Source organism: Nocardia lasii, assembly GCF_042658545.1.
GTDB classification, from domain to species: Bacteria; Actinomycetota; Actinomycetes; order Mycobacteriales; family Mycobacteriaceae; genus Nocardia; species Nocardia lasii.
Genome location: NZ_JBHSQN010000001.1, coordinates 184,913 through 415,598 on the forward strand (window position 1 = coordinate 184,913; position 230,686 = coordinate 415,598).

A 230,686-nucleotide genomic window follows, 5' to 3' on the forward strand; every position below is an offset into this window, starting at 1 on the left:
GGGGCGTCGACGCGGCCGTAGGTGAGGCCCGACGGGAGCAGGACGACGGCGGGGGCGAAGCGGTGGCCGCCGGTGTGCGAGGCCTCCCAGACCCGGCCGGGATAGTCCGCGGCCAGCGCGGCGGCGATCGGACGGCCGAGCAGGGCACAGCACTGGTCGCGTTTGCCGTGGGCACAGACCAGAACCACCGGATCAGCCACGCGCGCACCGATTCCCGGCGCCGGACCGTCGACGAGATGCAGGTCTATGTCGAAGAGTTCGCGCAGGTCGGTGATCTCGAACCGCTCGCACCAGGAACCCGCCGGGCGCGAACTGGCCAGCAGCACGGTGCGCGTCCCGGTGAACTCGTTGCGGCCGGGTCGCCGGATCAGGGTCGGCCGGACCTTCGCCGCGGACGTGCGCGCGGCCAACTCCACGGTGATCTCCGGCCCGAGCACCTCGTCACCGATCACATCACGGCCCCACGCACCGGGATGCTCGATGCACAACCAGCCGGTGACGTGCGCCGCGGTGCCCGGCAGCGGAAGGTCGGCGGCGGCCGCCGAACACAGCAGGCCCTCGAAGGGGTTCACAGTGCTCCTTCCACGACCGCGCGTCCGGACGATCCGGGACAGGCGTCGTTTCACTCTAGGACCGCGGTCCTCGCTACTCGTAGACGCCCTCGGCGTGCCATACGGCGGCGTCGTGGACGAGCAGGACGGCGCGGATCTCGGTGGGATCGGCGTCGAGTTGAACCTGGACGCGCACGGCCATGGTGGCGGGTTCGGCGGTGGACCACCAGCGTTCGGTAACCGGCCACGGGCCCGCCCAACCGAGCAGCGACCACTCCTTGCGACCCCAGCGCAGGCGGGTGGGGGCGGTGAGGAACAGGCCGCGGTCGGTGACTTCGACGGGGTGGCCGTCGGCGGTGGTGAGCTGCACGACCGGGCGATGCAGCAGGAGCAGGGTGGGGGCCGGTTCGGGAAGGCGGCCGGGCCAGGGTTGGGCGGGGTCGGCGGCGGGAGTGAGTTCGTCGCCGAGGGCGATCATCGTGATGCGCTCGGCCGGGCCGCGACCGCCGCTGAGCACGCCGATGCGGACCGCCTCGCCCCCGAGGAGTCCCTGCACGCGGACCAGCGCGCGCCGGGCACGCTCGGTTTCCTCCCCTTCGCCGCCCCACAGGCCCAATTGCAGGGCGCCGGCGGCGACCACCTCGACCGGTTCCAGGGTGAGCGCGACGATGGGGCCGGTGGGGCGGGCGCGGCGGGTGAGCCAGCCGTCGAGTTGCCAGCGGACGCGGTCGGCGGTGTCGGCGGGGGTGAGCGGGCGGGCGCAGCGCCAGATCCTGGTCAGCTCCTCGCCGGTCTCGGTGCGCGCGGTCACGGCCAGTCGGGTGCAGGCCACCCCCGCCGCCGCGAGGACCGCGTGCAGGCGGGTGGCCAGGTGTCGGCCCGCGAACGCGGCCGCGTCGACCCGGTCGATCGGGGGGTCGCAGTCCAGGTCGACGGTCAGCTCCGGGGCGGGGCGCCGCGCCGAGGGTGGGCGTTCCGGCAGAGCGCGGGCGGTGCGGTGGGCGAGCACGGCGTCGGCGCCGAATCGGGAGGCCACCTCGGCGGGCGACAGGCGCGCGAAGTCGCCGATGCGGCGTAAACCCAAGCGGCGCAACAGGTCCACCAGGTCGGATCGCTCGGGGGCGGACAGGCTCGGTTCCACCGCGAGCTCGGCGATCGGGAGCGCGGCGAGATACCGCGCGCCCTCGCCGGGCACCACGATCGCCCCGCGTCGAGCCGCGAACACCGCCGTCGACAGGGCATCGGCGATCCCCACCTGCGCCTCGGCTCCCGCCACGGCGACGGCGTCGATCAACCGCACCACCGCGGCCTCCTCCGAACCGAAATACCGTGCGGCGCCGCGTGCGCCGAGCACGATCAGTCCCGGGCGCAACACCTCCACGCCCGGCACCGTCGCGTCGACGGCCGCCACCACCGACTCGAACAGGCGCGCATCGCGATCCGAATCCTCCGGCACGACAACGAGTTCCGGGCAGCACCCCTGTGCGTCCCGGCGTCGCATCCCGCGCCGCACCCCGTCGGCCCGCGCGATCGCCGAACACGCCACCACCGAACTCCCCCGCAACACCGCGATCGGCCGATCCGCCGACACCCCGACCACCGCGGCCGCCGCCACCGCGGGCCAGTCCGGGCACCACACCGCCAGCACCCGGTCAGCGCGCGCCACGACGCCACCCCGTCACGTTCCGGGTACCGCCCCGCCGGGACGCGCCGGGGTGCTTCGCGGGCGAAGGAGAAGTCAGCGCCCGGTGAGTGGCGGGGTCTCTCATGCCCATCGAGCGAAGTCGGCGGTCATGAGACCGCCTCGTGTAACGCGGCGACTTCCGCTGGGCGGGTGCGGGTTTCGGGAGACAGCCATTCGGTGCGGCCGAGTTGGGCGCACAGGTCCATGCGGCCGTGGCGGGTCTGGCCCGCCTTGGCGCTGACGCGCACGTCGAGGCAGACCGAGCGCAGGCGGCCGCGTCCGGGGCCGAGGCCGCGGTAGCCGGTGACGCGGGAGTCCAGGCGCAGGGTGGGGTTGGCCCATTCGCCCGCTACCACCAGGGTCGCGCCGCGATTGCGGGCGCGCGCGGCCAGGACTCGGCAGCGCGACGGGGGCACGACGAGCCCGCCGAGACCGAGGACCACCAGGTCGAGGCCGTCGAGCAGGACCGCGGCCACCTCGGCGGGGTCGGGACCGGGGTCGGCGATCACCGCCAGCCGCGACAACTCCGCCCCCATTTCCGCGGCCGCCAGCAAACCGAGCCGGGGCAGCCCGACGACCGCGGCGTGCCCACCGTTGCCGGTGACCGCGGCGAGCATTCCGGTGAGCAGCGAGTGCGCGCCGGTATAGGCGACCACCGACCCCTTCGGCAGCCCACCCTCGGGCAACAGATCCGCCAGCGGCGGCGGAACCGGCAACAGATCCCGACGTAACGGCTGCTCACGGGGCATATGCCCGGCCGTGGACTCGCCCCGCCCCGGCACCGCGGCCATGCGTTTACGCAGCTCGTCGAGCGTGCGCTCCCGTGCGCCCTGACCGGACGACAACGCTTCCGAACCCATCAACACCACCTACTTCCACGATGGACTCGCGGGCGGAAACCACCCTGCGCCGGAACATCAGCACCGTTCCAGCTATCGATCGTATTCGAATATACGTTCGATAGCGACCGGGGTGAACACCACCCCCCTTCCCCCGTCCACCGTCGAGCGCGACGAGGATCTCGGCCAGTCAGCGCCGGTTTCGACTACCCTCGCACCCGTGACCGAACGTGCTCGTCCCCATATCGGCCCCGACTATCTGGTCGCGGGTCGCTACCGCCTGCAGTCGAAGTTGGGTGGGGGTGGGATGGGTGCGGTGTGGCTCGCGACCGATCGGTTGCTGAACCGGGAAGTCGCGATCAAGCAGGTGCTGTCCACCGCCGGGTTGAGCGCGGCCGAGGCCGAGCGGATTCGCAGCAGCATCGTGCACGAGGGGCGGGTGGCGGCCAAGCTGTCGCACACCCACGCCGTGGCCGTGCACGACGTGGTGATCGAAGCGGGCGAACCGTGGTTGGTCATGGAGTACTTACCCTCGCGCAGCGTGGCCAAGGCGCTCGCGCTGGTCGACACGCTGCCCGCGGTCGAAGTCGCCCAGATCGGCGCGCAGGTGGCCGACGCGCTCGCCGCCGCACATGCCGCAGGCATCGTGCACCGCGACATCAAACCCGGCAACATCCTGGTCGCCGACCGTGGCAACACCGTCGGCCTGGCCAAACTCAGCGACTTCGGCATCTCGCGCGGAGCGGGCGACACCGGCGGTGACGAGCCGGAGGGCATGATCACCGGCACCCCCGCCTACCTGCCGCCCGAGGTCGCGCGCGGCGCCCAGCCCACCGAGGCCAGCGACGTGTTCTCCCTCGGCGCCACCCTCTACACCGCGCTGGAGGGCCGACCGCCGTTCGGTTTCGACTCCGAGGACAACGACGTGGTCGCCAAGGCCGCGATGGGCCGGATCATCCCGCCCACCCGCAGCGGCATCCTCACCCAACCGCTACTGCACATGCTCGAGCCCGCCCCCCAGCGTCGCCCGACCATGGCCGAGGCCCGCGACGAGATCCTCACCGCCGCCTTCGGCCCCGGCACCGGCGCCTACATCCTCGGCGTGCCGCTGCGCACCGAGGAAGGCACCATTCCCGCCTGGTCCACCCGTAACTCCGCCAGCGGCCTGCGCAGCCCCAATTCCGCCCCCCTCCCGCGCCCGCACCGCGCACCGGTGGCCTCCGCCGCGCCCGCGCCGCAGCAGCGCACCGGCAGCTTCCTCGACAACCTGCCCAACGGCGCGCCCCTCGCCATCGGCGCGGGCGTGCTGATCGGGCTCGTCATCCTGATCGCGATCATCATCGCCGTGATGTAGACCCCCGCGAGGAACCGTCGGTGAGGTGCCCGACTCACTCGATCCGGCGCCGATGCGCCCAGCGGGTCAGCGCGTTGCGATTGGACTGCTGGGTCTTGCGCAGCACGTTCGACGCGTGGGTCTCGACGGTCTTCACCGAGATGAACAACGCCTCGGCGATCTCGCGATAGGTGTAGCCGCGCGCCAGCAGGCGCAGGACCTCGAGCTCACGCGGGGTGAGCGAGTCCAGCTCGGGATCGAGCGGCGGTTCGGGAACCGGTGAGCGGCCGGTGAACGAGTCGAGCACGAAACCGGCCAGTCGCGGACTGAACACCGCGTCTCCGCCCGCGACCCGACGGATGCCGTCGGCCAATTCCGCACCGGAGATCGTCTTGGTGACGTACCCGCGCGCCCCGGCCCGGATCACCGCGATCACGTCCTCGGCCGCGTCGGACACGCTCAGGGCCAGACATACCGGCCCCGCCGCGATCCCGCTCAGCACCGCCACCCCGCCACCGTCGGGCATGTGCACATCGAGCAACACCACATCCGGCTTCGCCGCGTCGATCCCGGCGACCGCCTCGGCCACCGCCCCGGCCTCACCGACGACGTCCATGTCGACCTCCCGGCTCAGCTCCGCGCGCACCCCCGACCGGAACACCGCATGATCGTCGACCAGAAACACCCGCACACTCACTGCTGACTCCTCATTCGAACCGGCTCGACGCACCTGATGTCAGGGGTACCACAGGGCGGTGTCCGGGCGTCGACCTCCGGGGGCACCCGAGTCGGCTCAGGTCCGAGTGCGGGGAACTCACCGGTGCGATCGGTCGCGCTCCGATCTGGGCGGCAGTTCGTGAGCGGTTGTCTCGTGCACGTCGGGGTCGGCGCTCCCGGCCACCTCACCGCCACCGGATTCGTCACCCTCGTGCTCCTGCGCCACACCCGCATCGGATCCGGCTCGCCCGTCCGCCGCATCGACACCGCCGTCGGATTCGCCGCGCGTCTTCGCCCGCGCCGCACCCGCATCGGATCCGACTCGCACGTCCCCCGCATCGACACCGCCGTCGGATTCGTCGCGCGTCTTCGCCCGCGCCACACCCGCATCGGATCCGACTCGCACGTCCCCCGTGCCGACGCCGGCCGACGAGTCCGCACCGACCGCCCCGCGCTCGGCCTCGACACGGTCGCTCGCCGCGCCGGAATCGGGGTGCGCGCTCTCGTCCACCTCGCTCGTCCCCGAATCCGTGCGCGGCATCACGATCCGCACCTCGGTCCCGCGACCCACCGTGGAGTCGATCTCGGCCGATCCCCCACGCCGTTCGATCCTGGCGCGGATCGACTTCGCCAGACCACGGCGGTCGGTGGGGACCGCGGACACGTCGAAACCGGCGCCGCGGTCGCGCACGAAGATGCTCACCTGGTGCGGTTCGGTCTCGGCGAACAGGTCGATCTCGGGGACGCCCGCGTGCTTGGCGGCGTTGACCAGGGCTTCGCGGGTGGCGCCGAGCAGGGCGGTGAAGTGTTCCTTCGGCAGGCCCGCGCCGGTGTCGCCGGGGTCGAGCGCGACATCGCCGACGGTGACCGGAGTGACCTTCACCCCGTGCTGGTCCTCCACCTCACCGGCGATCGTGCGCAGCGCGGTGGCGAGGCTGGACTGGGCGGGGGCGGTGTCGTCGAAGAGCCACTTGCGCAGTTCGCGTTCCTGGCTGCGGGCCAGGCGCAGCACTTCCTGCGGGTCCTCGGCCTGGCGTTGGATCAGCGCGAGCGTCTGCAACACCGAATCGTGCAGGTGGGAGGCGATCTCCTCGCGTTCCTCGTTGCGGATACGGGCGCCGCGCTCGGCATTGAGCGCGCGCACCATGCGCAACCACAGCGGCACCGTGAGCAGGCCCGCGCCGACCAGGGTGACCGCCACCGCGATCAGCGCCGAACCGAGCGAACTGAGATCGATCCGGGCCAGCACCACCACGCCGAGCCCGACCACGATCAGCGTCGCCCCGGCCACGATCCGCGACCAGGTGATCACCGAGGGTCTGGCCGGCAGCCCGAACAGGGCCCGTGGACCGGGCGCGGCCACGTCGTACTCACGCCACACCAGCGCGGCACCGACCGCCACCACCACGATCGGCGCGATCACCTTCGCGGCGGTGCCCTGGAACAACCAGCCGACCGTGACCGCGAGGCCGAGCCCGAGCAGGGCAAGTCCGATCGCCTGCCTGCGCTCGTCACCGGTCGGCGCGGCGGCATCCGCGCCGCCGGGGGTGAAGATCCACAGCAGCCCGTAGGCCACCAGCCCCGCGCCGACCAGCGCGGACAGCAGCACGAACGCCAGGCGCACCTTGACGACATCGACCCCGAGATGATCGGCCAACCCACCCGCGACACCACCGACCACTCGTCCACCGCTGCGGCGGACCAGGCGCGGCGTCTCCGGGGCGGGCGGGCCGGGCGGCACGGGAGCCGGCGCGGGCACGGGACGGTAGCGCGGCACGCCATACCCCTGGGACGCGCCCGGATATGGCGGAGAACTCGGTCGGTACTGCTGCTGCGCGGCCCCGTAGACGGCCGCCCCGCCCCCGAACGCGCGGTCGACGAACCGATGCGGGCCGCGCGGCCGATACTCGCCGAAGCGCGGATTCGCGGCGGCACCCGGATATCCGCCGACCGCCTGCCCCGAGGCGGGGACACCGCCGGGTCGATAGCCGGCCACATTCGGACCGACCGGATATCGGGGGGCGCCGTTCCCCGCGACACTGCCGTACCCGTGGGGGTACCCCTGGGCGACATCGCGAGGGGGAACAGACGGATCCATGTTCTCGATAGTGGCACGCGCGCCGGGGTCGTGACATCAGGTAAGTCCCTGATCTCGTCCCCGATCTCGGCAATCCGGCGCCGACCTGGGCCGCAGCCGTCCGGTCCAGACAAAAAATCACCTTCTACCTGGGTGTTCGCGAGATCCGAGGTCAACCGGACCGGCCGCCGGACCGGAAAACCCGCGACGAGGTCCCCAACAGGCCTTTTAAGCCGGTACGCGGCCGCTCCGAAAGCCCGACCGACGAAGCTTTCCTACGTTGATGGCGGGCCGAGATTGCGGCCGCCGCTTCAGGGGAGGAACACCGTGAACATCTTCACCACCGTGCTGAGCACCACCGTCATCGGACTGAGCGCACTGGGGACCGCGCCGATCGCCTCGGCCGCGCCCATGGCACCGCACGAGACCACCTACCACGGGCCGGCGGGCTTCGAACTCACCCTCGGCCACACCGATGAGTCCTACCGCCTCGTCCCCGCGCTCAACGCGATGCCGACCAACCGCGAGGTCTTCCTGAGCAACACCGCCTACGTCACCGCCCCCGCCGGCGCCACCGGCACCCTCACCTCCGGCTACCTCGTGGCCTGCGCGGTGGAACTGACGCTGTCGGTCGGGCTCGACGGCGGCATCTCGGTGGGCGCGGGGGCGAGCATCGGGTTCGGCTCGTCGGGCCCCGAAGCCTCCGCCGACATCGGCCCGTCGATCAGGGCCGGACTCGATCTGAGTCTGTCGCTGGCACCGGGCAAGATCACGAAGATCGACGTGGGAGACATGCCGCTGAGCTCGGGCACCACCTACCTGGTGAACCGCGACTTCCACCTGATGGTCGCCAACTGCGGTGGCCCGCTCAACGTCTACTCGTGGGCCACCGTCACCGCCGACACCGGCCAGGTGAGCGCGACCAACTCGATCTTCGGCGACACCATGTTCCTGTAGGACGATCAGGCAGCGACACCAACCTGCCGTCCCCCTTGTCCGGAGAACCAGGGGAAATTCTCAGGGTTACCCCCGATGTGCGGAAGGGGCCGCACGGCACACCATGGAGGGCATGAGCAGAACGAGCTTCGCCGACCAGGTTCACCAGATGTGGCAAACGCGGCCCGTCCGGCTGCCTCGGCAGGGGCCTATCGCCGGGGTGGCGGCGGGGTTCGGGCTGCGGTACGGGGTGGACCCGGTGCTGTTGCGGGTGGCCTTCGTGGTGTCGACGATCTTCGGCGGGGCCGGGATCGTGCTGTATCTGCTGGCCTGGTTGATTCTGGGGTCGGCGGGTAACGAGATGTCGGCGGCGCAGGCGTTGACCGCGCACGAGCACGAGCACACGCAGGGGTCGCATTCGCAGACCAAGACGATCGTGTTGATCGTGGCGCTGGCCATCGCGGTCTCGGCGATGGGGCCGATCGGTTTGGGGATGGGCGGGGGCGGGGTGGTCGGCCTCGGGTTGATGCTCGCCGGGTGGTGGATGCTGTATCTGCGCCATCCCGAGTTGCCCGCCGGGTTCGACGCCTACCGAGCGCCCGTCGGCGGCACCGGGTACCCGGGGGCCGGTTACCCGACCGGTGTTCCGGTGCGCGGCTACCCGTACAACCCGGAGGTGCCACCGACCGGGCCGTACACGCCCTACACCAAGCTCCCCGACATGTATGTGCCCGCGCCCGGTTCGGCGGTGTACGTGTACGGCGGCGGTCGAGCCGCGAACGAGTCCGAACCGCTACTGCGGGCGGACGCCGCCGACACCGTTGTCCTGCACAAGGAGTCCGTCGCCGAGGCGGTTGCCGCCGATCGGACGATCGGGGCGCCGGAACGTTCCAGCGAATCCGTGGCAGTCGAGTCGACCAGCCTGCTCGAAACCCCCGCGGTGTCCGAACAGGCGACTGCCGCGATCACGACCGGCGCGAGTGCGGAACTCACGGAACAGATTCGGCCGGGCGATGATTCGACCGGATCCGTCGACCTCGGCAAGCCCGCGGAAAACCCGACGAGTCTCGTGCCGTCCGCCGCCGAGGAGCTCGTGAACAGCGTGACAACCGTGGGGCCGCTCGGCGCCGATGCGCCGGCCGTCGAGCAATCCGGTGCCACGGCCGTCCTGTACAAGGACGAAACCCGCTCCCCCGCACCGGAACCCCCTCGGATCAACGCCCAGGTCCCCAACGGCTGGGATCCCCTCGCCGTCGCCCCGCTGGCCTGGGAACTCCCCGAGGCGGCACCGCGTTTCGCCCCGGCCCCCGTGCCCACCGCACCGAAACGGCCGCCCTCACGGCTCACCCCGGTCACCATCGGCCTGGCGATCCTCGCCGCCGCCTTGGCCGGCGCGGCGGCCGCCGCGGGCGTGGAATGGATGACCCCGGCCCGGATCGCCGCCTGTGCGCTCGCCGTGGTCGCGATCGGTCTGGTGGTCGGCGCGTTCCTGCGCCGCGGGTACGGGCTGCTGGTGCTCACCGCCCCGCTGGCCGGGTTCGTGATGCTGGCCTCGCTGATCGGGCCGATCGAATTCGACGCCGCCACCATGGGCGACCACACCTGGGCCCCGACCACGGTCACCGAACTGCAACCGCGCTACGCGGTGCGGATGGGCTCGGGCACCCTGGACCTGCGCGGCATGGAACTCACCGAATCCCGCAGCGTGGAGGTCTCGGTGAAGATGGGCGAGGCCAATGTCCTGCTACCGGAAGGCATGACCGTGAAAACCACTTGCGAGGGATTCCTGAGCGAATCACGCTGTACCGATGGCATTTCCGGACCGAACACGCCCGGCGCGCCGGTACTGGACCTGCGGGTCTCCACCCACATGGGCGAGGCGGCGGTGACCCGTGGCTGAGCCGACCACCGTCGAAACCCGACGCCGACCCGCTTTCAGCTTGCTGACCATCGGACTGATCGCCCTCGCGGTGAGTGTCTGGGCCCTGATCGGCGCACCCACCCCGACCGACGGCGGGATCCTGCCGATCGGCTGGGGCGTGGTGATCGCGGCCATCGTGGTCGGCCTGCTGCTCACCCTGGCACCCAGCCGCAAACACCACTGACCGAAGGACAACCCACCAGATCAGCCAATGGCCCGTCAGCGCGACGGGCCATTGCTGTGGGAGGACAACGGCAATGACCGACATCGCACCCGACCGACAACCCTCGACCCCGGTGGCGCGGGTCCTGCCGCCGGCCACCCACCGACCTAGCAGTGGGGGCTTCCTTCTCGGCAGGCTCCTGCTCACTCAGTCGCGGCCACCGGCACGTCCCGCGTGAAACGGGTACGGAAACGACGAAGGCGGTGCCGATCCGAAGATCAGCACCGCCTCCGCGACAACTCAGCTCACTCCCACTCGATGGTGCCCGGGGGCTTGCTCGTCACGTCGAGCACCACGCGGTTGACGTCGGCCACCTCGTTGGTGATGCGCGTGGAGATGCGCTCGAGCACGTCGTAGGGCAGTCGGGTCCAGTCCGCGGTCATCGCGTCCTCGCTCGACACCGGGCGCAGCACGATCGGGTGACCGTAGGTGCGGCCGTCGCCCTGCACGCCGACCGAGCGCACGTCGGCCAGCAGCACCACCGGGCACTGCCAGATCTGCTTGTCCAGCCCGGCGGCGGTGAGTTCCTCGCGGGCGATGGCGTCGGCCTGGCGGAGCAGGTCGAGCCGATCGGCGGTCACCTCGCCGACGATGCGGATGGCCAGGCCGGGGCCCGGGAAGGGCTGGCGGGCAACGATTTCCTCGGGCAGGCCCAGTTCGCGACCGACCGCGCGGACCTCGTCCTTGAACAGCAGGCGCAGCGGCTCGACCAGGTCGAACTCGAGGTCGTCGGGCAGGCCGCCGACATTGTGGTGGCTCTTGATGTTCGCGGTGCCGGTGCCGCCACCGGACTCGACCACGTCCGGGTACAGGGTGCCCTGGACCAGGAACTCGACCTTCGGCGCCACGCCGTCGCCCTGCTCGAGCACGATGCCCGAGACCGCGTCCTCGAAGGAGCGGATGAACTCGCGGCCGATGATCTTGCGCTTCTCCTCCGGGTCGGAAACGCCCTTCAGTTCGCCCAGGAACTTGTCCACCGCGTCGACAGTCACCAGCTTGGCGCCGGTCGCGGCGACGAAATCCTGCTGGACCTGCTCGCGCTCACCGGCGCGCAGCAGACCGTGATCGACGAACACACAGGTGAGCCGATCCCCGATCGCACGCTGCACCAGCGCGGCCGCCACGGCGGAGTCGACACCGCCGGACAGCCCACAGATGGCGTGCCCGTCACCGATCTGCTCGCGCACGCTCTCGATCAGCGACTCGGCGATATTGGCCGGGGTCCACTGCGCCGGAATGCCCGCCAGCTCGTGCAGGAAGCGGCTGAGCACCTGCTGGCCGTGCGGGGAGTGCAGCACCTCGGGGTGGTACTGGACGCCGGCCAGGCGACGCGCGCGGTCCTCGAACGCGGCCACGGGAGCGCCCGCGCTGGTGCCGGTGACCTCGAACCCCTCGGGGGCGTCGGTCACCGCGTCGCCGTGCGACATCCACACCGGCTGCACGGTCGGCAGACCACCGTGCAGGACGCCGCCGTCGACGCTCAGCTCGGTGCGGCCGTATTCGCGGGTGCCGGTGTGCGCGACGGTGCCGCCGAGGGCCTGCGCCATGGCCTGGAAGCCGTAGCAGATGCCGAACACGGGCACATCGAGGTCGAACAGCCGCGCGTCGAGCTGCGGGGCGCCCTCGGCGTACACGCTGGACGGGCCACCGGACAGGATCACCGCCAGCGGCTGCTTCTCGGCGATCTCTTCCACGGTCATGGTGTGCGGGATAACCTCGGAGAACACCCGCGACTCACGCACCCGTCGGGCGATCAGCTGGGCGTACTGCGCGCCGAAGTCGACGACGAGGACCGGTCTCTGAGTATCTGCCACGCGCACAGTTTAGTGACGGGTCGTGACGAGCGAGCAGCGGGCATCGTCGGCCGCCGAGACGCGCCGTAGTGACTGTGCACGACGCGCCACCATTCTTGGGCGTGGCGCGGTAGGGCTGGCTATTCTCGTGCTCGTGCCATTCGCCCGCGCGATCGATGCCGACATCTACTACGAGGACAGCGGTGGCACGGGTCCGGTGGTGTTGCTGGCCCACGAATTCTTCATGGATCGCACGATGTTCGCCTCGCAGCAGGCCGCGCTGGCCCCCGAGTTCCGCATCGTCGCCTGGGACGCGCGCGGGCACGGCCGCACCAGGGATCAGCGGCTGCCGTTCACCTACTGGACCGCCGCGCGCGACGCGCTCACCGTGCTCGACTCGATCGGGGTCGAACGCGCCATCGTCGGCGGCACCTCGCAGGGCGGTTTCACCGCGTTGCGGACCGCGCTGGTGGCGCCCGAACGCGTCGCCGGGCTGATCCTGATCAGCACCGAGGCGCACGGGCCGACCCTGGAGCAGTCCGCGGCCACGCAGCGGTTCCTCGACGAATGGCACGACCGCAGCTCGCGTGAGGAAGCGGCGGGCCGGCTGGCCGACTGGCTCATCGGCGACGACACCTGGTACCGCGACATCTGGACCCGCCGCTGGGTCGGTGACGCCCACAGCGGCCTCGACGCGGCCGTCGGCTGCCTGCTCGGCCGCGATTCGGTCCTCGACCGGCTGCGCGAGATCACCTGCCCGGCCCTGATCATCCACGCCACCCACAGCGGCATCGCGGGCGAACGCGCCCGCACGCTGGCCGACGGGCTCACCGCCTCCACCTTCGTGGAGATCGATGGCGCCCGCCTGGCCGTCACGATGACCCACCCGGAACCGGTCAATACCGCGATCTCCCGGTTCCTGCGCGAACGGGTCGCGCTCGCCCGCGTGCGTTAGCGGACGCTCAGCCCGACCTTCTGGAATTCCTTGAGGTCGGAGTAGCCGGCCTTGGCCATCGAGCGACGCAGGCCGCCGACCAGGTTCAGCGAGCCGAACGGGTCGTCGGAGGGGCCGTAGAGCACGCGCTCGAGGCTCGGGCGGGCGGCGGCGCCGTCGGGGCCGTCGAGCCAGGACTCGTCGACCGGCAGGAACGAACCGCGCGGCACCGAGGGGTGCGCGGTCGCCGAGGGCCAGTACCAGCCGCGACCGGGCGCTTCGGCCGACACCGACAGCGGCACACCGAGCATGACCGCGTCGGCGCCACAGGCGATGGCCTTGGCCAGCTGACCGGAGGTGGCCACGTCACCGTCGGCGATGACGTGCACGTACCGGCCGCCGGTCTCGTCGAGGTAGTCGCGACGGGCCGCGGCCGCGTCGGCGATGGCGGTGGCCATCGGGACGCCGATGCCGAGCACCTCGCCGGTGGTGGTGGCGCCGGGGAACGAGCCGTAGCCGACGATGACGCCCGCCGCGCCGGTGCGCATCAGGTGCAGCGCGGTGCGGTGATCGCTCACGCCACCGGCCACGACCGGCACGTCCAGCTCGGCGATGAAGGTCTTGAGGTTGAGCGGCTCGTCGCCACCCACGTGCTCGGCGGAGATGATGGTGCCCTGCACGACCAGCAGGTCGACGCCCGCCTGGACCAGCGCGGGAGTGAGCGCGCGGGCGTTCTGCGGGCTCACCCGCACCGAGGTGGTGACCCCGGCCGCGCGGACCTGGGCGACGGCGGCGGCGAGCAGATCAGGCTGCATCGGCGCGGCGTGCAGTTCCTGCAGCAGCGCGATGGCCTTTTCGTAACCCCCCTTGTCAACCAGATCGATCAGCTGGTCGATCTTGGCCTGCACGTCGGCGTGGCGCGCCCACAGGCCCTCACCGTTGATCACCCCGAGGCCGCCCTGGCGACCCAGCTCGATCGCGAACTCCGGGGAGACCAGCGCGTCGGTGGGGTGCGCGAGAATCGGGATCTCGAAACGGTAGGCGTCGAGCTGCCAGGCCAACGAGACCAGCTTCGACGACCGGGTCCGCCGCGAGGGGACGATATCCACATCGTCCAGCTCGTAAGTCCTACGGGCGACCCGTCCCATACCGATTTCGACCATGTCACGCACAGTTGCTCCTGTGTTGTTGGAGCGCTGGCGCGCTCGAGTTCGCGGCCACCACGGGCCGCCGGTCAGGCACCGCCGCTTGCTCCTTCGTCGCCTACGCGGCGGCACCTGACCGGCGACCCGGCCGCGAACCCGCCGCTACGCGGCGGGACCCTCCTCGAGGTCGGGTCGTGCGGGGCCGGGAGTTGCCGGTAGGCGGCGGACTCGGAGCCTGCCTGCATTGCCCTTGTGCGCCGGGAGCGTACCTCCCGGCGCACAAACGCATCTATTGTACTCAGCCGCGCCCGGTGTAGTTCGGGGCCTCGACGGTCATCGTGATGTCGTGCGGGTGGCTCTCCTTGAGGCCCGCCGCGGTGATCTGCACGAACTGAGCGTCCTGGAGGTGCTCGATGTTCTGCGAACCCGTGTAGCCCATCGCGGCGCGCAGACCGCCGACGAGCTGGTGGATCACCTGGTTGACCGGGCCACGGAACGGAACGCGGCCCTCGATGCCCTCGGGGACCAGCTTGTCCTCGGCGAGCACGTCGTCCTGGAAGTAGCGGTCCTTGGAGTAGGACTTGGCCTGGCCGCGGCCCTGCATCGCGCCGAGCGAGCCCATGCCGCGGTAGCTCTTGAACTGCTTGCCGTTGACCAGGATCAGATCGCCCGGGGACTCGGCGGTGCCCGCGAGCAGCGAGCCGAGCATCACCGTGGACGCGCCGGCGGCGATGGCCTTGGCCACGTCACCGGAGTACTGCACGCCACCGTCGGCGATCACCGGCACACCGTGCGGCTTGCACGCGGCGACGGCCTCGAGGATCGCGGTGATCTGCGGGGCGCCGACACCGGCGACCACGCGGGTGGTGCAGATCGAGCCGGGACCGACACCCACCTTGACAGCGTCGACACCGGCCTCGACGAGCGCCGCGGCACCCGCGCGGGTGGCCACGTTGCCGCCGACGACCTGGATGCGATCGCCCACCTCGGCCTTGACCTTGGCGACCATCTGCAGCACCTGCGACTGATGCCCGTGCGCGGTGTCGACGATGAGCACGTCCACCCCGGCATCGGCCAGCGTCATCGCGCGCGACCAGGAATCCTCGCCGACGCCGATCGCGGCGCCGACCAGCAGGCGGCCGTCGCGGTCCTTGGTGGCGTTGGGGTACTGGTCGGTCTTGACGAAGTCCTTGACCGTGATCAGCCCGCGCAGGCGACCGTTGCCGTCCACGATGGGCAGCTTCTCGATCTTGTGGCGACGCAGCAGCCCCAGCGCGGCCTCGGCGGTGACGCCCTCCCGCGCGGTGATCAGCGGCGCCTTGGTCATCACCTCGTCCACGCGACGGTCCTGATCGACCTCGAAACGCATGTCGCGGTTGGTGATGATGCCCACCAGCGCGCCGGTCTCGTCGACCACCGGCAGACCCGAGATGCGGAAGCGGGCGCACATGGCGTCGACCTCGGCGAGGGTGTCGGTGGGCCGACAGGTGACCGGATCGGTCACCATGCCCGCCTCGGAGCGCTTCACCGTCTCCACCTGGGCGGCCTGGTCGGCGGCCGAGAGGTTGCGGTGCAGCACGCCCATACCGCCCGCACGCGCCATGGCGATGGCCATGCGCGCCTCGGTGACGGTGTCCATGGCCGAGGACACCAGCGGCGTACGCAGGGTGATGTCCCTGGTCAGTCGGCTGGACGTCTCGACCGAGCTGGGGATGAGATCCGAGGCGGCAGGCAGCAACAGCACGTCGTCGAACGTGAGGCCGAGCATGGCGATCTTGGTCGGATCGTCGCCCCCCGTAGGAGGGCGCACCGCGATTCGTTCGCCCGACACGGGATTACTCATTCGGATCGACCCCTCCTGGTCGTCATAGCGACCGACGCAGTACAGACAGCGCGTCGGCGCTCGAGCGGAAAAAGCTTTCGGATGGTCGGCACAACACAACTCGCCGACACCTGCATTCCATGGTATCCGGCGGGGAATCGAGGCTGTGAAGTGAGCCCTTCGGCAAAACTTGCCCGGTGCATCGCTGGCGCGATGTGCCAAGTACTGCGTACCGTGGGGATGTGCGTGACCATCTACCACCTGGCCTGCCGCCGGATCCCTTCGCCGGAGACCCCTCCGACCCGTCCGCCGCGCTCGATGCGATCGAGCCCGGTGAGCCGTTGGATCCTCATGAGCGCCTCGCGGTCGAGGAAGATCTCGCCGACCTCGCCGTATACGAAGCCCTGCTGGCCCACCGCGGCATCCGCGGTCTGGTCGTCAGCTGTGAGGATTGTCGGCAAGATCACTACCACGACTGGGACATGCTGCGGGCCAACCTCCTCCAGCTCCTCGTCGACGGCACCGTCCGTCCGCACGAGCCCGCCTACGACCCCACCCCCGAGGCTTACGTCACGTGGGATTACTGCCGCGGCTACGCGGACGCGTCGATGAACGAGGCGTTCCACGGCGACGGCTTCGACGGGTTCGACAACTGAGCGGTCGCCGCCGCTCGGTCGCGTCGGGTTGATCCCCGCGCCCTCCCCCGGTCACGCATGCGCCGGGGCGGGCGACCTCGCACCAGAACTTCACACACGACGAAGGCCCCGAACCTGTTCGGGGCCTTCGTTGTTCGGTATTCACTTCATCGTCGACGACTTCAGGAAGACGGCACGACCGGGATCGGGAAGTTGGTCGCGGCGGGCGGCGTCTGCAGGGTCGGCGGAGCCGCCGACGTGGGAATCCCCGTCGGCACTGTCGGGACCGACGGGGGTGGTTCGGCGATGGTCGTCTGCGGCGGGGTCGGATCGACCGTGCCCGGTGGCGGCGTGACCACCGGGGGTGGAGTCGTCACCGGGGGCGGCGTCGTCACCGGCGGCTTCGTCGGTTCGACCGGGGGTACCGACGGCTTGGTCTCCGGCGGCGGCGCCTGCATGATCGTGCCCGGATCCGAGCCACCGGTACCGGGGCCGGTGCCAGGACCGGTCGGCGCGACCGGCGCCGTGGTGTCGGGCTTGGCAGGCGGCGGCACCGCGGGCGAACTCGGCTTGGGCGCGGGCGTCACCGGCGGCAGCTGCGCGGCGATTTCCGGCGCGGCCTTGGCCAGCTGATCGAACAGCACGGTCCAGCGGGCGAGCAGGTCTTCGCGCTTGGCCGGGTCGTCGACCTGGCCCGCGTTGGCCGAGGCCTGCTCGAGTCGGGCCTTGGCCTGTTCGGGATCGCCGGAGGTGAGCAGGTTCTGCGCGGCGAGCAGGTCTTCGTCGGCGTACTGCACGACCGTCGACTGGGCCTGTTCGCTGAACACGACCTCCTTGATCCGCCACAGCGGATCGCCGGGGGCCGCGCTGTAGGAGAAGGCGGTGATGCCACCGAATACCAGCGACAGGGCCGCTGCGGCGCCGAGGAGCGGGCGGACCAGCCGTAGACGGCCGCGCGAGGAGGCACCGACTCGAACCTGCCGGGCGCCGATCTCCTGATTGACCGCCGCGAACACGGTGTCCAGATCAGGGCCCGCGGGCATCGGCTCGGCCAACAGTTCGGCCCGCCAATCCGCGAGTAACGACGCCAGCTGGTACTCCTCGGGACTACCGGTACGTACCGATCCCTCGCCGGCGATCGCGTCGATCAGCGCGTCATCGCCGCGCACCGCCGCGATGTCGACCGGTCCGGAGTCGCCGGTGTCCTCGGCGGCGTAGGGACCGCTGTCGTGCGATCCGCGCTCGCCATCCCTAGCCATACATTTCACCTGCCCTCGCCACTTGTGACTTCAGTTTCGCGAGCGCCCTGTGCTGGGCCACTCGTATCGCTCCCGCCGTGCTGCCCACGGCGACTGCGGTTTCCTCTGCTGACAGACCCATGACCAGGCGCAGAATCAGGATTTCCCGATGTTTCTCGGGGAGCGTGGCCAGCAGCGTGTTCATCTGCCTGCTCGTCTCCGAGTCGAGAGCCCGTTGTTCCGGTCCGTGGTCGGTGGATATGACATCTGGTACTTCGGCCATCGCCTCCGCCTTGTTACGGGCGGCGTTGCGATGGGCGTCGGCGACCTTGTGCGAAGCGATACCGTAGACGAAGGCCATGAAGGGCCGACCCTGATCCTGATAGCGGGGCAGGGCGGTCATCACAGCCAAACAGACCTCTTGCGCAACATCGTCCGCGGAGAGCTGTCCGCGCTCCGCGGCCCCGATCCGCGCCCTGCAGTAGCGAACTACCAAGGGACGGACCAGTTCCAATACCCGAGCTAAAGCGGTCCTGTCGCCCTGCGCAGCCGCAGCGACGGCGAGGTCCAACTCTTCGCCCATATGCGTCATCGTCAGAGATTTTCCTGGCGTTACGAGTGGCGCGGTCGAATGTGACCGAGCTTCCACCGAAAAGGCGGAACGGGACTAACAATAGCGACCCGCGGATCGGTGGCCAGCGGGCGTGGTCGCTTCTAACCCAGCTCTCAGAAAGATCAACTGTGGCCGATCACGTGCCCAGCGGGGCGATGTCGCCGCCGCGGGCGCGCAGCACAGCCGCATGATCTGCGGCTTCGGCGGCGGCGACGCGCGCGGCGTCGGGTTCGGCGACGCCCGAGCGCAACATCGCGGTGGCCCAGCGCAGCGGGAGCAGAGAATTCTCCCGACACCGCGCGTCGACCTCGCGCGCCAGTTCCGCCGACCCGGCGAGGTCGCCGGTGGCCGCGGTGGCCGCCGCGACGAGCAGCGCCGATTTCACCCGGTGGCGCACCGAGGGCAGCGCCGCGGCGAGCTCGACGGCCGTGCTCGCCTCGCGCAGCGCCGCGTCCGACTCGCCCCCGGCGAGCGCGGTTTCGGCGCGCACCCAATGCCAGCGCACCTCGGCGCGCGCGGGCGCCAGGTCCAGCAGGGGCGGCACGCGGTCGAGCAGTCGGTGCGCGAGGGCGAGGCGGCCGGTGCCGAGCGCGTCGGCGGCCAGGCCCGTGTAGGCGTCGGCGAGCGCTTCGGCGCGGGCGGCCCCGGTGGCACCCAGTGCCATGACCGCCGCGCGCCCGTCGAATGCCGCCGCGGCCCGATGGTCACCGAGTTGGCGAAGCAGCGATCCGCCGGTGCTCTCGACCAGTGATCGAAGGCCGGGATCGATCCGGGCGCGCGAGAGGACCCGCAGGTCACAGCGAGCGGCGGCGTAGCGACCCTGGGCCGCGAGGGCGACCGCGCGATGCCAGCGCGCCAACGGATCGGTGGGCTCCGGCAACTCCGCAGCGCCCCGGCCCGGCGTGGGTCCGAAAGCTGTCGCAGCGAGTATTTCGGATCCGATATCCGCAAGTGGGGCCGTTGTACGCACGACGAGACTCTAGCCGCCGCCACGCCCGGACAGTTCGCGTGTTATGTGCCGTTCGCACCACGGCGGCAAACAATGAGCATTTGATCACAGGGCCGATGTTGCCATCAGGTAAATCTCCGCTCGGACATGGTCTCGGCGCAAACTCTCGAATTCACATGCGTTTCGCGCAATTAACCTTCGCGCCCCGTTTTCGCCATCTGCGCACGTTCGCCGGGAGAGGCCCGTTGTGACCCAGCACACCGGCTGACGGACCCCACGGCGGCCACGAGCCCGCCCAGAACGGGCTGGACCTGGGAAAATGCGAATTCTCGGCGACACGCGAGCGAACCCGACCCATAGCCAACCGAACAGTATGGTCGGATCGTGTGTGAAATGTAAATAGTGAGTAGGTTAAATTTCAGCGTTGTGGATTTACTGAACACCTGCGTCGAACTATTGACGGAATTTCCCGCGTGCACCTAACGTATCTCATCGCCACGGTTGGCGCCGCGCGAAATCGCAGCGACCTCGCCAACGGCACCGTCAGGCACCGTCGAGCCGGCACCCCACACCGGGTGCCACGTTGACCTGCCGCACCACTCGCTCGACAACGCTGACGAGCTCGCGCACCAAGGAGTTCACCATGCCCATGCCCACTCACCTCCCCGGACCGAACGCCGACGTCTGGGATTGGCAGATGCGTGGCTCGTGCCGCGGCCAGGACTCCGCGGTCTTCTTCCATCCCGACGGCGAGCGCGGTCGCGCCCGCACCGCTCGGGAGATGCGCGCCAAGGAGATCTGCCGGGCCTGCCCCGTGCTCATGCAGTGCCGCACCCACGCCCTCAAGGTCAGCGAGCCCTACGGCATCTGGGGTGGCATGTCCGAGACCGAACGCGAGATGCACGCCCGCCGCAACCGGCGGCGCATGGCCGTCTGAGCGCGCTCGCGAGCAGCTCGGCGAACTCGGGCCAATCCACCCGGCCCGGTGCGCCGAATTCCTAGCAAACAGCTGGCACCTCGAATGAACACACCCCCGGGCGACGGGAAGTCATAGCCCCGGTCTACATTCGTGTCCGATGACACAGAATGGGTTCCGAAGCGAAGCCTTCCCACCGAGCGTGGATTCTGCGATTACCGCGCGCGCGGTCGAAGGAGTCGAGCTAGCCGCACTGCTGCATCGATGCGGTGAGTTCGACCAGCAAGCCTTTGCCGAGCTGTACGACCGAACGTCGGCCCGCGTCTTCGGCCTGGTTCTGCGGGTCCTGCACGACCCCGGATACGCCGAGGAGACCACCCAGGAGGTCTACCTCCAGGTCTGGCGCACCGCACCGAGTTTCGACCCCGCCAAGGGGTCGGCGGTGACCTGGCTGATGACGCTGGCCCATCGCCGCGCGGTCGACCGGGTTCGCGCCGAGCAAGCCCACACCCAGCGCGAGGTCGCGTACGGGATCCGGGTCCTCGGCCACGAATTCGACGAGGTCACCGAGGAGGTGGAACGCAGACTTGAACAACAGGCCGTCCAGCGCGGGCTCTCGACACTGACCGAGACCCAACGCGAGGCGATCTCGCTCGCCTACTACGGCGGGCGGACCTATGCGGAGGTGGCGCAATACCTCGGCATCGGACTACCGACCGTGAAGTCCCGGATTCGGGACGGATTGACACGACTGAAGAAAAGTTTGGGGGTGACGTGAGATGAACGAAGCCCAGATCGATCTCGCGCACGCCGTCGCGCTCGGATTGATCGACGACGAAGACCATCACGCGATCCAGACCATCATCGATACCGAAGACCCCACCCTGTGTACCGAGTTCCGCCGCGAACTCCACCGAACCCGCGAAGCCCTGGCCCTTTTCGCGTCCGCGACCCCCACCGCGCCCCCACCGGGCCTGCGCGAACGCCTCCTGGCTGCCGTAGCCGCCGAGCATCCCCCCACACCGAGCTGAACTGTTCGGCGACCCTCCCGAGTGGGCATTTTCGTGCAGCCGCACTCCCAAAACGCCGAAAACCACCCGTTTCAGCGCTTCTCCGCACGTTTATGCCACTCCGGAGCCCTGAATACAGAGAAGTCCCGCCGCCGATCACCAGACCAGCGGCGGGACTTCCTAGTTCACCACTCAGTGCGAGTGACCGTGATGCCCGTGATCGTCGTCGGCCTCGACCGGCTTCTCGACGATCGCGCTCTCGGTGGTCAGGATCATCCGCGCGACCGAGGCGGCGTTCACCACCGCGGAGCGGGTCACCTTGACCGGGTCGACCACGCCGTCGGCCAGCAGGTCGCCGTAGGTCAGGGTGGCGGCGTTGAAGCCTTCCTTGCCCTCCGACACCTTGCTGACCACGACGGCACCGTCGAGACCGGCGTTGCTGGCGATCCAGTACAGCGGCGCCTCGAGGCCCTTGCGGACCACCTCGACGCCGACGGCCTTGTCACCGGTGAACGACTCGCGCAGCTCGACCAGCGCGGCGGCGGCGATGACCAGTGCCGAACCACCACCGGGGACGATGCCCTCCTCGACCGCGGCCTTGGCGGCGGCGACCGCGTCGTCGACGCGGTACTTGCGCTCCTTGAGCGCGGTCTCGGTGGCGGCGCCGACCTTGATCACCGCGACGCCACCGGCCAGCTTCGCCAGCCGCTCTTCGAGCTTCTCGCGATCCCAGTCCGAATCGGTGGCCTCGATCTCGCGGCGCAGCTGCGCGCCACGGGCCTTGATGTCGTCCTCGGTGCCCGCGCCGTCGATCAGCACGGTCTCGTCCTTGGTGACGACGACGCGACGCGCCTGGCCGAGCTGCTCGAGGGTGGCCTCACGCAGGGTGACGCCGAGATCGGGGTTGATCACGGTGCCGCCGGTGACCACGGCGAGGTCGTCGAGGAACGCCTTGCGCCGGTCGCCGAAGAACGGCGCCTTGACCGCGACGGCCTTGATGGTCTTGCGGATCGAGTTCACGACCAGCGTCGAGAGGGCTTCGCCTTCGACGTCCTCGGCGATGATCAGCACGGCCTTGCCGGACTCGGCGATCTTCTCGAGCAGCGGCAGCAGATCGGGCAGCGAGCTGATCTTGTCGCGGTGCAGCAGGATGTAGGCGTCCTCGAGGACGGCCTGCTGGGTCTCGGGGTCGGTGACGAAGTAGGGCGAGAGGTAGCCCTTGTCGAACTGCACGCCCTCGGTGATGACGAGTTCGGTGTTCGTGGTCGAGGATTCCTCGACGGTCACGACGCCGTCCTTGCCGACGGTGGTGAGCGCCTTGCCGACCATCTCGCCGATTTCCTCGTCGCGCGAGGACACAGTGGCGACCTGGGCGATGGCCTTCTCGCCGGAGACGGGGGTGGCCAGCTCGAGCAGCACCTCCGAGACCTTCTCGGCGGCAGCGGCGATGCCCTGGCCGAGGGTGATCGGGTTGGCGCCCGCGGCGACGTTCTTCAGGCCGCCGCGCACGAAGGCCTGGGCCAGCACGGTGGCGGTGGTGGTGCCGTCGCCCGCGACATCGTTGGTCTTGGTGGCGACGCTCTTGACCAGCTGCGCGCCGAGGTTCTCGAAGGGGTCCTCGAGGTCGATGTCGCGCGCGATGGTGACACCGTCGTTGGTGACGGTGGGGCCACCGAAGGCCTTGGCCAGCACCACATGTCGACCGCGCGGGCCGAGGGTCACCTTGACGGCGTCGGCCAGCTTGTCGACACCGCGTTCCAGAGCCCGACGAGCCTTTTCGTCGAACTCGATCTGCTTGGGCATAGAGGATTCAGCTCCTGAGTCGGATGGCGGCATTCCCTGGCCCCTGCGTGGTTACGCAAGCTACCGCCTACGGGGCCTGAGCTCATGCCGCGTTCGTGAATGCAGTCCGCCCCGGGGTCGGTGAGAACGACGCCGGGGCGGAACGCTGGTGCGGCGTTGGCCTTACTTGGTAACGACGGCCAGGATGTCGCGCGCCGAGAGGATGAGGTATTCCCCGCCCTGGTACTTGATCTCGGTGCCGCCGTACTTGCTGTAGATGACGACGTCGCCTTCCTTGACGTCGACCGGGATGCGGTCACCCTTATCGGTGACGCGACCCGCGCCGACGGCAATGACGGTGCCCTCCTGCGGCTTCTCCTTGGCCGTGTCCGGGATGACCAGGCCGGAAGCCGTCGTCGTCTCGGCCTCGTTGGCCTGGACGAGGATCTTGTCCTCGAGCGGCTTGATGTTCACGCTCGCCACGTTGAGCCCTCCACTTTCAGGGGAAATTCGGTTGTCCGGAACTGGTGTCCCGGACCGGGTTTCGGTCAGCTCGCGACCCTGCGCACAGCCCCGTCGTCGCGGGTGCCGGAGCCGAAGCCCAGAAGTCGACTGGCACCGGTACAGCTTGCGGTGCCATCTAGCACTCTATACGCGAGAGTGCCAGCACTCAAGGCTGGGTTGTGCCGAAGTCGCATTTTCGACACGCCCACACTGGCCAGTGATCTTCACATCGCTTGCCACAATCTGTAACGTTCGCATAACAGGCTGTGACATTGATAGGAAGGCTCCACCAGGCACCCATCGCTCGTAGCTCGAAGGGAGGTGAACATGCGAACATCCCTAGGCATCTCGGCAGGCAACGAGGTGGTGTGCTCGGCCCTGGTCGCGACCGGACCGGCCGGCGAGCAGAACTTCGACTACCGCGTGGTTTCCGCCGACGAAGCGCATTCCGACCTCGGCGATCTCGTCTCGTCCTCGATCGAGTTGATGACCACCCAGCTGCCGGTCTCGGCACAGGTCTCCCACGGCAACACCATGATCGGCGAACCGCTCGGGCGCTATTCCGGCGGCCAGCGTCGGGCCGAGGCCGCGCGCACCAGGCCCACCAGTGTGGCCGTGGCCTACCGCAACAAGGAACAGGCACAGGCCATTCGGGCCGCGACCACCCGCCATCGTGATCTGCGACTGGTCACCGAGGGCGCCGCCGCGCTGGCGTATCTGCGCCACACCGGACTGCTCGCCCGCTACCCCACCGTGGCCGTGATCGACCTCGGCGCAACGGGTCTCACCGTCACCGTGGCCGACCACACCGACAGCGCGGTCCTGCACTCCGAACGCACTCCCACCCTGAGCGGCAACGCGATCGACGAGCTGATCTACCACCACCTCGTCGACCTGCACTACGCCCGCCGCGGCACCCGCCCCAATCGCACCACGCTCACCAATCGTGGCCGCGCCGCCAAGGAGCACCTCTCGCAGGCGCCCGTGGTCACCATCGATCATGTTGCCGGACAGGGGCTCGAGCTCACCCGCCCCGATTTCGAGCAGCTCGTCGGCGGCCTGCTGCGCAATATCGCGCTGTTCTCGTCGTCGGTGTTCACCCGGTCGCCGAAGTACCCGGACGCGGTCGCGGTGATCGGCGGGTGCGCCAATATCCCGTGTGTCATCGAGACTCTCGACGAACGCCTCGATGTGCCGGTGTTCACCGTGCCCGATCCCGAGGCCGTGATCGCCAAGGGTGCCGCGCTGGTCGCCGACGACGCGGCGCCGTCGCTGCTGGCCGGCGTGAGCCCCGACGTGCCGAGCGGCACCTTCGCCAAGGTGGTCGGCACCCTGGTCGGCGCGGTGGTCGTGGTGGGCCTGGTGATCGGCTACGGGGTCCAGACGGTGACCCCCGACGCGCCCGACGTGACACCCGCCGGAACAAGCAGCACCGTCCGTCAACCCGCGTTACCGCCCGCACCCGTGCCCGTTCCGGCACCGGAGGGCCGCGACCCCGTCACCAATCCCCCGCCCGCCACCGAACCGTCGATCGCGGGCACCAGCGCTCCCACCCAGTCGACCGGGCCGACCACCACCGTGGCCGTCCCGCCGCCGTCCTCGGCGCCCACCCTGCGCCCCGATCCCAATCTCCCGCAGATCCCCTACCCCGAGTCCCCGCTGGACAGCGGCTCGGCGGCGGGCAGAAACCAGCCATCCACCACCACGACACCGAGGCCCGGCGAGTAGTCCACGCGGAGCGGGCACCTCACCGAGTTCGAGGGTCAGCCCCGCACGGCACTCACCGACACCGGCAGACCCGGGTCGGTAGCCACCGTCAACTCCGAGGGCTGCGCGCCAGCCGCGATCACATGCGCACCCAGCGCCGCGATCATCACCCCGTTGTCCGTGCACAGCCGAGGCTTCGGCACTCGCAGCGTCAAACCCGCTGCCGCGCAACGCTCTTGGGCCAGCGATCGAATCCGCGAGTTGGCCGTGGCGCCACCGCCGAGCACGATCGTGTCGACACCGACGTCACCCGCGGCGCGCACCGCCTTCATCGTGAGCACATCGGCCACGGCCTCCTGGAAGGACGCGGCGATATCGGGAATCGGCAGCTGATCGGCGCTGATGCCCTGGCGCTGCGCGGCCTCGACATAGCGGGCGACGGCGGTCTTGAGGCCGGAGAAGGAGAAGTCGTAGCGGGCGTCGCGCGGCCCGGTCATCCCGCGTGGGAAGGCGATCGCGCGCGGGTCGCCGTCGGTGGCCGCCGCGTCGAGGAAGGGCCCGCCCGGGTAACCGAGGCCGAGCAGCCGGGCGACCTTGTCGAAGGCCTCCCCCGCCGCGTCGTCGACGGTGCTGCCCAGTTCCACGATCGGCGAACCCAGATCCGTGACCTGCAACAGGTGCGTATGCCCGCCCGAGACCAGCAGCGCCACCGCGGGCGGCAGCGGGCCGTGTTCGAGGGTGTCGACCGCGACGTGTCCGCCGAGGTGGTTGAGCGCGTAGAACGGCACGTCCCAGGCCGCCGCGTACGCCTTGGCCGCGGCCACGCCCACCAGCAGCGCCCCGGCCAGGCCGGGTCCGATGGTGACGGCGAGTGCGTCAGGCTTGCTGACCCCCGCGCTCGCCAGCGCGCGCCGCATCGCGGGCACGATCGCCTCGAGGTGCGCGCGCGAGGCGATCTCGGGCACCACGCCACCGAAGCGCGCGTGCTCGTCGACGCTCGAGGCCACCTCGTCGGCCAGCAGCTCGACCGACCCGTCGTCGTGTCGGCGCACGATGCCGACTCCCGTTTCGTCGCACGAGCTTTCGATCCCCATGACGATCACGACAAAACCTCGTCCTGTCGACCCCGCGCGGCCCATTCGTCGGCGGCGGCGGTCAGTTCGGGGCGCCGCATCGTGTACGCGTCGGCGCCGCTGGGGTGGTAGTAGTTCTTGCGCAGCCCGATGATGTGGAAGCCGTGCTTGGCGTAGAGGGCGATGGCGGGCGCGTTGTCGGTGCGCACCTCGAGGAACACCGGGCCGCCGCGCTCGGCGGCGGTGGCCAGCAGCGCCTCGAGCAGCAGGGTGCCGATACCGCCCCGGTGACAGGTGGGGTCGACGCCGATGGTGTGCACCTCGGCCTCGGGATGGGCGTCGTCACCGAGCAGCGCGATGCCCGCGTAGCCGACCATCGCGCCGTCGGGGCCGCGCGCGGTGATGTAGCGGTTGTGCGCCCCGGCCAGCTCGGACCGGAACGACACCGCCTGCCACGGGTCGTCCTCCGGGAACAGCAGGTGCTCGAGTTCGACGCAGCGGTCGATGTCGGGCAGCGTCATGGGGGCGATCACGTAGTCGGTCACGGTGGTCACGCCCCGGTCCGGTCGAGGGTGCGGAAACTGTTCTCCACCGCGTCCGGCCTGCGCAGATACAGCGGCACCAGCGCCTCGGGCGGCGTTGCGGCCAGCAGGGCGGACGCGGCGACGGCGACGAGTCCGGCGGGCGAGGGTGTCTCGCTGGGCAGCACGGGCAGGTCGAAGTAGTCCACGTGCGCGGCCGACCCGGCCACCGCGGCGGCGTCGCCGACGGGCACGTCGACCGGCTTGTTCACCTCGGGACCCGCCACGCGCACCCCGTCGAGGTATTTCGCCCAGTAGACCTCGCGCCTGCGCGCGTCGGTGACCACCAGTAGTTCGCCGGGGTCGCGCTGCTCGCCGAGGGTGTCGGTGGCGATCGCGTCCAGGCTGCACACCCCGTGCACCGGCAGGCCGAGCGCGTCGCCGAAGGCCGCCGCGGTCGCGATGCCGACCCGCAGCCCGGTGAAGGGGCCGGGTCCGAGTCCGACGACGATCGCGTCGAGTTCCCCGCGACTCATCCCGGCCTCGGCCAGACACGCCAGGATCTGCGGGGTGAGGACCTCGGCGTGGGCGCGCGCGTCGACCTTGACGCGGACAGCGAGCGTCGCCACGGCGGGCCGGGTGCCGGGTTCATCGGCAGGTGACAGGTGCACCAATCCCGCTGTAACGGCGGGTGTCGCGGTGTCGACTGCTAGTACGAGCATGATTGTCTCAACAATACCGGGTGGTATCGGCGCCCGGCGCGCACCCGCGCGGGGCTGATCGCGCGTTATTCGATCCATTCCCAGATCGCCGTGCGCACATCGGATTCCGGCTCTCGGGCGAGTTGCACGCGCAGGTGTCGATCGGCGAGATGTTCGACGACCCCTTTGCCCCATTCGACGACGACCACCGCGTGCTGTAGGTCGGTGTCGAGGTCGAGGGAGTCCAGTTCGTCGAGGTCGCCGGCGAGGCGGTAGGCGTCGACGTGCACGAGCGCGACGCCGGGTGTGCCGTCGGGTCGCACCCCGGCCCGGTGGGCGCGCGCGATGATGAACGTGGGCGAACTCACCCGTCCCGCGACGCCGAGACCCACGGCGATTCCCCTGGTCAGCGCGGTTTTCCCGGCGCCGAGCGGCCCGTCGAGGACGACCAGGTCACCCGGGCGAAGTCCGCCGGCCAGTTCGCGTCCGAAGGCTTCGGTGTCCTCGACGGTCTCGAGCACCCGCTGCTGTGGCTCAGCCACCGACGACCTCCCCGCCGCGCGTATCGGTCAGTCCGGCCCGCTCGAGCAGCCGGTCCAGGGCCGCGAGGGTGATCTCGGGGAACTGGAGGTGGGGCATGTGCGCCGCCTCACGCACCCGGACCAGTTCGCTGCCGGGCAGTTTCGCCGCGAGCAGGCGCGAGTTGCGGAACGGGATCACGATGTCGTGCGCGCCGCCGAGGATCAGCACCGGCAGTTCGCGCAGTACCGGCAGCGCGGCCGATTCGTCGTGCAGCTCAATCGCTTTCAAGAACTTCTCGATGGTGCCCACCGGGGTGCGGTCGATCATCATCGTGGTGAAGCGCGACAGCGTCGGACTCACCCGACCGTGGAACGAGCTGACGTGCAGTACCGGCGTGACCACCTGCTTGCTGGCGCTGCGGGTGAGCTGCACCAGCGTCGGCGCGGTGCGAGCCGCCACCCGGAACCCGTCGACGGCGGGGTGTCGCAGCAGCTGGGTGATCCCGGTCGCGGTCACTTCCGCGGCCGCGGTGCTGAGCAGGCCCACCGCGCGCACCCGCGTCGCGAACAGCGCGGGGAATTGCGCGGCGGCCGCGAGCACCGCCATCCCGCCGAGCGAATGACCGACGACCACCACCGGCCCGCTCGGCGCGCACTCGCGGATGATCATCGCGACATCGCGCCCCAGCTGGGCGACCGTGCAGCTGTCGGTGCTCGGGGTGCCGGAGCGTCCGTGTCCGCGCAGGTCGAAGAACACCATCCGCACCCGCGAACCCCACCGTTCGGCGAGGTCGCGGCGCTGGAAGTGGAACGATTCCATGCTGTTGGCGAACCCGTGCACGAACACGATCGTGAGTTCGGCGTCGGCGTCGCCGTAGGTGCGGGTGGCCAGCGACACCCCGTCGTCGGCGAGCACCATCCCCGGTTCGTCGGTGTCGATCAGGGCGAAGTTCTCGTCGCGGTAGTCGTCACCGGCGGCGGGCCACATCACGCGGGCGCCGATCTGGCGCAGTGTGTGGGCGACGGCCAAGCCGGTGAGCAGTCCGGCGGTCGCCATCCCGCCGCGCCGGATCGCGGTGCGCCGCCTCATCGGCCGGTCCCCACGTAGCGGCGCACCGCACGACCACGCGGCGCGCACACCACCTCGTAGTCGATGGTGTCGAGGGTGGTGGCCCAGTCGAGCGCGTGCGGGTGTCCGGTGCCGCCGCCGAACAGCACGGCCCGGTCGCCTTCGCGCACGCCACCGGCGTTGTCCCCGAGGTCGACCATGAACTGGTCCATACACACCCGTCCCACGTTGCGATGTCGCGCGCCACCCAACCATACGTCGAAACGTCCACTGAGCGAACGGAATACACCGTCGGCATACCCGGCGGGGATCAGCGCGATGGTGGTGTCGCGCGGCGCGATCCACCGGTGCCCGTAGGACACGCCCTCACCGGCCGAGACCTGCTTCACCAGCGCGACCTCGGCCTGCAGGGTCATCGCGGGCTTCAACCCGAACTGTCCGAGTTCGGGAATCGGCGAGAGCCCGTACACCGAGATGCCGGGGCGGACCATGTCGAAGCGCAGGTCGGGCCTGGTCAGGGTGGCGGCCGAGTTGGCCAAGTGGGTGAGTTCGGGTTCGAGTCCGTATTCCTTGGCGAGCGCGATCGCCTCGACGAAGCGCTCGCGCTGCCGGTCCAGCATCGGATGTCCCGGTTCGTCGGCGTGGGCCAGGTGGGAGAAGATCGCGCGCAACCGGACCACGTCCCCGTCCACGAGTCCGCGCAGCGCGCGCAGGACCTGCGGGTATTCCGTCGCCGAGACCCCGTTGCGATTGAGTCCGGTATCGACCTTCAACGACACGGTGGCCGGGCGGCCTGCCGTGAGCGCGCCCCGTTCCACCGCGCGCAACTGGGCGAGCGAGGACACCCCGATCTCGAGGTCGGCCGTCACGGCCGCCGCGTAATCGGCGTCGACGGTGTTGAGCCAGCACAGAATCGGTGCGTCGATCCCCGCCGCCCGCAGGGCCAGGCCCTCCGCGACGGTGGTCACGCCGAGTTCGCGCGCGCCCGCTCCCAGGGCCGCGCGCGCCACTTCGACCGCCCCGTGGTTGTACCCGTCGGCCTTGACCACCGCCATCACCGCGGCCCCCTGCGCGTGCTCCCGCAATACGCGCACATTATGGGCAATGGCATCCAGGTCGATGACCGTCTCCACTTGCGCATTCACCACCCCGATCCTGCCTGTTCCGCCTCCCCGAGTCATCAGCGGGTCGTCCGGGAGCTCGGCGGTCAGCTCCGGGCCTCGCGTCGGGCTCGTTCGGCGGGGAGGTTCTTGCCTGCCTCCCGCAGTACCCGCACGGCATCCCGGACATGGCTCAGCAAGGGTGTCGCGGAGATGGGCGCCCCGGCGTCTTGTCCGTCGTAGGCGGCCAGGTTGGCGGCCAGCGCGTGCACCCGTGCCCCCGCCGCGGCGGCCCAGCCGGGATCGCGACCGGCGGCGAGCAGGGCGCCGATGATGCCCGAGAGCACGTCTCCCGACCCCGGCGTAGCGGCCCAGTCCCCGCCCGCGTCGTTCACGTAGGTCACCTTCCCCGGCGAGGCGACGATCGTCGCGCGCCCCTTCAACAGCACCGTCACGCCCCAGTCCTCGGCCAACTTCCGCACCGCCGCCACCCGATCGGCGCCCGCCGGGGCACCGGTCAGGCGCGCGAACTCCCCCGCGTGCGGCGTCAACACCGTCACCGCCGCGCGATCACGCACGAGTCCAGGGTCCTTGGCAAGAATCGTCAGCCCGTCGGCGTCGACGAGCACCGGCAGTTCGGTGGCCAGTACCTGCGCCAACCGATCCCGTGCCGCCGCATCCGTTCCGGCCCCCGGCCCGAACACCCACGACTCCACCTGCCCGGTGTCCGAAATCGTCTCGCTGGCAACGACTTCCGGGAACTTCTGCAATACCTCGGTATCGGACCCGACATACCGCACCATTCCCGAGGTGGCGACCACGGCCGCTCCCGTGCACAGCACCCCCGCCCCCGGATACTTCGCACTGCCCGCGCAGACCCCCGTCACGCCCTGGCTGTACTTGTCGTCGGCGGGCCCCGGCACCGGCCACGCCGCCCCCACCGCCGCCGGATCGAGCTGCACCAGCCCCGGTTCCGGGAGCCGTAAACCGATGGGGACCAGCACAATCCGCCCGCAACGCGGCACGGCCAAGGCGTGCACCGGCTTGTAGGCGCCGAACGCCACCGTCACCTCCGCCGTCACCGCGGGACCGTCGACCGCGCCCGTCTCGGGATCGACCCCGCTGGGCAGATCCGCCGAGATGATCGGAACCTTCACCGCTGAAACAACTTTCGCGGCGTCCGGCCGCAACGAACCGTGCCCCGAGATCCCCACGATCCCATCGACCACCAGATCGACCGCCCCGAACCGCTCGACCACCCGCCCGCCGGCCGCCCGCAACGCCGCGAGACCGGCCCGATGCGCCCGCTCGGGATCCAACAGAATCGCCTCGACCCGAATCCCCCTGCGTCGCAGAAACATCCCCGCCCACAGCGCGTCCCCGCCGTTGTCCCCCGACCCGACCAGCAACCCCACCGTCCGCCCGACCACGGCCCCGGTCCGCTCCCGTAGTTCGTCGACCACCACCCCCGCCAGCCCGAAAGCCGCCCGCCGCATCGGCGTTCCCGCAGGTACCCGCGTGAACAGCTCCGCTTCCGCCGCCCGAACCTCGTCGACGGTGTAGTAGCCACGCCGATCCGACATAGTCGCCTCCCAGTTACCGGCACGGGCCGCCGACCGGCCCAGGGTCGCTCGCAGACTACGCTCCACACCCATGTCGATGGTTCGTCACCGCGCCGCGTTCGCCCGGTTTTCCACCGCTGGCCTCGTGGCCGCCGCCCTGCTGTCCGCCGGTTGCTCCGGCGATTCGGACTCCGCGGGCGCCACCACCACGCTGCGCCCGCTCAACCCCACCACCACCGTCACCCACGACGGTCCGATCGCGCTCACCGTCGCGGTCGGCAATATGAAGTACGCCCCCGCCGACGCCAAGGTCAAGGTCGGCGACACCGTGACCTGGAAGTTCGACGACAAGGTCCCGCACAACGTGCAGGGCATCGGCGACCGCGCGATGGTCCTCAACAGCCCCATCATGGACAAGGGCGAATGGTTCTACACCTTCACCCAGCCCGGCGTGTACCGCTACATGTGCACCCTGCACCCGGACATGCGCGGCACCATCACCGTCGAATAGCGGCTACTCGACGGTGACCGACTTGGCCAGGTTGCGTGGCTTGTCCACGTCGTAGCCCAGGGTCTGCGCCACCTCGGCGGCGAAGATCTGCAGCGGCACCGTCGAGAGCAGCGGTTGGTAGAGCGTCGGCGCGGCCGGGATCTCGATGAGGTCGTCGGCGAACGGACGCACCGTGTCGTCGCCCTCCTCGGCGATCACGATCGTGCGGGCCCCGCGCGCCTGGATTTCACGAATGTTGCTGAGCAGCTTGGAATGCAGGACCGCGCGGCCCTTCGGCGACGGCATCACCACGATCACCGGCAGCCCGGCTTCGATCAGGGCGATCGGGCCGTGCTTGAGCTCGCCCGCGGCGAACCCCTCGGCGTGCATGTAGGCCAGTTCCTTGAGCTTGAGCGCGCCTTCGAGCGCCACCGGGTATCCCACGTGGCGGCCGAGGAACAGCACCGTCGGCACGTGCGCCAGCTCGCGCGCGATGGCGCGGACCTGCGGCGCGGTCTCGAGCACGCGCGAGATCAGCTTCGGCATCGACTCGAGTTCGGCGAACTCGCGCGCGACCTCGTCGGGGTACTTGGTCCCCCGCGCCTGCGCCAACGCCAGACCCAGCAGGTAGTTGGCGGCCACCTGCGCCAGGAACGCCTTGGTCGAGGCCACGCCGATCTCGGGCCCGGTGCGCGTGTAGATCACCGCGTCGGACTCGCGCGGAATCTGCGCGCCGTTGGTGTTGCAGATGGCCAGCACGCGCGCCTTCTGCTCCTTGGCGTGGCGCACCGCCTCGAGGGTGTCGGCGGTCTCGCCGGACTGCGAGATCGCCACCACCAGCGTCGACCGGTCCAAAACCGGGTCGCGGTAACGGAATTCGCTGGCCAGCTCCACCTCCACCGGCACCCGCGTCCAATGCTCGATCGCGTACTTGGCCAGCAGACCCGCGTGATACGAACTGCCGCAGGCGACGACGAAGACCTTGTCGAACTCGCGCAGCTCCTGATCGGCGAGCCGCTGCTCGTCGAGCACGATCCGCCCGCCGTCGGCGTCGACGACGAAATGCCCCATCAGGGTGTCGGCGACCGCGGTCGGCTGCTCCTCGATCTCCTTGAGCATGAAGTAGTCGTGGCCACCCTTCTCGGCGGCGGCCAGATCCCAGTCGATGGTGAACGGCCTGCTCACCACGCCCTCGGTGTTCCCCGCGAAATCGGTGACCGTGTACCCGTCCTTCGTGATCACCACGGCCTGATCCTGGCCGAGCTCGACCGCCTCGCGCGTGTGCTCGATGAACGCGGTGACATCGGAGGCGATGAACATCTCGCCCTGGCCGACCCCGACCACCAGCGGCGTCGAGCGTCGCGCCGCCACGATCGTGCCGGGATGATCGGCATGGGTGAACACCAGCGTGAACGCGCCCTCCAGCCGCTGCAACACCGCGTGCACGCTCGCGGTGAAATCGCCCGCCGTCGGACCCTGCGCGTACGCCCGCGCGACCAGATGGACCGTCACCTCGGTATCGGTGTCGCTGAGCAGCTCCACCCCCGCGTCCTCGAGCTCGCGACGCAGCGGCGCGAAGTTCTCGATGATGCCGTTGTGGACCACCGCGAGCTTGCCCGAGACATCGCGGTGCGGGTGCGCGTTGCGGTCGGTCGGCGCCCCGTGGGTGGCCCAGCGGGTGTGCCCCATCCCGGTCGAACCGGCGAACCGCGCGGTCTGCGACTCGCCCAGCTCGGCTTCCAGATTGGCCAGCCGACCGGCCTTGCGCTCGACCGCGATCGCCCCGTTCCCGTCGAGAATCGCCACGCCCGCCGAGTCGTACCCGCGGTACTCCATGCGCCGCAGCGCGTCGACCACCACGTCGAGCGCATCCCGGTATCCGACGTAGCCAACGATTCCGCACATGGTCCCCCACCCTAGGCGATCGGATAGTCTTCTGACCGTGTCGGTGTCTGCAAAATCGCTCCTGAGCACCCTGTCCGTTCGCGGCCCCCACCGGGTATTGCGCGGGAATCTGGGGATCGCGGGCCAGCCCGGGGTGGTCTTCACCCCCGAGTCCGGCCTCGACCTGCCCGCTGTCGCCTTCGCGCACGGCTGGCTGACCAGCGCCGACAACTACAAGGGGCTGCTCGAGCACATCGCCTCGTGGGGTTTCGTCGTCGCCGCCCCCGACACCGAACGCGGCCCGATCCCGTCACATCTGGACCTCGGTGCCGACTTGCTCACCACCGTCGACATCGTCACCAAGGTCCGCCTCGGTGACGGCACCCTGAGCGTGCGCCCCGACCGCGTCGCGCTGGCCGGCCACGGCATGGGCGCCGGCGCCGCCGTCATCGCCGCAGCTCAACGCCGCGTCGCCGCCGTCGTCGCCCTGTTCCCCGCCCCCACCTCCCCCTCGGCCGAAGGCATCGCCCCCGAGCTCGACACGCCCGGCCTCATCCTGGCAGGCGGCGACCTCGACTCCGCCAACTCCGACGCCCGCGCCCTCGCCGCCGCCTGGTCCGGCCCGTCGTTCCTGCGCACCATCGACGGCGCCACCAACACCGACATCATCGAAGGCCGCCGCCTCTTCGCCGCCCTCGGCGCAGGCCGCTACAACCACAAAACCGACAAAACCACCCGAGCCCTGGTCACCGGCTACCTCCTGTCCACCCTCCTGGGCGACAAGAAATACGCGGCCTTCACCGACCCGGAAACCGACTTCCCCCACACCACCGTGGTCGACCCGACCGCCGAAGTCGAACCCGAAACCCCCAAACTCTCGATCGGCACCGTCGCCAAACTGATCCGGGGCTGAGAGCTCGCTCGCGCGGCCCGAACCGCAGGCCGACCCAAGAACTGGTGCTCGCGACGACGTCGGACCTGCGCGGCTTCGGCTCAACCGAAACGCACTTCACGCACCTCGAGACCGGGGATCCGACGCACGGCTTCGAGGTCGTCGCCGAACTCGGGATCGGGGGTCGCCGCCGTAGCCAGCAGCCGTATCCCGCCGGCCGATCAGACCAACCAGCTCTTGCGCTGGTAGTAGTCAGCTTCGGGGTCGTAGTCGTCCACCGGAGCAGCACGGTCATTCGCGCGGCGGGCGGCGATCGATCGCTCGATGGCTTCGCGCTGTTCGCGCGCCGCGGCCTCCTGACGCTCGCGTTCCTCTGCTTCCAGCCGCTCCCGCTCGGCGGCCTCGGCCGCGTCGCGCTCCCTGGCCTCGCGAATCTCGGCGAGGATCTCGTGCCCGTTGTTACGGACGGCGAGACTGCTGCGCATAGCGTCGTACTCGTCGTCCAGAATCTGTACCCGGCGAAGGAACTCGTAAGCGCCTTCGTCGATCCGCGATCGACTCATGCCGAAAACCTCTCAGCTCGTTGCTTCACAGCGGCCCTGCCTCGGCCAGTTCGGCGCCGGAATCACCCGGTTGGGGCTGCTGCGCGACCGGATAGTCGCCAGCCCAGTGCTCACCGTCGGATTCTTCCTCGGTGTTCGGCACAGTGGCCCTCGGCAGGTTCGAATTGTGTTCTGTGGCATTGCCGTTGGCATTGACCGAACCGGTCGGAGCGGCTGTCGTGTTCGACTGCGATTCGCCGGTGGCGTCCTCGCTGCCGGTCCGGATCTGGCCCGTGCCCGTTTCCGGTGTGCCCGAACCGATATCGGTGGTGAGTTGGTTGTCGGTGACCACCGGCATGCCGTTGGCGTCCAGCGTCAGGCCGTACTCATGGGAGTTTCCGGCGGAATCGGTCGTGCTCAATGTCAGCTGACCGTTGGCATCGGTCGCCACGCTGACCTGGGTCCCGTTCAGATCGAATGTCGCACCGGCGCCGGACACCAGACTGTTCAGCTGACTCGACAGCGACGCGAAACCCTCCTGGATCGAGGTACTCAGCGAGGTGAGGCCGGACGTGAGCGACTCCGCCGTACTCGTCACCAGCGATTCGAGTTGACTCACCGAGGATGCGAGCGTGGTGAGACCGGAGACCACATCCGTGACGGTATCGCTGATCGCGCTGATCGTGTCGGTGATGTCGTCGTCGTCATCGTCATCGTCGTTCTTGTTGTTGTCGGTCTTGTCGTCGTCCGTTGTCGTCGCCGGGTTCGTCGCCGTCGGGTCTTCGGTCGTCGCGGGCGAACCGGTGCTCGGTGTCCCGGTGCTGGGGGTCCCCGTCGACGGCTGTTTCGTCTCGGGGGTTACGGGAGTCTCCGGCTTGCTCTCCTGCGGCATGGGGTAGGCAGCGGTGTCGAGCCCGTTCAGCGCCTCAATGAGGACGCCGTAAATTCGCCGCACCTCAGTGTCTACTTCTTTGCAGACCTGGAGAAACTTGTCGTGCGTGGCGTGCACATGGGGTACGAACACATTCCGTAGCCAATCCTTGGCCTTCGTACCTTCATCGGTGTCTTGCAGCGCCTCTTCGAGTAGGTCATCGATTTGTTTACGACCCACCCCCGATCCATCCTGCTGAGGAATATCAGCTACCCCGCTGGCCCAGAATTTTTGCACTGTGCCGGCTTTGTACCGAACAGCTGTACGCAGCGCGGTCGCCGCGTAGCTCAACTCCAGCGAAATCGTGGCAGCTTCGAAACGATCTTGCTCGGCACGAGAAACCTGCGCGTTCAGCATATTCCAACCGGAGTCGCCCGCCTCGCCCAGCCATATCGACGGAAGCGCCGACAGTTGCCGACGCTGCTCATCCATCTCACCGGGCACTTTGGCCATCACTTTCGACAAGGCAACGGCCATCCGATCGATAGCTTCGATATCCATGCCACGTTCAGTGTCGTACTTCGCAAAAATTGCGCTACGAGTGCCATCCGTAGGGCCAACCAACAGTTCTGCCCGGGCACCGGGGATTGTTATGCGATCGTATGCTGTCGCATAACGGGGACAGTACTCGATAAAATATTGCAGCCCTGTAGCTCCGATGTCGAGCATCTGATCCGCACTGGCATCTGCAGGAATGTCATTCCATGTCGGAGAGTCAGCCATGGAGGTCCCCATCGAAAAACACAAGCGACAGAGTCAAATTCGTGCGCATCAAAGGTTCACCCCCGCTGCGGTAATCTTCTTGACGTTGTCGTCATCCACCAACGCATAAGCATCCGCGCTGGCCGCGAATTGAGCACCGGTCTTGTCGATCGCCGTCTGCCAGTTCTTCAACCACGTCTCGACCTTGCCGATCACACCCCCCACCTTCGTCCCCTCGGCCCCGTACTCACGCCCGGCCTGCGCGGCGGTGAAAGACCACCCCGTGACGTCGCCGGCACACGTCCCGATGTCGGCCGCCGATGCCTTCAGGTTCGATCCCGCCTTGCGCAGTGCCGTCGGATCGACTGTTACTTGATCGCCCACTTCCCCCTCCTTCTGGTCCAGCGCCGTCGAGGCGCACTACTCCCTTAGACGCGCCACGACCGGGATCGGTTCCACGATCGCACGACGAATCCCGCTGTGACCGGATTCGATCACAGCAGTACCCCCGTGCGCTACTTCCCCAGGTTCCCCTGGTCCGTCCGACGCCACTCCGAAGTCCCGTCCGGGTGCCGGTGGTACTCCCAGGCGGCGTAGTCGCCGTCTTCCTCGACGATCGTGACGTGGTCGGCGATTCCGTCGTGGTCGTAGTCGGACCAGATGCTGGTCGAGTCGGGGTCGCTCATGCTCAGGGAGTCGGCGACGCCGTCGTTGTCCAGGTCCAGGGATGGGCTGTTGAGTTCTACGGCGCCGAGGCCGCCCAGGGACGAGTGGGCGTCGATGTCGGGTAGGCCGAGGCCGGGGATGTCGCCCGAGGTGACCATGACTGCTCCTCCAACGGAAAACTCGCGGATGACGACGTGGCGGGGATTGGCGCCTATCTTGTCATCCGCGAGCCGATCCCGTGGCGGTCGGGCTCAGTTCTTGGGGATGAGCAGCCACAGGGCGAGGTAGATGAGGAACTGGGGGCCGGGCAGCAGGCAGGAGGCGACGAAGACCAGGCGCACGACGTTGGCGTTCCAGCCGTAGCGTTGCGCGAGGCCGCCGCAGACCCCGGCGATCCACTTGTCGCTGGTGGAGCGGGTGAGGCGGCGGGTGGCGGGGAGAGTCATCGTGGTGCCTTCCTGTGCTGCGTTGATGTCTCCACTGTGCCGGGTGCGGTGTGGACCCCGCATCGGTCCACAGACCCATACGCACCCTGATTTCGGTGGGCCCCGGGCTCAGGGTGCAACCCCGAGACGGGCACAATCGTCGAGGTGAGCACGACATTGCACGCCAGTGGCCTGTCCGCCGGACACGCCGAGCGGACCCTGTTCGCCGACCTCGATTTCACGCTCGCCCCCGGCGATGTGATCGGGTTGGTGGGGGTGAACGGCGCGGGCAAGTCGACGCTGCTGCGGATGCTGGCCGAACGCGATCCGGGCGAGGGCACCATCGCGCTGAGCCCGCCGGACGCGACGGTCGGCTATCTGACGCAGGAACCCGAGCGCATCGAGGGTGAGACCGTCCTCGAATTCCTGTCCCGCCGAACCGGAGTCGCGCACGCGCAGCAGGTCATGGATGCCGCGGCCGAGCGACTCGGCGAGGGCGGCGACGATGACTACTCGCCCGCGTTGGAGCACTGGCTGGCACTGGGCGGGGCGGATCTGGATCAGCGCGCGCAGGAGGTCGCCGCGGATCTGGGTCTCACCGACGGGTTGGCGGGCGGCCTCGACACCCCGATGACCGGACTCTCGGGCGGTCAGGCGGCCCGTGCTGGCCTGGCCTCGGTCCTGTTGTCGCGCTTCGACATTCTGCTGCTAGACGAGCCGACCAACGATCTCGACCTCGACGGCCTGGAGCGCCTCGAGCGCTTCGTCACCGGCATCCGGGTGCCCCTGATGGTGATCAGCCACGATCGAGAGTTCCTGGCGCGCACCGTGAACCGCGTTCTCGAACTCGATCTGGCCCAGCAGCAGTTCGGCCTCTACGACGGCGGCTACGAGGCCTACCTCGCCGAACGCGAGATCGCGCGCCGCCACGCCCGCGAGGCCTATGACGAATTCGCCGACACCAAAGCGGGTTTGGAGTCGCGCGCGCAGATGCAACGCAACTGGCTCGAGCACGGTGTGCGCAACGCCCGCCGCAAGGGCAAGAACGACTCGGACAAGATGGGCCGCAAGACGCGCGCCGAGTCCACCGAGAAGCAGGCCGCCAAGGCCCGCCAGACGCAGCGCCGCATCGAGCGCCTCGACGTGGTGGAGGAGCCGCGCAAGGAGTGGGAACTGCGGATGGAGATCGCCACCGCCCCTCGCAGTGGCGCGGTGGTCGCGACGGCCAACAACGCCACCGTCACGCGCGGCGAGTTCACCCTCGGCCCGATCACCACCCAGATCGACTGGGCCGACCGCATCGTGCTCACCGGCGCCAACGGCTCGGGCAAGTCGACCCTGCTCGGGCTGCTGCTGGGCAAGATCGCACCCGATTCCGGTTCCGCCGCACTGGGTTCCGGGGTCGAGATCGGCGAGGTCGACCAGGCGCGCGGCCTGTTCCGCGGCGCCGAACCGCTGGCCGACACCTTCGCCGCGGCCATGCCGACCTGGCCCGACGCCGAGGTCCGCACCCTGCTGGCCAAGTTCGGGCTGCGCGGCCAGCACGTGACCCGCGCCTGCGACACCCTGTCCCCCGGCGAACGCACCCGCGCCGCGCTGGCCCTGCTGCAGGCGCGCGGGGTGAACCTGCTGGTCCTGGACGAGCCGACCAACCACCTGGACCTGCCCGCCATCGAACAGCTCGAGCAGGCGGTCGAATCCTTCACCGGCACGCTGATTCTGGTCACCCACGACCGCCGGATGCTGGATTCTGTTCGTGCGACCCGTCGTTGGCATATGTCCGGTGGGCTACTCACCGAGGACTGATCCATGACACTTGGCATCGACACCCGCGTCACCCTGCTCATCACCGGGCTCATTTTCCTCAGCGCCCTGCTGCTGGGGGTGTGGAAGTATCACGGCATCCGGGTCGCCGGAGCGGCGCACGTCTACGTCGACATCGCCCATCGCGCCGCGCTGATGTATTCGTTCGCGGGCATCCTGCTGGCGGTGTTCACCGAACTCAGCGCCTGGCCGACGATCGTCAATCTGGTCGCCGACCTGGTGATTCTCGCGTTCTTCGCCGGTGCCATCGCCAGCTACGCCCTGCACGGGCTGCGCCGCGACACCACGAATCAGTTCGAGGGCACGATCCCGACCGAACTACGGCTGTCGATGTACGCGCTGATCGTCGGCGAGATCGGCGGTTTCGCGGTGCTGTTCAGCGGTTTCGTGGTCGGGCAGTTCTAGAACGACTGCACCACAGCAGGTTCGGCCGCACCGAACAGGTCGATATCGGAACCCAGCTTCATCCCGATCAGCCCCGCGGCGAGGGTGGCGCCGAGCACGACCAACACCACGATCAGCGACCGCGAACGCGGGGCGCGCGGATCGGCGGCGGGCGGGGCGGACTCGTAGGCGTACTGGCCGTAGCCCTCGTCGCGAATCGGCTGGGTGGGTGAATACCCTTGCGGCACTTCCCGACACCCCGGTCGACCGCAGGCTCCGCCGCAGCGGTGCGGCTGGTCGGCCTCGCCGTACTCGTAGTAGTCGTCCTGGTAGTTGCGCGCGGGCAGCGGCGGAACCATGGTCGGTGCCCCCTTCGAATCGTGCTGCGCGCCAAACACTCCGGTGTGCGCTCGAGCACCCAGCGTAGTTCGATCTTAGTACCGGTCAGGCCAACTCGCCACCTGCTCGCGGCGGGCGGGACTACACCGCCGCGACGCGCTTGGCCAGATCGTCGGCCAACTGCTGGGCCTGCGCCGGGTCGGTGGCCTCCACCATCACCCGCACCAACTGCTCGGTTCCGCTGGGCCGCAACAGGACCCGGCCGGTGTCGCCGAGAATGCGCTCCGCCTCGGCGACCGCGTCGAGCACCTCGGGCGCGACCGCGACGGCGGCCTTGTCCGACACCGCGACATTGATCAGCACCTGCGGCACCGTGGTCATCACCGACGCCAGCGAGGCCAGCGAGGACCCCGTCTGCGCCATCCGCGCCATCAACCGCAGCCCCGTGAGGGTGCCGTCGCCGGTGGTGCCGTACTTCGGGAAAACCACGTGCCCGGACTGTTCGCCGCCGAGGCTGTACCCGCCGCGCCGCAGTTCCTCGAGCACGTACCGGTCCCCGACCGCGGCGGTGAGCACGGTAATCTCGGCCGCCCGCATGGCGATGTGCAGGCCGAGGTTGCTCATCACGGTCGCGACGAGGGTGTCGGCCACCAGCTCGCCCGACTCGCGCATCGCCAGCGCGAGCACGGCCATGATCGCGTCCCCGTCGACCACCTCGCCGGCGGCGTCCACCGCGAGGCAGCGATCGGCGTCGCCGTCGAGGGCGACGCCCAGGTCGGCACCATGTTCGAGCACTGCGGCGCGCACATGCTCGAGATGCGTGGACCCGCACCCGTCGTTGATATTGAGCCCGGTGGGTTCGGCGCCGATCGCGATCACCGTCGCCCCGGCCTCCCGATACACCTGCGGCGCCACCTCGGCCGCGGCACCATGCGCGCAGTCGACGACGACCGTCAGCCCGGACAGATCCTGGCCGGTGGATTCGAGCAGATGCTCGACATAGCGTTCGTGGGTGCCCTCGACGCTGTAGTCGCCGCGGATGCGACCGATGCCCGCGCCGGTCGGGCGTCCGGTGACGCCCTCGTCGATCAGGGCTTCGATCCGCGCCTCGACCGCGTCGTCGAGCTTGTGCCCGCCCGCCGCGAAGATCTTGATGCCGTTGTCGGGCATGGGGTTGTGCGAGGCGGAGATCATCACGCCGAAGCACGCGTCGTACAGGCCGGTCAGGTACGCCACGGCCGGGGTCGGCAGCACGCCGACCGAGAGCACGTCCACGCCCACCGAGGTCAGGCCCGCGGTGACGGCGGCCTCGAGCATCTCGCCGCTGGCGCGCGGATCACGGCCGAGCACCGCGACCGGGCGCTTCTTGCCGCGCGAGAGCACCTGCGCTGCCGCGGCGGCGACGCGCATCGCCAACTCCGGGCTCAGCGACTCGTTGGCGAGCCCGCGAACACCGTCTGTGCCGAACAGCCGTCCCATAAACCTCTACCTGTCGTAAGCCCGGTGATACAGCACGAGAGCAGGCGACCAGCCGTGCTGGAAGCCTGCTCTCGCACAGTTGCCCCGCCGACGGTACCGCCTTCACCCAAAGTAAGCGAAGACGGTCCGCGACAGTGCGTAGATCAGCGCTTCGAGTACTGAGGCGCCTTACGGGCCTTCTTCAGGCCGTACTTCTTACGCTCGGTGGCACGCGGGTCACGCGTCAGGAAGCCGGCGCGCTTGAGCGCGGGACGGTCGTCCGGGGTGACCTCGATCAGCGCGCGGGCGATGGCCAGACGCAGGGCGCCTGCCTGACCCGACGGGCCGCCACCGACCAGGCGAGCGTAGATGTCGAAGTTCTCGACACGCTCGACCAGGACCAGCGGGGACTTCACGAGCTGCTGGTGCACCTTGTTCGGGAAGTAATCCTCGATGGTGCGGCCGTTGAGCTCGAAGTTGCCCGAACCGGGCACCAGGCGAACGCGAACGACGGCTTCCTTACGACGGCCGACGGTCTGCACCGGGCGGTCGATGAGGATCGGCTCGAAGGCCAGCTCTTCCTCGACGTATTCGCCTTCGGCGTAGCCTTCGCCGTCTTCGACGATCTCGACGACCACGTCGTCGGTGGCGTCGAACTCTTCGGCTGCGAACTCTTCAGGAGCGGTCACTGGGCCACCTGCTTGATCTCGAACGGAACCGGCTGCTGCGCGGCGTGGGGGTGGTTCGGGCCTGCGTAGACCTTCAGCTTGCCCGCGATCGCGTTACCCAGCTTGTTCTTCGGGATCATGCCCTTGACGGCCTTCTCCACGAGACGATCGGGACGGGTCGCCAACACCTCGCCGACAGTGCGCGACTTGAGGCCGCCCGGGTGTCCGCTGTGGTGGTGGATGAGCTTGTCCTGCTTCTTGTTGCCGGAGATGGCAACCTTGTCCGCGTTGATGATGATGACGAAATCGCCACCATCGACGTGCGGTGCGTAGGTCGGCTTGCCCTTGCCGCGCAGCAGGCCAGCGGCCTGCACGGCGAGACGGCCGAGGACTACGTCAGTGGCGTCGATGACGTACCACGTGCGGGTGACGTCACCTGCCTTGGGGCTGTACGTAGGCACAGTGGATCCCTGTCTGTCGTCGGTGTTGCCGGCCCCTGTCGTGTGGGTCGAGGCGTCCTGGCGGCCGGTGGAGACCCAGGACATCGAACGGACGTCGGACCGCGAACGGTTCGACGCCCCACACGCCAACGGGTAACGATACCAGCCGCGCATCACCGACCCCCAATCGGGCCTCGGACGCCACTCGTCGCGCCTAGATCACCACCGGCGGTCCCGGATCGGTCGCGCGCGCGGGTCCGGGAATCAGATAGCGCAGCGTTTCGATGCCGGGCGTGACGCAGACCCGCTCCCCGATGAGCCCGCCGCGCGCGGTGGCGATGCCCTCGGGCGGGACCGTGTTCGCGTACGGGGTGAACGAGCAGTTCACGTGTTCGGCGGCCGAGGCGATGGCCGGATCGGGTTGCAGGGCCACCAGCGCCAGCGCGCCGACGACCGCCGGCGCGCCGAAGAAACCCTTCTTGACCTTGCCGAGCAGCTTGCCGCGGCGATCCTCGTCGTCGGTGTCGTCGGACTCGAGCGCGTGCCGTGGCGGCGCGCCGGGCGGACCGGCCAGCCCGGTCGGACCCTGCGGATGCGCGGGCGGCCCGGCGACGAAACCGGCCGGTCCCGGCGGTTGGGCCGCGGGCGGCGCCGTGGGTTGGGCGCCCCAGCCGACCTGCGCGGCGACCGCGGGCGCGGGATGGCCGTAGTCCTGGTAGTCGTCCTCGGTGTCGATATCGGGGTCGGTGACCAGCAGGTGCGCCGCCCCGAGCACCAGCGCGTGCATCGGATGATCGGCCACGTGCAGGCGCTGACCGAGGTGGTTCTGGAAGGCCAACCGCAGGGCGTCGTTGAAGCAGACATTGCCCGCGAGCAGCACCGTGGAGGTGTCGGCGCCGATCGACCGGGCCGCGGCCATCGCCTCGATCACCACATTGTCGGCGGTGCGGGCATCGCGCAGCGCCTCGGCGCCGACCGCGACCTCGGTCGACTCGGTCGGCTGCTCGTCGTCGCCGTGCACCGCCACGACCAGCAGCGATCGCCCGTCGGAGTAGATGCCGGTGGCGCCGACGCCGGTGCGATGCCGCTCGCTGGGCGGGGAGACCAGCCCCAGCGCGCGCACATACCCCGACAGCGCCACGCTCTCGGGCAGCGGTTCGACGACCACGTCGAGCTGTTCGACCAGCGCCGCGTAGATCTCGACCTTGTCCTCGGGCCAGCTGTCCGGGTACGGCAGCGCCACCACCTGCGGCTTGCCCTGGAGATGCTTGCCGATCGCGGCCAGCGGGTTGTAGAGCCGGGCGCGGAAGACGAGTTCGGCCGGCCAGGTGGCACCGGCGATCACGATCTGCGGGTGGCCGAGGATGTCGCGCACATCGGCGATCGCCATCCCCAGATCCGGGCGCTGGCGGTCGACACCGGCGGTGTGCAACCGACCCGCGGCATCGGCGAGCAGGTAGGCGGGCGGGGTGTAGGTGCCCTCCACCTGTACCGGGCGGACCGGGGTCGCACCGCCACCCGCGGCAACGGACACCACGTCCCACCCCAGATGTAGGGCCCCAACTCGAACGGTCACAGGCTCAAGTGTGCCCGGTCGACGACAGACCCGCGCATCTTGCCCGCAGATATACCCCTGACCTGCCCGATCATGCCTGTGACTTCTTCAGCCGCAGTCGCGTCCAGGTGAGGAACGCCAGCACCGCCGTGATCACGATGACCATCGCGATATCGAGCAGCCAGATCCCGGGCTTGTGGTCCCAGAGCACGTCCGGTTGCGCACCCCAGAAGATCTCGCGCAAGTTCACCGTCGAAGCGCCCGAGGCGTAGCCCCAGCGCGCCGGGAACAGGTAGGAGACCTGCTCGAGGCCCGGTCGGTCGGTCACCGGGATCAGACCACCGGCCATCACCAGCTGCACCATGATCATCACCACGAGCATCGGCATGACCTGCTCGTTGGACTTGGCCAGACTCGACATCAGCAGACCGAACACCACGCAGCACACCGCGGTCATCGCGATATCGATGTAGAGCTCGACGCTGCCGTTGGGGATCACCGAACCCTCACCCGGCGGCTTCTTGCCGAGCAGGGTGATGCCGATGAGGATGGCCGACTGCAGGAACGCGACCACGCTGAACACCGCGATCTTGGCCAGCAGGTAGGCCGAGGGCAACAGCCCCACCGCCCGCTCACGCTGGAAGATCGACCGCTCACCGACCAGATCGCGCACGCTCAACGTGGCACCCATGAAGCAGGCGCCCAGGATCAACACCACCAGCAACTGCTGGGTCTCGCTGCCGCCGGATCGGGCGAACGAACCGTCGGGTTGCGCGACGAGCGCGCCGGGGGCGAACCCGTTCTCACCTGGCACCACCAGCGACAACCCACCGAGAATGAACGGCAGCACCGCGAGGAAGATCAGGTAGCCGCGGTCGGCGAAGATCAACCGCACCTGCCTGCGCGCCAACGTCGAGAACTGACGCATCCCGCTCGACTGCGGCGGCGCGCCCACATTCCCACGATGGTGTTGCGCGGGTGGCGGGGGCGGCAGGTAGGCCTGCCTGGACCGATAGTTGGCGAAGGCCTGGTCGGGATTGGCCGCGACCTCGGCGAAGATCTCCGCCCAGTCGCTGGTCCCCATCGCCGCGCTCACCCCACCCGGATGTCCGGCGAACGCCGTCTTCCCGCCGGGCGCCAACAGCACCACCTGGTCACACATGTCCAGGCAGGCGACCGAGTGCGTCACCACGATCACCACGCGCCCGGCGTCGGCCAGCTCGCGCAGCATCTGCATGACCTGGCGATCCAGCGCCGGGTCCAGACCCGAGGTCGGCTCGTCGAGGATCAGCAGCGACGGACCGGTGAGCAGCTCCATCGCCACCGACGCGCGCTTGCGCTGACCACCGGAGAGGCGGTCGACCCGGGTGTCGGCGTGCTGGGTGAGCGAAAGCTCTTGCAGCACACCGTCGATCACCTTCTGCCGGTCGGCCTTGGTGGTATCGGGCGGCAGCCGCAACTCGGCGGCGAAGCCGAGCGCCTGGCGCACGGTGAGCTGACGGTGCAGCACGTCGTCCTGGGGCACCATGCCGATGCGCGAACGCAGCGCCTCGTACTCGGCGTGCAGGTTGCGACCCTCGAAGGTCACCACACCGCCCGAGGGCTGGGTGTTGCCCGCGATCAACTTCGACAGCGTCGACTTGCCCGCGCCGGAGGGCCCGATCAGCGCGGTCAGTGTCCCGCGCCCGGCCGTCATGTTCACATCGACGAGCAGTTGCTTGTTGTTCTCGACCGTGAACCCGACCCCGTGCACCGACAGCCCCTGCTCGGCCACCGGCTTCTGCCGGTGCGCCAACGCGCCCTGGGTGACGACGAAGTCGATATTGCCGATGGTGACGATGTCGCGCTCGCGCAACACCACCCGCTGCTGGCGGTGACCGTTGACGAAGGTGCCGTTGGCCGAACCGAGGTCCTCGATGACCAGGCCCTCGGGTGAGGACAGCAGCTTGGCGTGCGCGCGCGAGGCGAGCGGATCGTTGACGACGATCTGGTTGTCGGAGGTTCGACCGATACTCAGCCCCCCGGGCGGAATCCGGTCACCGCGCGCGACGGGTTCGGTCGAGGCGGCCTTGCGGACCGGCGGCAGCATCGACGAGTCGGCGCGGCGGGTCATATTGATGTTGTCCTGCGGCTGCGCGGGCAACTGGGAGGTCGGCACGTACTGCGGGCGGGCAGGCGGTTGCTGCGGTCCCGGCCGCTGCGGCGGACGCTGCTGCGGCGGCTGCGGCGTGGACGGCGGCGCCACCATCGTGGCCGCGTGCCGCGTCGCGAGCGCGGCGGGGACCAGGTGCAGCAGCGGCCCGCTGATCGCGTCGCCGAGGCGCACCTGGGTGGGCCGGTCGATCGAGACGGGCTGGTTCAAGCGACGTGCGTCGACGAAGACCCCGTTGGTGCTGCCGTTGTCGGCGAGCACCCAGGCGCCGTTGCTGAATCGCAAGGTGGCGTGCACACGCGAGACCAGCGGACTGTCCACGAACAGGGTGACCTCGGGCGCGCGGCCCATGGTGATCTGCTGGCTCGCTTCGAAGACTCGTTCGGTTCCATCATGGCGCACGGTGATGGTCTGCGCCCCCGGTGAAGACATGGAGCGGATACTATGCCATCGCCCGGACATCGGCGGTGCCCCCGAGACGGCTTCGAGACCTGTCCGGGGCGTTCGACCCGCACGCGTATCCGGCCGACCAGGGGGACCGATGCCGAAAGCCACAGTGTTCATGGCGATCTGCGCTGCGCTGTGCGCGCTGCTCACGGTGGGTTGCACGCGGTCGATCGACGGTCACGGCGTCTCGATCTACGACGACCCGTTCCAGGTGGCCGGGCTGCCGACCACCGGCGGTCCCAACGGCCCGCGTCCCGGCGTCGAGAACTCCACGCTCACCGCGTCCAACGGGGACGGCGGCGAGGTGGACACGTTGGCGCTCAACGCGATCGACGACATCCAGGCCTACTGGCAGCAGCACTTCCCCGCCGAGTTCCCCGACGAGACCTTCGACCCGGTCACCAAGCTCATCTCCTGGAACGCGCGCGCGACCCGCAATCAGGCGGTCGAGTTCTGCAAGGAGACCACCTACCACCTCGTCAATGCCGCTTACTGCCGCAGCGACAATTCCATCGGCTGGGACCGGGCGATGCTGCTGCCCACCATGACCGAGACCTTCGGTTCGATGTCGGTGGTGATGGTGCTGGCCCACGAGTACGGCCACGCCATCCAGACGATGGCCAAGATGGCCAACAAGCGCACCCCGGTCCTGGTCAAGGAACAGCAGGCCGACTGCTTCGCGGGGGCGTTCATGCGCCATGTGGCCGAGGGCAAGTCCAAGCACTTCACGATCAACACCTCCGACGGCCTGAATTCGGTTCTCGCCGCGACGGTTTCGATCCGCGACTCCGATCCCGACGACCCCGAGAGCGTGCACGGTTCGGCCTTCGAACGTGTCACCGCCGTGCAGATCGGTTTCACCGACGGCGCGCGCGGCTGCAAGGGCATCGACGAGGCCGAGATCGACGCGCGCCGTGGCAATCTCCCGCAGACCTTCTCCGGCGACACCCGACGCGGCGAATATCCCGTGTCGAAAGAGAATCTCGTCGAACTGAGCAAGGCCCTCCAGGCGATTTTGCCAGTGCAGGACGCGCCCACCTACGACTACGCGGGCTCGCGCATCGAATGCAGGGACGGCGCGGTCACCGACCCCGTCACCTACTGCCCCGCCAAGAACACCATCGCCACCGATGTGGCCGGCCTGGCCGCACGCGGCGCCACCGATTCCGACGACGACGGACCGCTGCCGGTGAAGGTCAGCGGCGACTACAACGGCTACGTGGTGTTCATCTCCCGCTACACCCTGGCCGTGCAGCGCAGCCAGGGACAGCAGTTGACCGGCGCGAAGACCGGGCTGCGCGCGGCGTGCCTGTCGGGGGTGGTCACGGGCAAACTCGCGCAGTCCGACCGGCCGGTCGAGCAGGGCGACATCCAGCTGTCGGCGGGCGACCTCGACGAGGCGGTGTCGGGACTGCTCACGGATGGGTTGGCGGCCAGCGACACCGAGGGCAACACGGTGCCGAGCGGATTCGCCCGCGTCGACGCGTTCCGAGCAGGCGTGCTCAACGGCGAAACCACCTGCACCTCACGGTATTCCTAGCCGAACGGCGGCGGGGCGGCCGGTTCGTAGCGCAGGACGCGGTTGCCGATCATCACCTCGGTGCCCGGGATGAGGACCATGGGCTGGTGCGGGGTGAGCCGTACCCAGTCACGGTAGCCGGGCAGACGGGAGCGAGTTCCGTTGGTGGAACCGCGATCCACCAGCTGCACGTCCCAATTCACCAGGTGCACTTCGGCATGCGCGCGCGACATGCCCCCTGAAGTGTCGTCGATGCGCAGCGGGATCAGACCGCGTTGCGCCGCTTCGGAATTCTCCGGATCGCGCCCGATCACCGCGTCGGCGGCCATCAGGTAGGTCATGCCGTCGTCGAGCACCAGCATGCCCAGCGGCGGGCGCACCACCTCGGCCAGCGGCTGGGTCTGGTCCACCGGCATCCCGCACACCGTGCAGAACGCCGAGCGCGGATCGCTGGGATGCGCACGCGCGCACTTGAACCCCATCACCTTGACCGTGAGCACCGTCGACTTGGCGGTCGCCTCGAGCCTGCGCTGCAGGTCGGGATCGGGTTCGGGGGCGGGATTGGTGCCCGAGAGCCGGGTTTCGGCGTTGTGCGGGTCGGCGACGGGCCGATCCACGGTGCCGTGCGAGACCCCGGTGACCGCGTCCATCATCGACGTCGCGGGCTGCATCCCCGTCGCGGGCGGCTCGACCGGACGCGAATCCGACTGCGCCGCACGCGGTTCCCGATCGATGCGCGCGGTTGCCGGTGGCGGCCTGCGCGTTTCGCCGACCGGTGGCGCGGTCCGCACCCGACTGCGCACGTCGTTGGACCAGATCACGGCCCCACCGGCCTGCGCGATTCCCTCGACGAGCCAACCGATTCCGCGTTCGGTCGGCAGATCAGGAATCCGCCCCTTGGCATTGTCGACGAACAACCCCACGGCCTTGGCCGGCTCGGACGCCACCCGGTCGACCGTGAACGCCGCGTCACTGCCGCGGTAGTACTCCGGCCCCCGCTCATCGGCCAGCACCGCCGTCACCGACCCGTGCAGGAAGATCGCCACGCCACCGTTCTCGGCCGCCGAGAGCACCCCGAAATCGATCGGCACACCCGGGGAGATCTGCTCGGCGTACTTCATCAACCAGCGGGTCGCCTCCCGCGCCACCACCGAACCCGGCCCGGCGGGCGCCTGGTCGTGCGCGTCACGCACCAACTCCGCCAACGACTCCAGCGCGACCGCCGCGGTATCACCGGGCCCGAGCCTGCCCGGCCCCCGATGCGCGACCACGATCACCGCACCCGCGACCCGCGCGACCGCGTGACTTCCGAGCACCACTTCCACCTGCCGATCCCTCACAGGTATCGGCCTCCACCGGAACCACGCAGCAGAAGGGTCGCCATGGGTTCCAGACTAGGACAAAGCGGCTCGCTCAGGTCGGGCCGGGCGGGTAACTTCATACAGAACGCGGGAGGAACGTCGAGGGGTTAGTCATGATCGATCCGAGCAGAATTCGCGGCACGCTCGCCCTGTGTGTGGCCGTGCTCGCACTCACCGGCTGTACCGTCAGCGGCTCCCCCCTCGCGGGCGAGCCCGACGTGCGCGAACTGGAGACCGGCACGTTCGACACCGATCGCCACCGCTACACCGACACCGCGGGCACCCGAGGTTCGGTCGTCGAGGGCGCCCGGATGTCGGCGGCCGTCGTGCCGGCGGTCAAGATCGACCCGTCGCTGAACTACGGTCGCGGCGGCGCGGTGATCGCCGATATCGATCGCGCGCTGGACTTCTTGGCCCACGTCTCCGAACCCGTGCTCCGAAACCGCGAGTTCATCGCCGGTTACGCCGCCCTCGGCGCCGACCGCCCCGACCCCGACGGCCAGACCCGCCCCGGCGCCGACGCCACCGCCCTGACCGTGGCCGTGCTGCGCTTCCCGACCGCGGCCGCCGCCACCCTGGCCGCGCGCGAACTCGAGGACGTCGACCTGGCCGTCTCCCCCGACAACCGCAAACTCGCCTCCACCGAATACCCCGACGCCTACCTGCACTGGCGCCCCGGCGTTCCCAGCATCGGCGCCTTCCACGCGCACAAGGAGTTCGTGGTCTCGCTGTTCATCCAGCGTCCCACCGCCGACGCCACCGACCTCACCGCCTGGGTCGACCAGACTCTGGCCGCCGAACTCACCCAACTCGCGAAGTTCACCCCCACCCCCACCGACAAGATCGCGACCCTGCCCGTCGACCCCGCTGGCCTGCTCGCCCGCGCCGTCGTCGACGACCGCGCCGCCATGCACCCCGCCCCCTACGGCTTCGCCTCCTACGCCCCCGAACACCTCGTCAACCAGGCCGAAGACCTCACAGCCCGCCAAAACCTCATCGACGCAACAGCAGTCGAAGCCCACGCGGTAGTCAGCGGCGGCGCCGTCACCCGAGTCCGCGACCAATCCGCCGCCCAAGCCCTCATGCAAGGCCTCATCGACTCCGCGGGCCACTACGACCCCCTCCCCGCCCCCGCCGACGTCCCCGCCTCCACCTGCCTCAAACTCAACGACTCCGGCAACAAGGAAGACGACTACGTCTACCGCTGCTACGTCGCCTACAAGCGCTACCTGGCCATGGTCAGCGCCGACGACGAACCCGAAGTGCGGCAGAAGGTGACAGCCCAGTACGCGTTGCTGGCGAACAGTCTGTGAGTTCGCTGGCCCGATCCACCCCGGGAACGATGACGTAGGATTCCGCCGACCATCGTTTCGGGGAGGGATGATCGCCATGCGTTCGACGAGAACGGTCGCAGTGGCATGCGCTGCCGTGACAGCGGTATCGATGGCATCGGTCACGGCGTGCGGCTCCGGGCACGCCGAACAGGTTGTCGCGGTCGATCTCGCCTCGCTCGATGTCGGCAACTACCCAACCCAGCCACGGCAACTCGGCACGGTCGCGAACATCAGTCAGGCCCGCTACATCGAGGCCGAACGCCTCGGCGACTACGTCCCGACACCGGCCGACATCGATCCACGTTTCGTCCACGCCAACCCGTGGATCGCCACCGTCTTCCTCGAGCCCGATGCCTCGCTGGGCAAGATCATGGCCGTGGACCGATTCACCGAGGCCGCACCGGATTTCATCGGTGGCTTCGTGAGCTCGGGCGAGAGCGAAGCCAACAATTACGGCATCGAACTCACCAACGCGGTCATGATCTTCCCTGACGAAGCTCGGGCCGCGGCGGCGGCTACAGCGCTCGAGCAGCTCGATTTCGGCTACGCGCCGAACAATCAACCCATCGAGATTCCCGGTTATCCCGCGGCGCGGGCACATTGGCAGCCGGACAAACAATCGATCGGCTCCTGGTACGCGACGGGAAACCTCGTCGTCTACACCTGGATATACGACTACCCGAAGATCTTCCTGCACAAGGTCGACCGACAGGCGTTGCTCGACCTGGTCCGTAGGAGTCTCGACACCGCCGTCCCCTCGCTGGCGAGGTTCACCCCCACACCCACCGACAAGATGCTCGATCTCCCCCGTGACCGGGAGTCCATGCGCGCTCGCATCGCGCCACGACTCGAGTTCGACGCGTGGATCAACCCGCCCGGCGTCTACGCGGGAATGACCGCTCGGCACTTCGCCAACGATCCGGTCAACGTCGCGAAGTTCGTCACCGACAACGGTGTCGATCTGTACGCGATCGACGGAGCCGAGCTCTACCGCGCCCGTGACGTCGCGGGCGCGCAGGCTGTCCGCGACGAACTCGGCGGCCTGACCAGGAAGTTCACCGCGTCGGCGGCGCCGAGCAATCTGCCGGAGGCGCGCTGCAAGGAGTACATCGGCAGGCAACAGCGCCTGACGATCCGTTTCTACTGCGCTGTGTCGTACGACCGCTACGCGGCCTATGTCTGGTCGAACCAACTCCTCGACGCCCAACAGCGGATCTCCGCCCAATACGCACTGCTGGTGAACGCCCGATGAGAATCCGTCACTCCGTGCTGGCAGCCACACTGATCGCGGCGCTGACGGCGTGCGGCTCCACCGTCACGGGCACCGCACTACCCGGCGAAACCGACACGCGCGCCCTCGATTCCGGCTCCTACCCGGTCGAACCACTCAACGCGCACGACGACGACCCGGTCCTCGCCTTCCACGAGCGGTACGAGGTGGCCGCGTTGCGGTTGGCCGACTACGTGATCAACCCGAGCCAGATCGACCCGCAGTTGAAGTACGGCCTCGACGCCGGCGTCACGTGGGGCACGATCGTGCCGTCCTCGATGGGAAGTTACGGCGCGATGGGCGACGCCGCGGCAAAGCACAAGATGCTCTTCGGCTTCCATTCCGCGGCTGCGTCGGCCGAGCGGTCGATCTATGACACCTTCGATTGGCCGCGCAAGGAACCCCAGAGCAAGTTCACCGCCGACCTGACAGTGCTCCAGTTCCCGGACGCGGCACACGCGGACGCCGCGGCACAAGAGTTCTACGACATCGACTTCGCCGCCCAACACGGCGCGAACCAGCCGGTGGCCCTGTCCACCTACCCCGGCGCACACGCCCATTGGCGACCCGATTCACCCTTCCTGCGCGTGTTCCTGCCGCACGACAGCTACGTGATCGCGCTGCTCGTCTCCGTCGAATCCCCCGACCTCCCCGCCCTGACCACGCGCGCCGAATCCGCGTTCACCACCCAGATCCAGGCGCTGACCGCCACGACCCCGCTCACCGAGGAGCAGGTTCTGGCCCTGCCGTGGGATCCTGACCATGTCCTGATGCGCACTCTCAACCCCGACCAGTCGACAAATCCGGATGCTGTCGGCGGCAGCTACATCCTCACCGGCAAACACGGCGCCGTGCACTTCGCCAACCGCAGAGTCCTGCCCAGCGACCGCGCCTACGTCGACCAACAGCTGACCCGTATGGAAGCCGACCAGGTGGCGTTCACCACCGCGGCCATCGTGATCCGCACGCCCTCCACCGACATCGCCGATCGCGCGGTCACCGAGAAGCTGTTCCCCTGGCAGGTCCGGCTCGACGCCGATCCTGCTCCCGGTGTCCCCGACACCACGTGCGTGGAGAACCGCCGATCGGACTCGGTCAAACGGTTCAGCTGCCTGCTCGCGTACAACCAATACGTCGGAATAGTCAGTAGCAACCAACTTTTGGACGCCCACCAACGCGCCGCGGCCCAGTACGCGCTGTTCGCCAATACCCGATAGCACCCGCTCGACCCTGCGGTCGCAGTCGTGGTCCCGCGCACAGTACGGCGGCGCGGGAGTCGAGTAGTATCTTCGCCGAACGCCAGGCCCGACCCGGCCGACCAGCTCGGGCACCCGAAAAGTCGGGCACCGAGTAGGCACCACGAAGGCTCAGAGTTATCGCGGGGGGATCCGATGAAGTTGCGAACAAGGCTGCTCGTGCTGGCCATGGTCGGCTCTGTCGCGGCGGCAGGCTGTGCGTCGACAGTGCAGGGCGCGGCCGAGCCAGGGATGGCACCTGTCGACATCTCGAAGCTGAGGTTGGGGAGCTACTCGCCCGAACCCACCGCCTACGAGCTTCCTGAGTCGTCGGAACCGGAGGATGTTCGCAGGCACGAGTCGAAGCGAATGCTCAATTTCGTCATCTCCTCGACCGATGTCGATCCCGAAATCAGCGAACTGACCGGTGTCGAGACCTTCACCGTTCCGGCTGATCCGTTCCGATCCCCGGTTCTTCCGGACAAGTACCGACCGGCCATGTCCGACAACAAGCTGGTGGCCGGCGTGTACGTGGTGCGCACCAACGGCAACATGCGCAGTCTCAAGAAGCTGATCATCTCGGTGCTGCGATTCCCCACCGCGCAGGCCGCGGGCAAGGCCGCCGACCAGATGGTCGAGGCCACCGTGGAGGATCCGTCGCACGTCTTCGCTGTCGACGGCCATCCGGACGTCCTGGCCTCATCGAAGGATTGGCACTCCGGCGTTGCCTACGTCACCAGGGGCAGCTACTTGGTCATCGCCAATTACGCTGTGCCCCAACCCGATGAAGCCAAGATCCGCACGAACCTGAAGAAGTCACTCGACCTGCAGCTCGCGGCCATGAGGGAACTGACTCCGACGCCGTTCGAAGATGTCCTCGACATTCCCTTCGATCCCGACGGGATCATGCGGCGCGCGCTACCGAAGGCCTCTGACTACAGCGATCCGTTCTCCACCGACATCGATTTCTACGCCTACCAGCCCGCCGGCCACCTGCACTACGAACGCAACCCCGCGTTGATGAAGCAGGCTTTCGCCGACAGCGGTGTCGATCTGATCGGTAGACGCGTCGGCATCGTCTACCGAGCCAAGGACCTCGCCGGGGCGTTTCACCTACAGTCCGCACTGGTGACACTCGGCAAGAACGACGAGGAGATCGCGCCCCCACCAGGACTCCTCGATGCCCGCTGCATCCAGCTGTACGAAGGGGACCCACTGCGCAACTACGACCTGCTCTGCGCGGTTGTTCGCGACCGCTATGTCGGTGTCGTGGTCGCCAAGTCCAAGCTCGGCGGCACGGTCGATCCCGGTCTGTATGAAAGGGCCGCGGCCCAGTACACCGTCCTGGCGAAGAGCGAGTGAGAACAACCATGAGACTTTCCATGCGCGTCGGCGCTGCTCTGATCGCGATCATGACCGTTGCCACCGGCTGTGGCGATGACGATCGATCCGCGACACCCGCGATCGATCTGAATCAGCTCGACACCGGCAACTACCAGACGACCCCACGTGACCCGGAAATCTCCAAAGCCGATGACACCGGTCAGGCGATCGAAGCGGTCCGTCTCGGAGCCACCGTTCCCCTGCCCTACGACGTCGACCGCAGCTACGGCTTCCAGCGCCTCAGTACCCCGGTCGCGCGAATCACCTCGCAAATCCCCGGATCGATCACCGCAATCGATGACGACAAGTTCCCGTCGGTGACCGAGGGACTCGTCGTCGGGTGGGACACCAGCGGCGAACGGCGCATTCAGCCCTTTCTCGGGCGCCAGGCCTGGATCTACGTCTACCGTTTCGGAACCGAGGCCCAGGCGACGACCGCGGCCCAGCGCATCCCGGCCACACAACAGGAGCGTCGACCGGGCAGCAAGGTGGAGATTCCGGGATTTCCGGATTCGCGCAGCAGTTGGGCCGGTGACACCCTCGATTCCTGGATGTCCCGCGGCACCATGGTCTTCGGTGTGCGCCTCGAAGACCCGATGACCGAACCCGCGGACCCCGCGGCCGCGATCGACTTCACCCGCAAGGCCTACACCAAGATCATCGAGATGCACGAGGACTACGTCCCCACCCCGGTGGATCAGATCCCGGCGTTGCCGATCGACATCGACGGAATGCTGAGTCGGACGCTGCCGAGCAACAAAGACCTGTGGGTCGGCAAGCGTCCGGTCGGTGCCGTGGAAACAGCGCAGGCCGCGCTCGCCTACGACGACAGGCCAGGAACCACCAAGCCCGCGCTCATCGACGCCGGAGTCGACCTCGTCTCGAGCGATTCCTCGTATTTCCGCGTCTACCGAGCGAGCGACCCGAAAGCGACCCAACGCCTCCAGGCAGGACTGTTGGCGCCCCACCTCGACTTCCTCAAGCCCATCGACGGGCCCCGGAACCTGCCCCACGCGGCCTGCTACGACCGCAAGGACGACACGATGCGCACCTACGGCTACCGGCCGATTTGCTACGTCGCCTACGACCGGTACCTGGCCAGGGTCACCGGTATGAACGTCCAAGATGTCCTCCAGCGAGCCTCGGCCCAGTACAAGCTGCTCGCGGTCGACCGCTGACCGCGACATATCCGCACTCAGAATCGAGAAACCACAATGATCGGCTTCGGCGGCGACAAGAACCGTCGCATCGTGACGGCGATTCTCACGGCAGGTGTGCTGGCCTCGATGACTGTCGGCTGCGGTTCGACCGTGTCCGGCGAGGCTCAGCAAGCCACACCACCCAAGACCACCCTCGACGTCGGCAACTATCCCTCGGCGCCGCGGACGATCGGTAATGCCAAGAGCGACAAGCAGGCTCGCGCGCGAGAATCCCAACGGCTCGGCGACTACGTCATACTCCCCTTCGAAGCCGACCCGAGTTATACGACGGTTACCGGGTTCTTCCCGTCCCCGATCGTGCTGAACCGCAAGGGTCTCAGTCGAATGATCGTCAATGACACCTTCGACGACGTCGCCAAGGATCTGTCCGCCGGCTGGGTCAACTCGTGGTCCACGGTCGGGAGCACCTTGGACAAGGGCCGCTCCGTGAGCATCGCCGTCCTGATGTTCCCGGACGCCGAGACCGCGAAGATGGTCGGCCCGACGCTCGAGCACGACGACTTCACCTACAACACCGACAACCAGCCGGTCGAGATCACCCGGTTCCCGGGCACCACGGCACATTGGCGCCCTGGCGTGTCCTCGATCGGTTCGTGGACCGTCCATGACCGATACGTGGTCTTCATCAAGCTCGACGACGAGAGCCAGCCGGCGGACCTCCCGTCACTCACGGGCCATGTGGAGCGCTTGCTCGAAGTCCAATTGCCGTTGCTGGACAAGTTCACTCCGACTCCGGCACAGGAACTTTCGAACATCGCGCTCGATGTCGACGGACTGCTCGGGCGCACCCTGCCGAGCAGCCCGGAGAACCCGACGCGGGCGCAGCCCGATGGCCTGTTCACCGGCCGTGGCTACCTCTCCCTGCTGATCAACGCCGGACCGCAGTCGCTCACCAGATTCGATGAATTCGACATCGACCTGGTCTCCTTCGGCGAGGCCGTGATCTTCCGCAGCCGCACCCCGGAGGCCGCCGAACGTCACTTCACCGAGCGGGCGAAAGCCGCCGAAACAATGGCGACGGAAAATCGCGTCTTCAAACCGATCAGCGCGCCACCCGGTCTCGGCGAGAACGTCGCCTGCTACACATTCGTCGCCACTGTCGACGGCAAGGAAGTGGCCGCCACCGCCAACTATTGCGGTTTCCAGACCGACCGATACTACGTCGAGGTCGAAAGCACCCAGGTGCAGGACGTGTATCAACAGGTCAACGCCCAGTACGCGATGCTCACCGGCAAGTAAGCGGGACCTGTCGCTTACTTGCTAGATTTCGTCCGAAGGCTCGTTGTCCGGGCGTTCGACAACGAGGAGGAGGACCCAATGGCGTTGCGGCCCGGCGCGATTGTCGGTGGATACCGAGTGCTGAACGTGCTCGGCAGCGGAGGCATGGGCACCGTCTACCTCGCCCAGAACCCCATCCTGCCCCGAACCGACGCGCTGAAGGTGCTCAGCGCCGATCTGTCGACCGACGCGGAGTTCCGCGCCCGGTTCGAGCGCGAAGCCAATCTCGCGGCCGGTCTGGACCACCCGAATATCGTCGCGGTGTACAACCGCGGCGAGGAGGACGGCCAACTCTGGATCGCCATGCAGTACATCGACGGCATCGATGCCAGCGATGAGGCGAAGAAGGGTCCCGCGGTCATGACGCCCGCCCGCGCGCTGCGGATCGTGACCGAGGTCGGTAAGGGCCTCGATCACGCGCACCGACGCGGGTTGCTGCACCGCGATGTGAAGCCGGCCAACTTCCTGCTCGCGAAGGCAGAGGATCCCGGCGAAGAGGAACGCGTGCTGCTCACCGATTTCGGTGTCGCCAAATCCGCGGAGGACAGCCAAGACCTCACCGCGACCGGAAGCTTCATGGCCACGGTCGCCTACGCGCCGCCGGAGCAGCTGGTCGCGACTCGACTGGACCACCGCGCCGATATCTACAGCCTCGGCTGCGCGTTCTTCAAACTCCTCACCGGTCAGAATCCTTATCCGTCCACCGTGCCCGCGGTCGTGATGATGGGACACCTCCACGAACCGCCACCTCGGGTGACGGCTATTCGCCCAGATCTACCACCGGCTATCGATCGCGTCATCGCCCGAGCGATGGCGAAGGACCCGGCCGACCGGTACAACACCTGCAGAGAGTTCACCCGCGACGCGGAAGCCGCCCTGCTCGGCACCTCCCATCAGGCGCCCGGTCCCCACTCGACGGACCCGCGTTACCCGACACAGGCGGCCTATCACACCGGGGGTTCGTACCGGACCGCTCCCACCGACATTCACGGAAACTATTCCCCGCCGCAGACTTTCGCGCCGCCGGTGGCCAACACCGATCAGAACATTGTCGATACTCTGCGCCGAGCCAATGGCGGCCGACCCAAACGTCGACGGATTCTGGTACCCACGATTCTCGCCGTCGTTCTCGCTGTCGCCGTCGGCTCGGCGACATATTTTCTCACCAGGCCGTCCGACGCCGCGACCACGGGCGATAAGAGCCTGATGGCTGATGTCAGAAAACAGCACCCGCAGTTCGACAACAAGACCGTCACCGCGGTGAACTACACCGGATCCTCGCTGGCCGTATACCTCAGTGGGAGTCCGCAGGCAGATTTCTTGCAGGACATCGGGTTCCGCTACTCCCCGAAGTACAAGGCGGTCGGGAGCGAGACCGGACCACGCTCGGTCTCGCTCAATGCGTCGTCATCGGATTTCGACTCCGAGGTGGTCATCATTCTCCGAACCGACAACGAAGCGGGCAACGGCGGATTGCGCGGACTCCCCTCCTCGTTGATGTTCGGCTCCGCCAAGCTCGTAGTCGTCGATGACCTCAATACGATTCAACCCTTTCAGGTCTGGACCGACCAATCACCGCAGCGCCTGGTCGAGACTCTCGTCCCGACCATCGCCAAAACCGTGACCTAGGCGCACCCGATGGGATCGCTGCAGTATGTGCGGGACCTGCTGACGGCGGCTCCGTCCTATGTCGAATCAGGAGTTAGACGAGCATGGCGTTGAATCCCGGAACCGTCGTTGGTGGATACCTCATCCAACGAATCCTCGGCGCGGGCGGCATGGGCACTGTCTACCTCGGCAAACATCCCAGCCTGCCCCGGATGGACGCGCTGAAGGTTCTCAGCGCCGAACTGAGTCGTGATCCGGAGTTCCGGGCCCGCTTCGAACGCGAAGCCAACTTGGCTGCGGGCCTCGATCACCCCAACATCGTGTCGGTCTACAACCGCGGCGACGAACACGACCAGCTGTGGATCGCCATGCAGTACGTCGAAGGTACCGACGCGGCAGCAGAACTCGCTCGTGATCCACACGCGATGACGCCGTTGCGCGCGCTGCGGATCACAACCGAAGTCGGCAAAGGCTTGGACTACGCACACCGTCGCGGCCTGCTCCACCGCGATGTGAAACCCGCCAACTTCCTGCTGTCGAGCACCGACGGCGACGAAGAGCGGGTTCTGCTCACCGATTTCGGCGTGGCGAAGTCCACCGACGACGCCACCGAACTCACACAGACCGGCAGCTTTCTCGCCACCATCGCCTACGCACCACCTGAGCAACTCAGTGGCGCATCCCTCGACCATCGCGCCGATATCTACAGCCTCGCCTGCGCCTTCTTCAAACTCCTGACGGCCCAGAACCCTTACCCCGCTGCGCAACCCGCCATGGTGATGATGGGACACCTCCATCAGCCACCGCCTCAGGCCACCACCGTCCGGGCCGGACTTCCGCCCGCGATCGACCACGTCTTCGCCCGCGCCATGGCCAAGAACCCCGCCGAACGATTCGCCACCTGCCGCGAGTTCACCGACGCGGCAGCCAACGCACTGATGCCGGGATCCAATCCCACCGGGCATTACACGTCCCCGACCTATCCGGTCCAGGTGATGCAGCCACGCGAGCACACCGATCCACGGATCACAGCGGCGTTCCCCGGTATCGCCGCATCCGACCCGAGCCAGGCCCGCAAGCCCCGGCGTACGGTACTGATCGGCGGCGCAGCCGTCGTCGCGACCGCCCTGGTAGCCGGTATCGGCGTATTCGCGTTGACCGGCGCGGACAATCCGAGCTCTGCCGCGCCAGGCTCGAGCGCTCCCGCAGCCGGAACCGCGCCACTGACCCCCCTCGAACAGGCGCGCAAAGACAACCCGGCATTCCAGGGCAAGACGATCACCCTGGTCGACGTCACCCAGCCTAAGGGCTTCGACGTATACCTGACCGGCTCTCCGCAGTCCAAGTTCATCGAACAACTCGGATTCGTCTACAACTTCGAGTACACCGACACCGAGGGTGAGTCCTCACCCAAAGCGGTCAACGACGTCTACGGCTCATTGGAAGCAGCAGACGGAAGCTACGTCGTGGTCTTCCGCAGTGACGAAAAGGCCGGTGGCGGTGGACTACTGGGCCTTCCATACCAGATCACCAGCTCGCGGGCAGTGGTGATTCCCGTCGATGCGCCGACAACGGTCGCCGCGATGAGAAATTGGTCCCCGGACTCCGAGCGCGTACTTGTCGACCAGTTGGTTCCCATCCTGAAGTCCAAGATCCGCTAGTTCTGAATTCCATTCGAGGGGGATGTGTTGACGCTACATCTACGACTTCGGCGCCAAGCCGATACTTCTGCACGAGTTATCACCTCTACTGCCATCGCTATCGGCCTGCTAATGACGACTGCGTGTGGCACCGAGCCCGCCGTGACAGCGACTCAAGATCCGGAACCAAAGATAGAACTCAGCAAACTCGAACTGGGAAATTACTCCGGCGTACCGGAGCCGTTGACGAAACCTAGCGATGAGTCTCATGGTCGCGCAGTTCAAGCCCAAAGGCTTGCGAATCTCGTTCCCCAGCCCATGGATATCGATCCTCGAATGAAACACTATTCATCCATTCAGCCCAGGATTATCACATCCATAGATCACCAGTCTATGGGGTCGTGGGTCGGATCAGATCTCGAACCACACAAGGCCGCTTTGGCTGGATTTATTTCCGGATTCAACAGCGTGGCCAACTCTGATGCACGGTACTCGCTGTCCATTTCACTGGAAAACCGGATTCTGATATTTGACAGCGACGCATCTGCATCGACGGCGATGACTGCGATTGTCGATTCAGAACTCGCAGCGGACCCGGAAAAGACCACTCTTTCTGTGACGGACTTCCCGGCCGCCCGCGCTTATTGGAAGCCAGATCGACCGACTTTGTGGTCGTGGTACACCACGGGAAGATTCGTCATCTTCACCACGGTCTGGGATCGACTGAGCGGCGAACTGTCACAAACAGACCTCGCCGGAATGATGGACCTCGTGTCCAAGAGCCTGTCCAAAATTCCTGACAAGATATCAGGATTCACGCCGGTTCCAGCCCCGAAGCGAGACACAACGTCACCCGACTGGGATGGAATGCTTGCCCGTGCAGTCCCCGCCATCAATGACCGCCAGCCAGGCCTCACAATTCCAGGCGTATACGATCGGGAAGGCGGGCTGCAAATATCGCGCAGCCCGGAACTCGATCGAACTCTGTTCGAAACTGCGGGGGTCGACCTCGTGGCGTTCAATGGAGGCTACCTGTATCGGGCGAAGGATGCGGAAGCAGCCGAAACGGTAACGAACCAACACGCAACCTTCACAAAATTCTATCGAAAAGTCGATTCACCACCCGCACTTCCGGTCGCAAAATGTTACGAGCTGAAGAATCCGACGACTAGATCCAGGATGCGCTACTACTGCAGCGTAAATTTCGACCGGTATGCTGCAGACATATCGGCGAATCAACTCGATGATGCCTATCAGCGAATTTCCGCACAGTACGCCCTCCTCGTCAACGGCCAGTGACACCCGACTTATATATTCATAATCAAGGGGATTCATGTTTACTCGAATCGTGCGGACCTGCATTTTCTTAGCTGTCACGGTCGTTGCTGTCGCATGCGGGGCCGAGACAGTCGAAGGAAATGAAGTACCAGGGGAATTGGACGTGCGCACACTCGATGTCGGCAAGTACCCGACGGAGCCGATCGACACCGTCTACGAGTACACCCCAAGCATGTTGTCATCGCAGTTACTGGCCGCAAATCGGCTCGCGGGAAACATTGCATTGGGTACCGAAATAGATCCCGATCTGAGATACGGTGTGGGCAATTCTTTGACATCGCCGAGCACCGCTACGATATATCTCAGCAAAGCAACTCGGGCAGTGTTAGAAAATAGCAAAATGCTCTACGGGTGGGCGAGTGGCAGCAGTAGCGAATCAGAATTCTCAATAAATTCGAATCGAGCCGCCGACGATTCGCTCACCGAGGTTCAACGCAAGCGTCTCAATCCTAGATTTATCGGAATTACAGTTCTGCAGTTCGCAGACGAAGCGACAGCCGAACGTACTGCGAAGGAAATGTCAGATGCAGACTTCGCAGTTGCCGCAAGTGAAAATAAAGCCCTCACCCTCCCAAATTTTCCTCAGTCGAACAGCCACCGGAGGCCAGGGATTCCGACACTCGGATCGACCTTGGCACATGGCAGGTATGTAATCTACATCCATATCGGAGTGCGCGGGGACGAAGAAGCACAATTGATCACTCTCGCAGAAAAAACCTACGCCACCCAAATAGCGTTACTCGAAAAGCTACCGGCTTTGTCTCCCGTCGACATACTACGACTTCCGCAGGATCCTGACGGAATGCTCCGAAGAGCATTGAACCCCAAGCAATTCGATGGGCCTACCGATGGAGAATACTTCACGCTCGATAAAAACGGTTACTATCAAGCGAATCGGGCACAGCAACTCAACGATGCCCTATATTCCGAGGTCGGAGCCGACCGGTTCTCAAGGTCATGGGGTACGGAGCTGACGAGAACACGCGACGCAGAATCAGCTAAAACGCTGCGGGACAAGATAATAAATCTACTTGTCCCCAGCTCGGAGGCTGCCGACTCGCCACAACAGCTGCCAGATGTCACTTGCGCAAAGAATACCGATACCCGCCTAAACGATAAATTCAGTGACACCGGGGAGCGCAAGCGATTCCTCTGTGCGGTGCAATATCGAAACTACGTCGCAGTGGTTGAGTCCGACCAGATTAGCGATGCACATCAACGAGCGGCAGCCCAATATGCCCTATTAGCCAACAGTCAAGCTCAGTGACGACGTGGACAGCGCGATCTGCTGGGGTTTTCGCTGTTGCGATCGCCAGTCCTGAAATGATTCGAGCCCCTGCGTACGATACGCAGGGGCTCGAAGAGCCTAGATGTCAGAACAGGCCGGCGAGTGCCTTGTCCTTGTCCTGCAGCTCAGAGTTGCCCGTGCTCACCAGGCGACCAGCCCCCTGAAGGGTCTCGTTCAGCTGCTGAGCATGCTGGTTCCAGGTGGCCTGGTAGGCAATGACGGCTTCCTTCGCCTGACCGCCCTGTGCCTGGAAGAACGCGTCGACCTGCTTATGGAAGTCATTGAGGTCAGCGGCAAGACGCTCCGCGTCAGCAATAAGCTGGCGGGCGCCTTCTTCGACACCGTCAAAGTTGGCAGAGATCACACTTGACATGAAAATTTCCCTTCGGTTCGCGAGATCTGAGCTTTAGATTGCGGGGAGGTCGAGGCTGGAGACCTGAGCATTGACCTGCGAGGAGAATGCCTGGTCGTGATCGGTCAGAGTTCCGCTCATCTTCCGCAGGTTCTCGGAAGTCTGGATCAGCTGATCGTTCATCTTGTCGGCCTGGAAGTAGTACCTATCCATGAACTGCGTGAACGCGTTTCGGGCCGCACCCTGCCAGTTGGAGCCGTTGGTGATGATCTCCTCACGGTCCTTGAGCCCCTTGATCGCCTGCGCGATCTGGTCATGGCGCTGGACAAACCGCGCGACCTCTGAATCGAGGCCATCGATTTCTGCACTGAAGTTGGTAGTCGTCATTGCTTGCTCCCTGCTCACGGCCAACGTCGCGGTTCGGTTTGGCCTCGTTCATATAGTTGGACGCGCCCGGTGCCCGATCGGTTCCATCGATTCGAAAAAACCTTGGCGCACGATCACGGTAGCCCCCGTTGTCAGCACGTAGTCAGTGCGTATCGAAGACAGGATCACCTGGTCAGGGGCACATGCGGGGCCAACCGAAGCGGCCTCGAACTTGACGTTGTCCACGTCGTTCAGATCTCCCCCCACTACTCCCCTGGCGTGTGTCCAGCTCCATCCAGCACGAGCCAACGAGGTCACCATAGCCGAATCCCCACTTGCGCCGCTACGCCTCTGGCGGATGCCACAGCGCGGCGGCACTTCGAACCACATGCCTGGATGGCTACCGTCGCCGAAGTCAGCGGTCACGCAACGTCCCTCACACGACGCGCCTGCCACCGCCTACCGATTGAACAGCTCGGACCCATGGTCCAGACCTCGCAGCGACTCTGCGGCGGGGTAATTCTGATACAGCAGACCGATGCCGGAACTGTTCAGTACACCGTCCTACTCGAGTGACGCCTCGCCTCGACCGAGCTGCGCAGCAAAGCTGTGTGGTTCCGATCAGGATCCAGCGCCCTTGCGGCAGTACCGATTTGCCAGATACTCGTCGAACGCCGCCCGCGTCGACCGCCACATGCCTCCGCCCCTTGGTGAGTATCCATCCGCGCCCGCATGGCGGTTCGGCGAAGTCCCGCGTAGCTGATCTCGCCGGACGCCAGCGACGGCAGCGACACCAGTCGACGTGGTCCGGCTGTGCCGGGTACGACGAACCGGGTGCAGGTTGTCGATCACGCTGCGAGCGAACAGCTCAGCGAGCAGTCCGAAATCAGCTCGGTCGGATTGGTGGAGCGCTTGTAGGTACTTCGCCCTCCGTGGTCGAGCAGGGCCTCGACTTCACGAAGAACCAGTGTGTTCCCGGTGAATCGGGGAACCCGGTCGCGAAGCTGCTGGTTACCGCGCGCTCCTCGGCGAAGCGGTTCAGAGTCCTACGCGAACCGCTCCGACCACCTGTTCACACGCGGACACCACCCCGTCCCACTCATCCCCCGCGTACTGGCACCCCACACTCACCTGAACTCCGCGTTCGACCAGAACATGCCAGCGAACCGTTGATCCGTCGGTGGGGTGTTCTTCGTAGGCGAGTCCGGGTCGGCCGGCGAAGACTACGTCTCGCCGGACCGGAGTGACGGTGCCCGCGGGTTTCTTGGCTATCTGGGCAGTGAGGTCGGCGGCGACCTCGCTGTAGCCCGTGCCGGGGGTGACAGGCTTCTGGGTGATGGTGATGCGGTGGCGGGTGGCATCGTCGGGGACGAGGTCGACGCGGGTTTCCGTGGCGGTACTGGGGTGCCAGCCCGCGGGGATTTCGATGACTACGCGACCGAGGGTTTCGGTGGCGGGCCTCGGCTTCGGCTTCAACGACGGCGGCTGGGGTGCTTGGCTGGTCGTTGTCGGAGCCGTGGGGGTGGACGCGACGGCGGCGGTCGCCTCTTGGTCACCGGAGCCGAAAAGGAAGAAGCCGCCGATCGCCACCGCGGCGACCACTGCGGCCAGAGCCGCTGCACCGAAGTAGAGCGGGCGGCGGTCGACGGGGTTGGTGGCTGCGGCGCGATCGCGCAGGGGCTGCATCCACTCGGCGGCGGGTGGGATGTTCGGCGTGTAGGCAGGGGCCCGGCGGACGGGACGGGACAGGTCGGTACCGGCGAGTGGGGTCACGGGTACCTTTGCGCCGCCGACACGGTCGACGACGGCGTTCACCGTGTCAAGCACGGCGGGGTCGGTGGTGCCGAAGACCTGGACCACGTCGACCAGCCGGCCGTCGAGAAGACGAACCAGCAGGGCTTCGAGGCGGGCAGTGCCTGCTTCGGTGTCGAGTTCGGCTGCGCAGAGATCGGGATCGACCTCGACGGATTCGACATAGGTGCCGGTCGTGGCGTAGCTGACCGACGACACGGACGTCGACAGCGTGCCGAATTCGATGAGTACGGTGCGGCGACTGCGCGTGGTGGCGACGTCGACGGCAGAGGCTCGCAACGCACACGCCTCGAACACGACCTCGTGCGTGAATCGCGCAGCGGCAGAAGCGAACAGGTCCAGCTCGGGTTGACCCCACCAGGTCGGGTGCACCACGACCATGCGCTCACACGGCACGGCAACGCGTAGCTCGTCCACGACGGCACCGAGCACCGCGGACAATGCCTGACCGACCGTCGGCATCCGCGGCGGTAGCGCGATCACGCCGGCGCCGAGGTACTGCACCACTGACACTGCCTGGGCGGGCGGGTTCAGTGGCTCACCGACGACGAGGTCGAAACCGTTACTGCCCAACACGACCGACGGCACGACGTCCCAGTGTGTGGTGGCACCGCGCGCCCACACCTTGGCTTCGCTGACAACGAGTTCGACGGCCGTCATTCCGCTTGCGGCATCCAGGCGGTCTGGACCAGGCCCTCGCTGTTGCGGGTGACGAACGTTCCGCGACCGGGCGGCTTGGGTCCGGGTCGGGTGGTACCGACCATGACTCCTTCGTCCTTGTTGCAGCTCATCACCAGCGCGGCCGATCCCAGGTCCTTCATCCGCGCCAACGTGGCCTCGTACATGGCGCGGCTGGCGCCACCGGAGCGGCGGGCGATGATGAGGTGGAAGCCGAGGTCGCGGGCGTGCGGCAGATGCTCTACGAGCGCGGCGACGGGGTTGCCCGACGAAGTCGCGACCAGGTCGTAGTCGTCGACGATCACATAGAGTTCGGGCCCGGTCCACCACGACCGCTCACGCAGCTGCTGCGGCGTCACCTCGGGGCCGGGGGTTCGCTTGGCCACGTAGGCGGCGAGGTCGGCCATGTTCTTGGTGAATTGTGGTGCGGTGGAACCGTATCCGGCCTGGTACCCCTCGGGGATGATGCCCAGCATCGTGCGGCGGTAGTCACCGACGATGAAGCGGGCCTCGTTCGGGGTGTTGGACGCGGCGATGCCCTCGATGATCGAGCGCAACAGCGTGGTCTTACCGGATTCGGAGTCACCGATGATGATGAAGTGCGGGCTCTCCGCGAAATCGATGTAGATCGGGGCGAGCTCGGCCTCGTTGATGCCGATCGGGATGCGCAGGCACTTCGTCGAGGGATCCACGCGCGAGGGCCAGTTGCCCGCCAGGTACAGCAGCTGGTCGCGGGGCAGCTGGTCGGGCAGCATGCGGACCTGCGGTGCGGGACGACCCGGTGTCATCCGGCCGATCGTCTCGACCGCGCTCGATACCGCCTGGCCCAGGTTCGACGGGTCCGAGGAACCGTCGATCCGCGGCAGCGCGGTGAGCATGTGCAGGCATTCGGCGGTCATACCGCGACCGGGACGGCCCTGCGGAACCAGCGATGCGAACTTGCGTCCCAGGTCGGAATCCATCGGGTCGCCGAGGCGCAGCTCGATGCGGGTGCCGATCTGGTCCTTGAGCGCCGGCCGGGCTTCGGCCCAGCGATTGAGCGCGATTACCACGTGCACGCCATACGAAAGACCCTGCACCGCAAGGTTCATGATCGTCTGCTCGAGCGCGTCGAAGTCCTGTCGGATCGACCCGTACCCATCGATCACGAGGAACACATCACCGAACGGGTCATCGTGCGCCCCCGTGGCGGCGGGACTGGAGGCGGGGTCGGTCGAGCGAAGTCGACGGAATTCGACCATCGACTCGATGCCGAGCTGGCGGAACTTCGCCTCGCGGGTGCGCACGATCGTGGTCATCTCGGCGACAGTGCGGCGGACCTGGTCCTCGTCGAGGCGGCTGGCCACCGAACCGACGTGGGGCAGACCGAGCAGGCTGGTCAGCGTGCCGCCACCGAAGTCGAGGCAGTAGAACTGCACCTGCTCGGCGGTGTGAGTCAGGGCCATCGCCATGATCAGCGAGCGCAGCGCGGTGGACTTGCCCGACTGCGGACCGCCGACGATCGCGACGTTGCCTCGGGAACCCGACAGGTCGACCACGAACGGGTCACGACGCTGGTCGTAGGGGCGGTCGACGATGCCCATCGGGGCGCGCAGGGTGGCGATCGCGGCGTACTCGCCGGTGAGGATCGAGCGCGGCAGGAGCTGGTCCATGGTCGGCGCGTCATCCAACGGCGGCAACCAGATCTCATGCGCGGGCCGCCCATGCCCCTGAATCCGCGAGACCAGCATGTTCAAATTCGACATCTGTTCGTTCTCGTCGCCGATCGGCTCCGGTTCGAACTCCGGCTGGACCGGCAGGGGGACGCGGTCGGAGGCGCGGAAGCCGATGTGGTTGGCGCTGAAAGGGCGGGCGTTGATGTCGATTTCGCCGCCGACGATGCCGGCGCTGGTGACCTCGCGGGCCGAGCCGCCGCCGACGTAGGGGCCGGAGACGTAGGAGGCTTGGAAGCGTTGGATCTCGCCGGAGTCGGACTTGAGGTAGCCGCCGCCGGGGGTGCTGGGCAGGTTGTAGGCGTCGGGGACGCCGAGGACCTGGCGGGATTCGTTGGCGGAGAAGGTTTTCAGGCCGATGCGGTAGGACAGGTGTGATTCCAGGCCCTTGAGCTTGCCTTCTTCTAGCCGCTGGGAGGCGAGCAGGAGGTGGACCTGCAGTGAGCGGCCGAGGCGGCCGATCATCACGAACAGTTCGGCGAAGTCGGGGTGCTGGGTGAGCAGTTCGGAGAACTCGTCGAGCACGACGAACAGCGCGGGCAGCGGGTCGAGGTCGGCGCCGGCGGCGCGGGCCTTCTCGTATTCGGAGACGTTGGCGAAGTTGCCCGCCTGGCGCAGGACTTCCTGGCGGCGGTTCATCTCGCCGGCCAACGCGTCTTTCATACGGTCGACGAGGTCGGCTTCGTCCTCGAGGTTGGTGATGACGGCGGCGACGTGCGGGACGCCGTCGAGGCCGAGGAAGGTGGCGCCACCCTTGAAGTCGACCAGGACCAGGTTGAGCTGGTCGGGCGAGTGGGTGGCGAGCAGACTGAGCACCAGGGTGCGCAGGAATTCGGACTTACCGGAGCCGGTGGCGCCGATGCACAGGCCGTGCGGGCCCATGCCGTTCTCGGCGGCTTCCTTGATGTCGAGTTCCACCGGCGCGCCGTCGGCGCCGATGCCGAAGGGCACGCGCAGGCGTTCGCGGCCGTAGCGGGGGCGCCAGGCGCTGGCGGGGTTGAAGCCGCCGATGTCGCCGAGGTTCATCAGCTGCGACCAGGTGGAGATGACCTCGGAGTCGTCGGTCTCGACATCGCTGCTGCGCTGGGTGGCCGCGCGGTAGGGGGCTAGACGACGGGCCAGCTGCTGCGCCTGTTCGGCGCTGACGCGGTCGATGGTGGCGAAGCGCTCCTGGTTGCCGGTGGCGCCGCGACCGAGGCACTCGCCGTCTTCGACGACCATCTTGATGCCGCGCGAAACCGCAAGGCGCGGTGCGTAATTGCACAGGTCGATGATGGTGACGCCCTCGTACCCGGACTCGCGCAGCTGGTCGTCCTCGGCCTCGAGCAGGCCACCGTCGACCACGATCACCACGTGCACCATGTTCGGGTTGTTCGGCTGGTTACGCGAGTAGCGCACCCGGTTGCCGAGCAGCGGGTGCAGCCCGCTCATCGCCTCGCGGATGGAACCGTAGAACATGCGCTGGGTGCCGACGCCGTCCTGGGAATCGGGGTGCTGGGTGTGCGGGAGCCACTTGGTCCACTCCCACTCGCGCGCGGTGTCGGGGCCGCAGACCACGGCGACGAGCACCTGGTCGGGGGCCTGGAACATGCACAGCTGCAACAACATCGCGCGCGTCATGTCGCGCGCCTGGGCGCGGTCGCCGTCGAGGGCGACGGTGCCGAAACCCTTCACCGCGATGGCGGTGGGCAGGTCGGGGACCGTGGAGTGCGCGCGCACGAAGCGGCGCAGCGAGACCGCGGCGATGGGCTCCAGCTCTTCGACCGGGCCGGTCTCGGGGGCCACCAGTCTCGTTGCCAGGCGCTGGCCGCCGAGGCCGATGCGCGCGTGGCAGAAGTCCTTGTCGCCGGAGCGGCGTTCCCACATGCGGCTGGTGCCCGCGAGCATCCAGATCAGGCCGGGCTCGGGGTGGGACCACTCGACGGCGGCGCGCTGCTGTTTGGCGGTCTCGTCGACATCTTTGCGGACCTGATCGAGGTAGCGCAGGTAGTCCTTACGATCCTCGTTGGCCTCGGCGGCCTTGGCGCCCTTGCCGCCACCCTGGCCGAACATGGTGACCATCGACATGATCATCATCATCGGGAACATCATCGACATCGGGTTGGACAGCATGCCGCTGCCCTGGGTGAACATCAGCGCCATCATGCCGACCATGCCGACCACCATGACGACGGGCATCAGCTTCATCAGCAGGCTGCCCGGGGTGATCCGCGGGATCTCCGGCGGCGGCTGCAGCGTGACCTCGCCGCCCGGGGTGCGTGGCATCTCGCGCCGGGCACGGCGCTGGAACCTGACTGTGCTCATGGTCGAAGACTCCCCCTGCTTGACTACTCGCTGTCTGTCGTCGCGAACGGGCTCAGTGTAGAGGTCGCGGCCGACATGTCGTATGGTTCGTCAGGCATTCTGCTGTCCGAACGGTGAGTTCCGCAAACTGTCGATCGTCGAAGCGGTCGAGCGGAAACACGAGGTAGAGACGGAACTGGGGGAGTTTTGACGCACGCGCGACTCGATCATGTGGAAGAGGACTCCGCCCGCGGCATCGTACGCGCGCCGGACCTTGCCCGGGTGACCATCCTGGCCAAGCACACGCAGGTAGACATGGCGATTCCGGTGGATGTGCCGGTCGCGCTCGTCATCCCCAGCGTGGTCGACATGGTCGCCAACCACAGTCGCTCCAACGACTTCGACAACGACGGCGAGCGCTTCGAGCCCGCCGAGTGGGTGCTGGCCCGCATCGGCCACCCGCCGTTCTCGAACTCGCTGAGCCTGGGCGAACACGGCGTGCGCGACGGCGAGTTGCTGATGCTCGAGAGCGCCTCGCACACCGCGCCCACTCCCCTGTTCGACGACATCATGTACAACGTCGCGATCGCCGACGCCGAGCACTACCGCAGCTGGACGCCGAAGTCCGCGCGGATCACCGGTTCGGTGCTCGCCGCGATCACCATGCTGGTCGGCTGTTTCGGTCTGTTGGCCGCGCCGGACGCGCTGCCGTTCTGGGTGTCGGGCTCGCTGGCGCTGTTCGTCTCGATCCTGTGCGTGGTCGCGGGCACGATCCTGAGCCGCATGTACCACGACGCCTCGGCCGCGCTGGTGCTCGCGGGCTGCGCGCTGCCGACGGCGTTGACCGGCGGTCTGCTGCTGGTTCCCGACCATTACGGCGCGGCCCATCTGCTGCTCGGCTTCTCCTTACTCGGGGCGATCGCGGTGCTCGCGTGGCGGGTCACCGGCGTGGGTTTGGCGTTGTTCATCGGGACGGCGACGGTGTCGGTGTTCGCGGTGCCGGCGGCCCTGGTCGGGTTGCTCACCGATCAGCCGGTCAAGGCGATCGGCGCCGTGGTCGCCGCGCTCGGCCTGGCGGGTCTGTCGCTCTCGCCGCGTATTTCGATGCTGCTGGCCAAGTTGCCGTTGCCGCCGGTCCCCTCCCCCGGCACCCCGATCGATCCCACCGAGGACGACCCCGACGATCACCGCGCGCTGCCGACGCTGGACGCCCTGCGCGCGCGGTCGGAACGGGCCCGCCACTACCTGGCCGGACTGGTCAGCGCGACCACCCTGGTCACCGTGATCGGCGCGCTGCTGGCCACCGACGCCGGCTCCGACGACCCCTACTGGCCCGGCATCTCGCTGGCGCTGGTGTGCGCGGTGGTGCTGATGTTCCGCAGCCGCACCTACGCGGGCGCCGAGCAGGCGATCGTGTTGATCGCGGGCGGTTCGTCGATCGTGTTGATCATGCTGGTGGGTGTGGCGCTCGAGATGCGCCAGCCGCTGGTCGTTTTCGGCGCCGCGCTGGTGATGCTGATCTCGGCGCTGGTGATGGGGTTGATCCTGCCGAAGCAGTCGGCCACACCGCCGATGCGTCGAGCGGTCGAGTTGCTCGAGTACGCGTTCGTCGCCGCGGTGCTGCCGCTGGTGTTCTGGGTCGCCAATCTCTACTCGCTGGTTCGCGGGCTGTGAGGCTCGGCCTTCGACTGACGGCCGTTGCCATGGTCGTCGGTCTGAACGCCGGATTCGGGGTGAGCGGAACAGCTTTCGCCGATCGGCCACCCGCGATCGATCCCGGCCTGTTGCCCGCGGGTGATCCCGCGGCGCCGCCGGACAAGACCGAGCGCGGCAGCGGCACCAACGGGTTGTGCTTCCGCACGCAGGCGAGCACGTCGGCCGCGGTGATCCCGGCCAGTCAGCGTTCGCTCGATCTGGATCGCGCGTGGCAGTTCTCCCGTGGCGCCGGACAACTCGTCGCGGTGATCGATACCGGGGTGCAGCAGCACCCGCGGCTGCCGGATCTGTGGGCGGGCGGCGACTACGTGGCCGCCGGTGGCGACGGCACCGAGGACTGCGACGTGCACGGCACCGTGGTGGCGGGCATCATCGGCGCGACCAGGGTCGACGGCGAGGGTTTCTCCGGGGTCGCCCCCGAGGCGCGCATTCTCAGCATTCGCCAGACCAGTTCGCTCTATCAGGCCGAGGGCGCGGGCCGCAACAAGTCGCCCGAGGACTTCCCCGACGGCTACGGCAAGGTGTCCTCGCTGGCCAGCGCGATCCGACGGGCGGCCGACTTCGGCGCCAGGGTGATCAACATTTCGCTGGTGGCCTGCAACAACAACTCCCCGGCCGGCGAAGCCGCGTTCGGCGCGCTCGGCGCGGCGGTGCGTTACGCGGCGGTGGAGAAGGACGTGGTCATCGTGACCTCGGCGGGCAACTCCGACAACGCCTGCAAGTCCGGCAATCCCGGGCCCGACCCGTTGAAGCCGGCGCAGGACCTGTGGAGCACGATCCGCACCTATGTGAACCCCGCCTGGTACGACGAGTACGTGCTCTCGGTCGGTTCGATCAACAGCAACGGCGCGCCGTCGTCGTTCACGGTGCCCGGCCCGTGGGTCGGCATCGCCGCGCCCGGTGAGAACATCACCTCCCTCGACGCCAGGACCACCGGCATCTCCGACGGCAAGTACGACAACCAGGGCAAGTACATGGCTTACAGCGGAACGAGTTTCGCCTCGCCCTATGTCGCCGGTGTCGCCGCCCTGGTGCGTGACCGGTTCCCCGAGCTGACCGCCAAGCAGGTCATCGAACGGCTCCAGGCCACCGCGCACGCACCGGCCGAGGGCTGGAATCCCTATATCGGCTACGGCGCGGTCGACCCGGTCGCCGCACTGACCAACGAGGTGCCGAGGGAACTCCCGCCCAAGCAGGCCAGCCCGGCCCGCAGCGTGCAACTCGCCGTCCCCGCCCCGCCGCCGCCCCCGGACAACACCGCCCGCAACGTGGCCCTGATCGGCTCCGGCGCCATCGCCCTGATCCTCACCCTCGGCTTCCTCGCCTCGTTCCCCATCCGCCGCAAGTTCGGCATGACGATCGACGATCTCTGAGTAGGTAGTCAGCACAAAGCAGCGGGCCCGCCGAGAAGTTCTCGACGGGCCCGCTGCCTGTGTGGGTCTACTTCACCTCGGCGACAAGCTGTTTGGCCGGGGAGGGGTCGGGGGCGATGCCGTCGTGGGCGACCATGGCTTCTTCCCTGCCCATCGTGGGGCCGCCCGCGAGCAGGCCGACGATCGGCCAGGGTGCGGGTTCGGGCTTCACCGATTCGAGGCCGAGGGCCTTGACCGCGTCGGCGTTCTTGATGCCGAAGCGGACCCCGGTGTCGGCGATGTAGAACAGGCTGTCCTTGCGCCGGCTGTTGGGTTCGATGCCGGTGGACTGCACGTAGGCGCCCGAGGCGGGCGGGATGTAGACGGTGTCGGCGTTGGGGCCCGCGCCGTCGGCCTGGGCGAGGTCGACCAGCTTGGCCTTGTCCGGGATCGGCAGGTCGATGCCGGAGAGCAGGCTCAGCTCTGCGCGCGCGGTGGCGTCGTCGTTGTCGGTGGCGCCGGCGATCGGCTTCCACGACATGCAACTGACGGGCTGGTCCTTGGCGGTGATCAGCGTCGGACGATCGGCCGGGTAGTCCTGCACCTTCAGCGTCTGCACCGACGGCGCGAAGGTGCGGTCGGTGGACTGGATGGTGGTGCCGTTCATGACCGTCGGATAGAAGTTGCGGATGATCTGGGCGGTCAGCATCGAGATCGGCTGGAGTCCGTCCTGCAACACCACGTAGTTCTGGTTCGACTCGTTGAAGACCTGCACCACATCGGCGATCTTGTGCCCGCTCACGTTGTAAGACGGTGTGCCACCGGCATTGACGATCGTCGGGGTGATCAGCGGCAGCGTCTCCGGGATCGCGTTGAGCAAGCCCTCGCTGATCGGCCGCGGTGCGACCCCGCCGATGCCGAGCGCCTGAATCGCGGCCGGGTCGTCCATCTTCACGCGGGCGCGCTTGCCGTCGTAGACCAGGTAGACCGAATCCTTGCCCTTGACCAGCATCGCCTCGCCCTGCTCGAGCGGCGAGGCCTTGGCGCCCAGATCCGGGTCACCGGCCAGGACCGAGGTGGTCAGATCGGCGCTGCCGTCGGCCTTGAGCCGATCGCACACCGTCCACGCCCGACCCTTGCCGACCTTGTCGTAGAGGATCGACGACGGGGCGCCGGGGATGCCGATGAGCTGACCGCGCGGCTTCTTGCCGAGCTCGGACTCCTTGACGATCGCCGCCTTGGACGCCTCACCGGCCGCCAACCGGGCCGAGGCCAGATTCAGCGCGGGATGCACCACATTGTCGACCACGACGTACACGCCGCCGGATTCCTTGGCGATCAGGATCTTGCTGTCGCCGATCTTGTCCTGCGGGCGCAGCAGCGCGAGGATGCCGCAACCGGCCAGGACCACCAGGCCGAGCACGAGACCGACCACATAGGCCCGGGTCTGCGCGCGCATGGGATCGTGCAACATTCGCACGTCCCGGCGCACCAGGGCGTGCTCCATTCGCCGCACCAGGAAGCGGTATCCGCTGACCTGCCAGCGCGTTGTGGGTTTTGAAGGCATGGTTCCTCCCCCGAACAGTGCTCTCGTCCGGGCAACACAGTACAGTTCCCGGCAACAGTTGTTCGCATTCGGCCATCGGTCGATCGACAATCGGGTACTGGGGGAGGAACGAATGGCTGAGTTCACCGGTGCCGGACCGCGCCCGCTGTTCGGACGGATCACACTGCCGCACCTGATCACCGCACAGGTCCTCGGCTTGATCGCGGGCGTCATCGCGCTGGTCTGTGGGCTCGGACCGTGGCCCTCGCTGGCCATCGGTGTCGGCGTGGCCCTGGTGCCGCTGATCCCGATCGGCAAGCGCACGATCCTGGATTGGATCGCCACCATTCGCCGGTATCTCGGCAAGCGCGAGTACACCCTCGGCGACACCGTCGACTTCCGCGACACCGACGGCCGTTCGCTCGGCCTGTACTGGGACGGCTCGCGCGTGGTCACCGTGGTCGAGGTGCTGCCGCCCAAGGGTGGGCTCACCCGCATCGCGCGCACCGCCGTGCACGCCTCGCACCTGCTGCCGCTGCCCGAACTCGCCGCCTGCCTCAATCAGCACGACATCCTGCTCAGCGGGATCGACATCATCAGCCACGGCCACCGCAGTCGCGCGGGCACTCCCGCGGGCGCGATCTACGAATCGCTGCTCGGCCCGCTGCCCGCGACCGCGCACCGCACCGTCTGGTTGGCGATCAGCTTCGACGCGGTGGCCTGCCCGGACGCGACGGCCCGCCGCGGTGGCGGTGCCGACGGCGCCTCGCGCGCGGTGACCATCGCGACCCAGCGCATCATGCGCACCCTGGAAGACGCCGATTGCAACGCGCGCATCCTCACCGCGCCCGAGATCCGCAAGGCCGTGCAGCAGATCACCGCCGGGCTGGATCCGCGCACGCTGAGCCAGCGCTGGAAGTACGCCGAGATCGGCAACGCGGTCAATGTGGGCGCGGCGGTCGACCCCAAGCAGTTGGGTTCGGATCTGCTCGCGCAGCTGTGGGTGGCGCCCTCGCGCGGCACCACGGTGGCGGTGCGGTTGCGTCCCGGCAGCGACGCCGAGTCCGTGAATGTCGGCGCCGCTTGGCGTTTGACCGCGCGCGAGGTGCCGGAGAAGGCCAAGTCCAAGGGCATGGTGTCGATGCGCGGCCGTCATCGCGACGCCCTGCTGGCGCACCTGCCGATCGCGGTGCCGGGCGTCGACGACACGATCCCGACCACCGAGTACCCGATCGAGGTCATCGGCGCGCTGCACCTGCCGTCCTCGGGCTGCGGGCAGCTGCTCGGCTCCGACGACGAGGGCAACGGCGTGGCCACCAGGATCATCGGCGCCGGTATCTCCACGGTGTATGTCGCCGGTGAGCTGTATCTGGCGCAGCAGTTGGTGTTCCGCGCGTTGGCCGTCGGCGAGCGCGTGCTGGTCCGCACCGACCGCGCGCAGGCGTGGGAGCAGTTGGTGACCACCGTTGGCAACCCGGAGCGCCTGACCATCGCGGTCGAAACCCACCAGTCCGACGCGGGTTTCACCGCCACGGTCGTCGACGGCGTGCTCGCCCCCGCCCCGCACGCCGGCGTCACCACCATCTACCTCACCGGCGACCCGAACGGGTGGCCCGCCTCGCGCCCCGACCTGGAGATCTTCCAGCCCGGCGCGATCGGCAACCGGGTGGTGCTGCGCACGGGCACGACGAGGGTGAACCTCACGCTGGTGTCGATTCCGCGCGAGGCCACCTACATCGGGCAGCCGCGCGGCCAGCAGCGCTCGATGAGCTACGCCTAGCCTGGATAGGGTTCCACCGTGCGGGCGGCCCGCAATGTCGTTCCCCACCAGGCCAATTGGTTCAGCATCCGGTCGCAGGCATCGATGGCGGCGTCGTCGTTGGTCATGCCGTTCTTGTCGAAGCGGCGCTTGGCCTGGGCGAAACTGACCGATTCGCGCACCGACACCATGTGCAGTTCGGCCACCACCTGACGCAACTGCTCGACCGCGCGCAACCCACCCGACAGACCGCCGTAGGACACGAATCCGATGGGCTTGGCCCGCCATTCGCGTTTGGCGCTGTCGAGGGCGGTTTTCAGCGAGGCCGGGTAGCCGTGGTTGTACTCGGAGGTGACGGCGATGAACGCGTCCGCCGCGGCCAACCTCGACCGGTAGTCCTCGACCTCGGGGGTGTCGGTGAGGTCGGTGGGCAGCGACCAGTCGCGCAGGTCGAGCACGCCCACTTCGAAATCGGGCCGCTCACGCAGCGCGGTGACCAACCAGCCCGCGGGCACGTCCGCGAAGCGCTCGGGACGGGCACTGGCGACGAGGATCTCCAACCGCAGTGGTGCGTTCATGGCGCGAGCTTATCGACAACGGGACGCCTGGCCGTGCGACGCTCGCCGGATCAGGCACGATAGGACGCTGACATAGGCTGTCTCCAGGTGCGAAGGGGGTCGCGTGATCATCGGACAGTGGCAACTCGTGGAGACATTGGGCGGGCCGGAGAGCTGGTCGATGCTGACCGCGGGCACGACTCCACGCGAGTGGGCGTCGTATCAGCGCGCGATTCCGGCCCGGCTGCGCACGCTGGTCGCGGCCGCGCACCAGACCCGCGCACCGGTCGAGCAGGCCCTGCCGAAGTCACGGAATCCGTGGTCGCAGTTACGGTTTCGAGCCTCGCCGGTGGTCTGGCCGGATGCGGACACGCATGCGGTGAAGGTGTGGGTGGGCCCGGATGATCCGGCCGACGAGCTGTCCGTCTCCCCGTTCCTGATCGACGCGCGAACCCGCACCGTGAGCAGCCGATCGGCGGACGGCGGGCCGGTCGAGTACAGCGGCGTCGAATGGTTCCAGCGGATCGAGCGTTTCGATCACGCGCTGGAATTCGTTGCGGCGCTGCATCGCTCGGAACCCGACAGCCGCTGGTCGGGCGTGGCTACCGCGCGGACCGGCCCGCGCTCGGTGTTGCTCGCCGCCCGCAACGGGACAGCCGAACAGCGGTTCGCCTGGCGCGGGGTGGCCGTGGATGTCACCGACAGCGTTGCCCCGCAACCGAAATCGTTCGAGGCGACGACGCTGGACCTGGTGCGCGAGTCCCAGCCGGGCCTGTACCTGGTCATCCTCGACACCGCGCAGGGCCGGCTGGTCCGGTGGATCACCGAACCGATGCCGGGCCTGCGCTGGCGCGGAACCGACGAGCGCACCCTGCCCCACCCCGACGACCGAGCCGCGCTCGCCGCCTTACGCGCCGAGATGCTGACCGGCGCCGCGCGCGCGGAACTGCCGGGGTTGCGGCTGGCAACCGAGTGCGGCGGGTGGCTCACCGTCGATGTCGAGGTCTCACCACTGCCGGGCAGCAGTGCGGTGCCGCTGTTCGTACTCGCTCAATTACAGGTCACCGCACCGTGATTCACGGCAGTTCGAACGGCAGCGACACCCCGACGTGCACGCGGCAGCGCTCGCACGTGTCGGTGCCCGCCACCTCGGTCACCGCGCGGCGCAGCAGTTCCTTGAACGGGCCGAGGTTCTTCTTGAACTCGGCGAACACGTCCACCGCGTGCACACCGTCGCCCTCCTCCAGGCCCGCGTCCAGGTCGGTGATGAGAGCGACTGCGGCGTAGCACATTTCGAGTTCGCGAGCCAGGACGGCTTCGGGGTGGCCGGTCATGTTCACCAGGTCCCAGCCCTGTCCGGCGAACCAGCGGCTCTCCGCGCGGGTGGAGAAGCGCGGGCCCTGCACGACGACCATCGTGCCGGAGTCCTCGACGCGCAACCCGGTCTCCGACGCGCCTGCCCGCACCGCCGCGCCGCGCAGGTCCTCGCAGTAGGGGTCGGCGAAGGAGACGTGCACGCCGCCACCGTCGAAGTAGGTCTGCGGACGCCCCGAGGTGCGGTCGACCAGCTGATCCGGCACCGCCACGGTGCCCGGCCCCCAGTCGGCGCGCAGGCTGCCGACCGCGCACGGCGCGAACACCCGCCGCACGCCCAGCGACCGCAGCGCCCACATGTTCGCCTGGTAGGGCAGGGTGTGCGGGGCGAACTCGTGCTGTTTGCCGTGGCGCGGCAGGAAGGCCACCGCGCGCCCGTCGACCTCGCCGATCGCGACCGGCGCGCTCGGCTTGCCGTAGGGCGTGTCGACCTCGACGTGGGTAGCGTCGTTGTCGAAGAAATCGTAGAAACCGCTGCCGCCGATGACGGCGAGCGCGGGGCGGGGAAGCGAACTCATGGCGCCGATTCTTCCGTCCTGGCGCCTCGCGCGTGGCACCGGGCTGCCCATCTGACAATTCCGCCGCGAAACTGTACCCTAGGGGGGTATTAGTTCGCCCGGCGAGCTACCAGGCAGGCGAGGAGACCTTCGGTGAGCACACCCACCCCCGACACCGAGCACTCGGGCCACGACCACGCGGGTCACGGCTACATCACCGCCAAGGACGACTACCTCAAGCGCCTGCGCCGCATCGAGGGCCAGTCACGCGGCCTGCAGCGCATGGTCGAAGAGGAAAAGTACTGCATCGACATCCTCACCCAGGTCTCGGCCATGACCAAGGCCCTCCAGGCCGTCGCCATCGGGCTGCTCGAGGATCACATCTCGCACTGCGTGGTCGACGCGGCCGTGGCCGGTGGGCCCGAGGCCGAGGCCAAGATCAAGGAAGCGACCGACGCGATCGCCCGCCTGGTGCGCTCCTAACCCGCCGCCCGCATATCGGTCCACGGGTTGACCGACTCGTCGAGCACGAGATCGGCGAACAGCAGGCCCGAACGGCCGGGCGGCAGCGGTCGGACCAGATCGCGGCCGTCGGGTCCCAGGATCCTGGCGACCCCGCCCCCGCCGCTGAGCAGTACGTGCTCCGGCGAGCGGGCGTCGACCACCGCCCACCCCGTCATCGGGACCAGCGCGGTCGGCGCGATCACCACCACCCCGCCCTCGCGCGCGTACTGCTCGGCGACCGAACTGTTCACCGCCACCGTGATCTCGTCGCTGACCTCGTGATACACCGTGAATCCGGAGAACGCGGCAACGTGGACCTGCTCCCGCCACAGGTCGACGCGCCGGTCCGGGCACAGATGGTCGGCTCCGCCCAGCACGCCGACCCGGCCCAGTTCCGTGTGGTGCACCTCCGAGGGCACCATGCCGTCGGCGAAGACCTCGCGTTCCAGCGGCGTCGGCCACTGCTTGCGCGAAACCTTCACCTGTCCTTCGGGACTCACCATCGCGGTCGCCATGTAGACCTCCTCGCCTGCCCGCTCGGCGAACCCGAGCACCACCCGCACCCCCGCCCACCGCGCGGCGTCGGCGATGGCGGTCATCTCGGGCCCGTCGGCGGTCATCGCGTTCGCCAGGTACCGCGCCTGGAACTCCGAACCCCAGTCCACCGAGTTCAACCACAACCACCACGGATACCCCGGCAGGAACACCTCGGGAAACGCGACCAACTGCGCCCCGCCCGCCCCCGCGTCCTCGATGAGCGCGATCGTCTGCGCGACCCCCGCCGGTAGATGCAGCCACGCGGGTTCGGCCTGCACCGCCGCCGCCCGGATCCGAATCGCCATCCCACTGCTCCTCGCACGCACTCGACCTGCGAAACCCAGTGTGCGGCAGAGCCCTTCACCTCCCACAGACCTCCCGTGCCAGCCCACTGACCAGCGGTGCCATGATCAGCGCCGATGCGCGTGCCGATACTCCCCCGGCGTCATCCCGGTCTCGGCCTGGAACACCCGATAGAAGTGCCGCTCCGAAGCGAACCCGGACGCGAAAGCCACCGCGGCAGGCGAAGGAAACCCCTCCCGCATCAACAACTTCCGCGCATGCCGAGTGCGCATCCGACGCAACGTCACCGCGAAGCTGTCCCCCGGCCCACTGAACAGTCGAAACAGCGTGCGCCGCGAGATATGACAAGCGGCCGCGACCTCGTCGATCGTCAGATCCGCATCGGTACAACGCTTTCGGAGATAGATGAGGACATGCTCGCGACTGAGCGTGTCAGCCGGAGTGTCGATGGGTTTGCCGCCCGCGGCCAGGAGCACCGCCGAACCGAGGAGGTCGAGGGCTCCGGCGGCCAGGATATCGGCTTGCGCCGGTGACTCCTGTCGAACTCGGGCGAGTTCGCGAAAGTAGGTCCCCACCACGCCCGCCGGACTCTCCGGGACGACCAGCCCGGCCGTCGGGATTCGCACCTCACTCAACCCCGGCTGCTGACGCAGGATCCTGCTCGGCAACTGCACGAGCACCTGTTCGAACGCCATACTGCCGTCCCAGAGCGAGGGCAACGCCGAATCGAGGAACGTCATCTGCCCCGGCAACAACGTCACCGACCGCCCACCAGCGGTCAGCCGCGCCCGCCCGGAAACCTGAATGCTGACCAGCAGGTACTCCTCAGCCGCCCGAGCCACATGCGTCTTGGTCCGCCGATACTCCTGATTCCCACCCGCGTGCGCGACAAGCGAGAAGTCCTCCGCCCCCGGCAACACCCCACTGGTCAACCGCCCGAACGTCGGCCCCTCCTCGACCGGCTCGAGCGACAACGGAAAATAAGCCCGCTCGGTCACCGCCGCCCACTGCTCGAACTCCACACTGCGCGGCGACGACGCCGAGAACTCCAGCGTCGTCGGTTCGATGGTCATCCGGCCGACCTCCGCAGCTCGGGCCCGGCCGTCGTTACGGCCTCATCGGCCAACGATAACCCCGGGCCTGCGAGGGCTCAAGGGACTGTTCGGTATGGTTGACCAGCGAAAACAGCGGTGTGCAAGACTCTTTCGACGCGGTGCGGATCGATCACGCCGGTTCGACGACCTCGGGGCGGGGTGAGTCGCGGCGCGAGTCCGGTGGCGTCGACTTCGCGGGTGCGGCGGGGCGGGGCAGGCCGCTCATTTCGAGGTCGGCGAACAGTAGCCCGGCCTGGCCTTCGCCCAGTGGGGTCGCCAACTCCACCCCGCCGGGGCTGAAGATGCGGGAGACGCCCCCGCCGCCGCGCAGCAGTCGGCGGTCGGGTGTGCGCGCGTCGACCACTTCCCAGCCCGTCACCGGGACGACGGCCACGGGTGCGATGACGAAGGTGTTGCCGTCCATGGCGTAGCGGACGGCGGCGGCCGCGTCGAGGTCTCGGCTCTGGTCCTGGTCGGCGCCGTAGTTGACGGTGAAACCGGGCCAGGACGCCACGTGGATCTGCTCGCGTCGCTCGTGCATGCGGGCCCGCAGGTCGGCGCGGAGGTGGTCCGCGCCGCCGAGCACGCCGACGCGCCCGAACTCGGTATCGCGCACCAGCAGCCCACCGTCGGAGGTGCTGAACACCGTGCGCTCGAGCCCGGTCGGCTCCGATTTGCGGGCGATCTCGATCGCCCCGTCGGCGTCGATCAGCGCCTGGGACATGAACACCGCGTCCCCGGCCCGCTCGGCGAACCCGATCGACACGTGAATCCCCTTGCGCCGCGCCGCGTAGGCCACGGCCCGCAGTTCCGGCCCGTCGGCGGTCAGCGCGTTCGCCAGGTATCTGGCGAGGAAGTCGCCGCCCCAGTCGACCGAGTTCACCCACATGCCCCACGGGAAGCCGGGCAGGAAGGTCTCCGGGAAGGCGACCAGCGCGGCGCCACCGTCGGCGGCCCGATCGACATACCCGATGACCTGCTCGACTCCTGCCGGCAGATCCAACCACTTCGGCTCGGCCTGCACGGCCGCAACGCGTACCAGCCTCATCGTCACAGACCAGACGCTAATCCCCGCAGCAGCCACCATCGGGGACCGGCACGGTACGGGTTTCGCGCGTCTGGATATTGCGGGCGGCCAGCTCGGCGTCGGCGGGGTAGTCGACCGCGATCAGACTCAGCCCGTGCGCGGGCGCCACGGTGACCGAACTGGCCCGTTCGGTCTCGGCGAGCAGCGCGGCCACCCACTCCGGCGAGCGCCGCCCCTCCCCGACCGCGAGCACCGCGCCGACCAGGCTGCGCACCATCGACCAGCAGAACGCGTCGGCACTGACGTAGGCGGTGAGCAGATCCCCGTCGCGTTCCCAATCGAAGCGCTGCAGCTCACGCACGGTCGTCGCGCCTTCCCTTCGACGACAGAAGGCCGCGAAGTTGTGCAACCCCAACAGGTTTCGCGACGCGACCCGCATCGCGTCGAGGTCGACCCCCGGCCGACACGGCACCACCCCGCGCGCCTGCAACGGCTGCGCGCCATAGGGGGCGGTGGTGAGCCGGTAGGCATAGTGCCGACGCATCGCCGAGAAGCGCGCGTCGAATTCCGGTGGGGCGTCGCGGATCTCGGTGATCCGCACGTCCTTGGGCAGGAACTTCGCCATCCGGTGCAGCAGCTTGTCGGCGTCGAACTCGACCTCGGTATCGAAGTGCGCGACCTGCCCCTCGGCGTGCACTCCCGCGTCCGTGCGCCCCGCCACCGTCAACACGACGTCCTCGCGCAGCACCTTCGACAGCGACTCCTCCAACACCCCCTGCACCGTGCGCAAACCCGGCTGCCGCGCCCAGCCGGTGAAATCGGTTCCGTCATAACTGATTCCGAGCCGCACCCGCGTCACGTCGTCCTCCTGAATTCGCGCACGAAAAGAACCGAGCCCGCCACCCACGAAGGGTGACGGGCTCGGCGGAACTCCTGACAGATCAGGCGTCCTTCTTGTCCTCGGTGGCCTCGTCGGCGGCCGGAGCCTCGACGACAGTCTCCTCGACGACCTCGGCGGCCGGAGCCTCTTCGGTCTTCTGCGAGGCGGCGACACGACGGGCACGATCGGCCTCGTTGGTCACGGTCTTCTCGCGGACGAGTTCGATGATGGCCATCGGCGCGTTGTCACCCTTGCGCGGCAGCGCCTTGGTGATACGGGTGTAGCCACCCTCGCGACCCTCGAACGAGGGGCCGATGTCGGCGAACAGGACGTGGACGACGTCCTTGTTGCGGATATCCTTCATCACCTCGCGACGGTCGGCGAGGGTGCCGCCCTTCGCCTTGGTGATGATCTTCTCGGCGTAGGGGCGGACCGCCTTGGCCTTGGCCTCGGTGGTCGTGATGCGACCGTGCTCGAACAGCGCCGTGGCCAGATTGGCGAAGATCGCCTTCTGGTGCGACGCCGAGCCGCCGAACCGGCGGCCCTTCTTGGGCTTGGGCATTGTGGGTTTCTCCTGGGCGTATTAAAGCTGTTCGGTTTCGGCGTAGTCCTGCTCGCCGCCGTCGGTATCACTGAACGTGCCGCTGTCGCTCCACGTTCCGGTGCTCGCGTCGTAACCCACCACGGAGGACGGGTCGAACGACGCGGGGCTGTCCTTGAGCGAGAGGCCGAGCGTGTGGAGCTTGACCTTGACCTCGTCGATGGACTTCTGGCCGAAGTTGCGGATGTCGAGCAGATCCGACTCGGTGCGGCCGACGAGCTCGCCGACCGTGTGCACACCCTCGCGCTTGAGGCAGTTGTAGGACCGGACGGTGAGGTCCAGGTCCTCGATCGGCAGACCGAAGGAGGCGATGTGATCCGCCTCGGCCGGGCTGGGGCCGATCTCGATGCCCTCGGCTTCGACGTTGAGCTCACGGGCCAGGCCGAAGAGCTCGACCAGGGTCTTACCGGCCGAAGCCAGCGCGTCCCGAGCCGTGATGGAGTTCTTGGTCTCCACGTCGAGGATGAGACGGTCGAAGTCGGTGCGCTGCTCGACACGGGTGGCCTCGACCTTGTAGGTCACCTTGAGCACCGGGGAGTAGATCGAATCCACGGGGATCCGGCCGATTTCCGCACCGGTCGCCTTGTTCTGCACGGCGGGCACGTAACCGCGACCCCGCTCGACGACGAGCTCGATCTCGAGCTTGCCCTTGTCGTTGAGGGTGGCGATGTGCATGTCCGGGTTGTGCACGATGACGCCGGCGGGCGGGACGATGTCACCGGCGGTGACGGTGCCCGGACCCTGCTTACGCACGTACATGGTGACCGGCTCGTCCTCTTCGGAGGACACGACCAGGCCCTTGAGGTTCAGGATGATGTCGGTGACATCTTCCTTCACGCCGGGGACGGTGGTGAACTCGTGCAGGACGCCGTCGATGCGGATGCTCGTGACCGCGGCCCCCGGGATGGAGGACAGCAGGGTACGACGCAGCGAGTTGCCGAGGGTGTAACCGAAGCCCGGCTCGAGGGGTTCGATGGTGAACTTCGAGCGGTTCTCCGCCACAACCTCTTCGGTCAGTGTCGGACGCTGGGAAATCAGCATGGAGATCTACTTCCTGTCAGGGCATCCACTATTTGATGCCTTATCAGTGATTGCGGGGGCCGCCGTGCGGGCGACCCCCACCAAAAGCGCTTACTTCGAGTAGTACTCGACGATGAGCTGTTCCTGCAGCGGCACATCGATCTGCGCGCGCTCGGGCAGCTGGTGCACCAGGATGCGCAGGCGGCCGGGGACGACCTGCAGCCAACCGGGAACCGGACGGTCGCCGACGGTCTCGCGAGCCACCTGGAACGGCAGCGTCGGGAGCGACTTCTCCTTGACATCGATGATGTCGTACTGGGAGACCTGGTAGCTGGGGACGTTCACGTTCACGCCGTTGACGATGAAGTGACCGTGGCTGACCAGCTGACGGGCCTGACGACGGGTACGGGCCAGACCGGCGCGGTACACGACGTTGTCCAGACGCGACTCGAGCAGACGGAGCAGGTTGTCGCCGGTCTTACCCTTGAGGCGGTTGGCCTCTTCGTAGTAACGACGGAACTGCTTCTCCATGACGCCGTACGAGAAGCGAGCCTTCTGCTTCTCCTGCAGCTGCATGAGGTACTCGGATTCCTTGATCCGCGCGCGGCCGTGCTGGCCGGGCGGGTAAGGACGACGCTCGAACGCCTGGTCGCCTCCGACGAGGTCGACGCGCAGACGACGCGACTTGCGGGTGATGGGGCCTGTATAACGTGCCATTTTAAGCTTTTTCCTTTCCCGCTGTTAGACGCGACGCCGCTTGGGCGGACGGCAGCCGTTGTGCGGCTGGGGAGTGACATCGGAGATCGAGCCGACCTCCAGGCCTGCGGCCTGCAGCGAACGGATCGCGGTCTCGCGGCCCGAACCCGGGCCCTTCACGAACACGTCGACCTTCTTGACGCCGTTCTCCTGCGCCTTGCGGGCAGCGTTCTCGGCAGCGAGCTGCGCGGCGAACGGGGTGCTCTTACGCGAACCCTTGAAACCGACGTGACCCGACGACGCCCACGAGATGACATTGCCCTCGGGGTCGGTGATCGAGACGATCGTGTTGTTGAACGTGCTCTTGATGTGCGCGTGGCCGTGCGGGATGTTCTTCTTATCCCGGCGACGCGACTTCTGAGTCTTCTTCGGGCCAGCGGCCCGGCTCTTCGGAGGCATACGCTATCCCTACTTCTTCTTGCCGGCGACGGTCTTCTTCGGACCCTTGCGCGTACGCGCGTTGGTCTTGGTGCGCTGACCACGAACGGGCAGGCCACGACGGTGGCGGATGCCCTGGTAGCAGCCGATCTCGATCTTGCGGCGAATATCGGCCTGAACCTCGCGGCGCAGGTCACCTTCGACCTTGTAGTCCGAGGCTTCGATGTAATCGCGAAGCTTCGACAGGTCGTCGTCGCTCAGATCCTTCGAGCGCAGATCGGGGCTCACGCCCGTCTCGGCCAGGATCTGGGTGGCGCGGGTGCGCCCGATTCCGAAAATGTAGGTCAGCGCGATCTCCATGCGCTTTTCGCGCGGGAGATCAACGCCCATCAGACGTGCCATGTGGCAGGTTCCTTAATGGTTGCGGAGGTCTGCTCCCTGTCCGTCCCCCCGTGTGGGAAATGGGGGCACCGGCCTCCGTGCCGGTGGATGGCGCGTACACGTGCATACGCGCTGGAGCTGGGAGTTCTTCTTTTCGGTCAATCCGATCAGACGATCGGTGCCCGGTGGTGAGGCTGAATCAGCCCTGACGCTGCTTGTGGCGCAGGTTGTCGCAGATCACCATGACCCGACCGTGACGGCGGATCACCTTGCACTTCTCGCAGATCTTCTTGACGCTCGGCTGAACCTTCACGTCCGTCCAATCTTTTCTTGGTCCACACAGGAGGTGTGAACACAGTTTTTCCCCAGTCGTCGACTGGGGAAGTCTGGTGTGCGTCCCCCGAGGGGGACACTGGGCGACGTCGCGCGGGACGCGACGCCGTCAGGCATCACTTGTAGCGGTAGACAATCCGGCCGCGAGAGAGGTCGTAGGGCGACAGCTCGACGACCACGCGGTCTTCCGGAAGGATACGAATGTAGTGCTGCCGCATCTTTCCGCTGATGTGCGCGAGAACCTTGTGACCGTTCTCGAGCTCGATCCGGAACATCGCATTGGGCAGCGGCTCGACAACTCGACCCTCGACCTCGATGGCCCCGTCTTTCTTCGCCATATCCTCCGCGATCCCGGTTACGCTCAACCTGAGTTTGGAATACCTCGTGCTGTTCACCCGCGGGGCCCGACGATCGGTCGGGGCGCATGCGAACAGTCGGCGCATAGGTGCACCGCCGCTCAAGCTTACCGGGCCGGGCTGCGATAGGCAAAAATGCCCCGAACCGTACACCGTTGGTGGGCCTGTCGCCGGACTATCTCAGAGCCCAGGGTCGGGGTATGAGGCGGCGACCACGTCAGTGAGGTTGTCGCGTAAACTCACCGGCGTCGAGTGAAGTGGGTCGATCAGATCGGGGGACCCTGGTGAGTGAGGCAGGCCGGTGAGCCGCAACAACGACAGCCTCCCGATGCTGCCGCCGTGGCTGTCGGAGAGCGATGTCACACAGGTCGGGTACGAGGCTCCGGTCGAGAACCTGCCCCAGGACGACGAGATCGACGAGGCACCCAAGCGCCGCCGCTTCCTGAGCCGCGGTGACGACAGCCCGCGCAAGGAAAAGGGCCGCCGCCGTCGCAAGTCCGACGACGAACCCACCGAAGCCCCCCAGTCCGGCTGGTCCACCCCGCCGACGAACGCCCCCATCCCCGGCCCCACCCACCAGCAACCCGAGCAGACACACCCGGACCCGACGTACCCCCAGTCCGGCCGCGACTACGCGCCACAGCACCCGACCTCGCCGGAACAGGGCGCGGCCCAGCCGTACGCGCAACCCGCCGCTCAACCGTCCCCGGAACGCAGCGGCCCGCAGTCTTTCGCACAGCCCACTGCTGAACAGGGCGGCTTCCAGCCTTTCGCACAGCCCACTGCTGAACAGGGCGGCTTCCAGCCCTTCGCCCAGCCTTCGCCCGAACGCGGCGGGCCCCCGCCCTACGCGCAGCCCTCCCCCACGCAGGGCATCGATCGCCCCAACGGCTCATATGGCCCCGCGACCGGCGACCACGGCATTCAGCCGACCCACGACCCGCGCCAGCCATCGGCAGCGGATCAGCCGAGCACCGGTTGGCAAGCGGCTCCGAATCCCCTCACCCCGCCGATCGGCGAGTCCCGCCCGCCGACCGACCAGTCCCGCCCGCCGTCGCCCGATTCGCCGCCGTGGCACGCCTCCCCGTCCGCGACTTCCGGCCCCGCAACCGCCGATTCCCCGTGGACCACCGGCCAACCGCCGGCCAGCCCTGGCCCGTGGCCGACCGGCCAGTCCACGCCGCTCAATGGCGGGTCTCCGCAGACACCGCACACCGGCACGCCCACACAGGCTCCCGACGGCGGCGTCGCGTCCCGCGCGACCGCGTCCCCCGCGAGCCCCTCCGTTCCGAGTCAGTCGGGACCCGGTCATCGGGCCGATTCGTCCGGCCCGGCCACGACCCGCGCGGACAATGCGCGGTCGGTCGACGCGAACGCGTCTGGCGCCCATACGAGTTCGCCCGCGCAGAGCGGCACGGCCGATCCGAATGCGTCGACCCAGCATCCGGGCCTGCCCGCGAACGCGACCACCACGGGCACACTCCCCACCCGCACCCCGGCGCCCCCGTCGAACGGCTTCACCCCGCTCGGCCCGACCCACCAGCGCCCCGACCTGCCCCCACCCCCTCCCCTGCCGAGCCCGCCCGCCCATGCCGAAGCGGCACCGGTCCAACCGACCGAGGCCGAGGCAGCACCCGCTCGCCTCGCCCAGCCCGAAGTAACAACGACCCCGCCCACCCAGGCCGACGTGGCACCCGCTCGGCTCAGCCAGCCCGAAGCAGCACCTGCCCGGCTAACACAGCCCGAAGCGGCGCCAGTCCGGCCTACCCAGGCCGAAGCAGTACCTGCCCGGCTAACACAGCCCGAAGCGGCACCGGTCCGACCCACCCCGGCCGAAGCAGTACCCGCGCAGCCCACCCAAGGTGAGGCAGCGGAGGTCCGGCCATCACAGGCCGCAGCAGCACCGGCCCAGCCGACCCACGGCGAAGCAGTACCGTCGCGGCCCACCCAGGCGCCGCCGCGCCTGACCGATCCGACTCGACCGGGTCCGGCCACCGGACCGTCGCGCGCTCCCGAGCAGTCTTCCGAGTCTCGCCGCGGAGCCGAGCAGCTTCCGACTGAGGCACAGGCAGCCCCGTCAGGTGCGGGTACCTCGCACGCGGCGGCGGCCCAGTCGCCAGCGCAGGTCGCCGACGACACCGCCGCGACCGGAACCCGTCCCTCGACGGGCGGCTGGACGATTCCCGATGAGGGTTCGGCGGCGAACACCGCTGCCCAGGCGGCGTCGTCATCCACGACCGCTCGAGTGGCGCCGAACGTCGATCGGTCGACAGGCCGGATCCCGCACACCGCAAGCGATTCCGCTACCGGATCTCCGTACAGCTCCGAGGAATCCGCGGATCGTCGCCAGTCCACGGAAGGCGAGTCGCGCTCGCCCTATGCCTCCGGTGACAATGCCCAGCCGGTTCATCCTGCGGCCCAATACAATCCGGTCCCCGGCGACCCCGCGTCACCGACCCACGCACCGGATGGACGTGCCGAGGTCTCCCGCGCGGACGACCCCCGCCTCGTCGGCGACCCGAACCAGGCGTCGGCGGGCGCGAACACCGCCGCTCCGCACGGTTCCCAAACCGGTTACCGCTCAGGTGAGTTCGTGCAGGCCGCCGAGGCTGTCTCCCCGTACCCGCGACCCGACGGCACCCCGGCACAGCACCAGCAGCCCGACGGCCTGCCCACCTACGGCCCGGACGGGATCGCGCGGCGCCCCGACACCTCGCCGCAGCAGTACAGCGTTCCCGCGCCCACGTCACAGCCGGATTCCGCCTTCCGGCCCGACGGTTCGCAGTACGGGCCCGACGCGCAACAGTCGAACCCGGAGTATCAGCACCCGAATCCGAATGGCCTGCAACAGTTCCCGGCCAACGGTGCCCCGCAACAGTACCCGCACAACGGAACTGCCCCGCAAGACTTCCAGCACAACGGCACGGCCCCGCAGCAGTTCCCGCCCAACGGCGTCACCCCGCAGCAGTTCCTCCCGAACGGAACCACCCCGGGCATTCCCGACGGCAACCCCGCGCAGCCGATCAACCCCGCCCAGCAGTACCAACAAGCTCCCGGCCAGTATCTGCCCGACGGCACCCATGCCCCGCAGTTCCACCCGGACGGCACCCCTGTCCAGCAGAACCGCCCCCACCGCTACCTGCCGGACCCCGCCCCCACCAACGGCCCCGCCCAGTACGGCGCCCCGCAGCAGTACCAGCAGCCCCCGAACCACCAGCAGGGCCAACCCCAGCAATACGGCCAGCCGAGCCAACCGGGCTGGGGCGCACAGCCGCAGGGCTACCAGCCCTCGCTCGACGATGTCCCGGTCAAGCGGGCCAAGAAGGCCCCGGGCAGCGGCTGGCGCAAGGCCGTGCACCACGTTTCGGGCGGTGCGATCAACCCCGGGATGTCCGCGGAGGAACTGCGCCTGCAGGAGCTCGTGGCCCGTATCCGCCAACCCGTGCGCGGCGACTACCGGATCGCGGTGCTGTCGCTGAAGGGCGGCGTCGGCAAGACCACGACCACCACCGGTCTGGGCTCGATCTTCGCCTCGATCCGCGGTGACCGCGTGATCGCCGTGGACGCCAACCCCGACTTCGGCACCCTGTCCCAGCGCGTGGCCATCCAGACCCGTTCGACCGTGCGCGACCTGCTGCTCGACCCGTCGATCGAGCGCTACTCCGATGTCCGCCGGCACACCTCGCAGGGCTCGAGCCGCCTGGAAGTCCTTGCCAGCGAACGTGATCCGGCCGCCTCGGAAGCGTTCAACGACGAGGAGTACCGGGCCGTGGCCCGCATCCTGCAGCGCTTCTACAACATCATCCTCACCGACTGCGGCACCGGTCTGATGCACTCGGCGATGAGCGGCGTCCTCGACCTCGCCCACTCCCTGGTGCTGATCTCCTCGGCCGCGATCGACGGCGCCCGCAGTGCCGCCGCCACCCTGGACTGGCTGTCACTGCACGGCCACGACCACCTCGTCCGCAACGCGGTGGTCGTCATCAACCTGCCCCGCGAGGGCTCCCCCAATGTCGGCGTCCAGCAGCTACGCGAGTACTTCCTGTCGCGCTGCCGCGCCGTGCACATCATCCCCTTCGACGAACACCTGTCCGAGGGCGCCGAGATCGACCTGCACCGCCTGCACAAGACCACCAAGCGCGCCTATGTCGAACTCGCGGCGACGGTGGCCGACGAGTTCGGCGCCGATCATCGCCGGTTCGGCTGACCCACTCGGTGCCTCACCACTCCGGCAGCCGCCGGCGCCCCGCCACCACGTCGCGCACGAGATCGTCGTAGGCGTCGGCCAACTCGGCCAGGTGATGCCAGGCGCTGTGCAGCATCTCGTCGTTGGCGAGCAAGGTCATCAGCGCGTGGTGGGCCCGCACGGAGGCTTCGGCCAGTCGGTCGATCACGGCGCCGATGGTTTCGGTGTGCAGGGTGGCGCCGAGACGGTGCTGGGGTATTCCGCGCAGCACCCAGTCGTCGATCGCCAGCACGAGTTCGGCTCGGCGACAGTCTATTTCGCGAAGGGCCGCGAGGTCGGTGGCGCCGGGATCCCGTTTCTCGTGCAGCACAGCGAGATCGCGCGCGAACCACAGCAGCGGTCCGCCCACCACCCGATGCCCGCGACACGCCCGGACGAGCAGATCGGAGAGGGGTAACAGACCGGTAGTTGCCTGGGGCCCGGCAGGATCGACACCCCGCAGGTCGTCGGGGAAAGCCATTACAACGGTAGAACTCTCCGAACCAGCCACGTTGCCTCGCCGTCATCGCCGCAGAGCACCGGATCAGGACGTTCATTACAATAAACCTCGCAAGCTCTCTGTCAAGCATTACTCGGCCGTAGGTAACCGATACGAGTACACTTCGTTACCTGCACGACCTACCGAGGAGCGAGATGGCGGACGGTCCGACCTATCTGCGGATCGCGAACCTCCTGCGCGAACAGATCCGCGCGGGCACATGGAAACCCGGCGATCGGCTCCCGAGCCATTCCGAGCTCGCCGATCAGATGCAGGTCTCGATTACCACCTCGCGCAACGCGATTCAGGTGCTCGTCGCCGAAAACCTCGTCTACACAGCGACTTCCCGTGGCACCATCGTGCGCAATCAGGAGGTCCTCGAGTCGGTGGTCACCGACCACATCCGGCGCGATCGCCCGTCCTCCGCGCACGACATCTTCTCCGAGATCGCGCGCGCGGCCAACCGGGAACCGTCCAAGGAATTCAGCACCAGAATGGAACCCGCCGACACCGAGGTCGCGCGCTGGCTCGGCGTCGCGGCCGACTCCTGGGTGCTGGCCCGCACGGTCGTGCAGTACCTCGACAACGAACCGTGGTCGTGGGAGGTCAGCTTCTACCCCCGCGACCTCGCCGAAGCCGCGGGCATCGACTCACCCCGCGACATCCCCGAGGGCACCACCCGCCGCCTGGCCGATCGCGGCTACGGCGAGACCGCCCACCGCGACACCGTGCTGGCCCGCCCCGCCACCGCCGAGGAGGCCGCCGTCCTCGGCGTCGCCACCGGCACCGTCCTGCTCGACCACCTGCGCATCGGCGCCAACCACGAACGCGTCACCCGCGCCACCCGCCACCGCTCCCTGGCGGGCCGCAACCAACTCGCCTACCAGCTCGGCGACACCGCGGGCACCGACGTCATCGCCCGCACCCTCGGCATCGCACCCCACCCGGCCGTCGCCCTGCCATGACGGTGCGCCTGCGCCCGGCCACCCTGGGCGATCTGCCGCTGATCTGCCGTCTGCGCGTCCAACGCACCGCGTGGCTGACCGCGCGCGGCTCGGACCAGTGGACCGTGGCAGGCCGCGGCCGCCCGATCGAGATCTTCGCCGGCGCCGTGGGCCGCGCACTCGACCGGGGCGAGACCTGGATCGCCGAGGTCGACGGCAAGCCCGCGGGCACCATCACGGTCAACCACCGCGCCGACCCCGACCTGTGGTCCCCGTGGGAACTGGCCGAGTCGGTGATCGTGCACTTCATGATCGTCGACCTGCGCTTCGCGGGCCGCCGGGTCGGCACCCGCATGCTCGAGCACGCCGCGCACGTGGCCGAACAACACCGGCGCGACTGGGTCCGCCTCGACGCCTGGACCACCAACAAGGCCCTGCACGCCTACTACCACCGCGAGGGCTTCCGCCTGTCCCGCATCGCGGGCCCGATAGCCAGCGGCCCCTCCCGAGCCCTCTTCGAACGGCCCACCGCCGACTGGTTTTCGATCTCGCGACCACTGTCCACCGCCCGACACCGCTGACGACGAAACCGGCAGTCCCCCAGACGATCCCGATGATCCATCCCCCCGTGACCTATAGCCGCACCCAGCCATCGCGCAATACCGGACTGACGCGATGATCGCGGCGGCCGAATCCCACGGTTTCCGAACCGGTCAATCCGGTGACGATCCGGTGGGCGGGGGCGATCTGTGGCAGACTCGATCGAAGCACCAGGGCCGCTCGACGGTCGCGTACGAACGAGTGATGGGGCCGAATTGACGTCGCGAGGGAACTGCTCATGAACGACCTGAGCGGCCTCGAACGTCGCGTGGCGGCCGATCGCACGGCCACCCGGAGCCAGACCCCCGACGACTATCTGCGGTTGGCCGGGTCGCTCACCGAGTTGGCTCAGGGGCTGCTCGCCACCCGTGACGACCCGTCCGCTCGGGACCGCACCGCCGAGGCGTTGGAGCCCGCGCAGGAGGCGGTGGCGATTCGACTGCACTGGCTGGTCGGTGGGTATGTGAGCTACGAATACGCTGGGGCGCTACAGGATTCGCTGCGGCTGTTCGAACAGGCGACGCGGCTGGTCGGGCATCGGCAGTTGGCGACCAACACCATTCGCAGTGCGTGCCAGGCGTATCGGCAGGTGGCGCAGGACTATCCCGATGTGTCGCCGATGTGCGCCGACGGGCTGTCCAAGTGCGGGGTGTGGTTGATGCGGCTCGATCACGACGCGGCGGTCGCGGCGACCGAGGACGCGGTGCGGATCCGGGCCGCCCGGTACGCGCGCGATCACGAACAGCCCGGCAAGTACCTGGCGAGTCTGAGCACGCTGCTGCGCACCCTGATGGTGGGTCGGGCGCGCAAGCAGGCCATCGCGAGCTATCGGACGCTGTACGCCGAGGTCACCACGGCCGTGAGCACGGCGAAACTGCGCGAGACCCGCGTCGATGAACTGGACCTCACGCTCAAGACCACCCAGGCGCTGATCAAGTTGGGCGCGCAGACATTGGAGCGCGCGGGTCGATTGACCCAGCAGCAGATCCTGTACCAGTCGGGTGGCGACCTGGCCACCATCGACGAGATCAACTGGCGGCTGGCGCTCGTCGGCCTCAAGCCCCTCGCGGCGGGCGCGATGCCCGAACCGCCGTCGCGCCCCGTGGAGATCTCGGCGACCTACGGCGCGATCGCCGTGCGCTGCTCGGCACCCGACGCCCTGGATCAGGTCCGCGCCGCGATCGTCGCCGCCTACGCGCAGGACGGCGCCGAACCGGTCGACGCGGGCCGTTTCGCCGGGGTGCACGACAAGCACTGGGGCGTCAAAGAACCCAAGGTCAATCTCGCGACGGAACTCGGCGCCGACGTGGTGCTGATCGAGAAGTCCTCGGGCAGTTGGATTTCGGTGAAATCCCTCAACTGGGAGATCGGCGCCCTCGCCAAACACCCACTCGCCGTAGCGCTCTCCGCGAAGTGGCCGGTCCTCACCGTCGCCACCATCGAGAAGATCTCCTACGAACTGTGCCTCTACGACAACGGCACCGCCACCCAGTACGCCGCCCTCGGCCGCCCCGCGGGCCAAGCCCCCCTCGACACCCCCCTCGCCCCCCTGGATTTCGCCACCCTGGCCGACTACGGCGCCGACTACGCTTCCGAAACCCAGGTCAGAGCCGCCTTCGGCAACGCCGAGATGTTCGCCAAGGTCACCGAACTCCCCGGCGCCGGCATCCGCCAGTCCGCCGAACAACGCCCCCTCACCGAATACGGCCCCGACATCCTGTTCTTCGGCAGGGACTGACACCGCCCGCTGACGGGATGGCCGCCGTGCTCAGGTGACGTGACGACGGAGGACCGGTACCAGACCATCGAGCACCTGCTGGTCGGACCCGCTCACGTAGTTGCGCAGCGCGACCACAGTCCTGGGATCGTCGATGACGATCACCTTCGCGCGGACACCCGTGATCCGCCAGTCCAGGTTCAGCAGCGACCCCGCACCCGAGCCCCGATCACTGCGGACAACGAGCAGATAGTCGGCGAAGTACGCGGCGCCGAACGTCTTGTACCGGGCTGAGCTGTCGAGCAGCCTCGGCGACGCCTCGTCCGCAGAGCTGGCGAACCCCGTGTAATAGGCGAAACCGAGAGACTCGAGCAAACCGGACTGCGGCGATCCAGCCAGGTGCACCGCGGTGGAGGCCGTTTCGTACCCGTTGTCGACGGTCGGTTCGACCGCGGCGACGTCGACGATCCCGATCGACTTACCAGCGAACTGCGGATTCGCCGCCTGAACGTCCGCCGCTGTGACCGGGTTCGCCCTGGTGGGCGATGGGGTGCTCACCGCCAAGGGTGGCGTGGCGTCACCACTCGATCGAAGGGCCAGCGTGGTCGCCCCGATGGTCAGGGCCCCGACGACCGCGGCAGCGAGCATGATTCGTTTACCGCGTCGCGGAGCCCTCCTGACGGACGTCGACACGGGCGATGCGTTGAGCGCGGGACCGATACCCGTTGTCAGCGCCTGATACGCCGCGTCGCTCAACTCGCGGCAGCTGTTGAAACGGTGCGCGGGCTCTTTGGCCATCGCGACGGCGATCACGGCATCGATCGCCGGGGGCAGACGGGGATCCACAGCGCTCGGACGTGGCGGCTCCTCGTAGAGGTGCCCAGCCATGACAGCGGCGGGCTGGATCGCGGGAAAGGGGTTCGCACCGGTCAGCAGCTTGTACAGAGCACAGCCCAGGCCGTAGATGTCCGTGCGGTGGTCGAGTCGGCCGCCGAGCAACTGTTCGGGCGCCGCGTAGGCGATCGTCGCCAGGATCGCGCCGGCGGCGGTGATCTCATTGGTATCGGCGAGCGATTTCGCCACCCCGAAATCGGTGAGCAATACCCGCTCGACCTCGTGCCCGGACGACGACAGCATGAAGTTGGCAGGCTTGACATCCCGGTGGAGCAGGCCGCGCCGGTGCGCGTAGTCGAGCGCCTTGCCGACCTCGGTGACAATCCACAGCGCCCGGTCCGACGTCATCGACTGGGGCGCCCTGACCAATTCGGCCGCCGCGTCGGTTCCGTCGACATACTGCATCGCGATCCACAGATAACCGCCCGCTTCACCCCGGTCGTTCACGGCGACGATATTGGGATGGTCCAGGCTCGACGCCAGGTCCGCCTCGCGTTGAAACCGGGCGCGAAACTCGACGTCGCGGGTCAGCTCGGGTTTGAGTACCTTGAGCGCGTTGTGACGGGGCAGGCTCGGGTGCGCGGCGAGATAGACCGACCCCATACCGCCGGTGCCGAGTACACGCTCGATCCGGTATCCACCGATCACCGCACCTGCACGCAGAGTCATCGAGATCCCTTACTGGTAAGCACTATTGGCGAGTAGTGCGTATTGGGCAGCGGCGCGTTGATGGACATCGGCGACCTGATTGCTCATCACCACAGCGACATAGCGGTCGTACCGCAGGACGCACAGATGCCTGTGCTCGATCGACACAAAGGGTTCGGCGGGCGAGTCTTCCTCCGGATTGTCGAAACAGTAGGTGTCAGGCACATCTACCGGACCCGGCATCGGCGTCGTCGTCGGCAGGTCCTTGCGCGCCTCCCACACCTGTTCGGCCGCTCGCGGGTCACGGGCTCGCAGCAGTAACGCCCCGTCGTGAATCATTCCGATCCGGTCGACGCCACCGAGATCGAGCACGCGCTGCCATTCTCGCCGGTCCTCGGTGATATGCAGGAATGCCCGGGGGCCCACCACTATTGTCTTGCGACTGGTATCGAAGGCAGGACTGGCGAAAAAGTGAGTGCCCGGGTCGAGAACCCGACGGATGACCCCGTCGGGATCCTGATCGAGGCGATGCATTTCTCGCGCTGACAACGGTGGCAGCACATCGAGCAGTGGCAGCTGGACATCGAGAGTGCGCTCGGTCAAGGTGCGCAGCGCCATCAGATCAGGCTCAGGTGTCACCGCGTACACGTGGACGACATACTGGCCGCGAGCCACCGTCGACACCATGGACCGCACTCCCGGCCGCCAATGGCCGTGCGCCTCCGAATACTTGTTGAGCGATACGGTCGCATTGAGGTCGGGGGCAAGCAGCAGATCGACCTGGTCCAGTTCCGCCGCGGCGGCTCGCGCAGCGGCCTCGTCAGGGAACTGCAACACGGTGATCGCGACGCCCGTCGTGTCACCGTCATCGGGCTCGCCCTCGAATTCCGCACTCGCGTAGGTGTAGTTCCGCAGCGGCGTGGTTCGACTCCTCGCGGAGAAGCCGAACACCATCGAGTGCTTCTCGGCGACGCCCATCGCGACGTCGGCCATCACCCCACCGAGACCGGCCGGTGCGGTGATCATGGCCCTGCCGATGCCGTAGCGCAGGGCCGGATCGATGTCGGTGCCCTGCGCGACATTGTCCGCCAGACGTGCGATGGCGTGCGTCTTCCCCTTGTCGAGCGAGTGGTAGTAGACATCCTGTCGAAAGTCGAGCGGGAGTACCGCGTACTTCCCGACATCGAGTTTCCTGACATCGACCTCGCCCGGCAGCGCGTGTCCCCGCACTGTCTCCCCACAGGCGGTGAAAGCGAGCGCGGCGACGAGCAGCAGCACCGCACCACCTCCGATACCTCGTGCGCGCCGACTGTTCATCCCGCACTCACCAGAATCGCGTACTGCGACGAAATCGCCTGCAACACATCGCTCTGCTGGTTCGACGCCACCACCGCTACGTAGCGATCGTGGCTCACTCCGCAGAAGTAGCGCGACCCCGACCGCGGCCGCAGGGTCTCGTAGCAATCCGCTGTCGGCAGACCCACCGGTCCCTCGATCGGACGCAGAAACTTGTCGTGGCCTGCTTCGGTGAGGAACCAGCGTGCGCTGGTCGCATCCCTCGTGCGATAGACCGTGCTCTTGCCATCAGCCACCCGGTCGACCCCCGCCTCGTCGTTCATTCGTCGGGTATCCACCAAATCGATCGTCCCGTGCAAGAACCCATAGGCATCGCGGACAGAGGGAAACCGACGGACGCCGCCATTTTCACGCCCGATCGGCAGTACCCGAGCGAACATCCCATCCGGGTCGACCGGCACCGATTGCAGTCTGTCCAGCGGGGTCGGCGTGTGTGCGGCGAGTCGCTCCGCGGTGACCGTCAGCGCCTTGTCCGCCAGGGGAAGAACGGCCGCCTGATCCGAGATCTCCAATTCCACGTTCTCGTCACTCCACGAACTGACCTTGATGACGAACCGGCCGGTCGCCATCCACCCGGTCACCCGCTGTTGGTCGGCGCGCCACAACATGAGCGCGTCGGGGTGGCGCGCCGATCGAACAGGCTCCGATATCGCATTCGGACCGAATCCACGTCGATGGAGCGCGACAGCGGCCGCCTGGGCCGCCGCCACCGATTCGAATACCATCGCCTGGATGTACAGGCCCTGGGAGATACTGAAATCCTGGTGCCACCTGGCACTGGTGGTATAGCCCGCGACGAGACCTTTCGTCTCCTCGTCGAACGTATCCCAGAAGGTCTCGGTCAGCTTCTCCTCCGGGAACGGAAACGCCCAGCCGCCGACATAGGGCACGACGAACCGAGAGTCGATATCCACCGGCAGCGGCAGCACCGAACTCAGCCGCATACCTTCCAGATAGCGCGCCAGCGCCCACGAGGGTGTCGTCGTGATTTCCTGTGGATCCCTCGGATAAGGGCCCACATCCAATGCCGCGAGATCGACCACCGGCTCAGATGGCCGTGTGTCTTCCGCCGCGTCGTCCGAACACCCACTCACCACCAGCATCGATGCGGCAAGGAGCCAAGAAAGTAGTGCAGTACCGCGCATTCCCCCGCTGTTCCCCGTCTTTCGGCATCGACCGCGCCGGGTCGGCTACCTCACCACCCACCTGATCAAGGGGCTAGCGCGAACATACCGCACAGTAGCGCGGAACGCCCTCCGCGGCTTTGCCGTCGAAACCACTGTCGCCCAGAATATTTGGCTGGAAACCGGCCCCAGGAGGCCACGATGTGTCGACACCCGGCATGATCGGGCTGTGCGAGTACTGCTGCAGCGGGTGACCAGTGCCCAGGTGAGTGTGGACGGGGAGGTTGTCGGGCGGATCGATCCGGTGGCCGACGGTGTTCCGCATGGCCTGCTCGCGCTGGTCGGTGCCACCCATACGGACACCGAGGCTGTTGCGAAGGCGTTGGCGGACAAGGCTTATCGGTTGCGGATACTCGACGGTGAGCGGTCGGCGGCGGATCTGAACGCGCCGATTCTGGTGGTCAGCCAGTTCACGCTCTACGCCAATACCAACAAGGGGCGGCGGCCCTCGTGGAACGCGGCCGCGCCGGGTCCCGTCGCCGAGCCCCTGGTCGACGTCTTCGCCGAAATCCTGCGCGAGCTCGGCGCCACCGTGGCCACCGGCCGGTTCGGCGCGCACATGCAGATCGAGCTCACCAACGACGGTCCGGTCACCGTGATGCTAGAGGGGTGAGTTATTTGTCGCCGGGGCGGTAGGGGATGCCGTCGGCGGCGGGGGCTACGGCCTTGCCGATGAAGCCGGCGACCACGACCAGGGTCACCACATACGGCAGCATGCCGAGGAATTCGGTGGGGATGGGGTTGCCGGGCATGGTGTTGAGGAAGCGTTCCAGGGCGCTGGAGAAGCCGAAGAGCAGGGCGGCCAGGAGGGCGCCGACGGGGTTCCAGCGGCCGACGATCATGACGGCGAGGGCGACGAAGCCCAGGGCGGCGGTCATGTTCTTGCTGAAGGCGACATTGTTGGCGATGGTGAAGAACGCGCCGCCGAAGCCGGACAGGGCACCGGCGAAGGTGACGTTCCAGAAGCGCAGGCGATTGACGTCGATGCCGGCGGCGTCGGCGGCGGCGGGGTGTTCGCCGACCGCACGGGTGCGCAGGCCCCAGCGGGTGTGGAACAGCAGGTAGGACAGGCCGAAGACGCAGGCCAGCGCGACGTAGACGAACAGGCTCTGGTCGAACAGGACGGGGCCGAGGATCGGGATGTCGGTGAGGAAGCCGAGGCCGATGTCGTGCAGGAACTCGCCGATGCGCGGCACGGTGCTCGGGCGGTTGAGCGAGTGGTCCATGCGCATGAGGCGTTCGAACAGGAAACCGGTGAGGCCGAGCGCGAGCAGGTTCAGGATCACGCCGGTGACCAGCTGGTTCACCTCGAAACGGGTCGCCAACCAGGCCAGCAGCAGCGTGGACAGCATCCCGCTCAGGATCGCGGCCAGGATGCCGACGTAGGGGTTGTGCGCGATCGAGGAGAACAGCACCGCGGTGAACGCGCCCGCCAGGAACTGGCCCTCGATGCCGAGGTTGATCACGCCCGAACGCTCACACACCACCCCGGACAGCGCCCCGAAGATGAACGGCAGCGCCAGGAACAGTGTCGAGGCCAGCACGAACTCCACCGGGAACCCGACGCCGGGCGTCACCACCCAGGCCAGCGCGGTAATCACCAGCGCGACCACCCCGGCGCCGACGAGCACCGCGTGCACGCGCGAGGACAGCGGTCGACCCAGCAGCACGGCGCCGAGCAGGGCCGTGACGACCCCGAGGGTCGAGACGATGCCGAGAGTGGGCAGGGTCCAGCTGTCCTCGACGGTCTGGTCCAGCCGGAACGTGGTGGTGCGGCCGTCGGCGATGAACAGCAACCCGAACACGACGAACGCCAGCCCGCCGCCGAGCAGTACCGTCCCGGCCAGCGCGTGCCTGGTCTGCTCGTGCACGACCTCCGGTGCCGCGACAGTGGTGCTCACCAGCCCCTCGCTTCCAGAGTGTTGAGGCCGCCGCGCGGTGCGCGCAGGTGCAGCAGGGTTTTCACCAGGGCGGGCGCGGCCACGAACAGCACGATCACCGCCTGGAGCAGCGTGGACATCTCGACCGGGATGGCGGGCTGCATGTGCAGGGTGCCCGACTTCAACGCGCCGAACAGCAGGGCCGCGGCGACGATCCCGCCCGGATGCGCTCGCCCGAGCAGCGCGACGGTGATCCCGTCGAACCCGAACTCCGCGACCGTGCCCGGATTCACCGTGTACGGGTTCAAGCCGAGCACCAGCGCGGCGCCGCCGATCCCGGCCAGCGCACCCGAGACGCCCATCGTGGTCACCCAGGTGCGGCCGATGTCGATGCCTGCGGTCTCGGCCGCGTGGTTGTTGGCGCCGACCGCGCGGATCCGATAGCCGAAGGTGGATTTGCGCAGCAGCCACCAGATCCCGGCGGCCAGCGCGAGCGCGATCAGCAACCCGACGCTGACCCGCAACCCCGAGCCCGCCCAGCCGAGCAAGCGCGGCAGCCGGGCCGACACGTCCACCGGTTTGGAGACCAGCTCCTGCGAGGTGGTCGAGTGGATGAACGTGGTGCCCAACGCCCAGACCAGGAAATAGGTGGCGATGTTGTTCAACATGATCGACGAGATGACTTCGTGCGCGCCAGTTTTCGCCTTGAGAAGGCCGGGCACCGCGCCATAGAGACCACCCGCGAGCGCACCGGCGAGCAGGGCCAGCGGCACGTGCAGCACCGGCGGGAGGTCGAGTGCGAAGCCGATGATGAGCCCGCCGAGCATCCCGAGGATGAACTGTCCGTGGCCGCCGATATTGAACAGCCCGGCCCGGAACGCCAAGCCGACGGCGAGGCCGGTGAAGATCAGCGGGGTGGCATAGGTGAGCGTCTCCGAGATCGGGCGCAGCACCTGCGCGAGGGTGGCCTCGCCGTCGAAATACTGTTGCAGGCGGCCGAAGTCGATGATCGCGCCCTCGAACATGTCGCGGTAGCCGGTGCTCACCGCCTGCCACGAGAAACTCAGCGCGTCGGAGGGCCGCTGGAAGAAATAGCCCCAGGCCCCGCGCACCGACGCGTCGGAGAAGATGATCAGCAGCGCGCCGATCGCGAAGGCCAGCAGCAACGAATAGATCGTCACCATCACACTGTTGGCCTCGGTCAGGTATCCGAGGAAGGTACGGCCGATGTCCCGCTTGGGTTTACGCTCGTCGGGCGAATCGGTGTCCGGTTCGATCGTCGTACTCGGCATGGATGTCCTCAGCTCGCGGTGGCTGGATCTGCGGGACGGTGGCCTGCCATCAGCTGACCGATGACCTCGCGCGGAGTGTCGGGCGCGACCTCGCCGACGATCTGCCCGTTGTGGATCACCGCGATGCGGTCGGACAGGGCCAGGATCTCGTCCAGCTCCGCGGAGATGAGCAGGACCCCGGTCCCGGAATCACGTTCGGCGACCAGGCGGCGGTGGATGAACTCGATGGCGCCCACGTCGACCCCGCGCGTCGGTTGCGCGGCCACCAGCACCGAACGGGGCCTGGAGAATTCGCGCGCGATCACCACCTTCTGCTGGTTGCCGCCCGACAGCGCCGACACCAGCTCCCCCGGCCCTCTGGTCCGGATGTCGAAATCGGCGATGGCCTTGTCGGCCAGAGCGCGCACCGCCGTCGCGTCGACCACCCCTCGATTCGACAGCGGTGCGTCGCGGTACTGGTTGAGCACGAGATTCTCCGCGACGGTGAAATCCCCGGCCAGGCCGTCGCGGCCGCGATCCTCGGGGATGTAGCCGAGCCCGGCGACGATCCGCCGGTACGGATTCCAGCCGGTGACCGGCGTCCCGCCCATCTCGATCGACCCGCTGTCGGGCGTGATGGTGCCCAGCACCGCCCTGGCCAGCTCGGTCTGCCCGTTGCCCTCCACCCCGGCCAACCCGACGATCTCCCCGGACCGCACCGCCAGATTCAGCCCGTCGAGCATCGCGGTGCCGCGCTCCCCGAGCACGGTCAGATCCTTGATCTCGAGCGCGACCGCACCCGGATCGGCCGGCGGGCGCTCCACGGTCAACACCACCGAGCGCCCGACCATCGCCGCCGCCAGCTCGGCCTCGGTATCCGACGGCGACGCCTCGGCCACGACCTTGCCCCGGCGCAACACCGTGATCGAATCGGCGATGGCCTTGACCTCTTTGAGCTTGTGGCTGATGAAGATCACCGACATCCCCGCATCGGTGAGGTTGCCGATGATCTCGAGCAGTTCGGCCACCTCCGGCGGAGTGAGCACGGCGGTCGGCTCGTCCAGGATCAACAGGTCGGTCTCGCCCGAGAGCGCCTTGACGATCTCGACCCGCTGCTGCACCCCGACCGGCAGGTCCTCGCACAGCGCGTCCGGGTCCAGCGCCAAGCCGTACCGCTGCGACACCGACAGCACCGCCTGGCGCGCACCCTCGCGATCCAGCCGACCACGCGTGACGTGCTCGCGCCCCAACTGCACGTTGTCGGCGACGCTGAACGGCCCGACCAGCTTGAAATGCTGATGCACCATGCCGATTCCGGCGGCGATCGCGTCGCTCGGCGAGGAGAACCGCACCGGGTTACCGTCGATCAGGATCTGCCCGCTCGTCGGCGCGAGAATGCCGTAGAGCATGTTCATCAGCGTCGACTTGCCCGCGCCGTTCTCGCCGAGGATCGCGTGCACCTGCCCCGGTTCCACGATCAGGTCGATATCGTCGTCGGCGAGGAAATCACCGAACGCCTTGGTCAAACCGCGTACTTCGAGTCGCATGTGATCGTCCTCAGAGTTGCGGGGCGGCAGGGGAATTGATCACGATCGTGCCGTCGACGATGTCGCCGCGCAGGGTCGTGAGCTCCTGTTTCAAGGACTCGGGCACCTGCGCGTCGAAATCGTGGAACGGGGCGAGTCCGACCCCGGAATTGCTCAGGGTGCCGATGTATCGGCCGTCTGTGACTCCGTCGCCGAACGCGTTATCGATCGCGACCCGCACCGCGGCGGAGATATCCTTCATCGACGAGGACAGCATGATGTCGCCGTACTCGGGCACCGCCTCGAAACCGTCGGAATCCACCCAGATCATCATCACCCCCGACGCGTCCTGCACCGCGGAGGCGCCACCCATGCCGACCGGCCCGGCGACCGGGTGGATCACATCGGCGCCCTGGGCGATGAAGTTCTCGGTGAGCGAGCGACCGGCGCTGGTGTCGTCGAAGTTGCCGGTGAACGAACCGTCCTGATCCTCGACATCCCAGCCGAGCACCGTCGTCGCGGTGCCGTGGCGGGCGTTGTATTCGGCGGCGCCCGCGGCGAAGCCGTCCATGAAGATGGTGACCGCCGGAATCTGCATGCCGCCCCAGGTCGCCACCCGACCCGTCTTCGACATCCCGGCCGCGAGATAGCCTGCGAGATACGAGGATTGGGCCGCGTTGAACTCCATCGAGTACACATTGTCGAGCTCGACGTGCGCGTCGACGATCGCGAAACGCTGATCGGGATACTCCGAGGCCACCTGCGCCACCGCCTCGGCCATCAGACCGCCGACGCCGATCACCAGATCGCAGTCGTCATCGGCCGCGGCGCGCAGGTTCGGTTCGTAGTCGGCGGAGCTGTTGGACTGGCGGTAGGAACCGTAGACGCCGGGATTCGCGTCGATCGCGGCCTTGACCCCGTTCCAGCCGGACTCGTTGAACGACTTGTCGTCCACCCCGCCCGCGTCGGTCACCATGCAGGTCTCGAAACCCGCGTTCGCCGAACCATAGGTGTTGCCCGAACCGATGTAGCGCGCGTCCGGGGGCGGCTCGGCGCAACCGGCGGCGAGCGCCGCGGCGGCGATGGCGATCAACGCGAGGCGAGATCTCATTACTCAGAGATACAGGATCACACCGACAACCCGACGCATTGAAAACGCCGGGTCCGCGAAAAGTCGTGCTACTCCGGGCGCAGCGTGAGGATGCGCGGGCCGTCCTCGGTGACGGCGACGCTGTGTTCCCAGTGCGCGGCCCGCGAGCCGTCGGTGGTGACCACGGTCCAGTCGTCGTCGAGCGTTCTGGTCTCGACGGTGCCGAGGGTGAGCATCGGCTCGATCGCCAGCACCGAACCGACCACCAGGCGCGGGCCCTTGCCGGGCGCGCCCTCGTTGGGCAGGAAGGGGTCCATGTGCATCTCGCGGCCGATGGCGTGGCCACCGTACCCGTCGACGATGCCGTACCGGCGGCCGTGCACCTGCTCGGCCGCGCGGGTCCCCAGCTCGATGGCGTGGGAGACATCGGTGAGCCGGTTGTCGGGCACCATGGCCTCGATCCCCGCCTGCATCGACCACATGGTCGCCTCGCTCAGCAGCCGATCGGCCTCGATGATGTTGCCGACGCCGAACGTCCACGCCGAGTCGCCGTGCCAGCCGTCGAGGATGGCGCCGCAGTCGATCGACACCAGATCGCCCTCGGTGAGGATGTCACTCGCCGAGGGGATCCCGTGGACCACACGGTCGTTCACCGAAGAGCAGATCGAGCCGGGAAAGCCGTGATAACCCTTGAACGACGGGACAGCGCCCGCGTCCCGGATCGTCGCCTCGGCGATCTCGTCGAGCTCCAGCGTCGAAACGCCGGGCTTGGCCGCGTCACGAACCGCGACCAACGCCCGTCCGACGATCGCGCCCGCTGCCGCCATGGCATCGAGCTCGCCCGCCGAACGGAACGGCACGACCTTCTTCTTGCGGTTGAAGACCATCCGGCCTCAGTACTCCGATCAGGTGGGTTACTTGCCGAGCGCTGCGAGCGCGCGGGCGTTGACTTCCTCGACCCCGCCGACGCCTTCGACCGTCACGACCAGACCGTCGTAGTACTCGAGCAGCGGCTCGGTCTCCTCGCGGTAGACCCGCAGCCGGTTGTCGATGACGTCCTCGGTGTCGTCGGCGCGACCGCGCGCGAGCATCCGCTCCTTGAGCAGCGACTCGGGAACCACGAAACACAGCACGGCGTCGACCTCGGTGCCGTAGTGCTCGAGGATCTTCTTCAGCGCGTCGCCCTGGTCGACCGTGCGCGGGTAACCGTCGAGGACGAAGCCGTTGGCCGCGTCGGGCTCACCGACGCGCGCTTCGACCATCCGGTTGGTGACGTCGCTGGGAACGAGGTCGCCCGCATCCATGTACTTCTGCGCTTCGCGACCGAGGGCGGTCTGCTGACTGATGTTCGCGCGGAAGAGGTCTCCGGTGGAGATGTGCGGAACGCCCAGCTTCTCTGACAGCAGGACGGCCTGAGTACCTTTGCCGGCACCCGGCGGACCGAGCAGAACAACTCTCACTTGAGGAACCCTTCGTAATTTCGATTCATCAGCTGGCTCTCGATCTGTTTGACCGTATCGAGACCCACGCTGACCATGATGAGCACCGCGGTACCGCCGAACGGAAGGTTCGCGACCGCACCCGAATTGCCCATGTCGAGGAACACGTTCGGGAGCACGGCGACCAGACCGAGGTAGATCGAGCCAGGCAGGGTGATGCGGCTCAGGACGTAGTTCAGATAGTCGGCGGTCGGCTTACCGGGGCGGTAGCCCGGGATGAAGCCACCGAACTTCTTCATCTCGTCCGCGCGTTCCTCCGGGTTGAAGGTGATCGCGACGTAGAAGTAGGTGAAGAACACGATCAACCCGAAGTAGATCGCGATGTACACCGGGTTGGACGGATTCACCAGGTATTTCTGGATGATCTCCTGCCACCAGCTCGGCTCGGTGGCCGTACTCGACCCCGTCAGCTGAGCGATCAGGTTGGGCAGGTAGAGCAGCGAGGACGCGAAGATCACCGGGATGACACCGGCCTGGTTGACCTTCAGCGGCAGGTAGGTCGACGATCCGCCGTACATCTTGCGGCCGACGACGCGCTTGGCGTACTGCACCGGGATCCGGCGCTGACCCTGTTCGACGAAGATCACCGCGACGATGATCGCCAACACCGCGGCGCACACGAGGCCGAAGACCAGGCCACCGCGGGTGTCGAGGATGTTCTTGCCGTCGATCGGGATTCGCGCGGCGATACCGGCGAAGATGAGCAGCGACATGCCGTTACCGACACCGCGCTCGGTGATCTGCTCGCCGAACCACATGACCAGCGCGGCACCGGCGGTCATCACCAGCACGATGATGATCATGCCGAAGATGCTGGTGTCGGCGAGGATGTCCTCCTGGCAGCCCTGCAAGAGCTGACCGCGCGCGGCGAGCGCGACGAGACCGGTGGCCTGCAGGACCGCGAGCGCGATCGAGAGGTACCTGGTGTACTGCGTCATCTTGGTCTGGCCGGTCTGGCCTTCCTTGCGCAGTTCCTCGAACCGCGGGATGACGACGGTCAGCAGCTGGATGATGATGCTCGCCGTGATGTACGGCATGATGCCGATCGCGAACACCGACAGCTGCAGGAGCGCACCACCGGAGAAAAGGTTGATGAGCTGGTAGATACCGGCGTTCTCGCCACCGGAGACCAGCTTGACGCAGTCTTGGACCGCGCGGTAATCGACGCCGGGGGACGGCAGCGCGGCACCCAACCGGTACAGCGCGATCAACCCCAGCGTGAAGAGAATCTTCCGCCGTAAGTCCGGAGTCCGGAAGGCCGATACGAAGGCGGAAAGCACAGATCCTCCTGGCGAACGACATGGTCATGCCATGCGGGAAGCACATGACGAGTCTTGGCAGACACTACTTGGTGAGACTCTAACAGTGGCACCGGACGAGCCTCGACTCGTCCGGTGCGACTGCTAACTACAGTACCGTCAGGCCAGTTCGGTGACGGTGCCGCCGGCGGCGGTGATCTTCTCCTTGGCGGAGCCGGTCACCTTGTCGGCGGTCACCTGAATGGCGACGCCGATCTCGCCGTCGCCGAGAACCTTGACCAGCTCGTTCTTGCGAACGGCGCCGGCCGCGACGAGCTCGGCCTTACCGATGGTGCCGCCCTGCGGGAACAGCTCGGCGATACGTCCGACATTCACGACCTGGTACTCGACCCGGAAGCGATTGGTGAAGCCGCGAAGCTTCGGCAGACGCATGTGCAGCGGCATCTGGCCACCCTCGAACGCCGCGGGGACGTTCTTGCGTGCCTTGGTGCCCTTGGTACCGCGACCGGCGGTCTTACCCTTGGAACCCTCACCGCGACCCACACGGGTCTTCTCGGTCTTGGAGCCAGGGGCGGGACGCAGGTGGTGCAATTTGATGGTCATGTCTAGACCTCCTCAACTGTTACGAGGTGGCGCACGACGTTGATCAGACCGCGGTTCTGAGCGTTGTCCTCACGAACCACCGACTGGCGGATCTTCCGCAGACCAAGCGTCCGCAGGCTGTCGCGCTGGTTCGACTTGGCACCGATCGTGCTCTTGATCTGAGTCACCTTGAGATCAGCCATGTCAGGCTCCCTGTCCTGCACGCGCACGCAGCATGCCCGCCGGAGCGACATCCTCGATCGGCAGACCGCGACGCGCGGCAACCTCTTCGGGACGCTGGAGCATCTTGAGCGCGGCAACCGTCGCGTGAACGACGTTGATCGCATTGTCGCTACCGAGCGACTTGGCCAGAATGTCGTGAATGCCTGCGCATTCGAGCACGGCGCGAGCCGCGCCGCCCGCGATCACACCGGTACCGGGCGAAGCCGGACGCAGCATGACCACACCGGCCGCCGCCTCACCCTGCACGGGGTGAGTGATGGTCGAGCCGATCATCGGGACGCGGAAGAAGCTCTTACGAGCCTCCTCGACACCCTTCTGGATGGCCGCGGGAACTTCCTTGGCCTTGCCGTAGCCGACGCCGACCAGACCGTTGCCGTCACCGACGATCACGAGGGCGGTGAAGCTGAAGCGACGACCACCCTTCACGACCTTGGAGACACGGTTGATCGCGACGACGCGCTCGAGCTGGTTCTTCTCGGCCGCGTTGTCGCGACGGTCGCCGCCACCGCGACGATCGCCACCGCCACGACGGTTGCCCTCGGGGCCTCCGGCGTTGCTGTTGGTGTTGTTGTTCTGTCCGGCGGGTCCGTTGCCGCCGTCACGCCGCTGACGTCCCGGCATCAGACGTTCCTTCCGTTCGAAATAACAGTCATCAGAACTTCAGCCCACCTTCACGAGCGGCATCGGCAAGCGCCGCGATACGGCCGTGGTAGTCGTGACCACCACGGTCGAACACGACCGCCTCGATACCGGCAGCCTTGGCACGCTCGGCGATCAGCTGACCGACCTTCGCGCCCTTGGCGGACTTGTCGCCCTCGAGGGCGCGCACGTCGGCCTCGATCGAGGAAGCGGCGGCGATGGTGCGGCCCGCCGAATCGTCGATCAGCTGCGCGTGCAGGTGCCGCGAGGAGCGGTTGACCACCAGGCGGGGACGCTCGGTGGTGCCTTCGACCTTCTTACGAAGTCGGAAGTGACGACGGGTCTTGGACAGCCGGCGCTTCGTGGAAGCGTCCTTGCCCAGCGGAATCCGCTTCGCCTTCTGGTTAGCAGTTTGCGCCATGATCACTTACCCGTCTTTCCGACCTTGCGGCGAACGACCTCGCCGGCGTAGCGGATGCCCTTGCCCTTGTACGGGTCGGGCTTACGCAGTCCGTGGATCACAGCGGAGATCTGACCGACCGCCTGCTTGTCGATTCCGGACACCGAGAACTTGGTGGGCGATTCCACCGCGAAGGTGATGCCTGCCGGGGCCGTGATCGGCACCGGGTGGCTGTAACCGAGGGCGAACTCGAGGTTCGAACCCTTGGCCTGAACGCGGTAACCGACGCCGAAGATTTCCATCTTCTTCTCGTAGCCCTTGGTGACACCCTCGATCATGTTGGCGATCAGGGTGCGGGAAAGGCCGTGCAGCGAACGGTTCGCGCGCTCGTCGTTGGGACGAGCAACCTCGAGCTCATTACCTTCACCCTTGGTGACGGTGATGGGCTCGGCCACGGTGTGGGTGAGGGTGCCCTTGGGCCCCTTGACCGTGACAACCTGGCCGTCGATTGCGACGTCGACGCCGGCCGGAATCTCGATGGGCTTCTTACCAATACGCGACATTAGTCCTGACCTCCCTTACCAGACGTAGGCGAGGACTTCGCCCCCGACGCCCTGCTTGGCCGCCTGACGGTCGGTGAGCAGACCGGTCGACGTGGAAATGATCGCCACGCCGAGGCCGCCGAGGACCTTGGGCAGGTTGGTGGACTTCGCGTACACACGCAGACCCGGCTTCGAGACGCGACGCAGGCCCTGCAGGCTGCGCTCACGGCTGGGGCCGTACTTCAGATCGACGACGATGGCCTTGCCAACGGTCGCGTCCTCGGTGCGGTAATCGGCGATGTAGCCCTCACGCTTGAGGATCTCGGCGATGTTCACCTTGATCTTCGAGTGGGGCGCCTTCACCTGATCGTGGTACGCCGAGTTGGCGTTGCGCAGACGCGTCAAGAAGTCTGCGATCGGATCAGTCATGGTCATGGTTAGACCTCGACACCTTTCTCGCTGCGGTTCCCATGCAACATCGCCGGCACGCATACGCGCAGGTGACCGTGGGCCTACAACAATTCGGCTGGTCCGGTCGGCACTTACCGACCGGATGAGTTCTCTTGCGAGCTCTCGGCGCCTGGCACGGTCGCATACGCGCCGAAGCGCGCAGCGGACACAGATCTGCCCAGGCAACCGCTCTAGTGTAGACAACCCCGTGGTCAGGACCAAACTCGGGGGTTCGGCATCACTCAGGGGAAGCTCAAGCGTGACCCGACGGCAATCCAGCGGTGGGTCCGGAGCCCGATTGAATCAACCCTCGAAACCGTTCCATGACCGATCCGATGCCCGGGAACACAAAGCTGACCTCATTCGGAAAAACCATCGAGGTTTGGAGGAATCGTGAGAAGGCTCGTCGCATTGACCATCGGAGCGTCATTCGGCGCTCTCGCCGCGCTCGGCACGATCGCGTCCGCGACACCCGGAGAAAGCTATCGGATGGGGGAAACCGCCACCATCCCGACCCTGAACTACAACGGCGCTCCGACCACCGTTACCGAGATCACGGCGTCAGACTGGGAGTGCAGCTTCGAACAGGACAGTTGCACCGCGTGGATCCAGTTCGAGCACCGTGGGACACAGGACACCGATCCATCGACAATCAGCTACCACCTGTCCTACGCCGACGGCACACAGATCGCGGCCATCTCGGAACCCGACGTCGGAGATCTGTACGACGGACGTCGAGTGGGCGGGATCGTGTCCTTCCCATTCACCGACAAGTCGTCCGTGGCCGGCGCGCTCGTCCTGCGCGGCGAAGCGTCGGGCAACGTACTGGGCAAGTGGGTATTGCCCTGACGGTTTCGCAAGTCCCAGGCCACTGTGCCGAGGACTGGAATCGCGTCGGAGTCCGCGCCCGCTCCGACTCCGACGCGATCGACGAGCCGTCAGCTGAGCCAGCAGAGCAGATCGTAGAGCGGCGGCTTCTCCACACTGCCGGTAGCGAACAACACCCCCGCGATCGGCGAGCAGAGCAAATCGGTCTCCGACGACCCCGACCCACCCCCCGACCCGGACCCCGCCGGGGCGGCGGAGGCGACGGCGGGCGACCCGATGAGCGCGACGGAAAGAACAGCGACTGTGACGAACTTCTTCATGCGCCCAGAAAACACGGCAGACCCCCGCCGCGTAGTGAAATGGAAATATTTCACCAAGGTCGTCGCACAGGCGCGCTATGAACCGTGGGCCCCGTGTCGCCGGACTATCATTACGTCATGACGAACGCGCACCAACAGCGCCCTGACCTGCCTGAATACATGACATGGGAAGAGCTGGAGCGGCTCCCGGAAGAAGTCGCTTCCTGCGTCGAACTGTGGGACGGGCGTGTGGTCTGGGCGCGGCGAGGGCCAGGCGAACACCAGGAAGCCAGCAATCTGCTGTGGAGCGCTCTCCGCCGCGATGCCAAGCGCGCGAGCGACAATGACCCCGACGAGTGCTGGCGTGCGCGCACCGAGACGAACGTCTTCTTCGGTCAGCAGGGCAAATCCGATTTCGTGACGCCGGATTTCATGGTCCACCGATGCCTGAGCACGGCTTACGCGCACGTGCGTGCCGATGACGCGCTCTTGGTCGGTGAAGTTCTCTCCCCGTCGAACACCGCGGCCGAGATGGAAGCCAAGAGAGCCCGATACGCCGCCGCCGGCATTCCGTGGTATTGGGAGGTGACCCTGCATCCGGAACGCAGCGAGATCGCCTACGTGCAGGCGTACGGCTTGGCGTCGGGGATCGCGGATCTACCTGCGGGCGTATCGCCCCTCCACAAAGCCAACTACCTCTTGGTCGGCACCTGGTCGCCCGCCGACTCCACGGAAATCACCATCGACTTCCCCTTCCCGATCACCATCGCGTGGTCGGAACTGTCACTGTGACCAAGTGGGCCCTCGTGGCCGCCTTCACCGCGCCACCGGCGGCCACCCAGTGGTTCAACGCGATTCCTCGGCAGTCCTCGCGTAGTGCGGTGCCAGCGCCTCCATCTGGTCGATCACCAACCGGATCGCCTCCGGCTGTTTGTCCGGCGGGTATCGGTACTTGATCACGACGAGGCCGTCCTGCTTGCCCTCGCAAGGTGCGGTTCACACGCGCGATCGTCTGCATGAGCAACGCGCCCTCGAGCGGGCGGTCCAGGTACAGGGTGTGCAGGGGTGGCGAGTCGAAGCCGGTGAGCATCATCGACTGCACGATCACCAGCTGGAGTGCGTCGTCGGGATCCTTGAGCCTGGCCTGGATCAGCTTGTTCTCCCCCGCGCGGCGAACGTGCTTGGCCACCACGCCCTGATCTTTCGCCGAGCCGGTGTAGACGACCTTGATGACACCCTCTTTCACCGAGTCTGCGTGCCAGTCGGGACGCAGTTCGATGATGTACTCGTACAGGTCGGCGCAGATCTGGCGGGTGCCTGCGACGATCAGCCCCTTGCCGGGGCCACCGATGAACTCGACCATCGACTTCGACCGGTTCTCCCAGTGCGCGACGAGGTCGGCGGCGACCTTGCGCAGTCGGGCCGGGGCGCCGTAGATGGCGTTGATCACCGCGACCGCGTTCTCGACCTTGGCGCGCTCCACGTCGTCGAGCCCGACCACGGCTTCGTCGGCCGCGTTGTCGATGTCGTCGTCGGAAATCCCCTCGACCACCCGCACTTCCGGGAGTCGCGGTTCGAAGATCACCCGGACGGTCGCGCCGTCCTCGACCGCGCGGGTGAGGTCGTAGACGTCGATGTCGTCGCCGAAGCGAGTGGATAGCCGACCAAGACCGCCAACGCCTCCCCCGCCCCCTGCTGACGGACGTGCTCACGACTAACGTTATCCACCCGGTCGTCTGTTCGCGACTCTCAGTCAGCCTTTCGCCAGTCGCTCGATCTCGGCGATGACACCCGGCGGCATCGGCACAGTGGCCTCGCCGGGACCTTCATTCATGCTGACCGCGACCCTTCCACGCCAGTACCCGTGTGGCGACTCATAGGCGACGCTGGCCACATAGCTGCCCGCCAGGGGGTTCCGCTCGCCGGCCCCCTCCGCGAAATCGTCATCGAACCAAACCAGGACAGAGCCCGCCACGATCATGTCCAGGATGAGGAACTCGTCGCCCTCGAGGAGCTGTGCGCGTATGGCGGTCGCGAGTGGCACGCCGTCGCACGCATGCTCCGTGATCCGGCCATCGGGGTGCAGGACAACGAAATCGACTGGAGAATTCCGGGCGTCGTCAGCAGACGCGAAGCCGTCCTTGACGGTACCGACTTCGACGCCGTCGGTCTCGGGCACGAAATTTCGCGAGATACCGGAGCCTGCCGTCACGGCAACTCGTGCGCGCCGGTCGCGTTCGCGTTCGAAGACAAAGGCAATGCCGAAGCCCAACGCGATGCCAACCCAGCCCAGGAGGGGAGAGTTCGTCAGTTCCACGGCAATAGCACCGATTGCGACTGCGACGAATACTTTGACAACAAGCGATACCGGCACCATGTGAATCCCCCGAAACCGTCGACAACTACCCCATCGACACTAGAGCCCGAACACATTGTTACGCAGCCTGTTTCGCGAGTGTTCACGTCGGAGCCAAGTCGACGACGCACGACAAGGAGCGACAGGTCCTGCACAAACGCAGCAAGGCACGGACTCTCGACTCGAGAGTCCGTGCCTTGCACGGGTATTCGTCTAGACGGCAGCGCTCACGAGGAGCGCGGGCTCACCAGGAGCTCTTGTGCACGCCAGGGAGCTCACCGCGGTGCGCCATTTCGCGGACGCAGATGCGGCACAGGCCGAACTTGCGGTAGACCGCGTGCGGGCGACCGCAGCGCTGGCAACGGGTGTAGGCGCGGACGGCGAACTTCGGCTTGGCCTCCGCCTTGATGCGCAGTGCTTTCTTAGCCATGTGCTCAGTTCTCCTTGAACGGGAAGCCGAGGTGCTTCAGCAGCGCGCGGCCTTCTTCGTTGTTGGTCGCGGTGGTGACCACGGTGATGTCCATGCCGCGCGGGCGGTCGATGGAGTCCACGTCGATCTCGTGGAACATCGACTGCTCGCTGAGGCCGAACGTGTAGTTGCCGTTGCCGTCGAACTGCTTCGGCGACAGGCCGCGGAAGTCGCGGATACGGGGCAGCGCGATGGACACGAGACGGTCCAGGAACTCCCACATGCGGTCGCCACGAAGGGTGACCTTCGCGCCGATCGGCATGCCCTCACGCAGCTTGAACTGCGCGATCGACTTGGTGGCCTTGCGGATCTCCGGCTTCTGGCCGGTGATCAGCTCGAGGTCCTTGACGGCACCGTTGATCAGCTTCGCGTCACGGGCGGCGTCGCCGACACCCATGTTCACGACGACCTTGACGACGCCGGGGATCTGCATCACGTTGGCGTACTCGAACTCGCCGTTCAGCGCGTCCTTGATCTCGGCGCGGTAGCGCGCCTTCAGCCGGGGCTGAGTCTGCTCAGAAGTAGTCATGTCAGATGTCCTTCCCGTTTTTACGGGAGATCCGGACGCGCTTGCCGGACTCTTCGTCGGTGCGGTAGCCGACGCGAGTCGGGTTACCGTCGGAGTCGACGACCATCACGTTGGAAACCTGGATGGGGGCTTCCTGCGTGACGATGCCGCCCGAGGAAGCACCACGCTGGTTCGCGGAATCCGCGACGTGCTTCTTGATCCGGTTCACGCCTTCGACGAGAACCTTGCCGGTCGCCGGGAAGGCCTGAATGACCTTGCCCTTGGCGCCCTTGTCCTTGCCCGAGATGACGAGGACGGTGTCACCCTTGTGCACCTTCATGGTCAGAGCACCTCCGGGGCCAGCGAAACGATCTTCATGAAGCGCTTGTCACGCAGCTCGCGGCCGACGGGGCCGAAGATGCGGGTGCCACGAGGATCGTTGTCCGGCTTGATCAGCACGGCGGCGTTCTCGTCGAACTTGATGTAGGAACCGTCGGGACGACGACGCTCCTTGACGGTGCGAACGACGACAGCCTTGACGACGTCGCCCTTCTTCACGTTGGCGCCGGGGATGGCGTCCTTCACGGTGGCGACAATGATGTCACCGATACCGGCATAGCGACGCGACGAGCCACCGAGCACGCGGATGCAAAGGATTTCCTTCGCTCCGGTGTTGTCGGCGACGCGCAGTCGCGACTCCTGCTGAATCACTTCAGCACCTCCTGGACCTGGATGTATACGTACGCCGGATTGCCGACCCGACGCACATGGTCAGTTGCCACCCGCACGCGCGCCTGCCAGCGGAAACGAGCTCCACTGGGGGTTCACTGCCGAGTCGCGGGAACAGAGCTCCCGCAGGCAACCGCTCTAGTGTAGGTGAACCCCCAGGTGGACGGAAATCGGGGTCAGTTCGCCCGGACGGGCGCGAGCTGCCAGGAGCCCTCACCCTCGAGGGTGAGGACCTGGTTGTGGTGTTGGTCGACGGTGCTGCGGTGGGCCACCGAGACGACGATGGTGTCGGGGACCTCGGTGCGGATGAGCTTGTAGAGGGAGTACTCGAGCCCCTCGTCGACGGCGGAGGTGGCTTCGTCGAGGAAGACCACCTTGGGGCGCGCGAGCAGGATGCGGGCGAAGGCAAGGCGCTGCTGCTCGCCCGGGGACAGGATCTTGGCCCAGTCGGCCTCTTCGTCGAGGCGGTCGACGAGGTGACCGAGGTGGACCTTGCCGAGAACCTCGCGCAGCGTGTCGTCGGAGACGTCCTCGGACTTGGCCGGGTATTCGACCGCGGTGCGCAGATCGCCGAGCGGGAGGTACGGGAGCTGGGACAGGAACAGCGTGTCCGTGCCGGCCGGTCGGCCCACCTCGCCGTCGCTGTAGGGCCACATCTGCGCGAGCGCGCGCAGCAGGGTGGTCTTGCCGGTGCCCGAAGCGCCCTTGACGACCAGCGCGTCGCTGGGGACGAGGCGCAGGTTCAGCTCGTCGATGAGCACCTCGCCGTCGGGCTTGCGGACGCCGACCTTGTCGAGGCTCACGGCGTCGTCGAGGTCGACGGCGGCGAGCTTGGGCAGTTCGCGCGATTCCTTGCTGGCGATCAGCAGGCCGTCGAGACGGATGAGCGAGGCGCGGTACTCGGCGAAGTCGTCGTAGGAATCACGGAAGAACGACAGGGAGTCCTGGATCTGACTGAAGGCGGTCGCCGTCTGGTTCATGCCACCCAGGGTGATCTGGCCGCTGAAGAAGCGCGGCGCCTGGATGAGATACGGGAACAGATAGGCGGATTGGGAGACGATGAAGTTCCAGCCGACGAACTGGAGCATCCGGTAGACGTAGGCCCACTGGACCTTGATCACCTCGGCGAATCGACTGAGCAGACCGGCTCGTTCGACACCCTCGCCCCGGTAGAACGCGATGCTCTCCGCCGCGTCGCGCACCCGCACGAGCGCGTAGCGGAAGTTGGCTGTGGTCCGTTCGCGCAGGAAGTTGATCCTGATCAGCGGGCGGCCGATCCAGAACGCGATCACCGTCGAGATCAGGACATAGGTCATCACGATGACCAGCGCGGCCCGGGGAATGGTGACCCCGAGAACGGTCATCGGCCCCGACAGATCCCACAGCACCTTGGTGAAGGACACGACCGAGACGATGGCCGTGACCGCACCGAGGGTCAGCGTGCGGGACTGCACGGTGAACGTGTCGGTATCGGCCTGGATTCGCTGGTCGGGGTTGTCGATCGTGTTGTCGATGAACCGGGTCCGGTAGAAGGCGGCGCCCTGCATCCAGTCGCTGGTGATGCGCTCGGTCAACCAGACGCGCCAGCGGATGTCGAAGGCCAGCTTGGCCCACAGGTACACCAGCTCTTTGACCGTCCAGACGGTGATCAGCAGGGTGAACAGCTTGGCCGAGTTCCAGAAACCGGTCTTGGCGTCGGACAGTGCCGCGTCGTCGCCGGAGTTCAGGGCCGAGGCCGCGAGCTGGAACGAGGCGAACATGTCGTTGCCCCAGTAGCTGAGCAGCACGCTCAATCGCACCGTCAGCAGGGCCATCAGCAACAGGAACGCGGCGAACAACCAGGTCCGCCATGCGCCCGGACCACGGAAGTAGTCGCCGCTGACATGCCAGAACTGCCGACCCCATTTCGTCAGCCTGAGCAGAAGTGCGGCGACGACAACGAAGATCACCGCGGTGATGACGAAGGCGAATCCGAGCCATTTCACGCTCTCGAAGAGCTCGTTGCCCCAGTCCCTTGAAGTTTCCACCGAGCTCCCAATCCCCTGCCGACGTGCCGAAAGTCGGCGCAGTCTAACCCGGTGGGATCGTCGGCGCCGGATGTGTGGGCGGCGCATTCGCGGCGTATCGATTGTCCAGCGATAACGAGGCTAGGTTAGCCTAGGCTGACTTATGCTGGAACTGGCTCTCGGAGGACGCAACATGACTGCTCGAATTTCTCGTGGCTGGCGGCGTGCGGCGGTGGCCGCGCTCGCCGGCGCCCTGGCGTTCGGGGTGGTCGCGTGCGGCTCCACCGAGGACGAGGCCGGTTCCGGCGAGTCGGTGACCATCACCCACGCGCGTGGCGAGACCACCGTCACCGGCACGCCGAAGAAGATCGTGGCGCTGGGTAACCAGTGGCTCGACACCACCCTCGCGCTCGGCGTGACGCCCGTCGGTTACATCGACAATGTGGCGGCCGTGTCCAAGAGCACCCCGCCGTGGCAGCAGGCCGATCAGCTCGCGGGCGGCACCGCGCTCAACACCTCCGGCAGCATCACCGAGCAGGTCGCCGCGCTCGAGCCGGATCTGATCCTGGCCGACCCCTTCATCGCCGCCGATCAGAAGACCTACGACGACCTGAGCAAGATCGCCCCGACGCTGCCCGCCCTCACCAAGGACGCCGTGAGCCCGTGGCAGGACCAGGTCACCGCGCTGGGCAAGGTGCTGCACAAGGAGTCCGACGCGGACGCGGTGATCAAGAAGGTCGACGACAAGGTGGCCGCGATCGCCGCCGCCAACCCCGGCCTGAAGGGCAAGACCTTCGCCAGCACCTGGCTCGCGAGCCCCTCGCAGCTGATGGTGCTGACCGACCCGAACGACGGTTCGGCCAAGGTGTTCACCGCCCTCGGCATGGGCATCCCGGCCAACCTCACCGCCCAGCCCTCCACCGGTGGTCGCCTGGCGCTCTCGCCCGAGCGGGTCGACGAGCTGACCGCCGATCTGCTGCTGGCCGGCTACTCCCCCGGCATGGACGAGAAGTACCGGCAGCTGCCCGGCTACTCCGAGCTGCCGTCGGTGCGCAACGGTTCGGTCACCTTCCTGACCACCCAGGAGATCAGCGCGATCAACCAGCCCACCGCCCTCTCGGTTCCCTACATCCTCGGCAAGCTCGAGCCCTCCTTCGCCGCCGCCGCGAAATAGGTTCCGCACCAACCACGTTCGACCAGCAAGGATTACTCGTGCTCGCCTCCGCGTACCCCGCCCAGACCCGTTTCGCGCTGCGCGCCGGTGTCACCTGCCTGACAACTCCCGCCGGTGCGGTGCTGCTGAACCCACCGCGCAACGAGAAGTTGACCGGGCTGGGCGCGGGGGCGTTGCGCGCGTTGAAGACGTTGAACCAGGGCCCCGCGACGGCGGCCGAGATGGCGACCGCCGCCGCCGGCGACGACATCACCGCCCTGATGCGCAAGCTCACCGACGGCGGCTGGCTGTCGGTGACCGTGCGCGACGGCGGCCGCGACCTCTACAGCATCCGCCCCTTCGCCGATCCGGTCCCGCGTCCCGAGGTGGCGCTGCCCGCCTGGTCGGCCACCCTGTCGAAATTCGCTGTCCTGCACCGTGACAGCCAGGGTTTCGTCCTAGAACACCCCCGCTCGTGGTGTGATCTGCGCATCCACGACCCGCGCCTGCTGGCCCTGCTCGACGGCCCGCTGGCCGCCGACTCCCCCGTGCCCGCCGCCGTGAAGACCCAGTTCATGGCCGACCTGCAGTGGTGCGGCCTGCTGGTCGACGGCGACGAGGAGGAGCGCGAGTTCACCACCCGCTCCTGGAACACCCCCGACCTGTGGTTCCACCGCCGCAGCACCCTGGGCGCGCGCACGGTCACCTGGGACGACTTCGGTCCCACCCGCTGGGCCGAGGGCCAGTTCCCCGAATTGCCCGCTCGCCGTGCGGTTTTCCCCGGTGAAGCAGTGCCGTTGACCAAGCCGGACCTGGTCTCGCTGCGCCTGTCCGATCCGAGCCTGGCCGCCACCATCGAGGATCGCGTGTCCACCCGCGCCTTCGACGAGGCCGCCCCCATCACCTCGAATCAGTTGGGCGAGTTGCTGTTCCGCGCCGCCCGCACCCGCGAGGACGGCTCCCGCCCCTACCCCTCCGGCGGCGGCGCCTACGAGCTCGAGATCTACCCCGTGGTCCGCAACGTGTCCGGCCTGGACAACGCCATGTACCACTACGACTCCACCGACCACGTCCTACGCCCGGTAGCCCCCCTCGACTCCCCCGCCGTGCGCAAACTCCTCAAATCCACCTCGGCCACCCTCGCCGGCGGCGCCGAACCCCAAGTCCTGCTGCTGATCTCGGCCCGCGCCGGCCGCGTCATGTGGAGCTACGAACAGGTCGCCTACGCCAACATCCTCAAACACGTCGGCGTCCTCATGCAGACCATCTACCTTACCGCCACCGCCATGCACCTCGGCGCAGTCGCCCAAGGCTTCAGCGACACCACCGCCTTCGCCACCGCCACCGGCCTCGACGAACTCGAGGAGTGCAACGTGGGGAGCATCATCGTGGGCTCCCCCGCCCGCTGAACGTTCCCCAGTAGCAAAATCGTGCAGTCCGGTAGCGAAACCGCGAAAATGGGCCGGGTCCAGACCCCGCGTGCACGATTTTGCCAATGAAGTGGCCTCGACCCGTCAGTGCGTACTGACGCGGGGGACTTCCAGGCCGTCCGAGGCAACAGCGAGAGTGGTATCATGAATGTTACTATCATTCTTGATACCAAGGGGGTCGGGTGGACTTCATCGGGCGGTGGCGCGAATTGCGGACGCTGGAGTCCGCGTTGGACGGCGTTCGCGCGGGGATCGGGACCTCGAAGCCGGGGCGCTGCCTGATCCTTCGTGGGCGGCGACGCATCGGCAAGTCGGCGCTGGTCGAGGAGTTCACGCAGCTCAGCGAGGTGCCGAATGTCTTCTATACCAGCGAAATCGGTTCCGATCCGTTGGCCGAATTCTCCGAGACCGTCGCGCACTCCTCGCTGCCCGATGCCGAGATCTTCAGCGAGGCACTGCCCGCGAACTGGACTGCCGCACTACGGCAGCTCGCCGGTATTTTGCCCGACAACCAGCCGAGCATCGTCGTTCTCGACGAGTTGCCCTATCTGATGGACGAATCCGGCGCGTTCGAGAGCGTTCTGCAACGGGCGTGGGACCGCGAGCTGTGTCGAAAGCCGGTGCTGCTCATCCTGATCGGTTCCGATCTCGCCATGATGGCCGCACTCACCTCGTACGGTCGTCCGTTCCATCAGCGGGGCACCGAGATGCGGTTGGGTCCGCTCGATCCGGCCGATGTGGCGGCGATGACCGGCACCGACGCGGCAGCCGCCTTCGACGCCACCCTCATCACCGGCGGGTTGCCGATCATCTGCGCGCGGTGGCGATCGGGCGAGGATGTGTGGGATTTCCTGTCGCGGGAGCTGGCCGACCCGGTCAGCCCGCTGATCGTGTCCGCGCAGCTGTCGTTGGCCGCCGAGTTCCCCGAGCGGTCGCTGCCACGGCAGGTCCTGTCCGCGATCGGAAGCGGCGAACGGACCTTCGCCAATATCGCCCGCGCGGCTGGCGGTTTGGCCAACACGAGCCTTTCGCGAGCCCTGGACCTACTGATGGACAAGGGCATCGTGGCGGGCGAACTACCGATCAGCCTGACCCCCTCCAAGGACCGCCGCTACCGCATCACCGACTCCTACCTGCGGTTCTGGCTCACATTCCTCGGCCCCTACCTTCCCGAACTGGATCGCCTGCGCGGCGACCTGACGGTGGATCGGATTCGCCGTGGCTGGACGAGTTGGCGCGGCCGTGCGGTGGAACCACTGATCCGCGACTCGCTGGCCCGCCTCCTCCCGGCCGAAGGTATTCCGTCCGTACCCGCGATCGGCGGTTACTGGACGCGCACCAACGACGTGGAAATCGACATCGTCGGCGCGGACCGCGAACCCGTCGCGAAAGAACTAGCCTTCCTCGGCTCGATCAAATGGTTGGAGAACTCCCCCTTCGACTCCCACGACCTGACCGCCCTACAGAACCACCGTTTCCGCCTCACCGCCGATCCCGTCCCACTGATCGCGATCAGCCGTTCGGGCATCACCACCCCCCACCTCGACGCGGCTTTCACCCCGAATGACCTGCTCAGCGCGTGGCAACCGCGGAGCAGCAAGGAGAAGGCACCACAGATCCCCACTGCCTGACCGGACTGGGCTCGGCCGAGGCGAGTGTGCGCTACGCCGTGCCGTCGGGCCGCCGCGACGCGAGCGGTGATGGTTCGGTCGTGTCGCAGCAGTAGCGACAGGGCTTCGGAATCCAGGACTACCGACCGACGCCTCCATCCCGAACGAACTGCTCGGTTCGTGACAATGGACGACCGACTGCGCGAGGCGTGAGCTCCTCTCCCACAGCGGCTTTCGACTCTGGCAGATATCATGGTCATCAGCTCGATGAAGGGGACTCGATGGCCTATCCGGCTCCGACATTTCAGACAACACCCGCAGAACTTGTCGAAGCCGCGACTGCGGTGAGAACGCTTCTCGACGGTCTTGTCTCGGGGTTCAAATCACTTGATTCCGACGTCACCGCTCTCACCGATCGCTGGAAGGGACGACAGGGCGAACAGTTCGCCGCAGGGTTCGCCGACGTTCGCGACGGACTGTCCGAATTGCTGGACGCAATACGTGACACCACGGTCGCCTTGGACGACAGCGCTGAGGCTTACCTCGGCCAGGAGGGCGCGAACGCCGCTGCTATCGAGGCGGTTGCTTCGAGTCTGGATCTGCCCGGTGTCTCATAGCGTCAACCTGACACAACTCGATGCGGTGATCGCCCGAATGCGTGGCTTCGAAGGGTTTTTCGACGACCAGATCGAAGCGTTCAACACCGCGATCAGCAAGCTGCAGACCGGCTGGGACGGCGATGCTGCCACTGCTCAGGAAACAGCACACCGGCGGTTGATGGCAGCGGCAACGGAGATTCGCGAAGGCGTCGAAGCCATGCGAACTGCCGCACAAGCCGCCCACTCGAACTACACCGAGGCCATCGCCGCCAATGTCGCCATGTGGCGGAGTTGACCCGCCGTGACCGAATTGGATGTCGACCCGGAGCTGTTCTACGACCTCTCCGGTCAGTACAGCTCCGCGAGTCGTACTGCCAGCACCGCACTCTCGACCATGGACACCGAACTGCGTAAAGCGGAGAACATGGCGGGCAACGATCCGCATGGCGTTTCGTGGGGTCGTGGCTATTTCGTCTGCGGTATCGAAGCAACGGTCACTGCAGGCAGGGCAACTGAGGTACTCGCGAAAATGTCGCTCCTGATACGACAGAGCGGAATCAATCACGACCAATCCGAGAACGCAGAAGATTACAACAGCGGGAAATCACTGCCACCGTCGGATCCCGGCTCCAAGACCTTTATCTGCCGCCCATTGAAGTCACCAAAGGGAGGAAAGCGATCCAAACCGGCAGCATGGGATCTCGTCATGTCCCCGGAAACCTGGATCGACGGCAATGCGGACCTCATGGCGCAGGTATCGACGAGTTGGCTCAATACGGCATCCGCCTACGGCACCCTGGATACAGATCTCCGGAAGAAGATGGCGAATCTCAGTGGATCGCAAACCGATGAGATGCCCGATATTCAGGAGTCGCACAATTCGGTCATCAATGCATTCGACACCCTCAGTGACGCAATGCGTAACATCTCCGGGGCGACAAGCGGTTACGGCACAGTTCTCAAGGATGTACAGGAGTATTCCGAGCTACAGCTCAGCCTCCTCTCCGGCGCCATCGGAGCTGACGTGCTGGGTGCGCTCATCGGCGGACGGGCAGTGACACCCGCAGCGAAAAGGTTGGCCGAGGAGCAGATCAAGATCGTTCGGGACCGCATCGAGCTCGCCATGAAGGCCCTCACCCAGGCCGAGTCCACGTGCACTACCACGTTCACGGCCGCTTCGGGCACCGTCCGATACGTCATGACATCGCAGTTCCAACCCGTCTTGGACAAGCAGTTGAAGAACCCTCCGCCGCCCGCGAGCACCGGGACCCAACGGCGCAATAGGCTCGAGGGAGAAAAAGCCGAGGTGCGCGCCGGAATCGATCCGATGAAGACGAAGGAGGCGATTGTCGGTAACTCCGGGAAGCGCCGGGTACCGGATGATCTCGACCATGGGCAGAAGCGCCTGACCGAAGTGAAAAACGTGCAGAACCTGAGACTGACCGATCAAATCCGGGATGATCTGGCTTACTGCGATCAGTATGGATACGAGTTCGTACTGATCACCGACAATAATACCGTTCTATCATCTGACATTCAGAGTTTGATCAGCCAAGGAAAAATCAAGCACGTGAGAATGGACTTCCAAAGTTGACGCCTACCGACGACCGCGCAGGAACCCAGCTATTAGAAGAGTACATCCAATCCGGAGGATACGCTCGCACAATATTCGAGCTTCCACACAAACCAGTCGACAACAGAATAATTTCGGTACTGGCCGCTTGGCTTTCCGAACTCGAAACCCGCTGGCCCGGCGACGAAACCAGTGGACGAGAAATGGCGAGATTGATGATCGCGACGACACTTGGCAACAAAGAGTCACGCAAGTCAGTCGCCATACCGGCACTGATTTCGCAATTCTCCCACGCGAAACCTATCAGCGAGCGTAGCCGATGGGCAGCAGGAAATTCCATCTACGATATTCCGGCTGGAAAAGAGTATTTCGACGAGCTTGCCGGGATCGCGGCGGATCGTGGCTTCGGCCGGAGCCGAGGAATGATCGTCACCTGGCTGGGTAAATCACGTCATCCTAATGCGGCGGCAGTCGCCCTCAGCCTGATCGACGACGAAACTGTCGAAGGAAACGCGCTGGAGGCCCTAGCGAAGATGCGAGTTCAGGGGGTACGTAAGGAGATCGAACCTTTCCTCGACTCCGAGAAGGCCCGGATCCGTCAACTGGCGAAACGGATCCTCACCCACGACCAGAGCTGACTCGCCGCGGTCTCACCACACCGCGCGCACTGCGGTGTGTCCTTCCAGCGGTTCGACGGTGAGTTCGCCACCGGACAGGCCATAGGGCTCCAGCACGCCGATGGCGATCCCGTGCGTGTGCTCGAGATGGACCTCGATACCGCTGGACCCTGTCTCGGGGAGAGCCACATCGGTGACCACCGCGACCGCACGCAAGTCACCGCGCATCCGCGCCAGTGCGGCGAAGAGCGCGGTCTTGGCTTGCTTCGCCTCCGCCACATCAACATCCACAACCTGTACACCGCTTTCGCGATCGACGACCAACCCGAACGGGAAGAACGCGCCTCGGTCTCGCAGATGCGCTTCCGACATGGTCAATGCGGCGTCGAGGAGGTTGTCAACGTCGTCCTGCACCGATTGAGGTGCCTCGTCGCGCCACGACATCGCGGTTCCTTTCTCGCCAGGCGTTACCATCGCTCGAGCACCGGCTATCCGAATCTCTGTCGCGGATGGCTCGTCAGATTCATCGGATTGCTTGTGATCCTTCGAGGCTAACCCACACGGCTCGTCCCCGGATACCCACAGTCGATGTCGTCTGGAGCCGCTAGCCGAGGGCTTCGGTCAGGGCGGTGACGGCTTCGGTCCACAGACGAGCGAAGCGGGTGGCTTCGGCTTCGGTGAACAGGGCGGTGCTCCAGCGGAAGTTGGTGGTGAGGGTGGGGCCTTGGGGGGTGGTGCCGATGCCTGCGATCACGTCGATGGCGTAGCGGAGGGGGAGGTCGGGTTCGGGGTCAAGGGGGAGGGCGGTGTCGTGGGGGCCGACGAGGAGGGACCAGGGGGCGGAGTTGTTGCCGCTGAGGTCGATTCGGCCGAGGTAGTTGAATTCGATTTGGGGTTCGGGGGCGGTGCGGAGTTCGGGGGTGCGGGTGACGTAGCGGAGGAGGCCGTAGTCGAGGCCCTGGTTGGGGATGGTGCGGATGTGTGTGGTGACCGAGTCGAGGAGGGCGCGGGTGGCGGCGGGGTCGGCTTGGGCGCGGGTGATGTCTACGGCGGTGGCGCCGACGCCGAGGCGGATGGGGTAGACGCTGGTGAACCAGCCGAGGGTGTTGGCGGTGTCGGTGCCGAGTTCGGTGTCGGCGCGGCCGTGGCCTTCGAGGGCGATCAAAGCGCCTGCGGCGGGGTCGTTTCCGTTGTCGGCGTGCATCGAGGCCATGGTCATGGCGAGGGCGGTGAGGAGTAGTTCGCGCACGCCCTCGTCCTTGCCGACGTGGTTCAGGAGGCGTTCGGTGACCGCGACGGGGGTTTCGACGGTCTGCACGCGCAGGGTGGACCAGGTGTCGGTGGTGGGGTCGGGGTGGCGGGAGCCGAGGGCGGCGTCGGGCTCGCGGACCTGCGATGCCCAATAGTCCCGCTGGGCAAGGACTTCCGGGGCGTCGGCGCGCTGCCACATGGCTTCGGACCACTGCCGGTAGGAGGTGAACTCGGGCAGCGCCTTCGGGGTGGTGCCCGCCTGGATCTGCTGCCAGGCGGCGGCGAGGGCGTCGAGCATGATGTGCCAGGACACGACGTCCACGGCGAGGTGGTGGACGGTGAGCAGCGCGATATCGCCGGAGGAGGTCGCCGGGAACCGGACCAGGCGCACCAGGTCGCCGGCGCGGGGATCGATGGCGTCGTTGGCGATGCGCGCGAATTCGGTGATGGCGGAGTCGAGTTCGGCACCGGCGAGGCCGGCGGGGGCCTCGAGCACGAGGTCGGTGGCGTTCACGACGCCGGGGGCGCGGGTGCGCAGGCGGGGTCCTTCGGTGGTGTCGGTGAGGACGGCGCGCAGGGTGTCGTGTGAGTCGAGCAGTGACTGGAGGGTGGATTCCAGTGCGGCGCGGTCGATTCCGGTCGGCAGGCGCAGCAGGGCGGCCTGGGTGAAGCGGCGGTAGTTGCCGTATTCGTACATCCAGGAGACGACCGGGAGCGGCGGGACGAGACCGTAGGCGTCGGCACCGGATTGCGCGGCGGGGGCCGGTGCGTCGTCGACGGCGGCGGCGAGTTCGCGAATGGTGGGGCAGGCCAGCACCATTCGTGGGTTCAGGGCCAGGCCGCGGCGGCGGGCCTTGTTGACCAGGGAGATGGCGACGATGCTGTCGACGCCGAGTTCGTAGAAGTCGGCGTCGATGCCGGGGGCGCGGCCGTCGAAGAGTTCGGCGAACAGTTCGCTCAGCGCGATCTCGGTGGGGGTCTCGGCGGCGGCGTTGCTGTCGGCGCTCGACAGGGCCTGTTCGGCGAGTTCGGTGAGCGCGTGGTTGTCGAGTTTGCCGTTGACGTTCACCGGCAGCCGATCCACGACGAGGATGCGCGCGGGAATCATGTAGGCGGGCAGGCGCTGGGCGAGGTCGGTGCGCAGGCGGCTCACGACCACCGCGCGATCGGCCTTGCCGACGACGAAGCCGACCAGCGCGGCGCCCCCGGCGCGACGGACCACGGTGACCGCGGCGGTGTCGATGTCGGCGGAGCGGCGCAGAGCGGTCTCGATCTCGCCGACCTCGATGCGGTAGCCACGCACCTTGACCTGGGCGTCCGCGCGACCGAGGTAGCCGAAGCGGCCGCCGGGCAGGCGGCGCACGAGGTCGCCGGTGCGGTACATGCGCTCGCCGGGGCGGGTGGGGTCGGCGACGAAACGGTCGGCGGTGACGGCAGGTTTGCCGAGGTAGCCGCGCGCCACCTGCACGCCCGAGAGGTACAGCTCGCCGACGATGCCCTGGGGCACCGGGCGCAGCCGGGAGTCCAGGACGTAGCCGACCATGCCGCCGTTGGCGGTGCCGATGGTGGGGATCTCCGAGGTGGCCACGGGCGCGACCACGGCTTCGACAGTGGTCTCGGTGGGGCCGTAGCAGTTGTACACAGCCGTCCCCGGCAGGGCGCGCAGGCGCGACCACAGGGCGGTGTCGATGGCTTCGCCGCCGAGGGCGAGGACCGGGAGTTCGCGCTCGAGCAGGCCCGCCGCCGCCAGCTGGGCCAGCATCGAGGGGGTGGTGTCGATCATGTCGATGCCGAATTCGGCCATGCCGGAGACGATTCGGTGCGCGTCGCGCATCTCGTCGGCGTCGAACAGGTGCAGGGCCTGGCCGGCGAAGAGACCGACCATGGGCTGCCAGGAGGCGTCGAAGCCGAGCGACCAGGCGTGGGCGACGCGCAGCGGGCGGCCGAGGCGGGCCATGGCGGGGCGGTAGAAGCGGTCGAGGTGGTCGGCGAAGTAGCCGGCCAGGGCGGCGTTGGTGCCGACGACGCCCTTGGGTTCGCCGGTCGAGCCGGAGGTGAAGATGATGTAGGCGCTGTGGTCGAGTGCGCGCCGCACGGTGGGAGCCTGGGCGGGGTGGGCCGCGATCCGCGCCAGGACGGTGGGATCGTCGAGAGTCAACACCTGGATGGGTCGTGCGGTCGAGGCGACATCGGAGCCGATCACTGGCGCGAGGCCGTCGACGGACACGGTGGCGAGGGACGTGTTGGTGAGCAGGGTGCGGTCCGCGTCGAGGAGGACGGCGAGGGTCGGGTTCGACTGGCGCAGAATGGATTCGATGCGGGCGGGCGGGAGGGTGGTGTCGACCGGGACGTAGGCGGCGCCTGCGGCGAAGGTCGCCAGGATGGTGGTGATGGCGGTGGTGCCGCGCGGGAGCAGCAGGGCGACAACGGTTTCCGGGCCGACGCCGTGGGTGGCGAATTCGGTGGCGAGGCGGGTGGCGTCGTCGTGGAGGGCTCGGTAGGTGAAGGACTCGCCCGCGGTGGTGGTCAGGGCGAGGGCGTCGGGGGTTTCCGTGGTCTGCTGGGCGAACAGTTCCCAGGGTGTGGCGGTGGGTGCGGGGGCGATATCCGTTGCGGCGCGGGTGAGTTCGGCGTGTTCGGCGGGAGTGAGCAGGTCGATCGCGTCGGTGGTCGCGGTGGGGTCGAGGGTGGGCAGGGTGCGCAGGATGGTGAGCAGGCGGGTGCCCAGGTCGGCGGGGTCGAGGTGGCCGAGCAGGGCGGGGATGGCTTCGACGAGGACGAGGAGTTCGCCGTCGCTCAGGTGAGAGACGACCGTGAGCGGGTAGTGGGCCAGGCTTTCCATCTCGATGGGACGGAACTGGGCGCCGTCGGGGGCGGTGACGGTCTGGATGGCGTCGTCGATGGGGGCGTTCTCGAACACGAACAGGGTGTCGAAGAGGGCGCCGTGCCCGGCGGCGCGTTGCAGAGCCGACAGGCTGAGGTAGCCGATGTCGCGCATGGTGGCCGAATCCCGTTGCAGGCGCGCGCATTGCGCGACCACGGGTTCGGCGGGGTCGAGGCGGTGCACGACCGGGACGGTGTTGATGAACAGGCCGACCATGCCCTCGACACCGGCCAGCTTCTCGGGGCGACCGGAGATGGTGGTGCCGTAGACGACGTCGCGGCGGTCGGTGACGCGGCCGAGCAGCAGGGTCCAGGCGAACTGCACGGCGGTGTTGAGCGTCATGCCGTTGGCGCGCGCCCACTGCTGCAACTGCCCGGTTTCGTTGGTGGACAGGCGAAGTCGGGTGGTCTGCGGCACGGCCGATCCGCGATCGCCGGTGCCGTCGGCCAGCACCAGCGGGGCGCTGACCTGGTCCAGGTACTCGGCCCAGCGGCGCGCGGCGGCGTCGTGGTCCTGGGCGCCGAGCCAGCCGATGTAGTCGCGGTAGGGGCGGGGTTTCGGCAAGCCGTCGAGGGCGCCGCCCTCCTGGTAGACGGCGAGCAGTTCGGTGAAGAACACCGCGACCGCCCAACCGTCCATGAGGATGTGGTGGGCGGTGAGGATCATCCGCTTGCGCGGCGCGGGCGCGTCGGTGACGTCGAGCAGCAGCACGCGCAGGGCGGGGCCGCGACTCAACACGAACGGGACGCGACGCTCGGATTCGGCGATCGAGTCGAATTCGTCTGTCCGCGCGGCACGTTCGGCCCACGGCAGTTCCGCCCGGGACGGGATGATCTGCACCGGCTTGGGCACGTCGGTGTCCCAGAACGCCGCCCGCAGGTTCGGGTGGCGGTCCAGCATGGCCTGGGCGCTGCGGCGCAGCAGGTCGGTGTCGAGCGGGCCGTCGATGTCGACCACGAATTGCATCGTGTACAGGTCGATCTCGGTGCCGGTCAGCCGCGACAGCGAGAACAGCCCCTCCTGCAGCGGGCTCAGCGCGAGTACGTCTTCGATCTGCGGCGCACTCATGCTGTTTCTTCTCGGCATGCTCGGGCGCCCTCCGTGGTGACGCGGGCTGCCTCCTCCGGGCGCTGACCGCTCATGCCGTGTCCTCTCCTAGCTGCTGGATGATGCTGTGCCTTGGCGCCGACCGCACCGAGCGGCCAGCGCCGTGCCGTACCGGCGCCGACTCGCTCATCCCTGTGCGGACCAGGCGGCTGTCAGCGCGGACAGGGCGTCGGCCTCCAACCCGGACGCGGTCATCGGCGCGTGCGAAACCTGCTCCGGCTCTTCGGCACTGGGCTGGTCGGCGGCCGCGTCGACGGCGGCGGCCAGCGCGGTGATCGTGTCGCACTCGAACACCAGCTGCGGGGTCAGCGCCAGGCCGAGTTCCTGGGCGCGGGCCGACCACTGGATCGAGATGACGCTGTCGCCGCCGAGCGCGAAGAAGTTGTCGTCACCGACCACCTCGTCGATCTCGAGGAGTTCCTCGATCAGGGTGATCAGAGTGCGCTCGGTGTCGGAATCNNGGTGCCGGTGGCGATCGCGGCCGGGGCGGCGAGCAGGCGCGCGAGGTCGCCGTCGGGCAGGACGCGCAGATCGGCGACCGGCAGGTCGGGGGTTTCGGCGAAGGCGCGCAGGGTGGCGGCGAGCGCGTCGGCGATCAGCGCGGCGGTGGCGGGGTCGTACAGGTCGGCGTTGACGACCACGCGCACGTCCATGCCGCCCTCGGCCGTCACGTTCAGGCTGAAATTCAGGTCGAGGAACGAGACGTCGAAGTCGGCGGGGATCACGGTGACGGTGCTCGCGCCCGAGGTCGCGAACGGCAGCGTGGTGGGCGCCCAGTCGCCGCCACGGAAGTGAACCATGCTCTGGAACAGCGGGTTCCGCGACCGCGAGCGACGCGGGTTGAGGGCTTCGACCAGGCGCTCGATGGGCAGTTCCTGGTGGGCGTTGGCGTCGAGGACGACCTCACGCGCGCGAATCACGGTGTCGCGCAGGGTCGGTGCGTCCGCGAGGTCGTTGCGCAGCACCACCATGTTGGCGAACAGGCCGATCAGGTTCGTGGTCGACGGGTCGGTGCGGGCCGCGACGGGGGTGCCGAGGGTGATGTCGGTGCCGCCGCCGAGGGTGGTGAGCAGGGTCGCGACGGCGGCCTCGCAGACCATGAACTCCGTTGCGCCACTGCGCTTCGCGAGCTCTTCCAGCCCCGAGCGAACCGACGCGGGCAGGGCGAAGGTGACGACCTCGCCGCGCTTGCCCAGCACCGGCGGACGCTGACGATCGTGGGCCACCGAGATCTCGTCGGGCACATCCGCGAGCCGGTTGCGCCAGAAGTCGAGCTGGGTCAGGGCGAAATCGCTCGGCGCGGACTGTTCGAACAGCTCCCGCTGCCACAGCGCGTAGTCGGCGAACTGGATGGGCAGCGGCGACCACGCGGGGGCGGTGCCCTGTTCGCTGCGGGCGCGGTAGGCGGTGGTGAGGTCGTCGAGGAGCACGCCGAAGGAGGCGTGGTCGGCGACGATGTGGTGCACGAGCAGCGAGAGCACGTGGGTGTTCGCGTCGAGGGCGAGCAGTTCCGCGCGCAGCAGGGGCTCGCCGTCGAGGGTGAAGTGGTAGTCGGCGATCTCGGCCAGCGCGGTCGCGAGCTGGTCGGCGGGGAGTTCGCGGACGGGCAGCGGGACCTCGGTGGCGGGGTGCACGACCTGGTACGGGACGCCGCCGTGCTCGGGGAAGGTGGTGCGCAGCGACTCGTGCCGGGCCACGACGTCGTCGAGGGCGCCACGCAGGGCGACGATGTCGAGCGGGCCCTCGAAACGCAGGGCCAGCGGGAGGTTGCCGACCGAACCGGCGCCCTCCATCCGGTACTGGAACCACATCGCGAGCTGGGAGTACGACAGCGGGATGTGCTCGCCGCGCGGGCGTCCGCCGATCGCGGGACGGTCGGTGCGGGTCGTGGCGACCTGCGCGTTCACGCTGGCATCCGCGCCGTTCGCACCCTGCTCGACAGCGGCGGGTTCCTCGTCGAAGTCCAGATCGACGGCGTCGAGGTCGATATCGAATTCGGCCTGGAAGCGGGCGACCAGGTTCGCGGCCAGCGCGGCCGGGGTCGGGCTGTCGAACACCACTCGCACGTCGAGTTCGACGCCGAATTCGGCGCGGACCTGCGCCACCAGGCGCGCGGCGAGCAGCGAGTGGCCGCCGAGTTCGAAGAAGGAGTCCTCGGCGCCGACCTCGTCGAGGTTGAACAGGCCGCCGAACAGGGCGCAGACCTTGCGCTCGGTCGCGGTCGCGGGGGCGCGGTGGGTGCGCGCGACGGCGGGGGTCGCGGCGGGCAGGGCGCGCTTGTCGAGCTTGCCGTTGACGGTGAGCGGGATCTCGGGGATGACCGCGAAGGCGTTGGGCACCATGAAATCCGGGAGTCCGCTACCGGCGAAACTCTGGATCTCCGCGAGGTCGACGGTGTCGGCGGCGGGCACGACGTAGGCGGCCAGCACCGCGCCGAGGGCGGGGTCCTCGGTCACCACCACGACGCAGTGCGCGACGGCGGGGTGCGCGGCGATGGCGGCCTCGACCTCGCCGAGTTCGATGCGGAAACCACGCACCTTGACCTGCTCGTCGGCGCGGCCGATGAACTCGAGTTCGCCGAAGTTGTTGCGGCGCACCAGGTCACCCGAGCGGTACATGCGCGCACCGGCGGCGGCGGTGTCGACGGCGGGGGCGAACGGGTCGGCGACGAACCGCTGCGAGCTCAGGGCGGCGCGGTCGAGGTAGCCGCGGGCGAGCTGGTCGCCACCGAGGTAGAGCTCGCCGACGACGCCGTCGGGCACGAGCTGGAGCGCGTCGTCGAGGACGTAGGTGTAGACGTTGCGGTTGGGCAGGCCGATCGGCACCACGCCGGTGCCCTGTGGCCCCTCGACGGGCATGTGGGTCGAGCAGACCACGGCCTCGGTGGGGCCGTAGTGGTTGCGCAGTTCGGCCTCGAGGGTGTTGGCGAAACGGTCGGCGACCTCGCCGGGCAGCGCCTCACCGCCGACGGGGATCTGGCGCAGCGAACGCCATTCGCTCACCTCGGGCAGCAGCAGGAAGGTCGACAGCATGGACGGCACCATGTGCAGCACCGTCACCTCGCGCTGGGTGATGAGGTCGGCCACGTAGCGGATATCGCGGAAAGCGTTGGGCTTGGGCACGATCAGCTGCGCGCCGACCGACAGGGTGATGGCGATGTCGACCAGGGAGGCGTCGAAGCTCACCGAGGACGACTGCATCAGGCGGTCGGCGGGGGTCATGTCCCAGTCGGCGGTGAAGCAGACGATGTGTTCGGCGATCGCGTTGTGCGGCACCGGAACACCCTTGGGCTTGCCGGTGGAGCCGGAGGTGTAGATGACGTAGGCGAGGTTCGACGGGCGCAGCGGACGCAGGCGCTCGGCGTCGGTCGGCGCGAGTTCCGACAACTGCGCCGCGGTCTCCTCGGCGGCGGCCAATTCGACTGCGCCGAGCAACAATCGGGGGTTGGCGTCCTCGACGAGGTACTCGATGCGGTCGTCCGGGTAGGCGGGATCGATCGGCAGGTAGGCGCCGCCTGCCTTGAGCACGGCGAGCACGGCGACGATGAACTCCACCGAGGTGCCGAGGCGCAAGCCGACGAGGTCCTCGGTGCCGATGCCCTGGCCGATCAGCCAGTGCGCCAGGCGATTCGCGCGGGCGTGCAGTTGCGCGTAGGTGAGTTCGGCGTGATCGGCGAGCAGCGCGGTGGCGTCCGGAGTGGCGGTGGCGGCCGATTCCAGCAGGGCCACCAGGGTTGTCGCGGGCTGGTCGACGAGGACGCCGTGCGAGCGGTCGAGCAGGGCGGCGCGGTCGGCGGCGCCGAGCATGTCGAGGTCGCCCAGGCGGCGGGTCGGGGTGCGCAGGGCGCTGTCGAGGAGCTGGCCGAAGTGCGCGAGCAGCTGGTCGACGAGGGCTTCGGCGAGCACGTCGGTCTGGTACTCGGCCTCCACCACGGCGGTGCCGTCGTCGTCGAGGACCACGGCCAGGGCCAGCGGCACCTGCGCGCTCGCGGCGCCGAGTTCGAGCTGGGTGGAGCGCACGCCGTCGAGGGCGAAACCGTCGGCGCTCTTGCGCACGGAGAAGCCGAGGCGGACCAGCTGGTCCAGGCCGTCGCGGCCGGCGACACGGTCCGGGTTCGCTTCGCGCACAACACGATCGATACCGACGCCGCGACGCGCGAACGCGCCGGTGCAGGTGTCGCGCACGGCGGCGACGAGGGTGGTGAAGTCGTCGCGGTCGCCGATACCCGCGCGGATCAGCAGGGTGTTGCCGAAGTAGCCGATGAGCCCTTCGGTGCCCGCCGGGCGGTCAGTGACGGGGATGGAGACGAGGAAGTCGTCGGCGGCGGTGTAGCGGTGCACGAGCGCGTCGAAACCGGCCAGCAGCACCATGAACGGGGTCGCGGCCTGCTCGCGGGCGAACTGCTCGGTGCGGGCGACCAGGTCGGCGGGCAGGCGGTGGGTGCGACGCTGGGCGCCGCGACCGGGGTTCGCCGTGGCCGAACCGGGCAGTTCGAGGGGCTCGGGCAGCGGGCGCAGGGCCGTGCGCCAGTAGTCGACGTCGGCCTCGGCCGGTTCGGCGGTGGGGGCGAGCGCGGCGAACTGCACGGTGTCGCCGCCGGTCGGGGTGGTGCGGTAGGCGGCGTTGAGCTCGGCGAAGAACACCGCCCACGAGTCGTCGTCCCAGCAGATGTGGTGGATGGTGAACAGCACGATGTGCTCGTTCGCGCCAGTGCGGATCAGGTCGGCGCGCAGCGGGAGGTCGGTGCCGAGGGCGAAGGGGCGGGCGAACGCGCGCTGGGCCAGCACCTCCACGCGCAGGTCACGGCCCGATTCGGCGAGGTCGGTGAGGTCGTGGACCGACCAGTCGGCGCGGGCGTCGGCGGTGAACACCTGGAACGGGGTGCCCTCGGCGTCGGCGCCGTAGGTGGTGCGCAGGATGTCGTGGCGGGCCACGACGGCGTCGAAGGCGGCGTGCAGGCGGTCGGCGTCGAGGGGGCCGGTGAGGCGGTAGCCGACGCAGATGTTGAGGGCGGTGTCGGCGGCGTCGCGGGTCTGCAGGAACCACATGCGGCGCTGGCCGGGGGTGAGCGGGCGCCGCTCCCCCACCGGAATGCGCGGCACCGCAACGGGTTCGGCGGTGACGGCGGCCATGCCGCGTTCGCGCAGCTTCTGCTGGAGCAGGGCCTTGCGGCGGTCCGCGACGGACAGGGTGGGTTCGGTGTCAGACATGTTCTTCGGCCCCTCAGCCCTGGTTGGTGTTCTGTGCCATGAGCAGCACGACATCGTCGAGCGACGCGCCGCCAAGGATCGCCGCGACCGGCAGATCGCGATCCAGTTCGGCCCGTACGCGCTTGCGGAAGTCCAAGGCCTGGAGTGAGTCCAGGCCGAGTGCGACCAACGGCATGGTGGCGTCGATGGATTCGGCGCTGTCACCGCCGATGACCTTCAGGAGTTCGGTGCGCATGCGCAGGTCGAGTGGGATGGTGTCCTGCGGTGCCGGTGTCGCCGGTGCCTCCGGTACCGGCGCCGGTGCCGGCGGAGCTTCGGAAGTGGCTGTCCCGGTGGCGGATTCGAGGCCGGTGAGCAGGCTGGCCTGACCGAACGCGCCGAGTACGTCGCGCAGGAAGTCCCAGTCGGCGGCGATGATGACGCCGTCGCGGGCGGGTCCGGCGAAACCGGCCTCGATCGCGTCGGCGGGCACCATCGGGAACACGCCCGCCTGCTCGACCCGGGCGAACCCGGCGTCGTCGAGCGGACCGGCCACGCTCCACAGGCCCCACTGCACGCTGGCGGCGGCGATGCCGCGGGCGCGCAGCCTGCGGGCGGCCACGTCGAGCATGCGGTTGGTGACCGCGTACAGGACCTGACCGCGTCCGCCCAGGGTGGCGGCCATCGACGAGCACAGCAGGACGCGGCAGTCGGCGGTCAGCGGGACCGCGTCGATGATGTTGTCCAGGCCGCGCAGTTTGGCGCCTGCCGCCTGGTGGACGGCCTCGGCGGTGATCTGCTCGAGTTCGGCGTCGATGTAGTCGACGGCGGCGTGGATCACCAGATCGACGGGGCGATCGGCGAGGTCCGTGCCGAGGGCGGCGGTGGCGTCGGCATCGTTGATGTCGCACGCGCGCACCACGATCTCGGTGGCGCCCAGGCCGCGCAGGCGGGTGAGTTCCGGTGCGAGAGCGTCGGTTTCACCGCGACGGCTCAGCAGGGTGACGCGGCCGGTGCCGGTGCGGGCCAGGTGCTCGGTGTAGCGCAGGCCGAGTTGGCCGGTGCCGCCGACGATCACGACGTGGTCGAGATCGGTGGCGAGCGAACCGGTCTCCTCGGTGTTGTCGAGGACCAGTCGTTTCACGAACAGTTTGCCGCCGCGCAGGGCCAGTTCGGCTTCGCCGGTGGAGTGCACCGCGCCGACGATCTTGGCGGCCTGCGCGGGAACCGGTTCGTTCGCGGCCAGGTCGAGATGGCGGAAGTCGATGCCCAGGTGGGTCACTCCGGCGCTGCGGAAACCGGCGGCCACACCCGAGGCGAACAGGCTCGGGATCGGGTCACCGTCGTGCACGGTCTCGCCGCCCACGGTGAGAAGCCAGCACTCGCCGCCGGGGCGCAGCGCGGAAAGCGCGGTGGCCCAGGGACGTTCGGCGTAGAAGCCGGTGAGGGCGTCGATCGCGGCGGCGCTGGTGTCGTCGGTGGTTGGCGGCAGCAGCACGAGGACGGAATCGGCTGCCGGCTCGCCGACTCCCCCTGCGGGCGCCTCGGCGGCGGCGAGCAGCGGTCGGCCCAGCTCGCCGGACCCCACCACGCTCGCCGCGACACCGCGATCGGCCGCAGCGGGACGCGACCCCGCAGACTCGCTGGACCCGTCGGTGACCGCCTCGGCGCCTTCCCTGTCGGACACAGCGAGACGCGGCCACGCAGCGGTCGCCACGCCGCTGTCCAGGTCGGCCGCTGCGGCCAGTTCGCAAGTGCCTACGACGGTCGCCTCCGCACCATGGCGGTCGGCTGCGACGAGCAGGGCTTGTGCCAATTCAGCGCACTCGCCCGTGTGGTCGACGATGAGCAGCTTGCGGGGTGCGGTCAGGGAACGGCGTTGGACCGGGGTCCACTGTTCCACCAGGCGTTGGGGTTTCGGGGTGGTGACCGCGAGTTCGGCGGGGGTTTCGGTGGTGCCGAGAGGGGCCCACAGGCGCTTGGGGTTGGTGACGGTGTGGGGGAAGTCGCGCAGGGGCAGGGTGACGGTGTCGTCGGTACGCAGTGCGTCCCAGCGGTATTCGCTGTCGAGGACGGCGACCTGGGCGAGGTTGCGGGTGAACTCGGACAGTCCCTCGGCCGTGCGCAGGGAGGTGCCAAGGACGCGGAAGTCGCGGGCGGGCAGGCCGGGGCGGGTGGGGACCTGACTCAGGTTCTCCTGGATCGCCAGTTGCAGCACGGGGTGCTCGGCGACCTCGATCAGCAGGTCGACGCCGTCGGAACCCGCGTTGATCACCGCGAGGTCGAAGCGCACCCGGTTGCGCAGGTTCCAGTACCAGTACGCCTCGTGGGTGAGGGCGGGCGTGATCGCCTCGCCGAGAGTCGCTCCGTAGCAGGGGATCTCGGAGGCGAGGAAGTTCGGGTCGCTCATCTCGTCACCGAGCAGGTCCACGAAGTCCGCGCGCACTTCGGCCACGATCGAGGTGTGCGCGGGGTAGGCGACGCGGATCTCCCTGGCGAACTGGCCGCGCGCGGTCGCCGCGGCCACCAGGTCGACCACGGTCTCGCGGTCACCGGAGATGGCCAGGATGTGCGGCGAGTTGATGACGGCGAGTTCGGCCCACCCGGAATGGCGGGCCAGCAGTGCCTCCACACCCTCGCGGTCCATCCCGAACACGGCCATCGAGTAGCCGCGCGGGGAGAGGCGCTCGACCAGGCGGGCGCGGTGGGTCACCGCGAGCACCGAGTCGCGCAGGGTCATCACACCCGAGACCGCGCCCGCGGCGAGCTCACCCTGGCTGTGGCCGATGGTCGCGTCCGGGTCCACGCCGGCGGCGCGCCACAGGGCGGCCAGGCCGGTCATGTGGAACATCAACGCGGGCTGCACTTCCCACACCGTGTCCTCGAACTGCCCCTCGGTGCCGAGCAGGTAGTGCAGCGGCTGAGAGTGACCGAAACGCTCGGCGTGCAGGGCGGCGCACTCGTCGACGACGTCGCGGTAGGCCTTGGACTGCGCGTAGAACAGGGCACCCATGCCGGGGCGCTGGCTGCCCTGACCGGGGAAGACGAAGCCGATGCGGCGGGTGGTCGCGGGGACGTCGGCCTGGACGACGAGGTCGTGGTCGGTACCGGCGGCGATCGCGTCCAGGGCGGACAGGAGCTGGTCACGGGGCGTGTCGACGCCCGACGCGGAAGTACGCGCGGCCGACCCACCGCCTCCGCTCGCCGACACCTGCGCGCCGCTCGCCGACACCTGCGCGCCGCTCGGCAACACCTGCGCGACGCTCGCCGACACCTGCTCGGCGGTCAGCGACATCCGGTCGCCGCTCGCCGACACCTGCTCGTCCGTAGCCGACGCCAGGATCAATGCCCGGCGGCGGCGCGGGGTACGAGTGCGGAACAGCATGTCCGCCAAGCGTTCCGCCGTGACCTCGGGTCGCGCGGCGACATACTCACGCAGCGCCGCGGCCTCAGCGCGCAACCCCTCGACACTGTCGGAGGACAGCAGGACCGGCACGCGCCCGTCCGGCAAACGGTACTCAGCCATGGTTGGTCTCCTCCAGCACCGGCAGGCCCACGATGGCGTGCGCGTTGGTTCCCGCGACGCCGAACGAGGACACCGCGGCATAGCGCAGGCCGTCGGCGGCGGGCGCCCATTCGGTGAGCTTCGCGGCCAGTCGCAAACTCGTTGCGTCCCAGTCGATGTCGTCAGTGGGGGCGTCGGCCCACAGGCTCGGCGGGATGGCGCCGTGTTCGCCGCACAGCAGCACCTTGATCAGCCCGAGCATCCCGGACGCCGCCTGCGCGTGGCCGATATTGGACTTCACCGAGCCGAGCAGCGGGCCGTCGGCGCGGTCGGGATTGCCGTAAGTGGCTGCGAGCGCGGTCAATTCGAGCGGGTCGCCGACGGCGGTGCCGGTGCCGTGGCCTTCGATCAGGCCGATGTCGTCGGCGCTGATGCCGGCCGCGGCCACGGTCGATTCGATGAGTCGCTGTTGGGCGGCCGAGCTCGGCACCGCCAGCGGGGCACCGGCGCCGTTGTGGTTCACCCGCGAACCGAGCAGCTGCCCGTAGATCCGGTGGCCGAGGGCCTTCGCGCGTGATTCACCTTCCAGCACAATGACTCCCGCACCCTCACCCCAGAGGGTGCCGGTGGGGTCGGCGGCATAGGAGCGGCAGTGGCCGTCGGTGGCAAGGGCGTTGTTCTTGGAGAACTCGTAGAACGCGCCGGGCGAACCCATCACGCACACCCCGCCCGCCAGCGCCCAGTCGCACTCCCCCGCGCGGATCGCCGAGGCGGCCTGGTGCACGGCGGTCAGCGACGACGCGCACGCGGTGTCCACGCTGATCGACGGCCCGACCAGACCGAGCCCGTGCGAGATGCGACCGGCGACGGCGCCGAGCGCGGTGCCGGTGGCGCGATAACCGCTGTACTCGTTCACCCCGGTCACGCTCGGCCCGTACTCGGTGGTCGACACACCCATCCACACACCGGCCGAATCACCGTTGAGGGCACCGGGATTGATGCCCGCGTGCTCGAGCGCGCGCCAGGCCACCCGCAGGGCGACGCGCTGCTGCGGATCCATCGCCACCGCCTCACGCGGGGTGATGCCGAAGAACTGGGCGTCGAACTCGGTGGCGCCGGTGAGGAAACCGCCCGCGTCGCGGACCGGCGCCCACCCGTCGAGGCGGCCGAGGGCGAACAGTTCCGCGAGCGGCCACTCCCGGTCGCGCGGGAAGGGGCCGATCAGTTCGCGTCCGTCGGCCAGCGCGGACCAGAAATCGGGCAGGGTGTCGATGCCGCCGGGGGCCTCGACGCCCATCCCGACGATGACGATGGGATCGGCGCTCATCGGGCGATGGCCCGACCCACGAGCGCCTCGGCGATGCCGTCGAGGTTCTCGTCGAGGTAGAAGTGCCCGCCCGGGAACAGGTCGACCTCGATGTCGGCGGTGGTGGCCTGGTCCCAGCCGTAGAGGTCGCGGGGGCCGACGAACGGGTCGTCCTCGCCGCCGAGCACCAGCACGGGCGCGTCGACCGTGATCTCGGGTGCGGACGAATAGGCGTCGAAGGCACGGTAATCGGCCTTGAGCACGGGCAGCGCCATGCGCATCACCTCGCGGCTGGCCATCACGTCGGCGCCGGTGCCGTTGAGCGCGGCCATGTGGTCGAGCAGTTCGTCGTCCTCGGTGGGGTGGCCGGGCAGCTCGGCGATGCGGTGGGGGGCGGCGGCCGCGGAGGTCACCAGCAAACGCACGGACAACCCCGCCGCCTCGGCCAGTCGGACGAACTCGAACGCCACGATCGAGCCCATACTGTGGCCGAACACGGTCAGCGGAACGTCGGTGTGGTGCGCGGAGGCGCGGAAGGCGTCGAAGGCGCCGGCGGCGAGTTCGGGCAGCGTTTCGGCGGCGGCCTCGCGCGCCCGGTCCTGACGGCCGGGGTACTGCACGATGACGGTGTCGAAATCGGCGGCCATCCGCTTGGCGAACACCCGGTAGGCCGAGGCGCCCGCGCCCGCGTGCGGGAAGACGATCAGCGGCGGTAGGGAATCGGTCCGGGGGGCCTGGAATTGCCTGATCCAGCCGAGTTCTCTTGCCATGTCACTTCTCCCTCACCGGTCACGCCGAAGGGCGTCACCGTTTCGCACTGTCCAACGCCGCGCTCACGCACGGGCCCGCCCGGTACATTCGTCCGGGACCGGGTGAATCCTGCTGTGCCCGAATCCGACCCGATGCGGGCATGGCCCGGCTATCGACGGGCGATCGGTCGGGCAAGAGTAACACCCGGCCATTAGTATAGGCTAGCCTTACCAGTTGAGGTGACCAAGGTTACGATTGAACGGAGCACCCAGCAGATGAATCCCGCCGGGACCCCTTCCGCGCTACCCCGCGAGCAGACCGATCTGCCCGCCGAGGTGGCCGCGACTCCCGCGCCCGTACTGCCGATCTTCGCGGCACCGTTCGCCCTTCGACTGGCCGATCCCGACGGGACCGACCCCGAACTGCTCGCCGAGTGGATGGCTCGGCCGCACCTGCTCGAGTCGTGGGAGCAGGACTGGGACGCGCAGCGCCGCCGCGAGAACTTCCGGGTCCAACTGGCCGGAACCTACTCCCGCCCCTGCATTCTCAGCCTCGACTTCGCCGTCATCGGCCTGCCCGAACAGGGCGTGCGCGAGATCGCCTACCTCGAGTTCTACCGCGCCGCCAAGGACGAGATCGGCCGCTTCTACGACAGCCGCCCCGCCGACATCGGCTTCCACATCGCCACCGCCGACACCGCGGTGATCGGCAAGGGCATCATGTCGGCCTGGATCTCCACGATGGCCACCGCCGTGTTCGCCGCCGACCCCGACTGTCAGCGCATCATGGGCGATCCCGACCATCGCAATGTGTCCATCGCCCGCAGCCTCGCCAAGGCGGGATTCGGGTGCGTGGCCGAGATCGACGTGCGGCCCGATCGCCGCATCGCCCTGCACGCACTGGGCCGCACGCCCGAGGACTTCCCGGTCGCGCGGCCCTGAGCCTCAGCGCGCGGCGACCCGCTCGACGCCCGCACGGGCGCGGGCGGGTTCGGTGCGCAGCACGCGATCGGACAGCTCACCCAGGCAGCTGAGGTTCGGGAAACCCGGACCCTGCGCCATCGCGGCCATGTTCGGCAGATAGAGCTTGCCCGCCAGGCCCGTGACGGCCAGGTCGTAGCCGATCGACTGCTCGATCCGCGACTGGTTCAGCGGGCCGCCGACGGCGAGCTCGAGCAGGTCGGCGGTCTGCTGGTCGAACAGGTCCAGGAACCACAGCGGCTGGCCGCCGGTCGCGTCGACGACCAGGTCGAAGTTGTGGACCTGGTCGGCGCGCAACTCGTTGCTCAGGGTCAGCGCGAGCGACTCGCCCTGCGGGGCGATCTTGGTGACCCGGCCCTGCAGGTGGTGAACCCGGTTGTCGCCCAACAGACTTTCCTGCACGCGCACCGAGAACACGCCGCGGTCGGTGCGTCGGATCACGTCGCGACGCTCCTGGGTGCTCAGCGCCGCCCACTTCACCGGGTCGCTGAACAGGGCGTTCTCGAAGAAGCTCTCGCCGCGCGTGTAGAGGGTGGCCAGCGGGGAGATCACCGAGATGGTGAGCATCTCGTGGCGCACGAGTTCGTCGAGCGCGGAGCCGCCCGTTTCGCCGCCGCCGATCACCGCGGCGCGCGAGGCGGCGGGCAGGGTGCGCTTGCCCGCACGGTCCCAGAACTCGGCGATGCTGAGCACGCGCGGGTGGTCGAGCAGGGCGCGGCTGCTGCGGCCGGGGCCGGTGATCATCAGGCTGTCGGCGCCGAGCTCGGTGCGGGCGCCGTCGGCGTCGACCACCTCGACCTGCCACTGGTCACCGATCGCGTTGCCGCCGTGGTTGATTCGATCCACTCGACCGAGCACCAGCTCGAGGTCGATGGACTTGGCGACCCACTGTAGGTACTTCGCCCACACGTGATGCTGCGGGCTGGGACGGCCGCGGTCGATCCACTCGGCATAGGTGCCGTGTTCGATCAGGAAGGTGGTCCAGCTGAACGCCGACATCGCGTGGTCGATCTCGCGGTTGCGGCCACGCGCCCAGGTGGAGCGGTACGGGAAGCCGATGTCCTTCTCGGGGCTGGTGCCGAGGCGATGCTGTCCGTCGGTCCAGCCGCCGGTGGGCAGCCAGTTGCCGCCGACCGCGTGTGCCTCGACGACCACGACGCGGGGCGCGGGCAGGCCGAGGGAACGCAGAACATGCGATTTGGCCGCTACGGCAAGGGCCTTCGGGCCCGCGCCGACTACCAGGAGGGTTTCCACTGGTTCGTTCTCCACTCTCTCAACAGACTGCCCAATATTGCATAGGCTTACCTTATTAGACCACCCGGGTAGTCAGAGAAGTGACGTTAGGCTAACCTAACGCTATGGGTAAGGGATTGAACGGTCTGATAACCAAGGCCTGGGGCGGCCAGGACTACCGCCTGTCGGTGACCTCCAACGAGCAGGTCACCGACAAATTCGTGCGCATCGGCTTCACCGCAGGCGGCCTGCTCGCCGACCACCCGGTGCACCCGACCCAGTGGATCCGCCTGTGGATTCCCGACGCCGAGAGCGACAAGCTGCACCACCGCGGCTACACCCTCGTCGACCAGAACCCCGAAGCCGACACCTTCAGCATCGACTTCGCCCTGCACAACGGCCCCGCCGCCGACTGGGCCCGGCGCGCGAAGCCGGGCGACCCGCTCGACGCCACCGTGCTCGGCTCCGACTTCCAACTCCCCGAGCAGACCCCCAGCGAGTACGTCGCGTTCGGCGACACCGCGTCGCTGCCCGCCATCAACTCGCTGCTCGACGCCATCGGCGACACCCCGGCGCGGGTGTGGCTGGAATGGCAGTACGAGTCGGACCGGACCATCCCGGTCAACAACAAGCCGCACCACGAGATCACCTGGGTGCAGCGCGTCGACGACGGCCGCCTGCTGCGCGAGGTCGCCCAGGAAATCACCCTGGTCCCCGACACTTTCGCGTGGGTGACGTGCGACGGGCACACCACCCGCTCGATCGTGAAGGCCCTCAAGACCCAGCACGAACTGCCCAAGACCTCGATCAAGGCACAGGCGTACTGGAAGTGAGTCATCCTCGCGGGTGATCTGATCTCGGTCTCGGGGTCGATGCGGTCGGCACCGGGTTCGAGGCACGCTGGCTGACGTGTCCGTTCTCGATGCCGCAGTCCTGCTCACGACCCTCGGATTCGCGATCCTGCTCGTCGCCGCGCCCGCGCGCGCTCGCAAGGTGGCGCCGATCGTCCTGTCGCTGGTGACGATCGGGAGCCTGGGGCTGTGGGCGGTCGAGGGGTATTGGCACTGGTGGCCGCTGTTCCTGCTGATCGCACTGATGTTCGCGTTCCTGGTGAGCGATCCCGACACCACCCGTCGGCGGGTGCCGATGCGGGTCGGGATCGGGGTGCTCGCCGTCCTCGCGCTGCTGCCGTGGGCGATGCCGCCGGTGCCGGAACTGCCCGCGCCGAGTGGGCCGTACGCGGTCGGGTCGGAGATCTTCCGGTGGGTCGACGAGGCTCGCGCCGAACCGACCGGGGCCGGGGATCGCCGGAATGTGGTGGTGCAGGCGTGGTATCCGACCGAACTTGTCTCGGGCAGGCAGTGGTTGTATCTCGATCCGCTGCCGCCGACGGTGTACGGGATTCCTCGGGTCTTCCTGTCGACCTATGAGCTGATCGATACCAACGCGACGGCCGCCGTCCCGGTCTCACCGGCGCGGGAGCGGTGGCCGGTGGTGTTGTTCTCGCCGGGATACGGTGCGCCACGGGCGGTGTACAGCGGGCTGGTCGCCGATCTGGCCAGTCGCGGATTCGTCGTGTTGGCCATCGACCATCCCTACGAATCGGCCGCGACGAAACTCGCCGACGGCACCATCGCCGGCACGGTCGAGGACCTGCCCGCCGACGATCCCGACGGCACCCGGTACATGACCACCCGCCTCGAAACCCGCACGGCGGACCTGCGATTCGTGCTCGACCGACTCGGCGGCGAGCTCGGACCACTCACCGACCGACTCGACCTCGACACCGTCACCGCCACAGGGCATTCCTTCGGCGGCGCGACCGCGATCTCGGCGATGGCCGCCGACGACCGGATCACCGCCGCGGCCAATATCGACGGCACGCTCTACGGACCCGAGCACTCGCTCACCCGGCCGGTACTGCTGGTCGAGAGCGATCGGGGCGAGACCGGGCACTCGCAGGTCTACCTCGACGGCAATCGCGGGCTGTTGGAACGGTTGCGGGCGCCGGGGTTCCGGTACGAGATCGGCGCGGCCGACCACTACAGCTTCACCGACGTCCCCGGATTTCCGGCCGCGCCGGTGCGCTTCGCGATGGGGCACCTGATCGGCGGCTCACGCGGTCCGGCGGCGACCCAGCGGCTCACCAACGACCTCCTGGCGCCGTTCCTGCTCGGCAGGCACGCCGAGGTCGATCCCGCCGCGACGCGGCACGACCGAGTCACCGGCGGACAGGTTTCGCGGTAGGCCGCGAGGCGGGTGGCGCACCGGCCCGTTTTCGACAAGGGTGGGGCCGGAAGTGTCCCCTACCTGCGAGGAGAACACCGTGTCCATCATCGATGCCGCCACCCCCTTCGGCGAGGAAGTCGGCAAACGGCTGATCCACGAGACGGTGATCTGGCTGACCACCGTCGGTGCCGACACCACCCCGCAGCCCAACCCCGTGTGGTTCCACTGGGAGAACAACGAGTTCCTCATCTTCACCATGCCCAAGGCGAAGAAGCTGCGCCACCTCGCCCACAACCCGCACGTCTCGCTGAACTTCAACGCCACGAAAACCGGCGGCGACGTCGCGGTCTTCACCGGCAGCGCCCGCGTCGACGAGCCGCCCACCGAAGACGAAATCGCCCACTACGCCCGCAAATACACCAAGGGCTTCGTCAGCATCAAGATGACCGAGCAGGAGTTCTTCGAGTCCTACTCGGTCCCCATCCGCATCACCCCGGACAAACTGCGCGGGTTCTAGGCCGACACCGGTTCCAGACGCCAGCCGGTGGCTCGTTCGCGTTCGTTCCAGAAGGCGGCGTAGCGACCGTCGAGGGCCAGGAGTTCGGGGTGGGTGCCGCGTTCGACGATGCGCCCGTTGTCGAGGAACAGGATCTGGTCGGCGTGGGCGATCGTCGAGAGGCGGTGGGCCACGACCAGGACTGTTTTGTCCTTGGTGAGTTCGTGGATGCCGCGGACGACCACGGCTTCGCTGTGGGGATCCAGGGCGCTGGTCGCCTCGTCGAGCAGGACGATCGGGGCGGCCTTGAGCAGGGCGCGGGCGATCGAAACCCGTTGGCGCTCACCGCCGGACAGGGACGTGCCGCCCTCGCCGACGGTGGTGTCGAAGCCGTCGGGCAGGCGGGCGATGATCTCGTCGACCCTGGCGGCCTCGGCGGCGCGGCGCAATTCCTCGTCGGTGGCGTCGGGCTTGCCGATGCGGATGTTGTCGGCGACCGAGCGGTTGAACAGGTAGACGTTCTGGAAGACCAGGGAGAGCTGGTCGAGCAGGGTGTCCGAGGGCTGGTCGCGCACATCGTGTTCGCCGACCGAGACCACGCCGGAATCGACATCGTAGAAGCGGGCGGCCAGGCGCAGCAGGGTGGTCTTGCCCGAACCGCTCGGGCCGACGATCGCGGTGGTGGTGCCGGCGGGGACGGTGAAGGACAGGTCCGAGAGCACCTGCTTGTCGGCGCGGTAGCCGAAACTCACCTCGTCGAAGACCACCGCGGGCGCGCCGGGGGTGACCGGTTCGGTCGCGGCGGGCAGGGTCGGCTCGGCGAGCAGGTCGGTGATGCGGTCGGCGGCCGCGGCGGCCGAGCGCAGGGCGGTGCCGAGCTGGGCGGCCTGGTTCACCGGTTCGATGAAACGCGCGCTCACCGCGATCAGCGCGATCGCCGCGGCGGCCGAGATCGCGCCGTCGGTCACCTGGACGACGGCGAGGTAGGCCAGGACCAGGAACACGGCCTGCACGAACAGGGCGAACACGGTCAGACCCGGAATGGTCGCGACCATCATCTTCAGCACGGCCGAACGCTGTTGCACCAGCGCCGAATCCAGCTTCTTGTTGCCCGCGCCGACCGCGCCGAACGCGCGCAACACCGGCTGGGCCTGCGCGAACTCCACCACCCGCGAATCGGCTTCGGCGGCGGCGTCGTGCAGGCGGGTGTCGGCGCCGGTGTAGGCGCGGTTGGCGAGATTGTTCACCAGGTAGAGCACCGGCGCGGCGAGCAACATCGCCACGCCGACCCGCCAGTCGATGAACAGCATCCCGAGCGCGACCACCAGCGGCACGATGACGCCGGTCAGCACCTTGGTGAGCAGGTAGGCGATCAGCCCCTGCATCTCGCGGACCTGCTCGACCATCACGCGCGAGAGCGGGCCCGCGTCCCGATCCTCGAACCAGCCCAGCGGCAGCGCGTTGAGCTGATCGCCGAGCCGGGTCTGTAGACCACGCTGCATGCCGAGGCCGATGCGCAGACCGATCACGGCCTGCCCGAAACCGAACACGACCACCCCGGCCACGGCGACGGTCATCCCGAGCGCCCACAGCCAGGCGCCGCTCAGATCGTCACCGAACAGGGCCTCCAGCACGGGAACCAGCAGCAGATACGCGACCGCCTGGAACAGCGCCTGCAACACGATGACGACGAGCAGGCGCGGGATCAGCGGAGCGAACTCGTCGGGGACGAGGCGGAAAACCTTGCGAATCATCGTGTTTCCTCCACCAGGGCGAGCGCGCCGAGCGCGTCTTCGTTGATCTGCCAGAGCTGCTGGTACAGCCCACCGGCGGCGCGCAACCGCGCGTGCGTGCCCTGTTCGACGAGAGTGCCGTTGTCCAGCACCAGGATTCGATCGACACCGGTGATGGTGTGCAGGCGGTGCGCGATGACCAGCACGGTACGACCGGAGACCAGCGCGGCCAGCGCGTCCTGGACGGCGGCCTCGGACTCGGGGTCGGCGAAGGCGGTGGCCTCGTCGAGGACAAGGACCGGGGTGTCGGCCAGCAGGGCGCGGGCGATCGACAGGCGCTGGGCCTCGCCGCCGGAAAGGGTCGCGTCGACACCGATCTCGGAGTCGTAGCCGCGCGGCAGGGCCAGAATCCGGTCATGGATCTGAGCGGCGCGGGTGGCGCGCTCGATGGCCGCGTCATCGGCGTCTGGGCGGGCCAGCAGCAGGTTCTCACGGATGCTGCCACGGATCAGGCGCACATCCTGGAACACGAATCCGACTGTGCGGTAGAGCTCCTCGCTGGTGAATTCGCGAATATCGCGGCCGTCGATGGTGATTCGGCCCGCGCCGACGTCGTAGAAGCGGGGCAGCAGTTTCGCCAGGGTCGACTTGCCCGAACCGCTCGGGCCGACCAGGGCGGTGATGGTGCCGGGAGTCAGTTCGACATCGATGCCGCGCAGCACGTCGTGGCCGGTGCGGTAGGCGAACTCGACACCCTCGAAACGCACCACGCCGGTCTGCACGCCCGCCGGGGTTTCGGTGATATCCAGTTCCGGGGTCTGAAGCAGTTCGTGCAGGCGCAGAGCCGCCGCACCACCGGCGCGCAGCGCCTGCGAACCGTAGCCGAGGCCGAGCAGCGAACTACCGATACCGAGTCCGACCAGCAGGAACGGCAGCAGATCCAGCGGATCGACCCAGCCCAGACCCACACCGGCGAGCCCGCCCAGAACCACGACCAGCATCACGAACACCGGCATCACCACGATGTCGGAGGCCGCCTGCACGCGGATGATCGGCGTCTTCATCCGATGCGCCGCGGTGACCTGCCCCTCGACCGCGTCCTGGAACTCCTTGTGCGCCTTGCCCGCCTGACCGAACGCGCGCACCACCTGGATGCCGTCGACGAACTCGACCGTGGCGGCGGACAGGCGGCGCTCCCACCGGGTGTACACCGCGAGGCGGTCGCGGCCGTCGCGGTCCATGATCTTGCCGAACAGGACGAAATAGGCGATCAGCGGAATCATCAGGACCAGCGTGAGCCGCCAGTCGACGGTGAACAGGTAACCGAGAGTGACCAGCGGGACCACCGCCGCGCCGATGAAATCGAGGCGCGCGTGCGCGACCAGGAAGTGCAGGGCGTCGACATCGTCGCGCAGATAGCCCTTGACCTCACCGGAGCTGCGCTCGCCGAACCACCCCAGCGGCACCCGGGTGAGCTTGGCCGCGAGCAGCCTGCGCAGGGTGAGCTGGTAGCCCGCGTCGACCGCGTGCGACCAGGTGAGCGCGACCACCTGCAGCAGCGCGCGCACGACGAGCACGATCACGGCCGCGCCGAACAGCCACCACACGCGGTCGGTGTCGACGGGAGACTCGAGCAGCTCGCGGCAGGCCGCCACGATGAGCAGGAACGGGACCACCGAGCAGACCGAGGCGAGCGCCACGAGCAGACTCGCCACCGTCAGCATTCCCGATACCGGCGCCAGGATCTCCTTGCGCGCCGCCGCCTCGCGCTGCTTGCGCGCCTTCGCTGTCGCCTTGGGTAGCCGGTTGCCCGACTCTTCCCCCACCGGCGGCGCTGTCTGCACCGTCATATCGTTCTCGCCTCTCGACCCGTCCACGGCAACCGCCGCTGACAAAGGTTAGCCTAAGTTGTCCCTCGCGATGAACCCCACCAGACTGCTGTCATGCGACGTAGGCAGCAGCCGCCGCTGCCGAAACGGCACGGCCTCGATCCCGCCCGACTCCGACTCCCCGAGGACGGGCAGTGGGCGAGCCTGCGCGACCACCTCGTCGAACGGCTGCCGCGCGTGGACCCGGCGCGGATCGACGCGATGCTGGCCGCCGGCGAGATCGTCGACCTGGACGGCCCACTCGCGCCCGATTCGCCATACGTCCCCGGCGGCGCGGTGTGGTTCCACCGGGACCTGCCCGACGAGACCGAGGTGCCGTTCGAGATCGGCATCGTGCACCGCGACGACGACATCCTCGTGATCGACAAACCACACTTCCTGGCGACGATCCCGCGCGGCCAACACATCCTGCAAACCGCGCTGGTGCGGCTGCGCAACGACCTCGACCTGCCCGACCTCATCCCGGCGCACCGACTCGACCGGGTCACGGCCGGGCTGCTGCTGTTCGTGGTGAATCCGGCGCGCCGCGGGGCCTATCAGACGATGTTCCACCGCAAGACCGTGCGCAAGGAATACGAGGCCATCGCGCCCTACGACCCCGGCCTCGCGCTGCCGCGCACGGTGCGCAGCCGGATCATCAAGGAGAAGCAGGTACTCGCCGCGTTCGAGGTGGACGGCGAACCCAATGCCGAGACCGAGGTGGAATTGCTCGAGCACCGCGACGGACTCGGGCGCTACCGGCTGCGGCCGCACACCGGGCGCACCCACCAACTCCGGCTGCATATGAACAGCCTCGGCGTGCCGATTCTGGGCGACGACTTCTACCCGGTGATCACCGACAAACCGGTCGACGACTACACCCGGCCCCTGCAATTACTGGCCGCGTCGCTCGAGTTCACGGACCCGGTGACCGGTGCGCCGCGACGGTTCGAGACGCGGCGCGCGTTGCGGGCGTGGACGGATCTGCCCGGATGGTCCGAATCGGCTGTCGAGTAGCTCACAGGCCCGCCGAATCCGATCGATCTTGATCGCGCGACTTCGGGCCGGTCGACCCGGTATCGGACGCGAAAATGGTGGTTGACCTGCGTTGACCGGACCGTTTTCATTTCGTGATATTTCCGTACACTCGGTCGGGTGCCCGTGACAACTGTGGCCGCCTCGCGGCCGAAACTCCATGCCTATATCGACGTCGCCGTGGTGCTCGTCGTGCTGGCGGGCACCAACCTGATCGCCCACTTCACCACCGCGTGGGCCAATATCGTCATCGTGCCGATCGCGGCCGTCGCGCTGCTCGCGCTGATGCGCCGACGCGGCCTCGGCTGGGCCGAACTCGGGCTCTCGCCGCGGCACTGGAAACGCGGCACGCTCTACGCGGTCGGCGCGGTCGGGATCGTGGTAACCGCCGTCGCGATCGGCGCGCTGCTGCCGATCACCCGGCCGTTCTTCCTCGCCGACCGGTACGCGACGATCTCCGGCGCGCTGATCGCGTCGATGATCGTGATCCCGTTGCAGACCGTGATTCCCGAGGAACTCGCGTTCCGCGGTGTCCTGCACGGCACCCTCGATCGCGTCCTCGGCGTGCGCGGACTCTTCGCGGCCGCGTCGCTCATGTTCGGCCTGTGGCATATCGCGTCCTCGTTCGGCCTGACCTCGGGCAACAAGGGCCTGTCCGGCATCGTCGGCGGCGGCGTGGTCGGCCAGATCGCCGGCATCACGCTGGCAGTCCTCGCCACCGCCGCGGCCGGCATGGTCTTCACCTGGCTGCGCCGCCGCAGCGGCAGCCTGCTCGCCCCCATCGCCCTGCACTGGTCCCTCAACGGCGCGGGCGCCCTGGCCGCCGCCCTCGTCTGGCACACCGCCCTGCGCTGAGCTGGTCAGTCGATCACCACGCTCTCACGGTCGAATTCGCGCGCGTTCGCGTCACCAGAGCGTGGTGATCAAACGTCCAACGCCGGGAATCGACCTGGTGTCGTTGACCGGGGCACGGTCGGGGTTTACGCTCTTCTGCAATCACACATATGTTCGATAGTTCATGTGTTCGAGTGACGCGGAAGGCGCGAGATGTCCGACTATCGGTCGATCGAGAACGCGGGTGTCGCGCCGAACTCCGAGATCGCGGCGCTGGCCGAGCGGGTTGCCGCGGCTCGGGACAAGCTGCCGCTGCAACACGACACGGCTCTCTACGAGGCGCTCTCCGATGCCGAGATCCGCGCTGAACGCGAGTTGGCCGAATGGGTTCGGGGCCAGCGGCGCAAACAGCGGCGCCAAGCGGTCGTCGACGAGCTCGCGGCCGAGCAGCGGGACCGACGTACCGGCGGGCGTATTCGCCGCACCGACGAGGCCGACGCGCGCTGGCATCGCCAAGCCCTCGCCGCGCGACGCCGGGTCTCCAGTGCCGACGCGCGGCTGGCTCAGCTGTACAAGCGGGCGGAATGGTCGTCGCGGGCGCTGATCGGGGTCGTGGTGCTCGGCATGGTGTGGGCCGGGGTGAACGTGCAGCGCAACCTCGTGCCTAGCGGGGACATGAGCGATCCGCTCTACTGGCTCAGCTTCGGCATCGAGGCGATGATCTCGATCCCGATCATCGTCATCATGGTCGCCGCCACCACCGCCGCCCGCTGGGGACGCGAACTCGAACGCGGCAAGGTCCTCCTGTTCGAACTCGCCCTGCTCGGCACCACCGTGGCCCTCAACACCGGCCCCCACCTCGCCGCCGGATCCTTCGGCCGCGCAGCCGAATTCGCTATCGCACCGGTGATGGTCGGGGTGGTGATCTGGTTACACGCGTGGGTGTCGGCGCGGTATGCGATGTTGATCGAGAGTGCGTCGGTGGAAATGCCCGGGGATGTCAGCCACTCCCCCGCCGGGCGGGCTCAGCCGGTCGGAACCGAGCCGGTCAGCGCCCAGCTGGTCGACCCTCAACCGGTCAGCGGCCAGGCGGTCGGTGCCCAGCAGGTCAGCGCCCAGGCGGTCAGCGCCCAGCCGGTCGGTGCCCAGGCGGTCAACGCTCAGCCGGTCGACGCTCAGCCGGTCGACGCTCAGCCGGTCGACGCTCAGCCATTCGTCACCGAGCCCGACTTCGGCGTGGACCACCTGGTCGCCGAGGCCGAGCGGATCACCGCCGCCGCGCCTCGCCTCTCCTCGCACGGGGTTCGCCGACCCGCTACCGACAAGTCGAACACCCCCGGCGGCCTCGAACTCATCCACAAAACGGCCGCCGACCATCGCCGCAACGGCAGCGAGCACGTGCGGCCCCATGGCGCCGCCACCACCTTGCGGCGAATACCGGTCACCACCGCCGCGCAGTCGCCCGCTGGCGACGCGACCGGTACCGACCCGGTTCCCGAGGCGACGATGCACGCCGGCGTCGTCGCCCGTGACCCCGATGGCGATACCTCACCCACCGATTCCCCGGTGGCGCACACCGATCCACACCCCCCGGCCGAGCCCGAACAGCTCACCCTCGCCGAGGAGCTCATCCTGGTCGCCGAGCCGGAGAGCCCTCGAGGCGATTCGACCGAGCGGGGCGCCGCGACTCGCACGTCAGCCGCGCCCGCGACTTCGCCTGTCGGCGCGGTCCACACCGACACCCGCCGGACCGCCTCCCCGACTCCGACTGTCGGCGCGACCCACACCGACGGCGAGCTGCCCGCGATCGACCTCGACACGACAGCCGAGCCCGCCGCACCGTCCGAGCCCGCGTCGCCGTCCGAGCCCGCGTCGCCGTCCGAGCCCGCGTCGCCGTCCGAGCCCGCGTCGCCGTCCGAGCCCGCGTCGCCGTCCGAGCCCGCGTCGCCGTCCGAGCCCGCTGCCTTAGCCGATCCGAACGCGCGTGCCGCCGAAGGCATCGCACCTCACCCCGAACAGCCCACCACTACCGAGCCGAGCACCGCGGAGCCAGAAGCCGGAGCATCCGAACCCGACGACGCGATCACCGACGAAGACCTGTCGACCGAATCGAACACCCCGGACCTCGACGAGGACACCCCCGCCGACGACTTCGACTACGACGACACCGAAGTTCGCGCCCTGGCCCGTCAGATCGCCACCCGCAACCCCTTGCGCCTGACCCTCGAACAGATCGAGGAGATCCTCGAACTCACCGACCAATCCTGGACCCCGCGCAGCATCGGCAGCGAGGTCGGCGTCCCCAGCAGCACGGTCACCAACATCGTCGAGTTCGCCCACAAGATCCGCCAGCCCTACGCCTTCACCGGCTGACCCCAGCACCCACGACAAAAGGCCCGCCCCACACCGGGAGCGGGCCTTCGTCGTATGACGGCACTACACCGCCACAACGACGAAAGCCCGCCTCCCACAAGGGGAAACGGGCCTTCGTGCGAACGATCTCGATGGATCGAGGAGGGACCTTACTTGGCCCGCTCCAGGACCTCGACCAGACGCCAGCGCTTGGTGGCCGACAGCGGACGGGTCTCCATCAGCTGAACGTGGTCGCCGACATGGGCGATCTCGTTCTCGTCATGCGCCTTCACCTTGGAGGTGGTGCGAATGATCTTGCCGTAGAGCTTGTGCCGGTGACGGTCTTCCAGCTCGACGACGATCGTCTTGTTCATCTTGTCGGACACAACGTAGCCGCTGCGAACCTTGCGGCTGTTGCGCTCTTCGGTGTTCTCGCTCATGCCGCATCTCCCTTGCCAGCGGGCGCCGTGGCCAGGCCGAGCTCGCGCTCACGCATGACCGTGTAAATGCGCGCGATCTCGTGGCGGACGACGCGCAGTCGACGGTTGTTGTCGAGCTGACCCGTCGCCATCTGGAAGCGCAGGTTGAACAGCTCTTCCTTCGACTCGCGCAGTTTGGCCACGAGCTCTTCTTCGTTGAGCTCACGGAGCTCTGCGGCCGGTGTTTCGGTAGCCATCAGAACTGCTCCTCCCTGGTCACGATCCTGCATTTCATCGGGAGCTTGTGCATCGCGCGGCGCAGGGCCTCACGAGCGGTCTCCTCGTTGGGGTAAGACATCTCGAACATGACCCGACCGGGCTTCACGTTCGCGACCCACCACTCCGGCGAACCCTTACCGGAACCCATGCGGGTTTCGGCCGGCTTCTTGGTGAGCGGGCGGTCGGGGAAGATGTTGATCCAGATCTTGCCGCCACGCTTGATGTGGCGGGTCATTGCGATACGCGCCGACTCGATCTGACGGTTGGTGACGTAGGCGGGCTCGAGAGCCTGGATGCCGTACTCACCGAAGGCCACCGCCGTGCCGCCCTTGGACATACCCGAGCGACCGGGGTGGTGCTGCTTGCGGTGCTTGAGCCTACGGGGCATCAGCATGCGTCAGCCCTCCTTGTTCTCTGCCGGAGCCTCCGCCACTGCAGTGGCGGCGCGACCGACCTCGGTGCTGGTCGCGGTGGTGCCAGTGGCGCCGGACCGACGAGGGCGGCTCGGACGCTCGCGACGCTGGCGATCCGGCGCAGCGGCAGCGGCAGCGGTCACCTCACGACGACCACCGACGATGTCACCCTTGTAGATCCAGACCTTCACACCGATGCGACCGAAGGTGGTCTTGGCCTCGTAGAGGCCGTAGTCGATGTCCGCACGCAGCGTGTGCAGCGGAACGCGACCTTCACGGTAGAACTCCGAGCGCGACATTTCGGCGCCACCGAGGCGGCCCGAGCACTGCACGCGGATGCCCTTGACGTTCGGCGAACGCATGGCCGACTGAATGGCCTTACGCATCGCACGACGGAACGCCACACGGTTGGACAGCTGCTCGGCCACACCCTGAGCAACCAGCTGCGCATCCGACTCGGGGTTCTTGACCTCGAGGATGTTCAGCTGAACCTGCTTCTTGGTGAGCTTCTCCAGCTCGGCGCGGATGCGGTCGGCTTCCGCGCCACGACGACCGATCACGATGCCGGGACGCGCGGTGTGGATATCCACACGGACGCGATCACGGGTGCGCTCGATCTCGACCTTCGAGATGCCTGCCCGCTCCATGCCAGTGGCGAGGAGCTTGCGGATCTGAACGTCTTCCTTCACGTATTCCGCGTACTGCTTGTCCGCGTACCAACGCGACTTCCAGTCGGTGGTGATACCGAGGCGGAAGCCATGGGGGTTGATTTTCTGTCCCATGTTACTTGGCCCCTCCCTTCCGGCGGCTACGAGTGGCAGCGCCGGCAGTGGGCACGCTCTCGACCTCGATGGTGATGTGGCTGGTGCGCTTACGGATCCGGAACGCACGGCCCTGGGCCCGCGGCTGGAAGCGCTTCATGGTGGCGCCCTCATCGACGAACGCGGTCGAGATGACCAGCGTCGCCGGGTTGAGGCCCAGGTTGTTCTCGGCGTTCGCCGCGGCCGAAGCCACGACCTTGGCCACGGGCTCGCTGGCAGCCTGCGGTGCGAACCGCAGGATCGCCAGCGCGTCCTCGACGCTCTTGCCGCGGACGAGGTCCACGACGCGACGCGCCTTCATCGGGGTGACCCGAACGTGCTTGGCCGTTGCGCGGGCAGTCGGGTTCTGAATGGTCTCAGTCATCGCCGCTTGCTCTTCCGGTCGTCCTTGACGTGGCTCTTGAACGTCCTGGTCGGCGCGAATTCACCAAGCTTGTGGCCGACCATGTTGTCCGAGATGAACACCGGGACATGCTTGCGACCGTCGTGGACGGCGAAAGTGTGGCCGATGAAATCGGGGATGATGGTCGAACGACGCGACCAGGTCTTGATGACCTGCTTCGTGCCCTTGTCGTTCTGCACGTCCACCTTCGCGAGGAGGTGGTCGTCGACGAACGGGCCCTTCTTGAGGCTGCGTGGCATTTCTTACCTCCTCCTTAGCGCTTCTTGCCGGTCTTGCGACGGCGAACGATGAGCTTGTCACTCGGGCGGTTGGGCTTGCGGGTGCGGCCTTCCGGCTGACCCCACGGGGAGACCGGGTGGCGACCACCGGAGGTCTTACCCTCACCACCACCGTGCGGGTGGTCGACCGGGTTCATGACGACACCACGGACGGTGGGACGACGGCCCTTCCAGCGCATACGGCCGGCCTTGCCCCAGTTGATGTTCGACTGCTCGGCGTTGCCGACCTCGCCGACGGTGGCGCGGCAGCGCACGTCGACACGGCGGATTTCACCGGAGGGCATACGAAGGGTCGCGTACGGCCCTTCCTTGCCCAGCAGCTGAATGCTCATTCCGGCGGAACGAGCCAGCTTGGCGCCGCCGCCCGGACGCAGCTCCACGTTGTGGATCGTGGTACCGGTCGGGATGTTGCGCAGCGGCAGGTTGTTACCCGGCTTGATGTCGGCCGTGGGGCCGGACTCGATCGGGCTGCCCTGCTTGATGCCCTTCGGCGCGATGATGTAGCGCTTCTCGCCGTCGGCAAAGTGCAGCAGTGCGATGTTGGCGGTGCGGTTGGGGTCGTACTCGATGTGAGCGACCTTGGCCGGGATGCCGTCCTTGTCCAGCCGACGGAAGTCGATCAGACGGTAGGCACGCTTGTGACCGCCACCGCGGTGACGCGTGGTGATGCGACCGTGCGCGTTACGACCACCGGACTTGGTGAGCGGGCGCAGCAGCGACTTCTCCGGCGTCGACCGGGTGATCTCGGCGAAGTCCGAGACGCTGGCGCCACGACGGCCCGGCGTTGTCGGCTTGTACTTACGGATTGCCATGAGTTCTTCTCTACTTTCTGGATCGCCAGTCGCTTACGCGACCGGTCCTCCGAAGATCTCGATGGGCTTGCTGTCGGCCGAGAGGGTCACGAGTGCGCGCTTGGTGTCCTTGCGCTTTCCGTAACCGAATTTGGTCCGCTTGCGCTTGCCCTGACGGTTGGCGGTATTGACGCTGGTGACCTTGACGCCGAAAACCTTCTCGACGGCGATCTTGATCTGCGTCTTGTTCGAGTCCGGGTGCACCAGGAAGGTGTAGGTGCCTTCCTCGATCAGCCCATAGGACTTCTCCGAGATGACCGGTGCGAGCAGGATGTCGCGGGGGTCGGCGATGGTGCTCACTTGCTCTCCTCCTGGGCCGCCTCGGCGGGACCGTGAACGAAAGCGTTCAGGGCCTCGACGCTGAACACCACGTCGTCGCTGTTGAGCACGTCGTAGGTGTTGAGCTGATCCGGGGCGATCGGCAGCACGTTCTGCAGGTTCGCCACGCTCTTCCACGCGGCGACGTCCTCGCGACCGACGACGACCAGGAACTTCTTGCGGCCCGAGAGCTCGGCGAGGAAGTCCTTGGCGACCTTGGTCGACGGGGCCTGACCCGCGACCAGTTCGGTGATCACGTGGATGCGCTCGTTGCGGGCCCGGTCCGACAGGGCACCGCGCAGGGCGGCGGCCTTCATCTTCTTGGGGGTCCGCTGGCTGTAGTCGCGCGGCTGCGGGCCGTGGACGGTGCCACCGCCGGCGAACTGCGGCGCACGGGTCGAGCCCTGACGGGCGCGGCCGGTGCCCTTCTGGCGGTACGGCTTCTTGCCACCACCGGAGACCTCGCCACGAGTCTTCGTGGAGTGGGTGCCCTGGCGAGCGGCGGCCAGCTGCGCGATGACGACCTGGTGCATCAGCGCGACGTTGGCGGTCACGTCGAAGATCTCCGCGGGGAGTTCGACGGTGCCTTCGGTCTTGCCGCCTGCGGCCTTAACGGTCAGCGTCAGGTTGGCCTTCTTGTCGAGGCTGGTCATGCGTGCGCACCACCCTTCACGGCGCTCTTGACGATCACGATGTTGCCCTTGCGGCCGGGGATAGCACCCTTGACCAGGAGCAAACCGTTCTCGGCGTCGACCTTGTGAACCGAGAGGTTCTGCGTGGTCACGCGGTCGTTACCCATACGGCCCGACATGCGCATGCCCTTGAACACGCGGCCGGGAGTGGCACAGCCACCGATGGAACCCGGGCGACGGTGCACAGCCTGCGCACCGTGCGAGGCGCCCTGGCCCTTGAAGCCGTGACGCTTCATGGTGCCGGCGAAGCCCTTGCCCTTGCTGATTCCGGTCACGTCGACGTAGGCGCCCTCTTCGAAGACGTCGGCCGAGAGTTCCTGGCCGATCTCGAAGGTGGAGGCATCCGCGACGCGGATCTCGGTGACGTGGCGGCGCGGGGTGACACCGGCCTTGGCGAACTGGCCGGAAGTCGGCTTGTTCACCTTGCGCGGGTCGATGGCGCCGAAAGCGATCTGCACGGCCGAATAGCCGTCGCGCTCCACGGTACGAATCTGGGTGACCACGTTCGGGCCCGCCTTGATGACGGTGACCGGGACGACGCGGTTCTTCTCGTCGAAGACCTGGGTCATGCCGAGCTTGGTGCCCAGGATGCCGGCTGCGGGCCGGTTCTTGTTGTCAGTCATTGTGTCTCGAGTCCCCGTCACTGAATGTTGACGTCGACGCTGGCCGGCAGGTCGATGCGCATGAGCGCGTCAACCGTCTTCGGCGTCGGGTCGAGGATGTCGATGAGGCGTTTGTGCGTGCGCATCTCGAAGTGTTCGCGCGAGTCCTTGTACTTGTGCGGCGAACGGATGACGCAGTAGATGTTCTTCTCGGTCGGCAACGGCACAGGCCCGACCACACGGGCGCCGGTGCGGGTCACCGTTTCCACGATCTTGCGCGCTGACGCGTCGATCGCCTCGTGGTCATAGGCCTTGAGCCTGATGCGGATCTTTTGTCCCGCCACGCTAAGTGTCCTTTTCTCCGCTTTCCTTCGTGGTCACAGGAGCTGGCTCCTGCACCACCCTCATTTGCACAGCCCGAACACACGAAGACGGCCCAGCGTGGTTTCCCACTGAAGACCCGCAACCAGGGCACCAAGAAGGCACTACCTAGTCCTCGCCGCTGTTCATCTGTCATGGTTCTCCGGTCCACGCGGTCGGGCGTGTCGCCCTAACGCTCATTCTCCGACCCCGGTCAACTACTCACCACTGGGCCGGGAAAACGTGGTCCCGAACGTATCCACACCGGCGAACCGGCGAGATACAAACTACTGCTCCCCCTGTTCAGGCCATCTCCTCCGAAGAGGTAGACAATCCTGCACAAGGCAACCCGAACAGTATGCACCATGCCGACGAGGCTCTTCAAATCGGGGGTCATGAGGCATCGATCACGCCCCCAAAGAGGCTCATACCTGGACCGCACCGCCGGCTGGGCTGTACCGGTCCATGGTAGCTGGCGCGACGCCCGCCCTGGTCATCGGAGGCTTCCCGCCGAACTTACTTCTGAGTAAGATAACCGCATGACACACGAGACCGCGACCTACCGCGGCTGGAAGAAGCTGCCCGACAACCGCATCGGGCACGCCCTGTTCTCCCTCGGCATGGTCGCCCGGGTCCCCTACTTCGGCACCGTGCTCCCCCAGGTGATCCGGCTCGAGCCCGGCGTCTGCGAGGTGACCTCGCCGAAGTGGTTCGGCATCCACAACCACCTCGGCACCTTCCACGCCATCGCGGCCTGCAATCTGGCCGAGGTGGCGATGGGCATGCTCAGCGAGGCCACGGTGCCCACCACCCACCGCTGGATCCCCAAGTCGATGAACGTGCAGTACCTGGCCAAGGCCGAATCGAGCCTGCGCGCGGTGGCGAAGCTGGCCGAGGTCCCGGACTTCGCGACGATCACCGAGGGCACGGAGCTGACCGTCCCCGTCTCGATCTACGACAGGGACGGCATCGAGGTCGTGCACGCCGAGATCACCACCTGGGTCACGCCGCGCTGATCGGTCGGTGGCGCCCCACCGCGCCGGTACGGTGGTCGACAAGACGACAGGATGGGGAGTTCCGATGTTGGAAGTCGCCGGCGTGACGCGCCGGTTCGGGGACAACGTCGCGGTCGACGACGTGTCGTTCACGGTGCGTCCCGGCGCGCTCACCGGATTCGTCGGCGGCAACGGCGCGGGCAAGACCACCACCATGCGAATGATCATGGGGGTCTTGGCAATTCAGTCCGGCGAGATCCGCTGGCACGGGCACCCGGCCACCGAACTGGACCGGCGCTCGTTCGGGTACATGCCCGAGGAACGCGGCCTCTATCCCAAGCAGCCGGTGTTCGATCAGCTCGTCTACCTGGGCCGCCTGCGCGGTCTGGCCACCGACGCGGCCAAGGCGCGCACCGCGAGTCTGCTGGAGCGGTTCGAGTTGGCCGGGCGCGGCAAGGACAAGCTCGAATCGCTGTCGCTGGGCAATCAGCAGCGGGTGCAGATCGCGGCGGCGGTGATCGCCCAGCCCTCGGCGCTGATCCTGGACGAACCGTTCTCCGGTCTCGATCCGCTGGCGGTCGACTCGATGGTGGAGTTGCTGCGCGAGTTCGCCGATCAGGGTGTGCCGGTGCTGTTCTCCTCGCATCAGCTGGACCTGGTCGAGCGACTGTGCGATCAGCTGGTCGTGCTCGCCGCGGGCAAGGTGGTCGGGCACGGTTCGGTCGAGGAATTGCGGTCCAAGGGCGGCACCCGGTATCGGCTGGTGGTCGACGGCGATCCGGGCTGGGTGCGCGAGCAGCCGGGGATCCGGGTGGTCGACAGTGCCGGGCCGGGCGTGTTGTTCGAGCTCGACGGCGGCGACACCGACGCGGTGTTGCGGACGGCGCTGTCGCGGGGTTCGGTGCGCGAGTTCACCGAGGTCCGACCCACCGTCACCGAGATCTACCGGGAGGTGACGGCATGAGCCGGTCGAGCGGTGTGTGGCGGATCGTGGCGGGCCGCGAGATCGTGGTGAAGCTGCGCGATCGCAACTTCGTGATCTCGACGGTGGTGACCATCGTCGCGATCGTCGCCTCGCTGGCCATCAGCGGTTTCCTCAGCAGCAGGCCCGACAGGGTCGAGGTCGCGGTGCTCGGCGCCGATGCCTCGGTGGTGCTCGACGCCGCGAACGGCCTGACCGAGGGCGACGATGTCTCCTTCAGCGCCCGCGTCGTCGCCGACCGCGCCGCGGTCGAACACCTCGTGCGCGAGGACGAGGTCGATGTGGGCCTCGTACCCGCCGAACCCGACGGCTGGCAGCTGATCGGCCGCAACGCCGAGAACGACAACGCCACCACCTACCTCACCGCCGCCGTGCGACAGCTCACGCTGGAACGCAATGCCGCCGCGGCGGGGATCTCGCTCGCGGAGCTGGGTCGGGGCGCGACGGTGACCTACGACCTGCTCGAACCGGGCGCGATCGACCCGGGTCTGAGCAAGATCGTCGCGTTCGTGTTCGCGTTCCTGTTCTATATGGCCTCGGTGCTGTTCGGGCTGTCCATCGCGCAGAGCGTGGTGGAGGAGAAGCAGAACCGGATCGTGGAGATCCTGGCCAGTGCGATGCCGTTGCGGCAGTTGCTGATCGGCAAGGTCGCGGGCAATACGGTGTTGGCGTTCATCCAGTTGGTGCTGTTCGTCGGGGCCGGGTTGACGGGGTTGGCGGTCACCGATCGGGGTGCGCAGCTGGGGCAGATCGCCGGGGCGGCGGGCTGGTTCGTCGTCTTCTTCGTGGTCGGGTTCCTGGCCCTGGCCAGCCTCTGGGCCGTCGCGGGAGCGCTGGCCACCCGCAGCGAGGACCTCCAGTCCACTTCGACGCCGCTGACCATGTTCATCATGATCGTGCTGTTCATCGGCATCTTCGTCACCGGCACGGCCCGCGTCGTGGCCTCCTACGTCCCGATCACCTCGATCGTGGCCATGCCCGCCCGGCTCGCCGAGGGCACCGCGGCCTGGTGGGAACCGTTCGTCGCGCTGGCCCTGATGGGCGTGGCCACCTACGGCATCGTCGTGCTGGCCGAGAAGATCTACCGCCGCTCGCTCATGCAGACCCAGGGTCGCCTGACGATGCGTCAGGCCCTCGCGCTCGAGGACTAGGGACGTGAGGACCGGCACACGGTGCTTGCACGGCTGTGGGTCGCCGGATTGGATGAGAGCGTGAGCGTTGCGCGGGAATTCGATATCTGTGTGGTCGGCCTCGGCCCGGCCGGGCGGGGTTTGGCGCATCGTGCCACGGTGGCGGGCCTGCGGGTGGCGGCGGTGGACCCGCGCCCGGATCGACTGTTCCCGCCCACCTTCTCCTGCTGGGTCGACGAGCTGCCCGACTGGTTGCCCGCCGACGCGGTCGCCCAGCTGATCGCCGCGCCGACGGTGTGGACGAAAGCCGAGCACCGGATCGAACGCCCCTACTGCGTGCTGTCGAAGGCAGGCCTGCACGCCGCCCTCGCCCTGGACGACGCGACGGTTTTCGCCGACCGCGCACGTCGGGTCGACGCGCACGAGGTCGAACTCGCGGACGGCACGGTGATCTCGACGGGCACGGTGTTCGACACCAGGGGCCTGCCCACGCTCGGCCGTCGCCGCGCCGCCTCGGCCCATGGCATCTTCGTCGACGCCGAGACCGCGGCCCCGATGGTCGCCGAAGGCGAAGGGCTGCTGCTGGATTGGCGGCCGGAGAACGGTGCGGGCCCCGACGAGCCGCCGTCGTTCCTCTACGCGGTCCCGCTCGGGGACGGGACGGTGATCTTCGAGGAGACCAGTCTCGGCCTGCGCGGCGGGATGCCGCAGCACGAGTTACGCAAGCGCACGCTCAACCGGATGGCCGCCCACGGCATCACCCTCACCGGCGACGAACCCCACGAGGCCGCCCACTATCCCCTCGACCAGCCCCCGCCGAAGAAGGGCACCGCCGTCGCGGTCCCGTTCGGCTCGCGCGGCGGCATGATGCATCCCTGTACCGGCTACAGCGTGGCCGACTCGCTCGCCCTGGCCGACACCGCGGTCGCGGCGGTCCAGCGGGGCGAGAGCCCGATCGACGCCCTGTGGCCGCTGCGCGCGCGGGCCGTCTACTGGATGCGGATGCGCGGCCTGTGGGGCCTGGGCCGACTCACCACCGACCAGTCCATCGCCATGTTCGACGCGTTCTTCACCGAATCCGACCGCCGCCAGCGCGCCCTGCTCTCGGCCCACGACGACTACACCGCCCTCGGCGCGGCCCTGTTCAACACCGTGGCCCACACCTGGCCGTTCCGCTGGCGCTACGACCTGGTCGGCTGGACCAACCGGGATCGCTGGCTCGACTACCCCTTCGCCCCGGCCTCGGTCGACGAAACATTGGCATAAACGTGCAGCCGATGTCCGCATGGGCGCGAATTCGGCCCGAAACGACATCGGCTGCACGGTTATGCCACCTCAGGAGGACTGCGCGGCCTTCTTGTAGCCGACGATCGCCGGGTAGGCGAAGACCACGATCATGCCGACCGTCCACGCGACGGTCTTGAGCAGCGGTTCGGCGACCGGGCCGCCGTAGGACAGCCCCTTCATCGCGTCGATCGCGCAGCTCATCGGCTGGTTGGCGACGATGCTCTGCAACCAGGTGGGGTAGGCGATCACCGGGACGAACCCGGTGTTGAAGAACATCAGCAGGGTGTTGACGATGCCGATCAGGCTGACCAGCATCACGCCCTCGGTGATCGTGGCCAGCGCGGTCACCATCACCGCGAACCCGAGGCCGAACAGCACCGGCACGCAGACCAGCGCGATATTGGCCAGCGGGTCCTCCATGAACAGGAACCCCAGCGGCACCGCGACGAGCAGCACGATGATCGTGGTGACCAGGATGCGCAGCACCTCGGCCAGCAGTCGCCCGGTCAGCAGCGACGCCTGGTTGAGCGGCATCGTGTAGAACCGGCTGAGCAGCCCGGACGCCTTCTCGCGTTTGAAGCCGAGCGCGCTGACGACCGCGCCGGTCATGGCCGCGATCAGGGTGAGCAGCGCGGCCTGGCCGTAGATGCTGGGGGTGCCGCTGTAGGCGGTGATGTAGTCGCCGAGCACGATGCGGAACATCAGCAGGGTCACGGCCGGGTAGGCGATGACCTGGATGGTGGTCGATGGGTCGCGCAGCCACACCATGAGCAGGCGTTTGCACTGGAGCAGGCTGTGGACGAACCAGGTCGACAGCGCGTTCTCGGGCTTGGCCTTCACCACCGGCAGCTGGGCCGCGGCCTGGGCCACCGCCGCCTGCGAGGGGAGCTTCTCGGTAGTTGTCATGATCGCCTCACACTCGCCCACACCGCCAGTGGGAGGAACAGAACCGCCGCGCCGCCGATCCAGACCAGCGACACCCAACTGCCCGCCCAGCTCAGCTGGCCGGCGGCCATATCGCTGAGGGTTTGGGCGAACTGCGAGATCGGCTGGTTGCGCGCGAAGGCTCGCGCCCAACTCGGGAAGGCGGCCTCGGGCACGAAGCCGGTCGAGAGCATGCCGAAGATCAGGATCGGCAGGGTCAGGGCCTGGCTGAGCGCCTCGGGGTTCTTGGTGAGGCTGCCGAGCGCGTCGGCGCCCAGCGTGAGCACCACGCCGACGGCGAGGGCGAAACCGCAGAACGCGAGTGCCTGGGGCAGGCCGCCGGTGAACCGGAACCCGATCATGAAGCCGTAGCCGATGGTGGCCGCGAGCGACACCGTGGAGCGGACCATGCCCGCGCAGATGCGCGACATCAGCGGCACGAGCGCGCCGATCGGCATGGTCTGCAGGCGCGTGCTCAGGCCGGTGAGTGCCTCGAAGGCGGCCAGCTGGGCGTTCGACATCATCGTCATCGCCATGGTCTGCAAGACGATGATCGGCATCACGTACTGCGCGTAGTCGATGCCCTGGACCTGCATGACGTAGCGCAGGGGCAGGTAGAAGGCGACCGTGATCACCAGCGGGAAGAGCACCGCCACGATCAGCTCACCCTTGGTGGCCATCGTGTAGACGATGCGCCCGGTCAGCGCGCGCCACTGCGCGAAGCTGTTCGGGTGCACCTCGGGGAGTTCGGCGAACAGCGCGGTCGCCGCGGGGGTGGACACGCTCACTACTGGCCGCCCGAGTGACCGGTGATGGACAGGAACACGTCGTCGAGCGAGGGCCTGCGCAGCGCGATGTCGGCGAGTTCGATGCCGGCGTTGTCGAGCCTGCGCAGTGCCTCGGCGAGCGTGGCGGCGCCTTCGGGGGCGGGGATCGACAGCTTGTCGGCGCCGTCGATCTCGGCGGCGACGGCGGCCGGGACCAGATCACCGAGGGCCTTGACGGTGGCGGCGATGCGGCTCAGGTCCAGCGGGACGATCTCGCAGTAGTTGCCGCCGGTCTTGGCCTTGAGCTGGTCGGCGGTGCCCTCGGCGATGACCGTGCCCTTGTCGATGACGATGATGTTGTCGCTGAGCACGTCGGCCTCTTCGAGGTACTGCGTGGTCAGCAGCACCGTGATGCCCTGGTTCTTGAGCGCGGTGACCAGGTCCCACACGCCCTGGCGGCTGCGCGGGTCGAGGCCGGTGGTCGGCTCGTCGAGGAACACCACCTCGGGCCGCACGACCAGCCCGCAGGCGATGTCGACGCGACGCCGCATGCCGCCGGAGTAGTTGCGCACGGCCCGCTTACCCGCGCTGACCAGGTCGAATTCCTCGAGCAGCACCTCGGCGCGCTTGCGGGCGGCCGATTTGGTCAGGCCCATCAGGCGCCCGAACAGCTCGAGGTTCTCCCGGCCGGTCAGGTTCTCGTCGAGCGCGGCGTACTGGCCGGTCATCATGATCGAGCGGCGCACGGCCGCGGGGTCGGTGAGCACGCTGTGCCCGGCCACCACGGCGTCGCCGGAATCGGGGCGGAGCAGGGTCGACAGGACCTTCACCATCGTGGTCTTGCCCGCGCCGTTGGGGCCGAGGATGCCCAGCACACTGGCCTTGTCGGCCTGGAAACTGATGCCACGCAGCGCGTGCACGTCGCCGAACGACTTGCGCACATCGGACACCAGCACCGCGGGTTCCGGGTCGCGTGACACGACACCATCTGCGGACTTCTCCACTGAGATCGAACTCGGCATCAACTCTCCACCATCGGCCGGGTGCGCACGGCCCTGAACGAGACGAGCGCACGCGGAAGCAGTACTTCCCGGTAAGGGATCCAAACCGTTCGGCGCGATGTTACCGGTCCGACAGTTTTCCTGGCCGAGTCTGCGCAGACCGGCATAGTTCGCGCGCCCCGGCGGTGAGGTTGCTCACCGGGGCAGGGCAGGGGCAGTGCGCTGACCTTGTCGAGTCGGTCAACCGCCCATACGCTTGCCCTCGGGGAAACACCCGTCTCACGAGCCCGCGTGCGGGCGTGATCGATTTGTGGGAGGTGACCATGGAGTCGGCATCCGCCACCGCGCCGACGGGTCGGTCCGATGTGCTCACCGCGTTCGACCCGCGCACGGGTGAACAGCTCGCGCAATATCCGGTGCGCAGTCCGGCCGAGGTCGCCCGTGCGGTGCGCTCCGCTCACGCCACCCAGAACTGGTGGGGCGAGCTGGGTTTCGGCGCGCGCAAGCGGCTTCTGCTCGATTGGCGGCGCCAGATCGCCAGGAACACGGGCGAATTGGTGGAGATCCTGCGCGGCGAGACCGGCAAGCCCGAGGCCGACGCCACCCTCGAGGTGATCCTGGCGGTGGAGAATCTGGACTGGGCCGCGCGCAACGCCGAGCGCACGCTGGGTCGAAAGCGCTTGTCCACCGGGTGGTTCACGCGCAACCAGCACGCTTCGGTCGGGTATCTGCCGCTCGGGGTGGTCGGGGTGCTCGGCGCGTGGAACAACCCGGTGTTCACGCCGATGAGTTCGATCGCCTACGCCATGGCGGCGGGTAACGCGGTGGTGTTCAAGCCGCACGAGTTGTGCAGCGGGGTCGGTACCTGGCTGGCCGACAGCTGGGCCGCGGTGGCGCCGGAAAACCCGGTGCTGCAAGCGATTACCGGCGACGGCCGGACCGCGACGGCGCTGTGCAAGGCCGAGGTGGACAAGATCGCCTATGCCGGGCCCGAAGCCGGTGGGCGCGAGGTGATCTCGCTGTGCGCGCAGACGCTCACACCGGTGGTGTTGGAGCACAGCGGCAAGGGTTCGATGATCGTGCACGTCGACGCGGTGCTCGACGCGGCGGCCGAGGCGGCGGTGTTCGGGGCGATGGCGAACGCGGGGCAGAACGCGTCGGGGATCCAGCGCTGTTATGTGGCCGACTCGGTGTTCGATGATTTCCTGGCGCGGGTGGCCGAGCGGGCCGCGAGGCTGCGACCCGGCGCCGACAATCGCGCCTCCTACGGGCCGATGATCAACGCCGCGCAGGTCGAGGTGGTGCACCGGCAGGTCCGCGACGCGCTCGCGCGCGGCGGGCACGCGGTCCTGGGCGGGCTCGACTCGTTCCGCGACCCGTATGTGGAGCCGATCGTGCTGGCCGAGGTTCCCGAGGACAGCATCGCCATCACCGGCGAGGGCATCGGCCCCGTGCTGGTGGTGAACCGCGTCGCCGACCTGGCCGACGCCGTCACCCGCGTGAACGCCGCCGCCAACGGCATCGCCGTCACGATCTTCACCCGCGACATCCCCAGCGCCGAGTTCGTCGCCGAACAGCTGAAAGTCGGTGTGGTGACGGTGAATTCGTCCACCGCCTTCACCGGCATCCCCGCTCTGCCCTTCGGCGGCGTCGGCGAGTACGGCCAGGGCCACAGCCACGGCCAACAGGGCCTGCGCGAATTCAGCCGCACCATGTCCATCGCCCGCCGCCGCTACCGCACCCCCGTCCGCCTCTCGACCTTCGACCGCCGCCCCGGCCACCTCCAGACCGCGAAGGCCCTGTTCCGCCTCCGCCACGGGCGCGGCTGACCAGCGGGCCGAGTTCACCGCTACCGATCAGGTCGCACGGCTAGGACGGGAGCAGTCCGGTACGGGACAACCGCTGAGCAGGCCCGCGTCGGGCAGCGTCGCGAGCGCGCCGGCTGTTCGGGGCCGTGGCACCGTCACGGCACTCAGGCAGTACCGGCTCAGTTCGCCGATTCGCCCCCGAGCAGGACCGCGTCGGTGAGGGCGGCGAGGCGGGCCAGTTGTTCGGGGCGGGAGTCGAAGCGGAGGAGGCGGCCTACGTCGATGATCTGGCCTACGGCGGCGTGGACGCGGAAGCGGGCTTCGATCGGGTCGCCGTCGAGGAGGTTGGCCCATTCGAGGATGTTCTGGCGTTGGATGGCGCGCAGGCGGTGTTGGTCGGCGGGCGGGAGGTTGCTGAACTCCGCGTAGTAGACCGGCATGATCTCGGGGGTCGCGAAGGTGAGGCGGGCGTGCTGGTCGGCGATGCGGCGGGCGGCGTCGGCGCGGTCCTCGCCTTCGGCCAGTGCTTCGCCGATGGCGACGGCGAGTCGGTCGGCGGTGCGGTGGAAGGCGGCGGCGAGCAGGTCGGCCTTGCTGTCGAAGTGCCGGTACACGCTCGAGGCGTTGATGCCGACGGCGGCGCCGATCTCCTCGATCCCGGACTCGTGGTAGCCGTTGCGGCCGAAGATCCTGATCGCCTCGGTGAGCAGCTGTTCGCGTTTCGAGGTGACCGGAAGCCCCCGCGGCGCGCGGTCGGGTTCGGACTCGGCGGGGGTGGGCGGCAGCTCGGCGCGCACGACCGCCCAGGCCATCTCGCGCTGCACCGCGAGCATGCGCGCGTGCGAGAGCGTGGTGCGGTGGGCGGCGATGGAGGCCAGCGCGCTCAGCGCGCCGACGGAGAGCAGGGTGACGTCGGAGGGGCTCGCGTCGGGCCGCAGTTCGGCGATCGGCGCGGCCACCATGGCCTCGAGTTCGCGGTAGAAGGCGCGGATGCGCACCCGGTCCTCGCGCTCGAGGTAGCGGCGTTCCCAGCGGTAGAGCCCGGCCTCGCGACGGATGTCGATATTACGCTCGGCGACGGCCGTGAGCAGGGCGTCGAGCCGGGCGGCGGGTTCGGCGGCGGGGTCGTCGGCGGCGCGGGCCACATCGCGCAACCCCCGGGCGCCCTCTTCGGCGGCGGCCACGAGCAGCGCGTATTTGTTGGCGAAGTGCCGGTACAGCGCGGGCCCGGAGATCCCCACTTCGGCGGCGATCTCGTCCACGCCGACGGGGTAGTACCCGCGCGCGCTGAAGGCCCGAGCGGCGGCCCGCATGATCTGCATCTTGCGGTCCTTCGGCCTGCGTCGGACGACGCGGGCAGGTGCGGTCGTCAACTCGCAGGCCGCGTCGGCCTCACTGCGATCGGCGACCATGCACTCACTTTCCGTTGCGCGAACCGGGTTGGTCCAGTCAACCTAAGTTAACCACAATTCGCAAACGTCGAGGGCTGGTCACGCAAGAACCGTCCCGCGGGCGACAGGCGCGCCCACGGGACGGTTCGGCGGGGAAACTCAGATACCGAGCCCGCGGGCCAGGGTCGGCCAGGACAGCTTGAGCTCGTCCTTCCAGTAGCCCCACGAGTGGGTGCCGTTGGGTCGGAAGTTGAAGGTGGCCGGGATGCCCAGTTCGTTGAGCCGGGTGGCCAGGTTGTGCGTGCAGTAGTTGGTGCCCGCCTCGATGATGCCGCCGATCACGATCTGGTTGGCCAGACCGTAGGCGCCGGGCAGCGCGTAGGGGCCGTCGAGGGTGTCGTACGGGCCGGGCAGGCCGTTGCCGGTGGAGACGTAGAGATCCACACCGCGCAGACCCTCGGCATTGACGTACGGATCGTTGGCGACCCAGTCGGCCGAGCCCTGCGGGCCCCACATGTTCATGGTGTTTCCGCCGCCCCAGGTCTCGACGGTGACCTTGACGAATTCCGAGCCGATGGGGTCGGAGGTCTGCGCGCACCCGCTGTAGGCGGCGGCGGCCTTGTACAGGCCGGGCTTGGCGATGGGCAGGGCGAGCACGGTGGTGCCCGAGGTGGACAGGCCCGCGATGGCGTTGACGCCGTTGGTGCCAAGGGCGCCGTCGACGAGCGGGGGCAGTTCCTCGGTGAAGAAGGTCTTCCACTTGTTGCGGCCCAGGACCGGGTCGTCGTGGATCCAGTCGGTGTAGTAGCTCCAGGCGCCGCCGATGGGCTGGATCACATTGACGTTCTTGTCCCCGAGGAACGACAGCGCGTCGGTCTTGGCGACCCACGAGGCCGAATCCTCGCCGCCGCCCGCACCGTTGAGCAGGTACAGGGTGGGGCGCGGGACCGTGGCGTCGGCGGGCCGCTGCACGTCGACGATGATGTTCTGGTCCATGGCGCCGGAGTACACGTGCAACCGCAGGCTGCGCGAGTCCTTGACCTCGGCCTTGACGATCTTGGAGCCGTTCGCCGAGACCGGGTTGGCGAGCAGGCTTTTCGAGTCGATGATGGGATCAGCGGAGGCGGGGTGCGCACCGAGGCCGGACATCAAACCGGCGGTCACTGCCATTGCCGCGATCATCGCCGCGGCCCGGGGGCCCCGACGCCGGGTGTGCCGACGCATCAATTTCGCACCTTCGCTTCGTCTCGAATTCGAATCGGTCTCGTTACAACAGCGCGGTCACATCATGCCCCATGGACATCACCGGTGCCACCGCGCCCCGACGCGAGTTGTCACCGCGACTTCGCCTGGCGGTCACCGGCGTCGAGCAGTTCGGCCAGTCGCGGGCCGATCTCGGCCAGTGCCTGCGGCGAGGTCATCTGATCATGCACCACCGGGATGGGCCGATCGTGGATCTCGCCGTCGACATACGGGGCCCAATTGGCCGCCGCCGCCTCGTGTCCGAGCGCGCTGAAGTATTCGAGCGGGCCCCGGTACACCGCGGGCCGGTGTTCGGCGATCAGTTCGGCCGAGCGCACCGCGCTGCGGTAGATGCGCCGGAGCCGTTCGGGGGTGAGCACGGCCATGTTGGGCGGGATGATCGCGTGCAGGGCGGCCAGCGCCTCGTCGTTGAGTTCGCGCACCCCGGCCACCGGCAGCGCTTTGCTGATGTCGACGCCGAGTTCGGCGAGGCCGTCGCGGATGGCGGTGTGGAAGTCGGGCACGTCGATATCGGGGTGCGAGTCGAGCATCGCCAGCAGCGACACCCGCTCCCCCGCCTGCTGGAGTTCGGTGGCGACCGCGTGGGCGAGCACGCCGCCGAGCGACCAGCCCATCAGCCGGTAGGGCCCGTGCGGTTGCTGCGCCCGGATCTCGGCGGTGTAGCGCCGGGCCATCTCGGCCAGGGTGCCGGGCAGGTAGCCGGCCTCGCTGAGCGCGGGCGATTGCAGCCCGAAGATGGGGCGGCGGGCCGGAATGTATTGCGCCAGACCGGCGTAGCACCAGGACAGGCCGTACATCGGGTGGATGCAGAACAGGGTGCCGCCCGCCTCGGTGCCGTGCGGTACCCGGTTGCGGATGGCGAGCAGCACGCCGAGGGCATCATCGGATTCGAGGTCGTAGTCGCCGGTGGCGGACTGGGTGGCGTCGATGCGGTCGGCCAGGCCGGCGACGGTGGCGTCGGTGAAGAACCACTGCACGCGCACTTCGGCGCCGATCCTGGTGCGCAGGCGGCTGATGGCCTTGGTGGCGATCAGGGAGTTGCCGCCGAGTTCGAAGAAGTCGTCGTCGAGCCCGACCTTGCCCGCGCCGAGCACTTCCGCGTACACCTCGGCGACGGCGCGTTGCAGCGGCGTGGTGGGTGGGCGGTAGGCGCGGGTGGTGAAGGCGGGGACGGGCAGGGCCTTGCGGTCGAGTTTGCCGCTGGGGTTGAGCGGCAACGCGGTCAGGGTCACCAGGGTCGAGGGCACCATGTAGGCGGGCAGGGCCGCCCGCGCGTGGGCGAGCAGCGCGGTTTCGTCGAACCCGGTCTTCGGGCCGCTCTCGACGGAGTAGCCCTCGGGCCGAACGGGCGCCGCGTCCTCGGTCGCTTCGGCCGGGACGACGTAGCCGACGAGCCGGTCCCCGGTGGGGCCGTGCACGAGGGCGACGGCGGCGTGACGCACGTCGGGATGATCGAGCAGCACGGCCTCGACCTCGCCGAGTTCGATCCGCTGGCCGCGCAGTTTCACCTGGAAGTCGCTGCGCCCCAGGTATTCCAGGCCACAGTCGGTCCAGCGGACGACGTCGCCGGTGCGGTAGAGCCTGCCGCCGGGGTGGGCGACGAACCGTTCGGCGGTGAGCGCGGGCGCCCCGAGGTAGCCCCGCGCCACTTGCACCCCGTCGAGGTACAGCTCACCGGCGGTGCCGGGCGGCACCGGTCGCAGGTGTCGATCGAGCACGTGGACGCGGGTGTTGGCGACCGGCGAGCCGATCGGAATCCCCACGGCGGTGGCCGGTTTCGCGTCGGCGGCGGTGACCACGGTGGCCTCGGCGGGGCCGTACCAGTTGAGCAGTGTCGCACCGGGCAGCAGTCGCGCGAACCGCTGGGCGGTCGCCGAGGACAGTGCCTCACCCGCCGCGAAGACCCGTCGCAGGGACGGCAGGTCGGTGGGTTCGGCGAGGAACGCGTCGAGCATCGACGGCACGAAATGCACGGTGGTGACGGCACGTTCGGCGATGATCGCGGCGAGGTAGGCCGGGTCGCGGTGTCCGTCGGGCGTGGCGAGGACGACGGTGGCGCCGGTCTGCAAGGGCCACAGCAGTTCCCACGACGCGATGTCGAAGGTGATCGGGGTCTTGTGCAGGACCACGTCGCCCGGTCCGTGCGGGTAGGTGCGCTGTGCCCAGCGGAACTGGTTGACCAGCTGCCGGTGGGTCAGCATGACGGCCTTGGGCGTTCCGGTGGAGCCGGAGGTGTGGATGACGTAGGCGAGATTGTCGGCGCGCGGCGTCTCGAACTCACCCGAACCCGCACGCAGCGTGTCGATTTCGACGACCGGCACCGGCGCGGTGGTGGTGAATCCGGTCGCGGCGAGCACGCAGACCGGCGCGGCCGTGGCCAGCACGCGGTCGATGCGTTCGGCCGGATGGTCCGGGTCGACCGGCACGTAGGCCGCCCCGGTCCGCAGCACCGCGTAGATCGCGGTCACCAGCTCGATGCCGCGCGGCATCGCGACCGCGACGAGCGCCTCCGGTCCCGCGCCCTTCGTCAGCAGTGCCGAGGCCAGTTCCCGCACGCGGTCGTCGAATTCGGCGTAGGTGTAGGAGTTCTCGCCGTCGACGAGGGCGGTGGCGTGCGGTGTGCGCTGGACCTGGGCGTCGAACAGTGATAGCAGCGTCGCCTCGTCGGCCAGTTCGGCCACGTCGGTGGCGTTCGCGGCCGCGAGCGTGGCGCGTTCCTCGTCGAGCAGTACGTCGATCTCGGCGATCCGGGATTCCGGCGCGGCGGTGAAGCGGGCCAGCAGCATCGAGAACCGTTGCGCCAGTGCGTGAGCGGTGTCCTCGCTGAAGACGTCGCGCAGGTATTTCAGCGAGACCCGCACCTGGCTGTCGGCGACGACCTGGACGGTCAGCGGGTAGTGGGTGCCGTTGGTGGCGTCCATGCCGGTGAGGGCGGCCGAGCCGGTCGCGGCCTCGGCGAGCCCGGCGCGGTCCACCGGGAAGGACTCGAACACGACCAGCGAGTCGAAGAGCGCGTCGATGCCCGCGATCTCCTGGATCTCGCCGAGTCCGAGGTAGTGGTGGTCGAGCAGGGCGGCCTGTTCGTCCTGCAACCGGCGCAGCAGTTCGGCCACGGTGTCGCCGGGGCGCAGCCGCACCCGCACGGGGATGGCGTTGAGGAACAGCCCGACCATGCGCTCGACCCCGTCGAGGTCGGCGGGCCTGCCCGAAACGGTGGCGCCGAACACCACGTCGTCGCGGTCGACGAGCCGCGCGATGAGCAGCCCCCAGGCCGCCTGGACCACGGTGTTCACGGTGACGCCGAGGCTCGCGGCGAGTTCGGTCAGCGCGACGGTGTCGGCCGGGGTGAGGGCGAAGCCGGTTTCGCCTGTGCCCGTGGAGATCTCGCGACCCAGATCGACCGGGGCGAGTGGGGTGGGTTCGGCCAGGCCGGTGAGCGCGACGCGCCAGGACGAGCGCGCGGCGTCGAGGTCCTGGTCGGCGAGCCAGGCCAGGTAGTCGCGGTAGGGCGCCACCTTGGACAGGCGCCTACTGCGTCCGCCCGCCACGTAGGCGGTGAGCAGTTCCTGCAGCAGCAGCGGCATGGACCAGCCGTCGATGAGGATGTGGTGGCTGGTGACGAGCAGATGCGCGGCCTCGGCGGTGCGCACCAGGGTGAACCGGAGCAGCGGGGCGGCGGTCATGTCGAAGTGCGCGGCCAGGTCGGTGGCGCGAATGCGCTGGTAGGCAGCGTCTTCGTCGCCCCGACCGGCGGGCCCGGAGGCGGTAGCGGAGCGTGACCGCGCGGGACCCTCGGGAGGGGCGCCATCGAGCACTGTGTCGATGACCCGCCACGGCACGTCGATGTCGTCGATGACCACCTGCAGCGGGGTGCCCGCGGCGTCGGTGGCGAAGGCGACGCGCAGGTTGTCGTGGCGGTCGATCAGCGCCTGCGCGGCTTGGCGCAGCCGTTCGACGTCCACCGCGAGGTCGAGGTCGAGGACGAACTGGGTGATGTAGGGGTCGACCGAGTTCTCCGCGAGCAGGGCGTGGAACAGCATGCCCGATTGCAGCGGCGTCACCGGCCACACGTCGCTGAGCAGCGGGTAGCGGCGGCTCAACCGGTTGAGTTCGGTCTGGCCGAGGGTGACCAGCGGGAAGTCCGAGGGCGTGAATCCGCCCGCGCCGGGCCGCAATCCGTGTTCGGCGAGCCCACCCAGTGCGCGAATCCAGTGCTCGGCAAAGGTTTTGACCTCGGCGGCGGTGAGTACCGCACCGGCGTAGTCGAATCGGGCGACCATGCCGTCGTCGGTGGCGTCGACCGCGAGGACCAGCGCCAGATCGTCGGCGGCGACATCGGTGTGCACCCGGGCCGGGCGCAGGTCGCGCAGCCGCACCGCGAACCGGCCGCGGTCGAGGGTGCGCACGCTGTCGGCGGTCTCGCTGTCGAGGTAGCGCAGCAGCCCGAAGCCGGCACCGTGGGCGGGGACCGCGCGGCGCAGTTCCTTGATCTGGGCCAGGGCCACACCGGCGGCGGGTCCGCCGACGAGCGCGTCGGCGACATCGATGCCGTCCAGGCGCAGGGCGAGGGGGTAGTCGGTGGTGAAGCCGCCGACGACGTTCTCGGCGTCGGCGCGGGCGAGCAGGCGCTGGTCGGCGCGCAGGCGCACCACGGTGCCGAGCACCCGGGCGGCGGCGGTGTCGGCGGCGGTGTGCAGGGCCAGCGCGGCGGCGGTGAGCAGCACCTCGTCGACGGTGGCGCGGTATGCCTCGGCGACCGTGCGCACCGCGGTGCTGCCCTCGCCGGTGATGCTCAGCGACACCCGACTGCGCTGGCGCAGGTCGGCGGATTCGCCTGCCCTGGAACGGATCGCGCGATGCCAGTAGGCGCGTTCGGCGCGGGCGCGTTCGGTGGCGGGGTAGTCGGCGAGCAGCCGGGCCAGCTCGCCGAGCCCGGCGTCGGGTGCGCCGGGGGCGGCGTGGCGGCCCCGGCTCCAGGCCGAGGTGAGCTGGTCGACCAGGGAGCGCCACGAAGTCTCGTCCAGGACAAGGGCATTCGCGACGACGACCAGGGTGGCCGCGCTCTCGCCGTCACCGGTGAGGATGAAGTGGATATTGCGACCCTCGTCGGGGTCGAGCGCGGCGGCGGCCGCGGTGACGATGTCGTCGACCGGCAGCGAGGATTCGCCGTCGGCGGCGTCGAGCCTGCGGAACGCGCCGCCGGTGCGGTCCTCCGGCGGCGGGATCCGCAGCACCGGGGCCTCGCCGGTGCGGTCGAGCCGGGCCCACAGCATCGGGTGCCTGCTCATCACCGCGGCGGCCGCGGCGGCGACGATCTCGTCCGCGCAGTCCACCGGCACATCGAGCAGTACCGCGCGCGGTTCGACGGCGGTCTCGCCCGTTTCGAGCAGTTGCGCGGCGGTGGCGGTGAGCGGCAGGGCGGTGGACGGCGTACCGGGTTCGATGCGGACGACGGCGCGGTCGGCGAGCGCGGCGACGGTGCGCGCGTCGAACAGGTCGCGCGGGCGCAGCACCACCCCGGCCGAGCCGGCGCGCGAGACCACCTGGATGGCGGTGATGCTGTCGCCGCCGAGTGCGAAGAAGTCGTCGTCGAGACCGACGCGGTCGCGATCGAGCACCTCCCCGATCACCCGCGCGAGCACCTTCTGGGCGGGCGTGCGTGGAGCTCGGTACTCGCCGCGTGCCGCGACCGGGTCCGGGAGCGCGCGCCGGTCGAGTTTGCCCGCCGGGTTCAGCGGGATCTCGTCGAGGACGACGATCGCGGCGGGCACCATGTAGTCGGGCAGGACTCGCCCGGCGAGCGCGGTGAGTTCGGCGGGGTCGAGCGCGGCGCCCGGTTCGGGCAGGACGTAGGAGACCAGCATGGTGGAGCCGGTGCCGTTGTCGCGGCCGAGGGTGGTCACCCAGCTCACGCCGGGGGCGGCGGCCAGGACCGCGTCGATCTCGCCGAGTTCGATGCGCAGGCCACGAATCTTGACCTGGAAGTCGTTGCGGCCCACGAACTCCAGCACGTCGCCGCGCCTGCGCACGAGGTCGCCGGTGCGGTAGAGCCGGTCGGCGCCGCCTTCGACGGGAGCGAAGGGGTCGGCGATGAAGCGGGCGGCGGTCAGCGCCGCGCGGCGGTGGTAGCCGCGCGCCAACTGGATGCCGCTCAGGTACAGCTCGCCGGTGACGCCCTCGGCGACCGGGCGCAGGCGGGAGTCGAGGACCAGCGCGCGCAGGCCACGGATCGGACCGCCCATGTGGACGGTGTCGCCGGGACGCAGCGCGTCGCTGATCGTGGCCATGATGGTGGCCTCGGTGGGGCCGTAGCCGTTGTGGAAGTGGCGCTGGGGCAGCGTGTTCCAGCGGGCCACGAGCTCGGCGGGGACGTTCTCGCCGCCGACGATCAGCACGCGCAGGTCCGGCACCCCGTCGGGGTCGAGGGTAGCCACGACGGCCGGGGTTAGGAAGGTGTGGGTGACGCCCTCGGTGCGGATGAGTTCGGCGAGTTCGGTGCCGCCGACCGAACCGGCGGGGGCCACCACGAGGGTGCCCGCGCCGCCGAGGGCGAGCAGCAGTTCCAGCATGGCGGCGTCGAACGACGGTGAGGCGAAAGCCAGTGCGCGCGTGGTGGTGTCGAGGCGGTAGCGCTGCTTCTGTTCGGCGCAGAAGTTGGCGAGTCCGGCGTGGGTGACCACGACGCCCTTGGGCAGCCCGGTCGAGCCGGAGGTGTAGATCATGTACGCGGCGTTGCCGGTGTTCGGCGGGGCCAGCAGTTCGATCTCGCGCAGCGCGACGGTGGCGCAGCCGGCGATCTCGGCGGTGAAGTTGCCGTCGTCGAGCGCGACCCAGCCGCCGCCGGGCAGGGCGGGCAGGTCGGCGCGTTCGGCGGTGAGGGTGATGCCGAAGGCGGCGCCGGAGTCGGCGACCATGTGCCGGATGCGTTCGGCGGGGTAACCGGGGTCGATGGGCACGATCACGGCGCCGGTGCGCGCGATGGCCCAGACCGCGAGCACCGATTCGACGGAGCGTCGAATGGCTACGGCGACAGCCACTTCCGGGCCCGCGCCGCGTCCGATCAGACCACGGGCCAGCTGGTTGGCCGCCGCGTCGAGTTCGGCGTAGGTGAATCCGCGCCCGGCGCCGCGCAGCGCGACCCCGGTGGGGTTGGCCCGCACGGCCTCGTCCATCAGCTGCGCGAGGGTGCGTTCGGGTTCGGCGGGCGCGCCCGCGAAGGTGGTGCTCGCGGCGAGTTCGGCGGCATCGAGCAGGGGGATGTCGCCGACGGCGAGGTCCGGGTCGGCCGCGACGGCCGTGAGCAGTCGGCGCAGGCGGGTGCCGAAGCCCTGGACGGTCGCCGCGTCGAACAGGTCTGTCGCATAACTGAATTCGGCGTGCATTCCGCCGTTGCGCGGTTGTTCGCGCACGGTGAGCAGCAGGTCGAATTTGGCTTCGGCGGTGCGGGCGTCGAGCGCGCCGACCGTGATGCCGGGCAGGTCGAAGGTGACCGGGGCGGTGTTCTCGAACGACAGCGCCACCTGGAACAGCGGGTGCCTGCCGGTCGACCTGGCCGGCGCGACCGCTTCCACCACCCGCTCGAACGGAACATCGGCATTGGCGAAGGCGCGCAGGTCGGTGTCGCGGGTGCGGGCCAGCAGGGCGGCGAACGATTCCCCGTGGGTGATCCGGCTGCGCAGCACGAGGGTGTTGACGAACATGCCGACCAGCTCGTCGAGCGCGCGGGCGCCGCGCCCGGCGATGGGGGTGCCGATGGCGATGTCGTCGGTGCCGGACATCCGGGCCAGCAGCACCGCGAGCGCGGCCTGCACGACCATGAACACGGTGACGCCGTGCGCGCGGGCGGTGGCCGCGAGTTCGGCGTGCAGGGCGGCGTCGATGTCGAACGCGGTGGTGGCGCCGGCGAAGGACTGCACCGGCGGTCGCGGCCGGTCGGTGGGCAGGGCGATTTCCTCGGGCAGCCCGGCCAGTTCGGTGGTCCAGTGGGCCAGTTGGGCCGCGGCCGTGGAGGTCGGGTCGGTTTCGGCGCCGAGCGAGTCACGTTGCCACAGTGCGTAATCGGCGTATTGCAGCGGCAGCGGCGCCCAGGCCGGGGGTGCGCCCGCGGTGCGGGCGGTGTAGGCCAGGACCAGGTCGCGGGTGAGCGGGCCGAGGGAGAAACCGTCGGCGCTGATGTGGTGGGCGACGAAGACCAGGACGTGGTCGTCGGCGGCCAGGCGCAGCAGGCGCAGGCGGAGGGGAGGTGCGGCGGTGACGTCGAAGCCGGTGGCGACCACGCGGCGCACCTCGGCCTCGACGGCGTCGACGGCGACCTCGACCGGGGTCAGGTCGACCCGCATGGTCTCGGGGCCGAGCACGTCCTGGTAGGGCGCCTCGTCCTCGGCGCTGGGCGCGACCGGGTAGCGGGTGCGCAGGACCTCGTGGCGGGCGAACAGGTCGGCGACGGCGCGGCGCAGCGCGGTCAGGTCGAGGCTGCCGGTGAGGCGGATGGCGGCGGGGATGTTGTAGACGGTGGCCTCGGGGTCGAGGCGGTTGAGCAGCCACATCCGCTGCTGCGCCAGCGACAGGGGCACCCGCTCCGGGCGCGGTCCGGCCGACATCGGCGACGCGGTGGCCAGCTCGCTGCGGTGCACGCGCAGGGCCAGGTCGGCGACCGTGGGCGCCTCGAAAAGCAACCGAACCCCGACCTCCCGGTCGAGTGCGGCGCCGATGCGCGCGGCCGCCCTGGTGGCGAGCAGGGAGTTGCCGCCGATGGCGAAGAAGTCGTCGTCGGCGCCGACCGCCTCGAGACCGAGGATCTCGGCGTAGATCTCGGCGACCAACTGCTCCGTCGGTGTACCGGGCGCGCGCACCGAGGTACCGCCGAAGATCGGCGCGGGCAATGCCTTTCGATCCAGCTTGCCGTTCGCGGTACAGGGCAGCGCGTCGAGCACCACGAAGGCATCCGGCACCAGATAGCCGGGCAGCTTCGCCCCCAGCGCTGACTTCACCTGCGCCACATCGACTTCGGCGCCAACAAGATAGGCCACGAGCCGATCACCGAAGTGCGCGTCATGCCGCGCCAGCACCGCGGCCTGCCGCACCTCGGGCAGCCCGAGCAGCACCGCCTCGACCTCACCGGGCTCGACCCGGAACCCACGCACCTTGACCTGGAAGTCACTGCGGCCCAGGTAGATCAGCTCACCACCGCTGCGGGACCGCGCCTCGGTCGCGATGCGGTCACGACCGGGCGACCCGTGCGTCGTGCCCTGATCACCGGCACGCTCCGACAAGGTTTCGGCCTCGATCCGGTCGCGACCGGGCGACCGGTGAGGCGCGCCCTGATCACCGGCACGCTCCGACGAGATTTCGGCCTCGATCCGATCGCGACTGGGCGATCCGTCGGCAATGCCCTGATCACCGGCAAGCTCGGGCGCGCGTCCCGTTTCGCCGCGCTCTGCCGCTCGCGGGTCGAGCGGGTGAGGCGGGCGGCCGGCATTCTGCGCGGAGGCCGCGTTATCGACCTGACCAGCGCGCACCGGAGTCCGGGCTACGAGGTCGCCCGTGCGGTACATGCGGGCACCAGGTTCGAAGGGGTCGGGGAGGAAGCGTTCGGCGGTGAGGGCGGGTTTGCGGAGGTAGCCGCGGGCGAGTTGGCGGCCGCCGAGGTAGAGCTCTCCCCGGACGCCGGGGGCGACGGGGCGGAGGCGTTCGTCGAGGACGTAGACGCGGCTGTTGCTGACGGGGGCGCCGATGGGGACGGTGATCACGTCGGCGCAGGTGACGCGGTGGTCGGTGATCGAGACGGCGGCCTCGGTGGGGCCGTAGAGGTTGTCGATCCTGGTGTCGGGCAGGGCTTTCAGGAGTCGTTGCGCGAGGCCGGCGGGCAGGGTCTCGCCGATCGCGAGCACACGTGCCAGCGTCACACCGCTGCCCGAGCCGAAGGGTGCGGTGCGGTGCGCGGTCCAGTGCTCCGACAGGGCGTCGAGCAGCGAGGGCACCGCGGTCAGGGTGGTGACTCCGGCGTCGGCGATCAGGGCGTCGAGGTAGGCGGGGTCGCGGTGGCCGTCGGGGGCGGCGATCACCAGGCGGCCGCCGCACACGGCGGCGGACCAGAACTCCCAGACCGACAGGTCGAAGGTGGCGGGCGTCTTGAGCAGGAAGGCGTCGGTGGCGTCGGTACCGAATTCCGCGTGCAGCCACCGCAACTGGTTCACCACGGCCGCGTGCGGCACCGCCACGCCCTTGGGGCGGCCGGTGGAGCCGGAGGTGAACAGGACGTAGGCGGTGTTGTCCGGGCGCAGGGGCGCGCGCCGGTCGGCGTCGGTGACCGGGCCGGGGTCCGCCGAGGCGATGGCCGGGTGGTCGACCCGGACCACCGGGGCGGCGTCGGTGCGGAAACCGTTGGTGAGCACGCAGATCGGCGCGGCGGTGTGCAGGATGTAGTCGGTTCGGTCGGCGGGCTGGTCGGGGTCGATCGGCACGTAGGCGCCGCCGGCACGGGTCACCGCGTACATGGCGACCACGAGGTCGATCGACCGCGGCAGTGCCAGCGCGACCAGGGACTCCGGGCCGACGCCCAGCGAGATGAGGTGGCGCGCGAGCCGGTTCACGCGGGACTCGAACTCCGCGTAGGTGAGTTCGAGGCGCCCTTCCGGCAGGTCCGCCACCAGCGCGACCGCTTCGGGCCGGGCATCCGACGGCAGATCGGCCAGGGTTCCAGGAACAGCGAGATCGACTGCCCCACTGACGATCTCGAGCGCACGCTCCTGCTCCGTGCGTAGATCGATATCGCCCACGATCACGGCCGGCTCACGCACCACAGCGTCGAGCAGCAGCCCGAGTCGGTCGGCGAACCCCTGCACCGTCGCGGCATCGAACAGCTCGGTGGCGAAGGTGAAGAACCCCTCGATACCGGCCGCGGACCCCTCCGCGTCGTAGGCGTCGCCGACGATCAGGTGCAGATCGAACTGCGACACAGCCAGTTCCGCCGCCACCGGCGCGATGCGCAGCCCCGGCAGTTCCAGCGCGGCGTGATCCACATTCTGGAACGACAGACCCACCTGGAACAGCGGATGCCGCGCCGTGGAGCGTGGCGGATCGAGTACCTCGACCAGCCGCTCGAACGGAATATCGGCGGCGGCGAAGGCAGCCAGATCGCTGACCCGTTGGGCGGCAACGAGATCGGTGAAGGTGGCGCCACCGTCGTAGCGGGTGCGCAGGACCACGGTGTTGACGAACATGCCGATCAACTCGTCGAGCTCGCGCTCACCGCGCCCCGCGACCGGCGTGCCCACCGCGACATCGGCGGCACCGGAGAGCCGAGCCAGCAGCACCGCGAAAGCGGTGTGCAGCACCATGAATACCGTCGCCCCGGTCTCCCGGGCGATCCCGGCGAGCGCGGTGTGGGTTTCGGCGTCGATGCGCACCGGCACCCGCCCACCCGCGAGCGAGGCCACCGCCGGACGCGGCCGATCGGCGGGCAGTTCCAGCAGGTCCGGCAGGTCGGCGAGTTCACCACGCCAGAACGACAGCTGTTGCGCCGCCAACGAATCCGGATCATTGTCGGCCCCGAGCCGATCCACCTGCCACAGCGCGTAGTCCGCGTACTGCACCGGCAGCGGCGCCCACTCGGGCGCGTGCCCGGCGACCCGCGCGAGGTAGGCGGTGGTCACGTCCCGCACCAGCGGCGCCATCGACGAGGCGTCGGCGGCGATATGGTGCACCACCACGGCGAGCACGTAGTCGGTGGGCGCGTCGGCCCCCTCCCCCGTGACCTCGATCAACCGCACCCGAATCGGCACCTCGGCGGTCACGTCGAACGCCGTCGACGCCAGCGCCGCGACTTCGGCGACCAACGCGGACACCTGCGTTGCGCCCGTCGAGCTCCCCTCGGCCTCCGGTGCGCCGGCCCAGTAGTCCGCCGGACGCGCACCGAGCGACCGCGCCCGATCATCCGATACCGAGCGCTCACCACCGAGGCGGTACACCGCGAAGTCGAGCTCCACCTCGTCCACGGACAGCACCTGCTGAATCGGCCCACTGTCGGTATCGGGGTAGATCGTGCGCAGGACCTCGTGGCGGGCCAGGACGTCGCGCAGGGCGGTGGTCAGGGCGGGGAGGTCGAGGGTGCCGGTGAGACGGAGGGCGAAGGGGAGGTTGTAGGCCGAGGAGGCGGTGCCGGTGCCCTGGTCGAAGCGGTTGAGGAACCACATGCGGCGCTGCGCGGGCGAGAGGGGAAGTTCGGCGGGGCGCGCCACTGTGCCGAGGCCACTGGTCGGCTCGGGAACCGCGTCGGGGTCGAGGCCGGCGGCGAGCGCGGCGACGGTGGGGGTCTCGAACAGGGTGCGAACCGCGATCCGCCCACCGGTGGCGGCACCGAGCCGGGCGACCAGCCGGGTGGCGATCAGCGAGTTGCCGCCGAGGGCGAAGAAGTCGTCGTCGGCGCCGATATCGTTGCGGCCCAGCACTTCTCCGAACAGGTCGGCGACGAGCCGCTCCGATTCGGTGCGCGGCGCGCGGAAGGCGCGGGTCGCGAAGGTCGGGGCGGGCAGGGCCGAACGGTCCAGCTTGCCGCTGGCATTGAGCGGCAGCGCGTCCAGCACCGTGATCGAGGCCGGAACCATATAGGCCGGAAGAGCTTTCGACCCGAAGGCGCGGAGTCGGTCAGGTTCGGCGACCTCGCCGGGAGCCGCGACGACATACCCGACCAGCTGATCACCGAGCTCCGTCGAAACCACCAGCGCCACCGCCTGGCTCACGGATTCGTGCCCGAGCAGCGCGGTCTCGATCTCGCCCAGCTCGACCCGCTGCCCACGGAACTTCACCTGGAAGTCGATGCGGCCCAGGTAGTCCAACCGATGCGGCGCGCTCGCGGACGGTCGCCGCCACACCACCAGGTCCCCGGTGCGATACATCCGGTCCGAGGTGGTGAACGGGTCGGCCACGAACCGGTCGGCGGTCAACCCGGGCCGCGCGACATACCCGCGCGCCAACTGATCACCCGCGAGGTAGAGCTCCCCCGCGACCCCCGGTGGCACCGGACGCAACCGCTCGTCGAGCACGTAGACCCGAGTGTTCCACTGCGGCAGCCCGATCGGCACCGACCGCTCCCCCGCCCGCGCGGGCCAGTAGGTCACCGAAACCGCGGCCTCGGTGGGCCCGTAGAGGTTGTGCAGCCGCGCCGAACAGACCGCCGCCATCGCGTCGACCGTCTCCGCGGGCAGCGCCTCACCGATGACGAACACCTCGCGCAGCGACTCGAGCCCGCTCGCGCCCGCCGCGTGGGCGGCGAACACGGTGAGCATCGAGGGCACGAAGTCGGTGACGGTGACCCGCTGCCGACCGATCACATCGATCAGGTACGCGGGATCACGGTGCCCGTCGGGAGTCGCCAGCACCAGTTTCGCGCCGACCCGCAGCGGCATGAAGTACCCCCACAGCGACACGTCGAAGGTCGTCGCGGTCTTCTGGAGGTACACATCACCCAGTGCCAGTGGGTATTTCGCGAGCATCCACACCAGCTGGTTGTGGATGGCGGCGTGCGAGATCATCACGCCCTTGGGCTTGCCGGTGGAACCGGAGGTGAACAGGACGTAGGCCGGATGACCGGGCAGCAGCGGCGCGCGCAGTTCGGTGGGCTGGACCGGGTCGACCGCCACGCCGGTGTAGTCGAGCTCGTCGAGCAGCAGCAGCGAGACGCCGTCCGGCACCGCGACCGCGTCGGCGCGCGTGCTCAGAACACACGCGGGAGCGGCGGTGTCGAGGATGTAGGCGAGGCGCTCGGCCGGATGATCGGGATCGAGCGGCACATACGCGCCACCGGCGGCGAGCACGGCGTACATGCCGATCACCAGGTCGGGAGACCGTCGAATGGCCAGTCCGACCAGTGTTTCCGGTGCGACGCCCTGGGCGATGAGCACCCGGGCCAGCGCGTTGACCCGCACGTCGAACTGCCGGTAGGTCAGTTCCACATCCTCGTAGACCAGTGCCGTCGCGTCCGGATGTGACTGCACCGCACGGCGATACGCGTCGAGCATCAGCTCCGGCACCACCGGGTGGGCGGTGTCGTTCCAGTTCACCACCGTCAGCTCGCGCTCGGCATCGGTGAGCAGGTCGATGTCCCCGATCGCGATCTGCGCGTCGGCGCTCACCGCGTCGAGCAGGTGGGTGAAGCGCGCGGCGATGGTCTCGACGGTCTCGGCGTCGAACAGATCGGTGGCGTAGGTGAACGAGGCCGCCATCGGGGCGGTCGGGTCGGTACCGGGGACGATGGTGAGCTGGAGGTCGAACCGGGCGACCGCGGCACCGAAGTCGACCGGGGCGGCGTCGAGTCCGGGCAGCCGCAGGGTGGGCAGGTCCAGGTTCTGGAAGAACAGGGCCACCTGGAACAGCGGGTGGTGGGCCTGTGAGCGCACCGGGTCGAGCAGTTCGACCAGGCGCTCGAACGGCAGGTCCGCGTTCGCGAAGGCGGCCAGGTCGGCCCGTTTGGTCTCACGCAGCAGGTCGGCGAAGCTCGCGCGCTGGTCGAGCTGGGTGCGCAGGACCAGTGTGTTGACGAACATGCCGATGAGGTCGTCGAGTTCGCGGGCGCCGCGTCCGGCTACCGGGGTGCCGATGGCGATGTCGTCGGTGTGCGCGAGGCGACCGAGCAGCACCGCGAACCCCGCGTGCACGACCATGAACTCGGAGGTGCCGGTGCGCTGGGCCAGTGCGGCCAGGGCCGTGTGGGTCGCGGCCGGGATCCGAAACCCGAATTCGGCTCCGCGCCCGGTGAATACGGGTGGTCGAGGACGATCGGTGGGTAGGTCGAGGCGGTCGGGCAGCCCGGCCAGCGCCTGGCGCCAGTGCGAGAACTGCGCGGCGGCAAGGGATTCGGGGTCGTCTTCGGCGCCGAGGAGTTCGCGGTGCCACAGCGTGTAGTCGGCGTACTGCACCGCCAGCGGCTGCCAGCGGGGCCGCGACCGGTTGCGGCGCGCGAGATAGGCGCTGAGCAGGTCGCGCAGCAGCGGTTTCACCGAGGCGCCGTCGGCGGTGATGTGGTGCACGGCCACGGCGAGCACGTGGTCCTGCGGACCCAGCTCGGCCAACGCCACCCGCAGCGGCACACCGGCCGCGACATCGAAACCGGTCCCGGCGAATTCGGCCAGCCACCAGGGCAGATCATCCTCGGTGAGCGAGTCGAAGAGCACGTCGGGCACGGCCTCGGCCAGCGGCAACACCACCTGGTGCCCGACGCCGTCCGGCCCGACCGGATACCAGGTGCGCAGCGATTCGTGCCTGGTCACCAGGTCGGCGAGCGCCGCGTGCAGGGCGCGCGCGTCGAACGGACCGGCCAGGCGCAGCGCGAACGGGACGGTCTCGGCGGTGGAGGTCGGATCGAACTGATTGAGGAACCACATCCGCTGCTGCGCCGGGGACAGCGGGATCAGCTCGGGACGTTCCCTGGGGGTGAGCGGGGTCTGCCCACCCACGCCCTTCAAAGGCTCGAGTACTGCGGCGAGCCCTGCGACAGTGGGGTTTTCGAAGACGAGCCCGGCGGGCACCCGGGCGGCGAGATCCGCCCCGAGGCGGGCGGCGGCCTGGGTGGCGAGCAGGGAATTGCCGCCGAGGGCGAAGAAGTCGTCGGCCGAGCCGATCGGGTTCTCCGGGGCGAGCAGCTCGGTGAAGATCCCGGCCACCAGCTCTTCCATCGCCCCCGAGGGCGCCCGGAACTCCGCGGCCCGCAGGGCGGGAGCGGGCAGCGCGGCCCGATCGAGCTTGCCGATGGGCGTCAGCGGAATCGTGTCGAGGACCGTCAGCGCGGTAGGCACCATGTGCGCGGGCAGGCCCGCCTTCGCGCGGGCGAACAGGGCCTCGGTGTCGATCACCGTACCCGGCGCCGGGTGCACGTAGGCGGCGAGAATCGTTGTGCCGTTGTCGAGTTCGTGTCCGATGGTGACCGCGAAGTCCACGCTGTCGTCGGCGGCGAGCACGGCGTCGATCTCGCCGAGCTCGATGCGGAACCCGCGCACCTTGACCTGGAAGTCGTTGCGGCCCAGGTATTCCAACGCACCGTCGACACGCCTGCGCACCAGGTCACCGGTGCGGTACATGCGCCCACCGGCCGGGGCGAAGGGGTTGGTGACGAACCGTGACGCGGTGATCGCGGGACGCCGGTGATAGGCGCGGGCCAGCCCGTTGCCCGCGATGTAGAGCTCGCCGACGATGCCGTCGGGCACCCGCACCAGCCGCTCGTCGAGCACGTACTCGACGACATTGCGGATCGGCGGCCCGATCGTCACCGGCTGCCCCGGCAGCAGCGGCGCGCTGAAGTTGGTCCCCATGGTGGCCTCGGTGGGCCCGTACCCGTTGTACAGCTCGCGCGTCCCACCCCCGGACAGCGGTAATACCCAGCGCCGCACCAGTTCCGGCGGACACGCCTCGCCGCCGGACACCACCACCCGGAACTCGTCGAGCCCGTGCGGATCCACCGACGCCAACACCGTCGGGGTGATGAAGGCGTGCGTGACCCGCTCCCGGCCCAGCACCCGCGCCAGGTCGTCGCCGCCGTACACGCTCGGCGGGACCACCACCAGCGTCGCCGCCCCGCACAGCGCCATCAGCACCTCGAACACCGAGGCGTCGAAGGAGGGCGAGGCCAGGTGCAGCACCCGCGAATCGGGGCCGAGCCGGTAGTGCTCACGCTGGTACTCGTGGACGTTCGCCAGACCCGCGTGGGTCACCACCACGCCGCGCGGCAGCCCCGTGGAGCCGGAGGTGTACACGACGTAGGCCGGATGTTGCAGGCGCAGCGGGCGCACCCGGTCGTCGCGGGTCACCGGGTCGCTGGACTGTTCCTCCGCGGCGCGGTACACAGCCTCGTCGTCCAGGCACAGCCAGTCGATGGTGGTCGGCAGCCGATCGAGCGCGGCCCCGACCGCGAGGCCGAGCACCGCGCCCGCCTCGCCGAGCATGTGCGTGAGCCGGGCGGGCGGATAGTTCGGGTCGACCGGCAGGAACGCGGCGCCGGTCTTGGTCACCGCCCACAGCGCGAGAACCGACTCGGGCGAGCGCGGGATCCCGACGGCGACAACGTCTTCCGGCCCGATCCCGCGCGCGATGAGCACCCTGGCCAGGCGGTTGGCGCGCTCGTCGAGTTCGGCATAGGTCAACCGCACCGGCTCGGACACGCCGTCGAACCACGACAGCGCGACACCGTCCGGGTTCGACTCGACCGCGAGCGACACCAGTTGGGGTAGTGATTTCCCACGCTGCGTGGCACGCGATCCCCGTACGGAGCCGACTTGCCGCTGCCCGGTCATGCACTAACCACCTATTCCATCCATCCCGATTGCCGTGCGACGCTGTGGCGACCGACCGGCGCTGCCGATCATCTCACTGAGCGCCACGATCGTCGCGCCGGCATCATCCCCCGCCCCCGCGACGGCCACCGCCGACTCGGTGAACACATGGCTCACCTCGTCGGCGCCGTCCTCGGGCGCCATCACCAACGTCGCGCCGGCGATTCCGGCCGCGACGATCTCCACCACCCCGGCCACCGAATCCGGCCGTCCCGCCGCCCGCGTCCGCGATTCGTAGTCGAGGCCCGTGCGCTGGGCCACCCGTTGCGCGGCCCCGGCCAGCTCGTCGTAGCTGAGCTGCCGGCCGCCGCCGACGAAGGCCACATCGTCGCCGCGCAGGGCGCGGGTGCGGTGCGCGTAGCCGATCGGACGCGGCGATTCGGCGGCCAGTTCCGCTTCCAGCGCCGGGTCGGCCAGGTCGTACCAGTCCAGGCCGTCCGGGGCGTCGAGGATGTCCAGGGCCAGACCGAGTTTCACCTCGAACCGTGCCGCCAGTGGTGCGTCCATCGACATCAGCGGCACCACCGCGGCGCCCGCCTTGAGCACCGCCCAGGTGGCGATCGCCGCGTGCGGTCCGCGATCGAGCCGCACCGCGACCCCCGTGCCCGGCCCGGCCCCGCGCGCGATCAGCGAGCGCGCCAATTGTGAGGAGCGGGCGTCGAATTGGTGGTAGGTCAGCGTGGTGTCGCCCTCGTCGACGGCGGGGGCGTCCGGGTCCTCCTCGACGGCGGCGGCCAGCTCCTGTGCCAGCGCCGCGCCGTTGGCCGAGGGCGCGGGCGCGTAGTCGGCGGCGCTGAGTTCGCGTTCGCGTTCGACGGCGTCGCGCAGGTCGATATCGCCGACGCGAACCGTGGGGTCGGCCGCGACCGCCGTGACGATCTCGGTGAGCCCGCGCGCGAAGGTCGCGACGGTCTGCTCCTCGAAAAGGTCGGTGGCATAGGTGAAGACGACATCGAGCTCGGCCGGTTCGCCGGTCTCGCTATGGCGCGGCGCCACATTGACCTGGAGGTCGACCTTGGCCGAACGGGCCGCCAGGTCCATGGCCTCGATGGTGAGGCCGGGCAGGCGCAGCACGGGGGTCTCGTTGTTGTGGAACGAGAGCACCACCTGGAACAGCGGATTGTGCGACATGGTGCCCGAGGGGGCCACCTCGTCGACGATCCGCTCGAACGGCAGGTCGGCATTGCCGAACGCGCTGAGCCCGACTTCGCGTGCCGCGCCGACCAATTCGCCGAAGCTTCCGGCGGGATCGACCTCGGTGCGCAGGGTCAGGGTGTTGACGAACATGCCGACCAGGTCGTCGAGTTCGGGTTCACCGCGCCCGGCGATCGGGGTGCCGATGGCGATGTCGGTGCTGCCCGAGATCCGCGCGATCAGCACCGCGAGGGCCGCGTGCACGACCATGAACAGCGAGGCGTTGTGCGCCCGCGCGATCTCGGCGAGCGCGGCGTGGGTCTCGGCCGAGACGGTGGTGCGCACGTCCGCGCCGCGCAGCGAGGCGTGCGGTGGGCGCGGGTGGTCGTGGGGCAGTTCGACCGTGCCGGAGTGGCCGTCCAGGGTTGTCCGCCAGAACGCCAACTGCCGTGCGGCGGTGGAGTTCTCGTCGGCCTCGTCGCCGAGGACGGTGCGCTGCCACAGCGCGTAGTCCGCGTACTGCACGGGCAGCGGCGGCCAGCTCGGCGAACGGCCCTCGACCCGCGCCCGGTACGCGACCGCGAGGTCACGGGCCAGCGGGGCGAGCGAGGCGCCGTCGGCGATGATGTGCTGGGCCACCACGGCGAGCACGTGCTCTTCCTCGGCGAGCGGATCCTCGGCGGGGACCGTGAACAGCCCGGCCCGCAGCGGAACCCGTTCGGCCACATCGAATCCGGCGGCGAGCAGCCGGGCCACCCGGTCCTGTGGGTCGTCGCACTCCTCGACCGGCAGACCGGTGGGCAGCACCGCGCTGACCGGCAGGATCTCCTGGTAGGGCACCGCGTCGGGGCCGTCGGCGGGGAAGCGGGTGCGCAGCGCCTCGTGGCGTTCGAGCACGTCGGCGACCGCGTAGCGCAGGGCCGAGGTGTCCAGCGCGCCACGGAAGCGCAGGACCAGCGGGATGTTGTAGGCCGGGGAGTCGGGGTCGATGCGGTTGAGCAACCACATCCGCTGCTGCGCGGGCGAGAGCGGGACGACGCCACGATCCTGGGCGGCGACCAGCGGCGGCCGGGGGGCCGCCACCGAACCGGGACGCACGCGCGCGGCGAGCGAGCCGACGGTCGGCGCCTCGAACAGGTCGCGCACCACCAGGTCGGTGCTCAGGGCCTGGTCGATCCGGGCGATGGCCCTGGTGGCCAGCAGCGAGTTGCCGCCCCGGTCGAAGAAGTTGTCGTCCAACCCGAGATCGGACACCCCGAGCAGGGTCGCGAACACCTCGGCGACGCTGAGTTCGATGGGGGTCGCCGGCGCCCGGAAGGTGGTGGCGGCGGTGAACTCCGGGGCGGGCAGGGCGGCCCGGTCGAGTTTGCCGTTGGTGGTCATCGGCAGTTCCGGGACCACCACGACGGCGTCGGGAACCATGTAGCCGGTGAGGAATTCGCCGACGGCGGCCCGCACGGTGACGGGGTCGAGGGCGGCGACCGGGTCGTCGTCGTGCTCGACGCGCCCGAATCGCCTGCCCACCAAGGCCTTCGGAGCGGGTTCACTCGCCTGGGTCGCCGGGACGACATAGGCGATCAGCCGGTCGCCCGCGTACTCGTCGGCCCGCAGGATGACGGCGGACTGGCCGACGCCGGGCACCCGCAGTAGGGCCGCCTCGATCTCGCCCGGTTCGACCCGGAAGCCGCGCAGCTGGACCTGCTGGTCACCGCGCCCGCCGTATTCGAGCGTGGGCGTGCCACGGAAGCCGACCCAGCGGCCGAGGTCGCCGGACCGGTAGCGCCGCGCGCCCGGTTCGCCGAACGGGTCGGCGACGAAACGGGTGGCGGTGAGGCCGGGTTTGCCCAGGTAGCCACGGGAGAGCTGGTTGCCAGCGACATAGAGCTCGCCCGCGACGCCGAACGGCACCGGGCGCAGGCGGTCGTCGAGGACGACCACCGACAGGCCGGGCAGCGCGCGGCCGATGAGGCTGCCGGCGAGTTCGGTGTCGTCGCCGGGGTCGCCGGGCTCGTGCGGCGAGGTCAGCAGCTGATGCGAGACGTGCACGGTGGTCTCGGTGATCCCGTACATGTTGACGAGTTCCGGTGCGCCGGAACCATTTCCGTAGCGGTCGTACCAGCGGGTGAGTTTGCGCGGGTCCAGTGCCTCGCCGCCGAAGACCACGTAGCGCAGCGGTAGCGGGTCGGCCCCGGCGGCCTGCGCGGCGCGGTCGGCCTCGTCGAGTTGGGCGAAGGCGGTGGGCGTCTGGCTGAGCACCGTCACCTGTTCGCGGGCCAGCAGTTCGCGGAACTCGATCGGCGAGCGGGAGGTGATGTGGTCCACGACCACCACCGACGAACCGCCCGCCAGCGCGCACCACAGTTCCCAGACCGAGAAGTCGAAGGCGAAGGAGTGGAACACCGTCCACACGTCGTCGACGTCGAAGTCGAACCGCAGTTGCGCGTTGGCGAACAGCTCGAGCACATTGCGGTGGGTCACGCCGACGCCCTTGGGCAGCCCGGTGGAACCCGAGGTGTAGATGACATACGCCAGGTGATCCGGGCGCAGCGCACCCCGGCGCTCGGTGCGTCGCAGCGGATGGGTGGGGTGGTCGTTCTCGGCGTCGAGCAGCACCACCGGCAGGTTCGCCACGGTGGCGCCGAGCAGCGCGTACTCCGGCGAAGTCGCCAGCAGCACCGTGGGTTTCGCGTCCGCGATCACGTAGTGCAGGCGCTGGGTGGGGTAGCCGGAATCGATCGGCAGGTAGCCCGCACCGGAGAGCAGCACGGCCAGCAGTGCCACCGGCAGTTCCTCGTCGCGCGGCGCGGCGACGGCCACCAGGGTGTCCGGGCCCGCGCCCTCGGCGATGAGCGCGCGGGCCAGGGCCGAGGCGCGACCGAACAGGGCGTCGAAGGTGAGCGAGCGCTCCCCCGCGCGGACCGCGATCGCGTCGGGGCGTTGCTGCACCTGGGCGCTGATCAGGTCCGCGAGGGTCACCTCGGGAACCGGGACGCCGGGCGTATGTCCCTCGCGCAGCACGAGTTCGCGCTCACCGGGCGCGAGCACATCGATGTCACCGACCGGAATGGTCGGGTCGGCGACCACCGCGGCGAGGACGCGCTGCCAGCGGTCGGCGAAGTCGGCGACGGTGGCGCGGTCGAAAAGGTCGGTGGCGTAGACGAAGTCGGCCCGCATCCCCTGCGGCGCGCCGTCGACCCCGACCTGTTCGACCAGTTCCACCTGGAGGTCGAACTTCGCCAGCGGCACCGTGAAATCGGCGGCCGAGACCGACAGACCCGGCAGGGCCAGGTCGGTGCGGGCCAGGTTCTGGAAGGTCAGCATCACCTGGAACAGCGGATGCCGGGCGGTCGAACGCACCGGCTCGAGCAGTTCGACGAGCCGTTCGAACGGGACGTCGGCGTGCCCGAAGGCCGCCAGGTCACCGGTTCTGACCTCGGTGAGCAGGTCGGTGAAGGCGGCGCCCGAGTCGACCTCGGTGCGCAGGACCAGGGTGTTGACGAACATGCCGATCAGGTCGTCGAGGGCCTGTTCCCCGCGCCCGGCCACCGGGGTGCCGATGGCGATGTCGCGGGTGCTCGAGAGCCGGGCCAGCAGCACGGCCAGCGCCGTGTGCACCACCATGAACAGGGTGGCGTTGTGGCCTCGGGCCAGCGCGGTCAAGCCTTCGTGGACCGAAGCGGGCACCTGGATGCTGAGTTTGCCGCCGTGCCTGCTCGAGACCGCCGGGCGCGGGCGGTCGGTGGGCAGGTCGAGTTGTTCGGGCAGGCCGGACAGGGTGCGGCGCCAGAAGGCGAGTTGCCCGGCGAGCAGGGAATCCTCGTCGTGTTCGGCGCCGAGCAGTTCGCGCTGCCACAGCGTGTAGTCCGCGTACTGGACCGGCAGTGGCGTCCAGTGCGGTGCGCCGCCGCCGCGTCGTTCGGCGTAGGCGGTGAGCAGATCGCGGGTCAGCGGCGCGAAGGAGAAACCGTCGGCGGCGATGTGGTGCACCACGAAAACGATGACGTGCTCGGTGCTCTCGGTCTCCGGCTCCGCGGCGGGCAGGGCCAGGACCGCGACCCGCGCGGGCGGGGCGAGGGTGACGTCGAAACCGGTGAGCGCCACGGCCGCGATGGCCTCTGTCAACTCGGATTCGACGACCTCGGTCAGCTCGAAATGCGGGGTGGCGGCGGGGTCGCCGGGCGCGAGGACCACCTGGTGGCCCTCGCCGTCGAGCGCCGGGTATACCGTGCGCAGCACTTCGTGCCTGGTCACCAGGTCGGCGACGGCCGCGCGCAGGGCGGGCAGGTCGAGTCGACCCGAGAGCCGGACCGCGACGGGGATGTTGTCCACCGCGGAGCTGGGATCGAACCGGTTGAGGAACCACAGTCGCCGCTGGGCATACGACAGCGGCACGTGCTCGGGACGCGAGCGCGCCGCCAGCGGCAGCGCGTGCGCCGAGAGTCGTTGCTGTTCAGCTCGATTCGCGAGCCCGGCCACCGTCGGCGCTTCGAACACCGCCTGCACCGGCACCCGCACGTCCAGCGCGGCGCCGATCCGGGCCACCGCCTGCGCGGCCAGCAGCGAATCGCCGCCGAGTTCGAAGAAGTCGTCGTCGGCGCCGACCCGGCCGGCGCCGTCGCGCAACAGCAGCGCGGCGAACACGTCGGCCACCACCTGCTCGGCCGGGGTGGCGGGCGCGCGGAAACCGCGCACCGTGAACACCGGCGTCGGCAGGGCGGCGCGGTCGAGCTTGCCGACCGCCGAGAGCGGCAGCCGGTCGAGCACCATGATCACCGCGGGCACCATGTAGGCGGGCAGCGATTCGCCGAGGAATTCGGCCAGCGCGCCGGTGTCGACGGTGCGACCGTGCTGCGGCAGCACATAGGAGACCAGCGCGGTGGCGCCCGAGGGCATGGTCTTGCCCAGGGTCACCGCGTACTGGAGGTCGGGGTGGGCGGTGAGGGCGTTGTCGATCTCGCCCAGTTCGATGCGGAAGCCGCGCACCTTCACCTGGAAGTCGGTGCGGCCCAGGTATTCCAGCGCGCCACCGGCCTCCAGCCTGCGCACGAGGTCGCCGGTGCGGTACAGCCTGCCCGGCTCGAACGGTGAGGCGACGAAGCGCTCGGCCGTCAGCCCCGGCCTGCCCAGATAGCCCTGCGCCAGGCCGGGACCCGACAGATACAGCTCGCCGATCGCGCCCGTCGGCACCGGCCGCAACCGGGAATCGAGCACGTAGATGCCCATGCCGGGGACGGGGTTGCCGAGGGTGATCGGGGCGTCCGCGCGCAGCGGCGCGGTGCTGGTGGCGAGGATGGTCGCCTCGGTCGGCCCGTACCCGTTGTGGAACGCGCGGGCCTCGCTCGCCCAGCGCGCCACCAGTTCCGGTCCGAACCGGTCACCGGCCACCACGACCGTGCGCAGGTCGGGCAGGTCGGTCGACTCGACCGACTCGAGCGCGCCCGGGGTGATCAGCAGGTGCGTGATCGCCTCGCGGCGCAGCAGATCCGACAGTTCGAAACCGCCGAACACCTGCGGCGGCGCGATCACCAGGGTGGCGCCCGAGGCGAAGGCCAGCAGTTGTTCCAGCACCGAGACATCGAAGTTCGGCGAGCACACGTGCAGCACCCGCGCGTGCGAGTCGACCCCGAAATGCTCGGTCTCGGCGGCGACCAGACCGGCCAGACCGGTGTGGGTCACCACCACGCCCTTGGGCTTTCCGGTCGAACCGGAGGTGTAGATGACATAGGCCGGGTGCTCGGCGCGGATCGGACGGACCCGGTCGGCGTAACTCACCGTGTGCGCGGGCCGCTGGGCGATGCGCTCGGAGACCACCGGATCGTCGAGTTCGATCCAGTACACACTCGTCCCCAGGCGCGCGCGGGCGGCGCCGACCGTGAGACCGAGCACCGCGCCGGAATCGGCCACGATGTGGGCGATCCGGTCGCCGGGATAGGCCGGGTCGACGGGCACGAAGGCCGCGCCCGCCTTGGCGACGGCCCAGACCGCGATCACGGACTCGATCGAGCGACCGATCGCGACCGCGACCACGTCGCCCGCGCCGATCCCCCGGCCGATGAGCTCGCGGGCCAGCCGCGAGGAGCCCTCATCGAGCTGGTGGTAGGTGAGTTCGCGGGAACCACCCGGCAACCAGGCCGGGTAATCGCGAACCGCTATCGACTCGGCGGCGGATTCGACCGCGGCCGTGAGCAACTGACCGAACAGTGTGGTGCCGGAGGTACGACGCCTACCGCCATGACCAGGGCGACGGGGGTTTTCCACAGAGCAATACACCTCTCGCACGTTACGGGCAGGCTACCCGACCGACCCGTCCGCTGGTGAAGCTTTCTCAACGTGGATTCGTCACCCGTACAGCGCAGGTCCGGGGCAAATCCACCGCGATCTCACCCCTCGCTCGCCGCGGCCTCCCCGCCGTCGTCGAGCGCCTCGGTCAGGGCGGCGCCGATGGTGTCCAGGGCCGCCGGCTGGGTCATCGCCCAATGTGTCGAGGCGACTTCATGATTGGTGACCGAGCCGGTGACCGTGGGCGCCCAACTCGCCGCGCCCGCCGTCGGATCGGTGGTGCCGATCGCGGCGGTGAAGTAGACGAGGTCGCCCCGGAAGGTGCGCGGGGTGTGGCGTCGGCGCAGCTCTATCGACTCGGCCGCGGAGTCGAGCGCGCGGGTCACCGTGGCGGCGTCGAAGGAGGCGAACGGCTCGGGCAGCTCGGCGAACCGGGCCGCGAGCGTGTCGGCGTCGAACTCGCTGCCGAGCGAGTCGACGGTATCGGGTCCGAGCAGCCCGCCGAAGATCTCCGCGGCCGACTCCGGCCCCGCGACCGCCTGCGCGTCGAGTTCACTGGCGTAGCTGTCCATCAGCGCGAGCACGCCGACCCGCTGGCCCTGCTCCTGCAACTGCACCGCCATCTCGTGGGCGAGCACGCCACCGAGCGACCACCCGAGCAGGTGGTAGGGGCCTTCCGGCTGAATCGCGCGGATCTCGGCTACATACCGGGCGGCCCAGTCCGCGAGCGAGTCGAATCCCGGCTCGCCCGACAGCGCGGGCGCCTGCAAGCCGTAGAGCGGGCGGTCGGGGTGCAGGTGCGCGGCCAGTCCGGCGAACGACCAGGAGATGCCGCCCACCGGGTGGATACAGAACAGCGGCTCGGCCGCACCGCCCGAGCGCAGGGGCAGCACGACATCGAAGGCGGTGCGTCGCGCCGTCTCGGTGCCGGTGACCTCGGCGATCAGAGCGGCGGGGGTCGACGCGACGAACACCGTCACCACCGGGACCCGCTCGCCGAAGACGATGCTCAGGCGCGCGACGAGCTGGGTGGCGAGCAGGGAGTTGCCGCCGTGCTCGAAGAAGCTGTCGTCGAGGCCGATGCGGTCGGTGCCGAGGACTTCGGCGAAGGTCGCGACCACGGCGTGTTCGAGCGGGGTGGCTGGGGCGCGGAATTCCCGGGCGCGCAGGACCGGGGCGGGCAGGGCGCGGCGGTCGAGTTTGCCGGCGGGGGTCAGCGGGATCTCGTCGAGGATGACGACGGCGGTCGGGACCATGTGGGTGGGGAGGTGTTGGGCGGCGTACTCGATCAGGGCCGCCGGGTCCACCGCGCGGCGGAAGGTCGATCCCGCGGCAGCATCGCCCTCGGATCGGCGGGCTCCTTCTCGGTCCGCAACTGCCCTGTCCTCGGCGCTCTCGGCCAGGTGGCTCGGGCTCGGGTTGCCGCCGGTCCCGCCGCCTTCAGCGCTGTCGGCCGTAGCCCGGACGTAGGAGACCAGGATGGTCGCGCCGGATTCGGTGGTGCGGCCGATCGTGGCCGCGAATTCCACGTCCTCGTGCGCGGTGAGCACGGCATCGATCTCGCCGAGTTCGATGCGGAAGCCGCGGATCTTGACCTGGAAGTCGTTGCGGCCCACATACTCCACGACGGGTTTGCCGTTGACCGTGCGCCAGGCGACGACATCGCCCGTGCGGTACAGGCGACGGCCCGGCTCGCCGTAGGGGTTGGCGACGAAGCGTTCGGCGGTGAGGGCGTGGCGGTGGTGGTAGCCGCGTGCCAGCGGGACGCCGCCGACGTAGAGCTCACCGGCCACGCCCTCGGGGACCGGGCGCAGGCGGTTGTCGAGGACCAGCGCGGTGGCGCCGGCGATCGGGCCGCCGATGTTCATGGGGTCGCCGGGGAGCAGCGGGTCGGACAGGTTCGTCGCGATGGTCGCCTCGGTGGGGCCGTAGGCGTTGTAGAAGCGGTGCTGCGCGGGACTGATCCCCCGGGGTTCGCACACGGAGTGCCAGTTCGCGACCAGATCCACCGGGGCCTTGTCGCCGCCGACGATCAGCGCTTCGACCCCGGCCAGCGCGGCGGGTTCCATCGAGGCGGCGACCAGCGGGGTGAGGAAGACGTGGGTGAGTTGCTCGGCGCGGATGAGATCGGCGAGTTCGGCGCCGCCCACGATGCCGGGCGGGGTGATGACGAGGGTGCCCGCCGAGCCGACAGCCAGCAGGAACTCGAGGACCGACGCGTCGAACGACGGTGAGGCGAAAGCCAGTGTGCGCGTGTATCTTCCGAGACCGAACTGCGCGACCTGGGCGGCGGCGAAGTTGGGCACACCGGCGTGGGCGACGACGACGCCCTTGGGCAGACCCGTCGAACCGGAGGTGTAGATGATGTAGGCCGTGTTGGCGGGGCGGACGACGCCACGGCGGTCGGCGTCGGTGATCGGCGCGCTGGGCTGCCCGGCCACCTCGGCCTGGACGGCCGCGTCATCGAGCACCAGCCAATTCTCCCGTGCGGGGGCGGGCAAGTGGTCGACCTCAGATGAGGTCGTGATGCCCAGTGCCGCACCGGAATCCGACATCATGTGCGCGATGCGCTCGGCCGGGTACTTCGGGTCGACCGGCAGGAACGCGGCACCGGACTTGATCACGGCCCAGATCGCCAGGGTGGTGTCGAGCGAGCGCTGCATGGCGATCGCGACGACTGTCTCCGGTGCCGCACCACGCTCGATCAGTACGCGGGCCAGGCGCGAGGACGCGGCGTCCAACTCGGCGTAGGTCAGCGCCGAACCCTCGGCAGACTCGGACTGCGCGGCGAGCGCGCGATTCGAGCCGGTGTCGGTCGGCACTGAACCACCCACGGCGCCAAGCTGCGTGCCGGGTGCCCCGCCGGCGCCGGCTCCGATTGGTACTCCCAGGCCGGGCGCGACGATCGCCTCGCCGAACGGGTTGTGGGCCACGGCTCGGGCCAGGAGCTCGGGCAGCGTGTCGACGGCGAGCGCGGGACCGCCTGTGCGGGTGAGCAATCCGTCGCGCTCGGACTCGTCGAGGAGGTCGAGATCGCCGACCGGGCGGGTCGCGTCGGCGACGATGCCGGCGAGGAGTTGGCGGAAGCGATAGGCGAAGGTTTCCACCGTCGACTGGTCGAAAAGGTCTCGGGCGTAGGTGAATTCGGCGTAGGCGCTCGGTGCGTCGGGGGCCGGTTGCTGGACGGTGAGTTGCAGGTCGAACTTGGCGGTGTCGATGTCGAAATCGACGGCCGAGACCGAGAGGCCGGGGAGTTCGAAGGTCGCGTCCGGCAGGTTCGCGAACGACAGCGAGACCTGGAACAGGGGATGGCGGGCGGTGGAGCGCTCGGGGTCGATCAGCTCGACCAGCCGCTCGAACGGGATATCCGCGTGGGCGAAGGCCGCGAGGTCGGCGGACTTGGCCTGGGCCAGCACCTCGGTGAAACCGGCCCGGCCGGTGATCTGGGTGCGCAGGGCCAGCATGTTGACGAACATGCCGACCAGGTCGTCGAGTTCGGCCTCACCACGGCCCGCGATGGGGGTGCCGATGACGATGTCGTCGGTCCCGGACATGCGTGCCAGGAACACCGCCAGCGCCGCGTGCACCACCATGAACAGGGTCGCGTTCTGTTCGCGCGCGATGCTCGCCAATCCGGCGTAGATGTCGGCGTCGATCGCGAACGGCACCCGGCCGCCCGCGAAGGACGGCGTGCTCGGGCGCGGGCGGTCCAGGGGCAGGTTCAGTTCGTCGGGGACCCCGGCGAGCGTGCGCTGCCAGAAGTCGCCCTGCTGGGAGATCAGGCTGTTCGGGTCGGTCTCGGCGCCGAGTACCTCGCGCTGCCACACGCTGAAGTCGGCGTACTGCACCGGCAGCGGCGCCCAGCTCGGCACCTGATCCGCCGCGCGGGTCGCGTAGGCCACCATCACGTCGCGGGTCAGCGGGCCCATCGACCAACCGTCGGCGCTGATGTGGTGCACGACGAAGACCAGCACGTGTTCGTCGGGCGTGAGCCGCAGCAGCTTCGCCAGCACCGGCACCTGCGCGACCACGTCGAACCCGGTGGAGACGAGCGCGCCGATGCGCGAGGGCAGGTCGGCGACCTCTACGTCTTCGGGCGTCAGGTCGATTCCGGCCTGCTCCGGGGTCACGATCACCTGGTGCGGCACCCCGTCCGTGGCCGGGTACACGGTGCGCAATACCTCGTGTCTGCCCACCACATCAGCCACTGCCCGCCGCAACGCGCCGACATCCAGCGCGCCCGTCAGCCGGACCGCGACCGGGATGTTGTAGGCCGCCGAGCTCGGATCGAACTGGTTGAGGAACCACATCCGCTGCTGCGCCACCGACAGCGGAACCCGCTCCGGCCGCGCCCCCGCGACCAGCGCGCGATGGCTCCCCCGCCCCGCGTAGACATTCACCTCGCCCGCGAGCCCCGCCACCGACGGCGCCTCGAACACCACCCGCACCGGAATCCGCGCATCCACCGCCGCACCCAACCGCGCCACCACCTGCGTGGCGATCAGCGAGTTGCCGCCCAGCGCGAAGAAATCGTCATCGAGTCCGATGGGGCGGTCCACGCCGAGCACCTCGGCGAACACCCCCGCCACGATCTCCTCGATCGGCGTCGACGGCGCCCGGAACGCGTGCGCTTCGAACTCCGGCTCCGGCAGTGCTTTTCGGTCCAACTTGCCGTTGGCGTTGAGCGGCAGGGCGTCGAGAACGACGAACGCGGCGGGCACCATGTAGGACGGCAGCCCGGCGGCCAGCGCCGACTTCACTTGCGCCACATCCGTGTTCGCGAGGCGACTGGCATCGTGCAATCCGGTCGGCGACTCCGCGGTGCGTGCGCCCACCGAATCCTCGGCAGCCTCGACCTTCGGTCCGGTCGGCGACCACGGCGCGTCACCGGACGAACCTGGCTCCACCATGCCGGGAGAACCCGCTGCGGTGCCGACGATGTAGGCGACCAGTCGATCACCGGTATGCGGGTCGGACTTGGCGACCACGGCAGCCTGGGTGATCTGCGGCAGGGCCAGCAGGGCGGCTTCGATCTCGCCGAGTTCGATGCGGAAGCCTCGGATCTTCACCTGAAAGTCGGTGCGGCCCCGGTATTCCAGCTCGCCACCGGCGCTGTCCGCCGAATCGTCGGCGGCTGGCCGCCAGGTGACCAGGTCGCCGGTGCGGTACATGCGGGTGCCGTCGGCGGCGAAGGGGTCGGCGACGAAGCGGTCCGCAGTGAGATCCGGGCGGGCGAAGTAGCCGCGAGCCAGCTGCGCGCCCGCCAGATACAGCTCACCGGACACACCGTCGGGGACGGGGCGCAGGCGCGAATCCAGCACGTAGACACGGCTGTTCCACTCCGGGGCGCCGATCGACACCGACACCTGATCGGCGTCGGTCACCGGGTGGTTGGTGATCGAGACGGCGGCCTCGGTCGGGCCGTAGAGGTTGAACAGCGCGGCGGCGTTGGTCGCGCGGAAACGCTGCGCGGTCGCGGCGGGCAGGGCCTCGCCGATCGCCAGCACCCGGCGCAGGGAGTCGGTCAGTGCCCCACCGGATTCGGTGAGCAAGGCGTCGAGCATCGACGGCACCACGTGCAGGGTCGTGACACCCGTGGACCGCATGAGGTCGTTGAGGTACGCCGGATCACGGTGCCCGTCGGCGGTGGCGACCACCAGCCGGGCACCGGCGACGGCAGCCGTCCAGAACTCCCACACCGAGAGGTCGAAGGTGGCGGCGGTCTTGAGCAGCACCGCGTCATCGCCACCGATTCCGAACTCCGCTGTCTTCCAGAGCAACTGGTTCACGATCGCCCCGTGCGGTACTGCCACACCCTTGGGCTTGCCGGTCGAACCGGACGTGAAGATCACGTACGCGGTGTTCTCGGGACGCAGCGGCGCACGTTCGGCATCGGTGATGGCGGTGTGGGCGACCGAACTCAGGTCGAGCTCGTCGAGCAGCACCACATGCGCTGCCGCCGTGCTGAATTCGGCGCTCGCTGTGGTCAGCACCACTGTGGGCGCGGCGGTTTCGAGGATGTAGTCGGTGCGCTCAGCAGGCTGATCCGGGTCGATCGGCACGTACGCCGCACCGGTGCGCGCCACCGCGTACATCGCGATGATCAGCTCGGCGGACCGGCGAATCGCCAACGCCACCCGATCCTCGGCCCCGATCCCCCGCGAGATCAGGTGCCGGGCAAGACGATTGACCTCGGCATCGAGCTGCGCGTAGGTCACCGCACTCCGGCCACCGCCGACATCTACGAGAGAACCAGCGCCGCCCACCGCAGACGCATCCGCTCCGTCGACTACCAACGCGATCGCGTCAGGGGTCGCGGCCACGCTCGCGTCGAGCAGCGACACCAGGGTCGCCTCGGTGTCGATGGCGTGCGCGGTGTCGTTGCGCCCCACCAGGATCGACGCGCGCTCGTCCTCGGTGAGTACCTCGAACTCGCCCACGCGAGTCAACGGCGCTTCGGCGACGGTGGTGAGCAACCGCTCGAACCGCGCGGCAATCCCCTGCACCGTCGACTCGTCGAAAAGGTCTGTCGCGTAGGTGATCGTGCCGGCGATCCCGGCGGGCGCACCACCCTCGTCATAGCTGTCGATGACGATCCAGTGCAGGTCGAACTGGGACGTCTCACCCTCCAGCTCGACCCCGGCGACCGTGAGGCCCGGCAGTTCGAGCGAGGCGCGGCCCTGGTTCTGGAAGGACAGGCCGACCTGGAACAGCGGGTGGTGGGCGGTCGAGCGGGCGGGGTTGAGCACCTCGACCAGCCGCTCGAACGGCACATCGGTGTTGGCCATGGCGGCCACATCGCTGTCGCGCTGGCGGGCGAGCAGGGCGTCGAAGGTCTCCCCCTGGTCGATCCGCGAGCGGAAGACCAGGGTGTTGACGAACATGCCGATCAGGTCGTCGAGCTCGGCCTCCCCGCGCCCGGCCATCGGCGTCCCGACCGCGATGTCGTCGGACCCGGACAGTCGCGACAGCAGCACCGCGAGCGCGGTGTGCACGACCATGAACAGGGTCGCCCCGTGCTCGCGGCCCAAAGCCACCAGCGCACGGTGGGTTTCGGCACTCACTCGCAGATCGACCCGGCGACCCGCGTAGGTCTGCACGGGCGGGCGGGGCCGGTCGGTCGGCAGCTCGAGCTGATCGGGCAGGTCCGCCAGCTCGGACTTCCAGTAGGCCAGCTGCCGCGCGGCCAACGACTCGGGATCGCGGTCGTCACCGAGCAGGGCCCGCTGCCACAGCGCGTAGTCGGCGTACTGCACCGGCAGCGGATTCCACTGCGGCGCGGCACCGTTCGCGCGCGCCACGTAGGCCGTCATCAGGTCGCGCGTCATCGGCGGGATGGAGGAACCGTCGGCGGCGATGTGGTGCACCACCATCGCGAGCACGTAATCGGTTCCGGTGCCGCCGATGTCGAACAGCGCCGCCTTCAACGGCACCTCGGTCGTCACATCCAGACTCGACGACATCAGCTCGGCCACACCGGCTTCCACCGCGTCGACCCCGACCGCGCGCACCAACAACTCCGGCGCGGCGGCGTCGGCGGGTAACACCACCTGCACGGGCCCGTCCACGGTTTCGGGGTAGACGGTGCGCAGCACCTCGTGCCGGGCCACCAGGTCCGAGACCGCCGCCGCCATGGCTGCCACATCCAGCGCGCCGCTCAATCGCACCGCGATCGGGATGTTGTAGGCAACCGAACTGGTGTCGAAGCGATTGAGGAACCACATCCGCTGCTGGGCCAGCGACAGCGGGATCCGCTCGGGGCGCGGGCCCGCCACCAGCGGCAACCGGTCGCCCTGGCCGGTGAGCTCCGCCAGTCGCGCGGCCAGCGCGCGCACGGTCGGGTTCTCGAACAGCTCGCGCGGGGCCACCCTGGTCTCGATCGCGGCGCTGAGCCGACCCACGACCTGGGTGGCGATCAGCGAGTTGCCGCCGAGTTCGAAGAAGTCGTCGTCGGCGCCGACCGGGTCGTCACTGGCGAGCAACTCGGCGAACACCCCGGCCACCAGCTCCTCGTGGTGCCCGGTGGGGGCGCGGAATTCCTTGGCGCGCAAATGCGGTGCGGGCAGCGCGGCGCGGTCGAGCTTGCCGACCGGGGTGAGCGGGATGGTGTCGAGCACGGTCAGCGCCGTGGGCACCATGTGCGCCGGGAGGCGGGCGGCGAGGTGGTCGAGCACCGCCGCGATGTCGAGGTCGACGCCGGGCTCGGCGTGGATGTAGGAGGCGAGAATGGTGGTGCCGTTGTCGAGTTCGTGGCCGATGGTGGCCGCGAAATCGATACCGGGATAACCCGAGAGCAGGGCGTCGATCTCACCCAGTTCGATACGGAAGCCGCGGATCTTCACCTGGAAGTCGTTGCGGCCCATGTATTCCAGCTCGCGGTTCGCCGTCCAGCGGACCAGGTCGCCGGTGCGGTAGAGGCGGGAACCGTTGGGGTCGAACGGGTTCGGCACGAAACGCGACGCGGTCAGCGCGGGCTTGCCGTGGTAACCGCGCGCGACCTGGCCGCCGCCGATGTAGAGCTCACCGACCACGCGGTCGGGCACCTGCCCCATGCGCTCGTCGAGCACGTACTCGACCACCCCGGACAGGGGCGCACCGATCGGAATCGCCTCGCCCCGCTCGAGCGGCACGCTGATATTGGTGACGATGGTGGTTTCGGTCGGGCCGTAACAGTTGTGGAACCGGCGCACGCCCCCGACGATGGGCCGCATCCAGCGCCACGCGAGTTCCGGCGGCCACGCCTCGCCGCCGACCGCGATCACCTGGAGATCGTCGAGCCCGGCCGGATCCACCGAGGCCAGCGCGGCCGGGGTGATGAACAGGTGACTGACCCGCTCCCGCCGCAGCAGCGCCGCGAGGTCCTCGCCGCCGTACACACCCGGCGCCACGATCACCATCGTCGCCGCGCCGCCGATCGCGAGCAGCAGTTCCAACATCGAGGCATCGAACGAGGGCGACGCGAAATGCAGTGTGCGCGCCTGCGATTCGACCTCGTAGCGCTCGCGCTGGGCGGCGGTGAAGCTGGCGATGCCCGCGTGCGAGACCGAGACGCCCTTGGGCAGACCGGTGGAGCCGGAGGTGTAGATGACCCACGCGGGATTCTCGGCGCGCAACGGTCGAACGCGGTCGTCGTTGGTGATGACCTCCGCCGACTGCTCCTGCGCCAGCGCGGTCACCTCGGCGCTGTCGATGGTCAGCCAGGAGACCCCGTCGGGCAGCCGGTCGCGGGCGGCCTCGACGGTGAGGCCGAAGACCGCGCCGGAATCACCGAGCATGTGTGCCACCCGGTCGGGCGGGTAGTTCGGGTCGACGGGCACGAACCCGGCGCCGGTCTTGGCCACCGCCCACACCGCGAGCACGGATTCCAGCGAGCGCGGGATGCCGAGGGCCACCAGGTCCTCGGGGCCCACACCCCGCTCGATGAGCAGGCGGGCGAGCCGGGTCGAGCGGGTGTCGAGCTCGGCGTAGGTGAGCTGCCCGGTGGTCCGCGCGGCATCGGCGTAGACGAGCGCGGTGCCGAACGGGTTGGCCTCGGCCGCCGCCGAGAGCAGCTGCGGCAGCGTGAGCACTCGGGAGGCGCGGCGTGGCTTGGCGGGGCGGACCCGTTGTGCTCGCGTCATCGGCGCCCCACCTGCTCGGGTCGAATTACGCACATCAACGGTTCTCCTCGTCCACAGACCGACACTTCCGAACCCGACCGCATCTCGCGGCTACCGTCCGGCGGTCAGCAACTCGTCGAGCCGCGTGACGGTGACGTCACCGGCGAACGGTGTCGTCTCCGACACCCCTTCCAACACAATGGCTTCCAGGTCCTCGAGCACCGCGGTGTCGATCGCCGCCAGACCGGCGGCATCGACGATCAGGTGCGTCACCCACGCGTCGGCCAGCGCCTCGGACAGCTCCGCGCTCGCCCGGTCGGCGAACACCACGGTGCCCCCGACCAGGGCCGCGGCCACCAGTTCGAGCAGCGCGGCGGCACCGGGCTGATCGTCGTAGCGGTAGAGCCGCGATTCCAGCGTGAGCCCGGTGGCCTCGCGCAGATTCGCCGCGGCGGCGGCCAGTTCGTCGTAGCTCACCGTCGCACCGGTGCTCGGCGCGAAGGCGGGATCGCTGCCGCGCAGCACGCCGGTGCGGTTGGCGTAGGTGATCGGGCGCGGCGACTGCTTGGCCAGTTCGGCGCTCAGGGCCGGATCGTCGATGACGAACCAGTGGATGTCCGCGGACGGGGCGGGGTCGGCCATGCTGGTCAGGCCGATCTTCGCCGCGGGCGCGCCGTGCTCCGACCACGGCACCAGCGCCGCGCCCGTCTTCAGCACGGCCCAGGCCGCGATGGCCCAGTCGACGCCGCGCTCGATCCTGATCGCCGCGCCCGTGCCGGGACCGCAGCCCGCGTCGATGAGCACGCGCGCCAGTCGCGAGGAGCGCGCGTCGAGCGCGGTGTAGGTCAGTTCGGTCTCGTCGAGGACCAGCGCCGGGCCGTCGGGGTCGGATTCGACCGCGTCGGGCAGCAGCTGGGTCAGCCTGGTCCCACCCGAACTCACGGGGGCACTCGGGGCCGCGGCGACGGCGGCCGCGCGCTCGCTCTCGGCGAGAATGTCGATGTCGCCCACCAGGATTCGCGGATCGTCGGCGACCGCGGTGAGGATGCGGGCGAAGCGGTCGGCGACGGTGCGGATGGTGGCCTCGTCGAACAGGTCGGTGGCGTAGTTGAACAGCGTCACCAGTTCGTCGTGGGCGCCCTCGCCGGTGAAGCGCGGCTCGACATCCACCTGGAGGTCGAACTTGGCCACGGTCGGCGTGGCCAGCCCGCTGACGGTGAGGTCGGGCAGTTCGAGGGTGGGTGCCTCGTTGTTGCTGAAGGTCAGCGCCACCTGGAACAGCGGATTGTGGCCGCTTGCCCGGCCCGCCGCGGCGACCTCGACGACCCGGTCGAACGGGAGATCGGCATGGCCGAAGGCGCCGAGGTCGGTGTCGCGCACCAGGCCGACGGTCTCCTCGAAGCTGGCCGCCGGGTCGAGCACGGTGCGCAGGGCCAGGGTGTTGACGAACATGCCGACCAGATCGTCGAGCGCGCGTTCACCACGACCGGCGACGGCGGTACCGACGACGATGTCCTGGGTGCCCGACAGGCGCGCGAGCAGCACCGACAGCGCCGCGTGCACAACCATGAACAGCGACGCCTTGTGTTCGTGCGCAAGCTGATTGAGCTTCTCGTGCACGTCGGCGGGCAGCCGCAGTTCGGTGGTCGCGCCACGCAGGGTCGGCACGGCCGGGCGCGGACGGTCCTGGGGCAGATCGAGCGGGCCGGGGGCGTCGGCGAGGCGGTCACGCCAGTAGGCGAGCTGCTGCGCGGCGACCGTGTCGGCTTCCTCGTCGGCGCCGACGACCTCGCGCTGCCAGACCGCGAAGTCGGCGTACTGCACGGCCAGTGGCGTCCACTCGGGGCGCTGACCGGCGGCGCGGGACACGTAGGCGGTCATCAGATCGCGGGCCAGCGGCGCCATCGACGCGCCGTCGGCGGAGATGTGGTGCACCACGAAGACCAGCAGCCAGTCGGTGCCGCTGCCGTCGCCGATCAGGCGGACCCGCAGCGGAACCTCCTGCGCCACATCGAATCCGGTCTCGGTCGCGGCGGTCGCGGCGGCGATCACGTCGTCGGTGACCAGCACGTCCAGACCGTCGGGCGCCACCTCGGCGACCGGGCGGATGTCCTGCACGGGCAGGCCGTCCACGGCCGGGAACCGTGTGCGCAGCGATTCGTGTCGAGCCAGCACATCGAGCACGGCGGCGTCGAGCGCGGGCACGTCGAGGGTGCCGGTGAGGCGGATGACCAGCGGAATGTTGTAGGAGGCCGAGGCCGGGTCGAGCTGGTTGAGCACCCACATGCGCTGCTGAGCCAGCGAGAGCGGGATCGGCTCGGGGCGCGGTCCGGCCACGAGCGCGCGGCGCGCCGAGCCACCGCGACCGATGCGCGCGGCCAACTCCGTCACCGTGGGGGCCTCGAACAGGTCGCGGATGGCCAGGTCGGCGTCGAGGGCCTCGTTGATCCGGGCGATCACGCGAGTGGCCAGCAGCGAGTTGCCGCCGAGCGCGAAGTAGTCGTCGTCGGCGCCGACGCGCGGGCGACCGAGCAGTTCGGCGTAGACGCCCGCGACGATCTCCTCGACCGCGGTGACCGGCGCGCGGAACTCGCCCGCGGTGAAGGTCGGCGCGGGCAGGGCCTTGCGGTCGAGCTTGCCGCTGGGGTTGAGCGGGAACTCGTCGAGTTCCACGAACGCAGCGGGAATCATGTACGCGGACAGCGTCTTCGCGATCTCGGCGCGCAACGACGCCTCCTCGATCACCGAACCCGGCTTGGCCACCACATAGGCCACCAGCTGTTCGCCGGTGGGCGAGTCGACCACCAGCGCCACGGCCTGGCTGACCGTCGGCTGGGCGAGCAGCGCGGTCTCGATCTCGCCGAGTTCGATCCGCTGGCCGCGCAGCTTCACCTGGGAGTCGGTGCGGCCCAGGTATTCCAGGGCGTGCGTGTCGGGCGTGGGGTGGCGCCAGACCACCAGGTCGCCGGTGCGGTACATGCGCGCGCCCGGCTCGAACGGGCTGGCCACGAAACGATCCGCGGTCAGATCCGGGCGGTCGGCATAGCCGCGCGCCAACTGCACACCGGCCAGATACAGCTCGCCCGCCACCCCGGCCGGGACCGGTCGCAGCGACGAATCCAGCACGTAGACACGGGCATTCCAGTGCGGGATGCCGATCGGCACCGAACCGCGCGGGGTGTGCTCGGCGGGCCAGGAGGTCATCGACACCGAGGCTTCGGTGGGGCCGTAGAGGTTGTCCAGGCGCGCGTCGGTGATGGCGCGCACGGCGGCGACCGTCTCCGGCGGCAGCGCCTCGCCACCGGCGAGCACCTGGCGCAGCGAGGGGACCGAGCCCGGCTCGGTGTGCGCGGCGAAGACCGTGAGCATCGAGGGCACGAAGTCGGCGACCGTGACGCCCTGGGACGCAATGGTTTCCGCGATGTAGATCGGGTCGCGGTGACCGTCGGGGTTGGCGACGACCAGTCTCGCGCCGACCCGCAGCGGCATGAAGTAGCCCCACAGCGTCACGTCGAAGGTGTGCGAGGACTTCTGGAGGTACACGTCGTCCGGGCCGAGTCGGTAGCGCTCGAGCATGGAGGCGATGTGGTTGTCGATGCCCTCGTGGGTGATCACGACGCCCTTGGGGCGACCGGTGGAGCCCGAGGTGAACAGGACGTAGGCGGGGTGGCTCGGGCGCACGGGCCGCAGCAGTTCCTCCGGCGCGACCGGCGCACCCGAAACACCTTCGAGCGCAACGGTATCCATCAGGATCACCGGTGTTCCGGCGGGCACGTCGACCAGGTCGGTGGTGGTGCTGAGCACGCACGCGGGCGAGGCCGTGTCGAGGATGTGGGCGATCCGCTCGGCCGGGTGATCGGGATCGAGCGGCACGTAGGCGCCACCGGCGGTGAGGATCGCGTACATGCCGACCACGAGATCGGCCGAGCGGCGCAGGGCCAGCCCGACCAGCGACTCGGCGCCGACCCCGCGCTCGATGAGCACGCGGGCCAACTTGTTGACCCGCTCGTCGAACTCGGCGTAGGTGAGCTCGGCGCCCTCGAAGGTGATCGCCACCGCGTCGGGGCGCTCGGCGACGGTGCGCCGGTAGCCGTCGAGCAGCAGGGCGGGCGCGAGCTCGTGGTCATTGTCGTTCCACGACACCAGCATTCGCTCGCGCTCGGCGGCGTCGAGCAGCTCGATCGAGCCCAGCGGCTGCTGCGGGGCCGCGACGATGCCGGCGAGCAGGCGCAGGAAGCGGTCGGCGAGGTCGGCGACGGTGGCCTCGTCGAACAGGTCGACGGCGTAGGTGAGGCCGACGGCGATGCCCTGGGCGGTGCCGTCGCGATCGATGTCCTCGACCATCTCGAACTGCAGGTCGAACTTGGCGTAGGGGATCTCGAGCTCCACGCCCGAGACCGCGAGGCCGGGCAGCTCGAGGGTGGTGCGGTCCATGTTCTGGAACGCGAACATCACCTGGAACAGCGGGTGGCGGGCCTGCGAGCGCGGCGGGTCGAGGAGTTCGACCACGCGCTCGAACGGCACGTCGGCGTGGCCGAAGGCCGCCACGTCGGTGCTGCGGGCGGCGGCGAGCAGCGCGTCGAAACCACGCCGGGGGTCGACCTCGGTGCGCAGCACGAGGGTGTTGACGAACATGCCGATCAGGTCGTCGAGTTCGCGCTCACCGCGACCGGCCACGGGGGTGCCGATGGCGATGTCGGTGGTGCCGGACAGGCGCGCGAGCAGGGCGGCCAGGGCCGCGTGCACAACCATGAACAGGGTCGAATTGTTGCTGTGCGCAAGACGATTGAGCCCCGCGTGGATCTCGGCGGGGATGCGGAAGTCGACACCGGCACCACGGAAGGAGGCCACGGTGGGGCGCGGGCGGTCCGTCGGCATGTCGAGCTGTTCGGGCAGGCCGGCGAGCTGGGTGCGCCAGAAGTCGGCCTGCTGACGCAGGATCGAGTTCTCGTCGTCCTCGGTGCCGAGCACCTCGCGCTGCCAGAGCGTGAAATCGACGTACTGCACGGGCAATTCGGCCCACTGCGGGGCACTGCCCGCGCTGCGCTGCACATACGCGCTCATCAGGTCGCGGGTGAGCGGGCCCATCGAGACGCCGTCACCGGCGATGTGGTGCACCACGCAGATCAGCACGTGCTCGTCGGCCGACAGGCGCAGCAGCCGCAAGCGGATCGGCGGGGCGGCGGCCACGTCGAACCCGGTCGCGACGGCGGCCGCGACGAGCTCGGGCACGCGCTCGACGGTGGTGTCCTCGACGGGCAGTTCCGGCAGGGCCTGCGGATCGGTGAGCGGGAGCACCACCTGGTACCCGGCGCCGTCGATCTCGGGGTAGACCGTGCGCAGCACCTCGTGCCTGGCCACCAGATCGTGCACGGCGGCCCGCAGCGCGGCGGTGTCGAGCGCGCCGGACAGGCGCACCGCGACCGGCATGTTGTTCACCGCACCAGCGGTGTCGAACCGGTTGAGGAACCACATCCGCTGCTGCGCGAACGACAGCGGGATCTGATCGGGCCGCTCCTGGCGCACCAGCGGCTGACCGGTCCCGGCGCCCACGTGGTGCTCGAGGCGCTGGGCGAGCGCGGCGACGGTGCTGTCCTCGAACAGCGTCTGCACCGGCACCCTGGTCTCGAGCGCGGCGCCGATACGGGCGGCGGCCTGGGCGGCGAGCAGGGAGTTGCCGCCGAGTTCGAAGAAGTCGTCGTCGGCGCCGACGAGCAGGTCCTCGGCCTCGCCGGAGGTGAGCAGCGCGGCGAAGACCTCGGCCACGATCTGCTCCACCGGGGTCGACGGCGCGCGGTAGTCGCGGGCGGCGAAAACGGGCTCCGGCAACGCCTTTCGATCCAGCTTGCCGACAGGGGTCAGCGGGATCCGGTCCAAGACCATGATCGCGGCCGGAATCATGTAGGCGGGCAACGATTCCGCGAGGAACGCGTCGAGCGCGGCGGTCTCGACGGTGGCACCGGCGCGCGGCAGCACGTACGAAACCAGCGCTGTCACACCGGAAGGCAGCGTTTTGCCCAGGGTGGCCGCGAAGTCGATATCGGGGTGCGCGGTGAGGGCGTTGTCGATCTCGCCGAGTTCGATGCGGAAGCCGCGGATCTTCACCTGGAAGTCCGAGCGGCCCATGTATTCGATGACGCCGTCGGCGGATTCGGCGCGCCGCACCAGGTCGCCCGTGCGGTAGAGCCGGGCGTTCGCGTCACCGGACTCGGCGCCGAACGGGCTGGCCACGAAGCGCTCGGCGGTCAGGCCGGGACGGTTCAGATAGCCCTGCGCGAGCGCGGGACCCGACAGATACAGCTCGCCGATCACGCCTGCGGGCACCGGCCGCAGACGCGAATCCAGCACGAACGCACCGATTCCCGCGATCGCGGCACCGATGGTGACCGGCGCGGCCGGATCCATCGGCGGGGTGCTGGTGGCCAGGATGGTGGCCTCGGTAGGGCCGTAGCCGTTGTAGAACTCGCGCTCGCCGACAGCCCAGCGCCCGACCAGTTCGGGGCCGAACTTGTCACCGGCGACGACGACCACGCGCAGGTCGGCCAGGTCGGCCGAGTCGACCGACTCCAGCGCGCCCGGCGTGATGAGCATGTGCGAAACCCGTTCGCGGCGCAGCAGATCCGCGAGTTCGAAACCGCCGAACACCGCGGGCGGGGCGATCACCAGGGTGGCGCCCGCCGAGAAGGTGAGCAGCAGTTCCAGCACCGACACGTCGAAGTTGGGCGAGCACACGTGCAGCATGCGCGAATCGGCCTCGACGCGGTAGTGCGCGGCCTCGGCGGCGACCAGACCGGCCAGGCCGGTGTGGGTCACCACGACGCCCTTGGGCTTGCCGGTGGAACCGGAGGTGTAGATGACGTAGGCCGGATGGCGCTCGTCGAGGGTACGGATCCGGTCGGTGTAGGAGATCGGGTGCGTGGGCTGCGCGGCGACGGCGGCGGCCGTGGCGGGCTCGTCGAGCTCGAGCCAGGTCAGCGCCGAACCGAGCACCGGGCGGTGCGCGCCGGTGGTGAGGCCGAGGACCGCGCCGGAATCGGACACGATGTGGGCGATGCGGTCGGGCGGGTAGTTCGGGTCGACGGGCACGTAGGCCGCGCCGGTCTTGGCGATGGCCCACACGGCCAGCACGGACTCGACACTGCGGGCGATGCCGATGGCGACCACGTCGCCGGGGCCGATGCCGCGCGCGATCAGGGTGCGAGCCAGCTGGGAAGACTGCCGGTCGAACTCGGAATAGGTGAGTTCGCGCTGGTCGGCGGGCTCGCCGGTCGGGTTGAACCGAACCGCGATCCGGTCGGCGGCCGACTCGACAGCACCGGTCAGCAACTGCCCGAATGTCGGACTGCTCGAACGGCGGCGGCGGTTACCGCGGGCAGAACGACGGGCAGTTTCCATTCGAGTTCATTCACCTCTCGTCAAGCAGATCGAGCCATCATATCGACCGGCGGCACTTCCCTTCGAGTCCGCGTGCTCTCGGCGAGGAAGGGCCCAGAGGAGTATCGACTCGAGCTCGGCACATGTTGCCGCTTCAACAACAAAGTGACGGGGCTCATAGAGCCACCGTCACTCGCTGTGGTCAGGAACTACGCGCGGTCAGTGCGCGGACGGGCCCCACTCCACCGGGACACCCTTGGCGGCCAGGTAGGGCAGCGGATCCATCTTGGCGCCGCCCTGATCCCAGATCTCGAGGTGCAGGTGCGGGCCGGTGGACTGGCCGCGGTTGCCGACGGTGGCGATCACATCGCCCGCGTTGACCCGCTGGCCCTGCTGCACGAGCATCTCGTTGACGTGGCCGTAGACGGCGGTGGTGCCGTCGTCCTGCAGCACCCGCACCCACAGGCCGAAGCCCGAGGCCGGGCCCGCCTCGATGACGGTGCCGCTGGACACGGACTTGATCGGGGCGCCGAGCGCGTCGGCGAAGTCGATGCCGTAGTGCATGGCACCCCAGCGCGAGCCGAAGCCCGAGCTGATCGGGCCCGCGACCGGGCGGTGCGCCTGCGCTTGGGCCTGGGGGGCGATCTGGTGCTGGATGCCCTGCAGGATGTCTTCGACCTGCGCGAGCGGGCCGGAGATCTCGGGGGGCAGGTTGCCGATGCCGAAGGGCGCGGCCACGGGGGCGGCGATCGGCGCGGCGACCGCGTCCACCGGGGCGGGGGTCTCGACGTGCGCGGAGACTTCCTGCGCGGCGACGAGGTTCACCTCGGCGCGGGCGGACTCGGGAACGACCGATTCCTCGACCTTGTCGTCGTGGGTCGGCAGCAGCGGGGCGGCGAAGGCCAGCGCGGGGGCCACCTGGGCGGTGACGCCGACCAGGGCACCCGCGGCGACCGCGGCGGTGGCGGCGGCGCGCACTCGATCCGAACGCGAGGCCTCGGCGCGGTGCCTGTTCGGGCGCCTGCCATCGGTGTGACCCAGCAGGGCCTGCACGGAGATGGTTTCAGGGCCCACACGGTGCTGCGACAAAGTCTCGTCCTAGCGTCCGACAACAAGGAAACGCGACCGGCCTGACGACCGGGCCGGGGACCACCTGGGTGTTCCCCACTGCCGGACTATGTGTAACGGTTCGGCATACGTTGTGATGGGAACTGTACCCGGCCGTGACCATTCCGCAACCATTTGTCACGAATTCCCAGGTAGATGACGCGGCTCACGGTAACGATCACGCTGTCCAGCCCGTCACACGCACTGTCAGCGGGGCTGAACATCGGGCGCAGCGGCCAGACTCGACCCATGGTGCTCGAGAATCTGACCGTCCCGATCGTCGCCGCGCCCATGGCGGGCGGCCCGTCCACCCCCGAGCTGGTGCTCGCCGTGACCGAGGCGGGCGGCTTCGGCCAACTCGCCGCCGGCTACCTCGGCACCGACGCGCTCGCCGCCCAGATCGAACGCACCCGCGCGGCGACCACCGCGCCGTTCGGCGTGAACCTGTTCGCGCCGGGCGCGGTCGCCGACCCGGCCGTCTACGCCACCTACCTGGCCGAACTCGGCGCGGAGTTCCCGCTCGGCACGCCCGAACACGACACCGACGGCTGGGCCGACAAACTCGACCTGCTCGTGGCCGACCCGGTCGCGGTGGTGTCAACGACCTTCGGCTGCCCCAGCGCGGTGGAGGTGGACCGGCTGCACGCGGTCGGCTCGCAGGTGTGGGTGACGGTCACCTCCGCCGCCGAGGCCCGACTGGCGGTCGAGGCGGGCGCGGACGTGTTGATCGCCCAGGGCGCCGAGGCGGGCGGGCACCGCGCGAACTTCCACGACGACCCCGCCGACGACCCGATCGACCCGCCCGGCCTGCTCACCCTGATCCAGTTGCTCACGGCCGTCACCTCCCGCCCGCTCGTCGCGGCGGGCGGGATCGCCACGGGCGCGGGAGTGGCCGGGGTGCTCGCGGCAGGCGCGTCGGCCGCGCAGATCGGCACGGCCCTGCTGCGCTGTCCGGAAGCGGGCACCAACCCCGTGCATCGCGGCGCGATCGGGACACCGGAGCCGACGATGCTCACGCGCGCGTTCACCGGACGCCGGGCACGCGGGATCCGCAACCGCTTCCTCGTCGAACACACCGCCGACGCGCCCGCCGCGTACCCCGAAATCCATTACGCCACAGCACCGTTGCGAGCCGCCGCACGGGCCGCGGGCAACCCCGACGAGGTGAACCTCTGGGCGGGCCAAGCGCATTCGCTCAGCACCGGGCAACCGGCGGGCGAACTGATCACCGACCTGTACTCGGACGCGAAAGTCGCACTGCGTAAAGCACTTTCGCTATCAATCCAGGGTTATTGACAACGAATTTCGTTTAGACTCGGACGTGGCTTCGACCACCCCCAACAGGAGGAGAGCGCCATGTCCCTCGATGTACCTGCCGCACTACTGGAACGCGCCGAACAGGGCGATATCGACGACGCCGAATTCGTCGACTGTGTCCGCACCTCGCTGCCGTACGCGTGGGAGGTGGTGAGTCGGGTCGCGAGCGACCTGCGCGAGGGCACCGACGAATACGCCGACAACCGGATCCCGCCGCCGGACGAGGTGGCCCGCGGCCAGCTGCTCCGCGCCCTGGCCTCCGACGCCATCCGCGGCGGACTGGAACGCCACTTCGGCGTGAAGCTGGCCTTCCAGAACTGCCACCGGGTCGCGGCGTTCCCGCTCGCGGCGGTCGGCGGGGAAACCTACACCCGCTACATCAGCCCCCGAGCCCAGCTCCTCAACCAGAGCCCCGAACTGCGCAACTGCTGAACAACGAAAAGGCGGGCATGGAACGGATTCCATGCCCGCCTTTCGCGTGTTCTACCTCGTCGCGGCCCGCCCGATTCTGGACTGAGTGGAGGGTGCGACGAAGGAGTGCCCGGAGGGAGGGAAGAATCGGGGCCCGAAGGGCCGCGACTCGAGCGCGCCAGCGCTCCAATTACACCGTGGTGACTTCGAGTTCACCCTCGGCGTACTGGGCCCGCAGGCGCTTCTTGTCGAACTTGCCGACGCTGGTCTTGGGGACCTCGGCGATGAAGGTCCAGCGCTCGGGCAGCTGCCACTTGGCGAACTTGTCGGCCAGGTAGTCGCGCAGTTCCACGGCCTCGGCCGCGGCGCCCTCGACCAGCACGATCGCGACCAGCGGGCGCTCGTCCCACTTCTCGTCCGGCACGCCGATGACCGCGGCCTCGGCGACGGCCGGGTGGCCCATCACCGCGTTCTCGAGGTCTACCGAGGAGATCCACTCGCCGCCGGACTTGATGACGTCCTTGGAGCGATCGACCAGGGTGAGGTAGCCCTTGGGGCTGATCTTGCCGACGTCGCCGGTGCGCAGCCAGCCGTCGTCGAACTTGTCCGGGTCGATCTCGGCGCCGGTGGGCGAGTAGTAGGAGCCGGTGATCCAGGCGCCGCGCACCTCGAGCTCACCGAGCGACTCGCCGTCGTTCGGGACGACCTTGCCGTCGTCGCCGACGAGCCGGGCCTCCACGTTCGCGGGGAACCGGCCCTGGGTGTAGCGGTACTCCCAGGCCTCGTCCTCGGTGACGCCCGCGGGCGCGTGCGCGACGCTGCCCAGCGGGGAGGTCTCGGTCATGCCCCACGCGTGCAGGATGCGCACGCCGTGCTTCTCCTCGAACGCGCGCATCATCGCGGGCGGCACGGCCGAACCACCGACGACGGCGGTACGCAGGTGCGAGATGTCCTGCGGCGCGGCCGCCAGGGTGGCCAGCACGCCGCCCCAGATGGTCGGCACCGCGGCCGCGAAGGTGGGCTTCTCGACCGCCATCATCTCCAGCAGCGGGCCGGGCTGCAGGAAGCGGTCCGGCATCAGGATGTTGGCGCCCGACATCAGCGCCGCGTACGGCAGGCCCCAGGCGTTGGCGTGGAACAGCGGCACGATCGCGAGCACGTAGTCCGCGCCCTGGAAACCCATGCCGTTGGGCGAGTTCACCTGCATGGCGTGCAGCCAGTTCGACCGGTGCGAGTAGACGACGCCCTTGGGGTCGCCGGTGGTGCCGGAGGTGTAACACATGGCGGCAGCGGATCGTTCGTCCACGACCGGGAAGTCGAAGTCTGCCGACTGGGCGTCGAGCAGCTCGCGGTAGGAGTGCACCTGGACGCCCTCGGGCGCGGTGAGCGCGGCGGCGTCGCCGTTGACGACGATCACGTGCTCGACCGTCTTCAGGTTCGGCAGGTACTGCGCGAACAGCGGCAGCAGCGTGCCGTCGACGAGAACGACCTTGTCCTCGGCGTGGTTGGCGACGAACACCAACTGCTCGGGGAACAGGCGGATGTTGAGCGCGTGCAGGACCGAGCCCATGGCGGGGACCGCGATGTAAGCGACCATATGCTCGTTGTTGTTCCACATGAAGGTGCCGACACGGTCACCCTCGGCGACACCGAGACCACGCAGCGCGTTGGCCAGACGGGCCGATTCGGCGCCCATTTCGCGGTAGGTCATGGTGCGAACACCGTCACCGGTCCACGTGGAAACGGTCGAATCGCCCTGGAAAGTGGCGGCGTAGTTGAGCAGTTTCGCCAGTGAGAGCTGGTCGTCCTGCATGGTGCTCAGCATCCGTGCTCCTTCAAGTCCCTGGCGTGGAATGATCCACGTCACACGGAATCCTACCGAAAGGTTTGGGCCTTGTAACCGTTTCCTCAGCCAACATTCCCGCAGGTGGGCTCGTCATCGCGAACTAGGCGGCGTGGCGTGGGGTGGTTGCGCGTCCGGTCCGCGGTGGTGCGGCGGCACGCCGGGGCCCGCGTGTTCGGCGTTGTGGACGGCGTCGACGACGAGCCTGCGCACGTGGTCGTTGTCGAGGCTGTAGTGAATGGTGGTTCCGTCACGCCGGGTGCGCACGAGTCGGGCCATGCGCAGTTTGGCCAGATGTTGGGAGACCGCGGGGCCCGGTTTACCCACCCGATGGGCGAGTTCGTTAACGGAGAGTTCCGTATCGGCCAGCGCCCACAGGACCTGCACCCGGGTCGGGTCGGCCAGCATGCGGAACACCTCGACCACCAGACCGACCTGATCCTCGTCCAGCGGGGCCCGGCCATCTGCGCTCATGTGCGGATAATACGTCCGGGATCGGCCTGCGTTGGTGGCCGCGAATACCTGAGACGTAGGGTGACAGACATGGCTGTTGACCGGATGCTGCCCACCGACGAGGCACGCGACCTGATCGAACTGACGCGCGATATCGCCGACAAGGTGCTCGAGCCGCGCGTCGCCGAGAGCGAGAAGACCGGCGTCTTCCCCGACGGCGTGTTCCCCGCACTCGGCGCGGCCGGTCTGCTCAGCCTGCCCTACCCGGAGGAATTCGGCGGCGGCGCACAGCCTTACGAGGTCTACCTGCAGGTGCTAGAGGAACTGGCGAGCCGCTGGGCCGCGGTCGCCGTCGCGGTGAGCGTGCACGGCCTGTCGTGCCACCCGCTGTTCACCTACGGCACCGACGAGCAGAAGCAGCAGTGGCTCGACACCATGCTCTCGGGCGAGACCATCGGCGCCTACAGCCTGTCCGAATCCCACGCCGGATCCGACGCCGCCGCCCTGCGCTGTCGCGCCACCCCCGTCGACGGCGGCTACCGCCTCACCGGCACCAAAGCCTGGATCACCAACGGCGGCCGCGCCGACTTCTACACCCTGTTCGCCCGCACCGGCGAAGGCTCGCGCGGCATTTCGTGCTTCCTCGTCCCCGCCGACACCGAGGGCCTGAGCTTCGGCAAGCCCGAGGAGAAGATGGGCCTGCGCGGCATCCCCACCACCACCGCCGCCTACGACGACGCCTTCCTGCCGGTCGAACGACGCATCGGCGAAGAGGGACAGGGACTTTCGATCGCCTTCAGCGCCCTGGACGCGGGCCGCCTCGGCATCGCCGCCGTCGCCACCGGGGTCGCCCAGCGCGCTCTCGACGAGGCCGTCGCCTACGCCAAGGACCGAGAAGCCTTCGGCCGCAAGATCATCGACCACCAGGGCCTCGGTTTCGTACTGGCCGACATGGCCGCCGCCGTCGACACCGCCCGCGCCACCTACCTCGACGCCGCCCGCCGCCGCGACGCCGGCCTGCCCTACTCGCGCCAGGCCTCGGTCGCCAAACTCGTCGCCACCGACGCGGCGATGAAGGTGACCACCGACGCGGTGCAGGTCTTCGGCGGCTACGGCTACACCCAGGACTTCCCCGTCGAGCGCTACATGCGCGAGGCCAAGGTCATGCAGATCTTCGAGGGGACCAACCAGATCCAGCGGCTGGTCATCGCGCGCCACCTGGCCGGATAGCTATCCGACAACGCGCTGATCATCGCCACTGAGACCGTTTCGGCAATCAACCAGTAAACTGGACATCGTCTCGAGACCTCGACGGAATGAGGCACGCGATGGTGTGGTGGCTGGTCGTGATCGTGATCGTCTCGGTGGGCGCGCTGCTGTATCTGCGCACCGAGCAGAACAGGCGCAACGCGCGCGAACTCGAGGAGTCCCAGGCGCAGGCGCGGGCGAGCATCGAACGGCTCGGTGGGCAGGTCTACCAGCTCACACCCCGTAACGAGGCCGCCCGCCAAGCCCTGGCCGACGCCGCCGAGCGGTACAACGCCGCCAGCGGCCAACTCGACCGCGCCGACTCCCCCACCCGCGCCCACCTCGCCGAACAGACCGCCGACGAGGGGCTCTACTACATCCGCGCCGCCCGCACGGCCATGAACATGGACCCCGGGCCCGCCGTCCCCGCCCTCGACGGCCAGCAGATCGCCGGCCGGGTCGACCACACCCGCACCATCGCCCACAACGGCCGCACCATCACCGCCTCCCCCACCCCCTCGGCCACCACCCCCAACTACTTCCCCGGCGGCCGCGTGGCAGGCCGCCCCGTCCCCGCCGGCTGGTACTCCGAACCCTGGTGGAAACCCGCCATGATCGCGGGCGCCTGGGGCGCGGGCGCGGCCCTGCTGTTCACCACCCTGTTCACCGGCATGCACGGCGTCGGCTACGACACCCGAGCCTTCGAAGACGGCTCCGGCGAAGCCTCCCGCCACCACGACCCCGCCTACGAACAACCCGGCTACAGCACCGAATCCCCCTCCCCCACCCCCGAATACGACACCGGAACCGGCACCTACGACCCCTTCTGAGGCCGCCGACGACACCCCACCACCCACACACCGCACGCCATAGCCAGCTGACTCGCGCCACACCCCGCGCTATACTCACTGCGGCCCGCCGAGGCGGCCCCCCGCCTTCGTAGCTCAGGGGATAGAGCACCGCTCTCCTAAAGCGGGTGTCGCAGGTTCGAATCCTGCCGAGGGCACAACAAGCACCCAGATCTCCCTCGAGCCACTACCCTCATCCGCAGGTGCCGACCCAACCCGGCAGATTGACGCCGCAGCATTCGGCAGATCAACGGAACACCCTTCGGCAGATCAACAACTCACGGTAAGATCGCGACATGCATCAGGCCACCGATCTCCTGCCACGAAAGGCCTCTGAACTGGCAAAAGAGGCGCTCGAGGACACGCGAGTCGTAGTCATCAACGGCGCCCGACAGACCGGTAAAAGCACCCTCGCTCGGCCCGGATGCTCGGCCTGAGCGAGCTCGGCGATTCACTGCCAGGACGGTCGGAAACAATCGAATTGTTTCCCCTGTCCCAAGGCGAAATCAGTGACGCACCAGGTGGTTTCGTCGACGCTGTGTTCGCCGCAGGCGCAGGCTTTCGTACCGGTCCGTCGGATCTGAGACGCAAGGACTACAACCCCGACGATGATGAGTTCATTGCCGAGTAGGTCACCACGAGTGGGGCGTGGTCGGAGAGCCGCTCGGTGGGTGACGGTTCCTTGTCGACGGCGACAGACGTGGCGAGGCGGGCGAGACCGGGTGTCGCGAGTTGGTGGTCCACTCGCCAACCCACATCCTTGGTGAACGATTGGCCCGCCCAACTCCACCAGGTGAGTGGACCCGGGTGATCGCCGTGCACCTGCCGCACCACGTCGACGAGCCGGCGCGTGCCGAGAATCGAACTGAACCACTCGCGGTCGGTGGGCAGGAATCCGTCCATCGTGCGGGCGGCACGCCAGTTGGTCACATCGTGTTGGGTGTGCGCGATGTTCAGATCCCCGGTGAGGACGAACTCGCGTCCCGCGCTCAGCGCAGCGAGCCGGTTCCGGTGCACTTCGCGGGCGAACGCCGCGAGGAACCTCTGCTTGCGCTCGTACTTGACCCCACCGTCGGGCTGTTCGCGCATGGATCCCGGACGCTGCAGATGCGCGGGCAGACCGCCCTTGGGGAGGTAGAGACAGGCCACCGTCACCGGCCGGTCGGCCAGGTCGACCTCGATATAGCGTCCCTGTGCGGTGAACTCACCGAGTCCGCGGGCCCGGGGTGGGTGGGTCACCCACGTCCGCACGGCAGCGGCGGGAACCCTCGTCAGCACGGCCACACCGTTACGACCGGCCACCGAACCCACGTCCACCGCCGCCGAATAACCCGGAAACGCGCCCACATCAGCTGCGGGACAACGCAACTCCTGCAACGCGACCACATCGACCGACCGCGCCCGCAACCACTGGTCGAATCCACGACGCCGTGCCGCGCGGATTCCGTTCACGTTGAAGGTGGCGACAGTGAAAGAATCAGCGACCGACGAACCCATGGCAACACTGTGCCGGAGGCCCCCGTCAGTATGCATTTAGTTGGCTGTTACCCAACTAAATGCACACCACCGGATCGATGATGGTCAAGGTTCTGCGAGCGCTAGACTCGCACCGAGCAGTCACCGATCATGACCAGGCATTTTCCAGCTGCCGGTGTCCTGCCGAGGCTGTTGAGCCGGCGAAGTGCGGGAAGGAACACGATGTCGAAGCCGTCAACTGACCTTCCCGTGCTGCCGGAGCGGATGACCTGGACCGAGTTGAGCGCCCTGCCCGCCGACCAAGCGGAACGGATCGAGCTGGTCAAAGGGCGTCCGGTCTGGGTTCGCACCGGGCCGCCCGAGCACCAGCGGTTCGCTACTCGCTTGCGGAACGCACTGGAGGGTGCCGCGCGGCGCAGTATGAAGGCCCGACCTGGTGAATGCTGGCAGGTGGACACTGAAACCAATGTCTTCCTGAGTCGCACCAAGGATGACTTCCTCACCCCGGACTTCATGGTCTACCACTGCCCCGACGAGCCGTGGACTCCGATATTCGCTGAGGATGTCGTCATCGTCGGCGAAGTCCTCTCCCCATCCAACCACATCGGGCAGATGCTGACGAAGCAGGCTCGCTATGCCGAGGCCGGGATCGATGAATACTGGGAGGTGCTGCTCGACCGGGAAGGCCGACGCATCGACACCATCCTGACCTACGTCCTGGCGACACCCACCGACCTACCGGCGGGCGTCACGCCTTTGCGTCCACGCCAGTATGCGCTGGTCAGCGAATGGTCGCCGACCGTCCACCCCGAGGTCGAGCTGAACCACCCCTTCCCCCTCACCCTCGACTGGACCGACCTCGAATATTGAGGGCTCCGGGGCTTCGCACCTGGCCGGAGTCCCATCAACTCCCGCACTTTGATCCGGGGCAGGGTGAGCCACGCGATGGTCAGGTGTCGGCGGCGATCTCGGGGTCGTATTCGTTCTTGATGACGAAGTAGGAGCCTCGGATGGTGCCCGCGAGTGCGGATTTCTGGCGGGCGAACTTGAAGGAGTCGAGTTCGGTGGGGATGTCCATGCCCTCGCTGAGTTTGAAGCCGACGGCGCGTTTCTCGGCGTTGTCGACGGTGTACATGACGTTGATCGACAGGCCGCTCTCGTAGAAGACGTAGGCGATGCGGATGCCTTCGACCTCGAAGGTGGTGGCTTCGAGGGGGCGGGAGGCGATGACGATGTCGCGTTCCTCGGCGAGAATGTGGCTCACCCAGTCGATGACCGGGCGGGCCTCGTCGGCGGGTTCGACGGTGAAGACGTGGTCGTATTTGTTCTTGAAGTAGCGGGCCTCGTTCGCGCGCAGCCCGGCCAGGGCGTCGGCGACGGGCGAGGATTCGAGGCCCCGGGTGGATACGGTGTGGAAATCGACGACGTAGGCCATGAGTGACTCCTCAGCGCGTATCGATGCACCTGGAGCGATTCCAGGGTGTCGGTGTGGCGACCTGGCAGATCATGGATCGGCGACAGTTTACTCCGGGCGTAGGGCTTCTCCGGGCGGCGTGAAGACATAGGACTGACCGTTGGCGCACCGAGGCCCCCTTGTCGCGTCGTCCCGAGAATCGATCCCATCCGATCGGGCCTCGAGTTAAAATCATTGGGGCACAACATAATTCACGCTCTTCGCGAGTCGTCCCGATCGGACGGCACGCGCCAGACAGGACGGTGAACGATGACGTCTCAATCTCCCCGATTTGTCGCCCCGAACCGACGCGGTCCCATGCGCCTGCAGGACCCCGTGAGCGGGCGCTACAAGGGGATCGACTACTCGATCAAGCACACCACCGACAAGCTGGGCTCGTCGATCACCGTGCCGGGAAAGGCGTTCGCGCTCAACGCCGCCGGTGACAAGGTGCTCATCACCAACCCCTCGGGCGTGGTGGTCGACAAGGTCCCGCTGAAGTTCACCATCGCCGATCAGGACTTCGGCATGACGCCGACGATCTCCGACGGCGGCAAGACGCTCCAGCTGAAGATCACCGAGAAGAACACGCTCCCGCCGCAGCCGATCAGCGCCTTGGGCTGGTCCATGGGCCAGGTCGAGAGCTATGACACCGAAGCCGAACTCGTCGCCGCGCACCCCGAACTCGCCAAGCAGATCATCCACCTCCACGCGACCGATTTCGCCGCGGGCGCGCTCATCGGCGGCGCGGTCGGCTTCGTCCTCACCCTGCCCGCCTTCGGCGTCGGCGCACTCGTCGGCGCCCCCATCGGCGGCGTGATCGGCCTCTTCGTCGGCCACGTGGTCCGCGACCTGATGGACTGACCAACCGCCCGCTGGGCTGTCGGCCCGGAGAAGGGGGTCGACAGCTCGACGTGGTGCGGTCGCCGAGCGAGGATGCGATGCCGGTGCCGCCGGTCGACACAGCGGTCGAACCGGTCTTAATTAAGGTCTCAATTCTGACCTACTGGTACCATGGCCTCATGGAGATCATCCCCATCACCGAAGCCAAGGCACGCATCGCCGAGCTCGCCGACCGTGTCGCGCGCGAGCACGATCACTTCACCATCACGCGCAACGGCCGAGCCGACGTGATGCTGATTTCGGTGGCGGAATACGAGTCGATGCAGGAGACCCTGGACATCCTCAGCGACAGTGACACGATGTCGGACCTGCGTCAGTCGCGGGAGGACTTCGCCGCCGGTGACACCTTCGACGCCGACGAGGTCAGGGCCGAGCTGGAGAAGCGTCGCCGCGGTGCGGCGTGAGCGCCGCACCGGAGCCCTACACCGTGGTGCTGTCCGCGCAGGCTCGTCGTAACCTGCACGAGAACCTGCCCGCGGACGTCGCGTTCGCCGCGATGGAAACCATCACCGGCCCGATCGCCACCAATCCGCACCGGGTGGGCAAGCCGCTGGACGAGCCCTTCGACGGATTCTATTCCGCCAGGCGGGGGACGTATCGCATCGTCTACCGCATCAATGCGGACAAGCACACGGTCGAAATCCACTCGGTGCGTCACCGACGAGACGCCTACCGCTCCTGACGCGCCGCACCACCCTCATCGGACGGACGGCGCGGCAGTTGCGCGAGGGCGGTGGTGTGACCGCCCTCGGTCAGCGCACGACCTCGTAGACGAGCTTGACGACACCGTTGGCATAGCTGGCCGAATCGCGCAGGCTCAGTTGCTGTTTGGGGCGGTCGGTGTGGCTGAACAGGCTCTTGCCCGCGCCCAGCAGGACCGGGAAGACGAGCAGGTTGTAGCGGTCGATGAGGTCGGCGTCGGACAGGGTGCGGGCCAGTTCGGCGCTGCCGTGGATGTAGAGGGCGCCGCCGTCGGACTGCTTGAGCTTGTCGACGTCCTCGGTCGAGCGCAGGATGGTGGTCTCGCCCCAGCCGTCGAGCAGGTCGTCGTCGGAAAGGGTCGTGGAGACAACGTATTTGGGCAGATCCTTGTAGGCGGCGTGGTCTTCGGAATCGCGCCAGATGGGGGCGAACGCCTCGTAGCTGCGGCGGCCGAACAGCAGCGCGGTGGTGTCGGCGAGTTCCTCGCCCTTGAGCGAGAACGCCTCGGGGACGAATTCGGTCTCCATCACCCAGCCGCCGCTGCGGTGACCCTCGACCGTCCCGCCGGGCGAGTCCAGCACCCCGTCGAGGGACATGAATCCGGTGTAGACGAGCTCGCGTGCCATCGCAAATCCTCCTGAGTCCGAGCGGCGAAAGTGCCTGCGGTCAGCCTAGAGACAACCGCACCGCTCGGTCTTGGACGAAACCGACACGCGCGCCGGTCAGCGTTGGCGCCAGCTCAGGGGGCCGGGCAGGTCGACGCTGTTCTTACGGGTGCGCGAGTTCCACGACCACGGCCCGATCTTGATGCCCCAGGAGGACAGACCCGCCTGGGTGAAGTTGAACTTCAGCGGTCCGAAGGATTTGCGCTGACGGAATTTGATGGGCATGAGCAGCCTTCCTGATCGCCACCAGAATAGCCGATTCGCCTCGGGCCCACCGGATTCGAGAAGCTCAGTGGGCGCCGACCAGTTCGCGTTCGCGCAGGGCGTCGGCGGTGGCCGAATCCGGGTGCGCGGTGTAGACGACCAGCGTCTGATCCTGGTCGCCGAGCAGATCCATGGTCTCGTAGGCGAATTCGAGTCGGCCCAGGGCGGCGTGCTCGATCGACCGGGTGCCGTGCGGGTCGGCGATGTCGGGCAAGGACCACAGACGGTGGAACACCGGGTTCTCGGCGGTGAGTTCGTCGACGAGGGCGGTGAGGCGGCGATCGCGCGGGTGGCGCGACAGTTGGCGGCGCAGGTAGGCGGCGGTCTGGGTGGCGACGGGCTCCCAGTCGGGATAGAAGATGCCCGCGGCCGGGTCGAGAACGGTGAAGCGGGCCAGATTGCAGTCGGGCGCGAAGCCGAACACCTTGGCGCCCAAGGCATTCCAGGCGAGCACCTCCATGTGGCGGCCGAGCACGAAAGCGGGGGTGGCGATGGAATCGAGCAGCGCGCGGGTGCCGGGGCGGATCGCGGGGGCGTAGGCGGGGTCGGTGGGACGGACCAGCAGGTAGAGGTGCTCGCGTTCGGGGGCGTCCAGGCGCAGGGCGCGGGCCACGGCGTCGAGCACCGAATCGGGGAAGTCCGCCCCGAGTCCCCGCTCCAAACGGGTGTAGATGTCGACGCTCATTCCGGCCAGTCGCGCCACCTCCTCGCGGCGTAATCCGACCATCCGGCGGCGACCGTAGTCCGTCAGTCCGACGGTCGCGGGGTGGATGCGGGCACGCCGGGTACGCAGGAACTCGCCGAGAGCGGGTGACGACATGGCAGCCAGCGTAGAAGGTGGGGGCGCGATCGTTGACATCGCGTGGGTGTTGGCCGGGTGGACGCCAGGCGTCGGGCCGCGGAACGGCGGGTGCGCCTACCGCACGGCGCCGCGACGCAGCTGCTCGATCACCGCGGTGACGCTCAGTTCCGCGTGCCCGGCGGCCACCGCGCGACCCAGCAGCTCGTGCATCGGCGCGTGCCAGGACAGGTCGACTCCTGTCCTGCGTTTGTCCTTCCCGCTCGAGTGTCGGTTCGGCCCCGACGGCGGGCAAGTACGCACTTTCGTCGTCGGTTCCGCACCGGCGGGTAAGTGACCAGGTGGTGGTTACCAGCGTCGGCGGGGCTGTGCCAGGTGTCACCGGGGCGGAAGTGGCGCGCGGATTTATGAACAGTGCCAATGCGGGGACGAGGATGCCCGGCGCCGGGGCGGGGCAGTCGTAGAGTCGGGGTATGTCAGACCCCGAGATGACCGAGTTGTTGCAGCGCAGTCTCGAGGAGGCGCTGCTCGGTGGGCCGCGCCGGTACACGCGCACGCAGGTCGCCGAGCAGTCGGGAGTGCCCGCGGCGGAGTCGCGGCGGCTGTGGACCGCGCTCGGGTTCCCGGCCAATGACGACGAGTCGGTGGACTTCACCCAGACCGACATCACCTCGGTCACCAACTTCCGCAGCATGAAGGTCGTGGCCGCCTCCGATATCCGCCAGCAGGCGGCGGCGGCGCGCACGATCGGGCAGGGAATGGCGCGGCTGGCCGAATGGCAGGCCGACCTGGTGTTGGCCGAGATCAAGGCGCGCGCCTCGGCGGCCGATCCGGCGATTCCGCTGGCCGAGCGGGTCACGGCCGCGACGGAGTCGACGCTGGCCAGCATCGAACAGGTGCAGTCCTATGTGTGGCGACGGCATCTGGCGGCGGCGGCCGCGCGGTCGGTCGAGGCGGCCGGCGAGGGTTCGACGCGCACGCTGGCGGTGGGGTTCGCGGACATGGTCGGGTTCACCCGGCTCACCCGGCACCTGCACCCCGACGAATTGTCCACGCTGCTGGAGGCTTTCGAGTCGACCACCACCGCGGCCATCACCGACAACGGCGGGTGGGTGATCAAGAACGTGGGCGACGAGGTGATGTTCGCGGCCGAGACCGCCGAGACCGCCGCCCGCATCGCGCTGGCCATCCAGGAATCGACCATGCTCGTGGGCGGCACGCCCGAACTGCGGGTGGCCTTCGCCTACGGCGAGGTGCTGCAACGCTTCGGCGACCTCTACGGCTCGGTGGTCAATATCGCGGCCCGGCTCACCGGCGTCGCCCGACCGGGCAATGTGCTGATCGACGACGCGGCCGCCGACGCCCTCGACGGCAATTCCGACTTCGCCATCCGACACCTGCGCAGCGTCCGCGTTCGCGGTTTCAACCGGCTGCGCCCGCACCGTCTGCGGCACGCGTGAGCGGGGGCGCGACACCATTACCTAGGGTGTTGTAGTGGACTTGGATTGGCGCGGCGTGCGCGAGAACTACACCGTGTTCGCCGACGACGCGGTGCTGGCGCTGAACAAGCCGTCCGGGATCTCGGTGACCGGCGAGCGACACGACACCGACCTGGTGGAGCTCGCCCTGGCCGCGGGCACCCAGTTGTATCCGGTGCACCGGATCGACAAGGTGACCTCGGGGCTGGTGCTGCTGGCCACCGATCTGGCCGCGCACGGCCCGCTGACCAGGCAGTTCAACAACCAGACCGCCCGCAAGACGTACCTGGCGATCGTGGCGGGCGCCGACCTGCCCGACCGGGGCGTGCTCGACCTACCGCTGAGCGTGGGCCGCAAGAACCGGGTGCGGATCGCGGCGCCGCGCGAGGCGATCCAGCGCGACGGCGACCGGTGGTTCGTCGCCGAGAACGACCTGCTGCCCGCGAAGAACTACCCCTCGCGCACCGAGTTCGTGACCGTCGCCCGCCGGGGCGATCAGGCGCTGCTCGCCTTACATCCGGTGACCGGGCGACGGCATCAGATCCGCGTGCAGCTGGCCTGGATCGGCCACCCGATCCTGGGCGACCCGCTGTTCGACCGCACCGGCACGCTGCCGCGCACCCACCTGCACTCCTGGCGGCTCGGCCTCGACGCCGCCTGGCTGACGCCCCCGGTCCTGGACCTCGACGCCACGCCCGGCCCCGACTTCTGGGCGCCGCTGACCGACGATCCGGCCGAGCAGGCCGAACTTCTGCACACCGCCGCACAGCTGTCGAAGGTCTGATCCGACAGCTGTGCGCGGCGGGCTACTCCTGCACGAGGCGCCAGTCGCTGCCGCCCTCGTTGCGGGCGGTCACCTCGATCGTCGCCTCGGTGCCCTGCGGATCGAGGGCGGTGCAGGTGAACGCGGTGCCGACCTCGACGACTTTCAGGCCCTGCCCGCAGTCCACCGTCACCGGGAAACCGACCTGGTCGGTGACATCGGTGTTCAGGCCGTTCGCGGTCGCGGCGAGGTCGAAGACGACATCGCGGGTCGTGAACTTCACGCCACCCTCGTCGTTCTCGGCGACGACGTCCACGCGCACGTCGTTGCCGTCGAGGTCGGCGACGCAGACGAAGGTGTCGCCCTTCTTCGGCTTACCGGAGGGCTCTTGGCATTCGACCGAGGTGACCTTGCGTGACATCGACGCGTAGGCGGTGTCCAACTCGGTCGCGATGTTCTTCTCCAGCTTGTCGTAGTCGGGTCCACCGACCGAGAACGACGCGGAACAGCCGAACAGCGCGAACGACAGCGGAATCGACAAGGCGCTCAGCACAACCCGAGTCCGGGGGCGGCGCACAACAGAGGTTTTGGGCACATAGAGCACGCTACGCAGAATCGAGCGTGGAACCTATAGGTACTTTTGCTCATCCACACCTACGGTGAACCGGCGGCGTTTTCGGATATGAACGCTGACACAGACCATCGGATGGGTTTTCGCCCGTGGTGCGACTCATGAAGACGAATAAGCGCAGGTCATCTAGCCTGGAGAGGTGCCGATGAGTCATCCCGGCGCACTCTGACGCAACGGAGCGATCCCAGAGAAGAAAGCGACTGCCGATGATCCTGGCGGCTCAGCTCAGCGATACCCACTTCGACCTCAGCGCACGCAACACCGAACGGGTGGAGGCGGTGATGGGCTATCTGGCGGACCTGCCACGGCGGCCCGACGTCATCCTCGTCACCGGCGACATCACCGATTCCGGCACACCGGAGCAGTACGCGCAGGCCCGCACGGCTCTGCGCGCCGACATTCCCGTGTATCTGCTGCCCGGAAATCACGACGACCGCGCCAACTTCCGCACCGACCTGCTCGGGGTGCCCGCCGCGACGACCCCGATCAACAGCGTCCACCGGGTAGGCGCGCTGACCGTGATCCTGCTCGACTCGAGCGTGCCCGGCGAACCGGCGGGCCTGCTCGGCGAGGACACCTTCGACTGGCTGCTCGCGGCCCTGGCCGACGCGCCCGCCGACGGACCCGTCCTGATCGCGCTGCACCATCCGCCGAAACCGCTGTTCAGTCCCGTGGTCGATGTGATCGCACTGGCCGATCCCGGCCGGTTGGCCGCCGTAGTCTCCGCGGATCCGCGCGTGATCGGCGTGCTCACCGGCCACGCCCACTCCCCCGTCGCGACGACCTTCGCGGGCAAACCGATGATCACCTGCCCCAGCACCGCCTCGGTACTCGGGGGCGCGTGGGAGGTCGCGCCGCCGCACCGGGTGATGGACTACGCGCCCGATCCCGCGATCGCCCTGCACGTGATCGACGAGAGCTTCTCGCTCACAAC

The 230,686-nt window shown here is 68.6% G+C and carries 178 protein-coding genes, 1 tRNA gene and 5 pseudogenes (2 of these 184 cut by a window edge); 68 read left to right on the top strand and 116 right to left on the bottom strand.

Annotated elements, in window-relative coordinates:
- The 3 genes from ACFP3H_RS00945 to ACFP3H_RS00955 form a co-directional block, all read right to left on the bottom strand.
- Positions 1–572: sucrase ferredoxin (locus ACFP3H_RS00945; protein ID WP_378598165.1), on the bottom strand; the 572-nt coding region annotated here is incomplete at its 3' end.
- 73 nt (positions 573–645) lie between these two features.
- The gene (locus ACFP3H_RS00950) at positions 646–2,217 is read right to left on the bottom strand and encodes a Y-family DNA polymerase (RefSeq protein ID WP_378598167.1); all 1,572 of its coding nucleotides are present in this window, start codon (positions 2,215–2,217) and stop codon (positions 646–648) included.
- Positions 2,218–2,342: 125 nt separating this feature from the next.
- Positions 2,343–3,095 (bottom strand): hypothetical protein, encoded by a 753-nt coding sequence (locus ACFP3H_RS00955; RefSeq protein WP_378598169.1) that lies wholly within the window; start codon positions 3,093–3,095, stop codon positions 2,343–2,345.
- A gap of 199 nt (positions 3,096–3,294) precedes the next feature.
- Here ACFP3H_RS00955 and ACFP3H_RS00960 point away from each other — a divergent pair, with 199 nt between their 5' ends.
- The gene (locus ACFP3H_RS00960) at positions 3,295–4,428 is read left to right on the top strand and encodes a serine/threonine-protein kinase (RefSeq protein ID WP_378598171.1); all 1,134 of its coding nucleotides are present in this window, start codon (positions 3,295–3,297) and stop codon (positions 4,426–4,428) included.
- 34 nt (positions 4,429–4,462) lie between these two features.
- Here the strand turns inward: ACFP3H_RS00960 and ACFP3H_RS00965 are convergent, their stop codons facing one another.
- A complete protein-coding gene (locus tag ACFP3H_RS00965) occupies positions 4,463–5,098 on the bottom strand; it encodes a response regulator (protein ID WP_378599586.1) in 636 nt (211 codons plus the stop codon).
- Between the two features lie 528 nt (positions 5,099–5,626).
- Positions 5,627–6,883 (bottom strand): annotated as a pseudogene (locus ACFP3H_RS00970) (ATP-binding protein); the annotation flags it as partial.
- Positions 6,884–7,528: 645 nt separating this feature from the next.
- Between ACFP3H_RS00970 and ACFP3H_RS00975 the strand changes: the two are divergent.
- The 3 genes from ACFP3H_RS00975 to ACFP3H_RS00985 all read left to right on the top strand — a co-directional run bounded on the left by ACFP3H_RS00975 (position 7,529) and on the right by ACFP3H_RS00985 (position 10,242).
- Positions 7,529–8,158, top strand: a complete 630-nt coding sequence (locus ACFP3H_RS00975) for an MspA family porin (protein ID WP_378598173.1) — start codon at positions 7,529–7,531, stop codon at positions 8,156–8,158.
- A 112-nt stretch (positions 8,159–8,270) separates the two neighbouring features.
- Positions 8,271–10,037 (top strand): PspC domain-containing protein, encoded by a 1,767-nt coding sequence (locus tag ACFP3H_RS00980; RefSeq protein WP_378598175.1) that lies wholly within the window; start codon positions 8,271–8,273, stop codon positions 10,035–10,037.
- Complete coding sequence (locus ACFP3H_RS00985) at positions 10,030–10,242, top strand: hypothetical protein (protein ID WP_378598177.1); 213 nt, start codon at positions 10,030–10,032, stop codon at positions 10,240–10,242. Before ACFP3H_RS00980 ends, ACFP3H_RS00985 begins: the two co-directional genes overlap by 8 nt.
- A gap of 284 nt (positions 10,243–10,526) precedes the next feature.
- Here the strand turns inward: ACFP3H_RS00985 and guaA are convergent, their stop codons facing one another.
- Positions 10,527–12,095 carry a glutamine-hydrolyzing GMP synthase gene (guaA, locus tag ACFP3H_RS00990; RefSeq protein ID WP_378598179.1) on the bottom strand — a complete coding sequence of 523 codons (1,569 nt, stop codon included), beginning with the start codon at positions 12,093–12,095 and terminating at the stop codon, positions 10,527–10,529.
- A gap of 133 nt (positions 12,096–12,228) precedes the next feature.
- Between guaA and ACFP3H_RS00995 the strand changes: the two genes are divergently transcribed.
- Positions 12,229–13,029, top strand: a complete 801-nt coding sequence (locus ACFP3H_RS00995) for an alpha/beta fold hydrolase (protein WP_378598181.1) — start codon at positions 12,229–12,231, stop codon at positions 13,027–13,029.
- On the opposite strand, the gene ACFP3H_RS01000 is transcribed toward ACFP3H_RS00995, so the two are convergent.
- Complete coding sequence (locus tag ACFP3H_RS01000; RefSeq protein WP_378598183.1) at positions 13,026–14,180, bottom strand: GuaB3 family IMP dehydrogenase-related protein; 1,155 nt, start codon at positions 14,178–14,180, stop codon at positions 13,026–13,028. The genes ACFP3H_RS00995 and ACFP3H_RS01000 overlap by 4 nt on opposite strands.
- 271 nt (positions 14,181–14,451) lie before the next feature.
- A complete protein-coding gene (gene guaB, locus ACFP3H_RS01005) occupies positions 14,452–15,996 on the bottom strand; it encodes an IMP dehydrogenase (RefSeq protein ID WP_378598185.1) in 1,545 nt (514 codons plus the stop codon).
- Positions 15,997–16,217: 221 nt separating this feature from the next.
- Between guaB and ACFP3H_RS01010 the strand changes: the two genes are divergently transcribed.
- Positions 16,218–16,631 (top strand): DUF5319 domain-containing protein, encoded by a 414-nt coding sequence (locus ACFP3H_RS01010; protein WP_022567296.1) that lies wholly within the window; start codon positions 16,218–16,220, stop codon positions 16,629–16,631.
- 161 nt (positions 16,632–16,792) lie between these two features.
- On the opposite strand, the gene ACFP3H_RS01015 is transcribed toward ACFP3H_RS01010, so the two are convergent.
- From ACFP3H_RS01015 to ACFP3H_RS01025, 3 genes are all read right to left on the bottom strand, one after another.
- Entirely contained in the window at positions 16,793–17,869 is a 1,077-nt protein-coding gene (locus ACFP3H_RS01015) for an anti-sigma-D factor RsdA (RefSeq protein ID WP_378598187.1), read from the bottom strand.
- Complete coding sequence (locus tag ACFP3H_RS01020; protein WP_056818204.1) at positions 17,862–18,440, bottom strand: sigma-70 family RNA polymerase sigma factor; 579 nt, start codon at positions 18,438–18,440, stop codon at positions 17,862–17,864. Before ACFP3H_RS01020 ends, ACFP3H_RS01015 begins: the two co-directional genes overlap by 8 nt.
- A 157-nt stretch (positions 18,441–18,597) precedes the next feature.
- Complete coding sequence (locus ACFP3H_RS01025) at positions 18,598–19,341, bottom strand: hypothetical protein (RefSeq protein ID WP_378598190.1); 744 nt, start codon at positions 19,339–19,341, stop codon at positions 18,598–18,600.
- Between the two features lie 712 nt (positions 19,342–20,053).
- On the opposite strand from ACFP3H_RS01025, the gene ACFP3H_RS01030 reads away from it, so the two are divergent.
- From ACFP3H_RS01030 to ACFP3H_RS01040, 3 genes are all read left to right on the top strand, one after another.
- Positions 20,054–20,347: a WhiB family transcriptional regulator gene (locus ACFP3H_RS01030; protein WP_022567299.1), complete on the top strand. Its 294-nt coding sequence runs from the start codon at positions 20,054–20,056 to the stop codon at positions 20,345–20,347.
- A 139-nt stretch (positions 20,348–20,486) separates the two neighbouring features.
- On the top strand, positions 20,487–21,104 hold the full coding sequence (locus ACFP3H_RS01035) for a sigma-70 family RNA polymerase sigma factor (protein WP_378598192.1): 618 nt from the start codon (positions 20,487–20,489) through the stop codon (positions 21,102–21,104).
- A gap of 1 nt (position 21,105) precedes the next feature.
- Complete coding sequence (locus ACFP3H_RS01040; protein ID WP_378598194.1) at positions 21,106–21,357, top strand: RskA family anti-sigma factor; 252 nt, start codon at positions 21,106–21,108, stop codon at positions 21,355–21,357.
- Positions 21,358–21,528: 171 nt separating this feature from the next.
- Here ACFP3H_RS01040 and groL read toward each other — a convergent pair whose 3' ends face one another.
- Positions 21,529–23,139 carry a chaperonin GroEL gene (gene groL, locus ACFP3H_RS01045; protein ID WP_378598196.1) on the bottom strand — a complete coding sequence of 537 codons (1,611 nt, stop codon included), beginning with the start codon at positions 23,137–23,139 and terminating at the stop codon, positions 21,529–21,531.
- A 162-nt stretch (positions 23,140–23,301) separates the two neighbouring features.
- Positions 23,302–23,601 (bottom strand): co-chaperone GroES, encoded by a 300-nt coding sequence (groES, locus tag ACFP3H_RS01050; RefSeq protein WP_056818214.1) that lies wholly within the window; start codon positions 23,599–23,601, stop codon positions 23,302–23,304.
- Between the two features lie 348 nt (positions 23,602–23,949).
- Between groES and ACFP3H_RS01055 the strand changes: the two genes are divergently transcribed.
- Positions 23,950–25,350: a DUF7159 family protein gene (locus tag ACFP3H_RS01055; RefSeq protein ID WP_378598199.1), complete on the top strand. Its 1,401-nt coding sequence runs from the start codon at positions 23,950–23,952 to the stop codon at positions 25,348–25,350.
- 35 nt (positions 25,351–25,385) lie between these two features.
- Here ACFP3H_RS01055 and tsaD read toward each other — a convergent pair whose 3' ends face one another.
- The 7 genes from tsaD to ACFP3H_RS01090 form a co-directional block, all read right to left on the bottom strand.
- Entirely contained in the window at positions 25,386–26,432 is a 1,047-nt protein-coding gene (tsaD, locus tag ACFP3H_RS01060; protein ID WP_378598201.1) for a tRNA (adenosine(37)-N6)-threonylcarbamoyltransferase complex transferase subunit TsaD, read from the bottom strand.
- Complete coding sequence (gene rimI / locus ACFP3H_RS01065; protein ID WP_378599589.1) at positions 26,429–26,923, bottom strand: ribosomal protein S18-alanine N-acetyltransferase; 495 nt, start codon at positions 26,921–26,923, stop codon at positions 26,429–26,431. The genes tsaD and rimI overlap by 4 nt, the downstream gene beginning before the upstream one ends.
- Before the next feature lie 29 nt (positions 26,924–26,952).
- On the bottom strand, positions 26,953–27,645 hold the full coding sequence (tsaB, locus tag ACFP3H_RS01070) for a tRNA (adenosine(37)-N6)-threonylcarbamoyltransferase complex dimerization subunit type 1 TsaB (RefSeq protein WP_378598203.1): 693 nt from the start codon (positions 27,643–27,645) through the stop codon (positions 26,953–26,955).
- Between the two features lie 65 nt (positions 27,646–27,710).
- Positions 27,711–28,166, bottom strand: a complete 456-nt coding sequence (gene tsaE / locus ACFP3H_RS01075) for a tRNA (adenosine(37)-N6)-threonylcarbamoyltransferase complex ATPase subunit type 1 TsaE (protein ID WP_378598205.1) — start codon at positions 28,164–28,166, stop codon at positions 27,711–27,713.
- Complete coding sequence (locus ACFP3H_RS01080; RefSeq protein WP_378598207.1) at positions 28,159–29,235, bottom strand: alpha/beta fold hydrolase; 1,077 nt, start codon at positions 29,233–29,235, stop codon at positions 28,159–28,161. The genes tsaE and ACFP3H_RS01080 overlap by 8 nt, the downstream gene beginning before the upstream one ends.
- Positions 29,232–30,395 (bottom strand): alanine racemase, encoded by a 1,164-nt coding sequence (gene alr / locus ACFP3H_RS01085; RefSeq protein WP_378598209.1) that lies wholly within the window; start codon positions 30,393–30,395, stop codon positions 29,232–29,234. The genes ACFP3H_RS01080 and alr overlap by 4 nt, the downstream gene beginning before the upstream one ends.
- A 26-nt stretch (positions 30,396–30,421) precedes the next feature.
- A complete protein-coding gene (locus tag ACFP3H_RS01090; RefSeq protein WP_378598211.1) occupies positions 30,422–31,897 on the bottom strand; it encodes a bifunctional ADP-dependent NAD(P)H-hydrate dehydratase/NAD(P)H-hydrate epimerase in 1,476 nt (491 codons plus the stop codon).
- Positions 31,898–31,967: 70 nt separating this feature from the next.
- Here ACFP3H_RS01090 and ACFP3H_RS01095 point away from each other — a divergent pair, with 70 nt between their 5' ends.
- The gene (locus tag ACFP3H_RS01095) at positions 31,968–32,387 is read left to right on the top strand and encodes a plastocyanin/azurin family copper-binding protein (RefSeq protein ID WP_378598213.1); all 420 of its coding nucleotides are present in this window, start codon (positions 31,968–31,970) and stop codon (positions 32,385–32,387) included.
- Between the two features lie 3 nt (positions 32,388–32,390).
- On the opposite strand, the gene glmS is transcribed toward ACFP3H_RS01095, so the two are convergent.
- Entirely contained in the window at positions 32,391–34,271 is a 1,881-nt protein-coding gene (glmS, locus tag ACFP3H_RS01100; RefSeq protein ID WP_378598215.1) for a glutamine--fructose-6-phosphate transaminase (isomerizing), read from the bottom strand.
- 37 nt (positions 34,272–34,308) lie between these two features.
- Between glmS and ACFP3H_RS01105 the strand changes: the two genes are divergently transcribed.
- On the top strand, positions 34,309–35,163 hold the full coding sequence (locus tag ACFP3H_RS01105; protein WP_378598217.1) for a poly(ethylene terephthalate) hydrolase family protein: 855 nt from the start codon (positions 34,309–34,311) through the stop codon (positions 35,161–35,163).
- A 200-nt stretch (positions 35,164–35,363) separates the two neighbouring features.
- Here ACFP3H_RS01105 and ACFP3H_RS01110 read toward each other — a convergent pair whose 3' ends face one another.
- From ACFP3H_RS01110 to ACFP3H_RS01130, 5 genes are all read right to left on the bottom strand, one after another.
- Complete coding sequence (locus tag ACFP3H_RS01110; RefSeq protein ID WP_378598219.1) at positions 35,364–35,705, bottom strand: hypothetical protein; 342 nt, start codon at positions 35,703–35,705, stop codon at positions 35,364–35,366.
- A gap of 25 nt (positions 35,706–35,730) precedes the next feature.
- On the bottom strand, positions 35,731–37,116 hold the full coding sequence (locus ACFP3H_RS01115; protein WP_378598221.1) for a hypothetical protein: 1,386 nt from the start codon (positions 37,114–37,116) through the stop codon (positions 35,731–35,733).
- 270 nt (positions 37,117–37,386) lie between these two features.
- Positions 37,387–37,701 (bottom strand): hypothetical protein, encoded by a 315-nt coding sequence (locus ACFP3H_RS01120; RefSeq protein ID WP_378598223.1) that lies wholly within the window; start codon positions 37,699–37,701, stop codon positions 37,387–37,389.
- 131 nt (positions 37,702–37,832) lie between these two features.
- The gene (locus tag ACFP3H_RS01125) at positions 37,833–38,141 is read right to left on the bottom strand and encodes a DUF6802 family protein (protein WP_378598225.1); all 309 of its coding nucleotides are present in this window, start codon (positions 38,139–38,141) and stop codon (positions 37,833–37,835) included.
- A 93-nt stretch (positions 38,142–38,234) separates the two neighbouring features.
- Positions 38,235–38,429, bottom strand: a complete 195-nt coding sequence (locus ACFP3H_RS01130) for a PspC domain-containing protein (protein ID WP_378598227.1) — start codon at positions 38,427–38,429, stop codon at positions 38,235–38,237.
- Positions 38,430–38,627: 198 nt separating this feature from the next.
- Here ACFP3H_RS01130 and ACFP3H_RS01135 point away from each other — a divergent pair, with 198 nt between their 5' ends.
- On the top strand, positions 38,628–40,214 hold the full coding sequence (locus ACFP3H_RS01135; protein ID WP_417629254.1) for an ABC-F family ATP-binding cassette domain-containing protein: 1,587 nt from the start codon (positions 38,628–38,630) through the stop codon (positions 40,212–40,214).
- 3 nt (positions 40,215–40,217) lie between these two features.
- A complete protein-coding gene (locus tag ACFP3H_RS01140; protein ID WP_378598231.1) occupies positions 40,218–40,637 on the top strand; it encodes a hypothetical protein in 420 nt (139 codons plus the stop codon).
- On the opposite strand, the gene ACFP3H_RS01145 is transcribed toward ACFP3H_RS01140, so the two are convergent.
- The 6 genes from ACFP3H_RS01145 to ACFP3H_RS01170 form a co-directional block, all read right to left on the bottom strand.
- On the bottom strand, positions 40,634–40,975 hold the full coding sequence (locus ACFP3H_RS01145; RefSeq protein WP_378598233.1) for a hypothetical protein: 342 nt from the start codon (positions 40,973–40,975) through the stop codon (positions 40,634–40,636). The two genes, ACFP3H_RS01140 and ACFP3H_RS01145, sit on opposite strands and share 4 nt — an antisense overlap.
- A 121-nt stretch (positions 40,976–41,096) precedes the next feature.
- Positions 41,097–42,434: a phosphoglucosamine mutase gene (gene glmM, locus ACFP3H_RS01150; RefSeq protein ID WP_378598235.1), complete on the bottom strand. Its 1,338-nt coding sequence runs from the start codon at positions 42,432–42,434 to the stop codon at positions 41,097–41,099.
- Between the two features lie 143 nt (positions 42,435–42,577).
- On the bottom strand, positions 42,578–43,051 hold the full coding sequence (rpsI, locus tag ACFP3H_RS01155; RefSeq protein ID WP_378599592.1) for a 30S ribosomal protein S9: 474 nt from the start codon (positions 43,049–43,051) through the stop codon (positions 42,578–42,580).
- A gap of 47 nt (positions 43,052–43,098) precedes the next feature.
- Positions 43,099–43,542, bottom strand: coding sequence for a 50S ribosomal protein L13 (gene rplM, locus ACFP3H_RS01160; protein WP_378598237.1), 444 nt, complete (start codon positions 43,540–43,542; stop codon positions 43,099–43,101).
- A 193-nt stretch (positions 43,543–43,735) separates the two neighbouring features.
- The gene (locus tag ACFP3H_RS01165; RefSeq protein WP_378598239.1) at positions 43,736–45,097 is read right to left on the bottom strand and encodes a hypothetical protein; all 1,362 of its coding nucleotides are present in this window, start codon (positions 45,095–45,097) and stop codon (positions 43,736–43,738) included.
- 70 nt (positions 45,098–45,167) lie between these two features.
- Positions 45,168–47,660, bottom strand: coding sequence for an FHA domain-containing protein (locus tag ACFP3H_RS01170; RefSeq protein ID WP_378598241.1), 2,493 nt, complete (start codon positions 47,658–47,660; stop codon positions 45,168–45,170).
- A 109-nt stretch (positions 47,661–47,769) separates the two neighbouring features.
- On the opposite strand from ACFP3H_RS01170, the gene ACFP3H_RS01175 reads away from it, so the two are divergent.
- The gene (locus ACFP3H_RS01175; protein WP_378598243.1) at positions 47,770–49,215 is read left to right on the top strand and encodes a neutral zinc metallopeptidase; all 1,446 of its coding nucleotides are present in this window, start codon (positions 47,770–47,772) and stop codon (positions 49,213–49,215) included.
- Here ACFP3H_RS01175 and ACFP3H_RS01180 read toward each other — a convergent pair.
- Entirely contained in the window at positions 49,212–50,519 is a 1,308-nt protein-coding gene (locus ACFP3H_RS01180; RefSeq protein ID WP_378598245.1) for an FHA domain-containing protein, read from the bottom strand. The genes ACFP3H_RS01175 and ACFP3H_RS01180 overlap by 4 nt on opposite strands.
- 149 nt (positions 50,520–50,668) lie before the next feature.
- On the opposite strand from ACFP3H_RS01180, the gene ACFP3H_RS01185 reads away from it, so the two are divergent.
- The 10 genes from ACFP3H_RS01185 (at position 50,669) to ACFP3H_RS01230 (ending at position 64,128) form a co-directional block, all read left to right on the top strand.
- Positions 50,669–51,868: a DUF7373 family lipoprotein gene (locus tag ACFP3H_RS01185; RefSeq protein WP_378598247.1), complete on the top strand. Its 1,200-nt coding sequence runs from the start codon at positions 50,669–50,671 to the stop codon at positions 51,866–51,868.
- Positions 51,869–51,998: 130 nt separating this feature from the next.
- A complete protein-coding gene (locus tag ACFP3H_RS01190) occupies positions 51,999–53,141 on the top strand; it encodes a DUF7373 family lipoprotein (RefSeq protein WP_378598249.1) in 1,143 nt (380 codons plus the stop codon).
- A 14-nt stretch (positions 53,142–53,155) separates the two neighbouring features.
- Complete coding sequence (locus ACFP3H_RS01195) at positions 53,156–54,376, top strand: DUF7373 family lipoprotein (protein WP_378598251.1); 1,221 nt, start codon at positions 53,156–53,158, stop codon at positions 54,374–54,376.
- Positions 54,377–54,550: 174 nt separating this feature from the next.
- Complete coding sequence (locus ACFP3H_RS01200) at positions 54,551–55,756, top strand: DUF7373 family lipoprotein (RefSeq protein ID WP_378598253.1); 1,206 nt, start codon at positions 54,551–54,553, stop codon at positions 55,754–55,756.
- Between the two features lie 8 nt (positions 55,757–55,764).
- Positions 55,765–56,955, top strand: coding sequence for a DUF7373 family lipoprotein (locus ACFP3H_RS01205; RefSeq protein ID WP_378598255.1), 1,191 nt, complete (start codon positions 55,765–55,767; stop codon positions 56,953–56,955).
- A 36-nt stretch (positions 56,956–56,991) separates the two neighbouring features.
- Complete coding sequence (locus tag ACFP3H_RS01210; protein ID WP_378598257.1) at positions 56,992–58,236, top strand: DUF7373 family lipoprotein; 1,245 nt, start codon at positions 56,992–56,994, stop codon at positions 58,234–58,236.
- 78 nt (positions 58,237–58,314) lie between these two features.
- Positions 58,315–59,904, top strand: a complete 1,590-nt coding sequence (locus tag ACFP3H_RS01215; protein WP_378598259.1) for a serine/threonine-protein kinase — start codon at positions 58,315–58,317, stop codon at positions 59,902–59,904.
- Between the two features lie 83 nt (positions 59,905–59,987).
- Positions 59,988–61,544 (top strand): serine/threonine-protein kinase, encoded by a 1,557-nt coding sequence (locus ACFP3H_RS01220; protein WP_378598261.1) that lies wholly within the window; start codon positions 59,988–59,990, stop codon positions 61,542–61,544.
- A 141-nt stretch (positions 61,545–61,685) separates the two neighbouring features.
- Complete coding sequence (locus tag ACFP3H_RS01225) at positions 61,686–62,822, top strand: DUF7373 family lipoprotein (protein WP_378598263.1); 1,137 nt, start codon at positions 61,686–61,688, stop codon at positions 62,820–62,822.
- A 142-nt stretch (positions 62,823–62,964) separates the two neighbouring features.
- The gene (locus tag ACFP3H_RS01230; protein ID WP_378598265.1) at positions 62,965–64,128 is read left to right on the top strand and encodes a DUF7373 family lipoprotein; all 1,164 of its coding nucleotides are present in this window, start codon (positions 62,965–62,967) and stop codon (positions 64,126–64,128) included.
- 106 nt (positions 64,129–64,234) lie between these two features.
- Here ACFP3H_RS01230 and ACFP3H_RS01235 read toward each other — a convergent pair whose 3' ends face one another.
- The 4 genes from ACFP3H_RS01235 to eccCa all read right to left on the bottom strand — a co-directional run bounded on the left by ACFP3H_RS01235 (position 64,235) and on the right by eccCa (position 71,373).
- Entirely contained in the window at positions 64,235–64,522 is a 288-nt protein-coding gene (locus ACFP3H_RS01235; RefSeq protein WP_378598267.1) for a WXG100 family type VII secretion target, read from the bottom strand.
- A gap of 33 nt (positions 64,523–64,555) precedes the next feature.
- A complete protein-coding gene (locus ACFP3H_RS01240) occupies positions 64,556–64,888 on the bottom strand; it encodes a WXG100 family type VII secretion target (RefSeq protein ID WP_378598269.1) in 333 nt (110 codons plus the stop codon).
- A 1,017-nt stretch (positions 64,889–65,905) separates the two neighbouring features.
- Positions 65,906–67,339: a type VII secretion-associated protein gene (locus tag ACFP3H_RS01245; RefSeq protein ID WP_378598271.1), complete on the bottom strand. Its 1,434-nt coding sequence runs from the start codon at positions 67,337–67,339 to the stop codon at positions 65,906–65,908.
- Positions 67,336–71,373, bottom strand: coding sequence for a type VII secretion protein EccCa (eccCa, locus tag ACFP3H_RS01250; protein ID WP_378598273.1), 4,038 nt, complete (start codon positions 71,371–71,373; stop codon positions 67,336–67,338). The genes ACFP3H_RS01245 and eccCa overlap by 4 nt, the downstream gene beginning before the upstream one ends.
- Positions 71,374–71,634: 261 nt before the next feature.
- On the opposite strand from eccCa, the gene eccD reads away from it, so the two are divergent.
- Positions 71,635–73,026: a type VII secretion integral membrane protein EccD gene (gene eccD, locus ACFP3H_RS01255; protein WP_378598275.1), complete on the top strand. Its 1,392-nt coding sequence runs from the start codon at positions 71,635–71,637 to the stop codon at positions 73,024–73,026.
- Between the two features lie 29 nt (positions 73,027–73,055).
- On the top strand, positions 73,056–74,441 hold the full coding sequence (mycP, locus tag ACFP3H_RS01260; RefSeq protein ID WP_378598277.1) for a type VII secretion-associated serine protease mycosin: 1,386 nt from the start codon (positions 73,056–73,058) through the stop codon (positions 74,439–74,441).
- Between the two features lie 67 nt (positions 74,442–74,508).
- Here mycP and eccB read toward each other — a convergent pair whose 3' ends face one another.
- The gene (eccB, locus tag ACFP3H_RS01265) at positions 74,509–75,987 is read right to left on the bottom strand and encodes a type VII secretion protein EccB (RefSeq protein ID WP_378598279.1); all 1,479 of its coding nucleotides are present in this window, start codon (positions 75,985–75,987) and stop codon (positions 74,509–74,511) included.
- Between the two features lie 112 nt (positions 75,988–76,099).
- On the opposite strand from eccB, the gene eccE reads away from it, so the two are divergent.
- A complete protein-coding gene (eccE, locus tag ACFP3H_RS01270) occupies positions 76,100–77,746 on the top strand; it encodes a type VII secretion protein EccE (RefSeq protein ID WP_378598281.1) in 1,647 nt (548 codons plus the stop codon).
- On the opposite strand, the gene ACFP3H_RS01275 is transcribed toward eccE, so the two are convergent.
- Positions 77,743–78,303: an NADPH-dependent FMN reductase gene (locus ACFP3H_RS01275; protein ID WP_378598283.1), complete on the bottom strand. Its 561-nt coding sequence runs from the start codon at positions 78,301–78,303 to the stop codon at positions 77,743–77,745. The genes eccE and ACFP3H_RS01275 overlap by 4 nt on opposite strands.
- Positions 78,304–78,406: 103 nt before the next feature.
- Between ACFP3H_RS01275 and ACFP3H_RS01280 the strand changes: the two genes are divergently transcribed.
- Positions 78,407–79,357, top strand: a complete 951-nt coding sequence (locus ACFP3H_RS01280) for a GAF domain-containing protein (RefSeq protein ID WP_378598285.1) — start codon at positions 78,407–78,409, stop codon at positions 79,355–79,357.
- A gap of 1 nt (position 79,358) precedes the next feature.
- Here ACFP3H_RS01280 and ACFP3H_RS01285 read toward each other — a convergent pair whose 3' ends face one another.
- On the bottom strand, positions 79,359–80,174 hold the full coding sequence (locus ACFP3H_RS01285; RefSeq protein ID WP_378598287.1) for an S-methyl-5'-thioadenosine phosphorylase: 816 nt from the start codon (positions 80,172–80,174) through the stop codon (positions 79,359–79,361).
- A gap of 132 nt (positions 80,175–80,306) precedes the next feature.
- Between ACFP3H_RS01285 and ACFP3H_RS01290 the strand changes: the two genes are divergently transcribed.
- Complete coding sequence (locus ACFP3H_RS01290; protein WP_378598289.1) at positions 80,307–80,636, top strand: metal-sensitive transcriptional regulator; 330 nt, start codon at positions 80,307–80,309, stop codon at positions 80,634–80,636.
- Here the strand turns inward: ACFP3H_RS01290 and ACFP3H_RS01295 are convergent.
- The 11 genes from ACFP3H_RS01295 to infA all read right to left on the bottom strand — a co-directional run bounded on the left by ACFP3H_RS01295 (position 80,633) and on the right by infA (position 88,305).
- Complete coding sequence (locus tag ACFP3H_RS01295; protein ID WP_378598291.1) at positions 80,633–81,499, bottom strand: nitrilase-related carbon-nitrogen hydrolase; 867 nt, start codon at positions 81,497–81,499, stop codon at positions 80,633–80,635. The two genes, ACFP3H_RS01290 and ACFP3H_RS01295, sit on opposite strands and share 4 nt — an antisense overlap.
- 105 nt (positions 81,500–81,604) lie before the next feature.
- Entirely contained in the window at positions 81,605–82,570 is a 966-nt protein-coding gene (locus ACFP3H_RS01300; RefSeq protein ID WP_378598293.1) for a helix-turn-helix domain-containing protein, read from the bottom strand.
- Positions 82,571–82,721: 151 nt separating this feature from the next.
- Positions 82,722–83,639: a nitrilase-related carbon-nitrogen hydrolase gene (locus tag ACFP3H_RS01305; protein ID WP_378598295.1), complete on the bottom strand. Its 918-nt coding sequence runs from the start codon at positions 83,637–83,639 to the stop codon at positions 82,722–82,724.
- A gap of 16 nt (positions 83,640–83,655) precedes the next feature.
- Positions 83,656–84,468 (bottom strand): tRNA pseudouridine(38-40) synthase TruA, encoded by an 813-nt coding sequence (gene truA, locus ACFP3H_RS01310; protein WP_378599595.1) that lies wholly within the window; start codon positions 84,466–84,468, stop codon positions 83,656–83,658.
- A gap of 91 nt (positions 84,469–84,559) precedes the next feature.
- Positions 84,560–85,060 carry a 50S ribosomal protein L17 gene (gene rplQ / locus ACFP3H_RS01315; protein ID WP_378598297.1) on the bottom strand — a complete coding sequence of 167 codons (501 nt, stop codon included), beginning with the start codon at positions 85,058–85,060 and terminating at the stop codon, positions 84,560–84,562.
- Between the two features lie 21 nt (positions 85,061–85,081).
- Complete coding sequence (locus ACFP3H_RS01320; RefSeq protein ID WP_378598299.1) at positions 85,082–86,140, bottom strand: DNA-directed RNA polymerase subunit alpha; 1,059 nt, start codon at positions 86,138–86,140, stop codon at positions 85,082–85,084.
- Positions 86,141–86,230: 90 nt separating this feature from the next.
- Positions 86,231–86,836, bottom strand: coding sequence for a 30S ribosomal protein S4 (rpsD, locus tag ACFP3H_RS01325; RefSeq protein ID WP_378598301.1), 606 nt, complete (start codon positions 86,834–86,836; stop codon positions 86,231–86,233).
- 24 nt (positions 86,837–86,860) lie between these two features.
- Complete coding sequence (gene rpsK, locus ACFP3H_RS01330; protein WP_019045110.1) at positions 86,861–87,274, bottom strand: 30S ribosomal protein S11; 414 nt, start codon at positions 87,272–87,274, stop codon at positions 86,861–86,863.
- Between the two features lie 9 nt (positions 87,275–87,283).
- On the bottom strand, positions 87,284–87,655 hold the full coding sequence (rpsM, locus tag ACFP3H_RS01335; RefSeq protein WP_378598303.1) for a 30S ribosomal protein S13: 372 nt from the start codon (positions 87,653–87,655) through the stop codon (positions 87,284–87,286).
- 178 nt (positions 87,656–87,833) lie between these two features.
- A complete protein-coding gene (gene rpmJ, locus ACFP3H_RS01340) occupies positions 87,834–87,947 on the bottom strand; it encodes a 50S ribosomal protein L36 (RefSeq protein WP_011207363.1) in 114 nt (37 codons plus the stop codon).
- 136 nt (positions 87,948–88,083) lie between these two features.
- Positions 88,084–88,305, bottom strand: a complete 222-nt coding sequence (gene infA, locus ACFP3H_RS01345; protein WP_003418601.1) for a translation initiation factor IF-1 — start codon at positions 88,303–88,305, stop codon at positions 88,084–88,086.
- 3,102 nt (positions 88,306–91,407) lie between these two features.
- Between infA and ACFP3H_RS26295 the strand changes: the two are divergent.
- Positions 91,408–92,530, top strand: a pseudogene (locus tag ACFP3H_RS26295) (MinD/ParA family ATP-binding protein); the annotation flags it as partial.
- 13 nt (positions 92,531–92,543) lie between these two features.
- On the opposite strand, the gene ACFP3H_RS01355 reads toward ACFP3H_RS26295, so the two are convergent.
- Positions 92,544–93,029, bottom strand: a complete 486-nt coding sequence (locus tag ACFP3H_RS01355; RefSeq protein ID WP_378598308.1) for a DUF4254 domain-containing protein — start codon at positions 93,027–93,029, stop codon at positions 92,544–92,546.
- A gap of 173 nt (positions 93,030–93,202) precedes the next feature.
- Between ACFP3H_RS01355 and ACFP3H_RS01360 the strand changes: the two genes are divergently transcribed.
- The 3 genes from ACFP3H_RS01360 (at position 93,203) to ACFP3H_RS01370 (ending at position 96,329) form a co-directional block, all read left to right on the top strand.
- Positions 93,203–94,012: a GntR family transcriptional regulator gene (locus ACFP3H_RS01360; protein WP_378598310.1), complete on the top strand. Its 810-nt coding sequence runs from the start codon at positions 93,203–93,205 to the stop codon at positions 94,010–94,012.
- Positions 94,009–94,572, top strand: coding sequence for a GNAT family N-acetyltransferase (locus tag ACFP3H_RS01365; protein ID WP_378598312.1), 564 nt, complete (start codon positions 94,009–94,011; stop codon positions 94,570–94,572). The genes ACFP3H_RS01360 and ACFP3H_RS01365 overlap by 4 nt, the downstream gene beginning before the upstream one ends.
- Before the next feature lie 257 nt (positions 94,573–94,829).
- Positions 94,830–96,329: a hypothetical protein gene (locus ACFP3H_RS01370; protein WP_378598314.1), complete on the top strand. Its 1,500-nt coding sequence runs from the start codon at positions 94,830–94,832 to the stop codon at positions 96,327–96,329.
- 30 nt (positions 96,330–96,359) lie between these two features.
- Here the strand turns inward: ACFP3H_RS01370 and ACFP3H_RS01375 are convergent, their stop codons facing one another.
- Genes ACFP3H_RS01375 through ACFP3H_RS01385 form a run of 3 tightly spaced genes read right to left on the bottom strand, consistent with a single transcriptional unit; the run spans position 96,360 to position 100,249 of the window.
- On the bottom strand, positions 96,360–97,871 hold the full coding sequence (locus tag ACFP3H_RS01375; protein WP_378598316.1) for a serine/threonine-protein kinase: 1,512 nt from the start codon (positions 97,869–97,871) through the stop codon (positions 96,360–96,362).
- Positions 97,872–97,880: 9 nt separating this feature from the next.
- A complete protein-coding gene (locus ACFP3H_RS01380) occupies positions 97,881–99,128 on the bottom strand; it encodes a DUF7373 family lipoprotein (protein WP_378598318.1) in 1,248 nt (415 codons plus the stop codon).
- 35 nt (positions 99,129–99,163) lie between these two features.
- Complete coding sequence (locus tag ACFP3H_RS01385) at positions 99,164–100,249, bottom strand: DUF7373 family lipoprotein (RefSeq protein WP_378598320.1); 1,086 nt, start codon at positions 100,247–100,249, stop codon at positions 99,164–99,166.
- A 310-nt stretch (positions 100,250–100,559) separates the two neighbouring features.
- Here ACFP3H_RS01385 and dtd point away from each other — a divergent pair, with 310 nt between their 5' ends.
- Entirely contained in the window at positions 100,560–101,003 is a 444-nt protein-coding gene (gene dtd, locus ACFP3H_RS01390) for a D-aminoacyl-tRNA deacylase (protein WP_378598322.1), read from the top strand.
- Position 101,004: 1 nt separating this feature from the next.
- Here dtd and ACFP3H_RS01395 read toward each other — a convergent pair whose 3' ends face one another.
- From ACFP3H_RS01395 to rpsH, 13 genes are all read right to left on the bottom strand, one after another.
- Entirely contained in the window at positions 101,005–102,291 is a 1,287-nt protein-coding gene (locus ACFP3H_RS01395) for an ABC transporter permease (RefSeq protein ID WP_378598324.1), read from the bottom strand.
- On the bottom strand, positions 102,288–103,562 hold the full coding sequence (locus tag ACFP3H_RS01400) for an ABC transporter permease (protein WP_378598326.1): 1,275 nt from the start codon (positions 103,560–103,562) through the stop codon (positions 102,288–102,290). The genes ACFP3H_RS01395 and ACFP3H_RS01400 overlap by 4 nt, the downstream gene beginning before the upstream one ends.
- A gap of 8 nt (positions 103,563–103,570) precedes the next feature.
- Positions 103,571–105,088, bottom strand: a complete 1,518-nt coding sequence (locus tag ACFP3H_RS01405) for an ABC transporter ATP-binding protein (protein ID WP_378598328.1) — start codon at positions 105,086–105,088, stop codon at positions 103,571–103,573.
- A gap of 10 nt (positions 105,089–105,098) precedes the next feature.
- Entirely contained in the window at positions 105,099–106,178 is a 1,080-nt protein-coding gene (locus ACFP3H_RS01410) for a BMP family lipoprotein (RefSeq protein WP_378598330.1), read from the bottom strand.
- Between the two features lie 68 nt (positions 106,179–106,246).
- On the bottom strand, positions 106,247–107,044 hold the full coding sequence (map, locus tag ACFP3H_RS01415; RefSeq protein ID WP_378598332.1) for a type I methionyl aminopeptidase: 798 nt from the start codon (positions 107,042–107,044) through the stop codon (positions 106,247–106,249).
- Between the two features lie 27 nt (positions 107,045–107,071).
- Positions 107,072–107,617, bottom strand: coding sequence for an adenylate kinase (locus ACFP3H_RS01420; RefSeq protein ID WP_378598334.1), 546 nt, complete (start codon positions 107,615–107,617; stop codon positions 107,072–107,074).
- A complete protein-coding gene (gene secY / locus ACFP3H_RS01425; protein ID WP_378598336.1) occupies positions 107,614–108,936 on the bottom strand; it encodes a preprotein translocase subunit SecY in 1,323 nt (440 codons plus the stop codon). The genes ACFP3H_RS01420 and secY overlap by 4 nt, the downstream gene beginning before the upstream one ends.
- A 138-nt stretch (positions 108,937–109,074) precedes the next feature.
- Entirely contained in the window at positions 109,075–109,518 is a 444-nt protein-coding gene (gene rplO / locus ACFP3H_RS01430) for a 50S ribosomal protein L15 (RefSeq protein WP_378598338.1), read from the bottom strand.
- A 2-nt stretch (positions 109,519–109,520) separates the two neighbouring features.
- A complete protein-coding gene (rpmD, locus tag ACFP3H_RS01435; RefSeq protein WP_056819257.1) occupies positions 109,521–109,700 on the bottom strand; it encodes a 50S ribosomal protein L30 in 180 nt (59 codons plus the stop codon).
- 1 nt (position 109,701) lies between these two features.
- Positions 109,702–110,361, bottom strand: a complete 660-nt coding sequence (gene rpsE / locus ACFP3H_RS01440) for a 30S ribosomal protein S5 (protein WP_378598341.1) — start codon at positions 110,359–110,361, stop codon at positions 109,702–109,704.
- Between the two features lie 31 nt (positions 110,362–110,392).
- Positions 110,393–110,800, bottom strand: coding sequence for a 50S ribosomal protein L18 (gene rplR, locus ACFP3H_RS01445; RefSeq protein WP_378598343.1), 408 nt, complete (start codon positions 110,798–110,800; stop codon positions 110,393–110,395).
- A 2-nt stretch (positions 110,801–110,802) separates the two neighbouring features.
- Complete coding sequence (rplF, locus tag ACFP3H_RS01450; RefSeq protein WP_378598345.1) at positions 110,803–111,342, bottom strand: 50S ribosomal protein L6; 540 nt, start codon at positions 111,340–111,342, stop codon at positions 110,803–110,805.
- 15 nt (positions 111,343–111,357) lie between these two features.
- Positions 111,358–111,756 (bottom strand): 30S ribosomal protein S8, encoded by a 399-nt coding sequence (gene rpsH, locus ACFP3H_RS01455; protein WP_056818383.1) that lies wholly within the window; start codon positions 111,754–111,756, stop codon positions 111,358–111,360.
- A 408-nt stretch (positions 111,757–112,164) separates the two neighbouring features.
- Between rpsH and ACFP3H_RS01460 the strand changes: the two genes are divergently transcribed.
- Positions 112,165–112,620, top strand: coding sequence for a hypothetical protein (locus tag ACFP3H_RS01460; RefSeq protein WP_378598347.1), 456 nt, complete (start codon positions 112,165–112,167; stop codon positions 112,618–112,620).
- An 89-nt stretch (positions 112,621–112,709) separates the two neighbouring features.
- Here the strand turns inward: ACFP3H_RS01460 and ACFP3H_RS01465 are convergent, their stop codons facing one another.
- Positions 112,710–112,919, bottom strand: coding sequence for a hypothetical protein (locus ACFP3H_RS01465; RefSeq protein ID WP_378598349.1), 210 nt, complete (start codon positions 112,917–112,919; stop codon positions 112,710–112,712).
- Positions 112,920–113,036: 117 nt separating this feature from the next.
- Between ACFP3H_RS01465 and ACFP3H_RS01470 the strand changes: the two genes are divergently transcribed.
- Positions 113,037–113,690 (top strand): Uma2 family endonuclease, encoded by a 654-nt coding sequence (locus tag ACFP3H_RS01470; protein WP_378598351.1) that lies wholly within the window; start codon positions 113,037–113,039, stop codon positions 113,688–113,690.
- A 165-nt stretch (positions 113,691–113,855) separates the two neighbouring features.
- Here the strand turns inward: ACFP3H_RS01470 and ACFP3H_RS01475 are convergent.
- The 7 genes and pseudogenes from ACFP3H_RS01475 to ACFP3H_RS01505 all read right to left on the bottom strand — a co-directional run.
- Positions 113,856–114,546: pseudogene (locus tag ACFP3H_RS01475) on the bottom strand (type I restriction enzyme subunit R domain-containing protein); the annotation flags it as partial.
- Positions 114,547–114,651: 105 nt separating this feature from the next.
- Positions 114,652–115,275, bottom strand: coding sequence for a hypothetical protein (locus tag ACFP3H_RS01480; RefSeq protein WP_378598353.1), 624 nt, complete (start codon positions 115,273–115,275; stop codon positions 114,652–114,654).
- Between the two features lie 223 nt (positions 115,276–115,498).
- Complete coding sequence (locus ACFP3H_RS01485; protein ID WP_056818387.1) at positions 115,499–115,684, bottom strand: type Z 30S ribosomal protein S14; 186 nt, start codon at positions 115,682–115,684, stop codon at positions 115,499–115,501.
- 4 nt (positions 115,685–115,688) lie between these two features.
- Positions 115,689–116,252 (bottom strand): 50S ribosomal protein L5, encoded by a 564-nt coding sequence (gene rplE / locus ACFP3H_RS01490; protein WP_056818389.1) that lies wholly within the window; start codon positions 116,250–116,252, stop codon positions 115,689–115,691.
- A 1-nt stretch (position 116,253) separates the two neighbouring features.
- Positions 116,254–116,571 carry a 50S ribosomal protein L24 gene (gene rplX, locus ACFP3H_RS01495; protein ID WP_056818391.1) on the bottom strand — a complete coding sequence of 106 codons (318 nt, stop codon included), beginning with the start codon at positions 116,569–116,571 and terminating at the stop codon, positions 116,254–116,256.
- A 2-nt stretch (positions 116,572–116,573) separates the two neighbouring features.
- On the bottom strand, positions 116,574–116,942 hold the full coding sequence (gene rplN / locus ACFP3H_RS01500; protein WP_043647623.1) for a 50S ribosomal protein L14: 369 nt from the start codon (positions 116,940–116,942) through the stop codon (positions 116,574–116,576).
- A 194-nt stretch (positions 116,943–117,136) separates the two neighbouring features.
- The gene (locus tag ACFP3H_RS01505) at positions 117,137–118,987 is read right to left on the bottom strand and encodes an ABC transporter ATP-binding protein/permease (protein ID WP_378598356.1); all 1,851 of its coding nucleotides are present in this window, start codon (positions 118,985–118,987) and stop codon (positions 117,137–117,139) included.
- Positions 118,988–119,159: 172 nt separating this feature from the next.
- On the opposite strand from ACFP3H_RS01505, the gene ACFP3H_RS01510 reads away from it, so the two are divergent.
- The 7 genes from ACFP3H_RS01510 (at position 119,160) to ACFP3H_RS01540 (ending at position 125,969) form a co-directional block, all read left to right on the top strand.
- Positions 119,160–120,140: an ABC transporter substrate-binding protein gene (locus ACFP3H_RS01510; protein ID WP_378598358.1), complete on the top strand. Its 981-nt coding sequence runs from the start codon at positions 119,160–119,162 to the stop codon at positions 120,138–120,140.
- 38 nt (positions 120,141–120,178) lie between these two features.
- The gene (locus ACFP3H_RS01515; protein WP_378598360.1) at positions 120,179–121,528 is read left to right on the top strand and encodes a SagB family peptide dehydrogenase; all 1,350 of its coding nucleotides are present in this window, start codon (positions 120,179–120,181) and stop codon (positions 121,526–121,528) included.
- 203 nt (positions 121,529–121,731) lie between these two features.
- Positions 121,732–123,180, top strand: a complete 1,449-nt coding sequence (locus ACFP3H_RS01520) for an ATP-binding protein (RefSeq protein WP_378598362.1) — start codon at positions 121,732–121,734, stop codon at positions 123,178–123,180.
- 260 nt (positions 123,181–123,440) lie between these two features.
- Positions 123,441–123,776, top strand: a complete 336-nt coding sequence (locus ACFP3H_RS01525) for a WXG100 family type VII secretion target (protein WP_378598364.1) — start codon at positions 123,441–123,443, stop codon at positions 123,774–123,776.
- Positions 123,766–124,053 carry a WXG100 family type VII secretion target gene (locus tag ACFP3H_RS01530; RefSeq protein WP_378598366.1) on the top strand — a complete coding sequence of 96 codons (288 nt, stop codon included), beginning with the start codon at positions 123,766–123,768 and terminating at the stop codon, positions 124,051–124,053. Before ACFP3H_RS01525 ends, ACFP3H_RS01530 begins: the two co-directional genes overlap by 11 nt.
- A gap of 6 nt (positions 124,054–124,059) precedes the next feature.
- A complete protein-coding gene (locus ACFP3H_RS01535; protein WP_378598368.1) occupies positions 124,060–125,352 on the top strand; it encodes a putative toxin in 1,293 nt (430 codons plus the stop codon).
- Positions 125,349–125,969 carry a HEAT repeat domain-containing protein gene (locus ACFP3H_RS01540; protein WP_378598370.1) on the top strand — a complete coding sequence of 207 codons (621 nt, stop codon included), beginning with the start codon at positions 125,349–125,351 and terminating at the stop codon, positions 125,967–125,969. Before ACFP3H_RS01535 ends, ACFP3H_RS01540 begins: the two co-directional genes overlap by 4 nt.
- A gap of 12 nt (positions 125,970–125,981) precedes the next feature.
- Here ACFP3H_RS01540 and ACFP3H_RS01545 read toward each other — a convergent pair whose 3' ends face one another.
- The 6 genes and pseudogenes from ACFP3H_RS01545 to ACFP3H_RS01570 form a co-directional block, all read right to left on the bottom strand.
- A complete protein-coding gene (locus ACFP3H_RS01545) occupies positions 125,982–126,392 on the bottom strand; it encodes a hypothetical protein (protein WP_378598372.1) in 411 nt (136 codons plus the stop codon).
- Positions 126,393–126,552: 160 nt separating this feature from the next.
- Positions 126,553–131,151 carry an amino acid adenylation domain-containing protein gene (locus ACFP3H_RS01550; protein ID WP_378598374.1) on the bottom strand — a complete coding sequence of 1,533 codons (4,599 nt, stop codon included), beginning with the start codon at positions 131,149–131,151 and terminating at the stop codon, positions 126,553–126,555.
- Between the two features lie 165 nt (positions 131,152–131,316).
- Positions 131,317–136,400: pseudogene (locus ACFP3H_RS01555) on the bottom strand (amino acid adenylation domain-containing protein).
- Between the two features lie 13 nt (positions 136,401–136,413).
- A complete protein-coding gene (locus ACFP3H_RS01560) occupies positions 136,414–139,905 on the bottom strand; it encodes an acyltransferase domain-containing protein (protein ID WP_378598376.1) in 3,492 nt (1,163 codons plus the stop codon).
- On the bottom strand, positions 139,898–141,211 hold the full coding sequence (locus tag ACFP3H_RS01565; protein WP_378598378.1) for a beta-ketoacyl [acyl carrier protein] synthase domain-containing protein: 1,314 nt from the start codon (positions 141,209–141,211) through the stop codon (positions 139,898–139,900). Before ACFP3H_RS01565 ends, ACFP3H_RS01560 begins: the two co-directional genes overlap by 8 nt.
- The gene (locus tag ACFP3H_RS01570) at positions 141,208–141,960 is read right to left on the bottom strand and encodes a thioesterase II family protein (protein ID WP_378598380.1); all 753 of its coding nucleotides are present in this window, start codon (positions 141,958–141,960) and stop codon (positions 141,208–141,210) included. Before ACFP3H_RS01570 ends, ACFP3H_RS01565 begins: the two co-directional genes overlap by 4 nt.
- A 255-nt stretch (positions 141,961–142,215) precedes the next feature.
- On the opposite strand from ACFP3H_RS01570, the gene ACFP3H_RS01575 reads away from it, so the two are divergent.
- A complete protein-coding gene (locus ACFP3H_RS01575; protein WP_378598382.1) occupies positions 142,216–142,881 on the top strand; it encodes a GNAT family N-acetyltransferase in 666 nt (221 codons plus the stop codon).
- 3 nt (positions 142,882–142,884) lie between these two features.
- On the opposite strand, the gene ACFP3H_RS01580 is transcribed toward ACFP3H_RS01575, so the two are convergent.
- Complete coding sequence (locus ACFP3H_RS01580; RefSeq protein WP_378599598.1) at positions 142,885–144,174, bottom strand: SidA/IucD/PvdA family monooxygenase; 1,290 nt, start codon at positions 144,172–144,174, stop codon at positions 142,885–142,887.
- Positions 144,175–144,278: 104 nt separating this feature from the next.
- Between ACFP3H_RS01580 and ACFP3H_RS01585 the strand changes: the two genes are divergently transcribed.
- From ACFP3H_RS01585 to ACFP3H_RS01595, 3 genes are all read left to right on the top strand, one after another.
- Complete coding sequence (locus ACFP3H_RS01585) at positions 144,279–144,986, top strand: siderophore-interacting protein (protein WP_378598384.1); 708 nt, start codon at positions 144,279–144,281, stop codon at positions 144,984–144,986.
- 76 nt (positions 144,987–145,062) lie between these two features.
- Entirely contained in the window at positions 145,063–146,400 is a 1,338-nt protein-coding gene (locus tag ACFP3H_RS01590) for an alpha/beta hydrolase family protein (protein ID WP_378598386.1), read from the top strand.
- A gap of 79 nt (positions 146,401–146,479) precedes the next feature.
- Positions 146,480–146,899: a TIGR03667 family PPOX class F420-dependent oxidoreductase gene (locus ACFP3H_RS01595; RefSeq protein WP_378598388.1), complete on the top strand. Its 420-nt coding sequence runs from the start codon at positions 146,480–146,482 to the stop codon at positions 146,897–146,899.
- Here the strand turns inward: ACFP3H_RS01595 and ACFP3H_RS01600 are convergent.
- Complete coding sequence (locus ACFP3H_RS01600; RefSeq protein WP_378598389.1) at positions 146,896–148,632, bottom strand: ABC transporter ATP-binding protein; 1,737 nt, start codon at positions 148,630–148,632, stop codon at positions 146,896–146,898. The two genes, ACFP3H_RS01595 and ACFP3H_RS01600, sit on opposite strands and share 4 nt — an antisense overlap.
- Positions 148,629–150,461: an ABC transporter ATP-binding protein gene (locus ACFP3H_RS01605; RefSeq protein WP_378598391.1), complete on the bottom strand. Its 1,833-nt coding sequence runs from the start codon at positions 150,459–150,461 to the stop codon at positions 148,629–148,631. Before ACFP3H_RS01605 ends, ACFP3H_RS01600 begins: the two co-directional genes overlap by 4 nt.
- Before the next feature lie 93 nt (positions 150,462–150,554).
- Between ACFP3H_RS01605 and ACFP3H_RS01610 the strand changes: the two genes are divergently transcribed.
- The 3 genes from ACFP3H_RS01610 (at position 150,555) to ACFP3H_RS01620 (ending at position 154,721) form a co-directional block, all read left to right on the top strand.
- The gene (locus ACFP3H_RS01610; RefSeq protein ID WP_378598393.1) at positions 150,555–151,496 is read left to right on the top strand and encodes an RluA family pseudouridine synthase; all 942 of its coding nucleotides are present in this window, start codon (positions 150,555–150,557) and stop codon (positions 151,494–151,496) included.
- A gap of 138 nt (positions 151,497–151,634) precedes the next feature.
- Positions 151,635–152,369, top strand: coding sequence for a CPBP family intramembrane glutamic endopeptidase (locus tag ACFP3H_RS01615; RefSeq protein ID WP_378598395.1), 735 nt, complete (start codon positions 151,635–151,637; stop codon positions 152,367–152,369).
- A 192-nt stretch (positions 152,370–152,561) separates the two neighbouring features.
- Positions 152,562–154,721: a hypothetical protein gene (locus ACFP3H_RS01620; protein ID WP_378598397.1), complete on the top strand. Its 2,160-nt coding sequence runs from the start codon at positions 152,562–152,564 to the stop codon at positions 154,719–154,721.
- 149 nt (positions 154,722–154,870) lie between these two features.
- Here the strand turns inward: ACFP3H_RS01620 and rpsQ are convergent, their stop codons facing one another.
- From rpsQ to rpsJ, 11 genes are read right to left on the bottom strand one after another with little or no spacing between them, the layout of a single operon-like run.
- Positions 154,871–155,140 carry a 30S ribosomal protein S17 gene (rpsQ, locus tag ACFP3H_RS01625; RefSeq protein WP_378598399.1) on the bottom strand — a complete coding sequence of 90 codons (270 nt, stop codon included), beginning with the start codon at positions 155,138–155,140 and terminating at the stop codon, positions 154,871–154,873.
- Positions 155,137–155,376: a 50S ribosomal protein L29 gene (gene rpmC / locus ACFP3H_RS01630; protein ID WP_378598401.1), complete on the bottom strand. Its 240-nt coding sequence runs from the start codon at positions 155,374–155,376 to the stop codon at positions 155,137–155,139. The genes rpsQ and rpmC overlap by 4 nt, the downstream gene beginning before the upstream one ends.
- Positions 155,376–155,792 carry a 50S ribosomal protein L16 gene (gene rplP / locus ACFP3H_RS01635; protein WP_378598403.1) on the bottom strand — a complete coding sequence of 139 codons (417 nt, stop codon included), beginning with the start codon at positions 155,790–155,792 and terminating at the stop codon, positions 155,376–155,378. The genes rpmC and rplP overlap by 1 nt, the downstream gene beginning before the upstream one ends.
- Before the next feature lie 3 nt (positions 155,793–155,795).
- Entirely contained in the window at positions 155,796–156,593 is a 798-nt protein-coding gene (rpsC, locus tag ACFP3H_RS01640; RefSeq protein ID WP_067491148.1) for a 30S ribosomal protein S3, read from the bottom strand.
- A gap of 1 nt (position 156,594) precedes the next feature.
- Entirely contained in the window at positions 156,595–156,996 is a 402-nt protein-coding gene (rplV, locus tag ACFP3H_RS01645; protein WP_378598406.1) for a 50S ribosomal protein L22, read from the bottom strand.
- Entirely contained in the window at positions 156,993–157,274 is a 282-nt protein-coding gene (rpsS, locus tag ACFP3H_RS01650; RefSeq protein ID WP_378598408.1) for a 30S ribosomal protein S19, read from the bottom strand. The genes rplV and rpsS overlap by 4 nt, the downstream gene beginning before the upstream one ends.
- 14 nt (positions 157,275–157,288) lie before the next feature.
- A complete protein-coding gene (rplB, locus tag ACFP3H_RS01655) occupies positions 157,289–158,125 on the bottom strand; it encodes a 50S ribosomal protein L2 (RefSeq protein ID WP_378598410.1) in 837 nt (278 codons plus the stop codon).
- A 33-nt stretch (positions 158,126–158,158) separates the two neighbouring features.
- The gene (gene rplW / locus ACFP3H_RS01660; protein WP_067448314.1) at positions 158,159–158,464 is read right to left on the bottom strand and encodes a 50S ribosomal protein L23; all 306 of its coding nucleotides are present in this window, start codon (positions 158,462–158,464) and stop codon (positions 158,159–158,161) included.
- Complete coding sequence (gene rplD / locus ACFP3H_RS01665; RefSeq protein WP_378598413.1) at positions 158,461–159,135, bottom strand: 50S ribosomal protein L4; 675 nt, start codon at positions 159,133–159,135, stop codon at positions 158,461–158,463. Before rplD ends, rplW begins: the two co-directional genes overlap by 4 nt.
- Positions 159,132–159,797 carry a 50S ribosomal protein L3 gene (gene rplC, locus ACFP3H_RS01670; protein ID WP_378598416.1) on the bottom strand — a complete coding sequence of 222 codons (666 nt, stop codon included), beginning with the start codon at positions 159,795–159,797 and terminating at the stop codon, positions 159,132–159,134. The genes rplD and rplC overlap by 4 nt, the downstream gene beginning before the upstream one ends.
- A 17-nt stretch (positions 159,798–159,814) precedes the next feature.
- Positions 159,815–160,120, bottom strand: coding sequence for a 30S ribosomal protein S10 (gene rpsJ, locus ACFP3H_RS01675; protein WP_040804197.1), 306 nt, complete (start codon positions 160,118–160,120; stop codon positions 159,815–159,817).
- A gap of 555 nt (positions 160,121–160,675) precedes the next feature.
- Between rpsJ and ACFP3H_RS01680 the strand changes: the two genes are divergently transcribed.
- The 4 genes from ACFP3H_RS01680 (at position 160,676) to ACFP3H_RS01695 (ending at position 164,509) form a co-directional block, all read left to right on the top strand.
- Entirely contained in the window at positions 160,676–161,152 is a 477-nt protein-coding gene (locus ACFP3H_RS01680) for a hotdog fold domain-containing protein (RefSeq protein WP_378598420.1), read from the top strand.
- 64 nt (positions 161,153–161,216) lie between these two features.
- Positions 161,217–162,095 (top strand): ABC transporter ATP-binding protein, encoded by an 879-nt coding sequence (locus tag ACFP3H_RS01685; protein WP_378598423.1) that lies wholly within the window; start codon positions 161,217–161,219, stop codon positions 162,093–162,095.
- Positions 162,092–163,264, top strand: a complete 1,173-nt coding sequence (locus ACFP3H_RS01690) for an ABC transporter permease (protein WP_378598426.1) — start codon at positions 162,092–162,094, stop codon at positions 163,262–163,264. Before ACFP3H_RS01685 ends, ACFP3H_RS01690 begins: the two co-directional genes overlap by 4 nt.
- A 60-nt stretch (positions 163,265–163,324) precedes the next feature.
- Positions 163,325–164,509, top strand: coding sequence for a lycopene cyclase family protein (locus ACFP3H_RS01695; protein ID WP_378598428.1), 1,185 nt, complete (start codon positions 163,325–163,327; stop codon positions 164,507–164,509).
- Between the two features lie 69 nt (positions 164,510–164,578).
- On the opposite strand, the gene ACFP3H_RS01700 is transcribed toward ACFP3H_RS01695, so the two are convergent.
- The 3 genes from ACFP3H_RS01700 to ACFP3H_RS01710 are packed head-to-tail and all read right to left on the bottom strand — an operon-like array spanning position 164,579 to position 167,243.
- Positions 164,579–165,436: an ABC transporter permease gene (locus ACFP3H_RS01700; RefSeq protein WP_378598431.1), complete on the bottom strand. Its 858-nt coding sequence runs from the start codon at positions 165,434–165,436 to the stop codon at positions 164,579–164,581.
- Positions 165,433–166,236 carry an ABC transporter permease gene (locus ACFP3H_RS01705; protein WP_378598434.1) on the bottom strand — a complete coding sequence of 268 codons (804 nt, stop codon included), beginning with the start codon at positions 166,234–166,236 and terminating at the stop codon, positions 165,433–165,435. Before ACFP3H_RS01705 ends, ACFP3H_RS01700 begins: the two co-directional genes overlap by 4 nt.
- Before the next feature lie 5 nt (positions 166,237–166,241).
- On the bottom strand, positions 166,242–167,243 hold the full coding sequence (locus ACFP3H_RS01710) for an ATP-binding cassette domain-containing protein (protein ID WP_378598437.1): 1,002 nt from the start codon (positions 167,241–167,243) through the stop codon (positions 166,242–166,244).
- A gap of 302 nt (positions 167,244–167,545) precedes the next feature.
- On the opposite strand from ACFP3H_RS01710, the gene ACFP3H_RS01715 reads away from it, so the two are divergent.
- Positions 167,546–169,051, top strand: a complete 1,506-nt coding sequence (locus ACFP3H_RS01715; RefSeq protein WP_378598440.1) for an aldehyde dehydrogenase family protein — start codon at positions 167,546–167,548, stop codon at positions 169,049–169,051.
- 158 nt (positions 169,052–169,209) lie between these two features.
- Here ACFP3H_RS01715 and ACFP3H_RS01720 read toward each other — a convergent pair whose 3' ends face one another.
- The 8 genes and pseudogenes from ACFP3H_RS01720 to ACFP3H_RS01750 form a co-directional block, all read right to left on the bottom strand.
- Positions 169,210–170,442 carry a TetR/AcrR family transcriptional regulator gene (locus ACFP3H_RS01720; protein WP_378598443.1) on the bottom strand — a complete coding sequence of 411 codons (1,233 nt, stop codon included), beginning with the start codon at positions 170,440–170,442 and terminating at the stop codon, positions 169,210–169,212.
- Between the two features lie 138 nt (positions 170,443–170,580).
- Positions 170,581–171,603, bottom strand: coding sequence for an alpha/beta hydrolase (locus ACFP3H_RS01725; protein ID WP_378599601.1), 1,023 nt, complete (start codon positions 171,601–171,603; stop codon positions 170,581–170,583).
- A 152-nt stretch (positions 171,604–171,755) separates the two neighbouring features.
- On the bottom strand, positions 171,756–188,891 hold the full coding sequence (locus tag ACFP3H_RS01730; RefSeq protein ID WP_417629250.1) for an amino acid adenylation domain-containing protein: 17,136 nt from the start codon (positions 188,889–188,891) through the stop codon (positions 171,756–171,758).
- 78 nt (positions 188,892–188,969) lie between these two features.
- Positions 188,970–196,328, bottom strand: a complete 7,359-nt coding sequence (locus ACFP3H_RS01735; RefSeq protein ID WP_378598449.1) for an amino acid adenylation domain-containing protein — start codon at positions 196,326–196,328, stop codon at positions 188,970–188,972.
- 191 nt (positions 196,329–196,519) lie between these two features.
- Positions 196,520–197,539 (bottom strand): alpha/beta fold hydrolase, encoded by a 1,020-nt coding sequence (locus ACFP3H_RS26330; RefSeq protein WP_465263749.1) that lies wholly within the window; start codon positions 197,537–197,539, stop codon positions 196,520–196,522.
- Between the two features lie 93 nt (positions 197,540–197,632).
- A pseudogene (locus ACFP3H_RS01740) lies at positions 197,633–206,071 on the bottom strand (non-ribosomal peptide synthetase); the annotation flags it as partial.
- Positions 206,072–206,128: 57 nt separating this feature from the next.
- Positions 206,129–213,412, bottom strand: a complete 7,284-nt coding sequence (locus tag ACFP3H_RS01745; RefSeq protein WP_378598452.1) for an amino acid adenylation domain-containing protein — start codon at positions 213,410–213,412, stop codon at positions 206,129–206,131.
- 198 nt (positions 213,413–213,610) lie between these two features.
- A complete protein-coding gene (locus tag ACFP3H_RS01750; protein ID WP_378598455.1) occupies positions 213,611–214,465 on the bottom strand; it encodes a M23 family metallopeptidase in 855 nt (284 codons plus the stop codon).
- Positions 214,466–214,747: 282 nt separating this feature from the next.
- On the opposite strand from ACFP3H_RS01750, the gene ACFP3H_RS01755 reads away from it, so the two are divergent.
- Positions 214,748–215,794, top strand: coding sequence for an NAD(P)H-dependent flavin oxidoreductase (locus ACFP3H_RS01755; RefSeq protein ID WP_378598459.1), 1,047 nt, complete (start codon positions 214,748–214,750; stop codon positions 215,792–215,794).
- A 60-nt stretch (positions 215,795–215,854) separates the two neighbouring features.
- On the top strand, positions 215,855–216,247 hold the full coding sequence (locus tag ACFP3H_RS01760) for an SCO5389 family protein (protein WP_378598462.1): 393 nt from the start codon (positions 215,855–215,857) through the stop codon (positions 216,245–216,247).
- Between the two features lie 169 nt (positions 216,248–216,416).
- Here ACFP3H_RS01760 and ACFP3H_RS01765 read toward each other — a convergent pair whose 3' ends face one another.
- Together ACFP3H_RS01765 and ACFP3H_RS01770 are read right to left on the bottom strand one after the other, a co-directional pair.
- Positions 216,417–218,051: a long-chain fatty acid--CoA ligase gene (locus ACFP3H_RS01765; protein ID WP_378598465.1), complete on the bottom strand. Its 1,635-nt coding sequence runs from the start codon at positions 218,049–218,051 to the stop codon at positions 216,417–216,419.
- Positions 218,052–218,162: 111 nt separating this feature from the next.
- Complete coding sequence (locus ACFP3H_RS01770) at positions 218,163–218,543, bottom strand: ArsR/SmtB family transcription factor (RefSeq protein ID WP_378598468.1); 381 nt, start codon at positions 218,541–218,543, stop codon at positions 218,163–218,165.
- Positions 218,544–218,612: 69 nt separating this feature from the next.
- On the opposite strand from ACFP3H_RS01770, the gene ACFP3H_RS01775 reads away from it, so the two are divergent.
- The 3 genes from ACFP3H_RS01775 (at position 218,613) to ACFP3H_RS01785 (ending at position 220,776) form a co-directional block, all read left to right on the top strand.
- Positions 218,613–219,752 carry an acyl-CoA dehydrogenase family protein gene (locus ACFP3H_RS01775; protein WP_378598471.1) on the top strand — a complete coding sequence of 380 codons (1,140 nt, stop codon included), beginning with the start codon at positions 218,613–218,615 and terminating at the stop codon, positions 219,750–219,752.
- 98 nt (positions 219,753–219,850) lie between these two features.
- On the top strand, positions 219,851–220,600 hold the full coding sequence (locus ACFP3H_RS01780; RefSeq protein ID WP_378598474.1) for a DUF1542 domain-containing protein: 750 nt from the start codon (positions 219,851–219,853) through the stop codon (positions 220,598–220,600).
- 103 nt (positions 220,601–220,703) lie between these two features.
- A tRNA-Arg gene (locus ACFP3H_RS01785) sits at positions 220,704–220,776 on the top strand.
- A gap of 436 nt (positions 220,777–221,212) precedes the next feature.
- Here the strand turns inward: ACFP3H_RS01785 and ACFP3H_RS01790 are convergent.
- Positions 221,213–222,115, bottom strand: coding sequence for an exodeoxyribonuclease III (locus tag ACFP3H_RS01790; RefSeq protein ID WP_378598477.1), 903 nt, complete (start codon positions 222,113–222,115; stop codon positions 221,213–221,215).
- Between the two features lie 201 nt (positions 222,116–222,316).
- Between ACFP3H_RS01790 and ACFP3H_RS01795 the strand changes: the two genes are divergently transcribed.
- Entirely contained in the window at positions 222,317–222,964 is a 648-nt protein-coding gene (locus ACFP3H_RS01795; protein ID WP_378598480.1) for a Uma2 family endonuclease, read from the top strand.
- 79 nt (positions 222,965–223,043) lie between these two features.
- Here the strand turns inward: ACFP3H_RS01795 and ACFP3H_RS01800 are convergent, their stop codons facing one another.
- Positions 223,044–223,529, bottom strand: coding sequence for a phage tail protein (locus ACFP3H_RS01800; RefSeq protein WP_378598488.1), 486 nt, complete (start codon positions 223,527–223,529; stop codon positions 223,044–223,046).
- A gap of 336 nt (positions 223,530–223,865) precedes the next feature.
- Between ACFP3H_RS01800 and ACFP3H_RS01805 the strand changes: the two genes are divergently transcribed.
- The 3 genes from ACFP3H_RS01805 to ACFP3H_RS01815 all read left to right on the top strand — a co-directional run bounded on the left by ACFP3H_RS01805 (position 223,866) and on the right by ACFP3H_RS01815 (position 225,132).
- Positions 223,866–224,411: a DUF8020 domain-containing protein gene (locus tag ACFP3H_RS01805; protein ID WP_378598490.1), complete on the top strand. Its 546-nt coding sequence runs from the start codon at positions 223,866–223,868 to the stop codon at positions 224,409–224,411.
- A 77-nt stretch (positions 224,412–224,488) separates the two neighbouring features.
- Positions 224,489–224,854 (top strand): type II toxin-antitoxin system Phd/YefM family antitoxin, encoded by a 366-nt coding sequence (locus ACFP3H_RS01810; protein ID WP_378598493.1) that lies wholly within the window; start codon positions 224,489–224,491, stop codon positions 224,852–224,854.
- Positions 224,851–225,132, top strand: a complete 282-nt coding sequence (locus tag ACFP3H_RS01815; RefSeq protein ID WP_378598496.1) for a type II toxin-antitoxin system RelE family toxin — start codon at positions 224,851–224,853, stop codon at positions 225,130–225,132. The genes ACFP3H_RS01810 and ACFP3H_RS01815 overlap by 4 nt, the downstream gene beginning before the upstream one ends.
- A 70-nt stretch (positions 225,133–225,202) precedes the next feature.
- Here the strand turns inward: ACFP3H_RS01815 and ACFP3H_RS01820 are convergent, their stop codons facing one another.
- The 3 genes from ACFP3H_RS01820 to ACFP3H_RS01830 all read right to left on the bottom strand — a co-directional run bounded on the left by ACFP3H_RS01820 (position 225,203) and on the right by ACFP3H_RS01830 (position 226,901).
- Positions 225,203–225,778 (bottom strand): dihydrofolate reductase family protein, encoded by a 576-nt coding sequence (locus ACFP3H_RS01820; RefSeq protein ID WP_378598499.1) that lies wholly within the window; start codon positions 225,776–225,778, stop codon positions 225,203–225,205.
- A 96-nt stretch (positions 225,779–225,874) separates the two neighbouring features.
- Positions 225,875–226,042, bottom strand: coding sequence for a DUF4236 domain-containing protein (locus tag ACFP3H_RS01825; protein WP_082843603.1), 168 nt, complete (start codon positions 226,040–226,042; stop codon positions 225,875–225,877).
- Positions 226,043–226,106: 64 nt separating this feature from the next.
- Positions 226,107–226,901, bottom strand: a complete 795-nt coding sequence (locus ACFP3H_RS01830) for a helix-turn-helix transcriptional regulator (RefSeq protein ID WP_378598502.1) — start codon at positions 226,899–226,901, stop codon at positions 226,107–226,109.
- A 452-nt stretch (positions 226,902–227,353) separates the two neighbouring features.
- Here ACFP3H_RS01830 and ACFP3H_RS01835 point away from each other — a divergent pair, with 452 nt between their 5' ends.
- Positions 227,354–228,340, top strand: a complete 987-nt coding sequence (locus ACFP3H_RS01835; protein ID WP_378598505.1) for an adenylate/guanylate cyclase domain-containing protein — start codon at positions 227,354–227,356, stop codon at positions 228,338–228,340.
- Positions 228,341–228,374: 34 nt separating this feature from the next.
- Positions 228,375–229,142 carry an RluA family pseudouridine synthase gene (locus ACFP3H_RS01840; protein ID WP_378598508.1) on the top strand — a complete coding sequence of 256 codons (768 nt, stop codon included), beginning with the start codon at positions 228,375–228,377 and terminating at the stop codon, positions 229,140–229,142.
- 22 nt (positions 229,143–229,164) lie between these two features.
- Here ACFP3H_RS01840 and ACFP3H_RS01845 read toward each other — a convergent pair whose 3' ends face one another.
- Positions 229,165–229,674 carry a DUF4333 domain-containing protein gene (locus ACFP3H_RS01845; protein ID WP_378598510.1) on the bottom strand — a complete coding sequence of 170 codons (510 nt, stop codon included), beginning with the start codon at positions 229,672–229,674 and terminating at the stop codon, positions 229,165–229,167.
- A gap of 284 nt (positions 229,675–229,958) precedes the next feature.
- On the opposite strand from ACFP3H_RS01845, the gene ACFP3H_RS01850 reads away from it, so the two are divergent.
- Positions 229,959–230,686: the 5' portion of a metallophosphoesterase gene (locus tag ACFP3H_RS01850; protein WP_378598513.1), read on the top strand. The gene runs 52 nt beyond the window's last position; only the first 728 of its 780 coding nucleotides appear in the window; its start codon is at positions 229,959–229,961; its stop codon lies off the right edge, out of view.
- Positions 230,680–230,686, bottom strand: the end of a protein-coding gene (locus ACFP3H_RS01855; protein ID WP_378598516.1) for an ester cyclase. Its footprint extends 554 nt past the window's final position; the window shows 7 of its 561 coding nt (coding positions 555–561); its start codon lies beyond the right edge, outside the window — the gene reads right to left on this strand; it ends in the stop codon at positions 230,680–230,682. The genes ACFP3H_RS01850 and ACFP3H_RS01855 overlap by 59 nt on opposite strands.

Coding starts and splice junctions, on each gene's coding strand:
- ACFP3H_RS00955 (WP_378598169.1), bottom strand. CDS start 3,095: ATGGGTTCGGAAGCGTTGTCGTCCGGTCAGGGCGCACGGGAGCGCACG.
- ACFP3H_RS00980 (WP_378598175.1), top strand. CDS start 8,271: ATGAGCAGAACGAGCTTCGCCGACCAGGTTCACCAGATGTGGCAAACG.
- guaB (WP_378598185.1), bottom strand. CDS start 15,996: ATGAGTAATCCCGTGTCGGGCGAACGAATCGCGGTGCGCCCTCCTACG.
- ACFP3H_RS01015 (WP_378598187.1), bottom strand. CDS start 17,869: ATGGCTAGGGATGGCGAGCGCGGATCGCACGACAGCGGTCCCTACGCC.
- ACFP3H_RS01020 (WP_056818204.1), bottom strand. CDS start 18,440: ATGACGCATATGGGCGAAGAGTTGGACCTCGCCGTCGCTGCGGCTGCG.
- ACFP3H_RS01030 (WP_022567299.1), top strand. CDS start 20,054: ATGCCCATGCCCACTCACCTCCCCGGACCGAACGCCGACGTCTGGGAT.
- ACFP3H_RS01035 (WP_378598192.1), top strand. CDS start 20,487: ATGACACAGAATGGGTTCCGAAGCGAAGCCTTCCCACCGAGCGTGGAT.
- ACFP3H_RS01040 (WP_378598194.1), top strand. CDS start 21,106: ATGAACGAAGCCCAGATCGATCTCGCGCACGCCGTCGCGCTCGGATTG.
- groL (WP_378598196.1), bottom strand. CDS start 23,139: ATGCCCAAGCAGATCGAGTTCGACGAAAAGGCTCGTCGGGCTCTGGAA.
- ACFP3H_RS01055 (WP_378598199.1), top strand. CDS start 23,950: ATGCGAACATCCCTAGGCATCTCGGCAGGCAACGAGGTGGTGTGCTCG.
- rimI (WP_378599589.1), bottom strand. CDS start 26,923: ATGACGCTGCCCGACATCGACCGCTGCGTCGAACTCGAGCACCTGCTG.
- tsaB (WP_378598203.1), bottom strand. CDS start 27,645: ATGCTCGTACTAGCAGTCGACACCGCGACACCCGCCGTTACAGCGGGA.
- ACFP3H_RS01080 (WP_378598207.1), bottom strand. CDS start 29,235: ATGAGGCGGCGCACCGCGATCCGGCGCGGCGGGATGGCGACCGCCGGA.
- alr (WP_378598209.1), bottom strand. CDS start 30,395: ATGACTCGGGGAGGCGGAACAGGCAGGATCGGGGTGGTGAATGCGCAA.
- ACFP3H_RS01090 (WP_378598211.1), bottom strand. CDS start 31,897: ATGTCGGATCGGCGTGGCTACTACACCGTCGACGAGGTTCGGGCGGCG.
- ACFP3H_RS01095 (WP_378598213.1), top strand. CDS start 31,968: ATGTCGATGGTTCGTCACCGCGCCGCGTTCGCCCGGTTTTCCACCGCT.
- glmS (WP_378598215.1), bottom strand. CDS start 34,271: ATGTGCGGAATCGTTGGCTACGTCGGATACCGGGATGCGCTCGACGTG.
- ACFP3H_RS01110 (WP_378598219.1), bottom strand. CDS start 35,705: ATGAGTCGATCGCGGATCGACGAAGGCGCTTACGAGTTCCTTCGCCGG.
- ACFP3H_RS01115 (WP_378598221.1), bottom strand. CDS start 37,116: ATGGATATCGAAGCTATCGATCGGATGGCCGTTGCCTTGTCGAAAGTG.
- ACFP3H_RS01125 (WP_378598225.1), bottom strand. CDS start 38,141: ATGGTCACCTCGGGCGACATCCCCGGCCTCGGCCTACCCGACATCGAC.
- ACFP3H_RS01130 (WP_378598227.1), bottom strand. CDS start 38,429: ATGACTCTCCCCGCCACCCGCCGCCTCACCCGCTCCACCAGCGACAAG.
- ACFP3H_RS01140 (WP_378598231.1), top strand. CDS start 40,218: ATGACACTTGGCATCGACACCCGCGTCACCCTGCTCATCACCGGGCTC.
- ACFP3H_RS01145 (WP_378598233.1), bottom strand. CDS start 40,975: ATGGTTCCGCCGCTGCCCGCGCGCAACTACCAGGACGACTACTACGAG.
- glmM (WP_378598235.1), bottom strand. CDS start 42,434: ATGGGACGGCTGTTCGGCACAGACGGTGTTCGCGGGCTCGCCAACGAG.
- ACFP3H_RS01170 (WP_378598241.1), bottom strand. CDS start 47,660: ATGTCTTCACCGGGGGCGCAGACCATCACCGTGCGCCATGATGGAACC.
- ACFP3H_RS01175 (WP_378598243.1), top strand. CDS start 47,770: ATGCCGAAAGCCACAGTGTTCATGGCGATCTGCGCTGCGCTGTGCGCG.
- ACFP3H_RS01185 (WP_378598247.1), top strand. CDS start 50,669: ATGATCGATCCGAGCAGAATTCGCGGCACGCTCGCCCTGTGTGTGGCC.
- ACFP3H_RS01190 (WP_378598249.1), top strand. CDS start 51,999: ATGGCATCGGTCACGGCGTGCGGCTCCGGGCACGCCGAACAGGTTGTC.
- ACFP3H_RS01200 (WP_378598253.1), top strand. CDS start 54,551: ATGAAGTTGCGAACAAGGCTGCTCGTGCTGGCCATGGTCGGCTCTGTC.
- ACFP3H_RS01205 (WP_378598255.1), top strand. CDS start 55,765: ATGAGACTTTCCATGCGCGTCGGCGCTGCTCTGATCGCGATCATGACC.
- ACFP3H_RS01210 (WP_378598257.1), top strand. CDS start 56,992: ATGATCGGCTTCGGCGGCGACAAGAACCGTCGCATCGTGACGGCGATT.
- ACFP3H_RS01215 (WP_378598259.1), top strand. CDS start 58,315: ATGGCGTTGCGGCCCGGCGCGATTGTCGGTGGATACCGAGTGCTGAAC.
- ACFP3H_RS01220 (WP_378598261.1), top strand. CDS start 59,988: ATGGCGTTGAATCCCGGAACCGTCGTTGGTGGATACCTCATCCAACGA.
- ACFP3H_RS01235 (WP_378598267.1), bottom strand. CDS start 64,522: ATGTCAAGTGTGATCTCTGCCAACTTTGACGGTGTCGAAGAAGGCGCC.
- ACFP3H_RS01240 (WP_378598269.1), bottom strand. CDS start 64,888: ATGACGACTACCAACTTCAGTGCAGAAATCGATGGCCTCGATTCAGAG.
- ACFP3H_RS01245 (WP_378598271.1), bottom strand. CDS start 67,339: ATGACGGCCGTCGAACTCGTTGTCAGCGAAGCCAAGGTGTGGGCGCGC.
- eccCa (WP_378598273.1), bottom strand. CDS start 71,373: ATGAGCACAGTCAGGTTCCAGCGCCGTGCCCGGCGCGAGATGCCACGC.
- mycP (WP_378598277.1), top strand. CDS start 73,056: ATGGTCGTCGGTCTGAACGCCGGATTCGGGGTGAGCGGAACAGCTTTC.
- eccB (WP_378598279.1), bottom strand. CDS start 75,987: ATGCCTTCAAAACCCACAACGCGCTGGCAGGTCAGCGGATACCGCTTC.
- eccE (WP_378598281.1), top strand. CDS start 76,100: ATGGCTGAGTTCACCGGTGCCGGACCGCGCCCGCTGTTCGGACGGATC.
- ACFP3H_RS01275 (WP_378598283.1), bottom strand. CDS start 78,303: ATGAACGCACCACTGCGGTTGGAGATCCTCGTCGCCAGTGCCCGTCCC.
- ACFP3H_RS01285 (WP_378598287.1), bottom strand. CDS start 80,174: ATGAGTTCGCTTCCCCGCCCCGCGCTCGCCGTCATCGGCGGCAGCGGT.
- ACFP3H_RS01295 (WP_378598291.1), bottom strand. CDS start 81,499: ATGGCGATTCGGATCCGGGCGGCGGCGGTGCAGGCCGAACCCGCGTGG.
- ACFP3H_RS01300 (WP_378598293.1), bottom strand. CDS start 82,570: ATGACCATCGAACCGACGACGCTGGAGTTCTCGGCGTCGTCGCCGCGC.
- ACFP3H_RS01305 (WP_378598295.1), bottom strand. CDS start 83,639: ATGAGGCTGGTACGCGTTGCGGCCGTGCAGGCCGAGCCGAAGTGGTTG.
- rplQ (WP_378598297.1), bottom strand. CDS start 85,060: ATGCCCAAGCCCAAGAAGGGCCGCCGGTTCGGCGGCTCGGCGTCGCAC.
- ACFP3H_RS01320 (WP_378598299.1), bottom strand. CDS start 86,140: ATGCTGATTTCCCAGCGTCCGACACTGACCGAAGAGGTTGTGGCGGAG.
- rpsD (WP_378598301.1), bottom strand. CDS start 86,836: ATGGCACGTTATACAGGCCCCATCACCCGCAAGTCGCGTCGTCTGCGC.
- rpsK (WP_019045110.1), bottom strand. CDS start 87,274: ATGCCTCCGAAGAGCCGGGCCGCTGGCCCGAAGAAGACTCAGAAGTCG.
- rpsM (WP_378598303.1), bottom strand. CDS start 87,655: ATGGCACGTCTGATGGGCGTTGATCTCCCGCGCGAAAAGCGCATGGAG.
- infA (WP_003418601.1), bottom strand. CDS start 88,305: ATGGCGAAGAAAGACGGGGCCATCGAGGTCGAGGGTCGAGTTGTCGAG.
- ACFP3H_RS01355 (WP_378598308.1), bottom strand. CDS start 93,029: ATGGCTTTCCCCGACGACCTGCGGGGTGTCGATCCTGCCGGGCCCCAG.
- ACFP3H_RS01360 (WP_378598310.1), top strand. CDS start 93,203: ATGGCGGACGGTCCGACCTATCTGCGGATCGCGAACCTCCTGCGCGAA.
- ACFP3H_RS01365 (WP_378598312.1), top strand. CDS start 94,009: ATGACGGTGCGCCTGCGCCCGGCCACCCTGGGCGATCTGCCGCTGATC.
- ACFP3H_RS01370 (WP_378598314.1), top strand. CDS start 94,830: ATGAACGACCTGAGCGGCCTCGAACGTCGCGTGGCGGCCGATCGCACG.
- ACFP3H_RS01375 (WP_378598316.1), bottom strand. CDS start 97,871: ATGACTCTGCGTGCAGGTGCGGTGATCGGTGGATACCGGATCGAGCGT.
- ACFP3H_RS01400 (WP_378598326.1), bottom strand. CDS start 103,562: ATGCCGAGTACGACGATCGAACCGGACACCGATTCGCCCGACGAGCGT.
- ACFP3H_RS01405 (WP_378598328.1), bottom strand. CDS start 105,088: ATGCGACTCGAAGTACGCGGTTTGACCAAGGCGTTCGGTGATTTCCTC.
- ACFP3H_RS01410 (WP_378598330.1), bottom strand. CDS start 106,178: ATGAGATCTCGCCTCGCGTTGATCGCCATCGCCGCCGCGGCGCTCGCC.
- map (WP_378598332.1), bottom strand. CDS start 107,044: ATGGTCTTCAACCGCAAGAAGAAGGTCGTGCCGTTCCGTTCGGCGGGC.
- rplO (WP_378598338.1), bottom strand. CDS start 109,518: ATGACCATCAAATTGCACCACCTGCGTCCCGCCCCTGGCTCCAAGACC.
- rpmD (WP_056819257.1), bottom strand. CDS start 109,700: ATGGCTGATCTCAAGGTGACTCAGATCAAGAGCACGATCGGTGCCAAG.
- rpsE (WP_378598341.1), bottom strand. CDS start 110,361: ATGCCGGGACGTCAGCGGCGTGACGGCGGCAACGGACCCGCCGGACAG.
- rplR (WP_378598343.1), bottom strand. CDS start 110,800: ATGGCGCAAACTGCTAACCAGAAGGCGAAGCGGATTCCGCTGGGCAAG.
- rplF (WP_378598345.1), bottom strand. CDS start 111,342: ATGTCGCGTATTGGTAAGAAGCCCATCGAGATTCCGGCCGGCGTCGAC.
- rpsH (WP_056818383.1), bottom strand. CDS start 111,756: ATGACCATGACTGATCCGATCGCAGACTTCTTGACGCGTCTGCGCAAC.
- ACFP3H_RS01465 (WP_378598349.1), bottom strand. CDS start 112,919: ATGAAGAAGTTCGTCACAGTCGCTGTTCTTTCCGTCGCGCTCATCGGG.
- ACFP3H_RS01470 (WP_378598351.1), top strand. CDS start 113,037: ATGACGAACGCGCACCAACAGCGCCCTGACCTGCCTGAATACATGACA.
- ACFP3H_RS01480 (WP_378598353.1), bottom strand. CDS start 115,275: ATGGTGCCGGTATCGCTTGTTGTCAAAGTATTCGTCGCAGTCGCAATC.
- ACFP3H_RS01485 (WP_056818387.1), bottom strand. CDS start 115,684: ATGGCTAAGAAAGCACTGCGCATCAAGGCGGAGGCCAAGCCGAAGTTC.
- rplE (WP_056818389.1), bottom strand. CDS start 116,252: ATGACTACTTCTGAGCAGACTCAGCCCCGGCTGAAGGCGCGCTACCGC.
- rplX (WP_056818391.1), bottom strand. CDS start 116,571: ATGAAGGTGCACAAGGGTGACACCGTCCTCGTCATCTCGGGCAAGGAC.
- ACFP3H_RS01510 (WP_378598358.1), top strand. CDS start 119,160: ATGACTGCTCGAATTTCTCGTGGCTGGCGGCGTGCGGCGGTGGCCGCG.
- ACFP3H_RS01525 (WP_378598364.1), top strand. CDS start 123,441: ATGGCCTATCCGGCTCCGACATTTCAGACAACACCCGCAGAACTTGTC.
- ACFP3H_RS01545 (WP_378598372.1), bottom strand. CDS start 126,392: ATGTCGTGGCGCGACGAGGCACCTCAATCGGTGCAGGACGACGTTGAC.
- ACFP3H_RS01550 (WP_378598374.1), bottom strand. CDS start 131,151: ATGAGTGCGCCGCAGATCGAAGACGTACTCGCGCTGAGCCCGCTGCAG.
- ACFP3H_RS01560 (WP_378598376.1), bottom strand. CDS start 139,905: ATGGCTGAGTACCGTTTGCCGGACGGGCGCGTGCCGGTCCTGCTGTCC.
- ACFP3H_RS01565 (WP_378598378.1), bottom strand. CDS start 141,211: ATGAGCGCCGATCCCATCGTCATCGTCGGGATGGGCGTCGAGGCCCCC.
- ACFP3H_RS01570 (WP_378598380.1), bottom strand. CDS start 141,960: ATGGCAAGAGAACTCGGCTGGATCAGGCAATTCCAGGCCCCCCGGACC.
- ACFP3H_RS01575 (WP_378598382.1), top strand. CDS start 142,216: ATGAATCCCGCCGGGACCCCTTCCGCGCTACCCCGCGAGCAGACCGAT.
- ACFP3H_RS01585 (WP_378598384.1), top strand. CDS start 144,279: ATGGGTAAGGGATTGAACGGTCTGATAACCAAGGCCTGGGGCGGCCAG.
- ACFP3H_RS01600 (WP_378598389.1), bottom strand. CDS start 148,632: ATGATTCGCAAGGTTTTCCGCCTCGTCCCCGACGAGTTCGCTCCGCTG.
- ACFP3H_RS01605 (WP_378598391.1), bottom strand. CDS start 150,461: ATGACGGTGCAGACAGCGCCGCCGGTGGGGGAAGAGTCGGGCAACCGG.
- ACFP3H_RS01610 (WP_378598393.1), top strand. CDS start 150,555: ATGCGACGTAGGCAGCAGCCGCCGCTGCCGAAACGGCACGGCCTCGAT.
- ACFP3H_RS01620 (WP_378598397.1), top strand. CDS start 152,562: ATGTCCGACTATCGGTCGATCGAGAACGCGGGTGTCGCGCCGAACTCC.
- rpsQ (WP_378598399.1), bottom strand. CDS start 155,140: ATGAGCGAGAACACCGAAGAGCGCAACAGCCGCAAGGTTCGCAGCGGC.
- rpmC (WP_378598401.1), bottom strand. CDS start 155,376: ATGGCTACCGAAACACCGGCCGCAGAGCTCCGTGAGCTCAACGAAGAA.
- rplP (WP_378598403.1), bottom strand. CDS start 155,792: ATGCTGATGCCCCGTAGGCTCAAGCACCGCAAGCAGCACCACCCCGGT.
- rpsC (WP_067491148.1), bottom strand. CDS start 156,593: ATGGGACAGAAAATCAACCCCCATGGCTTCCGCCTCGGTATCACCACC.
- rplV (WP_378598406.1), bottom strand. CDS start 156,996: ATGACTGAGACCATTCAGAACCCGACTGCCCGCGCAACGGCCAAGCAC.
- rpsS (WP_378598408.1), bottom strand. CDS start 157,274: ATGCCACGCAGCCTCAAGAAGGGCCCGTTCGTCGACGACCACCTCCTC.
- rplB (WP_378598410.1), bottom strand. CDS start 158,125: ATGGCAATCCGTAAGTACAAGCCGACAACGCCGGGCCGTCGTGGCGCC.
- rplD (WP_378598413.1), bottom strand. CDS start 159,135: ATGACCAGCCTCGACAAGAAGGCCAACCTGACGCTGACCGTTAAGGCC.
- rplC (WP_378598416.1), bottom strand. CDS start 159,797: ATGACTGACAACAAGAACCGGCCCGCAGCCGGCATCCTGGGCACCAAG.
- ACFP3H_RS01680 (WP_378598420.1), top strand. CDS start 160,676: ATGACACACGAGACCGCGACCTACCGCGGCTGGAAGAAGCTGCCCGAC.
- ACFP3H_RS01685 (WP_378598423.1), top strand. CDS start 161,217: ATGTTGGAAGTCGCCGGCGTGACGCGCCGGTTCGGGGACAACGTCGCG.
- ACFP3H_RS01690 (WP_378598426.1), top strand. CDS start 162,092: ATGAGCCGGTCGAGCGGTGTGTGGCGGATCGTGGCGGGCCGCGAGATC.
- ACFP3H_RS01700 (WP_378598431.1), bottom strand. CDS start 165,436: ATGACAACTACCGAGAAGCTCCCCTCGCAGGCGGCGGTGGCCCAGGCC.
- ACFP3H_RS01710 (WP_378598437.1), bottom strand. CDS start 167,243: ATGCCGAGTTCGATCTCAGTGGAGAAGTCCGCAGATGGTGTCGTGTCA.
- ACFP3H_RS01715 (WP_378598440.1), top strand. CDS start 167,546: ATGGAGTCGGCATCCGCCACCGCGCCGACGGGTCGGTCCGATGTGCTC.
- ACFP3H_RS01720 (WP_378598443.1), bottom strand. CDS start 170,442: ATGGTCGCCGATCGCAGTGAGGCCGACGCGGCCTGCGAGTTGACGACC.
- ACFP3H_RS01725 (WP_378599601.1), bottom strand. CDS start 171,603: ATGATCGCGGCAATGGCAGTGACCGCCGGTTTGATGTCCGGCCTCGGT.
- ACFP3H_RS01745 (WP_378598452.1), bottom strand. CDS start 213,412: ATGGAAACTGCCCGTCGTTCTGCCCGCGGTAACCGCCGCCGCCGTTCG.
- ACFP3H_RS01755 (WP_378598459.1), top strand. CDS start 214,748: ATGGTGCTCGAGAATCTGACCGTCCCGATCGTCGCCGCGCCCATGGCG.
- ACFP3H_RS01760 (WP_378598462.1), top strand. CDS start 215,855: ATGTCCCTCGATGTACCTGCCGCACTACTGGAACGCGCCGAACAGGGC.
- ACFP3H_RS01765 (WP_378598465.1), bottom strand. CDS start 218,051: ATGCTGAGCACCATGCAGGACGACCAGCTCTCACTGGCGAAACTGCTC.
- ACFP3H_RS01770 (WP_378598468.1), bottom strand. CDS start 218,543: ATGAGCGCAGATGGCCGGGCCCCGCTGGACGAGGATCAGGTCGGTCTG.
- ACFP3H_RS01775 (WP_378598471.1), top strand. CDS start 218,613: ATGGCTGTTGACCGGATGCTGCCCACCGACGAGGCACGCGACCTGATC.
- ACFP3H_RS01780 (WP_378598474.1), top strand. CDS start 219,851: ATGGTGTGGTGGCTGGTCGTGATCGTGATCGTCTCGGTGGGCGCGCTG.
- ACFP3H_RS01790 (WP_378598477.1), bottom strand. CDS start 222,115: ATGGGTTCGTCGGTCGCTGATTCTTTCACTGTCGCCACCTTCAACGTG.
- ACFP3H_RS01795 (WP_378598480.1), top strand. CDS start 222,317: ATGTCGAAGCCGTCAACTGACCTTCCCGTGCTGCCGGAGCGGATGACC.
- ACFP3H_RS01800 (WP_378598488.1), bottom strand. CDS start 223,529: ATGGCCTACGTCGTCGATTTCCACACCGTATCCACCCGGGGCCTCGAA.
- ACFP3H_RS01805 (WP_378598490.1), top strand. CDS start 223,866: ATGCGCCTGCAGGACCCCGTGAGCGGGCGCTACAAGGGGATCGACTAC.
- ACFP3H_RS01810 (WP_378598493.1), top strand. CDS start 224,489: ATGCCGGTGCCGCCGGTCGACACAGCGGTCGAACCGGTCTTAATTAAG.
- ACFP3H_RS01820 (WP_378598499.1), bottom strand. CDS start 225,778: ATGGCACGCGAGCTCGTCTACACCGGATTCATGTCCCTCGACGGGGTG.
- ACFP3H_RS01825 (WP_082843603.1), bottom strand. CDS start 226,042: ATGCCCATCAAATTCCGTCAGCGCAAATCCTTCGGACCGCTGAAGTTC.
- ACFP3H_RS01830 (WP_378598502.1), bottom strand. CDS start 226,901: ATGTCGTCACCCGCTCTCGGCGAGTTCCTGCGTACCCGGCGTGCCCGC.
- ACFP3H_RS01835 (WP_378598505.1), top strand. CDS start 227,354: ATGTCAGACCCCGAGATGACCGAGTTGTTGCAGCGCAGTCTCGAGGAG.